This window comes from Rahnella sp. WP5 (assembly GCF_000745615.1).
GTDB classification, from domain to species: domain Bacteria; phylum Pseudomonadota; class Gammaproteobacteria; order Enterobacterales; family Enterobacteriaceae; genus Rahnella; species Rahnella aceris.
Window position 1 is genome coordinate 288358 of the sequence record NZ_JQJR01000005.1, and the last position, 230686, is coordinate 519043.

The 230686-nt window shown below is 51.3% G+C and carries 233 protein-coding genes and 5 pseudogenes (2 of these 238 running past the window's edge); 132 read left to right on the plus strand and 106 right to left on the minus strand.

Going from position 1 to position 230686, the window contains the following annotated elements; all coding sequences use genetic code 11:
- The 10 genes from otsA to EX31_RS01345 all read right to left on the minus strand — a co-directional run.
- Positions 1–1359: the 5' portion of an alpha,alpha-trehalose-phosphate synthase gene (otsA, locus tag EX31_RS01300; protein ID WP_037032955.1), read on the minus strand. The gene continues 48 nt to the left of window position 1, outside the view; only the first 1359 of its 1407 coding nucleotides appear in the window; the start codon lies at positions 1357–1359; its stop codon lies beyond the left edge, outside the window.
- Positions 1356–2150: a trehalose-phosphatase gene (gene otsB / locus EX31_RS01305; protein ID WP_013577720.1), complete on the minus strand. Its 795-nt coding sequence runs from the start codon at positions 2148–2150 to the stop codon at positions 1356–1358. Before otsB ends, otsA begins: the two co-directional genes overlap by 4 nt.
- A 181-nt stretch (positions 2151–2331) precedes the next feature.
- A complete protein-coding gene (locus EX31_RS01310; RefSeq protein ID WP_037032956.1) occupies positions 2332–2697 on the minus strand; it encodes a DUF2493 domain-containing protein in 366 nt (121 codons plus the stop codon).
- A gap of 31 nt (positions 2698–2728) precedes the next feature.
- Positions 2729–4402: a Na/Pi cotransporter family protein gene (locus EX31_RS01315; protein WP_051930973.1), complete on the minus strand. Its 1674-nt coding sequence runs from the start codon at positions 4400–4402 to the stop codon at positions 2729–2731.
- Between the two features lie 121 nt (positions 4403–4523).
- Positions 4524–7238: a magnesium-translocating P-type ATPase gene (gene mgtA / locus EX31_RS01320; RefSeq protein ID WP_037032958.1), complete on the minus strand. Its 2715-nt coding sequence runs from the start codon at positions 7236–7238 to the stop codon at positions 4524–4526.
- Between the two features lie 308 nt (positions 7239–7546).
- Positions 7547–7792 carry a hypothetical protein gene (locus EX31_RS01325; RefSeq protein WP_013577724.1) on the minus strand — a complete coding sequence of 82 codons (246 nt, stop codon included), beginning with the start codon at positions 7790–7792 and terminating at the stop codon, positions 7547–7549.
- 345 nt (positions 7793–8137) lie between these two features.
- A complete protein-coding gene (locus tag EX31_RS01330; protein ID WP_037032959.1) occupies positions 8138–8818 on the minus strand; it encodes an oligogalacturonate-specific porin KdgM family protein in 681 nt (226 codons plus the stop codon).
- Between the two features lie 68 nt (positions 8819–8886).
- On the minus strand, positions 8887–11055 hold the full coding sequence (locus EX31_RS01335; RefSeq protein ID WP_037032960.1) for a right-handed parallel beta-helix repeat-containing protein: 2169 nt from the start codon (positions 11053–11055) through the stop codon (positions 8887–8889).
- A gap of 86 nt (positions 11056–11141) precedes the next feature.
- Entirely contained in the window at positions 11142–12707 is a 1566-nt protein-coding gene (locus EX31_RS01340) for an MFS transporter (RefSeq protein ID WP_014416485.1), read from the minus strand.
- Between the two features lie 385 nt (positions 12708–13092).
- Positions 13093–14073, minus strand: coding sequence for a VirK/YbjX family protein (locus EX31_RS01345; RefSeq protein ID WP_051930974.1), 981 nt, complete (start codon positions 14071–14073; stop codon positions 13093–13095).
- A 296-nt stretch (positions 14074–14369) separates the two neighbouring features.
- Between EX31_RS01345 and phoC the strand changes: the two genes are divergently transcribed.
- From phoC to EX31_RS01365, 4 genes are all read left to right on the plus strand, one after another.
- Entirely contained in the window at positions 14370–15107 is a 738-nt protein-coding gene (gene phoC / locus EX31_RS01350) for an acid phosphatase PhoC (protein WP_013577729.1), read from the plus strand.
- Between the two features lie 168 nt (positions 15108–15275).
- Entirely contained in the window at positions 15276–15767 is a 492-nt protein-coding gene (locus tag EX31_RS01355) for an Hcp family type VI secretion system effector (protein WP_013577730.1), read from the plus strand.
- A 12-nt stretch (positions 15768–15779) separates the two neighbouring features.
- The gene (locus EX31_RS01360; RefSeq protein ID WP_013577731.1) at positions 15780–16304 is read left to right on the plus strand and encodes a DUF2778 domain-containing protein; all 525 of its coding nucleotides are present in this window, start codon (positions 15780–15782) and stop codon (positions 16302–16304) included.
- Positions 16282–16593 (plus strand): hypothetical protein, encoded by a 312-nt coding sequence (locus tag EX31_RS01365; RefSeq protein ID WP_013577732.1) that lies wholly within the window; start codon positions 16282–16284, stop codon positions 16591–16593. Before EX31_RS01360 ends, EX31_RS01365 begins: the two co-directional genes overlap by 23 nt.
- A gap of 51 nt (positions 16594–16644) precedes the next feature.
- Here the strand turns inward: EX31_RS01365 and EX31_RS01370 are convergent, their stop codons facing one another.
- The gene (locus EX31_RS01370; protein WP_037032961.1) at positions 16645–17727 is read right to left on the minus strand and encodes an oxidoreductase; all 1083 of its coding nucleotides are present in this window, start codon (positions 17725–17727) and stop codon (positions 16645–16647) included.
- A gap of 221 nt (positions 17728–17948) precedes the next feature.
- Between EX31_RS01370 and EX31_RS01375 the strand changes: the two genes are divergently transcribed.
- Together EX31_RS01375 and EX31_RS01380 are read left to right on the plus strand one after the other, a co-directional pair.
- Entirely contained in the window at positions 17949–19016 is a 1068-nt protein-coding gene (locus EX31_RS01375) for a sugar ABC transporter substrate-binding protein (protein ID WP_037032962.1), read from the plus strand.
- A 9-nt stretch (positions 19017–19025) separates the two neighbouring features.
- Complete coding sequence (locus tag EX31_RS01380; protein ID WP_037032963.1) at positions 19026–20273, plus strand: LVIVD repeat-containing protein; 1248 nt, start codon at positions 19026–19028, stop codon at positions 20271–20273.
- A gap of 20 nt (positions 20274–20293) precedes the next feature.
- Here the strand turns inward: EX31_RS01380 and EX31_RS01385 are convergent, their stop codons facing one another.
- On the minus strand, positions 20294–21217 hold the full coding sequence (locus EX31_RS01385; protein ID WP_037032964.1) for a DMT family transporter: 924 nt from the start codon (positions 21215–21217) through the stop codon (positions 20294–20296).
- A 140-nt stretch (positions 21218–21357) separates the two neighbouring features.
- On the opposite strand from EX31_RS01385, the gene EX31_RS01390 reads away from it, so the two are divergent.
- The 8 genes from EX31_RS01390 (at position 21358) to fbaB (ending at position 33397) form a co-directional block, all read left to right on the plus strand.
- Complete coding sequence (locus tag EX31_RS01390) at positions 21358–22080, plus strand: 2-phosphosulfolactate phosphatase (protein WP_037032965.1); 723 nt, start codon at positions 21358–21360, stop codon at positions 22078–22080.
- Positions 22081–22209: 129 nt separating this feature from the next.
- Positions 22210–23655 (plus strand): DHA2 family efflux MFS transporter permease subunit, encoded by a 1446-nt coding sequence (locus EX31_RS01395; RefSeq protein WP_013577738.1) that lies wholly within the window; start codon positions 22210–22212, stop codon positions 23653–23655.
- 50 nt (positions 23656–23705) lie between these two features.
- A complete protein-coding gene (locus EX31_RS01400) occupies positions 23706–24596 on the plus strand; it encodes a dihydrodipicolinate synthase family protein (RefSeq protein ID WP_037032966.1) in 891 nt (296 codons plus the stop codon).
- A gap of 243 nt (positions 24597–24839) precedes the next feature.
- Positions 24840–25247: a hypothetical protein gene (locus tag EX31_RS01405; protein ID WP_037032967.1), complete on the plus strand. Its 408-nt coding sequence runs from the start codon at positions 24840–24842 to the stop codon at positions 25245–25247.
- 209 nt (positions 25248–25456) lie between these two features.
- Positions 25457–26806, plus strand: coding sequence for an SrfA family protein (locus EX31_RS01410; protein WP_037032968.1), 1350 nt, complete (start codon positions 25457–25459; stop codon positions 26804–26806).
- A 4-nt stretch (positions 26807–26810) separates the two neighbouring features.
- On the plus strand, positions 26811–29783 hold the full coding sequence (locus EX31_RS01415; RefSeq protein ID WP_037032969.1) for a virulence factor SrfB: 2973 nt from the start codon (positions 26811–26813) through the stop codon (positions 29781–29783).
- The gene (locus tag EX31_RS01420; RefSeq protein ID WP_037032970.1) at positions 29780–32155 is read left to right on the plus strand and encodes a virulence factor SrfC family protein; all 2376 of its coding nucleotides are present in this window, start codon (positions 29780–29782) and stop codon (positions 32153–32155) included. The genes EX31_RS01415 and EX31_RS01420 overlap by 4 nt, the downstream gene beginning before the upstream one ends.
- Before the next feature lie 192 nt (positions 32156–32347).
- On the plus strand, positions 32348–33397 hold the full coding sequence (gene fbaB / locus EX31_RS01425) for a class I fructose-bisphosphate aldolase (RefSeq protein WP_013577744.1): 1050 nt from the start codon (positions 32348–32350) through the stop codon (positions 33395–33397).
- Between the two features lie 64 nt (positions 33398–33461).
- On the opposite strand, the gene EX31_RS01430 is transcribed toward fbaB, so the two are convergent.
- On the minus strand, positions 33462–34142 hold the full coding sequence (locus EX31_RS01430; protein ID WP_037032971.1) for a type 1 glutamine amidotransferase domain-containing protein: 681 nt from the start codon (positions 34140–34142) through the stop codon (positions 33462–33464).
- 113 nt (positions 34143–34255) lie between these two features.
- Positions 34256–34867 (minus strand): TetR/AcrR family transcriptional regulator, encoded by a 612-nt coding sequence (locus tag EX31_RS01435; RefSeq protein ID WP_037032972.1) that lies wholly within the window; start codon positions 34865–34867, stop codon positions 34256–34258.
- 201 nt (positions 34868–35068) lie between these two features.
- Between EX31_RS01435 and EX31_RS01440 the strand changes: the two genes are divergently transcribed.
- The 3 genes from EX31_RS01440 to EX31_RS01450 all read left to right on the plus strand — a co-directional run bounded on the left by EX31_RS01440 (position 35069) and on the right by EX31_RS01450 (position 38703).
- Positions 35069–36754 (plus strand): Hsp70 family protein, encoded by a 1686-nt coding sequence (locus tag EX31_RS01440; RefSeq protein WP_037032973.1) that lies wholly within the window; start codon positions 35069–35071, stop codon positions 36752–36754.
- A gap of 4 nt (positions 36755–36758) precedes the next feature.
- On the plus strand, positions 36759–37331 hold the full coding sequence (locus EX31_RS01445; protein ID WP_037032974.1) for a J domain-containing protein: 573 nt from the start codon (positions 36759–36761) through the stop codon (positions 37329–37331).
- A 97-nt stretch (positions 37332–37428) separates the two neighbouring features.
- Entirely contained in the window at positions 37429–38703 is a 1275-nt protein-coding gene (locus EX31_RS01450; RefSeq protein ID WP_231576011.1) for a hypothetical protein, read from the plus strand.
- Between the two features lie 32 nt (positions 38704–38735).
- On the opposite strand, the gene amyA is transcribed toward EX31_RS01450, so the two are convergent.
- Together amyA and proP are read right to left on the minus strand one after the other, a co-directional pair.
- A complete protein-coding gene (gene amyA / locus EX31_RS01455) occupies positions 38736–40217 on the minus strand; it encodes an alpha-amylase (RefSeq protein WP_037032975.1) in 1482 nt (493 codons plus the stop codon).
- Positions 40218–40339: 122 nt separating this feature from the next.
- Complete coding sequence (proP, locus tag EX31_RS01460) at positions 40340–41842, minus strand: glycine betaine/L-proline transporter ProP (RefSeq protein WP_013577751.1); 1503 nt, start codon at positions 41840–41842, stop codon at positions 40340–40342.
- A gap of 292 nt (positions 41843–42134) precedes the next feature.
- Here proP and EX31_RS01465 point away from each other — a divergent pair, with 292 nt between their 5' ends.
- A complete protein-coding gene (locus tag EX31_RS01465) occupies positions 42135–43316 on the plus strand; it encodes an oligogalacturonate lyase family protein (RefSeq protein ID WP_037032976.1) in 1182 nt (393 codons plus the stop codon).
- A gap of 3 nt (positions 43317–43319) precedes the next feature.
- A complete protein-coding gene (locus EX31_RS01470) occupies positions 43320–43640 on the plus strand; it encodes a cupin domain-containing protein (RefSeq protein WP_013577753.1) in 321 nt (106 codons plus the stop codon).
- Positions 43641–43707: 67 nt separating this feature from the next.
- On the opposite strand, the gene EX31_RS01475 is transcribed toward EX31_RS01470, so the two are convergent.
- From EX31_RS01475 to EX31_RS01485, 3 genes are all read right to left on the minus strand, one after another.
- The gene (locus EX31_RS01475; protein WP_013577754.1) at positions 43708–44346 is read right to left on the minus strand and encodes an RpiB/LacA/LacB family sugar-phosphate isomerase; all 639 of its coding nucleotides are present in this window, start codon (positions 44344–44346) and stop codon (positions 43708–43710) included.
- A 68-nt stretch (positions 44347–44414) separates the two neighbouring features.
- Positions 44415–45176 (minus strand): 2-dehydro-3-deoxy-D-gluconate 5-dehydrogenase KduD, encoded by a 762-nt coding sequence (gene kduD, locus EX31_RS01480; protein ID WP_013577755.1) that lies wholly within the window; start codon positions 45174–45176, stop codon positions 44415–44417.
- Between the two features lie 396 nt (positions 45177–45572).
- Entirely contained in the window at positions 45573–45929 is a 357-nt protein-coding gene (locus EX31_RS01485; protein WP_013577757.1) for a helix-turn-helix domain-containing protein, read from the minus strand.
- A gap of 443 nt (positions 45930–46372) precedes the next feature.
- Between EX31_RS01485 and EX31_RS01490 the strand changes: the two genes are divergently transcribed.
- Complete coding sequence (locus tag EX31_RS01490; RefSeq protein ID WP_223509661.1) at positions 46373–47509, plus strand: efflux RND transporter periplasmic adaptor subunit; 1137 nt, start codon at positions 46373–46375, stop codon at positions 47507–47509.
- Between the two features lie 16 nt (positions 47510–47525).
- Entirely contained in the window at positions 47526–50678 is a 3153-nt protein-coding gene (locus EX31_RS01495) for an efflux RND transporter permease subunit (protein WP_037032977.1), read from the plus strand.
- Between the two features lie 103 nt (positions 50679–50781).
- On the opposite strand, the gene EX31_RS01500 is transcribed toward EX31_RS01495, so the two are convergent.
- Entirely contained in the window at positions 50782–51267 is a 486-nt protein-coding gene (locus tag EX31_RS01500) for an RrF2 family transcriptional regulator (protein ID WP_013577760.1), read from the minus strand.
- Positions 51268–51478: 211 nt separating this feature from the next.
- Positions 51479–52084, minus strand: a pseudogene (locus EX31_RS01505) (porin); the annotation flags it as partial.
- A 105-nt stretch (positions 52085–52189) separates the two neighbouring features.
- Between EX31_RS01505 and EX31_RS01510 the strand changes: the two are divergent.
- Together EX31_RS01510 and EX31_RS01515 are read left to right on the plus strand one after the other, a co-directional pair.
- A complete protein-coding gene (locus EX31_RS01510; RefSeq protein WP_037032978.1) occupies positions 52190–52393 on the plus strand; it encodes a DinI-like family protein in 204 nt (67 codons plus the stop codon).
- 49 nt (positions 52394–52442) lie between these two features.
- On the plus strand, positions 52443–52682 hold the full coding sequence (locus EX31_RS01515) for a DinI-like family protein (RefSeq protein ID WP_037033230.1): 240 nt from the start codon (positions 52443–52445) through the stop codon (positions 52680–52682).
- A gap of 488 nt (positions 52683–53170) precedes the next feature.
- Here the strand turns inward: EX31_RS01515 and EX31_RS01520 are convergent.
- Positions 53171–54319, minus strand: a pseudogene (locus tag EX31_RS01520) (IS3 family transposase).
- 339 nt (positions 54320–54658) lie between these two features.
- Between EX31_RS01520 and EX31_RS01530 the strand changes: the two are divergent.
- The gene (locus EX31_RS01530) at positions 54659–54907 is read left to right on the plus strand and encodes a biofilm development regulator YmgB/AriR family protein (RefSeq protein WP_037032980.1); all 249 of its coding nucleotides are present in this window, start codon (positions 54659–54661) and stop codon (positions 54905–54907) included.
- 1142 nt (positions 54908–56049) lie between these two features.
- Here the strand turns inward: EX31_RS01530 and EX31_RS01535 are convergent.
- Positions 56050–56241, minus strand: a complete 192-nt coding sequence (locus tag EX31_RS01535; protein ID WP_037032982.1) for a hypothetical protein — start codon at positions 56239–56241, stop codon at positions 56050–56052.
- 90 nt (positions 56242–56331) lie between these two features.
- Positions 56332–57828, minus strand: coding sequence for a pyocin knob domain-containing S74 family peptidase (locus tag EX31_RS26240; RefSeq protein ID WP_051930977.1), 1497 nt, complete (start codon positions 57826–57828; stop codon positions 56332–56334).
- Positions 57829–57982: 154 nt separating this feature from the next.
- Here EX31_RS26240 and EX31_RS01545 point away from each other — a divergent pair, with 154 nt between their 5' ends.
- Positions 57983–58228, plus strand: coding sequence for a phage exclusion lipoprotein Cor (locus tag EX31_RS01545; RefSeq protein WP_037032984.1), 246 nt, complete (start codon positions 57983–57985; stop codon positions 58226–58228).
- Here EX31_RS01545 and EX31_RS01550 read toward each other — a convergent pair.
- Complete coding sequence (locus tag EX31_RS01550; protein WP_037032986.1) at positions 58222–59193, minus strand: hypothetical protein; 972 nt, start codon at positions 59191–59193, stop codon at positions 58222–58224. The genes EX31_RS01545 and EX31_RS01550 overlap by 7 nt on opposite strands.
- Positions 59190–62396 (minus strand): TipJ family phage tail tip protein, encoded by a 3207-nt coding sequence (locus EX31_RS01555; RefSeq protein WP_037032987.1) that lies wholly within the window; start codon positions 62394–62396, stop codon positions 59190–59192. The genes EX31_RS01550 and EX31_RS01555 overlap by 4 nt, the downstream gene beginning before the upstream one ends.
- A gap of 172 nt (positions 62397–62568) precedes the next feature.
- Here EX31_RS01555 and EX31_RS01560 point away from each other — a divergent pair, with 172 nt between their 5' ends.
- Positions 62569–63201: a hypothetical protein gene (locus EX31_RS01560; RefSeq protein WP_037032988.1), complete on the plus strand. Its 633-nt coding sequence runs from the start codon at positions 62569–62571 to the stop codon at positions 63199–63201.
- 83 nt (positions 63202–63284) lie between these two features.
- Here EX31_RS01560 and EX31_RS01565 read toward each other — a convergent pair whose 3' ends face one another.
- From EX31_RS01565 to EX31_RS01645, 17 genes are all read right to left on the minus strand, one after another.
- The gene (locus EX31_RS01565) at positions 63285–63902 is read right to left on the minus strand and encodes a tail assembly protein (RefSeq protein WP_037032989.1); all 618 of its coding nucleotides are present in this window, start codon (positions 63900–63902) and stop codon (positions 63285–63287) included.
- Positions 63895–64617 carry a C40 family peptidase gene (locus EX31_RS01570; protein WP_037032990.1) on the minus strand — a complete coding sequence of 241 codons (723 nt, stop codon included), beginning with the start codon at positions 64615–64617 and terminating at the stop codon, positions 63895–63897. The genes EX31_RS01565 and EX31_RS01570 overlap by 8 nt, the downstream gene beginning before the upstream one ends.
- Positions 64618–64619: 2 nt before the next feature.
- Positions 64620–65357 carry a phage minor tail protein L gene (locus tag EX31_RS01575; protein ID WP_037032991.1) on the minus strand — a complete coding sequence of 246 codons (738 nt, stop codon included), beginning with the start codon at positions 65355–65357 and terminating at the stop codon, positions 64620–64622.
- Positions 65358–65646: 289 nt separating this feature from the next.
- On the minus strand, positions 65647–65985 hold the full coding sequence (locus EX31_RS01580) for a phage tail protein (RefSeq protein WP_081925110.1): 339 nt from the start codon (positions 65983–65985) through the stop codon (positions 65647–65649).
- Positions 65985–68315 (minus strand): phage tail tape measure protein, encoded by a 2331-nt coding sequence (locus tag EX31_RS01585; protein WP_037032993.1) that lies wholly within the window; start codon positions 68313–68315, stop codon positions 65985–65987. The genes EX31_RS01580 and EX31_RS01585 overlap by 1 nt, the downstream gene beginning before the upstream one ends.
- Entirely contained in the window at positions 68296–68610 is a 315-nt protein-coding gene (locus tag EX31_RS01590) for a phage tail assembly protein T (protein WP_037033232.1), read from the minus strand. Before EX31_RS01590 ends, EX31_RS01585 begins: the two co-directional genes overlap by 20 nt.
- 20 nt (positions 68611–68630) lie before the next feature.
- Positions 68631–69038: a phage tail assembly chaperone G gene (gene gpG, locus EX31_RS01595; protein ID WP_037032994.1), complete on the minus strand. Its 408-nt coding sequence runs from the start codon at positions 69036–69038 to the stop codon at positions 68631–68633.
- A 10-nt stretch (positions 69039–69048) separates the two neighbouring features.
- On the minus strand, positions 69049–69786 hold the full coding sequence (locus tag EX31_RS01600; RefSeq protein WP_037032995.1) for a phage tail protein: 738 nt from the start codon (positions 69784–69786) through the stop codon (positions 69049–69051).
- 7 nt (positions 69787–69793) lie between these two features.
- On the minus strand, positions 69794–70198 hold the full coding sequence (locus EX31_RS01605) for a phage minor tail U family protein (protein ID WP_015689736.1): 405 nt from the start codon (positions 70196–70198) through the stop codon (positions 69794–69796).
- Positions 70195–70746, minus strand: a complete 552-nt coding sequence (locus tag EX31_RS01610; RefSeq protein ID WP_037032997.1) for a phage tail protein — start codon at positions 70744–70746, stop codon at positions 70195–70197. The genes EX31_RS01605 and EX31_RS01610 overlap by 4 nt, the downstream gene beginning before the upstream one ends.
- Positions 70747–70754: 8 nt before the next feature.
- Entirely contained in the window at positions 70755–71030 is a 276-nt protein-coding gene (locus EX31_RS01615; RefSeq protein ID WP_037032998.1) for a DNA breaking-rejoining protein, read from the minus strand.
- The gene (locus EX31_RS01620; protein ID WP_037033000.1) at positions 71023–71349 is read right to left on the minus strand and encodes a DUF2190 family protein; all 327 of its coding nucleotides are present in this window, start codon (positions 71347–71349) and stop codon (positions 71023–71025) included. Before EX31_RS01620 ends, EX31_RS01615 begins: the two co-directional genes overlap by 8 nt.
- A gap of 85 nt (positions 71350–71434) precedes the next feature.
- A complete protein-coding gene (locus tag EX31_RS01625; RefSeq protein ID WP_037033233.1) occupies positions 71435–73393 on the minus strand; it encodes a ClpP-like prohead protease/major capsid protein fusion protein in 1959 nt (652 codons plus the stop codon).
- 49 nt (positions 73394–73442) lie between these two features.
- Positions 73443–74921 (minus strand): phage portal protein, encoded by a 1479-nt coding sequence (locus EX31_RS01630; protein ID WP_037033002.1) that lies wholly within the window; start codon positions 74919–74921, stop codon positions 73443–73445.
- Positions 74918–75136 carry a hypothetical protein gene (locus EX31_RS01635; RefSeq protein WP_037033004.1) on the minus strand — a complete coding sequence of 73 codons (219 nt, stop codon included), beginning with the start codon at positions 75134–75136 and terminating at the stop codon, positions 74918–74920. The genes EX31_RS01630 and EX31_RS01635 overlap by 4 nt, the downstream gene beginning before the upstream one ends.
- Positions 75133–77235 (minus strand): phage terminase large subunit family protein, encoded by a 2103-nt coding sequence (locus EX31_RS01640; protein ID WP_037033006.1) that lies wholly within the window; start codon positions 77233–77235, stop codon positions 75133–75135. The genes EX31_RS01635 and EX31_RS01640 overlap by 4 nt, the downstream gene beginning before the upstream one ends.
- Complete coding sequence (locus EX31_RS01645) at positions 77235–77723, minus strand: DUF1441 family protein (protein WP_037033009.1); 489 nt, start codon at positions 77721–77723, stop codon at positions 77235–77237. Before EX31_RS01645 ends, EX31_RS01640 begins: the two co-directional genes overlap by 1 nt.
- Positions 77724–78116: 393 nt before the next feature.
- On the opposite strand from EX31_RS01645, the gene EX31_RS01650 reads away from it, so the two are divergent.
- Entirely contained in the window at positions 78117–78494 is a 378-nt protein-coding gene (locus tag EX31_RS01650; protein WP_156106951.1) for a hypothetical protein, read from the plus strand.
- Between the two features lie 408 nt (positions 78495–78902).
- Here the strand turns inward: EX31_RS01650 and EX31_RS26535 are convergent, their stop codons facing one another.
- The 6 genes from EX31_RS26535 to EX31_RS01675 form a co-directional block, all read right to left on the minus strand.
- Complete coding sequence (locus EX31_RS26535) at positions 78903–79106, minus strand: DUF551 domain-containing protein (RefSeq protein WP_072012248.1); 204 nt, start codon at positions 79104–79106, stop codon at positions 78903–78905.
- Between the two features lie 90 nt (positions 79107–79196).
- A complete protein-coding gene (locus EX31_RS01655) occupies positions 79197–79400 on the minus strand; it encodes a hypothetical protein (RefSeq protein WP_037033013.1) in 204 nt (67 codons plus the stop codon).
- A gap of 62 nt (positions 79401–79462) precedes the next feature.
- A complete protein-coding gene (locus EX31_RS01660) occupies positions 79463–79720 on the minus strand; it encodes a hypothetical protein (RefSeq protein WP_037033015.1) in 258 nt (85 codons plus the stop codon).
- A gap of 10 nt (positions 79721–79730) precedes the next feature.
- Entirely contained in the window at positions 79731–80237 is a 507-nt protein-coding gene (locus EX31_RS01665) for a lysis protein (protein WP_037033016.1), read from the minus strand.
- The gene (locus tag EX31_RS01670) at positions 80230–80793 is read right to left on the minus strand and encodes a lysozyme (protein WP_081925112.1); all 564 of its coding nucleotides are present in this window, start codon (positions 80791–80793) and stop codon (positions 80230–80232) included. Before EX31_RS01670 ends, EX31_RS01665 begins: the two co-directional genes overlap by 8 nt.
- Positions 80762–81031, minus strand: coding sequence for a phage holin family protein (locus EX31_RS01675; protein WP_013575116.1), 270 nt, complete (start codon positions 81029–81031; stop codon positions 80762–80764). Before EX31_RS01675 ends, EX31_RS01670 begins: the two co-directional genes overlap by 32 nt.
- 905 nt (positions 81032–81936) lie before the next feature.
- Between EX31_RS01675 and EX31_RS25075 the strand changes: the two genes are divergently transcribed.
- Complete coding sequence (locus EX31_RS25075; RefSeq protein WP_072012249.1) at positions 81937–82152, plus strand: KTSC domain-containing protein; 216 nt, start codon at positions 81937–81939, stop codon at positions 82150–82152.
- A gap of 209 nt (positions 82153–82361) precedes the next feature.
- On the opposite strand, the gene EX31_RS01680 is transcribed toward EX31_RS25075, so the two are convergent.
- From EX31_RS01680 to EX31_RS01740, 13 genes are all read right to left on the minus strand, one after another.
- Complete coding sequence (locus EX31_RS01680; RefSeq protein WP_037033021.1) at positions 82362–82760, minus strand: antiterminator Q family protein; 399 nt, start codon at positions 82758–82760, stop codon at positions 82362–82364.
- 14 nt (positions 82761–82774) lie between these two features.
- Positions 82775–83788 (minus strand): DUF968 domain-containing protein, encoded by a 1014-nt coding sequence (locus EX31_RS01685; protein ID WP_037033023.1) that lies wholly within the window; start codon positions 83786–83788, stop codon positions 82775–82777.
- Between the two features lie 10 nt (positions 83789–83798).
- A complete protein-coding gene (locus EX31_RS01690) occupies positions 83799–84611 on the minus strand; it encodes a KilA-N domain-containing protein (protein WP_037033025.1) in 813 nt (270 codons plus the stop codon).
- A 117-nt stretch (positions 84612–84728) separates the two neighbouring features.
- Positions 84729–85094 (minus strand): RusA family crossover junction endodeoxyribonuclease, encoded by a 366-nt coding sequence (locus EX31_RS01695; RefSeq protein ID WP_037033027.1) that lies wholly within the window; start codon positions 85092–85094, stop codon positions 84729–84731.
- A complete protein-coding gene (locus EX31_RS01700; RefSeq protein WP_037033029.1) occupies positions 85085–85438 on the minus strand; it encodes a chromosome partitioning protein ParB in 354 nt (117 codons plus the stop codon). The genes EX31_RS01695 and EX31_RS01700 overlap by 10 nt, the downstream gene beginning before the upstream one ends.
- On the minus strand, positions 85435–85593 hold the full coding sequence (locus tag EX31_RS26130) for a hypothetical protein (protein WP_197060705.1): 159 nt from the start codon (positions 85591–85593) through the stop codon (positions 85435–85437). Before EX31_RS26130 ends, EX31_RS01700 begins: the two co-directional genes overlap by 4 nt.
- Complete coding sequence (locus EX31_RS01705) at positions 85586–86710, minus strand: DNA-methyltransferase (RefSeq protein WP_037033030.1); 1125 nt, start codon at positions 86708–86710, stop codon at positions 85586–85588. Before EX31_RS01705 ends, EX31_RS26130 begins: the two co-directional genes overlap by 8 nt.
- The gene (locus tag EX31_RS01710; protein ID WP_037033032.1) at positions 86707–87048 is read right to left on the minus strand and encodes a hypothetical protein; all 342 of its coding nucleotides are present in this window, start codon (positions 87046–87048) and stop codon (positions 86707–86709) included. The genes EX31_RS01705 and EX31_RS01710 overlap by 4 nt, the downstream gene beginning before the upstream one ends.
- A complete protein-coding gene (locus tag EX31_RS01715; protein ID WP_037033034.1) occupies positions 87045–87749 on the minus strand; it encodes a replication protein P in 705 nt (234 codons plus the stop codon). Before EX31_RS01715 ends, EX31_RS01710 begins: the two co-directional genes overlap by 4 nt.
- Positions 87731–88705 (minus strand): hypothetical protein, encoded by a 975-nt coding sequence (locus EX31_RS26245; protein WP_231576012.1) that lies wholly within the window; start codon positions 88703–88705, stop codon positions 87731–87733. The genes EX31_RS01715 and EX31_RS26245 overlap by 19 nt, the downstream gene beginning before the upstream one ends.
- Positions 88702–88887, minus strand: a complete 186-nt coding sequence (locus EX31_RS01730; protein ID WP_037033036.1) for a DUF4222 domain-containing protein — start codon at positions 88885–88887, stop codon at positions 88702–88704. Before EX31_RS01730 ends, EX31_RS26245 begins: the two co-directional genes overlap by 4 nt.
- Before the next feature lie 224 nt (positions 88888–89111).
- The gene (locus tag EX31_RS01735; RefSeq protein ID WP_037033038.1) at positions 89112–89618 is read right to left on the minus strand and encodes a YmfL family putative regulatory protein; all 507 of its coding nucleotides are present in this window, start codon (positions 89616–89618) and stop codon (positions 89112–89114) included.
- A gap of 41 nt (positions 89619–89659) precedes the next feature.
- On the minus strand, positions 89660–89899 hold the full coding sequence (locus EX31_RS01740; RefSeq protein ID WP_013577804.1) for a transcriptional regulator: 240 nt from the start codon (positions 89897–89899) through the stop codon (positions 89660–89662).
- A 108-nt stretch (positions 89900–90007) separates the two neighbouring features.
- On the opposite strand from EX31_RS01740, the gene EX31_RS01745 reads away from it, so the two are divergent.
- The 4 genes from EX31_RS01745 (at position 90008) to EX31_RS01760 (ending at position 91930) form a co-directional block, all read left to right on the plus strand.
- Entirely contained in the window at positions 90008–90727 is a 720-nt protein-coding gene (locus EX31_RS01745; protein WP_037033040.1) for an XRE family transcriptional regulator, read from the plus strand.
- Between the two features lie 103 nt (positions 90728–90830).
- Positions 90831–91073: a hexulose-6-phosphate synthase gene (locus tag EX31_RS01750; RefSeq protein ID WP_013577806.1), complete on the plus strand. Its 243-nt coding sequence runs from the start codon at positions 90831–90833 to the stop codon at positions 91071–91073.
- Positions 91074–91076: 3 nt separating this feature from the next.
- Positions 91077–91535, plus strand: a complete 459-nt coding sequence (locus EX31_RS01755; protein WP_013577807.1) for a type II toxin-antitoxin system HicB family antitoxin — start codon at positions 91077–91079, stop codon at positions 91533–91535.
- Positions 91535–91930: a hypothetical protein gene (locus EX31_RS01760; RefSeq protein WP_013577808.1), complete on the plus strand. Its 396-nt coding sequence runs from the start codon at positions 91535–91537 to the stop codon at positions 91928–91930. The genes EX31_RS01755 and EX31_RS01760 overlap by 1 nt, the downstream gene beginning before the upstream one ends.
- Before the next feature lie 58 nt (positions 91931–91988).
- Here the strand turns inward: EX31_RS01760 and EX31_RS26250 are convergent, their stop codons facing one another.
- Positions 91989–92096: a DUF2767 family protein gene (locus EX31_RS26250; protein WP_231576022.1), complete on the minus strand. Its 108-nt coding sequence runs from the start codon at positions 92094–92096 to the stop codon at positions 91989–91991.
- A 345-nt stretch (positions 92097–92441) separates the two neighbouring features.
- Between EX31_RS26250 and EX31_RS01765 the strand changes: the two genes are divergently transcribed.
- Both EX31_RS01765 and EX31_RS26135 read left to right on the plus strand, forming a co-directional pair.
- Positions 92442–92651 carry a hypothetical protein gene (locus tag EX31_RS01765; RefSeq protein WP_013577809.1) on the plus strand — a complete coding sequence of 70 codons (210 nt, stop codon included), beginning with the start codon at positions 92442–92444 and terminating at the stop codon, positions 92649–92651.
- Positions 92652–92681: 30 nt separating this feature from the next.
- The gene (locus EX31_RS26135) at positions 92682–92840 is read left to right on the plus strand and encodes a hypothetical protein (RefSeq protein ID WP_197060706.1); all 159 of its coding nucleotides are present in this window, start codon (positions 92682–92684) and stop codon (positions 92838–92840) included.
- Here the strand turns inward: EX31_RS26135 and EX31_RS01770 are convergent.
- A complete protein-coding gene (locus EX31_RS01770; protein WP_132964301.1) occupies positions 92818–93054 on the minus strand; it encodes a hypothetical protein in 237 nt (78 codons plus the stop codon). The genes EX31_RS26135 and EX31_RS01770 overlap by 23 nt on opposite strands.
- 112 nt (positions 93055–93166) lie before the next feature.
- Between EX31_RS01770 and EX31_RS25900 the strand changes: the two genes are divergently transcribed.
- The 6 genes and pseudogenes from EX31_RS25900 to EX31_RS01795 all read left to right on the plus strand — a co-directional run bounded on the left by EX31_RS25900 (position 93167) and on the right by EX31_RS01795 (position 97049).
- A complete protein-coding gene (locus EX31_RS25900) occupies positions 93167–93415 on the plus strand; it encodes a hypothetical protein (RefSeq protein ID WP_037033044.1) in 249 nt (82 codons plus the stop codon).
- A gap of 660 nt (positions 93416–94075) precedes the next feature.
- Positions 94076–94447: a hypothetical protein gene (locus EX31_RS01780; protein ID WP_037033046.1), complete on the plus strand. Its 372-nt coding sequence runs from the start codon at positions 94076–94078 to the stop codon at positions 94445–94447.
- 34 nt (positions 94448–94481) lie between these two features.
- Positions 94482–95309 carry a YfdQ family protein gene (locus EX31_RS01785; protein ID WP_037033047.1) on the plus strand — a complete coding sequence of 276 codons (828 nt, stop codon included), beginning with the start codon at positions 94482–94484 and terminating at the stop codon, positions 95307–95309.
- Positions 95310–95491: 182 nt separating this feature from the next.
- Positions 95492–95656 carry a hypothetical protein gene (locus EX31_RS25905; RefSeq protein WP_156106952.1) on the plus strand — a complete coding sequence of 55 codons (165 nt, stop codon included), beginning with the start codon at positions 95492–95494 and terminating at the stop codon, positions 95654–95656.
- A gap of 42 nt (positions 95657–95698) precedes the next feature.
- On the plus strand, positions 95699–95941 hold the full coding sequence (locus tag EX31_RS01790; RefSeq protein WP_013577813.1) for an excisionase: 243 nt from the start codon (positions 95699–95701) through the stop codon (positions 95939–95941).
- A pseudogene (locus tag EX31_RS01795) lies at positions 95925–97049 on the plus strand (phage integrase Arm DNA-binding domain-containing protein). Before EX31_RS01790 ends, EX31_RS01795 begins: the two are co-directional and overlap by 17 nt.
- Positions 97050–97129: 80 nt before the next feature.
- Here the strand turns inward: EX31_RS01795 and EX31_RS01800 are convergent.
- The 3 genes and pseudogenes from EX31_RS01800 to EX31_RS01810 form a co-directional block, all read right to left on the minus strand.
- Positions 97130–97795 (minus strand): annotated as a pseudogene (locus EX31_RS01800) (porin); the annotation flags it as partial.
- Between the two features lie 610 nt (positions 97796–98405).
- A complete protein-coding gene (locus EX31_RS01805; protein ID WP_037033048.1) occupies positions 98406–98594 on the minus strand; it encodes a hypothetical protein in 189 nt (62 codons plus the stop codon).
- 158 nt (positions 98595–98752) lie between these two features.
- Positions 98753–99166, minus strand: a complete 414-nt coding sequence (locus EX31_RS01810) for a hypothetical protein (RefSeq protein WP_037033049.1) — start codon at positions 99164–99166, stop codon at positions 98753–98755.
- 229 nt (positions 99167–99395) lie between these two features.
- On the opposite strand from EX31_RS01810, the gene EX31_RS01815 reads away from it, so the two are divergent.
- Complete coding sequence (locus tag EX31_RS01815; protein WP_013577817.1) at positions 99396–100175, plus strand: (S)-acetoin forming diacetyl reductase; 780 nt, start codon at positions 99396–99398, stop codon at positions 100173–100175.
- Between the two features lie 53 nt (positions 100176–100228).
- Here EX31_RS01815 and EX31_RS01820 read toward each other — a convergent pair whose 3' ends face one another.
- Both EX31_RS01820 and EX31_RS01825 read right to left on the minus strand, forming a co-directional pair.
- Positions 100229–101095, minus strand: a complete 867-nt coding sequence (locus EX31_RS01820; protein WP_037033050.1) for a helix-turn-helix domain-containing protein — start codon at positions 101093–101095, stop codon at positions 100229–100231.
- A 420-nt stretch (positions 101096–101515) separates the two neighbouring features.
- Complete coding sequence (locus tag EX31_RS01825; protein WP_037033051.1) at positions 101516–103114, minus strand: tannase/feruloyl esterase family alpha/beta hydrolase; 1599 nt, start codon at positions 103112–103114, stop codon at positions 101516–101518.
- 337 nt (positions 103115–103451) lie between these two features.
- On the opposite strand from EX31_RS01825, the gene EX31_RS25090 reads away from it, so the two are divergent.
- Positions 103452–103619 carry a YhfL family protein gene (locus EX31_RS25090; RefSeq protein WP_072012252.1) on the plus strand — a complete coding sequence of 56 codons (168 nt, stop codon included), beginning with the start codon at positions 103452–103454 and terminating at the stop codon, positions 103617–103619.
- 299 nt (positions 103620–103918) lie between these two features.
- Here the strand turns inward: EX31_RS25090 and ovoA are convergent, their stop codons facing one another.
- Entirely contained in the window at positions 103919–106060 is a 2142-nt protein-coding gene (gene ovoA / locus EX31_RS01830; protein WP_037033052.1) for a 5-histidylcysteine sulfoxide synthase, read from the minus strand.
- 146 nt (positions 106061–106206) lie between these two features.
- Positions 106207–107331 (minus strand): tyrosine-type recombinase/integrase, encoded by a 1125-nt coding sequence (locus tag EX31_RS01835; RefSeq protein WP_051930978.1) that lies wholly within the window; start codon positions 107329–107331, stop codon positions 106207–106209.
- Positions 107332–107736: 405 nt separating this feature from the next.
- Between EX31_RS01835 and EX31_RS01840 the strand changes: the two genes are divergently transcribed.
- The gene (locus EX31_RS01840) at positions 107737–109284 is read left to right on the plus strand and encodes a methyl-accepting chemotaxis protein (RefSeq protein WP_037033053.1); all 1548 of its coding nucleotides are present in this window, start codon (positions 107737–107739) and stop codon (positions 109282–109284) included.
- 72 nt (positions 109285–109356) lie between these two features.
- Here EX31_RS01840 and EX31_RS01845 read toward each other — a convergent pair whose 3' ends face one another.
- Positions 109357–110904: a methyl-accepting chemotaxis protein gene (locus EX31_RS01845; protein WP_037033054.1), complete on the minus strand. Its 1548-nt coding sequence runs from the start codon at positions 110902–110904 to the stop codon at positions 109357–109359.
- A gap of 845 nt (positions 110905–111749) precedes the next feature.
- On the opposite strand from EX31_RS01845, the gene tssB reads away from it, so the two are divergent.
- From tssB to EX31_RS25105, 36 genes and pseudogenes are all read left to right on the plus strand, one after another.
- Positions 111750–112244, plus strand: a complete 495-nt coding sequence (tssB, locus tag EX31_RS01850; protein WP_037033055.1) for a type VI secretion system contractile sheath small subunit — start codon at positions 111750–111752, stop codon at positions 112242–112244.
- 31 nt (positions 112245–112275) lie between these two features.
- Positions 112276–113823 carry a type VI secretion system contractile sheath large subunit gene (tssC, locus tag EX31_RS01855; RefSeq protein ID WP_037033056.1) on the plus strand — a complete coding sequence of 516 codons (1548 nt, stop codon included), beginning with the start codon at positions 112276–112278 and terminating at the stop codon, positions 113821–113823.
- Positions 113824–113834: 11 nt separating this feature from the next.
- Positions 113835–115172, plus strand: a complete 1338-nt coding sequence (tssK, locus tag EX31_RS01860; protein ID WP_037033058.1) for a type VI secretion system baseplate subunit TssK — start codon at positions 113835–113837, stop codon at positions 115170–115172.
- Complete coding sequence (gene tssL, locus EX31_RS01865; RefSeq protein ID WP_072012253.1) at positions 115169–115822, plus strand: type VI secretion system protein TssL, short form; 654 nt, start codon at positions 115169–115171, stop codon at positions 115820–115822. The genes tssK and tssL overlap by 4 nt, the downstream gene beginning before the upstream one ends.
- A 3-nt stretch (positions 115823–115825) precedes the next feature.
- Positions 115826–117520, plus strand: coding sequence for an OmpA family protein (locus EX31_RS01870; RefSeq protein ID WP_037033059.1), 1695 nt, complete (start codon positions 115826–115828; stop codon positions 117518–117520).
- A 32-nt stretch (positions 117521–117552) separates the two neighbouring features.
- On the plus strand, positions 117553–118044 hold the full coding sequence (gene hcp / locus EX31_RS01875) for a type VI secretion system effector Hcp (RefSeq protein ID WP_013577830.1): 492 nt from the start codon (positions 117553–117555) through the stop codon (positions 118042–118044).
- Positions 118045–118206: 162 nt separating this feature from the next.
- Entirely contained in the window at positions 118207–120864 is a 2658-nt protein-coding gene (gene tssH, locus EX31_RS01880) for a type VI secretion system ATPase TssH (RefSeq protein ID WP_037033060.1), read from the plus strand.
- Between the two features lie 639 nt (positions 120865–121503).
- On the plus strand, positions 121504–122049 hold the full coding sequence (locus EX31_RS01885; protein ID WP_037033061.1) for a hypothetical protein: 546 nt from the start codon (positions 121504–121506) through the stop codon (positions 122047–122049).
- Entirely contained in the window at positions 122046–122390 is a 345-nt protein-coding gene (locus tag EX31_RS01890; RefSeq protein WP_037033062.1) for a putative T6SS immunity periplasmic lipoprotein, read from the plus strand. Before EX31_RS01885 ends, EX31_RS01890 begins: the two co-directional genes overlap by 4 nt.
- A 73-nt stretch (positions 122391–122463) precedes the next feature.
- Positions 122464–125010 (plus strand): annotated as a pseudogene (locus EX31_RS01895) (DUF2345 domain-containing protein).
- Positions 125011–125061: 51 nt separating this feature from the next.
- Complete coding sequence (locus EX31_RS01900) at positions 125062–125346, plus strand: hypothetical protein (RefSeq protein WP_037033064.1); 285 nt, start codon at positions 125062–125064, stop codon at positions 125344–125346.
- Between the two features lie 2 nt (positions 125347–125348).
- Entirely contained in the window at positions 125349–125771 is a 423-nt protein-coding gene (locus EX31_RS01905) for a hypothetical protein (protein WP_191996266.1), read from the plus strand.
- A 46-nt stretch (positions 125772–125817) separates the two neighbouring features.
- Complete coding sequence (locus EX31_RS01910) at positions 125818–127767, plus strand: lipase family protein (protein ID WP_037033068.1); 1950 nt, start codon at positions 125818–125820, stop codon at positions 127765–127767.
- Positions 127764–128435 (plus strand): hypothetical protein, encoded by a 672-nt coding sequence (locus tag EX31_RS01915; protein ID WP_231576013.1) that lies wholly within the window; start codon positions 127764–127766, stop codon positions 128433–128435. The genes EX31_RS01910 and EX31_RS01915 overlap by 4 nt, the downstream gene beginning before the upstream one ends.
- Positions 128436–128569: 134 nt before the next feature.
- Positions 128570–129328 (plus strand): hypothetical protein, encoded by a 759-nt coding sequence (locus EX31_RS01920; RefSeq protein WP_037033070.1) that lies wholly within the window; start codon positions 128570–128572, stop codon positions 129326–129328.
- A gap of 127 nt (positions 129329–129455) precedes the next feature.
- Positions 129456–129848 (plus strand): hypothetical protein, encoded by a 393-nt coding sequence (locus EX31_RS26260; protein ID WP_231576014.1) that lies wholly within the window; start codon positions 129456–129458, stop codon positions 129846–129848.
- Between the two features lie 296 nt (positions 129849–130144).
- Positions 130145–130390 (plus strand): hypothetical protein, encoded by a 246-nt coding sequence (locus EX31_RS25910; protein WP_156106953.1) that lies wholly within the window; start codon positions 130145–130147, stop codon positions 130388–130390.
- A gap of 204 nt (positions 130391–130594) precedes the next feature.
- Positions 130595–130861, plus strand: coding sequence for a PAAR domain-containing protein (locus EX31_RS25100; protein WP_072012254.1), 267 nt, complete (start codon positions 130595–130597; stop codon positions 130859–130861).
- Positions 130862–130864: 3 nt separating this feature from the next.
- On the plus strand, positions 130865–132028 hold the full coding sequence (locus tag EX31_RS01930; protein ID WP_037033072.1) for a hypothetical protein: 1164 nt from the start codon (positions 130865–130867) through the stop codon (positions 132026–132028).
- Complete coding sequence (locus tag EX31_RS01935) at positions 132012–135419, plus strand: ImcF-related family protein (protein ID WP_037033074.1); 3408 nt, start codon at positions 132012–132014, stop codon at positions 135417–135419. Before EX31_RS01930 ends, EX31_RS01935 begins: the two co-directional genes overlap by 17 nt.
- Positions 135419–137023, plus strand: coding sequence for a type VI secretion system protein TssA (gene tssA / locus EX31_RS01940; protein ID WP_037033075.1), 1605 nt, complete (start codon positions 135419–135421; stop codon positions 137021–137023). The genes EX31_RS01935 and tssA overlap by 1 nt, the downstream gene beginning before the upstream one ends.
- 25 nt (positions 137024–137048) lie before the next feature.
- Positions 137049–139553, plus strand: coding sequence for a type VI secretion system Vgr family protein (locus EX31_RS01945; protein ID WP_037033242.1), 2505 nt, complete (start codon positions 137049–137051; stop codon positions 139551–139553).
- A gap of 29 nt (positions 139554–139582) precedes the next feature.
- The gene (locus tag EX31_RS01950) at positions 139583–141166 is read left to right on the plus strand and encodes a T6SS phospholipase effector Tle1-like catalytic domain-containing protein (RefSeq protein ID WP_037033076.1); all 1584 of its coding nucleotides are present in this window, start codon (positions 139583–139585) and stop codon (positions 141164–141166) included.
- Positions 141163–141810, plus strand: a complete 648-nt coding sequence (locus EX31_RS01955) for a DUF2931 family protein (protein WP_037033077.1) — start codon at positions 141163–141165, stop codon at positions 141808–141810. Before EX31_RS01950 ends, EX31_RS01955 begins: the two co-directional genes overlap by 4 nt.
- Before the next feature lie 39 nt (positions 141811–141849).
- Complete coding sequence (locus tag EX31_RS01960) at positions 141850–142497, plus strand: DUF2931 family protein (RefSeq protein WP_037033078.1); 648 nt, start codon at positions 141850–141852, stop codon at positions 142495–142497.
- Between the two features lie 39 nt (positions 142498–142536).
- The gene (locus EX31_RS01965) at positions 142537–143187 is read left to right on the plus strand and encodes a DUF2931 family protein (protein WP_037033079.1); all 651 of its coding nucleotides are present in this window, start codon (positions 142537–142539) and stop codon (positions 143185–143187) included.
- A gap of 195 nt (positions 143188–143382) precedes the next feature.
- Complete coding sequence (locus EX31_RS01970; RefSeq protein WP_037033080.1) at positions 143383–143868, plus strand: hypothetical protein; 486 nt, start codon at positions 143383–143385, stop codon at positions 143866–143868.
- Between the two features lie 310 nt (positions 143869–144178).
- On the plus strand, positions 144179–145942 hold the full coding sequence (gene tssF, locus EX31_RS01975) for a type VI secretion system baseplate subunit TssF (RefSeq protein WP_037033081.1): 1764 nt from the start codon (positions 144179–144181) through the stop codon (positions 145940–145942).
- Positions 145906–147003 (plus strand): type VI secretion system baseplate subunit TssG, encoded by a 1098-nt coding sequence (gene tssG, locus EX31_RS01980; RefSeq protein WP_081925114.1) that lies wholly within the window; start codon positions 145906–145908, stop codon positions 147001–147003. Before tssF ends, tssG begins: the two co-directional genes overlap by 37 nt.
- Entirely contained in the window at positions 146984–147520 is a 537-nt protein-coding gene (gene tssJ, locus EX31_RS01985) for a type VI secretion system lipoprotein TssJ (protein ID WP_276145821.1), read from the plus strand. Before tssG ends, tssJ begins: the two co-directional genes overlap by 20 nt.
- Positions 147513–147950: a type VI secretion system baseplate subunit TssE gene (gene tssE / locus EX31_RS01990; RefSeq protein WP_037033085.1), complete on the plus strand. Its 438-nt coding sequence runs from the start codon at positions 147513–147515 to the stop codon at positions 147948–147950. The genes tssJ and tssE overlap by 8 nt, the downstream gene beginning before the upstream one ends.
- An 11-nt stretch (positions 147951–147961) precedes the next feature.
- Positions 147962–149347 carry a VasL domain-containing protein gene (locus tag EX31_RS01995; protein WP_037033086.1) on the plus strand — a complete coding sequence of 462 codons (1386 nt, stop codon included), beginning with the start codon at positions 147962–147964 and terminating at the stop codon, positions 149345–149347.
- A 49-nt stretch (positions 149348–149396) separates the two neighbouring features.
- The gene (locus tag EX31_RS02000) at positions 149397–149867 is read left to right on the plus strand and encodes a hypothetical protein (RefSeq protein ID WP_037033088.1); all 471 of its coding nucleotides are present in this window, start codon (positions 149397–149399) and stop codon (positions 149865–149867) included.
- A 547-nt stretch (positions 149868–150414) separates the two neighbouring features.
- On the plus strand, positions 150415–151839 hold the full coding sequence (locus tag EX31_RS02005; protein ID WP_037033089.1) for a cytochrome ubiquinol oxidase subunit I: 1425 nt from the start codon (positions 150415–150417) through the stop codon (positions 151837–151839).
- 2 nt (positions 151840–151841) lie between these two features.
- Complete coding sequence (cydB, locus tag EX31_RS02010) at positions 151842–152849, plus strand: cytochrome d ubiquinol oxidase subunit II (protein ID WP_013577856.1); 1008 nt, start codon at positions 151842–151844, stop codon at positions 152847–152849.
- Positions 152850–152860: 11 nt separating this feature from the next.
- Entirely contained in the window at positions 152861–153025 is a 165-nt protein-coding gene (locus tag EX31_RS25105) for a DUF2474 domain-containing protein (RefSeq protein WP_013577857.1), read from the plus strand.
- Positions 153026–153061: 36 nt separating this feature from the next.
- Here EX31_RS25105 and EX31_RS02015 read toward each other — a convergent pair whose 3' ends face one another.
- From EX31_RS02015 to EX31_RS02045, 7 genes are all read right to left on the minus strand, one after another.
- Positions 153062–153640: a TetR/AcrR family transcriptional regulator gene (locus EX31_RS02015; protein ID WP_037033091.1), complete on the minus strand. Its 579-nt coding sequence runs from the start codon at positions 153638–153640 to the stop codon at positions 153062–153064.
- Between the two features lie 47 nt (positions 153641–153687).
- Positions 153688–155184, minus strand: a complete 1497-nt coding sequence (locus EX31_RS02020) for an MFS transporter (RefSeq protein WP_037033092.1) — start codon at positions 155182–155184, stop codon at positions 153688–153690.
- Positions 155185–155412: 228 nt separating this feature from the next.
- On the minus strand, positions 155413–156927 hold the full coding sequence (locus tag EX31_RS02025) for an ABC transporter substrate-binding protein (protein WP_013577860.1): 1515 nt from the start codon (positions 156925–156927) through the stop codon (positions 155413–155415).
- Positions 156908–157957: an ABC transporter ATP-binding protein gene (locus EX31_RS02030; RefSeq protein ID WP_037033094.1), complete on the minus strand. Its 1050-nt coding sequence runs from the start codon at positions 157955–157957 to the stop codon at positions 156908–156910. The genes EX31_RS02025 and EX31_RS02030 overlap by 20 nt, the downstream gene beginning before the upstream one ends.
- Positions 157941–158918 carry an ABC transporter ATP-binding protein gene (locus EX31_RS02035; RefSeq protein WP_013577862.1) on the minus strand — a complete coding sequence of 326 codons (978 nt, stop codon included), beginning with the start codon at positions 158916–158918 and terminating at the stop codon, positions 157941–157943. Before EX31_RS02035 ends, EX31_RS02030 begins: the two co-directional genes overlap by 17 nt.
- Positions 158915–159775, minus strand: a complete 861-nt coding sequence (locus tag EX31_RS02040) for an ABC transporter permease (RefSeq protein ID WP_156106956.1) — start codon at positions 159773–159775, stop codon at positions 158915–158917. The genes EX31_RS02035 and EX31_RS02040 overlap by 4 nt, the downstream gene beginning before the upstream one ends.
- Positions 159772–160710 carry an ABC transporter permease gene (locus tag EX31_RS02045; protein WP_037033096.1) on the minus strand — a complete coding sequence of 313 codons (939 nt, stop codon included), beginning with the start codon at positions 160708–160710 and terminating at the stop codon, positions 159772–159774. The genes EX31_RS02040 and EX31_RS02045 overlap by 4 nt, the downstream gene beginning before the upstream one ends.
- 227 nt (positions 160711–160937) lie before the next feature.
- Here EX31_RS02045 and EX31_RS02050 point away from each other — a divergent pair, with 227 nt between their 5' ends.
- Both EX31_RS02050 and EX31_RS02055 read left to right on the plus strand, forming a co-directional pair.
- Positions 160938–161693, plus strand: a complete 756-nt coding sequence (locus EX31_RS02050; RefSeq protein WP_037033099.1) for a LuxR family transcriptional regulator — start codon at positions 160938–160940, stop codon at positions 161691–161693.
- A gap of 89 nt (positions 161694–161782) precedes the next feature.
- Positions 161783–162682 carry a proline iminopeptidase-family hydrolase gene (locus EX31_RS02055; RefSeq protein WP_037033101.1) on the plus strand — a complete coding sequence of 300 codons (900 nt, stop codon included), beginning with the start codon at positions 161783–161785 and terminating at the stop codon, positions 162680–162682.
- Positions 162683–162759: 77 nt separating this feature from the next.
- Here the strand turns inward: EX31_RS02055 and EX31_RS02060 are convergent, their stop codons facing one another.
- Complete coding sequence (locus EX31_RS02060) at positions 162760–163746, minus strand: AraC family transcriptional regulator (protein WP_037033102.1); 987 nt, start codon at positions 163744–163746, stop codon at positions 162760–162762.
- A 60-nt stretch (positions 163747–163806) separates the two neighbouring features.
- Between EX31_RS02060 and EX31_RS02065 the strand changes: the two genes are divergently transcribed.
- The 4 genes from EX31_RS02065 (at position 163807) to EX31_RS25110 (ending at position 168217) form a co-directional block, all read left to right on the plus strand.
- Complete coding sequence (locus EX31_RS02065) at positions 163807–165045, plus strand: MFS transporter (protein WP_037033104.1); 1239 nt, start codon at positions 163807–163809, stop codon at positions 165043–165045.
- A 533-nt stretch (positions 165046–165578) separates the two neighbouring features.
- Positions 165579–167012 carry a cytochrome ubiquinol oxidase subunit I gene (locus EX31_RS02070; protein WP_037033106.1) on the plus strand — a complete coding sequence of 478 codons (1434 nt, stop codon included), beginning with the start codon at positions 165579–165581 and terminating at the stop codon, positions 167010–167012.
- Positions 167005–168009, plus strand: coding sequence for a cytochrome d ubiquinol oxidase subunit II (gene cydB / locus EX31_RS02075; RefSeq protein WP_037033108.1), 1005 nt, complete (start codon positions 167005–167007; stop codon positions 168007–168009). The genes EX31_RS02070 and cydB (EX31_RS02075) overlap by 8 nt, the downstream gene beginning before the upstream one ends.
- A 58-nt stretch (positions 168010–168067) precedes the next feature.
- Complete coding sequence (locus EX31_RS25110; protein WP_072012255.1) at positions 168068–168217, plus strand: DUF2474 domain-containing protein; 150 nt, start codon at positions 168068–168070, stop codon at positions 168215–168217.
- Positions 168218–168246: 29 nt separating this feature from the next.
- Here the strand turns inward: EX31_RS25110 and EX31_RS02080 are convergent, their stop codons facing one another.
- Complete coding sequence (locus tag EX31_RS02080) at positions 168247–169008, minus strand: FadR/GntR family transcriptional regulator (protein WP_037033110.1); 762 nt, start codon at positions 169006–169008, stop codon at positions 168247–168249.
- A 222-nt stretch (positions 169009–169230) separates the two neighbouring features.
- Here EX31_RS02080 and EX31_RS02085 point away from each other — a divergent pair, with 222 nt between their 5' ends.
- The 8 genes from EX31_RS02085 to EX31_RS02120 all read left to right on the plus strand — a co-directional run bounded on the left by EX31_RS02085 (position 169231) and on the right by EX31_RS02120 (position 176939).
- The gene (locus tag EX31_RS02085; RefSeq protein WP_037033112.1) at positions 169231–169971 is read left to right on the plus strand and encodes an SDR family oxidoreductase; all 741 of its coding nucleotides are present in this window, start codon (positions 169231–169233) and stop codon (positions 169969–169971) included.
- Between the two features lie 63 nt (positions 169972–170034).
- On the plus strand, positions 170035–170877 hold the full coding sequence (locus EX31_RS02090; RefSeq protein WP_013577874.1) for a fumarylacetoacetate hydrolase family protein: 843 nt from the start codon (positions 170035–170037) through the stop codon (positions 170875–170877).
- A 26-nt stretch (positions 170878–170903) separates the two neighbouring features.
- Positions 170904–172181, plus strand: coding sequence for an L-fuconate dehydratase (locus tag EX31_RS02095; RefSeq protein ID WP_037033113.1), 1278 nt, complete (start codon positions 170904–170906; stop codon positions 172179–172181).
- Between the two features lie 34 nt (positions 172182–172215).
- Complete coding sequence (locus EX31_RS02100) at positions 172216–173070, plus strand: amidohydrolase family protein (protein WP_037033114.1); 855 nt, start codon at positions 172216–172218, stop codon at positions 173068–173070.
- Complete coding sequence (locus EX31_RS02105) at positions 173070–173846, plus strand: L-fucose dehydrogenase (RefSeq protein ID WP_037033115.1); 777 nt, start codon at positions 173070–173072, stop codon at positions 173844–173846. The genes EX31_RS02100 and EX31_RS02105 overlap by 1 nt, the downstream gene beginning before the upstream one ends.
- Positions 173843–174187 carry an L-rhamnose mutarotase gene (locus EX31_RS02110; protein WP_037033116.1) on the plus strand — a complete coding sequence of 115 codons (345 nt, stop codon included), beginning with the start codon at positions 173843–173845 and terminating at the stop codon, positions 174185–174187. The genes EX31_RS02105 and EX31_RS02110 overlap by 4 nt, the downstream gene beginning before the upstream one ends.
- Positions 174188–174299: 112 nt before the next feature.
- Positions 174300–175538, plus strand: a complete 1239-nt coding sequence (gene fucP, locus EX31_RS02115; RefSeq protein ID WP_013577879.1) for an L-fucose:H+ symporter permease — start codon at positions 174300–174302, stop codon at positions 175536–175538.
- A 195-nt stretch (positions 175539–175733) separates the two neighbouring features.
- On the plus strand, positions 175734–176939 hold the full coding sequence (locus EX31_RS02120) for an MFS transporter (protein WP_013577880.1): 1206 nt from the start codon (positions 175734–175736) through the stop codon (positions 176937–176939).
- 47 nt (positions 176940–176986) lie between these two features.
- On the opposite strand, the gene EX31_RS02125 is transcribed toward EX31_RS02120, so the two are convergent.
- From EX31_RS02125 to EX31_RS02135, 3 genes are read right to left on the minus strand one after another with little or no spacing between them, the layout of a single operon-like run.
- Positions 176987–177697 (minus strand): ArsR/SmtB family transcription factor, encoded by a 711-nt coding sequence (locus tag EX31_RS02125; RefSeq protein WP_037033244.1) that lies wholly within the window; start codon positions 177695–177697, stop codon positions 176987–176989.
- Positions 177694–178086, minus strand: coding sequence for an amino acid-binding protein (locus tag EX31_RS02130; RefSeq protein ID WP_013577882.1), 393 nt, complete (start codon positions 178084–178086; stop codon positions 177694–177696). Before EX31_RS02130 ends, EX31_RS02125 begins: the two co-directional genes overlap by 4 nt.
- Positions 178079–178414, minus strand: a complete 336-nt coding sequence (locus tag EX31_RS02135; RefSeq protein ID WP_013577883.1) for an antibiotic biosynthesis monooxygenase family protein — start codon at positions 178412–178414, stop codon at positions 178079–178081. The genes EX31_RS02130 and EX31_RS02135 overlap by 8 nt, the downstream gene beginning before the upstream one ends.
- Positions 178415–178678: 264 nt before the next feature.
- Between EX31_RS02135 and EX31_RS02140 the strand changes: the two genes are divergently transcribed.
- Together EX31_RS02140 and EX31_RS02145 are read left to right on the plus strand one after the other, a co-directional pair.
- Positions 178679–179662, plus strand: a complete 984-nt coding sequence (locus EX31_RS02140; protein ID WP_037033117.1) for a DUF1852 domain-containing protein — start codon at positions 178679–178681, stop codon at positions 179660–179662.
- Positions 179663–179693: 31 nt separating this feature from the next.
- Positions 179694–180725, plus strand: a complete 1032-nt coding sequence (locus EX31_RS02145) for a methionine synthase (protein ID WP_037033118.1) — start codon at positions 179694–179696, stop codon at positions 180723–180725.
- Positions 180726–180922: 197 nt separating this feature from the next.
- Here EX31_RS02145 and EX31_RS02150 read toward each other — a convergent pair whose 3' ends face one another.
- Together EX31_RS02150 and EX31_RS02155 are read right to left on the minus strand one after the other, a co-directional pair.
- Positions 180923–181483: a YceI family protein gene (locus EX31_RS02150; protein WP_037033119.1), complete on the minus strand. Its 561-nt coding sequence runs from the start codon at positions 181481–181483 to the stop codon at positions 180923–180925.
- A 69-nt stretch (positions 181484–181552) separates the two neighbouring features.
- A complete protein-coding gene (locus EX31_RS02155) occupies positions 181553–182683 on the minus strand; it encodes an HD-GYP domain-containing protein (protein WP_037033120.1) in 1131 nt (376 codons plus the stop codon).
- A 275-nt stretch (positions 182684–182958) separates the two neighbouring features.
- Here EX31_RS02155 and EX31_RS02160 point away from each other — a divergent pair, with 275 nt between their 5' ends.
- The 3 genes from EX31_RS02160 (at position 182959) to EX31_RS02170 (ending at position 184996) form a co-directional block, all read left to right on the plus strand.
- Entirely contained in the window at positions 182959–183741 is a 783-nt protein-coding gene (locus tag EX31_RS02160; RefSeq protein WP_037033121.1) for a winged helix-turn-helix domain-containing protein, read from the plus strand.
- Entirely contained in the window at positions 183738–184229 is a 492-nt protein-coding gene (locus EX31_RS02165) for a FidL-like protein (RefSeq protein ID WP_014416560.1), read from the plus strand. The genes EX31_RS02160 and EX31_RS02165 overlap by 4 nt, the downstream gene beginning before the upstream one ends.
- A 200-nt stretch (positions 184230–184429) precedes the next feature.
- Positions 184430–184996 carry a YfaZ family outer membrane protein gene (locus EX31_RS02170; protein WP_013577890.1) on the plus strand — a complete coding sequence of 189 codons (567 nt, stop codon included), beginning with the start codon at positions 184430–184432 and terminating at the stop codon, positions 184994–184996.
- A gap of 93 nt (positions 184997–185089) precedes the next feature.
- Here EX31_RS02170 and msrA read toward each other — a convergent pair whose 3' ends face one another.
- From msrA to EX31_RS02190, 4 genes are all read right to left on the minus strand, one after another.
- Complete coding sequence (msrA, locus tag EX31_RS02175; protein ID WP_037033123.1) at positions 185090–185818, minus strand: peptide-methionine (S)-S-oxide reductase MsrA; 729 nt, start codon at positions 185816–185818, stop codon at positions 185090–185092.
- 18 nt (positions 185819–185836) lie between these two features.
- A complete protein-coding gene (msrB, locus tag EX31_RS02180; protein WP_037033124.1) occupies positions 185837–186343 on the minus strand; it encodes a peptide-methionine (R)-S-oxide reductase MsrB in 507 nt (168 codons plus the stop codon).
- A gap of 278 nt (positions 186344–186621) precedes the next feature.
- A complete protein-coding gene (locus EX31_RS02185; protein ID WP_037033125.1) occupies positions 186622–188661 on the minus strand; it encodes a glycoside hydrolase family 31 protein in 2040 nt (679 codons plus the stop codon).
- Positions 188658–190037, minus strand: coding sequence for a glycoside-pentoside-hexuronide (GPH):cation symporter (locus EX31_RS02190; protein ID WP_014416564.1), 1380 nt, complete (start codon positions 190035–190037; stop codon positions 188658–188660). Before EX31_RS02190 ends, EX31_RS02185 begins: the two co-directional genes overlap by 4 nt.
- A 244-nt stretch (positions 190038–190281) precedes the next feature.
- Here EX31_RS02190 and EX31_RS02195 point away from each other — a divergent pair, with 244 nt between their 5' ends.
- The 4 genes from EX31_RS02195 to idi all read left to right on the plus strand — a co-directional run bounded on the left by EX31_RS02195 (position 190282) and on the right by idi (position 192977).
- Positions 190282–190701, plus strand: a complete 420-nt coding sequence (locus tag EX31_RS02195; RefSeq protein ID WP_037033126.1) for a MarR family winged helix-turn-helix transcriptional regulator — start codon at positions 190282–190284, stop codon at positions 190699–190701.
- Between the two features lie 207 nt (positions 190702–190908).
- Positions 190909–191391: an Hcp family type VI secretion system effector gene (locus EX31_RS02200; RefSeq protein WP_013577896.1), complete on the plus strand. Its 483-nt coding sequence runs from the start codon at positions 190909–190911 to the stop codon at positions 191389–191391.
- Entirely contained in the window at positions 191388–191864 is a 477-nt protein-coding gene (locus EX31_RS02205; RefSeq protein ID WP_013577897.1) for a DUF2778 domain-containing protein, read from the plus strand. Before EX31_RS02200 ends, EX31_RS02205 begins: the two co-directional genes overlap by 4 nt.
- Positions 191865–192443: 579 nt before the next feature.
- A complete protein-coding gene (idi, locus tag EX31_RS02215) occupies positions 192444–192977 on the plus strand; it encodes an isopentenyl-diphosphate Delta-isomerase (RefSeq protein ID WP_037033128.1) in 534 nt (177 codons plus the stop codon).
- On the opposite strand, the gene EX31_RS02220 is transcribed toward idi, so the two are convergent.
- A complete protein-coding gene (locus tag EX31_RS02220; RefSeq protein ID WP_037033247.1) occupies positions 192930–193466 on the minus strand; it encodes a P-loop NTPase family protein in 537 nt (178 codons plus the stop codon). The two genes, idi and EX31_RS02220, sit on opposite strands and share 48 nt — an antisense overlap.
- A 504-nt stretch (positions 193467–193970) precedes the next feature.
- On the opposite strand from EX31_RS02220, the gene EX31_RS02225 reads away from it, so the two are divergent.
- Entirely contained in the window at positions 193971–194228 is a 258-nt protein-coding gene (locus tag EX31_RS02225) for a biofilm/acid-resistance regulator YmgB/AriR (protein WP_013577901.1), read from the plus strand.
- A 59-nt stretch (positions 194229–194287) separates the two neighbouring features.
- Here the strand turns inward: EX31_RS02225 and EX31_RS02230 are convergent, their stop codons facing one another.
- Complete coding sequence (locus tag EX31_RS02230; protein WP_013577902.1) at positions 194288–195145, minus strand: SDR family oxidoreductase; 858 nt, start codon at positions 195143–195145, stop codon at positions 194288–194290.
- A 120-nt stretch (positions 195146–195265) separates the two neighbouring features.
- Between EX31_RS02230 and EX31_RS02235 the strand changes: the two genes are divergently transcribed.
- From EX31_RS02235 to EX31_RS02255, 5 genes are all read left to right on the plus strand, one after another.
- On the plus strand, positions 195266–195682 hold the full coding sequence (locus tag EX31_RS02235) for a winged helix-turn-helix transcriptional regulator (protein WP_037033129.1): 417 nt from the start codon (positions 195266–195268) through the stop codon (positions 195680–195682).
- Between the two features lie 118 nt (positions 195683–195800).
- Positions 195801–196367: an antibiotic biosynthesis monooxygenase gene (locus EX31_RS02240; protein ID WP_037033130.1), complete on the plus strand. Its 567-nt coding sequence runs from the start codon at positions 195801–195803 to the stop codon at positions 196365–196367.
- Positions 196368–196381: 14 nt separating this feature from the next.
- Positions 196382–198262, plus strand: a complete 1881-nt coding sequence (locus EX31_RS02245; RefSeq protein WP_013577905.1) for an amidohydrolase — start codon at positions 196382–196384, stop codon at positions 198260–198262.
- A gap of 121 nt (positions 198263–198383) precedes the next feature.
- Positions 198384–199289 carry a transcriptional regulator GcvA gene (gcvA, locus tag EX31_RS02250; RefSeq protein WP_037033131.1) on the plus strand — a complete coding sequence of 302 codons (906 nt, stop codon included), beginning with the start codon at positions 198384–198386 and terminating at the stop codon, positions 199287–199289.
- Between the two features lie 155 nt (positions 199290–199444).
- Positions 199445–200335: an oxidoreductase gene (locus tag EX31_RS02255; protein WP_037033132.1), complete on the plus strand. Its 891-nt coding sequence runs from the start codon at positions 199445–199447 to the stop codon at positions 200333–200335.
- Between the two features lie 58 nt (positions 200336–200393).
- Here the strand turns inward: EX31_RS02255 and chbG are convergent, their stop codons facing one another.
- The 6 genes from chbG to EX31_RS02285 all read right to left on the minus strand — a co-directional run bounded on the left by chbG (position 200394) and on the right by EX31_RS02285 (position 205673).
- Positions 200394–201152, minus strand: a complete 759-nt coding sequence (gene chbG, locus EX31_RS02260) for a chitin disaccharide deacetylase (protein WP_037033133.1) — start codon at positions 201150–201152, stop codon at positions 200394–200396.
- Between the two features lie 46 nt (positions 201153–201198).
- A complete protein-coding gene (locus tag EX31_RS02265; RefSeq protein WP_037033134.1) occupies positions 201199–202542 on the minus strand; it encodes a 6-phospho-beta-glucosidase in 1344 nt (447 codons plus the stop codon).
- A 60-nt stretch (positions 202543–202602) separates the two neighbouring features.
- On the minus strand, positions 202603–203439 hold the full coding sequence (chbR, locus tag EX31_RS02270) for a transcriptional regulator ChbR (protein ID WP_014416576.1): 837 nt from the start codon (positions 203437–203439) through the stop codon (positions 202603–202605).
- A 14-nt stretch (positions 203440–203453) separates the two neighbouring features.
- On the minus strand, positions 203454–203801 hold the full coding sequence (chbA, locus tag EX31_RS02275) for a PTS N,N'-diacetylchitobiose transporter subunit IIA (protein ID WP_037033137.1): 348 nt from the start codon (positions 203799–203801) through the stop codon (positions 203454–203456).
- A gap of 65 nt (positions 203802–203866) precedes the next feature.
- Positions 203867–205225, minus strand: a complete 1359-nt coding sequence (gene chbC / locus EX31_RS02280) for a PTS N,N'-diacetylchitobiose transporter subunit IIC (RefSeq protein WP_013577913.1) — start codon at positions 205223–205225, stop codon at positions 203867–203869.
- Positions 205226–205352: 127 nt separating this feature from the next.
- Positions 205353–205673, minus strand: a complete 321-nt coding sequence (locus EX31_RS02285; RefSeq protein WP_013577914.1) for a PTS sugar transporter subunit IIB — start codon at positions 205671–205673, stop codon at positions 205353–205355.
- Between the two features lie 359 nt (positions 205674–206032).
- On the opposite strand from EX31_RS02285, the gene EX31_RS02290 reads away from it, so the two are divergent.
- The 4 genes from EX31_RS02290 (at position 206033) to EX31_RS02305 (ending at position 211371) form a co-directional block, all read left to right on the plus strand.
- The gene (locus EX31_RS02290; protein ID WP_051930987.1) at positions 206033–207055 is read left to right on the plus strand and encodes a LacI family DNA-binding transcriptional regulator; all 1023 of its coding nucleotides are present in this window, start codon (positions 206033–206035) and stop codon (positions 207053–207055) included.
- A 488-nt stretch (positions 207056–207543) separates the two neighbouring features.
- Positions 207544–208269 (plus strand): gluconate 2-dehydrogenase subunit 3 family protein, encoded by a 726-nt coding sequence (locus EX31_RS02295; RefSeq protein ID WP_013577916.1) that lies wholly within the window; start codon positions 207544–207546, stop codon positions 208267–208269.
- 45 nt (positions 208270–208314) lie between these two features.
- Positions 208315–210084 carry a GMC family oxidoreductase gene (locus EX31_RS02300; protein ID WP_037033138.1) on the plus strand — a complete coding sequence of 590 codons (1770 nt, stop codon included), beginning with the start codon at positions 208315–208317 and terminating at the stop codon, positions 210082–210084.
- A 15-nt stretch (positions 210085–210099) separates the two neighbouring features.
- Positions 210100–211371 carry a c-type cytochrome gene (locus tag EX31_RS02305; RefSeq protein ID WP_369794752.1) on the plus strand — a complete coding sequence of 424 codons (1272 nt, stop codon included), beginning with the start codon at positions 210100–210102 and terminating at the stop codon, positions 211369–211371.
- 56 nt (positions 211372–211427) lie between these two features.
- On the opposite strand, the gene EX31_RS02310 is transcribed toward EX31_RS02305, so the two are convergent.
- The gene (locus EX31_RS02310) at positions 211428–211817 is read right to left on the minus strand and encodes a hypothetical protein (RefSeq protein ID WP_037033140.1); all 390 of its coding nucleotides are present in this window, start codon (positions 211815–211817) and stop codon (positions 211428–211430) included.
- The gene (locus EX31_RS02315; RefSeq protein ID WP_037033141.1) at positions 211814–213202 is read right to left on the minus strand and encodes an MFS transporter; all 1389 of its coding nucleotides are present in this window, start codon (positions 213200–213202) and stop codon (positions 211814–211816) included. Before EX31_RS02315 ends, EX31_RS02310 begins: the two co-directional genes overlap by 4 nt.
- Positions 213203–213316: 114 nt before the next feature.
- Here EX31_RS02315 and EX31_RS02320 point away from each other — a divergent pair, with 114 nt between their 5' ends.
- From EX31_RS02320 to EX31_RS02345, 6 genes are all read left to right on the plus strand, one after another.
- The gene (locus EX31_RS02320; RefSeq protein ID WP_037033142.1) at positions 213317–214231 is read left to right on the plus strand and encodes a LysR family transcriptional regulator; all 915 of its coding nucleotides are present in this window, start codon (positions 213317–213319) and stop codon (positions 214229–214231) included.
- A gap of 27 nt (positions 214232–214258) precedes the next feature.
- Positions 214259–214801, plus strand: coding sequence for a GNAT family N-acetyltransferase (locus EX31_RS02325; protein WP_037033143.1), 543 nt, complete (start codon positions 214259–214261; stop codon positions 214799–214801).
- Between the two features lie 171 nt (positions 214802–214972).
- Complete coding sequence (ycgZ, locus tag EX31_RS02330) at positions 214973–215212, plus strand: regulatory protein YcgZ (protein WP_013577923.1); 240 nt, start codon at positions 214973–214975, stop codon at positions 215210–215212.
- Between the two features lie 183 nt (positions 215213–215395).
- Positions 215396–215689, plus strand: coding sequence for a hypothetical protein (locus EX31_RS02335; RefSeq protein ID WP_013577924.1), 294 nt, complete (start codon positions 215396–215398; stop codon positions 215687–215689).
- Complete coding sequence (locus EX31_RS02340; RefSeq protein WP_223510022.1) at positions 215670–216005, plus strand: biofilm/acid-resistance regulator YmgB/AriR; 336 nt, start codon at positions 215670–215672, stop codon at positions 216003–216005. Before EX31_RS02335 ends, EX31_RS02340 begins: the two co-directional genes overlap by 20 nt.
- Positions 216006–216104: 99 nt before the next feature.
- Positions 216105–216362 carry a biofilm development regulator YmgB/AriR family protein gene (locus tag EX31_RS02345; protein ID WP_014416580.1) on the plus strand — a complete coding sequence of 86 codons (258 nt, stop codon included), beginning with the start codon at positions 216105–216107 and terminating at the stop codon, positions 216360–216362.
- 110 nt (positions 216363–216472) lie between these two features.
- Here the strand turns inward: EX31_RS02345 and EX31_RS02350 are convergent, their stop codons facing one another.
- Positions 216473–217714 carry a diguanylate phosphodiesterase gene (locus tag EX31_RS02350; protein ID WP_037033144.1) on the minus strand — a complete coding sequence of 414 codons (1242 nt, stop codon included), beginning with the start codon at positions 217712–217714 and terminating at the stop codon, positions 216473–216475.
- 205 nt (positions 217715–217919) lie between these two features.
- Here EX31_RS02350 and tehB point away from each other — a divergent pair, with 205 nt between their 5' ends.
- A complete protein-coding gene (gene tehB / locus EX31_RS02355; protein WP_037033145.1) occupies positions 217920–218519 on the plus strand; it encodes a tellurite resistance methyltransferase TehB in 600 nt (199 codons plus the stop codon).
- Between the two features lie 82 nt (positions 218520–218601).
- Complete coding sequence (locus tag EX31_RS02360) at positions 218602–218874, plus strand: ElaB/YgaM/YqjD family protein (RefSeq protein WP_051930980.1); 273 nt, start codon at positions 218602–218604, stop codon at positions 218872–218874.
- Positions 218875–219032: 158 nt separating this feature from the next.
- On the opposite strand, the gene EX31_RS02365 is transcribed toward EX31_RS02360, so the two are convergent.
- Positions 219033–219230, minus strand: coding sequence for a hypothetical protein (locus EX31_RS02365; protein ID WP_013577930.1), 198 nt, complete (start codon positions 219228–219230; stop codon positions 219033–219035).
- A gap of 224 nt (positions 219231–219454) precedes the next feature.
- Between EX31_RS02365 and EX31_RS02370 the strand changes: the two genes are divergently transcribed.
- Positions 219455–219685 carry a type II toxin-antitoxin system prevent-host-death family antitoxin gene (locus EX31_RS02370; RefSeq protein ID WP_013577931.1) on the plus strand — a complete coding sequence of 77 codons (231 nt, stop codon included), beginning with the start codon at positions 219455–219457 and terminating at the stop codon, positions 219683–219685.
- A gap of 40 nt (positions 219686–219725) precedes the next feature.
- A complete protein-coding gene (locus EX31_RS02375) occupies positions 219726–220073 on the plus strand; it encodes a type II toxin-antitoxin system RelE/ParE family toxin (protein WP_037033146.1) in 348 nt (115 codons plus the stop codon).
- Positions 220074–220135: 62 nt separating this feature from the next.
- Here the strand turns inward: EX31_RS02375 and EX31_RS02380 are convergent, their stop codons facing one another.
- A complete protein-coding gene (locus EX31_RS02380; protein WP_014341684.1) occupies positions 220136–220567 on the minus strand; it encodes an OsmC family protein in 432 nt (143 codons plus the stop codon).
- A 134-nt stretch (positions 220568–220701) separates the two neighbouring features.
- On the opposite strand from EX31_RS02380, the gene EX31_RS02385 reads away from it, so the two are divergent.
- From EX31_RS02385 to EX31_RS02395, 3 genes are all read left to right on the plus strand, one after another.
- Positions 220702–220881 (plus strand): YodC family protein, encoded by a 180-nt coding sequence (locus EX31_RS02385; protein ID WP_013577934.1) that lies wholly within the window; start codon positions 220702–220704, stop codon positions 220879–220881.
- Between the two features lie 125 nt (positions 220882–221006).
- Positions 221007–221342, plus strand: a complete 336-nt coding sequence (locus tag EX31_RS02390; RefSeq protein ID WP_014416585.1) for a nuclear transport factor 2 family protein — start codon at positions 221007–221009, stop codon at positions 221340–221342.
- Positions 221343–221497: 155 nt separating this feature from the next.
- Complete coding sequence (locus tag EX31_RS02395; protein WP_225444951.1) at positions 221498–221836, plus strand: hypothetical protein; 339 nt, start codon at positions 221498–221500, stop codon at positions 221834–221836.
- Positions 221837–221907: 71 nt separating this feature from the next.
- On the opposite strand, the gene metQ is transcribed toward EX31_RS02395, so the two are convergent.
- From metQ to EX31_RS02410, 3 genes are all read right to left on the minus strand, one after another.
- Positions 221908–222720, minus strand: coding sequence for a methionine ABC transporter substrate-binding lipoprotein MetQ (gene metQ / locus EX31_RS02400; protein ID WP_037033147.1), 813 nt, complete (start codon positions 222718–222720; stop codon positions 221908–221910).
- Positions 222721–222915: 195 nt separating this feature from the next.
- Positions 222916–224127 (minus strand): MFS transporter, encoded by a 1212-nt coding sequence (locus EX31_RS02405; RefSeq protein ID WP_037033148.1) that lies wholly within the window; start codon positions 224125–224127, stop codon positions 222916–222918.
- A 319-nt stretch (positions 224128–224446) separates the two neighbouring features.
- Complete coding sequence (locus tag EX31_RS02410) at positions 224447–224782, minus strand: DMT family transporter (RefSeq protein WP_013577939.1); 336 nt, start codon at positions 224780–224782, stop codon at positions 224447–224449.
- Between the two features lie 285 nt (positions 224783–225067).
- Between EX31_RS02410 and EX31_RS02415 the strand changes: the two genes are divergently transcribed.
- The 7 genes from EX31_RS02415 to EX31_RS02445 form a co-directional block, all read left to right on the plus strand.
- A complete protein-coding gene (locus EX31_RS02415) occupies positions 225068–225370 on the plus strand; it encodes a hypothetical protein (protein WP_013577940.1) in 303 nt (100 codons plus the stop codon).
- Positions 225351–226658 carry a type III PLP-dependent enzyme gene (locus EX31_RS02420; protein WP_037033149.1) on the plus strand — a complete coding sequence of 436 codons (1308 nt, stop codon included), beginning with the start codon at positions 225351–225353 and terminating at the stop codon, positions 226656–226658. Before EX31_RS02415 ends, EX31_RS02420 begins: the two co-directional genes overlap by 20 nt.
- Positions 226659–226667: 9 nt before the next feature.
- Complete coding sequence (locus EX31_RS02425) at positions 226668–227579, plus strand: hypothetical protein (RefSeq protein ID WP_037033150.1); 912 nt, start codon at positions 226668–226670, stop codon at positions 227577–227579.
- 119 nt (positions 227580–227698) lie between these two features.
- The gene (locus tag EX31_RS02430) at positions 227699–228604 is read left to right on the plus strand and encodes a beta-ketoacyl-[acyl-carrier-protein] synthase family protein (RefSeq protein WP_231576015.1); all 906 of its coding nucleotides are present in this window, start codon (positions 227699–227701) and stop codon (positions 228602–228604) included.
- A complete protein-coding gene (locus EX31_RS02435; RefSeq protein WP_037033153.1) occupies positions 228601–230181 on the plus strand; it encodes a class I adenylate-forming enzyme family protein in 1581 nt (526 codons plus the stop codon). The genes EX31_RS02430 and EX31_RS02435 overlap by 4 nt, the downstream gene beginning before the upstream one ends.
- 10 nt (positions 230182–230191) lie before the next feature.
- The gene (locus tag EX31_RS02440) at positions 230192–230446 is read left to right on the plus strand and encodes a phosphopantetheine-binding protein (protein ID WP_013577945.1); all 255 of its coding nucleotides are present in this window, start codon (positions 230192–230194) and stop codon (positions 230444–230446) included.
- Positions 230447–230686, plus strand: the 5' portion of a protein-coding gene (locus EX31_RS02445) for an AMP-binding protein (protein WP_037033154.1). It continues 1314 nt past the right edge of the window; 240 of the gene's 1554 nt are visible here — the first part of the coding sequence; it begins with the start codon at positions 230447–230449; the stop codon falls past the right edge of the window.

The window sequence follows — 230686 nt, forward strand, 5'->3', positions numbered from 1 at the left end:
ATCGCGCAAATAGGTTTCGCCCCAGTTCGCAATATCATTTTTACGCAGCACCGCCATCATGTCGTTATAACGCTCAAGCCGTTCTTCCAGCGGCATGGTCAGCGCTTTATCCAGCGCCGCCGCCACGTCATCACGGTCATAAGGGTTGACGATCAGCGCCGACGTTAGTTCATTCGCCGCACCGGCAAATTGTGACAAAACAAGAACGCCGGGATCTGTCGGATCCTGCGCGGCGACATATTCTTTCGCCACCAGATTCATGCCATCACGCAGCGGCGTTACCAGCCCGACATCCGTCAGACGGAATAATTTCATCAGCAGGCTGCGCTGGAAATGCTGGTTGAGGTAAAACAGCGGCGTCTGGTTGATGCCACCGTATTTACCGTTGATGCGCCCCACTTCGGTTTCCAGCTGATGACGAAGTTCCTGATAAGCCTGCACGTCGCCGCGTGAGGTCGGAGCGATTTGCGAATAGCGCACTTTACCGCGATGCTGCGGGAATTTTTCCAGCAATGCCTCAAAGGCCAGAAAACGTTCCGGCAGCCCTTTGGTGTAATCGAGACGCTCGCAGGAAATGATGTTTTTCGCTTCGCGAAGTTCGCGTTCCATCGCCGCCATTTTCGGTGGCAGCGGGCCTTCGGCCATTTCCTTAATACTTTCCGGCGCAATGCTGATCGGGTATACGCCAGTGGCAAAGGTTTTGCCAAATGCCTGATGCTGATGCGCGTCGCAATCTTCAATATCGGTCAGTGCCTTGAGATTATCCAGAAACGCCAGGCGGTCACCTTCGGTCTGGAAGCCCAGTAAATCATACTCACACATCATCTTGAGCAATTCATCGTGCGTCGGCACCGCATTAAAAATTTCCGGGGTCGGGAACGGAATATGCAGGAAGAAACCTATGCGGTTTTTTACGCCGAGTTTGCGCAGCGCAGCGGCGAACGGCAGTAAATGATAATCGTGGATCCACAAGATATCGTCTGCTTTGATCAGCGGCTGCAATCTTTTCGCCAGCATGTCATTGACCCGGCAGTAACCGTCCCAGGCTTCACGCTGGAAATCCACCAGATCAATACGATAATGAAGTGCTGGCCAAAGTACGGCATTGGAAAACTGGCAGTAATACAGATCGTAATCGTTTTGATTAAGCGGAACCGAAGCGTAAGTAATGCCGTCATCTTCCATCAGATTCAGGTCATCCTCTTCTTCGCCCGATATTTCACTTATCTCACCATTCCAGCCAAACCAGAGGCCTGATGTATTTTTCAGCGCATCCAGAATGCCCACGGCCAGTCCACCGGCGGATTTGGAACCGTCAGGAATGGCAATTCGGTTAGAGACAACCACCAGGCGACTCATAATTCAGACTCCTTGTTAAATGTTAATGTATGACGTTGTAACGCCTCGATCCAACGGTAAACATCGCGAACGGTTTTGACGCGATAATGCGCCAGACTTGAACCTTCGCCGACTTTCACCGTGATCCCCTGCATGGCGTTAACCACTTCGAACCCTTTTTCATCGGTCAGGTCATCGCCGACGAATACCGGAATACGCCCGGAAAATGGCGTCTGTTGCATGAACGTGTAAATCGCTGCGCCTTTATCTTTTCCGCGGGGTTTAATCTCGAGAACGCATTTACCCGGCTGAAGAACAAGCTCAGGGAATTTTGCCACCACGGATTCAGCCAGTGCTAATACCTGCTGCTGATGCAGCATCGCCTGACGATAATGCAAAGCAAAAGCCATGCCTTTGGTTTCGAGCAAGGTACCCGGCAGTGCGGCCATGCCCGCTTCGAGGGTCTGTTGCACCTCCTGCGCCACATCATCGGGTAAGGTGACACGGTGCAGAGTGCCGTTGCCGTCGCGCATTTCAGCCCCATGAACGCCCGCAGCAGGGAGAACCAGCGGGCTGACCAACTGATCAAGCTGTTCCACCGGACGCCCCGACACCAGCGCCAGCGCGCCGGAAGAGGCCGCAAACAGCGTTTGCAGATGATCACGAACTTCAGCGGGGATGGTGACGGCATCCGGTTCAGCGCGGATTTCAGCCAGTGTGCCATCGACATCGAAAAAGAAGGCGTATTGGCGACTGTCCAATACAGGGAGAAGCGGTGTTTCGGTCGTATTTTCCTGAATTTCTGCAGTCAAAGTGACTCTCCTTTTAATGAGTTACAGCTCAACGCGTCATTGCGTTGAAAACCTCTGAAATGAATTATCAATAGGTAAATATAGCTCTGAACAGGAGAGTTGCAGCGATTATCAGATTAATCCAGACCGCGTCAGACGGGCATTCCCGGCAAAAAATCCCTGCCGGATGCCCGTCCGGGGGTTAAGAACCGGGGCCGGTTTCTGCCGCATTGACTATCACACTGATGCCGGAATGCTGCGCCAGTTTTATGCAATCCTGCGTGTCCTCTCCGCCGGAAAAAGCCAGCACCACATCCGGCTGGCTGTCTTTCATCATAAAGAGATTGCGGCGTATTTCGGCGTATTTACCGTGCAGTGACCAGTTAGCGGGATAACGGACAATGTGCACATCGGCGGTGCGTGCCCAGCGTTCGATCATCGCGCCCAGCGACTGATGTCCGCCGTGGATCAGCACGCTTATCGGGTGTGATTGCGAAAACGCATCCAGTGCCTGTTGTACCCTGTTGATATCTGCATAAAAGCGCCCCGCGCAAATCAGTACCCTCATGTTCTATCCTTCTGTTTTTATCATTTTGTTTTTATTTCCGGGTGTCTGTGGCGTCATCGCTCAGGCGATCAATCACCGGATACGCCACCGCAGCAATGTGATGATGAACGCGCCGGTAATCACGCAGCACACGCTGGAAAATATCGCCGGATTCAGCCCAGGCATTTTTATCATCACGCAGATTTTTGAAATGCTCGCGGCTTGCCCTGGCTTCAATCTGGCGGATCACCTCTTTGCGCGAAACCAGCTGATGCGCGGCTGAGAGATCTTCACCCAGGAATGCGGTGACCGCCAGGCGCTGGCTGTTCAGGATCTCTGTGTGCAGCAAGCCAATGTTGTGCAGTTCAACGTCGCTGAAAGGTGCATTGCGGCGGGCACGGCGTGTCGCCAGCTCGGTGAGGCTGGTGGAAAGAATGTCTCCGGCGTGCTCAATGTTAATCACAAACATCAGGATTTCCTGCGCGCGGTCGGCATCGCTGTCACTCAGCCCTTCCTGTCCTAAATCCGCCAGATAGGCGCGGATTGCCGCACTCAGACCGTCAAGCGAATGATCTAACCGGCGGATTTCAGCCGCAGACTGATTATCAGCAGTCTTGAATAACGTCCGCAGCCGTTCGAGCATCAGGTTAAGCATGTCGGCCAGCCGCAGGGATTCACGCACTGAATTGGAAAGCCCGATATAAGCCACATCAAGCCCGGTTTCGTCGAGATACACCGGCATTTCTGCATCAGCGGCAGGTTGTTCCTCCGGGAAAATCCTTTCCAGCACACGGGCCAGCGGGCCGGTCAGCCCGATAAATACCCCGGCCAGCACGGCGCTGAACGCGGTGTGAAACCACACAACAAGTTGCGGCGTGGTCAGCGCAAGACCTGCGGCAACATGGCTGAGCAGCGGCATCAGGGCCAGCGCGAAAACACAGCCCGCGCCGCGCACCAGCAGATTGCCCAGCGGCAGACGGCGCGCCACCGCCGAACCCGCGTTTAGCACCGGCGGCAGTGCGCCACCGATATTGGCACCCAGCACCAGCACCATGGCGGTCACCGGCGTCATCACGCCCGTGGCGGCGAGTGAGGCAATCAGCAAAATCACTGCCACGCTGGAATGGCACACCAGCGTGAGAATGATGGCCACCATCAGGGCAATCAGCGTATCGCCTTCTAATCCCTGCATCACGGCGCTGAATACTTCCGTGTTTTCGATGTGTCCGAGTGTGGCACTCAGCAGGCTGAGTGCCAGCAACATCAGCCCGAGGCCGATCAGCGCGCAGCCTGCACTTTCAAACCCGGAATGGTCGCGCATTTTGAACACGACAAAACCGCTCAGTATCAGCAACGGTATGGCGATCGCGGTGTTGAAACTCATCAGTTGCACCACCAGGGTGGAACCGACATTTGCGCCGAGCATGACCGCCAGCGCGGGCGCCAGACTTAGCGTGCCCGCGGCGGTAAAAGAGGTGGCCATCAGGCTGACTGCGGTGCTGCTTTGCAGCAAACCGGTAATACCGATCCCGGCGAGCAACGCCATCCAGCGGCTGGACAGATGATGGCCCATCCAGTGGCGTAACGGTGTGCCGAAGCCACGTTGCAGCGCGGTCGAAATCATGTGAGATCCCCACAGCAGCAGCGCAATAGCGCCTGCCAGATTGACCAGCAGCGTAGTGCCGGATTGGGGTGTCATGGTTGTTACAGTGTGGGTCATAGACATAGCGGCTCCCCTTTTTCAGGGTTGTCATTGTTATTCGTTACAGCGGTTAACGCGCATCACAGCGGGTGCAGGTGCCGTCATCGTGACGGCACCCGGTTTCTGCGGATAACAGTTCAGCAGATCAGAACCACTGTTTGAAACGGCGGATATACATTGTTTTCATACCTTGTGCCACGCAGCAGTAAGCCAGCAGCGTACCGGCCAGCCACGGGAAGTATTCCCACGGCAGCGCCTGCAATCCGACAATCGGTCCGAGCGGAGAGAACGGCACGTAGATACCGACCGCCATGACCAGACCGGTCATCAGCATCACCGGCCAGGCGGCAGTGCTCTGAATGAACGGGATCTTCCGGGTGCGCAACATATGCACCACCAGTGTTTGTGACAGCAGCCCTTCCACAAACCAGCCAGACTGGAACAGCGTCTGCATCGATTCACTGTTGGCGCTGAACACAAACCACATCAGCGCAAAGGTGGTCATATCGAAAATCGATGAGGTCGGGCCAATCCATACCATAAAGCGGCCGATGTTTTTTGCGTCCCACTTACGCGGTTTTTTCAGGAACTCCTTGTCGATTTTGTCCCACGGCAGAGCCAGCTGGGAGATGTCATACATCAGGTTTTGCAGCAGCAAATGAATCGCCAGCATCGGCAGGAACGGAATAAACGCACTGGCGACCAGCACAGAGAACACGTTGCCGAAGTTAGAACTGGCCGTCATATTGAGGTATTTCATGATATTGCCGAAAGTCTCGCGCCCTTTCAGCACGCCCTCTTCCAGCACCATCAGGCTTTTTTCCAGCAGGATAATATCGGCTGACTCTTTGGCGATATCGGTGCCGCTGTCGACGGAAATGCCGACATCAGCATCCCGCAGCGCAGGCGCGTCGTTGATCCCGTCGCCCAAAAACCCGACAGTGTGGCCGTTGGCCTGCAACGCTTTCAGCACGCGGGATTTTTGCAGCGGCGTCAGCTTGGCAAACACCGTGCGTTCTTCCACCAGCTGGCGCAGTGAGGCGTCATCGAGGCGTTCAACCTGCGAGCCGGGTAACGGTTCACCCGGCTCCAGACCGACCTGACGGCAGATACGGCTGGTCACGATGGCGTTATCGCCGGTCAGCACTTTCACCGTCACACCGATATCACGCAGTGCGGCAATCGCCGGACCCGCAGATTCTTTCGGCGGATCAAGGAAGGTCAGGAATCCGCTGATGATCAGATCATGCTCATCGTCAGTGCCATACTGTTTTTTGACGTCGGCTTTCGGGATAGCCCGGGTCGCCACCACCAGCACGCGGAAGCCATCCTGGTTGTAGTCGTTGGCCATCGCCAGTAACGCGTCACGACGTGAAGGATTCAGTGCTACCACTTTGCCGTTTTCATGCATATGGGTGGAAATACTGAGCATTTCTTCCACCGCGCCTTTGCACACCAGCAGGTGATTCTCCAGCGGATCCTTCACCACGACCGACAGGCGACGACGGATAAAATCGAACGGCATTTCATCGACCTTGCGGTAGCCCTGCGGCCTGACGAAGCCCGGTGTGTTTTCGGAGAAGTAAATCACTGCCTGATCCATCAGGTTTTTGATGCCGCTCTGATGAAAACTGTTCAGCCACGCCAGTTGCAGCACGGAATCATTGTTCTGACCGTGCGTATCGATGTGGTGCTCAAGAATGATTTTATCTTGCGTCAGCGTGCCGGTTTTGTCCGTACACAGCACGTCCATGGCGCCAAGGTTCTGGATAGCGTTCAGGCGTTTTACGACCACTTTACGCTTCGCCATTGCCACTGCGCCTTTCGCCAGATTGGCGCTGACGATCATTGGCAGCATTTCCGGCGTCAGACCCACGGCTACCGCCACCGCGAACAGCAGCGCGTCCCACCATTCACCTTTAGTAATGCCGTTGAGCAGGAACACCACCGGCACCATTACCAGCATGAAACGGATCAGCAACCAGCTGACGCTGTTCACGCCGCGATCAAAGGCCGTTTGAGCGCGGGTACCGACAATGGCTTTGGCAAGCGATCCGAAATACGTTCGTGCGCCGGTCGCCACGACCACCGCCTGCGCGGTGCCACTGACCACGTTGGTGCCCATGAAACAGATGTTGGGAATATCCAGCAGGTTTTCGTTTTCCTCATTGAGGGCGCTGGCCGATTTAGGGGCTACATCGCCCATCGTGTCGTATTTTTCGACCGGCAACGCTTCGCCGGTCAGCACCGCCTGACTGATAAATAAGTCACGGGATTCGATCAGCCGTACATCGGCCGGGATCATATCCCCGGCGTAAAGCTGCACGATGTCACCGACCACCAACTGACGCATCGGGATTTCACACAGTTTGCCCTGCCTGCCCGGCATGTCGCGGCGCAATACGGTGGCAGTGGTGCGAACCATGGCTTTCAGCGCTTCGGCGGATTTTGCCGAACGGTATTCCTGCCAGAAACGCACCAGCCCGCTGAGGCCGACCATCGCGCAAATGATGTAAACCGACACCAGATCCGTTTCTTCTCCGGCGCGCAGCGGCAGCCAGTAATCGGTAAAGAAGCTGATTATCGCCAGCACGGCGAGCACATAAATAAACGGGTTGTTGAATGCTTTGATTAACTGAACCAGCGCGTGAGGTGGCCTGTCGTGTGCCACTTCGTTGTAGCCTTCTTTCTCCAGCCTTTTCGCCGCTTCACCATGCGTGAGGCCCGCACGGCTGGCATTAACATTAATCAGCGTCACGTCAATGCCGTTTTTGGCTTCCTGAGCGGCGCGCATGGAGAGCGCCTGTTTCTTTCTTTCTGCCGTTTTTCTTTCGAGTGTATTGTTGTTTTGTACAGTCATGGTGGTACTCCTGTCACCGGATAACGTGCAGGGGAATAATGTCGCCTGTTATTTCAGGCAATAAAAACCCTTCACGTTATTTCAGTGATCGGTATTAAATTCATATCGCGCAGAATTCCCCGCCGTTTATTATCCTTTAATTAAAAAGGGCATAAACAGAGTGAAATCGATAGTGTGTCTTTTATTGACGCGTAACTTTTCTGTATTTTTTATTACGCGAAGAATTTCTATTTCGCGGATAATAAAAAGACAGAGCCGTCAGGCATCAGTCAGGACGATGTTCAGCGCAGCGTAATGCCGGGACTGAATCAGATGAGGGATAACCGACTTTGGGGTTCTTCGCTGTCAGAAACGATGCAACGTTGCTCCAGTTGACCGGTGACAGGGCTGACACGCCATGTGGTGATGCGTGCGTTCACCCTGCTGATTTTAGAAGAAAAAATGGATGGAGAGTCTTTCTTATGCGCAGCCAGCGTCCGGTCGCGGGACGGGCGTACACGCAAAGTGGATGTCAGGGTTTTGACATCAGAAAAAAGGGTAGATTTGAACTTCATAACACACCTCGGGACCGTGACATTCAGGTTGAGGTGAGATTACACCAGAGCATCAGGCTCTGGTGAGGCACACCCAAACGGTGAAATGATCACAATCGATTTTATGTTTACTGTTCCGGTGCGCTATTTCAGCGTCATCCGGCAAGTTACTGGTTACAGTGTCCATTAGTCTCTTATGTAAAGTTAATAAAGGCCGCTACTTCCGGCTCGTGCAATTTACCCATGCGCCTTATTATTGTCAACCCGCAAAAACTGCTTAATATGTTTCGTTTATATTTCAGTGAGGAAATAGCCGGACAGCATGCGCTGACCGGCTGACAGACGTCACACCGTAATGTGATAACGTCAGAAATTATATTGGATCCCCAGGCGTAAACGGGTTTGCCTTTCGTCGGTGGTTTTCCTGACCGAAACATCACCGATCTCGGCGTAAGGCGTCCATTGCTTGTTAATATTATATGCGACCTTTAAATCCTGCTCATAATCCCATTTGTCGTTGTCATACAGGATCTGATCGCTGTGTTTATAAATATAGTTATATTCAAATCGCCAGTCTGCCAGACGGTAACCCAGCCATATTTCGCCGCGATTTGTTTTACGGTCTTCGGTATTTTCTTTGGTATAACGGGTATATTCATAACGATAACGGGCATTGAAATAAATGCCGCTGTCAAAGGTATATCCCGCAGTTAAAAAGGGTTTGTAGATACTGCTGTCAGAGCTGGACTCCAGCGTGAATCCCGGCTGGATGAACACTTCTGGCGTCACTTTAACCTGATAGCTGATGGTGCTTTCTGTACCATTATCTACCAGATTATTAAAGGGTTTGTTCTCATTGTCGCCGCCGGATTTCCATTTGGCCTCCAGCGAGAAACCGAACCCGTTGGCGAAGCGGTGGGAGACCAGCGCCCTGTCTTTATGTTGTTTACTGTCATCGAGCCATTCGTGGCGAAGGTCAATTGTGACGGCCTGACTGCTGGCGCTGGCCAGCAGTAAACCGCAGATCATCAGTCTGCTATTTTTCATTTTTATAAGTCCCAGAGATATTGAGTAGTATTGTTTTATATAAAGTATTGACTATTAATAACGCCGCTTTATTTGTTTTTCAAAAAGTCAGCATAATTAAATCCGCCGTCTGAAAGACGGGTAATCGGATCCGGCAACCGCAGAGAAATATAATCTCCCGGTTTAATTTCCTGATGCTTTGTATTCACCGTTTTGTGGTCAGCGTAAAAATAATTGCTGTTATCCACATTACCGGTCACGGCATCGTCATACTTTCCTGCGGTGGTGCGCAGCGAAATGTTGTCCTTAAAAGTGCCCTGCTTGTCAGCCGTGGTGTATGGCGAAGGCCGGAACAGGAAGTTGAAGCGTTTGTTATCGACTGCGCGGTTGTCTTCGATAACCAGCGCGCCCGGATTGAAGTTGTCGGTAAAGCCGTCCATGCCGTTGCCTACCGCGACGTTGTGACGCACCACATGGCTGACCGGTAATCCTTCGCCACCCAGTTTGAAACCATTGCTGCCGTTGTTCACTGACAGGCTGTGCTCAATGGTCACACTGCCGTTCGGGCCGTCTTCGATTTTGTTGAACAGGTCGAAACCATCGTCAATATTGTCGTGGGAATAACAGTTCACCAGCCGGTTACCCTCGCCCACGCGCATTTTGACGGCAAATCCGTCGGCGTTCTTGCGCCCCGGATCCTGATTTCCCCAGGACTCAGCATTGCTGATGAGATTATGGCTGGCCCATAATGCCCGCCCGATGCCGTCCGGCGATGCCACCCAGATGCCGGTATCGTCGGCGTGATGCGCCTTCACGCGGTCGATATGGTTATAGCTTCCGGCAATATGAAAGCTTTTTTGCGTAATGGTAATGCCCTGAATATTCCAGTAGCTGGCATTGAGTGTCAGGCCGTTAAACACTACGTTGTCGCCCTGTGCACGCAGGGTTTTCCGGTTTTTGTCGGTGCCGCTGGCGGTTGCCGGGATCACGCTTTCCGGATAATCACCCTCTTTCAGCCACAGCGTGCCGCCCGGTGCTAAAAGATTAACGGCACTGTTAAAATCCAGCGGATGTTCAGCCGAGCCGTCATTACCTGCCGCGCCAGCCGGTGAAACATACAACTGGTCAGGATTGCTGACCAGCGCCATACTCACCGCAAATTCCTGCGTCACCGGTTTGCCGTCTGCCGGTGTGTAGGTTATTTTCAGCGCTGTCACCGGTTGTTCAGCATGAAACGCAACCGCGACCACTTCACCACCGCGTACCGCTTTTTGCGGCAACAGCGGTTTGCCATTCTGAGCAACCTGCACCTGTCCGTCACCGTTAGTACGTAACTGGAACACGCTGTCGCGGCGGGTAATGACCGGCGATGACATCACCTCAATACGCGCATTAAGTGACGGTGTCACATACGGCGCAGAGGGCTGAGTATGCGCTTCGCTGAGTGTCAGCTTTGCGTGATCTACCGTCATTTTGGCATTGCGTGAGGCGAAGAAACCGACGTAATAACCGGTTTTATCCAGTTGTGTCACGCTGTCCGCGCGCTGCACGGATTTGCTTACCCACTGATCGCTGCCTTGTGGCGCATAGGCGACGGTAAAACCGTTGTCAGTGCGGGTCAGTCGCAGCGAAAAACGGGCTGGCGTACTCAGCGGATGATAGCTTTCACGTACCATGCTGATGCCGGTATTTCCCCAGGGTTGCTGTACGCCCTGACGGGCAATCATCGCCAGCACCGGCGGTTTATCGCCGATGGCCATGACACTGTTCATCACCATATTTGATGCTGCCGGTAACTCCTCAATCCCCGGTTTGGTCACCGGCTCACGCGGATTGCCCAGAATATCGCGTACCAGTAATCCGGCCCCTTCCTGCCCGGCGGGTTTCGCACCATTTTCCGGCCCGAACTGGTTGAGTGTGATCTCCGCTTCAAGCTGGAAATTCACCTGCGCCGGTAAGCGTGTATAGAAATAAGTTAAGCCGTCGTGACTGTTACCGACTTTGCCGCCACGGCTTTCGAGTGTGAACGGCGTGCTGAGCACGGTGCCCGCCGCCGGAACTGCTTTGCCATCTGCCAGTAAGGTTTCGTTCATGCCGATTTTCTCCGGCAGAACGTTGGTGGCGAAATTGACGTCGGTTGACTGACCAAATGTGATGCTGTGCCAGACCAGTTTGCCGGTATCCGGCAATGCAGCGGCCAGGCTTTGTGCGCTCATTCCGAGGGACAGCGCGACAATGACAAATTTTGATGCCCACATAATCGTTCTTATCCTAAAAACGTGAGGGGTCACTGGCCGGTTACCCGGCCAGTCGGAAAAGTGGTAAAACAGAGTTAAATCAGGTGTTAAGGTTGTTGTGTGGTGCTCACCATCGGTTTGGGTTCGGTGACCTCAACGGCAGGCGTATCGAAAATTTTGCGGCAGACGACGCTGTTACCCCAGCACTGTTCATACGGATAACCAATCAGTTCTTCCATCACCGCCCGTACTTCCGGCTGAACCTGGCTAATCTGCCCGCCCGCTTTGATACGTGCTACTTCGCCCAGCACCACAAGGTGAGTTTTGCGGTTCAGTTTCATCTGATTGCTGAACACGATAGCCATCAGCGCCAGCGCAATAACACCGATACAGAACACCAGCGCAATCGCCATCACCGCACTTTCAGGCTGGGTATGAGATTTGGACTGGAAGCCGTAGAAGCTCAAAATGGCACCCATCACGAAAACAATCACCGAGCGCATCAGTTTGCCGGAGAAGGTCATCGCACCGGCGTAAATCCCCTCGCGGCGACGGCCGGTGAAGGCTTCATCAATGTCAGCCAGGAAGGTATAAACCGTCCACGGAATGTAATACACGCCGCCGGTACCGATACCGAAGATGACCGTGATAGTCAGCATGGCCGCTGTGGCATATTGCTGCGGCAGATGCAGGACGTGCAGCAGGCTGTAGCAAATGACCGAGAAAATCACGATGCCCAGCGCCAGAATGTAAGGCTTGCTGAATCCGTGCCTGACGCAGATGCCGATAAATATCGCGGTAGAGAACAGTTGCAGCATCGAGTTCAGGCTGCTCAGGCCGGCAACCATCGTCGGATCATATTGCAGCACGAAAATGATGAAGTAGGTGAAAACGGAAGCAAACAGCCATTCTGCCCCGAAGCCACACAGATACATGCCCAGATGCTTACGGAACACACGCAGGTGGAATGTCGATTTCATGTCGCGAACCAGCGTCAGCATGGTTTTGCCGAGGGTCATTTTCTTCTCATCGACCGGCGTGGTTTCTTCTACCGGGCGTTCCCAGGAAGAGAGATACAACATGCCCAGGGCGATAAACAAGATCACGCCATACGTCAGTGCGGTGTAGAAAAACGGCTGCGCGGAGTCTTTGCCGTAGATCAGAATGAACTGGCCCGGAATGAACGCGGCGAGGAAGTTCGCTACTTTGCCGAAAATCGCTTTATAGCCGGTCAGTTTTGAACGGGCGGAGAAATCGGTAGTCATTTCGGTCGCGAGCGTTTCATACGGCACCATCACCGAGGTGTAAATCAGCTCGAACATCACGTAAGTCGAGAGGTAATACCAGAATCCGAAGCCTTCAACCCACAGCAACGGATAGAACATCATCAGTGGCACGCCCAGTAAAATGAAGAAACGGCGGCGGCCAAAACGTTTGCCGAGGCGTGTTTTACCAAAGTTATCCGAGAGATAACCCATCAGCGGGTTACTGATGGCATCGATGATGCTGGCGACGGAGAAGATCGCCGATGCCTGTAGCAGCGTCAGGCCACAAAATGTGGTGTAGAAGTACAGCAGCCAGATCCCGGCGATCGCCAGTGCACCGCTGCCCAACAGATTTCCGCCGCCATACGCCAGCTGATGTTTAAATAAAATAGGTTTTTCTGCGTTCATAGGTTATCCGCCCAGAGAGATATTTATAAAATGAACCGGTGTTTTGTTTTTATAGAGATGACGTTTTATATAGGCGAGATGAATGAATAGATGTGAATAACATCACATTTAAAACAGCAGGGGGCGGCTGGCGATAAGATTTTGCGATACGTGTAACATTCCTCACCATCAAAAATACACAATTCACGAGATGGTTCAGATCGTATTAGTTTTAAATCGAATGATTAACTGACTATTGCTCTACAAAACCGCCACTTAACCCATGCGGAAATTTTACATCCGCATCAGAATTTTCGTTGAAGGTCAGGCATAAGCGTTGGGGGACTGAACAAAAGGCCGTTCCCTGGCCCCTGATACAGCGGGTGATTTACGGGTAAATCTGAGGTCAGGCGTTCAGTAAAGACGCTGTGCTCTCATGCAATTCATCAAGCAAGGTATAACGCTTGCGGTATTCGGAACGTTTCTTGCTGGCAATCTCTTCCATCGGTTTGCGCGGCAGTTCCAGTGGTACGTGATATAAGGCTGAAGACGCGGGCGTGGCGCTGATGGAATCCCAGAATTCGTTATAACTGGCGACAAACACGTTTTTCTTGCGGTGACGGTAGCGCAGGCTGCGGAACACATGGCCGGTATCGCTGACCGCAAGAATGCGCTGCACGCCGGTTTCGGCCGCGACACGTTGCAGGCTTTCCAGCAGCAGGCGTTTCGGGAACAATCCGTAACAGGATTTGGTCGCCTGCTTAATCACTTCATGTGGCGTTGAGCGGTGTGCCCCCTGGAAACCGCCGATAATCAGTGTCCTCCCTTGCGGACGTTTCACAATGCTAAACGTCAGCGCCGCAAGCAACGTGTCCTCCATATAAAGGAACATGTTGGCCTCGCCTTCGCGCTCGGATTTGCCGATGGAACCCAGCACCACCTGGAAAGCTTCACCGTCTTTGCCGGTGAACCGGGTGATGGTGTTGCCGGTTGCGCTCAGAAAGGTATTGCGCAGGCGGACGTTTTCCAGGTTTTTGACGAATGCGTAGTGATCAACCAGTGCATCAGCACGTCCGGCAGAATGTAAACCGAGGTGCAGATACGGCTTATGAATTTTACTCGGCAATTTGGTCTGTACGGTGAAAGCTTCCTGCCAGACCGGCTCAGCAGCCATCTTATTCAACACCTTCAGGGTATCGAGCGGATGCAGTAAGGTGCGCACGGCGTATTTGACCCGGAACATCCGGTCGCGCCACAGGTTGTCCGGCACGCACGTTCCGCTCAGAAGATCGACAAACAGGCTGAATCCGCTGGTTTTTTTTATGGTGTGTTCAACGGGATACGCTTCGCTGAGTGATTCGGTTTCATTGAGAGGGATGTGTTCCATGATCTATTTCCGCTGCCTGAAATAATCACGGTATCACCCAATTTTTAAACCTCTTTACAACGTGGTTTTAAAGATAAGCGAGGTTGTCGGAATAAGTGCAGGCCGTTTAACTGCCGTTTATCCGGGGTGACTGAAAGCAGTCTCACTGCCTGATATCTATTGATATGCGTGATGAGTTTCTCGTTTTCGGACATCATACAAACGCTATTGCACAGAATTTGGTTAACTTAGAAATGTTGGGAAATGTTACGAAAATGAATTCGTGATGATCATTCAGCAGTTGTAAGGAAACTTTGATGAAAATTATTACTACTTTTTGCCTCGCCAGTCTTTTCACTGTCAATGCGTTTGCCCTGACCGGCAACGATGCGACCACCAAACCAGACCTCTACTACTTAAAAAACGATCAGGCGATTAACAGTCTGGCGCTGCTTCCGCCACCACCCGCAGTGGGCAGTATTGCTTTTTTGAACGATCAGGCCATGTATGAACAGGGTCGTCTGCTGCGCTCAACTGAACGTGGCAAACTGGCGGCAGAAGATGCCAACCTGAGTGCGGGTGGTGTCGCGAACGCCTTCTCCGGTGCCTTTGGTTCGCCAATCACCGCCAAAGACACCCCGGAACTGCACAAACTGCTGACCAATATGATTGAAGATGCAGGTGATCTGGCGACGCGTTCCGCCAAAGAAAAGTACATGCGCATTCGTCCGTTTGCCTTCTACGGCGTGCCGACCTGTAACACCACCGAGCAGGATAAACTGTCGAAAAACGGTTCGTATCCTTCCGGCCACACCTCAATTGGCTGGGCCACCGCGCTGGTGCTGACCGAAATTAACCCGCAGCGCCAGGACCAAATCCTGCAACGCGGTTTCGATTTAGGTCAGAGCCGGGTAATTTGCGGCTACCACTGGCAAAGCGATGTCGATGCCGCGCGCATCGTCGGTTCCGCAGTAGTGGCAACCCTGCATACCAACTCTGCTTTCCAGCAACAGTTGCAAAAAGCCAAAGAAGAGTTTGCGAAGCAGCATCCGTAAATATTGCTGGCCTCCCCGGCCTGATCTTCGTAAAAGCTGGGGAGTCTGTAATGCCACATTTCTCATTGATACTAAATTTCTGAAAATTGCTTTTTTGCAACGGTCACTAATTGTTAACTCCCCTTCGCAGGCATAACGTCATTCCTCATTTTAAAAAGGAGTTTCATTATGGCTAGCCCCGCATATCTCTGGCTATACGATGCAAATGGCGCACTACTTTATGGCGGTTCTGAGGTTTTAAGCCGTGAAGGCGCGATCGAGATTCAAAGCTTCACGCATGGTCTTTCCGTACCCTTCGATGGCAATACCGGTCGGCTGACATCTACCCGTGTTCATCAAACCATGGGACTTGTAAAAGAGTTCGATAAATCTACTCCCTACCTCTACCGTGCCGTCGCCACCAGCGAAAAGCTGCAAAAGGCGGTGATTAAATGGTACCGCATTAATGCGGCTGGTATGGAGGAAGAGTTTTTGAATATGACAATGGAAGGCGTGCGTATACTTAACATCAATCCACATATGCACAATTTCAAACAAGCTGACGGACAGGCCAGTATGCCCACGGAGTCCATTGGCCTTGGGTATCAGAAAATTACATGGTTGTACCTCGACGGACATATCAGTTTTACCGATCAGTGGAACTCCAGCATTTACGCATAAACGGAGACAGGGATGATTTCATGCAGAGTGGATTTTAATCGCCTTTATGAGAGTGGAAAAATTGCAAAACTTTATTGTGCTGGGGTTGGGATCTTTCCTGTATTTTCAGGCTTATTCCCGCACACAAACAGAATAGGTTGTGGAGGTAATGAGAATGGGCCAATTCCGACGGGTAAATACTGGATTGTTGACCGCCCCAGAGGGGGAGTGAGGTCGAGATTAAAGGAGTACGAAAAGCATATTCGCACGGGTAATGATTACTCATCTTGGTTTGCCCTGTATCGACAAGATGGCTTGATCGATGATTCAACTTATATCGGTGAGACCTTGCGCAGAAGTTTCCGTTTGCATCCATTGCGACCGGATGGTACCGGCGTATCAGATGGGTGTTTAACATTCATGTATCATGCCGATTTTGACAAGCTCAGAAGCGCGTTGTTGAATTCGCACACTAGAGACATCCCAATCATACATCTGAAGGCATATGGAGAAATCGAAGTTACGGGGGATATGAATGCGCCATGCCTTATTCTGTAAGATAGCGGTGCGGCTGGCGCTTTTTATTTTTATAGATTACTACCTGCTGTCGCCCTTCCCCGGCTGGCTGATTGATTATGAATACATCAAATCGATAGCCATCGCGGATTATTTTGATCAACTGATGAAACCAGATTACGGAGCCCCCCCATGGCCTGGATTGCAGGATGATATTTTTGTCGTGTTGCTCTCCGTCACAGGATTAATTCCAACCTTGTTGATAATGGTTATGATTGAGGCAATTGTGAAGGCAGGCATTAAGGTCGTTAAACGTAAAAATATAAAGTAAACCCGGCTGATGCCGGGTTTTTCTGTTCAGGGAATTAAAGACCCCGATGCCTTATTTATTCTCAACAAACTCAAACGCCAGACGCAGTTGTTCGGCGTTGGGGTTTCCCGGCAACAGATGAATGGATTCTCCGGGTTGGAGCGTGCGCTCAATCAGGCGGGAAAACTGTTTCTCATCATGAATATCCACCTGCAACTGCGCCAGACTGACCGGCAGATTCAGCACTTTGTACAGCGCGGTTAACTGCTGCACCACTTCCGGTTGATTGAGCAGCGCGCTTTGCACCAGAATGCCGTAAGCGACTTTGGTGCCGTGCAGGAAGGCGTCAGTTTGGGGCAGCGCGGTCAGGCCGTTATGCACCGAATGCGCGGCTGCAATGCGCGTATAGCGGTCGCCCAGCCCGCCCACTAATCCGCCGCCCGCAATAATGGCGTCGAGCACATTGAGGAATGGCTGCGTCAGCTGGTTATCGTCCTGCGCCTGCAACGCGGCTTCGCTTTCATTGAGCAACACATCCCGAATGGTCAGCGCGGTATTCAGGCCGAGCTGCACGGTGAATGGCAGTTTTTCCGGCTGCGGGCTGAGTACCACCGCTTCGTACCATTTCGCCAGCGTATCGCCGATCCCGGCCAGCAGATATTCCTTCGGTGCGCGCAGAATAATGCGCGGTTCGACCAGCACCAGATGGTTGGCGTCGTTGAATATTTCGTAACGCAGCGCCTGCCCTTCGTCGTTATACCACACAGACAATGGCGTCCAGGCCGCACAGGTCGCGGCAATGGTCGGAATGGCCACTACCGGCAAACCGAGACGACGCGCCACCACTTTGGCGGTATCCAGCACCGCACCGCCGCCGATGCCGATCACCACCTGCCGGTCATTGCCGCCGATATGCGCAATGCGCTGTACTTCAGTTTCGCTGCAATGTGCCGCGAACAACACACGCTTCGCCTGCGGGGCAGTAAACGCTTGCGGCAGGAAATCTTGCGCAGCCACTAGTGCACGCTCGCCGTAAATCCACAGCGCGTTATCCAGTTGTTGCGGCGTATAAAACTGCGCCAGCCGGTCGATGGCACCGGGGGAAGAAAAGTAGTTGGCAGGGCCGGTAACCACACGGATATCTGTATCACTCATGGGGAAATCCTTAATTTAGAAGCTGTTAACATCCTACGCCCGGACATCCGGATGGCTAATAATCTTTGGCATTAACTTATGCCTTTTCGGTCGTTGCCAAGTGTTACCTCGTCATGAAAACTCGGACAATCAATTCATTAACCCACTATAAAAGCCTGCACAAAGGGCTCGCGTGAATTGTCCTCCCGTTAAATGATGATTAACCACACAGGGTAATAAACATGAAACTGTTCTCCGCGTCGTTACTGGCGTTAAGTTTGCTCTCCGTTTTTCCATCTTTCGCCGCAGATACTGCACCGGTGCCGAAAGCCATTGCCGATCATAAAGGGCCGGTGCGTATTGCGGTAATCCGCAATCTGGGCTCTGACGATAACACCACGCAGTTTGTGTCCGGCGCTATTCAGGAAGGCCGCAAACTGGGCTTTCAGGTGAATACATTCCTCAGTAACGGTGATGACGCGAAATTCCAGGATTTCGTCAATCAGGCCATCAGCCAGAAATACGACGGTATTATTTTGTCGCAGGGGCGTGACCCGTATTCCACCGATTTGCTGAAACGTATTACCGCCAGCGGCATTGCGGTCTCCGTGTTTGATACCGCCGTGAACGGCGATATTCCCGGCGTGACGGTCACGCAACAGGATGACGCCTCGCTCACCGATCTTTCCGTCGGGCAACTGGTGAAAGATTTCAACGGTAAAGCCAATATCGTCAAACTGTGGGTGGCCGGTTTCCCGCCGATGGAACGTCGTCAGGATGCCTATAAAAAAGTATTAGCCGACAATCCGGGTATTCATGAGCTGGAATCGGTCGGCGCGGTGTCGTCGGATGTTCAGGGCGATACCGCCAATAAAATCGGCGCGCTGCTGGCGAAATACCCGAAAGGAAAAATCGACGCGATCTGGGGCACCTGGGATGCCTTCAGTCAGGGGGCGTATAAAGCCTTGCAGGAGAATGGTCGCACTGAAATCAAACTCTACAGCATCGATATTTCCAATCAGGATATCGGTCTGATGCGTGCGGCCAACAGCCCGTGGAAACTCAGCGTGGCGGTGGATCCGAAACTGATCGGCGCGATCAACCTGCGTCTGGTCGCTAACAAAATTGCCGGTGAAAAAACGCCAGAGACTTATGAATTCAAAGCCTCGGCTATCCCGCAGGCGTTGCTGACAAGCAACCCTGATGCCGTGAACGTCGCGTCACTGGCGAAAGTGATCCCGGGCTGGGGTAAATCTGATGATTTCATCGCGCCGTGGTTCGCCACCCTTGAAGCGCAGCACAAAAAATAAGGCCGGACTATGACAACGCAATCTCTCCCTACGCCGGAATACAGTCGTAATATGCGACTGATCGGCCACAGCGATCAGGGCGGAAAACCTGACGGCGTACAGGTAATGGTCCATCGTGGCTACGCGTATATCGGCCACATGGTGTCGCAGGGTTTCTCCATTGTGGATGTGCGTGATGCCAAAAATCCGCGCCCTGCCGGTTTTATCCCCGCACCTCCGGGCACCTGGAATGTGCATTTGCAGGCGCATGACGATTTACTGCTGGTGATCAACGCCCGCGATTTGTTCGCGGATGTCCGCTTCGCCGATGAAAAAGTCTATTACACCCGCTCCGTCAGCGAGACGGTTCAGGGTACGCAGCAGCGTGGCTGGAGCGCGGGTGTGCGTATCTTTGATATTTCGGTGCCCGATCAACCAAAAGAAATCAGCTTTCTCGCGCTGGAAGGTATCGGCGTACATCGCATCTGGTATGTCGGCGGGCGCTGGGCGTACGTTTCAGCCCTGATTGATGGCTACAGCGATTATATTTTCCTGACGATTGATCTGGCCGACCCGCGCAATCCGCAGGTCGCCGGACGCTGGTGGCTGCCGGGGATGCATACCGCAGGCGGTGAAACGCCGGACTGGCCGGAAGGTAAACGTTATGCGCTGCACCATGCCATTATCACCGGGGATACGGCATATGCCAGCTGGCGTGACGGCGGCCTGACGTTGCTGGATATCAAAGACCGCAGCGCGCCACAACTGATTTCTCACCGCAACTGGAGTCCGCCATTTGGCGGCGGCACGCATACCGCGCTGCCGTTGCCGGACCGGGATTTGCTGGTCGTGCTCGACGAGGCAGTGCTGGATAATCAGGAAGATGGCGAGAAGCTGATCTGGCTGTTTGACGTGCGCGAGCCGTCGAATCCGGTGAGTATTTCGACCTTTCCGCAGCCGGAGGAACGGGATTACGTCAGCAAAGGGGCGCATTTCGGGCCGCACAATTTGCATGAAAACCGGCCGGGCAGCTTTATCAGTTCAACGCTGATTTTCGCCACCTACCAGAATGCGGGTGTGCGTGCGTACGACATCAGCAATCCGTACCAGCCGAAAGAAACCGGTGCGCTGGTGCCCGCTGCGCCCGTTACCATGATGGATAAACGTCCCGGCAGGCCGCAGGTGATCCAGTCCTGCGACGTGTTTGTCGATGCGCAGGGAATTATCTACAGCACCGACTATAACGGCGGATTATCCATTATCGAATACCTCGGCTAATCCCCTGCCCGCGCCTGAGATTATTTGGTTTCAGGTGCGGGTGTTTTCGGTTTTCCGGCCAGCGATTTTCCGGGACTGAGTACCAGCCAAACCGCCAGACAGATCAGAATGCCTCCGGCAAAGAACCCTTCTGACAGCTTTTCATTAAGCAGCAGATAACCCCACAGAATACCGAACGGCGGGATCAGAAACGTCACGGTCATGCTGCGCAGCGGGCCGATATCGGCTATCAGGCGGAAATACAAAATGTACGCCCATGCCGTACAGATAAACCCGACGGCCAGCACACAGAGCCAGACCAGCGGTTGCGCCCAGGTCACCGGCGCTTCGGTAGCCGAGGTATAAAGGAAAAAGGGCAACAGGAACAGTGTCGCGCCGAGCTGGCTACCGGTCGCCACCAGTTTGGGATCCAACCCGCCGCGTTCGCTGATCCAGCGACGGGTGAGGAAACCGGCCACTGCATAACAGCCGGTCGCCACCAGGCAGGCGATGACGCCCGCCAGTAATTGCGGCACCGATTCCGCGCTGCCGGTGGTGGTGAGCAAGGTAATGCCGAACAGGCCGGTGAGTACACCGAGCGCTTTTTTCAGCGTCACGGTTTCATGAAAGAATAAACCGCCGAGCACGACACCCATCAGCGGCGTGGTGGCGTTGAGAATGGCGGAATAACCGGCGGGTAACCAGCGTGCTGCCAGACAATACATCAGAAAAGGCAAACCGGAGTTGATCACCCCGAGCAGCAGCGAGCGGCCAAATTTATGCTGATAATCACGCGGCGTTCTCAGTACCGCAAGGATCACGACCAGTCCGACAAATCCGAACAGTACGCGAAGAAACGCCGTATTGATGGCACCGAACGCCGGAGCCGCCACGCGCATAAACAGAAAACTGCCACCCCAGATCGCCGCCAGCAGTAGCAATCGGCAATAATCCCCACTTTTCATTCACATCCCCTATTGAACATTGTCTGATGTCTTGTTTTATTGATGCAGGCGAATAACTAAAACGTGTTAATCAGTGTAGTGAATGTTCCGCCCGAAAAACCCTCTTTTTCTTGCTTTGTAATTCTGATGAAGGCGCTGTAATGACTGATTTCTCACAAGCTGATTTTGACGTGCGTCTGGAATGGGGCGCGCAGGCGGTGGAGCATCTGGCGGCAGATGCCGATTGCATCGTGATTATTGATGTCATGTCGTTTTCTACCTGCGTGAGTATCGCCACCGCGCGCGGGGCAACGGTGTTTCCGTATCCGTGGAAGGATGCCAGCGCGCAGCAATATGCCGCTGAGCGGAATGCGCAGTGCGCGCAATTTGACCGGCGTTTTCAGGGGCCGGGGTTCACCCTTTCGCCCTGCTCTCTGCAGGAAATGGTTAGCGGAACGCGGCTGGTATTGCCTTCGCCGAACGGATCGGCGCTGACCTTTCAAGCCAAAACACACAATGCGGCGATTTTCACCGCCTGCTTGCGCAATCTCACTGCCACGGCGCGTGCCTGTGAAAAGTATCCGCGCATTCTGGTGATCCCCGCCGGTGAAAAATGGCCGGACAATAGTCTTCGCCCGGCGCTTGAAGATCTGGTCGCTGCGGGGGGATTGATTTCGCGGCTGCGCAATCGTCAGTTGTCAGCAGAAGCCCGCGCGGCGCAGACGGTTTATCAAAACCTGACGCTTGCAGAACTTGCAGATTGCGGCTCAGCACGCGAACTCATCCGACGCGGTTTTGCTGAGGATGTTGCGCTGTGTCTGCAGGAAGATGTCAGTGATTTCGCTTGTCAGTTGCAGGATGATTTTTTCACGTCGGCCGACTAAGCGTAAAAATCGCTCTTTTTGATCTTCATTTGATCTATAACCCGTATAAAGGTGTGTGATAGGTTTAATACTTATCATCTATCTTTTGCTGCAGCGTGTAGCGAGTGGGTTTTTCCGGGACAGAACACAATGAGCCACAGTAAACCGGATGCGTCAGAACATCCGCAGGGAGACTCCGCAGTTAATACCGGGATCTCCGTTATTGCTTTATTGGTTGCCGCTGCTTTCTTCATGGAGTTTATCGACGGTACGGTGATAGCCACCGCACTGCCGCAAATGGCGATTTCTTTCGGGGTATCTGCTGTTGATCTGAATGCCGGGATGAGCGCCTATATGCTCACGCTGGCGGTATTGATCCCCGCCAGCGGCTGGGCGGCGGAGCGTTTTGGTGCCCGCAACGTGTTCACGTTTGCGCTCGGCGTTTTCACGCTGGCCTCACTGTTTTGTGCAATGGCCTCCAGCGTCAGTGAATTTATCATTCTGCGTATTATTCAGGGGATCGGCGGCGCGTTGATGGTGCCGGTCGGGCGTCTGACGGTGTTGAAAACGACGCCGAAGCCGCAGCTGATTAAAGCTATTGCCACCCTGACCTGGCCTGCGCTGGTCGCGCCGATCCTCGGGCCACCCCTCGGCGGGTTTATCACCCATTACGCCTCGTGGCACTGGATTTTCTATATCAATGTGCCGCTCGGGATTATCGCGATGATGCTGGCGTGGCGTCTGTTTCCGCAGGAACCTTCCGCGGAGCCGAAGCATTTCGACAAACCGGGGTTTGTACTGACCGGTCTGGCGATGCTTTCGCTGGTGACCGGTCTGGAGCTGATCAGTCAGGACCACATTTTATGGACCGCCGCCATACTGTTGCTGGTGACGGGAGTGGTGCTTTCGGTGCTGGCTATCCGGCATCTTTACCGCGACCCCGAACCGATGGTTCATCTCGGGGCGATAGTCATTCCGACGTTTCGTATCAGTATGGGAGGCGGTTCTCTGTTTCGCGTGACTATCAGCGCCGTGCCGTTCCTGCTGCCGCTGATGTTGCAGGTCGGATTTGGCATGGATCCCTTCCATGCCGGCTTGCTGGTGCTGGCGGTATTTGCCGGTAATCTGGCGATGAAACCGGCCACTACGCCGCTGATCCGTCGTTTCGGTTTTCGCCCGGTGCTGGTGGTTAACGGTCTGCTGAGCGTTTTCTCGCTGTTGTTCTGCGCGTTCCTGACGCCGGACACGCCTGACTGGCTGGTGATGGTATTGCTGTTTCTCGGCGGCCTGAGCCGTTCGATGCAGTTCACCGGCATCAGCACGCTGGCGTTTTCCGACGTGCCTGCGAAACAAATGGCCGATGCCAATACCCTGTTCAGCACGGTGTTGCAACTGTCTGTCGGGCTTGGGATTACCGTCGGCGCGCTCGGTACCCGTCTTGGTGAGCAACTGGTTGATGCGCTGGACTGGGCGTCTGTGCCCGGCATGAGTTTCAAAATCTCCTTCGTGGTTATTGCTGTGCTGACGCTGATCGGCTGGCTGGATATGTTGCGCCTGAAACCGGATGCCGGTTCCTCCGTTTCGGGCAAAAAGTGAATCGCTGCTCTATGATGAGTCGTGTTAATTAACCCTTACGGGAGAACCCGATGTTCACAGGATTAAGTGCTTTTCCTCTTACGCCGCTGACTGAAAAAGGCATTGATGAGAAATCTTTTGTCAGGCTGATGGAACGGCTGGTCAGTGCGGGTGTGGACTCCATTGGCGCGCTCGGCTCGACGGGCAGTTATGCCTATCTGAAGCACAGTGAACGCGACCGCGTTGCGCGGCTGGCCGTAGAACACGCCAACGGCATTCCGGTGATGGTCAGTATCGGCTCGGTGCGGACTTCCGATGTATTGCATCTGGCAGAAGATGCCCAGCGGGCAGGCGTCAGCGCCGTGTTGCTGGCACCGGTGTCGTATCAGAAACTGACGCAAGATGAAGTGTTTACGCTGTATGAAACCGTCAGCCGACATCTTTCCGTGCCGTTGTGTGTTTACGACAATCCGGCCACCACGCATTTCGATTTCACCGATGAGCTTTACGGACGTATCGCGCAATTGCCGCATGTTGCCAGTATCAAAATTCCCGGACTTTCAGCGGATCCGCTCGTCACGCGTAAACGGCTTGACCAACTCCGTCGACTTGTCCCTTCTCATGTGACACTTGGCGCGGCGGGCGATCTGGCGGCGGCGACCGTGCTCACCGAAGGCGGCGATGTGTGGTATTCGGTGATTGCCGGATTGTTCCCGGAAATTCCGCTGGCGATCACCCGTGCGGCGCAAAAAGGCGATGCGCAGACTGCGCAGGCGCTGTCTGCTCAGCTGGAGCCGCTCTGGGCGCTGTTCCGCCAGCACGGCAGCCTGCGCGTTGTGGCCGCCGCAGCGGAAATTCTTGGCCTGGTATCGGCCCCTTGTCTGCCGTTACCGCTTCAGTCGTTGTCGGCCGATGCCCGTCAGCATCTTACTTCCGTGCTTGATACCTTATTTCAGCACTGAAAAACTGCCTGAAACAGGGTGGATTATTAATTAAGTTCCTTTCTAAATCTAATGACATTCACAGCGTGAATGTCATTATCTTACAGCGTGTTACCCTGCCGTTTTATCCTTGCGTCATATCACTTTTTTCTGATTTTAAGGGGTCGGAATAAATCGCTTTCTATTATTATGCGTCGCGGCTGAAAGGCTATTTTCCGCCGCGCGGAGAGGTTTGTTTTTAACTGAAAGTCAAAAGGAATGATAATGCCATACGGTGATAATGGTCAGGGACTCTTTCGCAGAGGGCAGCTTGAGCAACAAATAATCAGAACCACCAAGTTCTCGATTTACGCGCAGGCGGTGTATTGCGTTAACAGAATGCTGCGCGAGGCCAATGTCGGTATTTCGGAGCAGGCGTACCAAAGCATCTCACGCAATATTACTGCGGTGACAAACGGACGCCTTTACGAAACATCGGCTTCACTTTCAGAAGCGCGGGTATTTGCACGTGATACTGCGGGGGCGATAAAAGCCGGTGATTTTAAATCGGCGGCGATCACAGCCAGTGGCGCTGCGATCAACGCCATTGGCGGGCCGCTGTTTTTTGGTCATTATGACCGTAACAAACTGATGGCGATAGAACGCCATCTGTACGAAAACTTCCACCTGTAATTTTCTGACGACCACATGGGGGCTGACAGTGCGTTTTGCCCCCGCACGGGTTTCCCCTCTTTTGCCTCGCGCTCCACGCCACAAACAGCCACCCTTTTTATCGCTTATTCACCCGTTTGATTTCGCTTAAATCGCCTAAAGTGGCAGCATCATGAACCTTTTCTGCCTGCGCGCTGGCGCGGAGCAAAACACATAAAGGCTATTCAGGCGTGGCAAAATCATTTTTACGCAGTGGCAGTCTCAATGACATCCTTGCGCTGGGCGAAAACGGGCTACCGGTTTACGCATCAGCCCTGCAATTACGCGAAACCTTACGTCTGCGTAAACAACCGGTGATTGCCGACTGTCTGGCGATCCCGCAGCTTAATGAGGCCGGTGACCGCCTCGACTGGTATTCCCCCCGAGAAGGCAAAGTCGTTTCCTGGGCCGCTGCCACAGATGCCGCGCGCGCATCGGCGTTGCGCCAGCTCGAGAACTGTCTCGACACCGTGTCGCAAATCAGCAAAGCGGCAAAATCTTCTGAGAAACCCGCCACTCAGTTTTTTGGCTCGTTACTGGAAAAAGCCTTCCGTTTTCCGGATCAAAACCATGTGTATCTGGTCGGAGGGCAGCCTGTACTGACCTTCTGGGGCTTCCTGAGCCTCGACAGCGTCAGTAATCCTGATCCTTTCGCAGCGCTGCGCAATACGCTGACCGCCGATGAACCCCTGCCAGCGTTGTCGCTGGTAGCAGAAAAAATCAAAGCGCCGGAGCCGGTCATTGAAAAGCCGGAACCTGTGCGGGTAATTAAAACCATTGAAGCCCGCGCGGCTGAACAGGAAGTTACGGCTCCGGAACCGGTTGCGACCCCGCGCCGTAAAAAATCTCCGCTGATCTGGGCACTGCCGGTCGCGGCGCTGGTCGTCGCCGGTTCTGCCGCAGGCTGGTTATATTCCCGTACGCCTGCGCCAAAAGTTGAAACCGCGAAGACCGAAGCGCCGAAACCTGCTGCGACAACGGAACCGGCGGTGATTGCCCCGCCACTGGTGGCTGAAGAAGTGAAATCCCCCGAAGTGAAAACGCCGGAACCGACACCGTTACCGGTCGCACCGGCCGCTGTGGTGGTGCCTTCTCCGGAGCCCGTCGCGGAAGTGGAAAAAACACCGGTCGCTGCTGTACCGGCTGTGCCTGTCAGCAAAAATGCCTTAGTGATGCCACCTGATGCGGTAAAAATCGGCTCGACCAAATTTCTCAACGGTAACTGGAATGTGGTGGTGGATATCAAAGATCCGGTTACCGGTAAACCGCCGGTGCTGCGTTATCAGTTTAAACAGGGTCAGGGTACGGTAAAAATTACCTACGGCGCGGGCGTGACCTGTCGCACGGTGGCAAATGCCGGTCTGATGCAATCAGGAAATCTGGTGATTAACAGCCGTTACCGGGCGAAATGCAGCGACGGCTCCCGTTATCAGATGCCGGAAATCAGTTGTACTCAGGGCGCGACTGGCGCTGCCGTGTGTCAGGGTCGTTATACCGGCGACACGGTTTACCCAATGACCATTAAGCGTGAAGGTAAATAACAGCATGCTGGCAACCCTTACAGATTTTAAACAAAAGATTACCCTGATCCGCGACAGCGGCATCCAGTTCCTCGACTTCGCGCTGAAGCCGGTGTGGGATGACGGACTGCCTGCCAAATTTGTGCGCAAGAGCGCCAACGGCCCGTTATTGCGCCTCGACTATAACCCGCAAAATGGTCGTCACTTTTTACCGGGAGTGGATGGCGGTGCGCCTGAAGTGGTGCGTCCTGAATTCAGTTTCCCGCTGGAACAGTCGCTGAAACTGCTCGATCAGATCTGGCTGCCGTTGCCGTTCCTGCGCTTTAATCCGCCGCGCACCTTTATGGCCGGTCCCGACAACTGGGCGCGGGTGCAAATCCGTGAACTGGATACCCCGGAAGCGGATGGCAGCACGCACCGCGTCGTGATTGCCTTTGATACCCGCGTAGTGGAAGGCGATGACGAACAAACCCAGCTCGCACCGACACCGGATGACGTCAAAAACGGCATCAGCTTTGCGCTGGCATGGCATAACGAAGAACTGCCCGATTTCCTCGATCAGACCTGGGTGGACGGCTGGTTACGTGAAGTATTCACCGAGCAGTCCGCTATCCGCGAGGAACGTGAAGCGCGCAATATTAAAGTCGCCCTGCGTGAATTCGAATATCAGGCACATTATCTGAATCTGCTGGAAATGCTCGGCAGCCAGCTCGGTATCCCTGAACTGAAAATTAATGGCGCGACGTTGCAGGAACCGGCGATTAACGTCGATCTGATTCTGGATGTGGGTAACTCGCACACCTGCGGCATTCTGGTGGAAGACCATGCAGGCGAAACCGATGGCCTGAAGCAAACCTGCGAACTGCAACTGCGCGACCTCTCTCAGCCGCATTTTCTCTATAACGAACTGTTCGAGAGCCGGGTGGAGTTCGCCCTGGCTCGCTTTGGTAAACCGAATTTCTCTGTCGAAAGCGGCCGTGATGACGCCTTTATCTGGCCGTCAATTTTACGCGCCGGTCGGGAAGCCAGTCGTCTGGCTCTGTTGCGCGAAGGAACGGAAGGATCGACCGGGATTTCCAGCCCGCGCCGTTATTTGTGGGATGAAGACAGTTATACGCCGGGCTGGCGTTTCAGCCAGGGCGGTCACGGTGCCATTACCGAACCGGTCGCTGCAGCCATGCCGCTGACGTTTCTGATCAATGATGACGGTCAGCCGCTGTCTGATCTGCCTGCGGAAGATCGCCTGCCGGTGTTCTCCGCCCATTACAGCCGCAGCTCGGTGATGACGCTGATGCTGTCGGAATTGCTGGCGCAGGCGCTGATGCAAATCAACAGCCCGGCGCAGCGCACCCGTATGCTGCGATCTTCCGCACCGCGCCAGTTACGCAATATTATTCTGACCCTGCCCTCGGCGATGCCGAAACCGGAGCGTGAAATTTTCCGCCGCCGTATGCAGGAAGCCATCGGGCTGGTGTGGAAATCCATGGGCTGGCATCCCTCTGACGACGCGTTTAAAAACCAGAACGACAAAGCCAAAAGCAGCGTGCCGGTGCCGGATGTGCAGATGGAATGGGACGAAGCAACCTGCGGCCAAATGGTGTATCTCTACAACGAAACGCAGGTGAATTTTGGCGGTCATACCGGCGAGTTTTTTGCCAGCATGGCGCGTCCTGATCGCGAACTGGCCGACGATGAACCGGTGGGCAAAACCCTCCGTATCGCCTCGATTGACATCGGCGGCGGGACGACCGATCTGGCCATCACGCAATACTGGCTCGATGACGGAATGGGGAATAATGTCAAAATCACCCCGCGTTTGCTGTTCCGCGAAGGCTTTAAAGTGGCGGGCGACGATATTCTGCTGGATGTCATTCAGCTCTATATTTTACCTGCGTTACATGCGGCGCTGAAGAAAGCCGGACTGGCTAACCCGGACAGCCTGATGACGCGCCTGTTTGGTAGCGAGGGTCGCATGGACGGGCATGCCACCTTGCGTCAGCAAAGTACGCTGCAAATTTTTATCCCGCTGGCGCGGTCAGTGCTGGAAGTTTACGAACGCTTTGATCCGCTGGATACCCACGCAGAAATCGATGCGCCATTCGGTGAATTGCTGGAACAGACACCGACGCTGAAAGTGCTGGATTATCTGCATACCGAAATCCAGCGCGTTCTGCCTGCCGGTTCGGCGGTATTTGATCTTCTTCAGGTACCGCTGGTACTGAAACTCAGCAAGCTGCACAGTGAGTTTTTATCCAACCGCATGAGCATTACGCAGAACCTGCGTTCGCTGTGTGAAGTGGTGTCGTTGCATGACTGCGATGTGTTGCTGCTGACCGGTCGCCCTTCGCGTTTCCCCGGCATTCAGGCGTTGTTCCGCCATCTGCAACCGCTGCCGATCAACCGTATGCTGTCACTCGATGGTTATCACACCAGCGGCTGGTATCCGTTTAACAAACTCGGGCGCATCGACAACCCGAAATCCACAGCAGCCGTCGGCGCAATGCTGTGTCTGCTGGCGCTGGATTTACGTCTGCCGGGCTTCTATTTCAAAGCCGGTGATTTCCAGCCGTATTCGACCGTGCGCTATCTCGGTATGCTCGACGGCAATCAGGTGCTGACTGAAGATAACGTTTGTTACGGTGATATCGATCTTGATGCCCATGATTACAAACTCGATAGTGCGGCCAGTTTCCGCATTCGCGGTGCCATTTGTCTGGGTTTCCGCCAGCTGGAAAATGACCGCTGGCCAGCCTCGCCGCTGTATACCCTGTCCATCGCGGAACCTGAACTGGCGCGTAAAGTGGCGGGTGACAGCGTGCTGCGGGTGAAGCTGGCGGTGAAAAAAGGGGAAGATCATCCGACGCCGGAATTTTTTGATATTGCCAGCGCGGTGCTGGATAACGGCACCAAAGTGCCTCCTCATCACCTGCGCCTGCGGCTAAATACACTGGGTGAGAGCCATTACTGGATCGACAGTGGGAGCGTATTCGTCTCATGACAACAAGCACGACAGAAACAAATGCCGGTCTGACCACCAATGTTTTGCAGCGTCAGTTTGCGGCGGTATCTGACACCATCGGCGAGGCGCTGGGCTGGGTCGACGCCACACGCGCTGAAGCTCCGCGTCTTGATCTGGAAGCCGACCGGCTGAATTTGCAGTTAACACGCTGTCGCGAGAAAGCACAGCGCCTGGCACAGGCCTGTGAACTGCCGCCAGCACTGGGTTTTTACGGGCATTCTCAGGCCGGGAAATCGTACCTGATTTGTTCGCTGGCGGCCGGTAATTACGGGCGGCTGGAGACTCGCCTCGGGGGTGTCACGCTCGATTATCTGACCCAGATTAACCCCGGTAATCGTGTGGCGCGTTTTGCCACCCGTTTTACCCGTCAGGCAGACGTCAGGGATCGCGCATTTCCGGTTCGTGTGCTGCTGCTCAATGAAGCCGATCTTGCCCGCATCGTTATCCGCGCTTTCCAGCCGGACAGTCATTACCCCGTGGCGGACACACAGCAAATCACCGAGCACCTCAGTAAACTGATGATGCACCGTCAGCCGGAGCCGGTAGACGGCTTTACCAGTGAACAGATTATGGGATTATGGGATTCCATGATTCGCCTCGATCCCCGCCGTTTCCGCCATCTGAATGCACATTACTGGCCAGTGGCGGTGAAGCTCGCGCCTTATCTGAACATCGACGATCGCGCACGTCTGTTCTCTCTGTTATGGGGCAACGACCCTGCGCTGACTGCGGCGTATCGCCACTATGCCCACACGCTGCAACACCTCAGCGGTGCAGAAAGCCTGCTGGCACCGTTGAGCATTCTGGTTGATGACGCCATGCAACCGGCAGACGGTATTTTCAGTCAGTCGCCCGGCTGGGATATTCAGATCCCGGTTTGCCCGCAATGGGGAGATGAAAGCGGGCCATCTGTGACGTTGTCACTGGCTGAGCTGACCATGCTTGCCTCTGAAGTGCAAATACCCCTGCTTTCCCCACCACGCGAAGTCCTGTTCGAACAGATCGATTTACTGGATCTGCCGGGTTATGGCGCGCTGACTGATGAAAGCGGTGAGGATGAACATTCCGATCTGTTCCGCGCAAAAATTTCTTATCTGCCGGAGCGTTATACCGACCGGCATGAAATGAACATGCTGATGGTTTGCACGGCGGCTGACGTGCGTGATGACGTGGTTGCCGTGGGCCGCACGCTGGAATACTGGGTCAAAGAAATGCACGGCGAAAACACGCAGGTGCGTGACCGCCGCAAACCGGGACTGGTGTGGGTATTCACGCCGTTCGATCGCCGCGTGAGCGGATCGGCACATTTCGACGAGGCCGTTCAGCGTCATGTGGGCAATCCGGGTGATGCCTGGGGCGCGCTGCTGGCGATGGATGATCGCGGTCTGCAACGTATGGCAGATTATCTGGCGGCTGAAATTCGTCCGGAAATCAGGCTGAACCGTCTGAGCGAAATACGTGACGAGCTGCGCCGTGAACTGGCGGATAACCTGCTCGGACGCTGGTATCAGGCGGGCGACAAAGCCGATCCGGCACAAAAACAACGCACAGTTCAGACCGTCATTAAAGCGCTGCAAACCCGCACGGGTGTTCATGGCGAGCTGCTGGAAAAACTGCTGCCCGGCCGCGACGAACTGCACCGTATTTATCACGAACATGCCGGTAAGCAGGCCGAAACGGGCGAGCAGGATGAATCTGGCGTGGAAAGTTTTGGTATTGGTATTGATATCGATTTATTCGCTGAACAGCAGGACGTGCAGGTCTGGCAGGAAAAACCGGACGACGGCACGGCGTTTGCGCGCCAGGTACAGCGTTACTGGATTAACCATCTGCGCAGCCTGCCGGAAAACGAACCGCTGATCGCCCTGCTTGGCGTGGCTAAGCCAACAGTCGAGTTGCTGATGGAAGAGTTGATCACCGCCAGTTTCCGTCTGAACATGGGCGATGCGCTGGTACGTTCACTCAGTGGTACGTTATCTGCGGGGACGCGTGAACATGAGCATCATGCGGATCGTCAGGTTTCACGTGCCCTGACGGTGCTCGGTGATTTTGTTGCCTGGCTGGGCTTTGAGAAGCAAGCGGAAGCCGGACGCCCGGAAAGCCGTATCAATAAGGGCAATAAGATTTTCGCCAAGCCGAAGAAAAGCGTTGCAAGCTGGAAGTCATCCCGCCGCCTGACAAAACTTTCGGCCACGCCGACCAATTCCACGGCGTTTTACATTTACGACTGGCTGGTCGGTTTGCAGGAAAGCATCATGCGCAACGCCGGTTACGCGGCGGGCGGGGAAATCCCTGCGCAGCGGCGGGAAAGTCTGGAGCGATTGCTCAGTACACTGAAAGCCAACAACTAATATCAAAAACCGGAACCGCACAATGCCGTTCCGTTTTTTTTTACAGTGAGTGTCTGCGCGTTGCTGACGTCAAACAGAGACATAACCGCAGCATGAGTCACACAAACCCGGCGTAATCCGTCTATACCTAGTGGGGTAAGAAAATATCATTCACCGCTTTGTACCCCGCACAGAGCAGAAACGGAGTCCATTATGACTGATATCACTAAGTTGTTAGGCAAAGAAGCCGATTCACTTCTTCAGCATCAATGTTCCACCATCACCTCAGACCAGCTATACCTGCCGGGCGCCGATTTTGTTGACCGTGTGATGATCGACAATAACCGTTCGCCGCGCGTACTGGCTGCGATGCAAAACTTGTATAACACCGGACGGTTAGCCGGTACCGGTTATCTGTCGATTCTGCCGGTCGATCAGGGTGTTGAACACTCTGCGGGTGCCTCGTTTGCCGCGAACCCGTTGTATTTCGATCCTAAAAATATTGTTGAACTGGCGATCGAGGCCGGCTGTAACTGCGTAGCGTCAACTTACGGCGTGCTGGCTTCCGTTTCACGCCGCTACGCCCATAAAATTCCGTTCCTGGTCAAACTCAATCACAACGAAACCCTGAGTTATCCGACACAATATGACCAGACGCTGTATGCCAGTGTGGAACAGGCGTTTAATCTCGGTGCGCAGGCTGTGGGCGCGACCATTTATTTTGGCTCAGAAGAGTCACGTCGCCAGATAGAAGAAATTTCAGCCGCTTTCGAGCGGGCGCATGAACTGGGCATGGTGACCGTGTTGTGGGCATATTTGCGTAATCCGGCGTTTGTGAAAGACGGCAAAGATTACCATTCCAGCGCCGACTTAACCGGCCAGGCAAACCATCTTGCAGCGACCATCGGCGCAGACATTGTGAAACAGAAAATGGCAGAAAATAATGGTGGCTACAAAGCGGTTAAATTCGGTTATACCGATGAACGCGTCTATTCCAAACTGACGACCGATCACCCGATTGATCTGGTGCGTTATCAGCTGGCGAACTGTTACATGGGGCGGGCCGGATTGATTAATTCCGGCGGTGCCGCAGGTGAAAATGATATTCAGGAATCCGTGCGTACAGCGGTCATCAATAAACGCGCTGGCGGGATGGGACTGATTCTGGGGCGTAAAGCCTTCAAGAAATCAATGAAAGAAGGCGTGGGCTTGATTAATGCCGTTCAGGATGTGTATCTGGATACGAAAGTGACGATTGCCTGATCCTGATTTTGCACAATAAAAATGGCCGGAAGATTGCCCTTCCGGCCATTTTTACTTGTTTCGATTATTTGCTCAGTTGCTGAACTAACAATTCTGCCGCTTCTGCGGAAGAACCCGGATTCTGCCCGGTGATCAGCAGACCATCCTGCACTACGTAAGAACCCCAGTCAGCGCCTTTCGAATACACACCACCCAGTGCTTTCAGTTCATCTTCCACCAGGAAAGGCACTACGTCGGTCAGCTCAACCGCCGCTTCTTCGCTGTTGGTGAAACCGGTGACTTTTTTGCCCTGTACCAGCGGATTGCCCTGTGCATCTTTCACATGACGCAGCACGCCAGGCGCATGACACACCAGCGCAACGTGTTTACCCGCTGCATGGAATGACTGGATCAGCTCAATGGAGGTTGTATCTTCCGCCAGATCCCACAACGGGCCATGACCGCCCGGATAAAAGACTGCATCAAAATCAGCCTGAGAAATGCTGTCCAGACGCACGGTGGAGGCCAGTTGTGCCCTCGCCTGTTCATCGGCTTCAAAGCGGTGGGTTTGCTGCGTCTGGAAATCCGGTTCGTTACTTTTCGGATCCAGCGGTGGCTGGCCGCCAGCCGGAGATGCCAGCACAATTTCTGCGCCTGCATCTTTAAAAGCGTAATACGGTGCTGCCAGCTCTTCCAGCCAGAAACCCGTTTTACGGCCCGTGTTGCCCAGTTTGTCGTGCGAAGTCAGAACCATCAGAATTTTCATGTTGTTTATCCAGGTTGTTGATGCTGTTGAAATGTTTGTATAGTAGACCAGTCGTCTTGTAATCACTTTCAAAAAAACACCTCAACGTGAGGTGTCATTTGTTACGCATCAGCTTACTGCGGCTGATGGATAATCTGTTGTGTCATCGTCATGGCGGCGTCAAAAGGTTGCGTATTACGCAAAATTTTCACCATCACACTTGACCCGAGCCACAACTGATACAGCCCTTGTGCGACAATCAGAGGCGCATCATTGACGGCCATCGATCCTTCTTTAATTCCCGTTTCAATCGCCCGGGCAATGCGGCTGATAATGCCGGAAGTGCCATCATTCAGCGCCTGACGCATCGGTTCAGAAAGATCGGCTACTTCGGCGCCCAGTTTCACGGCGAGGCATTTACCCTGACAGTCGTAAAATGACTGACTCTCCTGCCATTGCTGCCAGTAATTCATCAGACGCTGCGCCATCGTCAGCCCCGGCTGGGCCAGGGTAACATCCATCGCAGACAGGTAATCCTGAAAATAGCTTTTCAGCAGTTCCTCACCAAATGCATCTTTCGACGTGAAGTAGTAATAAAACGACCCCTTCGGTACGGACGCGGTGGTCAGAATTTCATTCAGGCCCACTGCCGAGAAACCTTTCTTCGCCATGAGGGACTGCCCCACAGCAAGAATGTGTTTACGGTGGTCAGTTTTGCCTGTGTCAGATGCTTTTGTCGTGTTCATGGGCTGACAATACATTGAATTAGACCAGTCGTCTAGTGGTTAAGAAAAAAATTGATGTCCACTGTTCCTCAGTGCCGGTAAATGTCGGTTTTTCGTCAGGAATTAAATCCGGCAATCTACAAAATCTCCTCAACTTTCTGTAAATTTGGCCGATGAAAGTTCTTTCGGTTATATACAGTTTACGCTTCTGGGGTGATACGGATGTTGATAGGAATAGATTTAGGCACTTCAAACTGCGCAGTTGCCATCTGGCAAGACGGTCAGTCCGTTCTGGTTCCTAACGTCTATGGAAAAAATCTGACACCCTCAGTGATCGGTCTCGATGATAACGGTCATGTCCTGGTCGGCGCGCCTGCACAGGCGCGGTTATTTACCCACCCTGATCTCACCCTTTCCAGTTTTAAACGTTTCATGGGCACGGAACATCAGTTCCGGCTTGGACATCAAAACTTTCGTGCGGAAGAGCTCTCCGCCCTTCTGCTGCGCAGCCTGAAAGCGGATGTTGAGCAACATTGTGGCGGTGAGGTGAAGCGCGCCATTATCACCGTTCCTGCTTATTTTAATGATATTCAGCGCAAGGCCGTGAAGGCTGCCGGTGAACTGGCGGGACTGCATGTTGAACGTCTGCTCAATGAACCGACGGCGGCGTCACTGGCCTACGGGCTGGTGAATCAGCAGGAGCAGAAATTCCTGGTGTTCGATCTGGGGGGCGGCACGTTTGACGTTTCAATCATCGATATGTTCGAAGGCGTGATTGAAGTGCGGGCCAGCAGCGGCGACGTGTTCCTCGGTGGTGATGATTTTACCCGCAGCCTTGCCGGCTGGATGCTGGCGCAGTATCCGGAGCTGGATAAAGACGATAACGCCCTTTTCGGTCAGTTGATTACGCTGGCGGAAAAAGCGAAATGCCAGCTGACCACGCAAGACAGCACGCCACTCAGATACCAGTGGAATGACAGGTCGCTGAACTGGACGCTGACCACTGAAATTCTGGCGCAATGCTGTGAAAGTACGCTGGAGCGGATGAAAAAACCGGTGATTCAGGCGCTGCGCGATGCCAGGTTCTCCGCCGATGAAGTGGATCATGTGGTGCTGGTGGGCGGTGCAACGCGAATGCCACTGGTGCGTCAGGCGGTAGCCCGTCTGTTCGGGCGCTTCCCACGCAGTGAGTTACAACCGGACGAAGCCGTGGCGCTCGGTGCCGGTATTCAGGCCGGACTGGTCTTGCAGGATCAGGCGCTCGATGACATCGTGCTGACCGATGTGATGCCGTTTACGCTCGGCATCGGAATTTCCCGCCCTAAAGGCGACGGCTACGAAGACGGTCATTTTCTGCCGCTGATTGAGCGAAACAGCTTTGTACCGGTGAGTCGCGTGGAAACGATTGTCACGATCTCCGATCAGCAAAAGTACCTGAATCTGTCCATTTATCAGGGCGAAGCACGGCGGGTCGCCGACAACATTCTGCTCGGATCGCTGGCTGTTGATGTGCCTCCCCGCCCGGCAGGTGAAATGAGCGCCGAGGTGCGTTTCACTTACACCCTCGACGGCATTCTGGAAGTGGAATGTAAAATCACCAGCACCGGACAGGTGGAAAAACTGGTGATTGAGAAAGCGCCGGGCAACCTGACACCTGCGCAAATTACCGCAAGTCTGCTGAAACTGGAAAACATCAAACAGCATCCCCGTGAGCAACTGGTAAACCGCCAGCTGGTGGCAGAAGCCAATGCGTATTATGAACAAAGCCTTGGCGACCAGCGGCAGTTTATCGCCGATCAGCTGTATCGCTTTGAACATGTGCTCGACACGCAGGATGCCCGGCAGATTGCGGCAGCGCGTAAGGAATTTGAGGCGCTGCTGGTGCATCTGCGCAGTGAGTGGGAATAGCCCGATGGCGATCTGGTCAGTTTTGGGGATAGAAGCCACGCAGGACATCAGCGCGATCAAGCGGGCCTATGCACGGCAGCTCAAAAACACGCGGCCCGATCAGGATCCCGAAGCGTATCAGCGCCTGCGGGAAGCGTTTGAATCAGCCCGGCGCGGCGATTATGTGTGGAATACCAGTGACGCTGTCACTTATTCATCTCCCCTTGTGCCGATGACTGATGACGCATTAATCCGCCGGACGCAGGTCCACCATCTGGTATCCGATACCGTCAGCCTGCTGCTGGAAAATGAACAGGCTGGCGTGGCGTTGCTGAAAGTTTGTCTGTCAGAAGAATTGCTGCAAAATCTTCAGTTGCGCGAAATGTTTAGTCAGCAGCTGGCGTGGGATCTGGCGGAGCGTGAAGGACTGACCCGTCCGGTGCTGGTGAACGTTGCCGCGCTGATGGGATGGGAAATTGACCATTATCAGCCTGTCGGGATTTCGCTTTGTCAGCTTGATGCGTTGCATCAGCAAATTGAAAATACTGCCGGAAGTCGTTGCCGGGATGATTCCGGTACACGCTGGGGTGAAGACTGATGTTTCTTTTGAATTCAGGATTAATGACGTGGGCGATGGAATGAGCAGCCAGGGAATTTGGTCAGTTTTAGGCATTGAGCCCACTCAGGACCTCAGCGTGATTAAACGGGCTTATGCCCGACAACTGAAAAATACCCGTCCGGACCAGGACCCTGAAGGGTATCAACGTCTGCGTGAAGCCTTTGATGCGGCGAAAAATCAGGGGAATGACGCGACAATCAGTGACGTTGTCACAATACATGAGCCATCTGCTGAGGTTGTCCCACAGACCTTTTTGCAAAAACCTGCTCCGTTTAACCCCGTCAATGAGATCAGGCAGGAAACCTATCGTGATACTGCGCTACGGCGAAAAATCATTTCACAGGCAACTGAAATTACTGATGAAATGATGGACGATGAAACTGCCGGCCTTAAGCGTCTGGATGTTTTTCTCAAGAGCAATGTGCTGCCAAACCTTGAACTGCATGAATTGTTCAGTCAGGAACTGGCAGCGCAATTAAGTGATCGTGAAGGGTTATATTCCGCACTTCTGATCAAGGTCTCCGACATTATGGGCTGGGATGTCGACCATTATCAGCCCGGTGGCATCTCACCTTACAGGCTGGCGGCCCTGCAACGTCAGGTTGAGATGACTGGTGCGAAACGTTACTGGTCGGTGATGGTACGTGCATATCAGGATTCAACACTGAATCGGTTGCGCTTGCGGTTACTCACGGTTGAAGGTGCAACTGTGCCCTGGTGGGCAAAGCTGGTGCCCGATTTTATGACATCACTGAGCAATAAACTCAGAGAGATCAGAATGTATCATCCTGCGTTATTACCCTATTTAAATTCTGTGCTGCTGAAAACCCTGTCTGAAACCCGGGTAGCGCTAAGTTGGGGAACTGTTTTCCTGAACGGCTTCTGGCTTTTGCTGATCATGCTGGCGACGCGTGAACATCCAGAGCCGTGGCGCTCGCGTATCTTCCTCATCGCGATTATCGGGTTGTATATTCACGGTTACCGTTACCTGGAGCGAAAGTTGCGTTATCGCCCGCGTATGTTGTGCGCGACAGAATGTGTGTTGTCGGTGCTCTCGACCGCGATTATGGTGAAAATAATGCTGGGCTTCTTCACGATGTTTAAGCCTGACGCAGGAAATATGGTTATGGCATTCACCAATTATGGTGTACTCAGTGCCAGCAGTTTTTGCGTGCTCTGGATGATGGCACCAAAACACTGGAAATGGTACGGCGTGCCGTTAAACGCGATTATCATACTGGCGATGCTGCCGTGGCAGTTGATGAGAAAAAGTGCCGGAATCGTCAGAGCTGTAGCGTTTATCGCATTACTGGGGGGGTATTCCCTGCTGATTGCTTTCGGCTTCCGTTAAGGTTGCGGGTGGTTAATCCACCCGCTGTTGTTTTACTCTGCCAGAGTCCAGACACTGACGCTTCCGGCAGCGCAGTAAAATTGCGCGCTGCCTTGCTCGTCGGTTGTAATGATATCCTCGCGGTTTTCCAGCACGTCACGCCATTTTTTACCGGCGAAATTGTCGCCCAGATCAATCGTTTTCTCACCTGCTTCGCCGTTGGACATCACCACCACGCAGCCCGGGTGTTCCGCGGTGCCGCTGCGTGAAAACGCAATGCAGTTCGGGTGATCGAAATAATCGGTTTGTGCCCCCCATGCGTAGCGCTGACGGGCTCTGATCAGCGCTTCCAGTGGCACAATCGCAGGCAGTTCAATCGTGTAATTGTTACCGTCGTCCCCTTCATCCTCGTAACTTGCGCCGAACAAATCCGGATAAAATACGATCGGCACGCCCTGTTCCCGCAACAGGATTAACGCGTAGGCCAGCGGTTTGAACCACGGCTCAACCGGGGCTTCAAGAGACTGTAACGGCTGCGTGTCGTGATTGGCCACCAGGGTCACGGCATGCTCCGCATCGGCGGCAACCAGGGTGTTATCAAAAATGGTGGTCAGGTCAAAATCAGCTCCCTGCTTCGAGGCATGGTGGAAATTCAGCTGCAACGGCGCATCGAACAGCATGGTTTTGCCTTCCACCTGATGGATGTAATTTTGCAGCGTCTGGACATCGAATGACCAGTATTCCGCGACCAGATACATCGGCTGTTCGGCTTCCGCCTGAATATGGTCAATCCATTCTTTATAGAACCAGGCCGGAATATGTTTCACCGCATCAAGACGGAAACCGGTACAGTTCGTTTGTTCCATGATCCAGCGGCCCCAGTATTTGAGTTCCTCGCTGACCGCGTTATTGCGAAAATCGACGTTGGCTCCCATCAGATAATCGTAATTGCCAAACTCATCGTCGACCTGATCGTTCCAGCCGCCGCCGGTGTAGTCGTTAACGATTTTGAAAATACCCTGTTCATCCGGGTTTTCAATATGGTCGACACCGCTGAAGCAGTGAAAATCCCAGATGAATTTCGAATACCGGCCCTCACGGGCGGTAAAAATGAAACGTGTCCACGCTTCCGCTTCAATGATGTCATCACTGATTTCTTCACGGTTATCAATGTTAACGCGGTTAACCTGCACGCGTTCTTTCTCATCCGCCCCCATTTTATGATTGAGCACCACGTCAAGAATGACGCCCAGCTTATGCTGTTTCAGCGCGCCGATGGCCGCAAGTAATCCCTCTTTGTCGCCATATTTGGTGGCACGGGAGCCTTTCTGTTCAAATTCGCCCAGATCAAACAAATCATAAGTGTCATAGCCAACCGAATATCCCCCTGATTCGCCTTTATAGGCGGGCGGGAGCCAGGCGGCGGTAATGCCAATCTCAGCCAGCCAGGCCGCTTTTTCGGCCACCTCCGGCCAGAGCTTTCCCCCATCCGGGTAATACCAGTGAAAGAACTGAAACAACGTAGGATTCTGCATACAGACTTTCCATTCAGATGACCAGGAAATGAAGTATGGAGCAGGAACGAAAAAAATGCGGTAAAAGGCAAAAAAAAGCCGGTCAGCAAAGTGACCGGCTATGGGCATGTTGGAAAACGGAATCAGTTGATATCAGGATGCTGAGCAATCAGATTTTTTCTTTTTGCTTCAAGTTCAACAATCTGCGCATCAATATCTTCAATTTTCTGTTCGATGTTATCGTGATGTTCCTGGAGGATTTCACGCGCTTCCGCACGGTCTGAGGCCGCCGGTGTGGCGCCTTTCAGCGGACGGTTGGCGGTTTCTTTCATAAAGATACCGGTCACCAGACCAATCATCGCCACCACCATCAGGTAATACGCGGGCATGTACAGGTTATTGGTTGTTTCTACCAGCCACGCCGCGATCGTGGGCGTCAGACCCGCAATCAGTACTGAAATGTTGAAAGCAATCGCCAGCGCGCTGTAACGGATATGTGTCGGGAACATTGCCGGTAACGTTGACGCCATCACACCGATGAAGCAGTTCAGCAGCACCGCGAGGATCAGCAGACCTAAGAAAATCAGGCCTATCACATCACTGTTAATCAGAATGAAGCACGGGATAGCCAGAATGAACAGGCCGATGCTGCCGATGATCACGAAAGGCTTACGGCCAAAGCGGTCGCTCAGCATCCCCATGAATGGCTGTACAAACAGCATACCGACCATGATGGCGATGATGATCAGCACACCGTGATCTTCAGAGTAATGCAGGCTGTGGGACAGATAGCTCGGCATGTAGGTCAGCAGCATGTAGTAGGTGACGTTCGTGGCAATCACCATGCCGACACAGATAATCAGAGGCCGCCATTGCTTGGTCAGGATTTCACGGAACGAGACTCTTGGCGGTTCAGCGATGTCTTTGCGTGCATCGCTGTCGATTTTATCCACGTGCTGCTGGAATGTCGGGGTTTCTTCCAGCGCATGACGCAGATAAATACCGATCAGGCCCAGCGGCGCAGCGATGAAGAACGGAATACGCCAGCCCCATTCGAGGAAGTTCGCCTCACCCACAATGCTGGAAATCAATACCACGACGCCTGCACCGAGAATAAAACCGGCAATAGAACCGAAATCCAGCCAGCTACCGAGGAAGCCGCGTTTCCTGTCAGGAGAATATTCCGCAACGAAAATCGCTGCACCGGTATATTCGCCACCCACCGAGAAACCCTGCGCTAATTTTGCCAGTAACAGCAAAATGGGCGCCCAGATACCGATGGAGTTATAACCGGGTATCAGCCCGATACAGAAGGTGCTGACGGACATGATGATGATGGTGACGGAAAGGACTTTCTGGCGGCCAAATTTGTCGCCAAGCGCGCCGAAGAACAGGCCGCCCAGAGGCCTGACAAGGAACGGTACGGAAAAGGTTGCCAGGGCGGCAATCATTTGAATACCCGGGTCTGCACCCGGGAAAAACACCTGCCCTAAAGCAAAGGCCACAAATCCATACACACCGAAATCAAACCACTCCATCGCATTGCCCAGTGCTGCAGCGGTAATGGCTTTTTTCAGTTTGGTGTCGTCAATGATAGTAATGTCATTGATTTGCATAGGTTTCACACGTTTTTTTCTTAATCTCATCTTTTACATCCCTTTTCTAAAATACTCCACCGTGTAAGCGTGAGATATTTTGTTCGTACTCTTTAATCATCCAGAGTATCAATAGCATTTGAGTAAGCTATATCATTATAGGATGGTTTTACGCTGTGGCAAAAGCCAACCGTTTTGTGATCAGCTTTGCACTTTTGTTTTCACCCGACGCCGTTTTATCTCACTAAGTGGTAATGTGTTTTCAAATTAATGAAACTGCATTTTAATTAATGAAAGGGAAGCCAGAACACCGGCTGATTTCAAACTACTTGTGGGGTGAATCATGGCAAAAGGTTCTCAGATTCAATTTAATTTCCATACCGTTCAGGACCCTCAGACCGGTGCGCGGGTAACCCGTTTAACGCCGCCCGATGTGTTGTGTCATCGCAATTATTTCTATCAAAAATGCTTTACCCGTGATGGCAATAAACTGTTGTTTGCCGGTGAGTTTGACGGCAACCGCAACTATTACCTGCTGGATCTGGAAACGCAGAAAGCGGTGCAACTGACGGAAGGCAAAGGCGATAATACTTTTGGCGGTTTCCTCTCTCCGGATGATCAGTATCTTTACTACGTCAAAAATGAACGTAGCCTGCAGTGCGTAAAACTGGCTGATTTTAGTGAGCACACCGTGTATCAGGTGCCGGAAGAATGGGTTGGCTACGGCACCTGGGTGGCCAACAGCGAATGCACCCGTCTGGTGGGTATCGAGATCAGTCGTGAGGACTGGACGCCCCTGTCAGACTGGAAAATCTTCCAGGCGTTTTATCACAGCAATCCGCACTGCCGTCTGTTGCGCGTCGATTTACTCAGCGGGAAATCCCGTGTGATCCACGAGAAAAACGAATGGCTCGGACACCCGATTTATCGCCCGTTTGATGACAACACCGTCGCTTTCTGCCACGAAGGCCCTCACGATCTGGTTGATGCACGCATGTGGCTGGTGAATGAAGACGGCAGCAATGTGCGTAAAGTGAAAGAGCATGCGCCAGGCGAAAGCTGCACACATGAATTCTGGGTACCGGACGGTTCTGCGCTGATGTATGTGTCTTATCTGAAAGGCCAGCATGACCGCCACATCCGCCGTTTCGATCCGCAAACTGGTGAAGATGTCTGTCTGATGACTATGCCGGCCTGTTCGCATCTGATGAGCAACGAGAATGGCACGCTGCTGGTCGGTGACGGTTCCGGTACGCCGGTAGATGTGAAAGACACTGCCAGCCATACGATTGAAAACGATCCGTGGTTGTATATTTTCGATGCCAAAACCCGTCAGCATGCTCCTCTGGCCGCGCATAACAGTTCATGGCAAGTGCTTGATGGCGACCGGCAGGTGACGCATCCGCACCCATCTTTCTCGCCCGACGACCGTCACGTGCTTTTCACCACCGATTACGAAGGCTTACCGGCGCTGTATCTGGCGGAAATCCCGGATGCCCTCCTCAGTTCATTACGCAAGGACTAACCGATGTTTACGTTTAAAAAAGATATTCCCTTACAGGATCTGGGTGACGGTGTGAGCCGTCGCGTTCTGGCGCATGACGGCACCATGATGGCCGTTGAAGTGTATTTTGAAGAAGGCGCCATTGGACCGATGCATAACCACGTGCACGAACAGCTGACATATGTGTTGTCCGGTCGCTTTAAATTCACGATCGGTGAAGAAACCCGTGAAGTAAGCGCAGGCGATACGCTGTATAAAAAACCGTACATCATGCACGGCTGCGTCTGTCTGGAAAAAGGTGTGTTGCTCGACACGTTCACGCCGCAACGACAAGATTTTTTATAATTCTTTCTGATCATAAAAAAACCGGTGCCATGAGCACCGGTTTTTTGACCCCACAGAAAACAAAATCTTATGCGAGGATTTCACGCACAAAGGTTTCGATCTCTTTGTTCTGGCAGTTTTCAAAGAAACATTTCTGGAAACGTTCGCCGGTGACAGCGGTTTTTACCAGTTCAGGATCGATAGCACGCAGCGTATCCAGATAGTTTTCTTTTACCACTGCGGCTTTCACCTGATTCAGAATACCGGCGTTGCGCACCTGAGGTTCTTTGCGGTCAGCCGGATAGCCTTCTCCTTTCACACCGGTAAAGGCCTTTTCAAAGATGAAACGAACGTTCAGCTCAGCGCCCCAGCCGAAGCCTTTAGCGAATGGCAGTGATAAGGCGTTGCCGTTGTTGATTTGCGCGAACAGGAAGGCATCCGCCGGATCAATACAATAACCGCAGTTAACGCCCGGGTGAATATTCAGAGACATCAGTGCGCCCTGACCGGTGCCGCAGCCTGCAACGACAAAATCCACAGCTTTAGAATTGAGCAGAATACTGGCCATGATGCCCAGATGGATGTATGTCAGGTGGTGATCCTGTTCGTCAGACATGCCCACGTTGTAGACCGGATACTCTTTTTCCGATGCCACGGCGTTGAGTTCTTTCAGGATGATCGCGTTTTTAGCGGCCTGACTGTTTTCCATCATCAATGCAATTTTCATGAGATTTCCTCTTTGGGCAGCGGTGTGACCCGCTGCTGTCGGTGAATATTTGTCAATAATTAGCGTGATTAACGCGCCAGCCAGCCGCCGTCAACGGCAATCGTGTAGCCATTGATATAGTCGGAAGCCGGTGAAGACAGGAACACAACCGGCCCCATCAGATCAGATGGCAAGCCCCAGCGGCCAGCAGGAATACGCCCCAGAATCTCTTCGCTGCGTGCTTCATCGGCACGAAGTTGCTGGGTGTTGTTGGTCGCCATATAACCCGGTGCAATCGCGTTCACGTTGATGTTGTGTTTCGCCCATTCATTGGCCAGCAGACGAGTCACACCCATGACGGCGCTTTTCGATGCGGTATAAGAAGGCACGCGGATACCGCCCTGATAAGAAAGCATCGACGCGATATTAATGATTTTGCCGCCGGTGCCCTGAGCAATGAATTGCTTCGCGACAGCCTGTGACATGAAGAACACGGATTTGATGTTCAGGTTCATCACATCATCCCAGTTCTTTTCGCTGAACTCGATGGCATCTTCACGGCGGATGATCCCGGCGTTATTGACCAGAATATCCAGATGTCCCATTTCTGCGACAGCGCGTTCGAGCAGCGCCGGAATGACTTTCGTGTCGCTCAGATCAGCCGTCAGGCTCAGGAAACGGCGGCCTGTTGCGCCAACGCGTTCGATAGTTTCTGTGGGCTCGACAATGTTGATCCCAACAATGTCACAACCGGCTTCGGCGAGGCCGATTGCCATACCCTGACCTAAGCCGGTATCGCAACCGGTCACTACCGCGACTTTTCCCTGAAGCGAGAAATTATCCAGAATCATGATGGTTCCTTTATGCATAAAACGGAGGCGAATACGCTTTTCCGCAGGACTATTGGTTGTCGGGCTGTGCCCGGCGCCGAAATGATAAAAGGAGTTTAGCGATAAAACTCCCGCAACTCAAGAAATTGAAACGTCATTTCAATTTATGTGAACTTTGATGTCGTTTTTTGTTGGGTTGATCACGTCCTGACGCAGGGGGTCGGGCAAATGCCAGAAACAGAACGCTGTAAACAGGAAAAATGCGCAGCAAAGCGCCTGATGAAATTAATCATCCGGAGGAATTCTGGAGAGGAAAGGGAAGTTTATGAGGGAGAGAAAAACTCACTGCCCGGCAGGGAAGCCGGGCCAGCGGTACACGCTCACCAGGTAAGCGAAGAGCTTAAGCAGAGGCAACCGTTAGTGCAGGCAGCCCTGACATTCCGTTGCCAGATTCAGACCACGACGCCAGTCGCCCGGAGTCTGACCAAACTGGCGTTTGAAACTGCGGGTGAAAGATTGCTGTGAGTCGAAGCCCAGAGAAATCGCAACGCTGACAATAGGTTCGCCACTACTGGCCAGCATATCGGCAGATTTCTTCAGTTTTTTCTCACGAATGTATTCACCCATCGGCAAGCCGGTGTGCTCTTTAAACATACGCTGCAGATACCAGCGGGAATACCCTGCCCGTTTGGCAACAGTTTTAATATCCAGACGTTCTTCCAGATTGTGATCGATCCACTCGATCAGGTCGTGAATGAAATCCTCGGTTCTCATGGCAAGTCTCCTGCTTCTTTTTTGTTTGCGCCCCCCGAGGGCGACTCGTCTTTTAATACGTTGACCCAGTTTTCGATTAAATGCAAGTTTTACTATTGCATTTAATTGGCCGTTACCGGATAGTCTCTTTCCCGAAGTAAACGTTCTGTAAAATAGCACAGAAAGTGTAACAGTAATTCTTGCACTTTAGTAAGCGCATCCCTACAATCCCCTCGAATCAATTGTATCAGTATTTGATACATTATTGTGCTGATGAACGGCGCAAGTCCCAAAAAAGTCAGATCAGGCAAAGGACGTTACCCGGCGGACAGGCCGGTGTATTGCCTGGCAGTACTTACTCACTGGAAATAAAAATAATGATGAACCTGCAAAAATCACAGGTTGTTGTACGCGGCCGCTCCGGCGGTACGCCTTTGACGTTGCGCCTTTCAGGGGTCGCGCTGATGGTTGCCCTGCTCGCCGGGTGTGACAACAGCGTGGCGCAAAATGCTGCACCACCTGCTCCGCAAGTCAGCGCGGCAGATGTGTTAATCAAACCAATCAGCCAGTGGGATGCGTTTAACGGACGTGTGGAAGCGGTACAAAGTGTTCAGTTGCGCCCCCGCGTGTCCGGCTATATCGATAAAGTGAATTATCAGGAAGGTCAGGAAGTGAAAAAGGGTCAGGTGCTGTTCACCATTGACGACCGCACTTACCGCGCTGCGCAGGAACAGGCGCAGGCTGAACTGGTGCGTGCGCGCAATCAGGCCAGTCTGGCCAGAAGTGAATCCGCCCGTACGGAAGCGCTGATCGGTTCGCTGGCTGTGTCGAAAGAAGCTGCGGAGCAACGTCGTTCGGCCGCTTCGCAGGCACAGTCAGATGTGCTGGCAGCTCAGGCACAGCTGGACATGGCACAGTTGAATCTTGATTTCACCCGTGTCATCTCCCCGATTGATGGTCGCGCCAGCCGTGCGATGATCACGACCGGCAATCTGGTAACAGCGGGCGACAGTGCCAGTGTACTGACCACGGTGGTATCACTCGACACGGTCTACGTGTATTTCGATGTCGATGAAGGGACGTTCCTGCGCTATCAGGCGCAGGCCCGCGAAGGGAAATTCAATGACAGCCCGCAAAGTCGCTTACCGGTTCATGTCGGGCTGGTGGGTGAAAACGGCTACCCGCATCAGGGCGTCGTCGATTTTACTGACAATCAGCTGAACTCCGGCACAGGCACGATCCGCATGCGTGCTCTGCTGGATAACCGCGACCGCACATTTACGCCGGGATTGTTTGCCCGCGTTCAAATGCCAGGCAGCGCACAGTTCAACGCCCTGCTGGTGGACGATAAAGCCATCCTTACCGATCAGGATCGTAAATTCGTTTATGTGGTGGATAAAGACGGCAAGGCGCAGCGACGTGATGTTGAAATTGGCCGCATATACGGCGGCTTACGCATCGTGCAGAAAGGCCTTGAAGCAGGCGATCGCGTCATCATCGATGGTGTACAGAAAGTGTTTATGCCGGGCATGCCGGTCAATGCCAAAACCGTCAGCATGGCGGCTAATACTGTCACGCCAGCCGCTCCTGCCGTTCAATAAAAGAGAATCCTGACTCATGGACTTTTCCCGCTTTTTCATCGACAGGCCGATTTTTGCGGCCGTCTTGTCGATTCTGATTTTAGTCACCGGGGCGATTGCCATTCCCCTGCTGCCGGTCAGCGAATACCCGAACGTGGTACCGCCAAGCGTGCAGGTTCGCGCTGAATATCCGGGTGCTAACCCGAAAGTGATTGCTGAAACCGTGGCGACGCCGCTGGAAGAAGCGATCAACGGTGTTGAAAACATGGTGTACATGAAATCCGTGGCCGGTTCTGACGGCGTGCTGGTGACGACAGTCACTTTCCGTCCGGGGACCGATCCGGATCAGGCACAGGTTCAGGTGCAAAACCGTGTGGCCCAGGCCGAAGCGCGTCTGCCGGAAGATGTCCGCCGTCAGGGCGTGACCACGCAGAAACAATCGCCAACGTTGACGCTGGTGGTGCATCTGGTGTCACCTTCGGGTAAGTATGATTCGCTGTATCTGAGCAACTACGCCACGCTGAAGGTGAAAGACGAGCTGGCACGTTTGCCGGGTGTCGGGCAGATCCAGATTTTCGGTGCAGGCGAATATGCCATGCGCGTGTGGCTGGATCCGAACAAAGTCGCGGCGCGGGGTCTGACGGCTTCTGACATTGTGAAGGCAATGCAGGAACAGAACGTACAGGTGTCTGCCGGTCAGCTGGGCGCAGAACCGATGCCGAAAGACAGTGATTATCTGCTTTCCATCAATGCGCAGGGTCGTCTGAAAGATGAAGATGAGTTCGGCAAAATCATCCTGAAAAGCGGTGATAATGGCGAAATTGTCCGTCTTCGTGATGTGGCGCGTATCGAAATGGGGTCCGGCAGTTATGCCCTGCGCGCGCAACTTAATAATAAAGATGCAGTCGGGATCGGTATCTTCCAGTCGCCTGGCGCGAATGCGATCGATTTGTCAGACGCGGTGCGAGCCAAAATGGATGAACTGGCAACCCGGTTCCCGGAAGGCATGACCTGGCGTGCGCCGTACGACCCGACGGTGTTTGTCCGTGATTCCATCAGTGCGGTAGTTCACACATTGCTGGAAGCCGTCGTGCTGGTCGTGCTGGTGGTTATTCTGTTCCTGCAAACCTGGCGCGCATCAATCATTCCTTTGCTGGCGGTACCGATATCTGTGATCGGGACATTCAGCATTCTGTATTTGCTCGGATTTTCGCTTAATACACTCAGTCTGTTCGGGCTGGTGCTGGCGATAGGGATAGTGGTCGATGATGCCATTGTGGTGGTGGAAAACGTCGAGCGAAACATCGAGGAGGGACTCGCGCCAAGGGACGCTGCGCACCAGGCGATGCGGGAAGTTTCAGGGCCGATAGTGGCTATCGCCCTGGTGCTGTGTGCGGTGTTCGTGCCGATGGCGTTTTTGTCGGGCGTGACGGGTCAGTTCTATAAGCAGTTTGCGGTGACCATCGCCATTTCAACCGTGATCTCGGCCATCAACTCACTGACGTTGTCCCCTGCTCTTGCGGCATTGCTGCTGAAATCGCACGGTGCACCGAAAGACATGCCGTCGCGGCTTATCGACCGCCTGTTCGGCTGGATTTTCCGACCGTTCAACCGGTTCTTTAATGCCAGTTCACATCGTTATCAGAATGCAGTGTCTAAAACACTTGGGCGTCGTGGCGCGGTATTTGTGGTTTACATTCTGCTGTTGTGTGCGGCGGCCTTTATGTTCAAAGCCGTGCCGGGGGGCTTTATCCCGACGCAGGATAAACTGTATCTGATCGCGGGCGTGAAAATGCCGGAAGGCGCGTCCTTATCCCGCACTGATGCGGTGATCCGCAAAATTAGCGCAATGGGGTTAAGTACTGATGGCGTAATTGATGCGGTGGCGTTCCCCGGGTTGAACGCATTGCAGTTCACCAATACGCCGAATACCGGTACGGTGTTCTTCGCATTGAAACCACTGAGCGAACGTACCCGTACAGCGGCGGAGATTAATGCGGAAATCAACGCCAAGATTTCGCAGATCCAGGAAGGGTTCGCCTTCTCCATTATGCCGCCGCCGATCCTCGGATTGGGTCAGGGATCAGGTTATTCTCTGTATATACAGGATCGTGCAGGGCTGGGTTACGGTGCATTGCAAACCGCAATTAACACCATGTCCGGCGCTATCATGCAGACGCCGGGAATGGGGTATCCGATTTCCTCATATCAGGCTAACGTGCCGCAGTTGGACGCGCATATTGACCGTGATAAAGCCAAGGCGCAGGGCGTATCGCTGGACGAACTGTTCAGTACGCTGCAGGTGTATCTCGGCTCGTCCTATATCAATGATTTCAACCGGTTCGGACGTACCTGGAAAGTAATGGCACAGGCCGATGGCCAGTTCCGTGACACCGTGGAAGACATAGCCAATCTGCGTACCCGTAACGATAAAGGTGAAATGGTGCCAATCGGCAGTATGCTGAATATCACCACCACTTACGGGCCAGATCCGGTGATCCGCTATAACGGCTATCCGGCAGCAGATTTAATCGGTGACGCTGATCCCCGCGTGCTTTCTTCGACGCAGGCAATGACCGAGCTGACTGCAATGTCGAAAAACCTGTTACCGAACGGCATGAATATCGAATGGACCGACCTGAGCTATCAACAGTCAACACAAGGCAATGCTGCACTGATTGTATTCCCGATGTCCGTGTTACTGGCGTTTCTGGTGCTGGCCGCCCTGTATGAGAGCTGGACGCTGCCGCTGGCGGTAATCCTGATTGTGCCAATGACCATGCTATCGGCCCTGTTTGGCGTGTGGCTGACCGGTGGCGACAACAACGTGTTTGTACAGGTCGGACTGGTGGTGCTGATGGGACTGGCATGTAAGAACGCGATTCTGATTGTTGAGTTCGCCCGCGAGCTTGAACTGCAAGGTAAAGGGATTATCGAATCTGCGCTTGAGGCATGCCGTCTGCGTCTGCGCCCTATCGTCATGACCTCGATTGCGTTTATCGCCGGGACTATCCCGCTGATTCTGGGGCACGGCGCGGGTGCGGAAGTGCGCGGTGTCACTGGTATTACCGTATTCTCCGGTATGCTGGGTGTGACGTTGTTCGGGTTGTTCCTGACGCCTGTTTTCTACGTCGCACTGCGCAAGCTGGTGACGCGTAAGAAAGTCATTTTAGAAACGCAAACGGTGTAAACCGTTAAGATCAACAGAATGCAAAAAGCCGGGAGAATGATCTCCCGGCTTTTTTTTATATGCTTTATTAAGAGCGGTGCGCAGCGTCTTGCGTATCAGCGCTCTATTTCAAACAGAGCGAATCTTCTGGGTTTTGCGCCGCTAAATCTTTGGTACATTTGTATTTGCCACCGCGTTCAAACTCAGCCAGGGCATCCGCAACGGTATGACGGGCTAACACCTGAAACGACGCTTCTTCAGCTTCGCTGACAATGTTTTTGAAATAGGTGCAGGCATTGGCGCTGACCACACAGCGGGCGGGCACGTCCGGGCGAGCTGCCCACAGACGTTTATCTTCAATCACCGCGCAATAAATATCACGAAGTGTGATTTCTTCCGCCGGACGGCCAAGTGTAATTGAGCCGGTGCGACCAAGTGTGGAGACGATAATGCCATGCTGAGTCAGTGGCACCATCAGTTTGCGGATAAAACTGGAGTTGGCTTCCAGACCCGTTGCTAAAATCGCACTGGTGCAGCGCTGGCCAGCCTTTTGGGACTGAGCGATACAAAACACCATCTGCATAGCTGTCGGAAAGCGATAATCTAACATGTCATTGTCCTGAGAAACCAAGTCTTAGGTGAAGCACCGTATCACAGAGGAAATCCCCTATACGTGATCTGGTCAATAATATAACAAACACTGTTGCATTATTGAAGGCAGACACCTCTTAAACGCACAGAAAGCCACGATTTAGGGCACAAAAAAACCCATCCGGAGATGGGTTTTGGTACTCAGATTCTTTTATGAGAAGTTTCGGAGATTAGAACTGATATTGTAAGCCTACGCCCACGATATCATCGGTAGAGATTTTGTTGGTTTCGTAGAAATTATCATCGTTGTCCAGCAGGTTAATTTTGTAATCAACGTAGGTGGACATATTTTTGTTGAAGTAATAACTCGCACCAACAGAAACATATTTAACCAGATCTTTATCGTTGTTATCAGAAGTATTACTGCCGTCTGCAGTCAAATCCTTACCTTTAGATTGCAGGTAAGACACTTCAGGACGTAATCCAAAATCAAACTGATATTGTGCGGTTACTTCGAAGTTCTGCGTTTTGTTTGCAACACCACTCTCACCAAACATTGTCATATTACGCGTTTCGGAATACATCGTAGCGAGATAGACATTGTTTGCGTCATATTTTGTACCCACAGTCCAGACATCAGCTTTATCCCCTCCTGCAAAATTCTCGCCTGCAGAAGTCGTCTGATCGTTTGTACGGTCAGATGAGGCATACGCGGCACCCGCAGTGATACCCATACCAAAGTCGTAGGAAGTGAAATGTCCATTAACTATATGTTTAATATGATTATTAACTTGATTTTCAGTTTGATTACGTAAATAAACCCCACCACGCATCCCCATGAATTCATGAGGAATAAATTTAGTTTTGCAGAAAAGGTTTTATTTTACTAAAACAAATATTGCTGTATGTATATCCAGGCTTTTTTTTGTGCAAGGTAGTTTATGCTTGTTAAGCTGATGTACAACAAAAGAAATATGGCCGGTGTGCCGAATGCCAATGCGCTGATCCTGACTGAACTGACCAAGCGTGTACATAACACCTTCCCTGATGCTGACGTGAAGGTAAAGCCAATGGTGACGCTCAGCAGCATCAACACTGATGCCAGCAAAGCACAAAAAGCTATTCTGGCCGGAATAGTGGAATAGATGTTTGATGATGCAGGTAACTGGCTGGCGGTTGACTAAGGAGCTGATTATGCGTGTTGAAATTACTGTAGATAAAACAAAAAAATTACCTGCTGGCGCTCTATCTGCTTTAGCCATTGAGTTCAACAAACGGCTACAGCGTGTTTATCCCGGCGCTGAGGCAACTGTCAGACTGGCTGGCATGGATGGACTGTCCGTTATCGGCGGGAGCACTGTCGATAAAGAAGCCATCGAAGTAATACTTCAGGAAACGTGGGAAAGTACAGATGACTGGTTTCAGCCTGATTAATGATGATGTCGGCGCATCTTGACACCCAAAACACACAAAATTATACTTTCACTGTCATGACAGCAACCGATCAGAGGCCTCGTGGTTGAATGCACTGACCGGTTTGCTACATCCCTCCCCCTGATATTCCCCCAGTATTTATGGTAACTCCGATTAGGTCTAAGATGTTATTATGAGCCTTTTACTAACATCATGAAAAGTCTTTTGATTGATTCATTACATGGAGTTTCGATGAAATATTTACTGGTGCCAGCACTAATGATAGTTCTCGTATTACTTGTAATGTTCTCATCGATGATAGACGGAAATATCCCATGGTAAGAGGCTAAAGCTTCAGTAAAAAACAGCATCTGTCAGTTCATGGGTGTCTGGCAGATAGTGGAGCTGTGTCACAGGGATGTGGACTCTTTATTTTCACAAGTCAGAGTATCAACAAAAATGAAAATGAAATTTATACCGCCAGTGATCGTTGAATCGCCACGGATAATCTAGACACCTCCGAGCCGTTGATAATACTGGTTTTCATATTCTGTCGGTGACATCTGATCGCTAGAACCATGCCGACGCTTACTGTTATAAAACATTTCGATGTAATCAAAAATATCGCTGCGGGCTTCTTCCCGCGTTCCGTAGATCTTTTTCTTTATCCGTTCGCGTTTCAACAACTGGAAAAAAGCTTTCTGCAACCGCATTATCGTGGCAGTTACCGCGACGACTCATGCTGCCCTCAAGGCCGTGTGATTTCAGGAACGACTGCCACTCATGGCTTGTGTACTGACTACCCTGATCCGAATGAACCAGCACCTGTTTTTGGGGATTACGCCGCCATACAGCCATCAGCAGTGCGTTCAGGACAATGTCCTTTGTCATCCGGGATTGCATGGACCAGCCGATAATTTTGCGTGAGAACAGATCAACAACCACGGCCAGATACAGCCAGCCTTCGTGGGTCCTGATATAGGTTATGTCCGTTACCCAACGCTCATCCGGAGCATCCGGATTGAACTATCGCTGGAGCCTGTTGGGCGACACGATACTTGCCTCGCCTTTACGTGCCCGCGGGCTCCGGTATCCGACCTGAGCCTTTATCCCGACACGTTTCATCAGTCGCCAGACTCTGTTGACTCCGCACTGTTGCCCGCTGTCCCGCAGATCCAGATGGATCTTGCGATAACCATAGACGCATCCCGATTCTAGCCAGAACTGTTTAATCTGTCCTGTCAGTCTCAGGTCTGCCTGATGGCGTTGTGAATGCGGCTGCTGAAGCCAGGCGTAAAAGCCACTGGGATGAACATTCAGCACCCGACAGAGCAGGCGAACAGGCCAGCAACGGGTGTTGTCACGGATAAAGGCGTACCTCAGTCGGACAGCTTTGCGAAGTACGCCGCGGCTTTTTTTAATATGTCCCGTTCGTCGGTAACCCGCTTCAGCTCTTTCTGGAGACGGCGGATCTCGGCCTGAGCATCTGACTGTTCTTTATGAGTGGAAGAATCCGGACCGTACTTCTTTATCCAGGCGTAAAGACTGTGGGTGGTGATATCGAGACGTGTTGCAACGCTGGAAACAGAATAACCACGATCAACAACCTGTTTGACTGCTTCAATTTTAAACTCTTCGGGATAACGCTTACCGCTCATGGGCACCTCTCTTTAAGCCATATTAAATGACTCTGAGGTGTCTGTTAAACCCGTGGCGATTCAGGTTTTTTTGTGTCAGTAATCCTATCTATGCTAAAAACCCCATCAAATACCGCTGAATCTACCTGACATTAGTGATCTTATACGTTGAACTCACTGATTCAGGGATTCTGAAAACCATCCATAATCTTAATGTGGTAAAGAGTACAATGGTTTGTCAGTTTAATTACTGATACGGATGAATTTCCTTGAAGAACATGTAGTTTGTTTGCCCGCTCCCCTGCGGGCTTTTTTTTAGGGAGAATTCTTAAAACTTAACAAACTGATCGAGACAACAACATGGAACAAAAAAACAATACTGTCGTTCAGATCGATGACTACTTCCGAGCCATGAATGAAGGAGTGCCGAGTGAAAAAGAAACATTCACTCAGCTCTTTGCCGAACTCGCTTCAATGCATAAAAGGGTTAGTAATAAAGAAATCATTGCTGGTTTGATTCAAAAACTGGAAATAGAGAAGGATGTTGTAAAAGCAGATATTTATCGCAATATGCTGGAAATTATGCTTCGGTCAACCAATAACTCCTGATGTCTGCCTATCACCAAAGCAACATTTTTACACATGGAATCTAACCCGACCACTGATCAGGATTTTTGTGCTTGTAATCTGTTATCACGCGCTAACTAAGCATGGTTATTTTACTTAAATAACTAATATTACGTTACCGTTATAATCAGTTTCCTATATCGTAAAAATGTAAGTATCGTTCCATAGCTAAATTATTTGATGACCCACTTAGCCCGATTTCGGGCTTTTTTTGTTGATTCAACCGCCTAAAACCGAAATACAGCCCAATATATGTAACTAACTACCTGATTGAAGTCTCGTTCCCCACGTTAAGATTGTGATGTGTTGTCCATTACCGGACACTTCTGATGTAATTCGCCCGCCTGGAGCGGGCTTTTTTCTCAAGAACTATGACCCTGTCAGGTATTCTATAGCCTTGCATAATGCATCATCTGGCTTACCAGTTATCGTTATAGCCGATTCTTGAACACGTTCGAGCCTCAATGCGACTCGCCTTCGGCTGATTTCTTCCCCACTCTGCGCAAGCATTACACAGCACTCCCCAATCAACCTGCACGCTTCCCCATATACTGTAATGGAATTATCCATGAGAGCCTCTCAGTGATCTGCAAAAAATATTATCTTCAGGTTTATTGAATCTTGTTAAAAGTGGTTTTAATTTAAAAATATTAACAATTTGTGCCAAATTATGCCTGAGAAATGATCCTCCGAAAAAAGAGCAATATGCTCACCAAGGGTTTGGATACCTATCTTCTGATAGCCAGTAGTTAACGTAGGCTTTTTTGTTCTTCGGCGTCATGAATAGATATATAAATCTGAGATATTACTCAGGCTGTATTTGTCATAGCCGTTCCACACTGTTTAATCCTGAATAATTGCATTTGCAGCACACTGGGGTGGGATTTTTTGGGTCTGTAAACTGGTAATTTTCTGCACTAAGACTACTCTTGGTTTAGCTGACATAAGATCAGCAAGCCTGCCAAGGCCATGACATTACCTACTGATGGCCCGCTACTAACGCGGGCTTTTTTTGTCACTTTACGTTACTATATATTTGGCATGTTAAACTTTCTTGGGGGATAAACCTCCCCCATGTAACTAAATTTAGTGATGATTCACTTGCCCTCTTCTTGAGGGCTTTTTTATGATTTACCTATCAGCAGGTCGATAGCTTTCAAAAACCTATCCTTGTGATGCAGATGAACCACCTTTTGCTGCTTCTGCTCCAGCTGAGTAATGATTGTTTCCACGCTTACTACCTTGCCTTCCTCAAGTACGGTAATAACTGCCTCACCAATTTCCTGCCGTATTAGCGAATCTTCTTCATCTGTCATCATATGCACCTCGAAGTAGTTTTCGTGAGCCTAGCATAGGATGACTTGAAATAGGGCAATTTGGTGCCACTGTTCGGCAAGGAAAAAAAGTTACGAACTTGACTCGCTCTTGATCCCGAGCTTTGTTTCGACCGCTTCCAAACGCTTCAACAAAGCTGAGATAAGTTCTGCCTGGTCTTCATTGCGTTTCTTTAATGCTTTAATAGCGGCACCAGAATATGCGGCTGATACCCCTAGTGTGTTGAGCGATAGCGTGTCCTCTTTCGCGAAGAGCTCACCTTCCTCGTCGATATAAAGCTGCGGGTTTTTAGTCAATGTGACTGCATCAGGACAATCTTTCTGGACATCCTGCGCAATGAAACCAAAACCTTTAGCGCCCTTTGTTACCGAAATTACTTTTCCGGCTTCGTCATATTCACTCGGCACTGAGCAATAATCCCATGAACAAGTTCTCCATGAGGTCAACGCGGTTAAAGCTTCCTCGGGGTCTATCTCCTCGACATGCATTTTTACATCAATATCAGACACTGCGGTCCATCCTGCGGACGAAGTGCCTTGCCCATTGTCTAACATTGTGAAGTCAGTGATTACGGCGGTGTTGTTACTATTTACGACACGGAAGCGGAAACCACCACTCCCCTGACCACGGTTACATACAAAGTCAGCTCCACCAACAATGCCCGTACCGTTCCACCCCATATATGCCCCCTGTATAGCGGGGTTGTTTAATCCTTGAGTATAAAACCCCGCAGGACCTGCTGAAACCTGTGCTCCGACTGTGAAATTTCCTGATATGGACCCATTCCCGGAAAATGCTGGTGATACTTTGGGCGCGAAGGGAGCTGCTGCGACAGTGATTGCGCCTGTACCGCCATTTGCCACAGGAATGGTGCTCTTGCCTGTGAAAATGGGCCACCAGTCGGACCAATTCGGGGCTGTTGGATTGAAGGTGCCTGTAAGTCCACGAACAAAAGCCTCACCCTGAAAAGTGATATACATCTGCTGGCAGCCATACGCAGATTTGGTCACAAACAATGTCCCGGCTTTTCCAATTGGATAGCCGTTCGCGATTATCGCGTTAGCATTGGCCGTCTGATAATAAATATTGAAGTCGGCAGTGTTTCCAAGAGAGTTCGGCGTGACGGTTGCATTGAGAATTCCGCCGTCATTGTAGGCTTTTGCCAAAGTTGCAGAAATACCATTCCAGGCTGGCCCCGTATAAGTGGAGCCATCCGGCAACGTAACAGTTATGGTCCCCGTCCCGTTGAAAACTTGCTGCCAGTTGGCCTTGTCCAGATTCAAACCGCGAATGGCTTTTGCCACATCTGCTGCCACTTGAGCAGTAATGCCGACTAATGTCGCATTCGGTACCGCTGTCCATGCGTTACCGGTAGCCGTCGGGCCACCATAGGCAGTTATCAGAGTTAATGCTGTTGCCGAGGTTATCGTTTTAACGCCAAGCGTGTAGGTCACACCACCGACAATAACGACAATGAAGTCCCCCGCTTTTAAATCGGTTGTGAAGGCCGTTCCGGTACCTGTCACATTTGCTGAATTGTTAGTTAATGCGATTGTGCCTGCTGACATGATATCTCCGGATTTATAAAAATGCATATCTTAAGTACCAACCAAGTAGGTAAGCACAATTATTTGTTAAATTGATCATAATGATCGAATTATTTCATTTAAATAAAAATTGAATCAGTGCTCTTATAATTAAATACCCAAAAGGAAAATGATAATGAAAAAAATAATTGCCATATCGCTAATTTTTGCCGTCATAATCTTGAGTGCTTGCGTCTCTAACACTCCACCAATATGTTTTAATCAGGCCCGTGTTGGAGGAATGATTGTCGATATTCCAATATTCGAAATACACAATGCAAAATCTAACCCTGCTTACTTGTCAGGCGGTTCATTTGGTTATCAGTGGGACAACAAAGGCTCTTTTATGGATACACGACAATGTGATGCTCTGGCTCAATAACCCAAAGACTGGATGTAATACTGGTCATAATAAGTTGTGTCAATGTAACCTATCGTCCCCGCCACCCATGTTGGGGGGCGGACACTCCCAGATACCTGATTTTGTGCATACCTATCATTTGATGTTGCAGAATAAATTCCGTTCGAATCTCTCCCAGCACTCGCACACTCAAACCACTGAGTACCTATACCAGGAAATGCGGGATCAGATTGCTGGAATAAGCATCCAGTAACAGAATTTGTTACAGCAAGAGGCCCCCCCCCTGTGATAGTTCCCCCGTTAAGTATGTTCATTTTCAAAGGCAAGCAGTTATTATGCCAAACTATGCTCCCATTTCTATATAGGAAGAACCCCCAGTTAGGAGCATTAACTAATATCTTTGCAAAGAGATAAATGCGGCAAGGCTGCATAGCATTCAAGCCTGTATTGCCACGAAATGTGAATGCCCAATAGCCGTTTTGAGTTCCTTCAGTCCACCAAACATGGTCAAAGCTATTATTGGTCGCGCGATGAAAAGCTACCATTGGCACCGATGCTGGGATATTAGTTTGTAATACTTGATTATATGCTGGGGTAAGATCAATAACCTGAACAAGGTTATAAGGGGTAAAGTCAGGTGCTATCTTGAAGGTTGGCGGATTCGTTAAGTAATCATAAAGTGTAAATCCAAAATATAGACTACTACCCGCGCCAGCTGATGGAGTCGCAGTTACCATCATTTTACAGGCGTTCGATACATTCCATGAGACAGTCTGTCCACTTACTGAGATGTTGTAGCTCCTTGCATCAACACCAACAGATGAAAAAGTATTCATTAATGCTGCTGAAAGATTAAATCCGGGAAGGGAGTATGTTTTACTCCCTGACCCGGATATGTTTCCTATATCTGCGATGAAGTTATATGACATTGCGTTTAGCACATCGAAAGATGTGCCTTTTATGAAAGCCTGAAATCCCATACTCATAGTTTTTGCCCCATAACGGCTGCAGGATTTCCATTTTCATCGTAAGAAACTATCCGATTATTTGAAATTAGCATTCTTCCCTGACCCGAGACAGTGCCATTAACTTCAAATGTTCCTGATTTATTGATCATCCAACCAACACTACCTGCCACATAGTTATTCGACTGAATGTAATCCCCTATCATCGCGTTGTTGATCCAGCCATTTCCGATAAACCCTTGAGAGATAAATACCTGGCCGTTTTGCACCGTGAAAGGAGAATAAATGTTATTGCCACTGCCGCTGGCAATCACAAATTTATCTGCGTTGATAGCGACACGGGTATCAACCGTTGAGCCACTGATAGTGACCGCCACAGACAGGCCAGCGTCATAATTTACGCCACCATATTTAAGACCTGTTTTCAGAGTGTAAATAGCTGAGCCGCCTGAGGCATCCGCGTATGCGGTAAACTTCTCCTGAAGCGCAGCTTCTGTTTCGGCAAACTGAGCCACCAAATCCGTCTCAAGCTGAGCCACAGAACTTTCGGCATCGGCGGCCACTTTTTGCGCCTGGATGACCCCCGCCTTATTGCCTCCGTACTGAGCCCATTGCTGATTCACCGTATCGTAAGTTGCCAGCACATTTTGCAAAACGGCTTCCGGGTTGGTTTGCAAGGGCGCTAAAAGCACCTTTCCATCTTCCGAATTCATGAAGTCTTCAATGACAGTCCCGAGAATATCATCGGCGTCCACATTACTCGCCCCGCCGACAAGATCAGTCCAGTCACCGGTATTTCCGATACGGTCGACAAGGCGCGCCCGGTACCAGCGACGCACGCCCGCAGGCATCGGCCCGTGCTGATAGCTCACTCCCGGATAAGGAACGTTTGCAAGAAACTGCGGGTTAATGCCGTCAGCGGTCGTGGCCACCTGAATTTCAGTGTAAGCCGTGTCTCCTGCGCCAGCCGGGAAAGCCCACTGAACGTTGATATTCCAGACCACATTTTCTGAAGCAATCAGATTCACCGGCGTGCCGGGTTTACCGACCTTACCCGTCAGGTTTGTAGATTCAGCATAACCCCACGGTGATGAAACCTCACCGGCGTTAACAGCCTGCACACGCACGTCATACAGGCCGGAGTAAATTCCCTGCACGCTAAAACCTTGCGCACTGGTCTGGCTGACGTTTATCCAGTCGCCGTTGTCCTTGCGCCACTGCGCCTGATAGCGGATAGCACCGTCAACCTTATCCCATGCCGCATTCAGGCTCGCTACCGTCAGCCCCTGAAACACATAGCTGCTTTCGCTGATTACCACGTTTTGCGGCGCATTCATTACATTCACCGGCGTCACGGTGACCGGTGGCGAGTCAATGCGCACACCATCATCGATATAGCGGTACTTTGTCGGATCGTGCTCAATGCCTGACACCGTAAAGGTGCCGTCATCATTGGCCAGCACCGACGTGACGCGGTAGTACTGAATCGCCAGGCTGTCACTGTCGATGGCCCATACGCCGCCGGCGACCGGATTAATCGTCCAGTTTGTGTTAACGGTGACGGTGCGTTTATCTGCGCTGATGCTGCCAATGGTCCGCACCTGACCGGTACCGTCTGGGAGGTTTATGACCAGGCGATCACCGGCTTTATAATCTATAGCCCGGTCAAGTTTGACGTTTCGGCCATCTATGGCACTGATACGGCCGCCGTTTTCTTTTCCGGCAAAGAACGGATCCGCCACACCGATGATGGAGGCAGGAAGCGGGATATGACCGTCTAGTCCCACCCCGAACGAAATTGAGCCATCTTTCGCATTGGACAACAGCGCCCAGCGCCCGCGGCGGTGTGCCTCGCTCTGCGAGGTGCAACCAATTGCCGTGAGCTGCATTTCCTGTACGTCATAGCGCGCCACCAGATCAGAGTCATACACTGTTTCAACGGTGTCACTGTAATGGTTTTGCTGGTCTGAATAGCTGACCTGACAGGACGAATAGCGGTTTTTGTAGGATCCGCCAGCGCGGGTAAACAGGCCGCTAATCACGTTAGAAGCATGATAAACGTAATCCGGGTCAACATTGCCGTCTGCGTCCACCTGCGGCACGTCGGCATTGACGAAGATTTCGTTATTACCCCAGAAGGTGATCCCCCGGAAAATGGCCGCAATATCCTTGAGCACGGTATAGGCGTCCTGCTGACTCTGAATATAAACGTCGCAGGTAAAGCGGGGTTCGGTACCGCCTGCGCCGTTGGACACTTTTTCGTCGCAGTATTGCGCGATGGCGTATAACTCCCACCGGTCGATCATTGTGGCATCGACACGGTTGCCCATACCAAAAATCTTATTCAGCACCAGATCATAAAATATCCATGCCGGGTTGTTCGTCCATGCCCAGACAAACTCACCGTTCCACGAACCGCTATATTCACGGGTCGCCGGGTTGTAATTCGACGGCACACGAATTTTTCGGCCTTTTGGCTTACAAGTGACTTTGGGAGCGGCACCATTAAACTGTTGTGCATCCACCTCAACAAAGAGAAGTGCTGTATTCGGATAGCGCAACTTACTGTCAATGACCTCGGCGTAAGAAAACACCTTGAAGGCGTTAATCAGGTTCTGCGAAGTTGAATCCGGTGTGATGCGCCGCACGCGCACTGCCCAGCCGGTGTTTGCTCGGGGTAGGTTAATACGGTGATCGCGCTGATATTCGGATGTTGTCTTACCGGTGAAGGAGGTGTTTACCACCGTCTGCCACGCGGCGCCGTCCGTGGACAGGTCGATAGCATACTCAGTGGAGGTCCCCACTCGATCACCATTATCTTTATAAAGCACCTGAACAGGCAGGCTCAGTTTAATTCGCACGGCATCAAGCTGAAGGTTGCTGAGTTGCCGCGTCCAAGGCGTGTTTTGCTTTACCTCAATACCCACCGCGAGCTCATTATCGATTTCCGGCATGCCCTGAATGTACGTCTGATCCTGTGAGCCAGGGCGAAAATCCCATACTACGCCGGTAAAGTTATAGCTGCCGTCCTGGTTCGCCAGTGGCGTGTCATTCAGAAAAATCTGCTGAGCGGTCAGGTCTCCCTGGATCTCCCCTTCGGCAATGGCCAGCAGCATTTTCAGCTTCGCCGTGGACAGCAGGTCATCTGGCTGTTCTACAGGCGTGTGCGCTTTTGCTGAGCCGCCCTTACTACCCTGTATTGCTTCACCTTGGAGAAGTCGCATATTTCACCTGTAAAAAAGACCGCACAGGGCGGCCATAAGTTGATGACTGATCGAATATCAGGATGTTGCTGAATTACTGATAGAGATATGGTGAGTATTCAGCCCGGTCATGTTTGGAGCATGGCCGTCATTCACTGGAGGGACGGCTGATTAACTCTGGGCAAGGAAATGTATGCTGATCAATTTTGACCCTCTGAGGGATCTGGAAAAAGACAGGCGATCTCATCCGTGGGAAAAAACTTCTTATGAGGAAAGGGCTGGATTCTACTCAGACTTCATTAATCATCCGGAACTGATAACTGAAGTTCTTGAAGATTTTAAACCTCATGAAGATAAAGAAGCTGTTTTAACCTTCTATGCGTTCCTCAAATGGATAAATGGTTCAGATTCAGCTCTTGAAACCAATGATTGCGCGTTGAGAGAGAGCGTCATAGCGAATACTGATTCGTTATTTAAGTTCACCCACAAAATTGATGGTCGAATAGAATTTTTTCTAAGAGAATATCAATATAACTGCAACAAAAAAATTACTACCTGGCTGATGAGAATGTCATCGCTGTATTTGCAGGTAGAAGGGCCCGATTTCTTCAATGCCCTTATCGATATCCAACTCGCTCCGACAGACTTCATCACATTGCCGGCTGAGCAGGGTAATGGTCATAGAATCCGGTTGACCTTCAATGCGTATGGGAACGGTGAGGACGAAGTTTGGTCGACGCTCAACACTACTTTCAACAACATCTTTGAATCCACCAAAAGGCTGAATAGGGCTATCTCTGAAGGAGACAGTCCTACGTTTCCTTAAAGGAAAATTTTCTAATGATGTTAAAAAATTCATAAATACCTCGCTTAAGGCTGACTTTCAGCCTTTTTATAATGCCTTCCGGCTTATTGCTGATCGCTGGTAAAACTACCCGCGCTGATAATGGCACCGCCGATTTCACGCTGACCATAAAACACGGCGACCGGATAACCCATTGCCACCGTGTTCACCGGGGATCCAAAGGCGTAGTTGGGTTTGTTATCTGTGCTCGAGGAGGACCCGACGTTAAATTTTGGCTGTGGAGTCAACATACTCACTACGCCACCTAACGTCATGGACAGCCCGATCCCGGTCAGTACTGTCGTAGCGGACATAGCGCCAGCACTCATGGCTGCACCCCATGCCGCCATTGACGCACCCGCGGTAAAGAATGCCGCAACCAGAGCAACAGCCCCGATAACGATCTGGAGCGTGCCAGCGCGTTTGGAACCTTTGGGGATTGATTGCATGGTGAACTCGTCAGCCGTGGAAGACATATCGAATTCCTGAATACCGATATTGTTGTCTTCGCGGTAAAAAGCAAAGGTTACGCCGTCGTGATGCGCGGTGGCCATGTACTTGCGAAAGCCCGGCACCTGCGAGCACATGGCACGCAACATTTCACGCAGGTCTTCCACATGAAAACGGTGAATTCGGCCAAACTTCCTCGCCGCTGCACCCTTCAGAATCATCGTTTTAAGCATGTTGCATTCGCTCCCTGTGCCGCACCACCCGCACCAGACGTTCACGCCAGTAGTTCCCGAGAGGAACGCGCGTGGATAGGTTGCCGAAGTTGTGATGCAGCATCTGATTATCGCCGAGATAAATTCCGGCGTGGTTGGTCACGGGCGCGCCAGCCTGAAACATCAGCATGTCGCCCTCTTGCATTTCGCTAACCGGTACTTCGACAAATCCCTCACTCTGCCAGTTGTCGTCATAGCGTTTTTCCCTGCCGCCTTCCCACCATTCGTACGGCACTGACCAGTTGCGAAGCACGATGCCGTATTCCCGCTGGTACCAGTCCATGACGAGTGACCAGCAGTCGGCGTGCCCCAGCACCCAGACGCGCCCGGTATAATCACGTTCACCGCGCGGGCAAAGTGTGCACCAGTCACCGTCCGGCCAGGATATAATCCCCCACTCAAGCCCAGAGTGATCGCACTGAATACGGTCAGTTTCAGACGGGACAAGGTAAGCCACATCAGGATGTGAATGCACTATCATCAGCACCTCGCCTCGCTGCTGTGCAGTGAGATAATCAGCGGCGTGCATCACAAAATCTTCCTGCGGTTTTTCTGCAACATTCCGGCACGGGACGTATATTTGACTATTTCCCTCCTGAATAATGACGCCGCATGCTTCATTCGGATACTCTGCCGCCACGTGTTCCCTGATGGCGTTAAGCAGTTTTTCGCGCATTGTTATTTCCCCTGAAGGTTCGCACCCGGAAATCCCCCGAAAGAAAGAGGATTGCCTTTACCAAAACGGTCTTCACAGTCGCGCCTCCTGCCGCCGCACTGGTCTTTTGAGGGGTCGTTTGTCGGCGTGCCGTCCTTGGTGAAGTAATTTGTGCCGTTGTAGTCACAGCCGGTTCCCGACCTGTAGAGCCCACGCATACACCAGGTACACAGAGGGGTGATTTGCCTCGAAGGCAGTTGCAGGCTCTGCACGTCAAACGGTGAGCACAGTTCAAAATCAACCTGAATGCGCGTCTCCGCCGTTTTGGCATTCACATAGAAAAGCTGCACGCGCTCTTCACGCGGGTTGGCATCCGGGTTGCCCTGTTGCCAGTTTTCGGCATCAAGGTACTTCAGCAGCGTGGTATGAATTCTTACCTTCGCTTTCACCATATCCTGATACTGGAGACAGAGGGCGGTGACGTAGTTACCCACATTACCGACTGACATTGATGGTGTGGGCTGCGACCCTGCACTGGATAATTCGAGACCCTTAATTTCATAAGGGTGCGGATCGTACTCATTGCCTTGCCAGATAATGGAAGGCAGATTTTCAGCCGCAAAACTCTTCCAGCCCGGCGAGCTGATGTTATAGGCATGGAAGCGCAAAATTTTATCCAGACCGAATCCTGTACCGTCAATCTCCACCAACTGAATCAGACTGCCCGGCTCGAGTTGCTGAATGTCCTGTGTAAAACTCATGATTTCTCCAGATAGGAATCACTGCGCTTTGATATAGTCATAGCGCGCTTTGACTGGGTCAAAACGCGCTATGAACCAGTGTCAAATACAACAAAAAGGCCGCCCGAAGGCTAATGCCGGTCACTTAAGGAAATGAGGCCCGTGAATTTGGGCCTTCGATGAAGAAAAATAGCGCTATAAGCCTGATTCCTTCATTATCCTTTGAAGCACAAAAATGAATTTGTATTCATAAAAATGCTTAAGTGACCGGCATTAGCCCGAAGGCAGCCTTATCAGTCAGTCAGAATATTTAGGGCGCAAAAGCTTGCTCAAAGGTAAACGACAGGGTCGCCTTATCGCCTGAGGGGAATGACACTGCAACAGAATCGTTTTTTACACGATAGAGCCTCCTTTCGCCCCAGGGATTAATCCACCAGAAAGAAGAAACGACGTGACTGAGTAAAAACGCCCGAAGCGTCGCAGCCTCAGTGCGCTTCCCGGTCCAGTCGAGATCCCATGTTTCAGCGGTGTTATTGATGCCAATCCCAGACACCTGCTTATAGCCATCTCCGAACTGTGCCTGTAACGTACTGACGTTCTGCGATCCCTGTACCGTTTTACGGGTTCTCCAGTTGAAAGTGTCCGTCATCATCGCCCTCCTTTATAGAGCACGCCACCCGGCGCCATCTCTTTTTTAATCCGATCCGTCAGCAGCGTCTGAACAATACCCTCCAACTGTTTTGCCGTGCCAGTGGCGTTGGCAGTGTTTACGCCGCCATCATCGCCTTGCTGAGTGATGGTGACCGGCGCATAAACGCTGACGCCTCCGGACAATGTAGCGGCCATACCGCCCCCATCAACCAGGCCTCCGCCCGCATAGCCACGCATCAAACGATAGAGATTTCCGACCCCCAGACGGCTGGTCGCTTCCTTGGTGAATACAAACTCCCCGCCGTGAACAATGCCTTTGGGTTCATACTTTCCGCCGTGCCCGGTGTAGCCCCCCGCGTCATATTCGCGGATGTAACCCCCGTTATAAGCAAGCGGCAGGTTACTATAGCTGCCGCCGGTGATTGCCGTCCCTGCATTACCGCCACCCGAAACGCTTCCCGTTACCCATCCCATGGCTGACTGAATCGCGTAGGCCACCAGCAGACGGTCGATCACGTTAACAATCATTTTAAGAATGGATGAGGTGAAGTCTTTGAAACTGGCCTTGCCGGTAGTGACCAGACTGTTCAACTGGTCTGTAAGCCCGTTAAATCCGGACTGAGCCACCTGCTGCACGGACGTGAAAACATCCGTTGCAGATTCAGCGTATTCCGCCCAGCCCTGTTTCGCACCCGCGACCCAGTTTGACCGCAGGGCGTCTTCTGCATCATATGTTTTCTGTTGTTCCTGCAGGACGCGCTGCTGGGCAGAGGGGTTAAACGCATAGGCTTCCTGCAGACGCTGCAGGGTGGCAGCCCGATCTGCCTGACGCGAGGAGACGCCCTCTGCCTGGGCATCCAGAGCCGCGCGTTTTGCCGACTGCTGCTGGGCAAATTTGTCCGCCTGGTCGGAAAGTGTATTTAGCCTTTGCTGGGCAACGACCTTATCGCCCAGCACAGCCAGTTGCCGTTTGTACTCCAGCGTTTCATCCTTATGCGCCAGCAGGGATTTTTCCTGTGCAGATAACTGCCGGCTGCTGGCTGCCTGCTCAAGGACGGCGTACTGATTTTCGGTTTGCCACAAATCTTTGCGCTGCTGGCTGATAACATCGTTAACGCTGGTATGCTGCTGCAGCACCTTAAGCTGTGCCTGCAGACTCAGTAAGTCCCCCTGCGCGCTGTCTTCTGCCCGGTCTCCCGCAGACGTGGTGACCCGCTGTTTTTTAGGTTCCTGCCGTTTCTTTGCCTGCTCGACTTCTTTCTCACGCAGGGCAATGAGCTTTTGCGCATTCGCGATAGCGGTCGCATCACCCGAAAAGGCAATTTTCCGTGACTGTTCCCGCGCCTCTTTAAGTTTAGCTTCAGCACCTGCAACAGCATCCGTGGCCAGATATTCCTTATTTATCCACTCCACGGATTTCTGTGTTGCCAGGTTCCCGTCTGTCGTGGCTTTTGTGAGGTCCCCCCTTAACTGCTTCGCCTGCTCAAGAACGCCAACGATGGGATCAATGGCACCCCCCAATGCCACGCTTTGCTTGCCTAAATTCACCCCGGAATAATAATTTCTGACCGCCTCTTCCGCATCCGTCCACGCATCAGGAATACCGAGAACCTTAAGCCGGTGCGCTTCGATCTGGGTGTTGAGGTTGGTAAAATCAGATGAGCCTTTGTATTCACTGACCTTGGCTTTGGCATCCAGATAGCTGAAGCCGACGGCAATCATTTTCTGCGTGGCTTCGTCAGCACCATCTTTTGTGGTGATGAAGAGATCGGCAACGCTTTTAATCGACGCGCCAGAAGAATCGGCAATAGCCCGGATATTTTGCGCCAGCTTTTCCGCTGCACTACCACTTAAACCCAAGGACTCCTGAATAATCTTGCTGGCTTCGGCAATCTCCTGACGGCTTTTATAAACCGCCAGACCCAGGCTGCCAAAAACGACAGCAGCGACGCCGATAGCCGCATTGAGCGGCGTAATGTATGTCAGCAGTATTTTGGCAACGTTCCCGACCCCGCCAAACGAATCTTTAATCTGGCCGCCCTGCTGAAGGAGGATCAGCCAGGGGCTTTTCCCGCCGGCCAGCTGGGTGGCAATATCGGTGAACTGAGCAGGCAACATCCGCATTGCCGCTTTATATTGCCCGATGGAAATACCCGCACGCTGTGCAGCAAGCTCCTGTTTAGAGAATGCCTGCTGAACCTGCGTCCCGGCTTTCGTCGAGTCCGCCCCTAAGCCGGTAAATTGCTTGCGGACATAACTGACCTGTTCATTAAATTTTGCGGCATCAACATCGAGGCTGACGACCAAATCACCCACTGGCTGGGCCATAGCGGACTCCTCCTGACAGACCTTCTGCGATAGCCATTAACTGTTCATCATCGGGATCCGGCTGCTCTTCCACGACGTGAGGTTTTAGCAGACTGAAATGACCCACGTTAAGATCGGTTTCCCCGCATACCAGCGACAAAATATTGAGGTTCAGCGCGGCGAAATGTGCATCAAGCAGCGCATCTTCGAAGTAATGGGACTCGTAAAATCGGTGCCATTCCTCCAGATCGCTGGAGGACATATCAGCAAGCATGGCGCGCCAGTCAGGCCGTCTGAACTCACGCGCCAGCTTCATGACAAAGTCCATTTCACGGGTTAGCGCTTTTCCGCTGTTTCCCCTGCGCTGTCGGTGTCTTCAGACTCAGGAACTTCCTGTTCGGTTGTCTGCAAATTTGCCATCATGCCTGACAGCACTTTGACCTGGGTATCCGCTTTCCCGATGGCCTCGACCGGCCATGTGCTCATCACTTGTTGCTGAAGTTCGCGGATATCCGGCTTCGGCGACTCGCTGTGCCACAGGGACATGGCGACTACCATCGCACCCGCCCGGATATTCAGTTCAACCAGTGCGGCTGACAGGATTTGTTCGTCGGGCTCATCGTTGGGCAACGCTTTTTCCTGCGCGGCCAGATAATGCAACAGCTCGACGCGCTGCAGCGCCGACAGCTCGTACAGCGTGGCGTTTGCCCCGTTGAACTCAAACAGTTCTGATTTTAAAAACATGCTCGCTCCGTTATGCCGCCGTGACGGTCAGTGTGCAGATAGCCACTTTCTGGCCGTCATTGGTCATCACGATGATCTGTGTCGTGCCCGCTTTAAGGCCCTTCGCCGTGACGGTATTACCCGATACCGTCAGCGTAGCGACGGTCAGATCGGCAGCCGCAACATTGAACGAACTGTTTGTCGCGCCGTCCGGAAGCACCGCCACGGTGATCACCGCATTTTGTCCGACCACCACGCTGGTGGTTGACGGCGTGACGGTCACGCCGGTCACGGGTACCGCGGCGGCCTGATTGCTCTCGGCCAGCGCCGGTTTGCCCGTATTGGTGATTTTCACCGTCCGGGTGATCACCTCTTTTACCGGCACCGCTTTGCCCAGGCTGCTGATCCATCCACGGAAGACATCAACAGCGGTGTTGGGATAACGAATTTTGTACCCGCGCACCGCGCCATCGTAAAACCAGTTAACCAGATCCTGCTGCCCGCTCTCGCCGGGCTTCCAGGCCAGTGTAAACGACGTGTCCCCGGAAGATTTGGCCCCCTGCGCCGTGCCGTTCCAGTCGGCGTCGGCATCATCGAGGTACGTGTCGTCGTAAGATTCCGCCGTCATTTCTCCCGGCGTCAGCTCCTTGATTTTCGCCAGCCGGGTCCAGTCCTGATCCGATAGCGGATTGGCGTAGGGATCGCCGCTGCCGGTGTAAATCCAGAGTGTGGTGCCCGCGCCTTTGGTCGGTTCGAGTTGTGTGGTCATAAATTCCTCACATTAAGTAAGTCAGGGTGTAACGCAGGTCAGCGGAGCCCCACGTCGACATTTCATCATCGCGCTGATAGTCATAGCCTTCGGGCGTGATGTTTTCGATAAGGTCTGAAAGCGCCGGAATGTCACCCACAACGGGGTAAATGTTTTGTTCCATCCACAGGTCGAGATCGGTGTCAGGACTCACCGCCTTCAGAAATACCTCCACGTGAAGCGTCGCCCGCCACTCATCTTCATCAAGGGTTTCCCCCGTGGGTTCAGCACCGGACAGGTAGACGGCAACGGCGGGCAGGTCTTCAGCGGTCAGAAAACTCGGGCGGCCGTCATACCAGGTGACGGAAGGATCGGTCACCGAAAGTTTCAGCGCATCCAGCACGGCTTTGCGTATTTTGGGGTGCTTTATCATCGTTTAATGATCAGCCTCAGTTGATTTTTCAGGGCGGAAGCCATTTCCTTCGGCATATCGCTTTGCATCAGACGGTGGGTTTCTGCGGTATACGCTTCCGTAAGTGGGGTGGTTAACGGTATCTTCACGACCTCAATCGGGTACCGGCTTTTCCCGGAACGCTGGAGCACATGCCACCGGCCGTTAGCCAGTTGCTGAATAAACGCATTCCGAAAGGTAAAGCGGCCTATTTTGAGTACGCTGCCCTGCCCGCGCAGGTTGCCCTGACGGCGTGAAACACGCATTTGCGCCGCGCCCAGCTTGATGGCCGGTAAATTACCCCGGTTGATTTTTAACGTGGCAACCGGCCGGTTTATCGTGGCCTTTTTCAGTTTTGCACGCTGCATGACCAGCGTTCTCGGCACCTTGGTTTCCTTCGACACCGTGCTGCTGCGACTGATGGCCCGCCCTGCCACCCGGTTAACCGCCTGCGCCGAGGCGCGCGGAACGGCCGTCGAACTGATACTGTTCATGTTGGCAATGGCCTGCTCCAGCCCTTTGATGGTCATATTCCCCCTTACTCCAGCCAGATTTGTGGCTTCCCGTTAAACATCTGATGACGGGTGACGATGTAACTTTCTCCCTGATAAAACACCTGATCGTTACGGTGCGGCCGGTAACCGGGAGAAAAAACCACAACAGACAGGCCATCGCCGCTCACCGGCCCCATCTCGGGCAGAAAATGGCTTTCAACACCGGTGAACACGGTGCCATTAATCACCACCTCCCGCCCAAACCGCGCGGTCGTGACCGCATCCATCCGCGCGGCCAACGCATCAAAGGCGTTAGCCATTGATTTTCACTTCAACGACGGTGCTGCCCGCGGCGGCAGCGTCCCAGGCAATGCCAGCGGCCACGGCATCCGCAGACGCCAGCTGGATTTCGCCGTCCGCGATATACACTTTTGTGCCAGCGGGGATCGCATCGGCGGAGACTTTCGGCAGCAGGAATACCCCTTCGGCCATCCCCGTGCCGGTTTCATTCGGGGCAATATCCACCAGAGAGACAACCAGCAGGGAACCCAGTACCACGGGGTCGCCGCTCTCGATCGTGGCAGCGCCGATGTTGGTAATGGAAATCGTCTGACCTTCCTGAACAAAATTCTTAGCCATTGAAAAACTCCAGACGCCCCGGAAGGGGGCGAATTTTAGGTATAAAAAAAGCCCTTACGGGCAATCGGGTAACGCGGGAGGAGGATTACTGGCCGGAGGATTTCACCAGACCGCGGTAATCGAGCGGCGCAACACCGGCATCAATGCGCACTTTCGTCGCAATACCGTCAGAACTGAACCCCTCCTGCTGATCGATGTAAGGCAGCTCGACACCGTTGAGATAAGCCACCTCGATGGTGTCCATACCCTGAGCAGCGGCCAGGTACCAGGACTTGGCACTGTTATCGTCCAGACGCGGTTCGCCGATCACCGTCGCAAAGTTCTGGATCGGGTTGATGATACCGGCGTTAACGTCGGCGCCTTTCACGCTGGCAGATTTGATGGTCTGGTTTGCCACGGTTTCGAGGGCGGTTGGCACCAGCAGGAACGCCGGGCGGATATTCAGGGTACGGCCGGTGGTTGGCTCTTTCTGAACGCGCATCAGCTGGCGGCCCGCATCCAGATTCGTGACGTCAATGGCACCGGTTGCCAGGTTTTTATGATCGCTGCTGAACAACGCCTTACCGTCTGACAATTTCGGGTTACCGGTCAGCACGGCATACACCAGATCGCCGATGGTGGCCTTCGCGGCGCGGCCCATTTTCATCGGCACGTCGGTCAGCTGGTTCAGATCGTCGTTGATGATGGCCTGACGGGTAATGGAGAAAATTTCACCGTAGGTGGCCAGCGCAATGGTCTCGCTGTTATCGGTGGTCGTGACGTATTTGTATTCCGCCCCTTCGCGTACCTTACGCAGCGACGGGAAGCCGCCCAGCCCGACGCGGTGCGCCGTTTTAAAGTCAGAGAGCTGCCCTTTCTTCGTCCAGGCTTCAAAGGTCTCCTGTGACTCTTCCCAGCCTTGCAGCAGAGATTTGTTCGCCACATCCAGCAGAATATTGCCAAAATCCGAGGTGGTGTGCGTCATCGCCAGCCCCACCATCTGCATCGGGTTATAAGCCGCAACGCCGACGCCGCGCTCGGTCAGCGACATGCGCGCATATTCGCGCAGGGTCATGCCGTTATACACGTTGTCATTCTGCCGGTCTTCGTAGCCCGCGCGCGCCATCAGCGCCTGACGGATACCGTCGCCGGTGAAATTCCCGTTGCCGGCGTGAATGTGTGCATTGTTGCCGTTTTTATTGGACGGGCTGGCATTTTTCCCCAGCATCACCAGCAGCTTGTCCTTGGCCTGATCGACCGTGCAGTCGATATCTTCAATGCATGACGCCTGTAATTCCTGATGGCGGCCGCCAAACATCGCGAACAGGTCTTTGATCCCCGTGACGCGCTGTTTCTGGGCGGCAATGACCTGATTGCGGATGGCGTTTTCATCCAGCGCTGCGGGGCCAGGAACAACAGGCGCAACAGGTGGATTCTGCGGTTCCGGCTGATTCTGAGTCGTCGCTTTCGGCTTGGTGATCATGTTTTTCAGTGCGTTTGGCATAGCGTCGAATTCCTCGATACGTTTTGAATTAATGCGGGCCATTGCCTGCACCGCGGTAGAAATCTGGTCAGCAAAACCGTGCTCAAGGCACTCCTGCGCGGTCATCCACGTTTCCTCACCCAGCATCAGGGCAAGTTCGTCAGGGGTTTTGCCGGTTTTTTTGGCATAGGACGGGATCAGCACGGCCTCGACCTTGTCCAACAGGTCAGCATAGTCGCGCATGTCGTTGGCATCGCCGCCGGTGATCCCCCAGGGCTTGTGTACCATCATCATGGCATTTTCAGGCATGATGATGGGATTGCCCACCATGGCAATCACCGAGGCCATTGAGGCGGCAAGACCGTCGATATACACGGTTTTGCTCGCCGTATGGCTGTTAAGCAGGTTGTAAATGGCAATGCCGTCAAAGACATCGCCGCCCGGCGAGTGGATATGCAGATTGATATGGTCCAGATCGCCCAGCGCTTTCATGCTGCTGGCGAACTGACGGGCGGTCACGCCCCAGTAACCAATCTCGTCATAAATATAAATATCAGCAGTCTTGTCGCCACTGGCCTTCATGCGGAACCAGCTTTTGTCCCCCGCGGAGGCCTTAGGTGACACACCCAGTTTATTTCTTCGATTCTTTCGCACTGGCTTCCCCTTTATCGTTTGCCGGGTCCGTGTCGAAGACCAGACCTAACGTTTTGTTTTCGTCGACTTCCGCCTTGCGGCGGCGTTTTACATCGCCCGGATTCGCGCCGCGCGCCCTGACCCAGTCCCCTTCCGTTGCCGCACCGCCGCGTAACAGCACGCGCCAGGAGTTGGCCTCTTTCATCGGGTCAATCCACGGCATCACCGGCCCGCTGTAGACCGCATTAAACAACGTCGACATGTCCACATCGGGCGGTACGTCGATCACGCCCGCGGTGATCGCCATCTGCAACCAGCTGCGGTACATCGGTCGGGTCACGGCCGCAATAAATGCATCCTGAAGAATGCCGTAGCCTTCAAAGGACTCCACCAGCTCCTGACGCTGAGAACTGTAAGTGCCGTTGTAGTTCCGGGAGATGCTGGAAAAGCTGCTGCGGCTGCCGGCGGCCACCGCCCTGAGCTGCCCGTTGCGGAACGTCTCAAGGTTAGGATTCGGCCGGTCCGATTTAATCATTCCGATTTCTTCGCCGGGCTCCAGTTCATCAAAGAGCATCCCGGGCTCGATGTTGAGCTCGCGGGAGTCTTTGTCATTACCACCGGCATCGCCGTAGGATTGCCCGTCGCCTTTTTTCACGTACATGCCCAGCGCAGCGGCAATCCGGGCGGCCGTCAGTTCAGAATCTTCATACTCTTTCAGCGCACTCAGGCGGATCAGGATGCCGGACAGCAGGCTGTTTCCCCGGACCTGATGAAGACGGCGCATGAATTTGAGGTGCATCATGCCGTCTGCAGCGATTTCCTTGGTATTGCCCAGCGCAACGCCTGATGTCACCAGATTTTTGTAGACGACATACTTTGTCGGGCATCCCCAGTTGTTGAGATAGATCCCCTGACAAATCCCCTTCCCGGTATCGTTCATCTCCAGCGGTATGTAGTCCGGCTCCAGCGCCTCAACCCAGAAAGGGATGTTCGCCGTCGGGGTGAGTCCGGGCGCGGAACCCCGTACCATCTGGCCGAAAACCTCACCGTCGCGCAGCCAGGTTCTTGCCATCAGCCGCTCAAGAACGGGGCGGGTAAACTGCCCTGTCACATCGGGGGAAACAGACCACTCCGCCCAGGCTGACCGGATCTGTTTAGAGAGCTCATCGGCCACCAGCCCCGTTTTCAGGATGGGCTGGGGGTCAACCACAATTCCGCGCGCGCCGACGATGCGCTCTTCGAGCTTGTCCAGCAGGCCAATCACCAGATCGTGATTATTGTCCAGCCAGCGCGCCTGCTCCCTGATCGACCGGCCAGCAAACTGCGTGAGCTGGTTTGCGTTGCGGTTTTCCCGCTTCGCCCGGTGCGTGCGCGTCGGCAATGCCGCCTCGTAGGCATTGATTGCCACACGGGACCGCAACCGTGAGGCTTTCCAGCCCGGTGAAATCAGACCAATGGCATCATCAATCAGGCTCATCGCACGAACCTCGCCAGCCGGTACTGCGGTCGCCCGCGCTGCGCCGCCAGCAATGTGCTTAACCGGCGCTCCCAGGCTTTCCGCCCTTTCTGGATTTCACTGAGGTTCTCCATCGTCATGGACTGCCCGTTAAAGGTAATGGATTTCCCCTGCAGAACGGCGCGTTCAGCGGTCATATACTGCTGGATCATGTCTTCAATATCGGCCTGATTCATACCCAGCCTCCTGATGTCGATGGCGCCCAGGCAGAGGGTTTCTCCTCTTTCTTAGCGCGGGTTGTTTTCGGTTTTAGATGATTACTGCGGGGTTTCGGTACGGGTGAATCAGAAGGTGCTGGCGGATCGGACTGTTCAACGGGGAGCGCCCAACCAGGCGGTTTTTCCCAGTTTATCCGCTCGTACCCGCGCAAAATCACCAGCGCATGGGCGTATACCATCAGGTCAAAGGCTTCGTTCGCCCCCTTCCCTGGCTTCGTCCATTTGCCGTCAGTGCCCCTTTCTTCATAGGTCAGTTCGTCATAGAACCACTCCCCCAGCCAGTCAGGAAAGTGAACGTAGTTAGCCCCCGGCGTATCGCGCTGAAGCGCGTTACTGATCCGGTCTTTGAGCATATTGGTCTGTAGCAGGTAGAGCGGGACGTCGCCGCGGGCTTCCGCCCGGCGGTTAGGACGGTCGGTATTGTCCGGCAGTGACTTGGTGATCAGCTTGCTGCGCGTGGTGCTGTCTCCTTTGAAGAGATAAACACGTTTGTGTACGCCATCGCGGCGGCATTGGCGCCAGAACTCATAGGCATTACCGGTCACGCCGTCTTCACCGCCGGAGTCCACGGCCATCGCCAGCACGGGCAGGGAAACACCCGGATTGCTGTTGAGTGGCCACTCTTTATCCAGCACGTCGGTGCGCAGCAGGTTCCAGTCTTCCAGATAGCCTGCGGGGTCAACTGGCAGACTTTCGCCGTTCGGCCCGGTGCGCATCGACTGTTTGATGTTGTACCGGTCGACAATCCACCGCTCACCATGCGCCCCATAACCGATCACCTGCACCACAAAGCGCCGGTTGCGGCCGCCCTGCACGTCAACGGTCGCCACCAGAAAACGCACACCGTCGGGCACCGTACGCTTGGTTACCACGGTGGCGCGCGCCATAAGCGTTTCGGATTTCCGCTGCTCGACGCTGGACTGTGGAATATAAGGCAGGCCCCAGTCAGTGTTGATCACCGCTTTCAGGGTTTCTTCACTGCCGTTGGCCTCATAATCCTGCTGGGCAGAAAGCAGCTTATAGACCAGTTGGGACAGGGTCTGATATGCCGCCGCTGGGCCTTCCATCCAGAAAGAAGCAATGCGGGAACGTCTCGCGGTACCCGTAATGACACCATGACGGTCAATCTGCTCACCGTCGCGCAGCCAGACGCCTTTCTGATTGAGATCGCGCTTCTGGTCTGCCGTGATTTCTCCCCGGCAATGTGGACATTCAATGAATGCCGCCTCGCTGGCAACCACCGGATCGACAATATTCTGATAGCCCTGCACCACATCTTTCGCCGGTTGGAAGTGTTCGCCGCAGTGCGGACAAGGCCAGTACCAGCGTCGGCGATCGCCGCGGTTATATAATGAAAGAATGCCGGTGGTCGGCGGGGCTTCATGAAGTGAACTGCGCCGCCACTTGGTATCTCGGATATCACGGCCCGGTGAACTCTCCACCAACGTCATACCGGATGACATAAATGTCGTGGTACGTTTTGAGGCCAGTGTGAAGCCGTCCCCTTCTCCGTCGATGTCCTCGGGAAAGCGGTCATAGTCCGTCAGCGCCACGCACTTATAATCGGACGACGACATGATGTTAATAGAGGGCCAACCGATTTTAAGGTAGTTACCGGCGCGAAACGTTCGGTCGTAGACGTTGTTGTCATTACGCCGGGGGCTCAGGCGCTTGGCGACTTCCGGGCTGCTGCGGAAAGTACGGTCGAGACGCTTTTTGCTGTGTTCGCGCGCTTTCTCTTCAGTCATCTGAATAAGCAGCATATCGGAGGGATCGCAGACAACGTTGTAGACTATCCAGCCATCAATCAGGCCGATGGTTTTACCCGTCCGGGACGGTCCGACGAAAATCACGGCATCGTATTCACGCGATGCCAGACAATTCATAGGTTCAATGACATACGGAGCCAGATTCGGATCCCAGGGAACGGAGTTGCCGGCCCCCATCGGTACACGCATATATTGGCTGACCGCATCGGCAACCAGCATACGCCGCGGGGCGCGAAGTATTCCTGGTACATCTCTCCGGATGCCACGCGCTGAAGCCCGCTTTGCCATCAGTCCTCCTCAGACGTCTCCTCCTCCGGTTCTGCGTCAATGACCTTCTGCGCAATCTGGTCACGCAGATCATCAATAATATTTTGTACCCGCATCACGGCAGACGGCGGCAGAGCACAATCTCGCTCGAGCACGTCCGGCAACGTTTCCAGCACCTGAACGACGGCTTTCGCCATAACCGAAAATTCTCTTGCCACATCTTCCGCGGGGATTAGCTGCCCCATGCTCTGCTCAAAACTCAGCCGCTCATTCTCGGCCTTCCAGTGCGCCAGCCGGTCGGATGGCGTCATTTCAGCGACGTCACCTGACACCGTGGGGATCATCAATTCAGTCAACACATCAGTCACGGAAAATAATTTAAGTTTCGCGTTACTGCCCGGCGCGGGATCGACATTCTTCAGGCGCGCCGCGACGGTCTGCCGGTGCACGCCGGTGATCCCTGCAAGTTGATTGATGTTGAGTTTGAGTGAGGCGATTTCATGGTCCATGATGGTGAACACTTTTTAGACGATTCGACATCTTTGCAATTTGGGTATTAATAAAATCAATAACCTGCACAGATGATGATGATGACCCTAGATCGCGAAAACTAGCCGTTTTCCGCGAGTCCGCCGCCCCGTGGCAAGGCCCCCTGCCGGGAGTACCTTTCTTTGCTAATCATTTCATTTGCAATCATTTGGAGTTGGCCTCCAGTCAAACCTTTTTTCTAAAGAAATTTAAATCCATGCCGATTGTATTTCTTTCAAAGGGGAGAAATTATGTTTTGTTTTTTTGGTGTAGATCTCGACTTTCCGGTCTTAGCTATAATCATTTTGATACCCTTGTACTTGTGGAGTTATCGAATCAGTCACAAATATGGGATGTTTACATATGTGAACAAAATGAAGAAGGATGTTTCACTACACTTAAGGCCCTGTAAAACGCCAAGAAATCCCTCTGGCTCTCCGCGCATCATGTCTTCTTTGAGGGATGTGATCCGTGAGCTCAAACGCAAGGGTTATGAAAGCGTCACGTTTGAATCTCATCTTATTGATGAGCGAGCAATGCTGATGCTTGAGAAACTCTCAATCAAAGAAAAAATTGTCCTTTTACCTGCTTTATACAAACGGACACCGCTGATTTTTAGGATCATGATCCCTTTAATTACTCTGATATGTAAAAGAAAGATTATGTCTACGAATAAGATGTCAGCGGTTGTTAGAATTCAGCTCCAACCAGAAAGAGATATGGAAATATTCCTAAGCAGAAAAAGTAAATAAACTTCAAATTATCCATAATTGTAGGCCTGTTGGGCGTAGTGTTGGCAATGCTAATTCGCGCCCCCGAATTACACACAGGCACATACGGGACACCATCAATAGTGACCTGCATAAATGCTCCTGATTAATTACTGTTTCTCGATGCGAACGTTACCGTGATGGGTTTGCCGCTTAACTTCGCTGTTCTCTGCAATCATGCGGTCTTGTTCATTCAAAACAGCGGCGATTACTACACCCTTTTCATCATCAGCTGTGAAACAACGCTTGATCTCTTCGCCGTCGAGATAAACTTTGATGCGTGTACAAGGATGAATTCTTATCTATGGATCATCGTCCAGAACTGTTAATCGCATATCGTTCACCTTTTGGCAGACATAAAAAACCGCTCGGAGGCGGCTTGTAATCAAACTATTCTGCGGGGGGCGCAGGTAGAGGAATCCAATGTGTCACTTCAATACCGTGGTACTCAGAATTATCAATGAACACTGTTGTTGAGAAACCATCTAAGGGTGAGTAAGTTGTCACGCCAACGCCCTTTGCTGTATTGACGATAAACCATGAGATCATTTTAGTGGTCTCCGGCTTTTTAAATTTCACTGAAGTCCAATGCATTTAAAAATCTCCACCTTTTAAAAGTTACGAAAACATTATAACAGGCACTCAGTGAATGCCTGTGCGGTAATCACACTTATTTAATCCAGATTAGTAAATGAAGTCGTCGGTTCCCAGGTGGTGTGAGCCATAATGAGCGCGATAATCCTCACCTAATAATTCGGCTTTTGTCTCTGCAACATCTTTAGTCGCATACACGCCAGCAAGATGCCAAGGCGCATTCCTAACAACGCCCCACCCCATTACCCAACCGTCATTATCTAAGTCTGGTTTTAATCCATCTGCTACAAACATGTGTATCTCCTTTAGGTATTCAGAGAGCATGTTATGAAACAAGAAGTAGTAAATAAACAGACTTATTCAAAGTTTGCAAAGATGCTCATCCACACAAGGTCGCTTCGGTTGTGCTCAATAAGCAGGTCGCCCTCTTCTGTAACAACTTCGTATGCCTTGTGATAAGGGGCAGAGCACCTGCCGTTGATCGTATCTTCCAATAGAACTTTACCTGATTGGATTACCTTAAATGAAACGGAGGACCCAGATTCGATACCGTCCTTATGAGTTTCAAAACCGATTAAAGTAACCACTATTTTTTTTGGTTTTTTACTCGCCATTATTTTGCACCTATTTTATTTCACATTGCTTAGCCACTTTGGTGATGTAACCCTGCAAATACTGGATCACTTGGTCGTCTTTGATGGCGCTGGCTCGGAGATCGAGAACAGCCCGTCCACCAGCGCCAGAGAGTTCGACTTGTGCTGCATCGCCCAAGCTGCCGGTGCCGGAAGTGCTGTTCCCGCCAATCTGGCACGTGGCAAGGTTTGCCGCGGCGATTCGCACCCGGCGAGTACCAGCAACAACATCAGCGCGCAACTTCTCATTCTTGGCCTGTTCATCTGCCATTTCCTTCGTGTGTTTGGCATCCAACGCAGCCAGTGCGGTTTGTGCCGCTTCGGTGCGCTTCTTCTGGTTGGTCAGGTCAATCACGGCCTGATCGCTTTGTTTCTTCAGCTCTGCGGTGTGGGCTTCGTTCAGTCTGGAAACATCAGCATCCCAGCGTAGCCCTTCAGCCCACCACGTGAGAGCAATTCCAGCCACGAAGGCCAGTGCAATCGGCAAACTGTTATTCATCCAGCCCCCAGCAAGTCAGCTCGCTTTCCTGATCACGCCTGATGACCTGGCCAGCGCAGTTGTTCGCCCGAATTCGGCAATCTTTCCCGCCATCCCATATCCAGCGCTTAATTTCGGCGCATGCACCAAGTCGGTCGCCAGCATTAATTTTGCGATAGAAGGTCGACGAGAAGCATTTACCGGGACCGATATTCCACGGGCAGAACGAGGCGATCCCGACCTTCTGCGGCGGCGTCAGTGGTACATGAATATTTTTATCAACCCAGGCCAGCGCTTTGGCCTGCTCTGCTCTATCGATGGCATCACACTGCGTACGCGTCAATTTCATATCTTTAAATACAGGCTTCCCGTTCACATAAGCCACGCCGCCGCAGATAGTCCAGACGCCGCCCTGATCCTGATAAGCAATCAGGCTGGTGCCTTCTTTCTCTTTTTGGAACTGTTCCATCAGCACTGGTGCGCTTGCTCCAGCAGCAATCAGCGTCAGCATGGCGGCACTGAGTTTCGTTTTAAGGTTTGCCACTTCAGACCTCGCTGGTTTTCTGCGCGAGCTCATTAACAACCTGGGCGGTTGCAGATGGATTTTTTGCATCCACCTTGTCGGCGATTTCTTGAAGAATCCGGGTGCGCTTCATCTGTTCGCGACGATTCAGGAAGTACGTCAAAGCAGTAAAGAGCGCCCCGATCAGCACGCCAGCGATAAAGCCCCAATCCTGAAGGGATAAGCTTGCAAAGAAGGCCGTAATTCCAGCACCACCATATGTAGCGTTACTGTATTTTTCGTCCATTTTCATAGTCTCCCCCTCCGGTCAGCCGGTTGGGTGCGTAGTCGTGAGGAATTTAGCGGCTCAGTCCGTTTGCGAAAGGATGAATGGGTAGCTGATTGACTGGCCGCCAAAACAAGAAAAGGCCGCCGAATTGGCAGCCTCAGAAACGCAAAAACCCGCACATCAGCAGGTTTCGTAAGTAAGTTGTTGCAGTGGGCTCTACCGGTTACGCTCCGGCGTCGTTTAAGGATTTATCCGGTACGACCGTTCTTTTTGACATAAGTGATGAATTTGCATTCATGTTGCCCCACTGCAACGGCGCAGAAAATAGCACAGAGACCGAAAAACTAAAAAGCCTTGAGGACGGATTCGATTAACATTCGACTGAGCGCTGAAAAGTTGCGGTCACAACGTGATATCAGTGAGATTTCCAGCACTCATGCGAATGTGCTTTCCAGCCACTCCGGGTTATCCCATCTTCGTAGACTGAAAAGCAGTGCTATTAGGTGCTGCGGTGCCGGGTGCCTCCCGGTGAACCGCTGGTCAGCTAACCATGGTTCGCATTCCGCACAACGTGAGGCTGATAGCTGATATGCCCTACCGCATAGGTAGGATTCACCGCAACAATCAGAAAATATCACACCAGAGCAATAAAACACGCACTTTGTGTCTTTAGTTGGGACACAACTGAGCGCAGAAAGTTTGGGGATCGATAGTGCGTATCAATTAGTTTCCAAACGCTCATGCAAATGCGCTTTCTGAACGCTCCATGTATCCCATAATCACTGGTCAAAAACACTAATTTGCAGCGGTTCAGCGGCCAATCGAAGTGCTTCTGGGAGGGATTATGGGACTTGGGTTTTGTGCTCATTGCCTTATTCATCTCCTTTCGCATACGATAACAAAAAGCTATCCATTGTTAGGAAAAACAAGTGAATCGCCAATCCGTTAACTCATCAAGAGTCAAATCCATAGGTTACGATAAACAAAGCAAAGTTCTAGAAATAGAGTTTTTCGAGCTTGGTATTTACCAGTATATTGACGTCCCTTTAAGGATTTACGAAACTTTTTTAACCGTAAAATCCAAAGGTCGCTTTTTTGATGGAGTAATCAAGGATAAATACCTTTGTAAAAAAATTAATCATTAAAACACCATGCAAATAATCGAACGGAGGTGTGGCGGCCAGTAATTCACTGATAGGTCGTAAAACCAGAGTCTCGGTAATGTGCTTTGCCATTCCCCGGCTCATAACGATAAACCCCGCGTTAGCGAGGTTCGAATATTGTCTAAGTTTTGTGACTACGTGACCGACCTTATCAGACTACAAGAGTTTTTGCGTAGCGCACTAGAATTATTTTAAGCGACTTTCGCCACTCGGATTTTTTGGGTATAGGCGTCCATTTCCAACACGGCGCCGGTCATTGCCAGGCAACCATCAACGAATCCTTCCGCTACCTGCAACTGCTGGCGGATCAGGCCTTCACTCACCTTATACATTTTAGCTATTTTCCGTTTCGACAGACCAAAGCGATAATGCAGCATGATGAGTGTTACCTCTTCCGGTTTACGGACGGCAGCCAGACGACCTACTGCAGCATCTACAATCATGCCATCATCATCACAGCAGGATTCGACCTTGTTGGATTCAGTCGGCAACAGGCCTTTAAAGCCCGCCGCAATCGGTGACCAGTCCACGCCTGAATTATCTTTCGCCCACACGCCGTAACGAGCCAGCACCAGTTGAATATCACGCATTATTCTCTCCACACTTATTTTGCTTTGCCGGTTGCGATAACACCCATCGCCAGCGCGCGGTCTAATGTCTTCAGCACCAGAAATTCCTGTGCACCGTGCTCCTCTTCCCAAGCCGGGGTATTCGCATGAAGTGAGTCGTGACACCGTCTGCACAGCGGGATCACGAACAGGTCATGCGCTTTTGTTGCCATTCCACCAAATCCATTACCGGTAATGTGGTGCGGATCATCGGATCCGTTACCACAACCGCAGCATGGCTGGCGCTTTACCCATTGGGTGTATTTCGTGTTTTCGTACCGACGGGGCTTCGGAATACGGAAGTAGGATTCCGGTGTCTCCGGATCGATTGCCAGCGCCAGCACCGGTTTTATGTTGTTCGCCAGTTCTTCACGGGGTTGCTTCTCCCACGGGTTGACATCAGCCTCTTTACGCTGGCCACCGGGCGGGTTGTATTTCATTCCCAGCGCCGCGCAGACCACTTCTTCCGGCAGCAGGTTAACCACCCCTTTCGAAACCGCCCACCAGCACAATTCTGGCAAGGTCAGGTGACGGCCGTCAGGCAGGCCATACCGGTACCGGATTGCCTCAGTCACAAATTCGGCGGCGTTCGCCAGCGCGGTCGCATCCAGTTTTGGAGATTCTTTTTCCCGAAACTCATTGTCATGCGCCCAGCACAGACAGACCACGCCACGGCCGCGCGGAACCTGCACCAGCTCATGGTGATGGTATTCTCCGTTGTAATCCGGGCACTCGCAGGCGCGGTGGCGTTTAACCCACAGTGTCAGCGCCGCCATGCCGCCGACTTTGGCAATTACCGCCGGAGACGACAGAAAACCAGACAGGCGCGGATCACGCGAAAGTGACTGGGCCTCAACCGGTACCAGACCGTCAGGCATGGTATACAGGTCAGCGGGTTCGTTAGTGATCAGCAGGCGTTTACTGCTGAAGAACTTCACCATGTCCGCTGGCAGCGCGAACTGTACGATCCCCAGCTCCCTCTGAGGATACGGTTTTAACAATGCTCTCATTCAATCCCCGTTAGGCCGCTGTGGCCGTTACCATCAGCCTGATCAGTTCCTGAACCTTCGATTCATAGAAATGAGGCTGTGTTTCTCTTGGGTTGTTCGGGCTGGTTATGTTCTTCCCGTACTGCAAACCCTTCGATGTCACTGACCAAAACTGTTTCTCGCCGTTTTTGGCTTTAGCTGAATTGCTTGGTCGGGTGCGGCGTTCGACAATGCCCAGGCGCGCGAGGCGTTCATAGGCTTTAACGGGGGTGACAGGGATTAAATATTTTTTCAGGATTGAACTCAGGGACATTGTCGGGCGGCTGGATCCGTCAACGGCGTCGCTTGGGGCATCGATGGCGTAATCAGGCGTCAGGTTTGGAAGACCGGCGGCGGCCTGCAACTTCTGGCACGCGCCGAGAACTGAAGAGTTGGAGAGGTTAAGCTCTTTACGCATGAAGCCAAGCAGCGTAACACCGGCCAGCATCATGTCGTTGGCGCTGGAACCGCGGGCACTTGATGCAACGGCGTCAAAGGTACGGATAACTTTCAGGTTAAATGCAGCGCTAATCCACATGGCGTAAGCGTAAACAAGTTCTTTGCAAACGTATACGCCCTGGTTGTTGCCGCCATTTATTACTCTAAGTGGTTGATTTTCTTCCAGAGAGGAAATTCCCTCTCTGCTTAATTCTTGAACAAGCTCTTGAGTTTGCTTGTTCTTCATCCAGTCACTTGGGCGGTGCTGGACTTTGTACCCTGCGGCACGGTGTAAATCATTGAGGCAGTAGCGGCCATCTTTATCCAGACGAACAGAAACACCCTCAATTACGAGTAACTGATTCATAGATCACTCCACACTTTAAGTTTTAATGACTCCCTTTCGGCTGCACACCGACTGCACAGAGAGCGTTCTTTGCACCAAATAAACCTACTTTGATTTGAATTAAATTGAAAATGCAAATTACACCTCCGCCGCTGAAAACGTGGAAATATTGATCTCCGCCTTGCCGCCTTTAGTCACCGGCCCCCACCTCAGCTCAATGTGTTTTATCTGGCTGTCATCTACCCAGACGCCCGCGTGTGTCAGGCTGTCAAACATCGCTTTTAGAAAGTTATCCAGATCGCGCTTTGCCTTGTTCGGCGGGTACAGGATGACCCTGACCTGCACATCCTGGTGTAATGGTTGAGGGCGGCGGCGCAATTGTTCGTACACCGCGCCGATGGCGTTTGACCGGTAGATTCTCCCGCGTTCGCTGATCTTTGCGCCCTTGCCGGGTGAGCGCCAATAACCGTTCATGCTTGGCGGGAATGGCAGGGTCAGTTGCATGGCTGGTACTCCGGCATTCTAAGGTGTTCAACCACTTCGCCTGTGTCGACAAAGTAATAATCACAATCGGTTACGTTGTTGATCAGCAGCACCTCGATTTCCCGCTGGGTCATTTTGCTGAATATCTTCACTATCTTTTTCGGCGGCCCGATGTAAACCGGTTCAACTCCAGCTAATTTAGCTGCGGCTAAGTTATGGTGCCCGTCCATCAGGACCGTGTACTGAACACCACGAAGCACGACGGGATACACTGAAACGCGAAAAAGTTTGAAGCGAAGCGCTTTATCAACGACTTTTTTCCGATCAAGGTAACGCTGTGAACTGATTAATTTGCCCAGGATCATTCAGTCACCTCTCCAGCCCTGATCAGGCTGTTCAGCACAGCGTCAGCATGTTCCCGCGCAGCGGTGTAATCAGTGGGATGCAGCTCCCCCTCCGAGGAGACTGCTTTTAACCAACCGCGATAGGCATCAAGCCAGATTCTCTGAAGTTCATTCATCAGCAATCACCTTCACTGAGTGAGCAATACGCGCGGCGGCGGTGGTCAGGTGGTCGGGGTCGAGTTCAATGCCGATAAAGCTGAAACCGTCGAGAATGGCGGCTTTCCCGGTAGAACCAGAACCCATAAACGGATCCAGTACCGTGCCGCCCGCAGGTGTTATTAGGCGGCAGAGATAGCGCATCAGATCGCAGGGTTTAACGGTTGGGTGAGCATTACGTGCGCCAGATGTTCGCCCAGCGCCAGCACGCGGATCATTGAGACCAGCGCTTCCCTCTACGCGGCCGCCGGTCATTTCAGATGCTGTGACTGGCACAAACCTTTCCATTCCTTCATCGCGTTCTGTCTTCGTGACCTTCGCGCAGTAGAAGAATCGTGCGGCTGATCTGCTGATTTCCACTCGAGCGGCATGTTCGCGTGGCGCGTTCATATCGCCATAACAAACGCGTGCAGGCCGTGATTTTCCCGTAGTTTTCAGGTCGCCTTGTTGACCTTTTGCGTCAGGGAATGCAGCTATCACCTCTTCACTACCGTCATGAATGACGTTTGCAGGCCAGCGGCCAAGCTGCCCTGGTTGCCATTCGGCGCAGTCTGGCGCTTTATCATCTCGAACATGCGACAGAAGTGCGCCAGCGCCACCAGTTAGGGCCTCTTCCGTCGGAACGCGGGAGATATCGATGTGCAGCGCGCCGGTACCGAACTGTTCGACATTCGTCTCTACATTCCCGATCAGCGGTTTGCGAGCCATGGCGATCGGTTCATGCGCGGGCTTAAGTGCGGTACCCATCCCGGCGTTTTCACCCTGCAGATTTTTTGACTTAGGAAATCCGCTGCCGTAAATCCACATCAACTGATCGCGGATCTCAAACCCAGCATCTTCTATATTCACAACTAGGCGGTGATAGGTACGTGAGCCACCGAACGCCAGAAGGTGGCCACCGGGCTTAAGCACGCGCAGACACTCGGCCCACTGCTCAACCGTCGGAACCTGATAATCCCACTTGTGACCCATGAAGTTCAGCCCGTACGGGGGATCGGTGACTATCGAATCGACGCTGTTATCTGCCACGCCACGCAGGACATCCTCGCAACGACCAACATTCAGCTGATAGCTCATGCCTGTCCCCTTCCCTGACGTACTGCCCAAAGCAACCGATCGAACATCTGACTGATCTCTGCCAGAGTCATACGCGTCGGTTTTGCTGGTTTAGCCGGTTTTATCGGAACGCCGCCTTCAGGCCAACTGATTAACGAGTAAGTGAATTTATGGCCAGCACGGTTCACCCTGATTTCAAATCCAGATTTTTTGCCGATCGCATTGATTGCCGTTGAGGCGGCATGACGCGGAGGAACAACGCCGCTTCTCTCGATAACTTCCGCTTCAATCTCGCTGCAGGTGCGCGGGGTCCGATCACGCATAAGCTCTGCAATAACTAACTGCTGAAATGTGCTCATAGCCAGCCCTCCCGTTTTTTCCGGAGATACTCGTCATACATGATCTGCGCGGGTGTCGGGCCTGCTGGCGCTTTTGGCGCGGTCAGCATCACAACCGGTGCCGGAATCTGTTCTCCCTTTGCCAAACGTTTTGACCAGATAGTCAGCTGGTGCTGTACGGACTTGCGGACTTCGCCTTCGGTGTAGTTGTTCTGCAGCATAAGGCGGCGGACGTCGGTCACAATCCAGTACATGATCGGAGCTGACCACGGGTAAGCCGCTGGGGTGCTGTAGTCGCCGCGGCGGGCGCAATACTGGTTGAACTCTGCCATGACCTCATCGACCGACGGCAGGCCAGCAGCCTGAGCAGCGCCAGACTTACACCAACCAATGAACTTACCGCAGCTCGGCCAGAAGTCTGTTTCTTGCTGGCGGGCAACGCGCATGCCAGCCTGAACCTGTTCCAGTGTGGTCACGCCGCTTTCAACAAATGCCATGATCCACTGACGCTTTGCCGCCGCCACATCAGCCGGGGTGCTCAGTGCAGTCTGCCTGGCAGCGGGAAAAATCTGCATCAGGTTGGTGAACAGCACATCGACCAACTTCTCAGCGTCAGCGTTCACGACGCGTTGCGGTTGATCTTCTGGCATCATTTTGGCCAGCGCGGCGCCATCGCGGTTTTTAACTGCCATCATCATTTTGTTCACAGGGTGTTCTCCCATGCTTCAGGGCTGTTCCAGTGCGGTTCTGATGCCGCGCCTGCTATGACATTGCCGCTCAATTTGATTGTCAGATCGTCCCATTTCTCGCGGAGTTTCGACGGGCTAAGGATGTTCTTGCACCAGAATGGGTCTCGGTTAGCGCGGACAAACAGCTCACAGATTTGCTTGTGTGTGCGGCCATCGGCTGTACACATCAGGCGGACTTCGTTAGCCCACAGCGTCATGTCCGGTTCTTTCGGTCGGGCAATCTCGCCGTCACATTCAGCAGCCCGTTCGTACATCTGGATTATTTTTCGCCAGATGTATTCGGCAGCCTTTAAGTCGTCGGCGTCGCCCCACTTGCGTTTTTTAGCGCTGAACACCACGGCTTCTGGATGCGCAGCTAAGAAACTCTCATCAGAGCTTTCGTCGGGCTGCGTAGCAGGCGGACAAGAAGGTTTACTGATCTGTTTGTTATGATCTGTATAAAGAAAAGATTCCGCAGCTTCGCGGTTTCCAATCTTCACATCTGCGGAATGAATTTCGCGATTCTGCGGAATGGATTCCGTGACTTCGCGATTCCCATTCCGTGACTTCGCGGAATCAGAAATCTCAGGGAAAATGCGCTTAATCAGAAGTTCTTCACTGATACGGTAATGTTTTTGGGGTGTGCCGTTTACCTTACGCAAGGTTGTTTCAATGACATCAGAAAGGTGTTTTTTAATCAGCTTATCGACCAGTCGCGCGGTCTGGTCTTCGCTCAATTCGCCAATTTCTTCGCCCAGTTCCTTATGGCTTTTGTAAAACCAGCCATCTTCAAGTGTTGAGCATCCAGACCAGAAAACTAGCTGATTTAAAACGGCCGCGAGCGCGTGGCATTGCTGCTCACCCTTGAAAAACCGCAAGTACGGACGGGGTATGACAACCACATTTTTTTGACCAGATAGAGACTGGACTACATCAAAGATCCGGCTCATTCCGACACCTTCTTAAATTTTATTCCGAAGTCACGACGCGGACAGAAGCACAGGCCCAGCGGATAATCTGGCCGACGGAAAAGCACACGATGATTTGCCTGATCAACACCGACGACATGAACCAGGCGTCCACGCGAGTCGCGGCAATCCATTTCAAACGGCACTATCTGTTCGTTTTCCACCGGAACCTCCTGCAATGACTTGGGTTTCAGCGTCTGCCAAACGAGCAGCAATACCGGCCCGGCGGCACATGTTCCAATAACGCTCAACCACAGCCTTAGGCTTTGTGATGTGGTTGATGGCTTTGCCCTGCTCCCTTACTATCTGCACATACACGAACGGGCACAGTGAGACACATTGGAATTGCACTGCTGGTCGAACGCGGTTTAAACTGTTCATGCGTTAATTACTCCACACACGTTTTTAATGCGCCGACGCCTCGGGACTGCACTCCTGAGGCGTCAACCCTTTCATGCAAAGCCACCACTGACTTCACATACTCATCGCGCGCAGATAAGTGCTTGAAATGCAGCGCCATAATCTCGGCCTTCTCGTTCTGATCAATCACGCCGTCATCTGCAATAGACGTGTTGATTTGCTGATCCACCTTCCCGCTCTTTGCAGCCACCTTTACGCCCTTAATAAACAGATCAACGTGGTCCAGCTCATCGCGATTTGGGATTTCAACGAAAAAGCCACCGCGCCGCTGGGAGAAGTAATCCGCCAGGTGATTGGTGCTGCTGATGTCTTCCATCGCTTCCAGCTCGGCAATTTCGAAGAACCGGCAGCCGTTCTTTTCGTACAAATTGTTGTTGAACTGCGTTTCAGTCATGCCCAGAGCGCCAGCCATTGCTGATCGCCCGCCGGGATAGGCTTTGCACATCGCTTTAACTACTGATTTCAGGTCTACCATGATGTTTTTCCTTTGGTAGTTATGTTGCTAAGTGCTTTTGGTTAAGCTTCGATCGTCTTTTCTGCACGTTGAGGGAAAAGGATGGAGAGGTCTGGGCGAATTTCAGAAGCAGAAATTCGGCCATTTGTTGCCCTTTCTATGCGGATGGCATTTTCAGCGGATACTTTCTTTTTCCCGTGAAGCCATGCCCAGACAGATGGCTGTTTGACTTTGCAGGCCTCAGCTAATTTTTGCTGACTACCAACGATATCAATGGCGGCTTTAATAGCTTCGTTGACCATAAATTACTCCAGCTTTTATTAAACAACCTGAATAATAGCCAAAACTATGAGGCAAGTAAATAGCCCTGTCTATTTGATGAAATATAGTCTCAGCTATATGATTGAAGGATGGGAAAAATGACTTTTTCAGAAAGACTAAAACTAGCCATGGACGAAGGTGGCTTTACTCAGGGTTCGCTTGCTGAGGCTGTTGGCATGGCTCAACCTAGCATTTGGAAGTTGGTCTCAGGTGGTGCAAAGGCTTCGAAGAAAACTATTCAGATCGCAAATGTCCTTGGCGTAAGGCCAGAATGGCTATCCGATGGAGATGGCCCGATGCGTATTGGTGACGCGCCTCACAGTGCCCCCCTATTGGTTAGGGAGAAATCCGAACAGTACAGAATTGAAGACGGTTTCCGCATTGAGTTGTTGGATGTAGCGGTGAGTGCCGGGCCTGGGACGGTCAACACCAACGAATTCATAGAAGTAGTTCGTACGATCACCTATACCCCTGAAGAAGCCCGGATGATGTTCGGTAATCGTTCGGAAGAGCAGATCCGGATGATTAACGTTAAAGGTGACAGCATGTCTGGCACCATTGAACCTGGCGATCTGATCTTCGTGGATATAAGTATCCAGTCTTTTGATGGGGATGGGATTTATGCGTTTCTCTATGACGACACTGCCCACGTTAAACGCCTGCAGAAGATGAAAGATTACCTGTTGGTTCTATCAGATAACACCCGGTACCAGACGTGGGATCCGATAACTCGTGATGAAATGAACCGGGTCTTTATTTACGGTAAAGTGATAGGCAGCGTTCCTCAGACTTATCGCAGGCATGGATGATAATGCCGCGTACTTTCTTGACATGCTTACATTTGAGACTAAAACATACATAATCTGCAACTATCTTTCAGTTGCACTATGATTACCTAAGGATGTACTCTGCGTGTCCAGAAAGGAAAAACTAAAAGCAAAACTTGATTCCCTACCTAAAAACTTTACGTGGGATGAGTTGGTATCTCTGATGGGGCTTTATGAGTTTCAACTACTTAAAGCTAAGCGCGGATCTGGCAGAAAATTTTATAACAAAACGCTTGATAGGCTTGTTGCTTTCCATGAGCCACATCCTGAGAACACAATGAAGAGGTATGTTTTAGTTGAAGTTAAACTTTTGTTGGATGGGATTTAAGAAATGAACAACCTCCTTAAACATAAAGGTTACTGTGGTAGCGTCGAAGTATCCTTAGAGGATGGAACTCTCCATGGGAAACTTGAGTGCATAAATGACCTTGTCACTTATGAAGCGCAAACTGTTTCTGAACTGCAGAGTGCATTTGAAGTAGCTGTTGATGATTATTTGGAAACCTGTCAGGAAATTGGCAAGGAACCTGACCGCCCTATGAGTGGTACATTTAACATTCGCATCGGCCAAGAATTGCACAAAAAAGCATATCTTGCTGCAAGGAATGCTGGTATTTCTCTAAACGATTACGTAAAAAAAGCGATAGAAGATACTTTAGTCGATAGGAAAGAGTATCACTTTCATATAGATAGACGTTCTGAAATTACCGAATCATCCTTTGGGTTTATGAGAAAACGTGACGAAAAGTCAATTTGGAAGGGTACGTTTGAGAAAGGAAGGTCTCATTGATGCTTGACAAAATTCGATTTCGTGGATTTGATATAAAAAGCTCCTCTTTCGAAATCCAAGATCAGGAGTCCGAAGGAGGTAAGTTTAATGTCAGATTTAACGAGCACAAAGTCACTCCACAAAAAGACGAAGATGGTTATTGGCTTTTTCTCGATGTAAATCCTGTTATCACCGGACTTTCTAACGTTGGTGATGAGGTTTTATTCGAAGCTACAGTGGCTTTAACCCTTTCTTTTGAATGCGATCTTAAGGACGAGATTGACGAAAAGTTCTATGATGAAAATTCATGGTTTTTCGAGAACTTTGTTTACATAGTAACAAAAATTGCATTTGAAAACCTTCTCAAAGGTTCTATTATCGAAACCATTGTTTTACCTTGGTCACCGAAATTTTAAAAAATTAAAACCCGGCAATTGAGTCGGGTTTTCCTACCTACCCTCCAATGTTTTACCGCTATTTCCATAACCTGAAGCTGGTCGATATTCTACTATTTCCTTTCGCTATCTCCGAGTGCAACACTTCAGAAGTGGCAACTCGCTTTGTCTCCTGGCCTTCTGCCACTGAAGTGGTCAACAAAAACTACATCCCCGACTAAACGACACATCTCTTAGTACCGGCGTTCAGCCTCAGCCCCGTAATCCATAAACGTTCCCATGATTTTATCTTAAATTAGCATATCTAATGCTCAAACCAGATAGCAGAAAAATCACTCCTTAAATAAATCACCATATAAATCAATCGCGAATAACTATATCTATATTTATATATCTTAAGCTATTTACACGGAAAATACCTTGAGCTATTATCATCCCATCAACAGCGAACAGACAGGAAACCCACGCAGTAGCTGCCGATGGCGCATGAAGTATCGGATGATTCGCTGAAATGTGATTTGGAGATAGCAGCATGGATAAGGTGGATTTCGGATTAAAGCTGTACGGACTTTCCTTTGTAACCTTCTTCCTTATTGGTGTAGCGCTGAATATGTCCACCAAAAAAGAGTACCGCAAAACACTGCGGGAAGTGTGGAAGGAAGGGGCCCAGATTTGGCTTTCAATGACAGCTATTTTCCTGGTTGTCTTGGGGTTGGGTTGGTTTCTTTTCGAAGTGATTTAAGTCGGTACAGCAGCTTAATGAGGTATCAGGATGGATAAGCAAGAACCGAAAATTATTGGTTTGGGATCTTCGAATGAAGAGTTAATTGAAGAAACTGTTTCTGAAATCTTGCAAAAGCATGGACACCAAGTAGCCGCCTTTTTGGAAGGCGGCGAGATTACCAAAATTAATCTCTTATCTTCGGATTGAAAGCTTCAATTCGGTTAATAAGCAACTTGGTTGCCGAGGCAACGGCAGGATCCTTACCTTTATAAGCTTGAGCATGACGATTTAGATTTTCAATGACGTCGCTCTTTACTGTGGGTAAGGCGGTTGAAACGGAATGAAGCGCTACCGTGAATGCGTTCTCAAGAGCTTCAATCCTACGGGCTAAAGTGACTAAATTAGTCGAAGCGTTTTCCACCTTCATTTCCTTCTTGGCTGTGTGAGAACTACCAAGATAACACCGCCGCCTGAGGTGGAGAAGTGACCAGGCAGACAACGGCAAGAACGCAGCAGCTTAATGAGGTATCAGGATGGATAAGCAAAAAGTGAAAGTCATTGCTGATCAGTTACTGGAAAAGATCGAACGCTTAGAAATTGCGGCAAACAGAGGCATTAAAATTTCAGAGGATCCGAATTTTCAACATTGCCCCGGAAAATTAATTTCCCCGGAACAATGCCATTGGACGCTCAAAGATTGTGCCCTGTTTAAAAAATGGATTACCGAGTGTTTTGAATCATTCGAATTGACTGCCGTTCAGTCATGCCATAAGCCTGAATAAAAACACTTAATTCCTCCCCTTCGGTTTCATTTATGAAGGTTTCACTGCCGAGTACATGTAGAGCACCCGATATGATTTGGCCTTTCTCGACATCGTATTCACCTAACAGCTCAGCCACCGTGAATTCTCCGATTGAATCACGGATGACAATAAAACCTATTCGGTGCTCGTGATGTACAACGACTCCGCGCATAAAAGTCAGTCCTTCTTGGTTGTGTGAGAACTCCCAAGATACCACCGCCGCCTGAGGCGGAGAAGTGACCAGGCACACAACGGCAAGAACACTGGGGGTTGATGAACTCACTTACCACCAACCCAGTATGACCACAGTCCCAGTGCTCTTTCCGTTGTGGCAAGCATCAGGTGATGGTCGGGTTCCCTACCCGATTGCGGGTTCAACTCCCGCCGCCCAATCAGATCGACGTGGAACCTCGATAATTGCTGTGTGTAGTTGTCTTTCGGCGGTGGCATGACTCTTCAACCATCCAACATCAGGGGGAGCGAAGATAATGTTCTGATCATGACCACCGCCAATTTTTTCGCAGGCATAGACAAGGGCCGCTGGCACCCACCCAGCACGCCCTGTGCATTACCGGCCGCCCTTGTCTATGTGTGTGAGTAATTTCCCGCGGTGTGCGCCGCGATAATGAGGGCATGAAAATGGCTGAAAGTCGTATGACCAACGTCCCGGAGTTTCTCTCCGAACTGGACGCCGGTATTTTCGAAAACAAAATCGCCGCCGCGCTGAATACCGCCGCTCTGGGTGTTCTGAATAACGGTGGTAAAGGCAAAGTGACCATCGAGATTGATGTTTCCCGGATCAGTAATTCGATGGAAGAAAAACGCGTGATGCTGGCTCACAAATTGAAGTTCTCAGCACCTACGCCTCGCGGGAAAACCTCCGAGGAAGACACCACCGAAACCCCAATGTACGTGGGCAAAGGCGGCAAGCTGACCATCATGCAGGAAGATCAGGGCCAATTGTTCACCATCGCCGGAGATCCTGACGGCAAACTCCGTGACGCGCGATAAGCATCGTTTAACCATCCGATAAAAGGAAATTATTATGTCTCAAGTTTTAGACGCATCAGCAATCAAAGAAGTCCGGGATATGTCCCTCTCCGCCTTACTGGAAGAACGCCTGTCATCAGCTGACTGCCCTGCTGTTGCCTTGCCAGAATCAGTCCGCATTCATTCGCTGGAAAACCTGCAAGATGGCCGGTTCCGGTTCCGCGGGAAGATGGAAACCGCCAGCATTCAGGATTTCTCCCGCTACTGCAAAGATTACGCAGGCGAAGGCGTCCGCAGTTTCATCAATGCTGACAACATGGCGGCGGTGACCGTGTTTAATCTCGGCACACTGGCCGAGCCAGGCCACGCTGATAACATCGCGGTTCTTAAGCTGAAACGCACTGCGCCATTTCAGGCTTTGCTGAACATCAACGGCGATAAAAACTCACAGAAAGATCTGGCCGAGTGGTTGGAAGACTGGTCTGAATTCCTGATGGCGTTTACCGCTGACGGCGAAGTGCTGGACATCAAGAAAGCAATTGGCGGCGTACGAAAAATCACCATCGAAGCATCCAGTTCTGCGGATCATGAAGACAGTGATTTCGGCGCCAAGCGCTCAGTGATGGAAAGTGTAGAGGCAAAAAGCAAAGAAGCTATGCCTGCGGCTTTCGAATTTAAGTGCGTGCCATATGAAGGCCTTGGCGAACGCCGATTCCGTCTGCGCTACAGCGTGCTGACCGGCGGCAATGCTCCGGTGCTGGTTCTGCGGATCGTGCAGTTGGAAACAGCTGAAGAACTGATGGCCACCGAGTTCCGCGAACTACTGGAAGCCAACTTCACCGACGTTGAGGTCGAAACATTCATCGGTGAGTTCAAAGCCTGATAGCGCGGCCTTAAATGCCCTGACCCACTGGGGCATTTAGTGAATCGTTATTACTGAAATTTGATTGCCAATTCTGGCAAGGGATGCACACACGCTGAAATCTGGGAAAAGTTATTTCATGAAACTGGATATCGCATTTTTCCCAGAGTGGTAATGGGAATTACTTATTTAGGAATGCAGCCATGATTGAAACAACCCGTTCGCATTTCGTCCGGCGTGTTTTTGTGAAAAGAATGCTGAATCTGTGGTTTATCCCAGTTGAGTTTTCGCCAGCAATGCCACCAGGCGAGAAAATGCTGTGGTGGCGAGCTGGAAAATATTACGGCCGATTTCGGGTCAGTCAGTAAACCGGTGTGCAGCTGGCTATAATTAAACGTGTGGAGTGATATATGACGAGAACATTAACGCTTGATGAATGGGCTCTCGAAGAGTTTTCCGCGCCAATACCTAGCAGACCAACGCTGATGAGGTATGCGAAAAATGGAATGATATACCCCCTGCCCTTTAAAGCTGGGCGGTGCTGGCGTGTTGAAGCATCAGCGCGTTTCATTGGGATAGCTGAGAAGCCTGTGATCAACAAGGATATAGATCCACGTTTAATGAGGATTCTCGAAGATGGCACGTCCACGTAAATATAACGTGAATATTCCCGGGCTGTCGTGCTACTTGGACGCCAGAACCAATAAGGTTTACTGGCGTTACAAGCATCCAGCCACAGGTAAGTTCCACGGTTTGGGGGACAACGAAGAGGAGGCAAAAGCAATCGCAATAGATGCGAATATGCAACTCAATCAGAGGAAAATGGCAAATCTCCTGAGAGTAAGAAATGAAATTAGCCGTGAAGTGAATAAAGGTATCACTACCAATGCATGGGTTGATAAATATAGAGCGATTCAGCTAGAAAGGGTTAAGGCTGGCGAAATAAAGCCCGATACAGCGAAACTACGGGAACCTTCTTTACGAGCATTAATTTCTCATTGCGGGATAAAACCATTGTCGGAAGTAGGTGCCAGAGATATTGCTGGGATTCTCGATGTTTACATTGAAAAAGGTCAGGGAAGGATGGCGCAGATGGTGCGTTCGAATCTAAGTGATGTATTCAAAGAAGCTCAGCATGCAGGTGAAGTTCCGGCTGGTTATAACCCTGCGAAGGCAACAAAACAACCTCGGGCAAAAGTTTCACGACAGAGACTTTCATTTGATGAATGGAAAGCCATTTATTCGGCTGCATTAACGTTACCGGTGCATATTCCCAGGGCAATGCTATTGGCCTTAATTACAGGCCAACGGATAGGAGATATATCAAAGTTGAAATTTACTGATATCTGGGATGACAAACTTCATATAGTTCAGCAAAAAACCGGGGCTAAAGTAGCTATACCCCTTTCTTTGAAATGTGAGGCGTTGGGGCTGTCTCTTCAGGATGTGATAGCTGAATGCCGAGATTCTGTTTTGAGTCAGTGGATCTTGCATCATCACCGTTCACGAAGAAACTGCACCCGTGGTGGGTAGATAACTAAAAGCACACTCTCAAAAGGATTTGCAGAAGCCCGAGATAAAAGTGGTCTGCTGTGGAAGGGAGAGAATCCTCCAACATTCCATGAACAGAGATCATTGTCGGAACGCTTGTTCAGAGAGCAAGGCATAAACACGCAAGTCTTACTTGGACATAAAAATAGTCAAATGACGGAGAAGTATAACGACGACCGGGGGAAAGACTGGAAGGAAGTTGTTGTTTAATTAAGATGCCGTTTTGCAGAAGAATTTTGCAGGAGTTTTGCAGGGATGAACATTTACTCTTAAATAATAGTCAGTTAGCAGTTGATACCCATACCGAAGTCATAAGTGGTAGAAAGAGCATAGCCATCACCATTCTGATGACGAACGTCGCGGCCATTATTCGTGCCTTCACCTGCTGGTGTATAGTTAATGTCTTCGCTGTTGTTATCGCCATCATTCGCACCCTGATATTGCAGCGCAAAGTTCCAGCCTTTTACTTCACCAAAGAAGTCTGTATTACGGTAAGTCGCAACGCCATTAGTACGACCAACCATAAAGTTATCAGAGGAGGTGTAGGTATCGCCGCCGAACACTGGCAGCATATCGGTCCAGGCTTCAATGTCATACACAACGCCGTAGTTACGGCCGTAATCGAATGAACCGAAGTCAGCGAATTTCAGACCCGCAAAGCCCAGACGGGTGGCGTTGCCTGATGTACCTGTACTTTCAGAATTATTAGCCTGGACGTTGTATTCCCACTGGCCGTAACCGGTGAGTTGATCGGTAATTTGGGTTTCACCTTTAAAGCCTACACGAACATACGTTACGTCGCCGTCCTGACCTGCATCATCTGAAAATTGGTGACGTGCATCAACTTTGCCATACAGGTCCAGTTTATTGCCGTCTTTATTATATATTTCTGCGGAATGAGCTGCGCCTGCAACCAGTAATGCCGGGATAATAAGTGCCAATGCTTTTAATTTCATGATGTATTCCTTTATCATTTAATTGGATATTTGAATTTATTATATATGTATTTTCAATGAGTCAGACTCGTATTAATATTACCTACAGAGTTCCGTGGTTCTGTAGATAAATTATCGGTTTTAATTTTATTATTTATTACTAATTATTTCTGTCGGTATTATCAATATTTCGAATGAATGTTATAGTTAATTTCATATAAAATATGTATTTATAATTATGTATTTTTCTGTGGTACTTTATTTCTGGGTTGTGGAATCATCACTGCAATCCTATTTACCCTTCCTTGGTTTTACTTATATTCTTTTTTAGTCGCCGTTTTACCCCTGTTAACGGCGTTAGTATGTCGCCCCGCCTGACTGCGGGGCTTTTTTTTGCATAAAAAAACCCATAACCGGCGAAAGTTATGGGCTCAACAAATGAGAGAGAACTAAAATTTCTACGACGAGGTCAGAGAGACTTTCCACAACAACCTGCATAACAGATATCACGGTTGCGTTATCCGCAGCGGAAACACCGGCTATTCAGGGTACAGCACATAATTTCAGGAGAAGGCTTCTCTCATGGCACAGCTCGTTCCAGTAACTGAACCGCAATAAACGGATATAACGATCAGGAGCGGCGAAACCAGGCCGGATCACTGTTCCCCACATCAATACCGTAAAGACAGCCTGTGGCGAGAAAGCTTTCCAGCAGACGGGATGTATCCTGCGCCCTCTCCGCTGGTGGATGACTGACCTTGCGGTGCGTGATACGTTGCCATAGCGAACGGCGTTCAGCAGTGTGTACAGTGATTGACATACAGGCCTCCGGTTAATCGCAGCTTCAAAATCAAAGCTTTCTTTAACGCTGGTTTCAAAATCGTGGCAAACGATGCCTGCCGCGGGAATGAACGTAGTAAACCTTTTATGAACGACAAACTGAACCAACCATTTTTGCTTTCTTTATGAAGTTTTGAACTATAACTCCCGCAGCCAAACGCCTTCGCAGAACAGTTTTGCACAGGCCAGACTTTGCTGATGACGTAATGCCGGATCTGCGGGATCTTGCGCGAATTGTACCAGCATGCCGGTAAAACATTGCGCGAGCATGACGGCAGAAATTTCTTTGCGGAAAAGTTTGCTTTGCTGATTTTGCACGAGGTTTTCTGCCATCAGGTTGATCAGCAAACGCTGTGTCTCTTGCGCCAGAGGTGGCAGCAAAAACACCTGCTGCGTCAGTTCATTGTTTTCAGCGAAAAAATTCAGCAACTTGCGAAAGCAGAGCGCCATCCGGTCCAGTACCTGATTTTCGGCAACGTCAGGCGCAATCTGTAATGAACGCACCAGTGCAGTCAGGCGTTCACGGAAAAGAACAATATTATTGCTGGTCATTTCTGCATCCTTACTCTCTTACACGTATGCCATTCTAAACGACTTGCTGGCAGGAACAGCCATTTGCGTTTGACCAAATCAGAAAAAGTTAATGACCGTGCTTAACAATTGCACATTGGGAGCGGCAGGCGTAAACCAGTGGATAGCTCACGCAACGGCACCGGGTCGGGTAGACCGTGTCTTGCGCGCAGCACCTGAAGAAGATACCGAATACATAGAGGATAGTCGTATGTCTAAAAATGGAAAAGTGGCTTTAGTGACAGGTGGTGGTCAGGGGATCGGCCGCGCGATTGCACTGCGTCTGGCGAAGGATGGTTTTGCTGTGGCCGTGGTGGATTTTAATGGGGAAACAGCGAAAAAAGTTGCCGAAGAAATTAATCATGCCGGTGGTAAAGCCATTGCTCAGTTGGCGGACGTTTCAGACCGGGAGCAAGTTTTTGCTGCCGTAGAAGCGGCCACCAGGCAACTCGGTGGTTTTGACGTCATCGTTAATAATGCCGGGATTGCGCCGACGACACTGATTGAAGACATCACCCCGGAAATCGTCGATAAAGTTTATAATATCAACGTGAAAGGTGTCATTTGGGGCATTCAGGCGGCGGTCAAAGCGTTCAAGTCACAAGGGCATGGCGGCAAAATTATTAATGCGTCATCACAGGCCGGGCATGTGGGTAACCCTGAACTGGCGATCTACAGTTCGAGTAAATTTGCGGTGCGCGGGCTGACACAAACTGCAGCGCGTGACCTGGCCTCGCTGGGTATTACTGTCAATGCCTACTGTCCTGGGATTGTGAAAACGCCGATGTGGGAAGAAATAGACCGTCAGGTGTCAGCGGCAGCCGGAAAACCGGCGGGCTATGGTACACAAGAATTCGCCAAGAATATTACGCTGAAACGCCTTTCTGAGCCGGAAGATGTCGCGGCTTGCGTTTCTTATCTGGCCGGGCCGGATTCTGATTACATGACGGGTCAGGCTTTGCTGATCGACGGCGGTATGGTGTTCAACTGATCCCCTTTCCCGCCCGTCAGGCCTCTCATAATGAGGGGCTTTTTTCTACCTGATCACTGTGTGGCCAGCGGAATATAGTATTCGCAGGTCACGCCTTTGAGCGCAGATTCACGCGAGTACTTCTCAAGGTCCGGTTGCATAATAAATTCAAGACCCAGCGTAGGCAAAAACACAGAATACAGATAAAGAATAAAATCGTTCAACCGGCTAAGATCGTACGGATAGTTGATCTTCAGATAACGGCTGGCCGGAACCAGGATGTTGTGGCTATCGCTGGTGTGTACCTGATGCGCCACGGTGTAATCCATCTGCAACGCATTCGCCACTTCATCATTCGTATCAGGCCGGCAGTCCGACAATCCCCAGACCGGTGCCCGCAGAGATTCCGGTGTTTCCAGATAACGCAGCAACTCCGCGCGGTGAACGTGATTCTTACTGTTGAATAAGGCTTCAATGGGGTAAGAATGCGAGATCGTCTCCCCTTCAAACGCCATCACCGGTAACTCGACGATTTCATATTCCGGCTGCGGAAACTCATCGACGGTAAGCGGCGCGGTGATCCCGTTCATGGTCCATGATGCATTGCGTCGATACGTACCGGGAGTTTCGGCGAAATTCTTCTTGAACGATCGGGTGAACGTTTGCTGCGAATCGTAGGAATAGTACAACGAAATATCGAGTATGGGCATATTGGTCAGACGCAACGCGATAGCGGCCATCGTGAGACGGCGGTCACGAATGTATTTACCTAGTGCGTAACCCGTTTTACTTTTAAACAAACGCTGAAGATACCATGGTGAATAGCCGGTTTTTTTTGAGGCTTTTTCCATGGTCAGACGATCACTTAAGTTGACTTCGATCCAGTAGAGTAACTCTTTGATCAAATCATCATGAAAATCAGGTTTTTGTTCGCTTTGCAAAATGAACTCCCTGTGCTGCAATAAAGTCGCGTGATTAGAACGCGACAGATTTTGAAATCATATGCACTACAATGGCATCCGCGCTCTGGCTAACGTTTTTTAGACATCAGAGGTTTCCTCACATACCGTTCGGCAGGCGTAAAGCTCATTTTCGATGGCGCGGTTAAGATTGTATTCTGCACAGTCTGCGCTCAGCCCGAGCGTTTCCAGGCGTGACATGGCATCCATGCTGCTTTACACAGATAAGCCACAGGAGTAACCGAAGAAAAGTAGATAGCTGAGGATAATGCCAAGACTTGAACGGATGTTCAAGTTATTTGAGAACGCTCATTCACCTGTGAATTTATATAGGTAAATGACTTGCAATCTCCTGTAAAAGCATACCCGCCGAGGCAGGCAGAAAAGTGAATATGAGAAATATTATCTGGCGGAACAGGTAAAACTGGAGGCCATTTTTGTGTCACCCTGTCCGTTGTATCGTGGGAATAACGGATAATCACACAACGGCATTTCGCGCCCGGCAGTTGCTTTGTTTGTATCAATCATCACTTGCTGACCCGGATCTATCCCATGAACAACCCATTTATCCAGGACTCCTAATGAATCCCAACTCACCCGATATGTCCCGCTGCTGTGCGTGAAACCCGGTGCCAGGTAGAAACGGGCAAACTGATGAAGTTCTTGCTCACCAAATTCAGCTTTCAGCTTCTCGTAATACGCTACGGTGTTTCCTGGCGGAACAGCCATATCCGCCGTGCCATGCATCAGTAAAAGTTTGCCTCCATGCTGCACAAAAGTGTGAATATCAGCACTATCATTATCGATTTGTGCCGCCAGTTCTTTCAGCCTCGTCTCATGGGCTGCGGGATTAAACTGAAGAGAGTCGTAATTTGCATCTCGCATCACTTCGTAGCGGACAGCTTGATCGCCCATCATGTAAGGGAATGAAATAATGATATTACTGGCTTCTGGTTTTGGCTTGTTTGCACCTGAACCAAAAACACTGACCAACGCAGAAGCGTCTGCACCACGTAAAATTGGCCATGGGGCAAAGTGATCGCCAGTTAGCAGGTTGACACCCAGAGGCACTGGTTTATTAAGCATCTGGACCAGCGCGATTTGCGTATCTGAAAGGCAGTTGGCGCCCATATCTTTCCCATCCGGGCAGCGCAGATGAGCCAGTTTAAATGTCGAACTGCAGGCATCCGGATTGGCGACTACACCATCAGCCAGACCATCCAGTTTGTCACAGGCACCAGTAACGGCATTGGCAATCAGTGCGGCTTTGGCCGGCGAAATCCACGCGCCCGGCGTGTTGTAGATTGCCTTCCCGATGCTGATCCCGGCCATGTGCAGTTCAACGACGTTATACACCGGATGAATGGCAATCGCGCCGTCATAGTCAAGCGGGAAGCGCTGGATCGCCGCAAGCGCTTCGTGGCCACCTTGCGAATTACCCTGAAAATACATGTGAGCAGGTTTTCGACCATAAGCCTGTTGGATCAAGGCAACGGCCACATCGTGTGTTTTCTTGATTTGCGCACCGGCAAAGTTATCCCAGGCTTCCCCGTTAAGGGTAAAGGAAGCATCGGATACTCCGCCCTGATGGCCTGAATCACTGCCAAACGTGGCATAACCTTGCTTTATTGCGCCAGGTGTTGCTGCCGGCGCCAGACGTGCTGTATCAGCGTCTTTAATCGCGCCGTCAAAACCACTGCCACCCAGTTGCAGGGCTTTACCATTCCACTCAAGCGGCAGGTAAAGCTGAAAATTAATATCGGGCGCATTGAGATCGACCGGCCTGATCTGCCCTTCAATCTTGCAATGTTGATTACCCGGATGGCCCGCCATTGCCACTGTGGTGACCCGCGCCCCCCTTGTCGGAAGCCCGATTGCGTCTGCATTGATATGCACATTTTTTAAGGCGACGCACTGTGCTTCGGTGAGGCCTTTTTCAGGGGCAGCTAAAACAGTAGCGGTGAACAGCACAAGCGAGCAGAGGCAGAAGGGAGCTTTCATCAGACAACGTTCATTCCGGCGGCTAAGTAGCGGCAGTTTGTCATTAAATGACCTGTGAAAGAAGCCTTTTGACTATTGAGTGTTTAAAAAAATGGTCACATTATGCATTAATTATATATCTGATGAATATTAATCTCTCGGAAAATTACCGACATCATTAAGTTTATAAACATATTAATAATGAATATCTTAAAATAAAGCAAGGCAGGCCAATATTAAAAATGCGCAGTGATGGGTATTTATTTGCCTGTTATTGATGTTAAGCGTATATTCGCGTTTGCCTGAATTTAAAATGACGGCCTATATACATAATCATCTATTTTAAAAAGGAATTTATATGAAAAACTTATTTAAGTTAGCTCTCCTCGCTTCGGTAGTTACGACACTTTCAGGCTGTACCGGTAGCGTTTTTAATAAAGAGAAAAATTGTGACTATACTTATTTGCTGCACCCTGCGATTTCAATTTCTAAAATGATCGGGGGTTGTGGTCCGGCAGAGAAATAAGTAGCGGGTTTTGTCATGCCGGACCTTTGTGTCCGGCATTTGCTATTCTGCAACGCCTGAATTCATAATTTTTACCGTTCCCCCCCTTTTTTCATTACCAAGCCATAAGATCATACGAGCCCAACTTTAGTTACAACATACATATGCCAGATAAATCAAAAACACCAAAAACTTAACCAAAAGTGTCTTCTGTATTTCTTCAGGACGAACGTGTCTTAGATTTATTGACCAGCCTCCATCCGCACGGATAAAAAAATGGCCGCATAAGCGACCATTAGCCTCTTTCAGAAATAGAGAATTTACCGCTTACGCCACAGTGTAACTTCCGCTACGGTATGCTGGAATTTCCTCGCCGTTTCACGGATCACAAACGGAACATCTGTCGGTTTCCTAACCTCTTCAAATTCATTCGCCAGCAAACGTTTCAACGCCTGATGCGTCGTAACAGCTTCACCATTTTCCCGGAACCCGCCCAGCCAGTGCTCTTTCGGTGTAAACTCTTCGAGCCAGGTGTAAGGTGAAGAAAGCATGAGTAAGCCGCCAGAACGAATCATTGGCGTAATATCTGTCAGAAAACGTGCAGGTTCACGCAGTCGATCCAGCAAATTAGCAGCCAGGACCAGATCATATAATTCCGCCTGCGGCTTCAGGTTACAGGCATCACCCTGCACAAAATTCACCCGCACTGTCTGCTCTGCTGAGATATTGACATCAGCGAGCGAAGCCTGGCAATAATCCACCAGTTCGCCCTCCTCCGGGATTACATACCGACAGGCTTCACCGCGTGCCAGAGCCAGAGCGACATCAATAAATCGCGCGGAATAATCCATTCCAACCACAGAGTCGAAATGACGCGCAAGTTCAAAACTGGCACGCCCCGTAGCACACCCGATATCCAGCGCCCTGCCACGATTAACTGTATTTTCAACTGCAATATCAACCAGTTGAACCGCATAATTCGTTACGTCGAAATGACGCGGACCGTACTGGAAATCAAGATACTGCGCCACCAGCCCGTCAGTTTCATAAGGATTCACTTTCACCACTTCCTGATGGCTGGAAATCACATAGCGGAAACCGGCATGCTGGAAAAAGTGGCGACGGAAAGCATAACGCGAAGATTTTAGCGCTTCATTGCCCGTTGAAATCCAGCTTCCGCCTTTGATCATGGAATGTTTACCATCGAATGTTGGCGTCGAAAAATCATCATATAAAGGATGAACACGAAAACCGTCAAATCCACTGATCGGCGTAGACGCCCATTGCCAGACATTCCCCACAACATCAGAAAAATCACCTTGTTCGAAATGATCAACCGGACAGGATGATGCCCACCATGCGAGGTTGATATTTCCCGGTGCTGTTTCCCAGTCTGGCTGATCACCCTGCACCTGATTACGCAGAATCATCCATTCAGCTTCGGTCGGCAACTGTACTGATTCACCGGTCTGCGCCGCTTTCCAGCGACAGAATGCTGCCGCTTCCAGTTGATTAACTTCAGCAGGCCAGTCCCATGGCATCGGTACTTCTTCAGTCATCAGGCGAAGTTTCAGCCGTTCAGGTTCGCGGGGCGAACCCACCCAGAAAGTGGGCATTTCAGCCCGCGCAAAATCCCGCCAGCCAAGCCCTTCCTCATCCCACCACTGGGCATCGTGATAGCCGTCCGCCTGTATAAAAGTATAAAATTCAGCGTTACTGACCAGCATCTTACTGGCACTAAATGCCTGAATTTTCTGTTGAGATGTGCCGTATTCGTTATCCCAGCCGTAGGTATCATCCTGCTTACCCAACGTGACAATGTCACCTTTCACCGCCAGCATAGTGTTATCAGGTACGCTGTTGCGGTCATGACGGGCGATTCCACACACCGGCCAGTGAGATTGTGGCTTAACCCATTCCACCGGCAACTGACGGATCAATACACTGGATGTTTCCAGATGAATGCGCTCATGTTCAATGCCCATCAGAATCACCCAGGCAGGGCTGTCCCATCCGATGGGTAAACTCAGCGCCATGGTGTCAATAATACCGAGCACTTCTTCACGTACTTTGTCGCGGTATTGACGCAAGTTAACAACAGATGGCCAGTTATAGTTCTGATCGTCGAGATCATCCCAGCTCATTTCATCCACACCGATCGCCAGCATCGCTTCGATGTGTGAATCAACACGTTGAGGAATCAGCCCCGCAGCCATCAGCTTATTAATATAAAAAGTGGCGGTATGACCGAAATAAAAAATCAGCGGGTGGCGAAGCGAAATTGCCTTATTGAAATAGGCTCTTTCATCAGCGAGACAATCAAACAGGCTCTCGTACAGCTCCCAGGTTTGAATGAAATAATCGCGAATTTCCTGACGTTTTTCTTCCGCTGTTCCGGTGCTTAGCAAAATGGTCTGCGTCGGTTCTGGCAACCCGATAGCCTTGTTTTGTGTTGAAAGCATTATTAGTCCTCTGTCTTCTTGCGTTGCCAAATCAATACACAATTGTAGCAGGTCACATCTTTGGCTTATTCCCGGTCTGGTTTTTACCGGCTTTATATTCTCAATCGTCAGACATTAACATAACCTTAAAATCGGGCCTATGCTCGCTATCTCTCCATAAACAACAGCGAACTTTCACGAACATGCAGAGATTCGCCCTCAAAATGATGACGTAAATCGTAGTAATCTGGTGCATCAATGATGCCCTGAATATTGTCAGAAAATGCTTCCAGCGCCTGTTTCATCTGCGGCAGATAATCGTGAGTGTCATAAACACGGTCGATCCCCTCAAGCGAATGATTCATAATTTTACGCGCAACATCGTTCGGCACATTCAGGGAGGATAACTTGGAACGCGCCGTACGGCGTAAATCGCGGGTGGTAAAAGCATCAATCCCCGGCCCCCGTTCCGCACGTAGCAGGCGCCGTATAACCTGTGTCACCGCACCGCGTGATAACGGTCTTTGTGCATCGAGCGGTGAAGGCACCAGCCAGGGACTGTGTTTCGGACTGGCTGATAGAAGAGCATTGATGCAGGTGATCATTAATGGCGTCAGCGGCAGGCTGTGATCACGGGCCGATTTATTTCGCGTACCCTGTCGCCAGATGCCGATCTGCAAATGGAACTCATCTTTTCTGGCGCGCACCACTTCATCTGGTCGTCGTGCAGTCAGCAGGCACAACCGCAATGCCCAGCGACATTGTTCAGAAATATCCCATAAATCAAGGCTATGCCAGAAAACCCAGATTTCAGCATCGGTTAACGTTCGTTCGCGTGGCGGGGTATTCCGACCGCCGACGTCGCGGCGCTTCATGGTACTTAGTGGCGAATGTGCCAGATATCCCTGGGTTTCTGCCCAGCCAAAAAATTGCTTACAAAGCGCGAATACCCGTTTTGCTTCTGAAACTTTCCCGTCCGCCAGCAGTACATTAAACAAACGGTTCAGTCGTAAACGGGTGATTTTATTCAGAGGCACTTCGCCGATCACTGGCAACACATGTTTCATCAGGGATGAAACAGCAATTTCTGGCCGACGTCGTGTCAGGATCAGTGAAAGCCGGATCCAGATATTGATCACCTGCCCGACCGTCGCATTGCCCTCCTCATCAAAATCATCCAGTTTGGCAAGCGGTGTCATTTTCACATTCTGCAGATAAGCCAAAACATGCTGACCAACATTTCCGGCAGCAAAATCTCCTTCGACTATTGTTACGGATCCGATCTTACTCATCTGCCCAATTCACCTCAAAAATCACAGGCCGGAGTTATAACAAGCCTGAGGATCTTAGGCAAAAGGTTTATGACTCCAGACCTATTAAGTCTGGAGTCACACAGATCACTAATAACGAAAAATAGAGCGATTATGAAGGGGAATTATGGTGAGCCAGCCGTTGTATGTTGTTCATAAAATCAACAGACATAATGATATAACGCATATTTTTTACTCATATCTTCGTTATACGTTATGGATTGGCGAAAAAACCGACGTTTTCACCCGTATGCATTCGCCCTAATAACGATTGTCGTCATAAATAACGTCATGTTTCCCTAAAGAAAATTTTGCTTATGCCGAAATGTTAATAGTTAAGGATCCTTAATCTCACTTAAACCGCAGTCTGGCCATGGAAATGTCACTATGCGCAATAATCAGCCAATATCACAACGGGAATATCAATACCCTGACGACGCAACATTGATGTCAACGACAGATGCCGAAAGCCGTATTACCTACGCAAACGATGCATTTATAGAAGTTAGCGGTTTTGCCAGTGAAGATATTATCGGGCAGCCTCACAATGTTGTGCGCCATCCCGATATGCCTCCTTCGGCATTCAAAGATATGTGGGCTACATTACAACAGGGTTTCCCCTGGACAGCACTGGTGAAAAATCGCCGCAGCAATGGCGATCATTATTGGGTTCGTGCCAACGTCGTACCGATCATTCGTGGTGGTAAAACCAAAGGTTACCTTTCTGTCCGCACCAAACCGACTACTGCAGAGATTAATGCGACCCAGGCGCTTTATGACAAAATGAATCGCGGCGAACTGAACAACCGCCGCTTGCATCGGGGGTTGTTGATCCGTACCGGCATTACCCGCAGTTTTTCTATTTTAAAAACGCTTTCTGTGCGCTGGCGGATCCGCAACGGTTTGCTGGTTTTACTCGTCCTTAACTCACTCGTCATTTCTGCGCTGACTGCCCTGCCCGTGATACAGATGAATACCGCATTGGCACTCAATGCATTTTTCATTCTGTTGCTGAATTTCTGGATGGAATGGCAGATTACCCGCCCGGTCGAACAGCTTTGCAGTCAGACCTTGCGCGTTGCCAGCGGCGCGAGTCATACGATCACGCCAATGGAGCGGGTCGATGAAATTGGTATGACGTTACGATCTGTTGGCCAGCTCGGATTGATTTGCCGTTGGATGGTGGATGATGTCAACGATCAGGCGCACAAAGTCCGCACGGCCAGTGAGTCACTGGCGAATGGTAATGAAGCCCTGAGTCAACGTACTGAACAAACTGCCGCTAACGTTGGACAAACTGCTGCAGCAATGAATGAGATGAGCACGACAGTTGAAAGCAACACACAGACGGCAGCCGAAGCCGACAAACTTTCACTGATAGCAAGTGCGGCGGCAGAAAAAGGCAGCAATGCTATGCAGGAAGTTGTCGGCACTATGCAGGAAATCACCGGCAGTTCGCGACAAATTGCCACCATCACCAATGTTATTGATGGCATCGCTTTCCAGACGAACATTCTGGCGCTCAATGCCGCTGTTGAAGCGGCACGCGCGGGTGAACAAGGCAAAGGCTTCGCCGTGGTTGCCGGAGAAGTGCGCAGCCTGGCGCAACGAAGTGCCAGCGCAGCCAGCGAAATCAAACGCCTGATCGACAGCAGTGTGGAAACGGTAGTGTCGGGATCGAAGCAAGTTGATCAGGCAGGGAAAACGATGGCCGACATCGTCTCTCAGGTGCGAAATGTGACGTCACTCATCGGGCAAATCCGAAGCGCCACTGGCGAACAAAATCAGGGATTACTGGATATTGCCAAAGCCATTGAAGAACTGGACCGCATCACACATCAAAATTCAATTCAGGTTCAGGAAGGTGCCAATGCTTCTTCAGGTCTGAAGCAACAGGCCGACCGTCTGGTTGAAGCCGTGGGGGTGTTCCGGTAACGTTATTCAGTAAAATAGAGGCGGCTAATCACCGCATCTATTTCAATAAGTTATGTCGTTACAACGAGCAGATTACACTGTTGCCAATCTGAACGCTGATACTGAGCGGGTCAGATGAAGAACCTGTTCTTCCAGCGAGGCCGCTGCGGCAGCCGATTCCTGAACCAGCGCTGCGTTTTGTTGCGTCACGCCATCAATTTCTGTCACCGCCTGTTCAATCTGGCTAATCCCGCGGCTTTGTTCATCAGAGGCTATCGAGATATGTTCCATTAATATATTAATCTGAGTGACAGAGGAAATGATCGCTGAAATGGAATCGCCGGTGCGCGAGACCTCATCCGACCCTTCGCGAATATTCGCCACCGATTCAGAAATCAGACTTTCGATTTCTTTTGCTGCCATGGCGCTGCGCTGCGCCAGACTGCGCACTTCACTGGCCACCACTGCAAATCCACGGCCCTGCTCACCCGCGCGTGCCGCTTCAACCGCGGCATTGAGCGCCAGAATGTTTGTCTGGAAAGCGATACTATTGATCACACCTGTAATATCTTCGATTTTTTTCGAACTGCTGTTAATACGCCCCATCGTACCAATCACGTCCTGAGCGACTTTCTCGCCTGCGCGCGCGTTTTGGACAGCTTCACGTGTCAGACTGCTTGCCCGGGAGACATTTTCGGTATTTTGTTTTACCGTCGCACCAAGTTCTTCCATGCTGGCGGCGGTTTGTGTCAGCGCTGCGGCCTGTTGTTCAGTGCGGGAAGCCAGATCAATATTACCTGCGGAGATTTCCTGCGATGCATGCGCCACTGTATGGCTGGTGTCGCGTACCTGCCTTATAATTCTGGTCAGCGACTGGCGCATATGTTCTATCGACTGCATCAACTCTTCAATCTCACTGCGGGATTTGGCTTTCACCGGTACTGGCGTATCGAGATAACCTTCAGCAATCTGACGGCAGTGATCGCGAGAACTCAGCAGCGGCATCAGAACAAAGCGCTTCATTAACACCAGAACACTGATAATGATGATCAGAAATAACAAACCAAAACCGACCGTCAACCCGATACCAAATTTGAAATGACTTTGTGCAACATTATTAAGATTTTTTGCGTACTGTTCATGGAGGGCCAACACTTTATCCAACACGATTTCATACTGACGATCGAGTTTCACCACCGCAGGGATCCGGGCTTTGAACGCTGCCTGATCACCGGACTTTGCAGCGTCAATCAAGGGCTGGATACCGTTCTGGCGATAGTCCTGGTATGTATTGCGGTATTCATCGGCCAGTTCACTTTCACCAGGCAATTTCGGCACATCAAGATACGTCTGAAACGCCGCATCGGCTTTACCGATGACCTCAGTGACTCCGTCCAGAGCAGATTTTGACTGCTGACCGTCGCCATTTTCAATTTCTTTCATATATTCCATCACGCGAACACGCGAGGTTCGGCTGTGGTTAATGGGGTCGATAATAGAAAGCACCACGCGGATTTCCTTGTTCACATCATCCAGTGAATGATTACTCCGGGTGAGCAGCCAAACATTCGAAAGCATACTGGTGAAAAAGAGTGCGAAAAGAATAACAAGAACAAGCAAAGACGACTTTTTAAGCGACATCGGGAGATTCTCAAAATAAAGCGGGAATCTGTTTATCGGCATTCCTGTTCAAATGTTTAATATTTCCAGCGCACTATCTGCAATTTGTGGCACGATGATCGATCGTAGGAGAAATTTCCGAACATGTTTTAAAGACGTTTACTGCAGTCAAAACACCTGTGAGTAATCTGAGTGTTTTCCAAAAAATGTTGTTAACACTTATATTAAAGATATAAATATGACCTCATGCAGGATACTTACCCCCCTGCTTATCGTTATTAATACAACTAACCCCCACTAAAAATGAAAAATTTTCATGAAGCTATTTTTAAAAATTCATTGTAAACATTACTATCGTGAATACTATTATTGTTTTTATAGAGAAATGATTATGAATTAAATACGATTCTGAGTTAAGTTGAATGGTTTTAATGAAGCGGTTTAAAAGAATAGTTAATTTATTTTTTGTCACTTTTTACTTGAAACTGCAGACCCTCATAAGATTTAACTTAAGTCACACCCGCATTCTATAAGGCCTGCTGCAAGTTTGGATAAAACTCATATATATCAATGAACATAAGCGAGTGTGTCACGCCGCATCAATAGAAATGTTTTGTTACACCATTTAAATGTCAATGCTGCGTAATATTTACCTAAAATGTCGCCGCAGGTATTTACCTGCAATATTATTTTCAGAAAAATTCAAAACACACTGCGAAATGTTTCTCATAAATATTTTGAATCGCTTGTGACCCTGAATTATTCCGACGTTTTCCTCGGAAAAGGATGTAGTTTTGGCAGGGTTGCCAATATCATATTTTAAGAATCATTGGCAGCGTTTATCACTCTATAAGTAAGGGATAAGCATGTCTAATAGCTTCCAGAATGAAATTCCGAAAGCGCGCGTTAACATAAAACTTGATCTACACACTGGCGGCGCACAGAAGAAAGTCGAATTATCGTTAAAATTGATGGTAATGGGTGATTACAGTAATGGAAAAGAGAACCGTCCGTTATCTGAACGCGAAAAAGTTAACATTAATAAGAATAACTTTAACAGCGTACTGGCTGAATTCAGCCCTTCACTGAACCTGACTGTGGAAAATACGCTAACAGGTGATCGCAGCGAAGAAAATATCTCTCTCAATTTCAATGAAATGAAAGATTTTGAGCCAGAACAGGTTGCCCGTCAGATCCCCCAACTGCGCGCGATGCTGGCAATGCGTAACTTATTACGTGACCTCAAATCCAATCTGCTCGACAACGTCACCTTCCGTAAAGAGCTCGAAGCCATTCTAAAAGATCCTGCGCTGAGCAATGAACTGCGCACTGAACTTAATGCCCTGGCGCCAAAGGCGTAATTGCCTCCACTTAATGGATTAATGCGAGATAATGCTCATGTCAGTCAACACTGAAAACTCTTCTTCCAGCCAGACAACGGTTCTGGAGCGCCCTGAAGCCGGTACGGTATACGCTTCCCTGTTTGATAAAATCAACCTGACGCCTGTGTCCTCACTGGGTGACCTGAACGATTTTCAGGATACGTCTGCGCTGGCCGATGTCACCGCCGATCAGCGTGTTACCGCGGCTGTTCAGGTCTTCCTTGAGCGCCTTAAGTTGTCAGGCCAAACCGTTGAACGGCTGGACAAAACCCTGCTCGATCATCATATCGCCGAACTCGACAGCCAGATCAGCCGTCAGTTAGATGTGGTCATGCATCACCCGGAATTTCAGCGTATTGAATCCGGCTGGCGTGGCCTGAAGTTCCTGGTTGATCGTACTGATTTCCGCCAGAACGTAAAAATCGAAGTGCTGGATGTATCTAAAGACGACCTGCGTCAGGACTTCGAAGATTGTCCTGAGATCATCCAGAGCGGCCTGTACCGTCATACCTACATTCAGGAATATGACACACCGGGCGGCGAGCCAATCGGTTCTGTGATTTCCAACTACGAGTTTGACGCGTCGGCGCAAGATGTCGCCCTGCTGCGTAACATTTCTAAAGTATCTGCCGCTGCGCATATGCCATTCGTCGGTGCGGTCGGCCCTAAATTCTTCCTGAAAGATTCCATGGAAGAAGTGGCGGCGATTAAAGATATCGGCAACTACTTTGACCGTGCGGAATACATCAAGTGGAAATCCTTCCGCGATTCTGACGATTCCCGCTATATCGGTCTGACCATGCCGCGCGTACTCGGTCGCCTGCCGTATGGTCCGGATACCGTTCCTGTTCGCAGCTTCAACTACGTTGAAGAAGTGAAAGGTCCGGATCACGAGAAATATCTTTGGACAAACGCGGCGTTCGCCTTTGCGGCCAACATGGTGAAAAGCTTCATCAAAAATGGCTGGTGTGTGCAAATCCGCGGCCCGCAGGCGGGCGGTGCAGTGACTGATCTGCCGATCCATCTGTACGATCTCGGCACCGGCAATCAGGTGAAAATCCCGTCAGAAGTGATGATCCCTGAAACCCGCGAATTTGAATTTGCCAATCTGGGCTTTATCCCGCTGTCTTACTACAAAAACCGCGATTATTCCTGCTTCTTCTCCGCGAACTCTGCGCAGAAACCGGCGCTGTACGATACTGCCAATGCCACCGCAAACAGCCGCATCAATGCGCGCCTGCCTTACATCTTCCTGCTTTCACGCATCGCACACTACCTGAAGCTGATTCAGCGGGAAAATATCGGCACCACCAAAGACCGTCGTCTGCTGGAACTGGAGCTGAACACCTGGATCCGCACGCTGGTGACTGAAATGACCGATCCGGGCGATGACCTGCAAGCCTCTCACCCGCTGCGTGACGCCAAAGTGACCGTTGAAGACATCGAAGACAACCCTGGCTTCTTCCGTGTGAAACTCTACGCCGTGCCGCACTTCCAGGTGGAAGGTATGGACGTGAATCTTTCACTGGTTTCTCAGATGCCTAAAGCTAAGGCATAAGCGGAGAAACGATGAAAATTTATCGCCCATTATGGAGCGACGGGGCCTTTTTGGCCCCGCAACAGTTCCAGCAACAAGCCCGTTGGGATGCTTTTGTGTCTGACAGGGTTGCTCATATGGCTCTGGCAAATCCCTGGGGAGTGATTGATGCAACATTCGACATCGGCTCATTAGCCCTTTCCAGGTTGAATGCTTTACGCCTGAAGGTTCGTTTTCCTGATGGGACGCTGATTGATACCGAGCTGGCGGATAATTTGCCTCCAGCTTGCGATTTATCTGCAATTTCTGACCGGGACAGCGTTGATGTCGTGCTGGCATTACCTCTGCTTTCAGCCAATGGCGGCAATCTGGATGACGGTCAGGACAGTGAACGTCCACGTCGTTGGCAGCAGGAATGGGTCACCGTGCAGGAGTTATCAGGGCATGAACGGACAGAACTGGCTATTCAGCGTTATGCGATAACGCTCCGTTTTGCCCATCAGGAAAACAGCGCGTATCTGACCTGCCCTGTTGTACGTCTTGTGCGTAATGCACAAGGCCAATGGACACCGGATGCAGAGTTCATTCCGCCAATGCTCTCGTTGTCGTCCTCTCCGGCAGTCCTGACGGAACTCGGTGATTTAATTCACCGCCTTCAGGCCCGCCGTCGACGCCTGATGGCGATGCGCCGCGAAAGCAATGAGCGAATGGCCGACTTTGCAGTAGCCGACGTATCGTTGTTCTGGTTACTGAACGCACTGAACAGTGCCGAACCTGTGCTGATGGAGCTTTATCAGTCCCCTGCCCGCCATCCTGAACTGTTCTATCGTGAACTGGTGCGTCTGGCGGGCAGTCTGCTGACGTTTTCCCTCGAGCATAAGGCAGAAGATATTCCTCTGTATCAGCATAATGCGCCGGAAAACGTTTTCCCTCCGCTGTTTACCCTGCTGGATGCCCTGCTCGAAGCCAGTCTGCCATCACGTATGGTCGCGATTGAACTGACGCATGAAGGCCAGTTCTGGACCGGATCGCTGCATGATTCCCGTCTGCGCGACGGCGCTGATTTCTATCTTTCCGTGCGCTCATCCATTCCAAACCACCTGCTGCAAACTCAGTTCCCGCTGCTCTGCAAAGCAGGGAGTTTTGAGGATGTTTCTGACGTGGTCAACGTGGCATTGAATGGTGTCGTAATGAAGGCGCTGTCTCATGTACCGGCCGCTATCCCGTTGCGCCTTGAAAACCAATATTTTGCATTGGACCTGAACAGTGCTGCCGCCCAGGCAATGCTGGATGCTGGAAACTGCGCTTTCTATACCCCAGGTTCACTGGGTGAAATCAAACTTGAACTATTTGCGGTGTTGCGCTCATGAGCAAGATAAATGGATCAATTGTTGATGAAGTTTTTTATCCCTGCTGGTTGATGGTCAGCCAGTTGCGTAACGGCCAGAAAATCGAAGATGGTGAGGCTCTTTACCGCCGCGCCTGCGACTGGATTGATGGCGCGAGAGAATCCTTATCACGCGCAGGATTCAGCGAATCTAGTTGCGACCACATGCTTTATACGCAATGTGCCTTATTAGATGAAAGTGTACTTAACCGCCAGGAACCAGATAGCGGAAACACCAAATGGCTTAAAGACCCACTTCAGGCACGCTACTTCAATACTCTGAATGCCGGGGAAGAGTTATGGGAACGTATTCGCAAGGTGCTCCATGAACCTGCTCCTGATATTGCGGTGCTCACCTGCTTTTACCGTGCGCTGACGTTGGGTTTCTCTGGCCGTTATCGCGAACAAGGGGATGAGCGCAGAGAAGATGTGGTTCGCAAGCTAAATCAGTTAGTTCCGCCTTTCGCCTCGGCTCAGGAAATGCCCATTGTTTCACGTTCGCTGCGATTGCGCTCCGGACGCAGAACCTACTGGTTTTCATGGGTTGCAGGCATCGTGATTCTGATTGCGCTCTGGTTCGTCCTAAATACGCAATTGACACGTATGGTCTCTCAGTTGACAGGGAACCACTGACGGATGCGCGGATTAACACAGCTAATACTGCTGCTTCTGGCGACCTGTTTGTCCTTATGGCTGATTCTCGGCTTCTGGCCGCTCGGCACAGGAAGCCGTATGGCACTGAGCATGCTGGTGGTCATCATTAGTGGTGCTACGGGCTATATTCAGTGGCGTAAAAATCACCGTAATGAAATTGCATATGCACATATTTCGGACGCTGTTCTTCCGCCTGAGGATTTTCAGGGCGCTGTTGTGCTGGTTTGTGGCGACAGTGCTCCGCTGTTCTCCGACTCGGTCCCTTTCCGTGAAACAGGTCAGGGCTGGTATCTGCCGGTCACTTTTCCAGAGCACTTGCCTTTGTTGGCACAGCATCTCGCGGCAGAACGCCCGGCGCTAATCGCCCAGATCTCCATTCTTCTGGCCATAGTCCCCGAGCAACATCAGGATAAGGACGACTTCGCACAAAAACTCCATGTCTGGCACCGTGCCATTGTGCAATGCAAAAACTGGCTGGCTGGAATTCCCCCCGTCTGGGTCAGCACCTGGCTATCTCCGCCTGTGGTAACAGACACCCTGGCTGAGCGGTGGTTTACCATCATTCCGGGAAATAAAAACGTTCAGGTTCATGAAGCAGGGGCAGGCGTCATACCGCTGATGGATTGGAGCCAGCAACTGGATATCAGAAACACTCAGGAAAGGTTGAGCACGGTCTTCTGGATAGAAAGCCTGCTGCCCTGGCTTGAAACTCACGTCTGCAGCATTCTGACGCGTCAGCAAAGCGATGTCCCCTCGCTGACCCCTTGCGCATGGGGTGCTTGTTTTACGCCCGTCGCCGGGAGTCTGGACAATCTGTGGCAAGCGCACATAGGTGACGTGACTACGCTAACCCCCGGCGTTGTCCATTCACAAGAATGCCTGCCATTGCCGGAGGTGTTGCTGCCCTATCTGCCGCAACGTCATGGCGTTTCCCGGCTGATGCAAGCCTGTCAGTTGGCAGGGCTGCTATGTGGTGTTTTCCTGCTCTTCGCCCTGCTGGCGTCTTTTGTAAATAACCAGCGTCTGGTACAGAGCGTGGATGACCACCTCGCTTTATATAACCGTCTTTCCGGCACGCCATCCTCGCCAAAGATGATTGCTCAGCAACAATTACGCACCGACGCCGGTTTACTGGATGGTTGGCTGCGCAGCGGAGCACCAATGCGTATGTCATTGGGCTTATATCAGGGGATGCGGTTGATCGCACCACTGGAGACCGCCATCAATAGCTGGACTCCCCCCCCTCCGCCTCCGCCGGTGATCAATCAAATTGTTCAGGGGCCGAAAACGATCCGGCTAGATTCCCTGTCACTTTTTGACGTGGGTAAATCCGAACTTAAAACAAGCTCCACCAAAGTGCTGATCAACGCGCTGGTTGGGATCAAAGCCAAACCGGGCTGGCTGATAGTGGTAGCGGGTCACACTGATGACACAGGTGATGATAAATCCAATCAAATGTTATCACTCAGACGTGCAGAGTCAGTACGCAACTGGATGCGTGATACCGGCGACGTGTCCGAAAGCTGCTTTGCCGTACAGGGTTACGGTGAGAGCCGCCCTGTTGCAACAAACGATACCCCGGAAGGCCGTGCGGCTAACCGTCGTGTCGAAATCAGTCTGGTGCCACAGGCAGATGCCTGCAAAGCATCAGCAACCCCAAGTTCATCAAATGATTGATGAATGTTTACCTTAGAAATGGAGAACTACCCATGGCAATTCCTGTTTATCTGTGGCTGAAAGACGACGGCGGTGCGGACATTAAAGGCTCCGTAGACGTTAAAGATCGCGAAGGCAGCATCGAAGTGGTTGCACAGGATCACAACCTGTATATCCCGACCGATAACAACACCGGCAAACTGACGGGTACGCGTATTCACACCCCGTTCCTGTTTACCAAAGAAATCGATTCCTCCAGCCCGTACCTGTACAAAGCGGTGACCACTGGCCAGACCCTGAAATCCGCTGAGTTCAAATGGTATCGCATCAATGACGCAGGCCAGGAAGTGGAGTATTTCAACACCAAACTGGAAAACGTCAAGCTGGTGAAAGTCGCGCCAAAAATGCACGACATCAAAGATCCGGCTAAAGAGAAACACAACCACCTCGAAGCTATCGAGTTGCGTTACGAAAAAATCACCTGGACCTACAAAGACGGCAACATCATTCATTCCGATTCCTGGAACGAACGTACTACCGCGTAAGACCTTATCAGCAGACGGTTCGCCGTCTGCTGTTTTTGTTTCCTGAGCCGCTGCCTGGCGGTTGAGCAAACAAAAACACAACCGGACATCGACCTTATGGGCCTGGGTTTCCTGCAACGGAAAAGGCTAAGGGCGGTAGCGTACCTAAAAAAGGAATTTAGCATGGAACATCAGTCAGCTGTCTTACTTCGCCGCTTAAATCCGTACTGCGCGAAAGCGCTGGAAGCCGCCGCGACGCTCTGCCAGACCCGCGCCCACAATGAAATTACCGTTGAGCACTGGCTGCTCAAACTGCTGGAACTGGGCGAAGGCGACATCACCGTGCTGGCCCGCCGCTACGAATGGGATATGGATGCGCTGTGGCAAAGCCTGCTGGCACATCTGGATGCCCTGCCGCGTTCAGTACATTCGCGTCCTCAACTTTCTCAGGATTTACAATCGCTGATGAAAGCGGGCTGGCTGGCGGCATCACTGCAGGATGACAACCAGAGCATCCGCAGTGTCAATTTGCTCGAAGCGCTGATGGCGCAACCGCGTCTGCTGCGCTGCGAAGGGTTATGGCCGCTGTTCAGCCTGAGCGAAGAACATATCCGTCGCCTCAAGCCAGTGCTGGATGCCTTGTCCGAAGAGCGCCCGGAGTTGCAACAACAGGAAAGCCTTAGCCGCACGCCTTCCGCGCTTTCTGAAAGCTCAGCGACACAAAAAGCAGAGTCTGGTGTTACCGGCCAGTCGTTAAGCGAAGCGTTGCAGGCCGCGCTCGATAAATTCACACTGGACGTCACCGCCAAAGCTAAAGCCGGGCAGATTGATCCGGTGTTTGGCCGCGATAACGAGATCCGTCAGATGGTGGATATTCTCTCCCGTCGTCGTAAAAACAACCCGATTCTGGTCGGTGAACCGGGCGTCGGTAAAACCGCGCTGGTGGAAGGTCTTGCACTGCGCATCAGTGAAGGCAACGTGCCGGACAGCCTGAAAACTGTCAGCCTGCGCACCTTAGACCTCGGTCTGTTGCAGGCCGGTGCCGGTGTGAAAGGTGAGTTTGAGCAGCGTCTGAAAAATGTTATCGATGCCGTACAGCAATCGCCGACGCCGGTGCTGCTGTTCATCGACGAGGCGCACACTATTATTGGCGCGGGCAATCAGGCCGGTGGCGCGGACGCCGCTAACCTGCTGAAACCGGCCCTGGCCCGTGGCGAACTGCGCACCATTGCTGCGACAACATGGAGCGAGTACAAACAATATTTTGAGCGCGATGCCGCCCTTGAACGCCGCTTCCAGATCGTTAAGGTCGATGAGCCGGACGACGAGATGGCGTGCCTGATGTTACGCGGTCTGAAATCCCGTTACGCACAACACCACGGCGTACACATCACCGACGAAGCGGTAAAAGCCGCCGTCAGCCTTTCGCGCCGTTATATCACCGGTCGTCAGTTGCCGGACAAAGCCGTCGACCTGTTAGATACCGCTTCTGCCCGTGTACGCATGAGTCTGGATACGCTGCCGGAAGATCTGACCCGTCTGAAGGCGCAAATCACCGCGCTGGAAATGGAAGAGCAGGCACTGCTGGAAGACATCGCGCTGGGCAACAAAACTCATGGCGACCGGCTGGAACAGATTGAACGTCAGACCGACAGCTTAGGCGAGCAACTCACCACGCTGGATACACAGTACCATGCAGAGAAAGCCCTGACGCATAAGCTGCTGGAAATCCGTCAGGACATCAGCCGTCAGGAAGATATTCACGCGCTGCAGCAAGAACTGGCCCAGTTGCAGGGCAGCGCCCCGCTGCTGTCTCTTGACGTGGATGTCCGTACCGTCGCCACGGTGATTGCTGACTGGACCGGCGTGCCGCTCACCAGCCTGCTGAAAGATGAGCAGACCGATTTACTGCAACTGGAAAACCACCTGAACAAACGGGTCGTCGGACAGGATCATGCCCTGACCGACATGGCACAACGTCTGCGCGCTGCCAAAACCGGCCTGACGTCTGAGAATGGCCCGCTGGGCGTCTTCCTGCTGGTCGGCCCGAGCGGCGTTGGTAAAACGGAGACTGCACTTTCCCTCGCGGACTGCCTGTTCGGCGGTGAGAAATCCCTCATTACCATCAACCTCAGCGAGTATCAGGAAGCGCATACCGTATCCCAACTGAAAGGTTCACCTCCGGGTTATGTCGGTTACGGTCAGGGCGGTATTCTCACCGAAGCCGTGCGTAAACGTCCGTACAGCGTCGTCCTGCTCGATGAAGTGGAAAAAGCCCACCGTGATGTCATCAACCTGTTCTATCAGGTTTTCGACCGCGGCTTTATGCGCGACGGTGAAGGACGTGAAATCGACTTCCGCAATACCGTGATCCTGATGACCGCCAATCTCGGCAGCGACCACCTGATGCAACTGCTGGATGAACAGCCGGAAACCACTGACAGCGATTTACAGGAACTGCTGCGCCCGATCCTGCGCGATCATTTCCAGCCCGCCCTGCTCGCCCGCTTCCAGACACTGATTTATCGTCCGCTGAACGTCGTCGCACTGCGCACTATCGTTGAGATGAAACTGGCACAAGTCGCCAAACGTCTGAACAAGCACTATGGCCTGACCTGCTCCATCGAAGAAAGTCTGTACGACACGCTGGTCGCTGCCTGCCTGCTGCCGGATACCGGTGCGCGCAACATCGACAGCCTGCTCAATCAGCAAATCCTGCCGGTACTGAGCCAGCAACTGTTGCAACGCATGGCAGCGCAACAACGCACCACGGCGCTGGCACTGGGCTGGGATGAGGACGAAGGGATCACGCTGGAATTTGACGATGCTGCCGCAGAATAAAGATCGGTAATGGAGCGCCGGGTAATCCGGCGTAAAATAGTTTCCAGATCTCAATGGGGAAAATCATTATGGAAGGTGCAAAAGAGATTGCACGCGACATGCTTGATGCTATCAATGTAGATAGCGATGGATTTTGGGGTGCTGTTGGAAAAGATTTTACTTCGCTGCCCGTAACTTTTGTTATTTAGGCATTATGAACATAATAAGAATTGTAGTCACTTTTATTTATAAAATTGCCGGCGCGATAGGTTCAACAATGGTTATTGCCGGCGCGATTCTTTGTGCATGATTTTCTTTATTTCCGATGGCGAATATAGTTTTTCTGGGGTGAATGTTCTATTTTATTAATTACCATTGGATATTTAATCTACTGATATGCATTCCCCAACCTTCACCAAAGGTGGGATAATTACTACTAACCACACATGAAAAACTCATGTTTTATTGAATCCCAAGACAATCATAAAAATAGTCATTAAATTAGATTACCGTTAATACATGAGTAACACTTTTGAATCGAGTGAAAGTGAATATAAAAAACTTCTTCCTCATAATTATTCCCCGACTCGTTACGGGAATTGGCATGACGCTAGGTTTAGATAAGTACATACGATTTTAATTTCTATTAAGGAGATACCTATGTCGGAAGGAGAGGGAAAGCTTAGGATAATGACACCAGGAGAAATCGCATTAGCTCAGAGCTTATACAGCAACCAAATAAATTACTCAAGCGTTTGGATCCATTGTGACAGCTATCTTCCTTTCGGTTTACAGTCAAAAAACGTGGCGATGACACCAAATGGTGAAATCTATTTTCGCGAAGGTTATTACTTACCTGATTTTTCAGCCAAAAATGTAAGTATAGACAGCAAACATGTTTATCTTCATGAATTATGTCATGTCTGGCAGTACCAACATGGCATGATGGTTAAGATATGTGGATTATTCAGTTGGGCTGCCGATTATCATTATAATTTGGTTAAACACCGGCTTTCAGACTACTCAATGGAGCAACAAGCATCCATCGTATCAGACTACTTTATACTTCGGGAATTCGGATACAGCGTCTGGCAAGATCTCTGGGGAAACAATTTCATAAATAAAGATAGTTATTATGCAGAAGGTGACCTTTTACGTATGTATGAAAATATATTAGGTTCTTTCCCCTCCCCGGAGGCTTTATGAAAAAAATAATTATCATCTGTGTTTTTTTACTAACTGGGTGTTTGGGTGACAAAATCCCCTGGGATCCTGCTGAGGTTAGACAATCCGGGCAAGAAGTCTGCTTGCTTGCCCCTGGAATAAACAGTGATTTTATTTACGAGAAGATGAAAATACAAAAATCAGGCGAGAAAGTAGAATTCAAGGCCAACATTCCTGGTCAACAACATGCAAAAAATAGATGCCTGCCTTTGATGGGGTATAAATTCATTAGTGGCATTGAATATAATGTCAGTTTCTCCGTTGTGAAAATTAACGCTGGGGAAAGAAAAGTATACGCAGCCAGATTAATTTATAAATATTAACTATTTAAAGGAATGCATATTACCGGAGCTCATCTTTCTGCTTCCGGATAAATACAGTGCAGGAGGAAGCACAATGAATATTACCGACACATTATCCGATGCAAAAAAAACCGTTTCCATAAGTCTCAATCGTTACCATCTTGATGTTCAGGGTTGCGAAGCATGCCTGGATGTTGAGTCTTTTTCTGGTCAAGAATTCGTAAGCTCAGGATATCGCTATAAAATAGACTTTACTAGTACCAACCAGGACATTAGCCAGCAAGCAATGCTTAACCGCAGCACTACATTGATAATGCAAACAGCGGGTGCACTGATGCCAGGTCTGTCGGCAGCCCAAGTTCAAAAAGTAGTCCACGGGGTAGTAACAAATTTCACTCGAGTGTCAGGTTCCGCTGATGAAGCACATTATCAAATAACTGTTGAACCTTTTTTTGCATTATTAGATAAGCAAAAACGCACTCATCGCTTTTTTCTCAATAAATCAATTCCAGAAGTCATAGAGCAAATATTATGTGAGCACAATTTTAAAGGCTGGGAATTTGAGTTCAAGCTAAAGCAGAGTTATCCGATACGTGAACAAATCAACCAAATCGGAGAAAGCGACAGAGATTTTATCGAGCGCCTGATGTCTGAAGTAGGAATTTTCTATACTTTTGCATTACAGCAAGACACACAGACCGAAGTACTTATTCTGGGAGATAAGCAAAGCTGTTATGTGTTTGGTAAAACACTTCCGCTGGGTAATCCGGCAGGAATGAACGATAACGGCGTCGAGTCTGTTTGGGGGCTGTCCCAGCGACATCAAGTAGTTGAATCCTCAGTGCAAGCTAAAGATTACAACCACCGTGAGGCTCAACTTTCTCTGCTTTCTTCTCGAGCGGATATGACCAGAGGAGATGGGGATGGAATAACGTATGGCGACGTGTACCAGTACCAGCCCCGTCACTTAACACGTGGAGATGCAACGACGCCAGCACCAGAAAGTGGTAATTTCTGGGCACGCCTTGAACATGAAAGATTTTTGGCTGCACAAACTCAATTACAGGGGAGCAGTACAGATGCTTCACTGCGTTTGTTAGAGGTTCTGACTGTGATGGATAGCGATATTCCATCTTCACTTCCTTCTGTATGGCAAACACCGGTCGTCATCACTGGATTACGGTTTTCGGCCAGTCGCTCTACGCCACTGCATGTAGGGTTTAGCGCAGTCCCTTACAGCGAAACCCTGTGCTGACGCCCTGCTCTTAAGCCGCGCCCAAAAGTCAGCGGCACGATGATGGCACGCGTCACCAGCGCGAAAACCAACGATATCTACGCCTGGCAGGATGCGTCCGGTTTATACCGTGTTAAATTCGATGCCGATCAGGATGATAAAGCACAGGGCCAGGAAAGCATGCCTGTCCGCCTCGCCAAACCTTACGGTGGCGATGTGTATGGTATTCACTTCCCGCTGATCCAGGGCACCGAAGTGGCGATCGCGTTTCATGACGGTGACCCCGACCGCCCTTATATCGCCCATGCCCTGCACGATTCGCGCCACACCGACCATGTGACAGAAGCCAATAATACCCGCAACGTTATCCGCACCCCGGCGAACAACAAGCTGCGTATGGAAGATAAACGTGGCGAAGAGCATATTAAACTCAGCACCGAATACGGCGGTAAAACCCAGCTGAACCTTGGGCATAACGTCGATGCTAACAAAGCACAGCGCGGTGAAGGGTTTGAGCTGAGAACCGATAAATGGGGGGCGATACGCGGCGGGAAGGGTTTATTTATCACTGCTGATACCCAGCCTGGAGCCAGCGGCCAAATGCTGGAAATGGACGATGCAATAGCCCAGCTTGTACAGGCCCTCACACTGGCCCGGAGCATGTCGAAGGCGGCACAAACCGCAAAGGCAACACCTGGTGATACAGATAGCCAGCAGGCACTAAATAAGTCGCTCAGCAAGATGAAAGCTCCGGGTATTGTCGTATCAGCGCCGGACGGTATTGGCCTGGTGAGTCCAAAAGCCATAGGTGTGGCATCAGGGAATGAAAGCGTTGCCGTGATGTCGGGCGGAAACACGGATATAAGCAGCGGTAAGTCCTTCACAGTTTCAGCCCGGGATTCCGTAAGCCTATTTGCGCAGAGTGCAGGAATGCAGCTTTTTGCTGGAAATGGCAAAGTCGATATTCAGGCACAGGCGGATGCACTCGCTGCCTCAGCTCAAAAAGATGTGACTATCACCAGCACAGAAGGCAAAGTGACGGTGAATGCCAGCCAGGAATTGATACTTAACTGCGCGGGTGCCTACATCAAGATCAGCGGGGGCAATATCGAGCTGGGTGCGCCGGGTAATATTCTTTTGAAAGCCGCTAATGTACAGAAAATGGGCGCTGCCAGCCTCGACTCTCCTAAGCTTGTATTTCCAAAGGGTTATAGTGGAGGATTTACTCTAAAGGACCCTGAATCAGGCGAAATAAAGCCTTTCACAAAGTATAAAATTACAACAGGTGAAGGTGAAATATTTGAAGGATTTTCAGACGCAGCAGGAAAGACGGCTGATATAAATTCAGTTGCCCCTACAAGTATCCAGGTAAGTTTTCCTGATGAAATCCCCACAGAAGGTCCCTGACATTGGGTTAAAGTAAGCTATGACTACCACGCCTTAAAAAATGCAGGTCTTATGCTTGGTAATCGCCTGACGTCTATGGGAGATGAAGGAAGAGTGTTTGGTTCTGATGGGAAGGACTATATGAATACTAAAAGGGACATGGTCCTGGAATGGAAACCTATGCCCACAGATGCTGCAGAAGAGTTAATCGAAAAATCGGCTGTTTACAAATACGGTAAACAAAAGATCGTCACTCAGACCTTCCTTGGGGGTGATGATAACTGGGCACCTGAAGGGAAATCCTGGCACTGGCAGCCGATAATGGCTAATGATATCTATGAAAGCAAGGGCAAATAAAAATGAAAAATAAATTTAACAACATCTACTTGTTCTGGGCAGCAATGGATTTTTTATACATCGTGAGATTTGTCTGGCTGAATATACTACAAGGAAGAATTCCACTTATAGATGACATCCTTTCCTTTAGTAAAATTTATCCTGAGCATGGCGTTTCATCGGTTATCATATTTTCCACATCCCTTCTTCTTAACATTTCTATTATATTCTCCTTTATTCTTCTAGTTAAGAAATGGAAAAGGGTTAATTTTTTTATTTATCTGCAAACCCCTTTCCGCCTGTTATTGCTCACGCCATCGTTGTCTTTTCTTCCCTGGCTATTCAAAAGCCTCAGCATTAGTAGTGCGCTAGTTTTGATTTTAGCAGTCATTGTTTCAGAAATAATAAAGGTGTATTCATTAAAAATTGCACAAAAAAGCGTTTAAGAATTAAACGGAAATAACGATAACAAAACAGGGAGTGAAAAAATCTATGGCAACGCAACAAGCATACACTTCAGCGTCTCCTCAAAACCAGGATGCATACACTGGTAAGCAGAAACCCTATTGGGTTGAAATACAATTGGTCGATGAAGAAGGGAAGGCCGTCGCCAATATGCCATGGCAGGCAGAAAACAGCGCAACGCCAGGAGGTTATGAGAAAGAACTCAAAGGGACCAGCGATGCAACTGGCCTGATAAGAATAGAGCCTCGCTATGGCAGCGAACTACGATTATTTATCGATGCCCAACCGCTGGCTAAAGAAATGGAACAACGCTCACTGCGGGTTAGTCGCGAACTCAATGATTCTACCGTGCGCAATGATGCTGAAGAAAACGGGCATATCTGGCATTATGCGGTTATTGGTGAATTATGCCGGACGGTTCCGGATATTGAACAGCGAGAAGGTGAGCCTTTTCCACCTCCATTCCATTTCCCTGCAGATAAATCATTTAAAGGTTTTAAAATAAGAACCAATGAGCTTGAACAACGGCATGTCATTGAGATTTGTCCCTTCAGAGCCTGGGAACTGGTTTTGCATCATCAGAAAGACTATTCGATGGCGAATGCCATTAATTTAGGGGTCGCAGCGTCACTGGCCTATGCGGATGATAGTAGTATTGACGAAGCCTCTATTAGCCATTTTTTTATTAATCAGTGTCAAAAATTATCCAGATTACCACAATTACATAAGGGCGATTATTCAACTAACGCCTTAGTCAAAGATGTTTCATTTAGCAAAAGGTATTTTCCACCTGTCTATATGGATTCTACAAAAGCAGCAGAACCCGATGGAGATACTCAGCTTTTTTATGTATACAATGATGACAATGTCATTGTGGCGTGGCGTGGTACAGCCAGTTTCTGGGACGGGGTTGCTGATGGTTCTTTCCGCCCAGTAGAATCTGAGTCGTGTGATATCAAATTGCAGTGCACAGAGCTGGTGTCGAAAGGCAAGGTGCACTATGGTTTTTGGGATGGATATAGCGTAGTTGAACGTAAGTTTCAAAATGAAATTAAAAAATTGCAGACAGTTATAAAAGGTAGATACTTATATATTTGTGGTCATAGTCTCGGAGGCGCACTAGCCCTGATACATGCGGCAAGTTTAAAATCGCAAATGCCTATTTTATACACCTACGGAATGCCAAGGACTTTTACTCGCGATGCTGTGAGTCAATTATCTGATATCACACATTACCGACACGTTAACGAAACTGATCCTGTCCCAGCGTTGCCACCAGAAGCTAATCTGGACAACTGGTTTTATAATTTATGGGGACCATTGGGAGTAGTATTAGGAGGGGTATGGTCCACTCTTGAATTAGGTGCATATCAGCTTAAAGAGTGGGGAGACTGCTTCTGGCATCATGGAAATACAGTTGCCTTTCTGGATACAACACAGAGTAGGGTATGGAAAGAGTGTAAAGTAACATTACCCTATCCTCGTAATTGTATGACCATTCGTAAGCGATTGCCTCTCAGCGTAACCTTATACCTGGCACCCTGTCTTGCGGAGGGCTCTGCGCTAGCTGCGGGTGAACAACAAAAAGAGTTTAAGAATAAATTGACAAGAGAAGACTTGCTGGAGTTTTTCCCTAAAGGTACAAATCCTGCGAGGGGAACAGCTCTTAATATATTTAAACATTTCATGACTTCTTACATGCCATATATTAACAATAAATTGCTTGAATTAATTTATCAGGAAGAATTAAGTCTAGGGGATTCATTTAGCGAGCATCAAGATAGAATCGAAGCCTTTAAAAATCAAATAAATGAGAACCTCACTGAAATACCTGAAAATGAGTTAAAAAGAAATAGATTATTTTTGGAACTTGAAGAATTACTAAAAGTGTCAATTACTCCAACTCTAAGTTCTGAAAAAGGTAATATTATCATGCAAAGATTTTCCCTTTACGGAGAAGAGGAGATTGAACAATGATTGACCGATTAAAGATTTTAATAATCCTTCTGCCAATGCTATTCAGCAGCGGTTGCGCCAGCAAAGCTGACCGTACATTATCACCACCGACTGATACACAATGGGTTAATGTGGAAATCAAAAATCCTTCACCCTATACAAAACCGTTTCCACTTGAGGTCGTTTACATTTCTCATAAGTGCATGAAAATTAGCATAAACGGAGTTGATGGTTCCCGAGAAGAAAAGCCAAGTTACAATGGTGTTAAAGTCCCTATCTTGCAACAGGGGAACAGTAATGACTGGCATGCAAAAGTAGCAATGAAGGGTGGAGGGTCATGTGAATGGACATTGAGTGAGTTTAATCTCGGAATTGAATATACTGATGCCACACATCTCGGTAAAGATTTGGTACCAGGTACAGCGGTTGGAGCAACGTTCGCTTTTGATGATATTGCTGCTCGCAATGGGAAATTTGATAATTTTTCAGGGAACATTAGTATTTCACCCTTATACTTCCCCGTAATACAGGAAGAAATCAACCCAAATAAAAAAACATTAAATCTCTTCGGGAAGAAAGATTTTTTATCTCTGAAAAGCTTAAAAAGCCCTGAGAATGTAAACATTCAATATAAACCGCTTTTAAACGAAAAAAAAAATAACAAGAATGGTTGCGCCAAAAGAAAATAAACATGGTGTTTTTTACAGTTTTGTATACCCGGACGGTTCAGTAATCTCCGATGGTAGTATTAATCCGAGCTTTGATAAAATTAATAATTCCGAAATCAAATAATTAACACATCCTGTTTTACAAGGATTACAAAATGAATAACAAATCAATAATTCTCATGACTTTTGTTTTATCAAACTGCGGCTGTGTTAGCAACACCGACCATACATTATCACCACCCTCTGATACTCAATGGGTTAATGTGGAAGTTCAAAATCCGTCACCTTATACAAAACCGTTTCCACTTGAGGTCAGATATATTTCTCATAAATGTTTGAAAAAAAGAGTAAGCGGTGTTGATGGTTCTGTCATTACCGAACCAAGCTATAACGTCATTAAAATCCCGCTGCAGCAAAGAGATAATGATCTCTGGAAGGCAAAGGTTGCGATGACCGGCGGTGGATCCTGCAACTGGACGTTGAGTGCCCTAAATCTGGGGATAGAATATATTGATGCGACTCATCTGGGAAAGGATCTGGTACCTGGCACAGCCGTGGGTGCTAGCATTGCTTTTGATGATGATGCTTCTCGCAATGGGAAGTTTACCGCTGTACAGGGAGATATATGGATTTCAGAGAAATATTACCCATACATAAGAGAAAGAAATATTTCTGAAAAAATAAAAACCCTTTCACTCTTAGGTAAAAAAAGTTTTGTTTCTTATCGTGAAATCAATGCTAATAATATTTTATTTAACCCCAAGGTAGATGAAAGTAAAATTGTTAAATTTATCGAGCCTGAAAAAAAAATTGATGGCGCCCATGCAAAAATAGTTTATCCCGATGGAAGCATTGCTCCTGAAAGAACGCTTTTTCCTGATTTTAACTTGGTTGATAAAATGAAGGTTGAATAATTGATAACTTAAGTGACTCCAGAATGAACAATAAAACATTAGTCCTTCTGACTTTTTACCAAAAAGTGGCTGTGCAGTTACAGCAGACCGTACCTTATTACCCCACTCTGACACTCAATGGGTTAATGTGGAAGTTCAAAACCCGTCACCTTATACAAAACCGTTTCCACTTGAAGTAGTTTATAGTTCTCATAAATGCATGAAAATTAGCATAAACAGAGTTGATGGCTCCCGTGAAGCAAAGCCAAGTTATAATGGTATTAAAGTCCCTCTCCTGCAACAGGGGAACACTAATGACTGGCATGCAAAAGTGGCAGTGAAGGGTGGAGGATCATGCGAATGGACACTGAGTGAGTTTAATCTCGGCATTGAATATATCGATGCCACACATCTCGGTAAGATTTGGTACCGGGTACAGCGGTTGGAGCAACGATCGCTTTTGATGATATTGCTGCTCGCAATGGGAAATTTGATGATTTTTCAGGGAACATTAGTTTTTCACCCTTATAATTCCCCGTAATACAGGAAGAAATCAACCCAAAGAAAAGAACATTAAATCTTTTCGGAAAGAAAGATTTTTTATCTCTGAAGAACTTAAAAATCCTTGAAAATATAATTGTTCACTATGAACCGATTTTAAAAGAAAAAAAATAACAAGAATGGTTGCACCAAAAGAAAATAAACATGGTGTTTTTTATAGTTTTGTTTACCCGGACGGTTCAGTAATCTCCGATGGAAGTATTAACCCTAACTTTGAAAAAATTAATGATTTTGAAATTAAATAATTGATACATCCTGTTCTACAAGGATTACATAGTGGATAAAAAATCAATAACTCTCATGTTTTTCGTGTTAGTTTTATCAAACTCTGTCTGTGCTAGCGAAATCGACCGTACATTATCAACACCCTCTGACACCCAATGGGTTAATGTGGAAGTTCAAAACCCATCACCTTTTACAAAACCGTTTCCACTTGAAGTAGTTTATATTTCTCATAAATTCATGAAAATTAGCATAAACAGAGTTGATGGCTCCCGTGAAGCAAAGCCAAATGAGAAGTAGAATCCATGGGTATTCTATTTATTAACTCCGGCGTGGACACTTTACGTAAAAACAGACCTCAAGAATATTAATGAAATTACGTAACTTCTCCCGGCAACAAAAAAATCTAAACCAAATTTAAGATTCGTACATTTAAAGGTACTTTAAAGTACCTTTAACGTTGTTTCATCAATGTTATTTGAACATTAAATAAAAGGAATTCTCATGCCAAAAGGCTTCGTATTACTCGGCGATAAAACCACACACGGTGGCTCTGTTATTTCAGCCTCTTCAACCATGATTGTAAACGGAAAACCTGTCGCGTTAATCGGTGACAAAGTCAGTTGCCCTGTCCCCTTCCACGGTGTTAACCCCATTGTCGAAGGTTCACCCGAATGGACGTCAGACGGTAAAGCCATTGTAGTGGATGGCTGCAAATGCCTTTGCGGTTGTCAGGTCATCTCCGGTGCACCGGATTGCGCAATAGGATAAGTCATGGGCTGGGAACGTCAAAAACCCTTTACGACTGAACAACCCTCACCTCCCTCTTCCGGTGGCTGGTTAATCAGTGGTGTGCTGGCGGTGATTGCCGGTGTGTTGTTATTTGTTTTACATGCATCAGGAACATTCAGTGCACTGAAAGCCATAAATATCTGGTTATTCGCGCTGATACCCATAGTGCTCTGGATACTGACTTTCAGTACCTGTGGTTATCTTTATGGCCGCGAAATGGAGCGTTTCCAGTTCTTCCAGCGTGAGGCTGAACACGCTCAGCAACAATGGACCGCATGGGCCGAACGTTATATCGCGCTCTCAGCAAGTTGCGTCATGCTGCCGGACAGTATTTCAGCGGCCTTATTAAAGCAAAACCTCAGAGGGTTACCACAGCAGCAAGGGCTGGTTCGCCACATTGATTATTTGAAAGATAACAAGTCGGTCATTAATACGTTGCTGGAAGGTATTCAGAGTGCCCTGCGGATACTCCCCCCTGAGTTAGCACTTCAGGTCACGGTATTAACCGATGAACCTGAATCAGGCAGGCAGAAGTTATTCGCACTGTTTGATGAGTGCTGGCAGACCCGTGCGCCTGAAAACCTTCGTCCTGCATCGCTGAATATCATCGATCAGCTTTCATTCCGTTCACTTGATGAAAGGCTCGGACAACCGGAATCTACAGTCCAGTTGATTTTGGTGATACAGATGAACGGGAATACTCATTATTCCGACGGTCTGGCCGCATTGTTGTTCACTAGTGATGATGTCGCGCAAGAACATGCTTTACCTCACATCGTCCGCGTACTGCGGCCTATGCCACTGGATGTGGGTAATCTCAACGAAGAGCTGACTTTACTTCTTACGACACAAACGCAGGCCTGCCGGACTGCCCGCGTCCTGGGTGATCACCAGAAATGGACCGGGTCCTCCGCCGCACTTATCACCATTGGAAATGCGCTGGGTACTCAATGGGAGGCCGAAAATATTCTGACTATCGAAACATATTGCGGCATTCAGGGGCCATTCTCCCCATGGTTAACCCTCGCGCTGGGGGCTGATTTTGTTCATATCGGACAACAATCTTGGTTAGCGTTATCCACAACAGGAGCAGAAAATTTTGTTTACACCATCGCATCAGGGAGTGGGGATGAGCGTATTAAGTAGGCTCTGGCGTTTTGGGGGCCTGACGGTTCTGCTATTGGCTTTGCTTAGCCTCATTGGATGGGCTATATGGCATCACGGTGATTTCTTCGGCCTCGATACCTCGGGCAAAAAAGCCGGAGCCTTCCTTATGATCTGCGTACTCGGTGCAGCGCTGCGTTTTGGCCCTGCACTGCTGCGACTGGTGCGACAACTCATGCATCGCGAAGAAGAAAAGCAGCAGAACATACTGCCGGGAAGCGAAGAGCGCCTGGTACAAACTGCGCCACGCCACGTCACGGTAACTGAACTGCGCGAAGCCCTGCGCCAGACCTACGGCCGTTTCTGGCCCCGCAAAGTCCGCATTCTGCTGCTCACCGGCAGCGCTGCTGACGTTGAGCGTCTGACGCCAGGCCTGACATCGCAATACTGGCAGGAAGACAGTGGCACAGTATTATTATGGGGTGGCGATCTGGCCGCCCAGCCAGACAGCGCGTGGCTGAATGCACTGCGAAATCTTCGCCGCCGCTCGCTGGATGGTGTGATTTGGGTGACATCTGCGCTGGCTCAGCGCACCGCGGAGAGTACTCAAACGTCTCTCTCTGCCGATATGATGGACAGCGCCGCGAAAGCCTTTGCCGTTCGTTTTGACTTGCTGGGATGGCGGTTGCCGCTGTATGTATGGTCGCTGCATCCGGCCGAGGGGGATAATAAAGATCGCATTACGCAACCCGTCGGCTGCCTGCTGCCTGCTGCATGTAAACCTGATGAACTCTATACCCAGCTCACCGCGCTGGTACCGACGCTGATCGCGCAAGGCACACAGCAAATCAGCGCCAGCACACGCAATCAGTTCCTGTTGCAACTTGCTGAGCAGCTGGCACAGGCGCCGGCCGTTATTACTGAACCCGTTGCGGCATTACTCAACCCGTACCGCCCTGCTCCTCTTGCGGGCATCATGTTCAGCCCGACATCAGTTAATGCTCAGCGCACGGTGAAACATCACTGGGCTAAAGATAACCGCTGGGACATTTTACTCGGCTCACTGCCCGCATTACCGGCGGGACTGAAGGCTAAAAAGCTAGGGTTCGCGTGGGGTAAGACATTCAGCACAATTGCCGCTGGCATTATGGTGTTATGGGGCGCAGGAATGATCATGTCCTTCCTGGTTAACCGCCAGACGATTAATACCAGCGAAGCACAGGTGAAACAGGCGGCGGACGTGCAGCAGACTCTTCCTCTGCGGCTCAAAGCTCAGCACGAACTGCAAAACACGCTCGACCAGCTTGAGTATCGCCAGCAGCATACGCCCTGGTATAGCCGATTTGGACTGAATCAGAATAGCCCTCTGCTTGCTGCACTTTGGCCACATTATGCCGCCAGCGCGGTTCCCATGCTGCGCGATGCCGCCGCCAGGCACCTTGAGGATAGACTCAATTCATTTGCCGGGCTTCCTCCGGCAGATCCGCGTCGTGACGCGCTGGTAAAGTCTGCTTATGACCAGTTAAAACTTTATCTTATGCTGTCGCGTCCTGAGAAAATGGACGCTAAATGGTTTAGCAAAACGTTGCTGAGCGACTGGCCGCAGCGTAAAAATGTGCCGGATGGTATCTGGCAGGGAGAAGGTCCCGCCTTGCTGGATTTCTATGCACGCAGTCTTTCCCGTCATTCCGACTGGCAACTCACTCCTGATGAAAATCTGGTCGGTCAAACCCGGACTTTGCTGGTTCGCCTGATGGGCGCACGCAACAGCGAATCGACGCTTTATCAGAAAATGCTTCGACAGGTCGCCCACCAGTATGCGGATATGACTCTGACTGATATGGCGGGTGATACCGATGCAGAAAGAATATTTACCACGGATGCCGTAGTGCCGGGCATGTTTACCCGCAAGGCCTGGGAGGAATCTGTCAAACCGGCGATAGAGAAAGTGGTCAATGGCCGACGTGAAGAAATGGACTGGGTACTCAGTGATAGCAAAACCGCTGTGTTAGAGCAGGGCTCACCTGAAGCATTGCAGGCGCGTCTCAAAGAACGTTACTTCGCGGACTTCTCCTCCAGCTGGCTTGAGTTTCTGAACAGTCTGCACTGGCAGCAGGCTCAAACGTTGTCAGATGCTATCGATCAACTGACCCTGATGGCAGACGTACGTCAGTCGCCGCTGGTGGCGCTGATGAACACCCTGAGCATACAAGGCAAAACCGGTCAGAGCGGAGAAGCGCTCTCTGACTCGCTGGTAAAATCAGCAAAAAATCTCTTAAACCGTGATGAACAACCCGCTATTGATCAGCAGGCCGGAGCACGGGGCCCGCTGGATGCCACTTTCAGCCCGATACTCGCGTTAATGGACAATAAAGCAGGTGGTCAAAGTAACACCAGTCTCAGTTTGCAAACCTTCCTCACCCGCGTCACACAAGTTCGCCTGAAACTTCAGCAGGTCGTCAATGCCGCCGATCCGCAGGCAATGACGCAGACGCTGGCGCAAACGGTATTCCAGGGCAAAGCAGTTGATCTAACCGAAACCCGCGATTACGGCAGTCTGGTGGCGGCAAGTCTGGGTCAGGAATGGAGCGGCTTCGGGCAGACAATTTTTGTTCAGCCGATGGAGCAGGCATGGCAGCAGGTGCTGACCCCCGCTGCTGAGAGCCTGAACGCACAATGGCAGACAGCGATTGTCGATGACTGGAACAGCACATTTGGTGGTCGTTATCCGTTAAAAAATACCAGCAGTGAAGTATCACTTCCGCTGATGGCCCGCTACCTCAACAGTGACAGCGGTCGCATCGCACGCTTCCTGCAAACCCGTCTGAACGGTGTATTGCATAAAGAAGGCAGCCACTGGGTGCCGGACAGTATTAATGCACAGGGTCTGACCTTCAGCCCTGCATTCCTCAAAGCGATGGATACCCTGAGTTACCTTTCCGATGTGGTATTCACCAATGGCGAAGCGGGGATGCATTTTGAGCTGCGTCCGGGCACGGCTAAAGATGTGATGCAAACAGACCTGGTGATCGACAGCCAGAAACTCAGCTATTACAACCAGCTTCCTGCCTGGAAACGTTTCACCTGGCCGAATGATATCGAAGCGCCGGGCGCCAGCCTGAGCTGGATCAGCACGCAAGCAGGTACACGACAGTTTGCCGATCTGCCGGGCGCATGGGGGCTGATCCGCCTGCTCGATAAAGCCTCGGTTACGCCGTATCAGGGTGTGAGCAGCAGCTTTAATATCACCTGGAAAGCTCCGGACAACCGGTTGTTGAATTACACGCTGCGCACCGAAGCCGGTGAAGGACCGCTGGCTTTATTGAGATTGCGTGATTTCACCCTCCCCGTGCAGATTTTCCAGGTTCAGGCTGCATCGCTTGCGCCTGCAGAAAAACCTTTTGATCCCGACGCTATCGCTGAGGAGCCGTAATGGCCACATTAATCACACTGCAGAACGCGTGTTCTGCTGAACCTGCGTCTCTGCTGGAACAGGCACAACAGCAAGCCTCGCTTTGGGATAACTGGCTTCAGCCTGTGACGGCGGACATGCCTGCCGGAGAAGATCCGGGCTATGACGATAACTTCCAGCAAATGCGTGAAGAGGTTAACAAACTGTCCGGCGCGGATACGTCCCTGACCTGCGAGCTGGCTGAAAATCTGCTTGTCTCACACTGCAAAGATGTCCGCGTTGCGACCTATTACATCTGGGCACGTTTGCATCGTGACGGAGAAACCGGTCTGGCAGACGGCCTTTCTTTGCTGGCCGGGCTAATTACACGCTTTGGTGAAACCCTGCATCCGTTGCGGTCCACCAGCAGGAAAGCCGCGCTGGAGTGGCTGGCAGCCTCACGTGTCCTGGACAGCCTGTCGCTGTTCCCGGAAGTGGACAAGAATGATTTTTCACGCATCGTCGGTGCACTGTCGCTCATCGAACAGGGATTAAATTCCTGGGAACCCGCCACTCGTCCGCAGTTTGGGGTGCTTTATGGTGCGCTGGAAAACCGGCTTGCGCAGTCCGGTGGTTTTGATGCGGTAATCCCGCAGAACAGCAGCGCAACATCAACCGGGCACACGTCAAACACGTCTGCTGAGTCCCCGACACTTAAACCGGTGACTTCAGGACGCGACCTGCTCGACCAGGCAAAACTGCTGGCGAAATACCTGCGTGATCAGCCATCCGGCTGGCTCTCAGGTCATCATCTGATTAAAAGCATCCGGCTTGATACTCTGCATGAATTGCCTCCGCTGGCTGCCGACGGACGTACCCGTTTGTCGCCGCCGAAACCCGAACACCGCGCCCTGCTCAAGCGACTTTATCTGCAGCAAAGCTGGCTGGAGCTGCTGGAGCAAACCGACAGTCTGTTTGCTCTGGGGGTGAATCATCTCTGGCTGGATCTGCAATGGTACATCCATCAGGCGCTTGTCAAAGCAGGCGCCCCCAATGAAACCTGGGCTGACATCATTAAGCAGGATCTGAACGGATTACTCACTCGTTTACCCGGTCTTGAAGGGCTGGCATTTGATGATGGCACACCATTCGCCGATGAGGTCACGCTCAACTGGATTAACCAGCAGGTGATGACGTCCTCCGGCAATTGGGGCAATGAACCTTACGCATCAGCAACAACGGCGGGTGATGACGATATCCTGCAGCTGGAACCGGAAGCGCTGGCTCAGGCTGACAGTGGCGGCGTGGAAGCCGCGCTGAACTGGCTTCAGAACCGTCCCGGCACCCGCACACCGCGCCATCTATGGCTTTTACGCCTGCTAATGGCGCGCGTTGCCGAACAATATGGCAAAAATGACATGGCGCTGCATCTGCTGGGAGAACTGGACAACAATGGTTCGACGCTCACTCTCACACAGTGGGAACCAGAATTGTTGTTTGAAGTGAAAGCCAGACGCCTGAAACTGCTGCGCATGAAAGCCAGCCGCGCAGACACCGATAAATCCCGCCTGCACGGTGACATGGAATATCTGCTGGCCGGACTCATCGCCCTTGACCCTGCACGCGCTGCGGTGCTGTGTGGCTAACGGAATATAAGGAAATACCCGCATGATGGATATTGCACAAGACTTGCTGTCGCTGTCGAAAACGACCCTGAACCGCTACCGCCTGAGCGTGCCGTCCTGCCAGGCAGAACTGGATGTGGAAAGCTTCACCGGCAGCGAGGCCATGAGCCAGCTTTACCGCTACACCGTGACGTTTACCAGCACGGCCAAAGATATCGATTCCGGCGAGCTTCTCCGCCAGCCAGCGACGTTCACCATGAGCTCCGGCCCGCTGGCAACTCTGTCAGAACAAAAAGTCGTTCACGGCGTGATCACGGATTTCCGCCGCATCTCCGGCTCCGCTGACCAGGTGCAATATCAGATTACGCTCGAGCCCTTTCTGGCACTGCTCGCAAAGCAGTTTCGTACCCACCGATTCTTTGTGAACAAATCTGTCCCTGACGTGATTGAACAGGTGCTGACCGAACATGGCCTGAAGGGATGGGAGTTTGAGTTTTCGCTGAAACAGACCTACCCCAAACGCGAGCAGATCAACCAGTATCAGGAAAGCGATCTGGCTTTTATTGAACGTCTGCTTTCAGAACTGGGGATCTTTTATTTTTTCTCCCTGCAACCCGATGCACAGACCGAAGTCATCCATTTTGCCGACAAGCAAAGCGCTTATCAGTTCGGTAAAACCCTGCCGCTGAACAGCCCGTCCGGGATGAGCGACAGCGGTGCGGATTCTGTCTGGGGAGTGAACATTCAGCACAGCGTGGTGCAAGCAGGCGTCTCCAGCAAAGATTATAACCATCGGCAAGCGCAGCAGGTTTTACAGTCTGCCAGAGCAGACATGACGTGCGGAGCAGGCGAAGGCATCACTTACGGCGAGGTGTATCACTATAAACCGCGCCATCCGGAAACCGGCGGCAAAACCGATCCGGCGGCTGAAACCGCCAACTTTATGGCGCGCCTCGACCACGAAAGCTTTTTGTCACAACAAACGACCCTTTCCTTTTTCAGTAACGATGCCACGCTGCAACCCGCGCAGGTGCTGACGATTACCGACAGTGCGATCCCCTCAACGCTGCCGGAATTGCTGACATCTCCTGTCGTATTGATCCACGCCCACTTCAGCGGCAGCCGCAAAGATGCCCTGAAAGTCCGGCTGATGGCAGCACCTTACAGTGAAACTTTGTGCTGGCGCCCTGCTCTGCTGCCGCGTCCCGTGGTCAGCGGCACCCTGATGGCGCGCGTCACCAGCGCAAAAACCAATGATATTTACGCCTGGCAGGATGTGTCGGGGCTGTACCGGGTCAGATTTGACGCCGATCAGGATGATAAAGCGCAGGGTCAGGAAAGCATGCCGGTCCGCTTCGCCAAACCTTACGGAGGCGATGAGTACGGCATCCACTTCCCGCTGATACAGGGCACGGAAGTCGCGATTGCCTTCCACGACGGTGACCCGGACAGGCCGTATATCGCACACGCGCTGCATGATTCGCGCCACACGGACCACGTCACGGAGCAAAACAACACCCGTAACGTCATCCGCACGCCGGCCAACAATAAGCTGCGGATGGAAGACAAACGCGGCGAAGAACATATCAAGCTCAGCACGGAATACGGCAGCAAGACGCAGCTCAACCTCGGGCATAACGTGGATGCCAGCCGTGCGTTACGCGGTGAAGGTTTTGAACTGCGCACCGATGAATGGGGCGCCATTCGGGCCGGAAAAGGCATATTCATCAGCGCCGACGAGCAACCGGCAGCCAGTGGTAAGCAGCTGGAGATGGACGATGCCATTGCGCAGCTTGAACAGGCGCTGACGCTGGCACGCAGTCTGGCGAAGGTGGCGGAAATTGCCAAAGCCACGCCGGGCGATACCGACAGCCAGGAAGCGCTCAATACGTCACTGAAAAAACTGAAAGCCGCGGGCATTCTGATGTCCGCGCCGCAGGGCATTGGTATCGTCAGCCCGTCTGCGGTACGCGTTGCCTCCGGCAGTCAGAGCGTCGGCGTAATGTCCGGCAGCAATACCGACATCAGCAGCGGCAAGTCCTTTACTGCCGCAGCGGGTGAAAGCGTCAGCCTGTTTGCCCAAAAATCCGGGATGAAACTCTTCGCCGGGAAAGGGAAAGTAGACATTCAGGCGCAGGGTGACGAATTATCGGCGCTGGCCAAAAACGACATCACCGTGACCAGCACGGAAAGCACCGTCACGATCACCGCCGCCAAAGAGCTGATCCTGACCTGCGGTGGCGGTTACATCAAACTCAGTGACGGCAATATCGAAATCGCCGATCCGCAAAACATCCTGTTTAAGTCAGCCAACTGGCAAAAGATGGAACCGGCGAACCTAAATACCCCGCCAGTGGTGTTCCCTAAAGGCTACGGTGCGGTTTACGCCTTACAGGATGAAGAAGGAAACACCATTCCTTCAACGGAATACCGCATCACCACCGCTGAAGGCACAATTTATACAGGGATTTCTGATGAAAACGGCAAGACCATGAAGGTTTACACCAATGCGCCCGAAAAAATGAATATAGAAATTCTGGGCACCAGGTAGAACGATTGTTAATTCAAGGAATATACAGAATGGCGCAACGCAATACATGGGAAGTCAGTGATGGGCAACATACAACTGACGTAAACGTTTCAGAAAAAATCGTGATTTGTAAGCGTAAAGAAGTCCCCGGCATCACAATCACTATTGGCATGTTTTTTGATGGCACCGGTAATAATGTTTTTAATACTGATAAACGTCTTCTGGAAACCTGCACCAGTCTGGATGTGGGAATGAAAACCGAAGATGCAGTGTCCTGTGTCGAAAAATTAGGTAAAAGCGGCAACGGTGCGGGGAGCTATCTTGGGTATTATTCGAATGTGCATTGGTTGAATACGCTTTATACGACGAATGACAAAATAAATGAATGTCAGGATAATTATCAAAGAGCAATATATATTCAAGGAATTGGCACGCAAAAGGATCGTGAAGACAGTCTAATTGGTATGGGATTAGGGGCTTTATTTGAAGGCGTGATTGATAAAACAGACGAAGGAATTGCATTAATATCAAAACAAATTTCCGACTTTATAGCATTAAACCCAGATACATCATTCGCCATTGAGAATATCCAGTTTGATATCTTCGGCTTCAGTCGTGGTGCCGCTGCTGCCCGTCACTTTGCGAACCGTGTCAGAAACAACGATCCGGCGATACAGGAAGCGATCACGAAAGGGCTGGATGGCCGGAATCAACATGGCAAACCTGCAGGGGAAGTTCGCTTTCTGGGGCTGTTTGATACTGTCTGCGCGGTCGGTGCGGTAACAAATTTGTTTGACGTCCACGGCGGTGTAAACCCCGGCATTGAGCTGGCGCTTCCAAAAGATATTGCACAAAAAGTCTTTCAGATTACCGCAATGCATGAATGCCGCTATAACTTCAGCCTGAACAGCATTAAAGAGTCGTGGCCAGAACTGGCCTTGCCCGGTGTACATTCGGATATTGGCGGTGGCTATAATCCGCAGGAAAAAGAATACCTGTTCCTCTCTGAACCTGGATTTGAGACCGTCAGGGATAGCATTCCCGTCGAGATGACGAATATTTATCGCAGTTCAGCGGCGGAAATACCTGACCTGCGGGTATTGCCAAATCTGGGCCCCCTCATGCTTTCCGGGGAGATTACACTGGGAACATGGTATGACTATTTGGTCAATCCGAATAAAAATCGTATGGGTGTGACGGAAAAGCGTGTTGGCGCGGCGGTGACAATGGAACGTACTGTCACTAACGACTGGTCAAAGGTAAGTTTACGCGTGATGCTAGCCGCCGCTCAAAGCGCTGGATGTATATTTGATCCAATTCGCGATACGAATATCGCATTAAGATTGCCACAAGAATTAGAACCGTTGAGTCAAAAAGCCATTAACCAGGGAAAAGCAGTTATAACTGGAGGTAACTCAGCTCCCTTCACTTATGAAGAAATACAATTGATTGGGAAATACATCCACTGTTCTGCAAACTGGAACGCAGTGGTATTTAAACACGTCTGGCTCGATGGCAATAAGGTCAAGGCAATTTACGGCGCGGTAAAACCGGCAGAACTTGTCGGTTTTGTTAACCGTCCTAATCCCGGCTGGGTGCGCGCCGTATGGAATATGCAAGGAGCAAAGGCATGAAAACAATAACTGGTCTGCTATCCCTGCTTCTGTTAGCGGGGTGCACCGGCAATAAAGCGCACGAACAACAAAGAAACATTAAAGCCCCCTGGGATGAATGGTACTTTGCATTTACTACCCCTAAGGCCCTGCCTGCTCAGGTTACTCTGGTAAAATTACTCGACACCGAAGGCTATGGTTATGTGTTCGAAACAATAAACCAACCACAGGGCATCAGTGTGGGAAAATGGGATGACCAAAACTCAGCTGGCGGAACCCAGTTCAATAAAGCAAAGTCCCCACCTCAAATGATTGTTTTTTGTTGGGACTCTATTATTGACAAGAAAACTTATGAAACCACTTTATTCTTTTATTCTGATACCTGGGAGAAAATGATTACCCCTTATCCAACCCCCCTCACTCCTTCAAAAAGTGCCTACCGGCAAACGATGTTAATAGGCCTGGCTCCGGAAGGTATCGTGCATACCTGGTTAAGACAGTATGGCCATCCTGATATTTTATTAACTAGCACAAAAATAACCACTGTTTCAGGCAAGGATTTGGATATGTGCGCTGGGGTAACTAACAGTGACTTTAGCTATGGGTACGATGACGACATTAAAGAATTCATAAAAGATAAGAAATATCCCTACGGCAGTTGGTGATGAGTTTCAAGGACATAAATATATGCAAGGAACTAAGGCATGAAAACAATAACAAGTCTCCTATCCCTTCTTCTGTTAACAGGTTGCACCAGTGGCAATGCGCAAGAACAACACGGAACTATTAAAGCGCCCTGGGATGAATGGTATTTCACGTTCTCAACCCCTAAGGCTCTGCCTGCTCAGGTCACCCTGGTGAAGTTACTGGATACCGACGGTTACGGTTACGTTTTCCGGACTATCGATCAGCCACAAGGGAAAAGTGTCGGCACATGGAGTCAATATATTGGAAAAGGATACTCTCCTTTTAATAAGGCAAAATCCCCGCCCCAAATGATTAAGTTTTGCTGGGACTCTATTATTGACAAAAAAGTGTACGAAACCACTTTATTTTTCTCTCGGGATACACAACATAAAATGATGAGTTCAGAGCCTGACTGGGCAAACCCGAAGGAAACTTATTACTTCCGATATATGGTGATTGGTCTCGCACCAAAAGGAAAGGTCAGAGTTTGGCTACAAAATAATGGCAATCCTAATTTATTACTGACCAGCACCCAAATAACCACTGTTTCAGGGAAGGATTTAGATATGTGCGCAGGGGTAACTAACAGTGATTTTAACTATGGGTACGATGACGATATTAAAGAATTCATTAAAGATAAAAAATACCCCTACGGCAGTTGGTGATGAATTTCAAGGAGATAAATATATGCAAGGAACAAAGGCATGAAAACAATAACAGGTCTGCTATCCCTTCTTCTGTTAACAGGTTGCACCAGTGGAAATGCACAAGAACAACTTGTGGGTAATCAAGCACCACCCTGGGATGAATGGTATTTCGCATTTACAACACCTAAAGCTCTGCCCGCTCAGGTCACCCTGGTGAAGCTGCTGGATACTAAGGGTTATGGTTATGTTTTTGAAACAATTGATCAGCCACAAGGTATCAGCGTTGGAAAATGGGATGAGCAAAATTCCGCTGGTGGAACACAGTTTAACAAAGCAAAAACGCCGCCTCAGTTGATGACATTTTGTTGGGATTCGGTTATCGATAAAAAAACCTACGAAACCACCTTATTTTTTTATCCTGATACGTGGGAAAAAATGATTACTTCTTACCCTAACCCACTTGCTCCCTCAAAAAAACTTTACCGGCAAACAATGCTAATAGGTTTGGCTCCAAAAGGTATTGTGCACGCCTGGCTAAGACAATATGGCCATTCAGATATCTTATTGACCAGCACAAAAATAACCACTGTTTCAGGTAAAGAGTTAGCAATGTGCAAAAACGAAACGAACTTCCCGGATGGTTACGAATACAGCGAAGGTATGAAAACCTTCATTAAAGATAAAAAATACCCCTATGGCAGTTGGTGATGAGTTTAAATAAAATAAATATGGCATTAATAAATGTCTGACATCCACTTCCCGCCGGCGCATTGCACCAAAATAATCACACTTTACCCATCCTTATGTCAGTCAGAGATTTTATATGTCATAATCCCTCACCCCAAAGAATATTATTAGAGGTGGGTAGGGTTAATGCGAAGTTTTTTAAAATAAGGAAATCACGTGCTGAAAAAAATCATTTTTCTACTGAGTTCAATTTCATTTTTTGCCTTAGCAAATGAACCCACTCCATGCAGTAAAATGCAAGGGGAATATCAACGTGTAAAATCCAGTCACGGCATTCAAGATGATAGCGCCATCACGTTATATCTTAATAAAATCAGCAATACGAATAATGGATACTATGGACTACTCTATTCTGCATCTTTCCAGCAATTATTGCAGCCGCTGGTGAGAGAAAACCCTCAGTGCAGCATAATTTTTGAGAATGTCACCCTGCGCTTCACTACAGACACCAAAAAATACAACTGCCATTACATTTTAAGCGGCAATACTGACAATTCTAAATTCTACTGCATGAAGAAAACCTCTGACACTCTCACTAATGACATTATTCAAATTTTTAAAAGTAATAAAAATGAACCTTTCTATAATGACATGTCAGACATAGAGGGTGTTATTAAATGGAGTAATGAATCTGACAATTAAAGGCCCTGAATGCCGTTTGAATTGTCTTAAGCAACACATGTTTTATGTGTGATTACGAAATAAACCCTCGCAAGCCCTGTGCATTAGGGAGTAAGTATTTACCCTCAATATCTTGTTGATTAGCATGAAGTAAACCTCAGAGTTACTAATTCAGCGGTTGACACATCATATAATTACACAGCCTGAGTTTTAACAGTGCATTTAAAAATCTAATTTAATGACATTGGTTAATTAAAAACCTGATGGGCATGAGTAAAAATAAAACAACCTTCTGATGTGAAAAATAAATTACTCAAGGATTTTTATTTAAATGAAAGACCAAACCCTGCGTTATTACGATGCCGAGCTGCGCTATCTGCGTGATGCGGCGAAAGAGTTTGCACAAACTCATCCCGATCGCGCCGCGATGCTCGATCTCGATAAACCCGGCACACCTGATCCTTACGTTGAACGTCTGTTTGAGGGCTTTGCCTTCTCAATGGGAAGACTGCGCGAGAAAATTGACGACGACCTGCCGGAATTCACCGAAGGGCTGGTGAGCATGTTATGGCCACACTATCTGCGCACCATTCCTTCACTTTCCATTGTGTCGCTGAGCCCCGACGTGCCGTCGATGAAAATGGCAGAAACTGTGCCCGCGGGAATGGAAATCTATTCCCGCCCTGTCGGCCCTAAAAATACTGTCTGCCAGTACCGTACCACGCGTGATATGACGCTTAATCCGCTGGCCGTTTCGAAAGTGGTAATGGCCACTGAGCCGGACGGACGTTCAGTATTGCGCCTGCGTCTCTCATGCAGCACGCAGACTGACTGGTCACAGGTTGATCTACGCCGTCTGTGTTTTTATCTGGCAGGTGAGGCACCGGTTAGCAGTGCGCTGCATCTGGCCCTTACCCGCCGTCAGGCGGCGCTGTATATCCGCCTTCCCAATCAGGCTGACCGCATCAAACTGGATGGCTGGTTCTCGCCGGGCGGATTCGCGGATGAAGATCTGCTGTGGCCAAAAGGCGAAAGTGCGTTCAGTGGCTATCAGTTGCTGCTGGAGTATTTCACTTTCCGCGAAAAATTCATGTTCGTGCATCTTAACGGGCTGGAATCAGTGACCTTGCCCGCAGGCATCGCATTCTTTGACCTGGAAGTCGTATTCAACAGCCAGTGGCAAAGTGATCTGCCTGTTACCGATGAAGCCATGGCGCTGCATTGTGTGCCGGTGATCAACCTTTTCACGCTGGAAGCAGATCCGCTGCTTATTAACGGACTGGAGAATGAGTACCTGCTGCGTCCGCGCCGTTTACAGGACGGTCATACCGAAATTTATTCGGTCGATTCTGTTACAGGCTCACAACGCACGTCGGATGCGACTTACGTGCCCTTCACCAGCTTCCGTCACCGCGGCGGGATGCAGAGACGCCATGCGCCGGAGCGTTATTTTCACACCCGTGTTAAACGCGGTGTGACCGGGCTGCATGATACGTGGTTGATTCTCGGCGGTCAGCAATGGGAAGTGGATCGCGAATTCACCCGCGAGCCCGTCTCCCTGAAAATTACCGGCACCAACGGTCAGTTACCACGCAAAGCGTTACAAAGCACCTTACTTGATCGCTGTGAGGCCGTATTACAGACGTCGCTGAAAGTCCGAAATCTCAGCAAGCCGACGCTGCCTTCTTATCCTCCGGCAGAAGATCACTTCCAGTGGCGCGTGCTCAGTCATCTTGGCTCCAGTTATCTTAATCTGATGAGCAATGCAGACGTGTTACGCGGGACGCTTGAGCTCTATAACTGGCAGAGCGATGAACTGAACAACCGACGCCTGGATGCCATTCAGCAGGTGCAACATCATCAAATCCAACGTTTTGAGAAAGGTTTTTTGCTGCGCGGAATTGATATTGAAGTGACGCTCGATGGCAATGGTTTTACCGGTGAAGGTGATATTCACCTGTTCGGGGAAATGCTCAACCGCTTCTTTGCGCTTTACGCTGATATCCATTTATTCAATCAGTTAACTCTTATCGTTCAGCCTGCCGGGAAATGCATCCGATGGAAAGAGAATCACAATCAGCGTCTGCCCGGCTGATCGAGCAACTACACGATAAACTGCCCTATACACAGTTTTATCGTCTTTGTCAGTTGCTGGAGCAAAGCCAGCCAGAGGCTCCTGCGCTCGGCAGTCACTGGCAGGTCAGACACGATCCCGTACGTTTTCGTCCACATCCGGGGATGGGATTTCCCGCCAGCGAGTTTAAACGGGTGGAAATGCCGGAGCATCCGCATCTTCCACCGACCATCCGCACGACGTTTATGGGGCTGTACGGTGTCGAATCGCCGCTTCCTACATCCTATATCGATGACATTACCCAGCGTCGCGATGGTTACGAGGCTGTCGCCGATTTTCTGGATATCTTTAACCACCGGCTGACCACGCAGTATTACCGGATCTGGCGTAAATACTCATATCCCGCCACGTTTGCCCCCGGCGGGACGGATAAAACCTCGAAATATCTGCTGAGCCTGTGCGGGCTGGGCATAGAGGGATGTACGCAAGATATTGCCACGCCGGTTTCCCGTTTTCTGGCACTCACCAGCATGATGCGGCTACCGACACGCACCAGCGAAGGCATTATCGCACTGGTTCAGTTGCTGGCACCGGATACACAGGCGCAGGTACTGGCGCATGACCGCTGCAATATTCCCCTGCGCAAGCAATTGACCATGAGCGCCAGCGCGCCGGTCAGTATGAGCAGCAGCCCGGTGATGGGGCGCCAGACCGTCGATGTGAACTGTCAGGTTTTGCTGAAACTGAAAACTGAAAATCCGGATGAAGCCCGTGAATGGCTTCCGGGTGGCCAGCTTTACACCGATTTGCTGGCGTTGTTGCAGGTGTATCTCGGCTCCCGGTTGCACGTCCGTTTACAACTGTCGGTGTCACGCGCGCTGCTGCCCGATGCAAAGCTTTCCTGCCGCCCGGAAAAATCCGGTGTGCTGCTGGGAAGAACCGCAGTGATGCGCAGGTTAAGGATTACGTCTGCACCCCAAAATAAAACTGAAATGATCACTATTAATCTGGGCCGCTATCAGCGCGTTCAGGAAAATCTTCACAGAAGGGAAACTGATGAATATGGCGACTACCGCTGGTAAAACCCGTTTTACATTACTGATGCTGGCAATGGTAACGACCCTGAGCGGATGCGGGCTGACCCAGAAAGTCAGCGACGGTACGGTTGCTGTGACCAAATCCATTTTTTACAAGCAGGTGAAAACGCTGCATCTGGATATCACAGCACGCGACGCTATCAACAACAATGCCAGCGGCGCTCCGCTTTCAACGGTGGTGCGTATCTATCAGCTGAAAGACAGAAAAGTCTTTGACGATACCGATTATCCGTCGCTGTTTACTGAAGACAGTCAGGCGATAAAAGCCGATCTGCTGGAGCAAAAAGATATCCGGGTTCTTCCGGGGGCAGCAGTGACTATCGACGTGCCGATGAATGAAAAAGCACAGTTTGTGGCGGTCGCGGGTATGTTCCTTTCACCGGATATTACCAACAATACCTGGCGTATCGTGCTAAGCCGTAACGATCTGGATCCGGAAAAGGCGCGCCAGATCGAACTGAATAATCAGGGAATGAAACTGCTGCCACTGAAGGATAAGTGATATGTCGCAACCCTCACTTTACGAAATGCTGCTCGGCAACTTTGCTGGCGGCCTCGATCTGCACAACGTCAGCGAAGAAAATCAGGTGATCCTCTCCGTACTCGACAACATGCAGCGCATCCTCAATTGCCGAGCCGGAACGCTTACCCATCTGCCGGATTACGGTCTGCCGGACATGAGCAAAATCCTGCAAGGAATGCCCGGTACGGCGCATTCACTCCTGGATGTCTTGTCAGAGACCTTGCTGAAATACGAGCCACGCATCAAAAAACTGCACGTTATTTTATTGCCCCAGTCCAGCCCCGGACATCTCGAATACGCCATTGACGCCGAACTGAAAGAGCTTGGCTTAGTGCGATTCGGTACCGAGTTTATGCCGGAAGGCCGCGTACTGATGCGCCATATGAAACAGCAGAATTACGTCAGTTAAGGAAAACAACCATGTCTATTGAACGCCAGTTGCGCACCGGGGATGACCCGCGTGCGCTGGCTGATTACGCGGTTTTACGCGAAGAACTGAGCAAATTAACCCATCCGGCGCGTCCGGATGTGGACTGGAAAAAGGTGGAACACCTGTGTCTGAACCTGTTCCAGCAAAACGGTATCGAGCTGCAAACGGCCTCCTGGTACACACAGGCCAGAGCGCGGCTAGCGGGCATGCCGGGATTAAATGAAGGGCTGGCGATCCTCGAGGCATTAATTTCACGTCAGTGGCCGGGACTGTGGCCGCAGCCGGTGCACGCGCGGATGGAAATTCTTTCGGGTCTGAGTCAGCGTCTTCAGCAAATATTGCGCGGTATGTCACTGGAATATCATGATTTATCGCAGATTTATCAGGCAGAAAAACTGATCGCTTCGCTTTGCAATGTGTTGCAACGCCTTGAACTGAAACACGTCAGCCAGCTGGAAGCACTGACTAGTTTCATGCATGGTACTGCCGTCAGGCTGGAGAATATGCACGCGACCAGCGATGCAGCAATCGTTTTACCGGCGGCAGCGGCAGAAAAAGCGGAAAAAGAGTGGACCGCGCAACCCGGTGAACAATGGGTGTATGTTGCGCAGAGCGGACCTGCCGAACCGCACGTGATTGCACCGCCTTCGCCAGTGAAACGTCCGGTGCAGTGGAAAGGGTTTATCGCAGGTATCGTGGTGACGGCATTGGCCAGTACCGGTTTTAAAGCCGGGATAGATGCTTTTTATCATCCGCAAACGGCAGAGCAACTGATGGCGACGCTGCCGGTATTACCAAAATCGCTGAACGCACAGGCGCTGGAAACACTTAAGAACCAGCAGGCTGAGATGCTCCACCGCGAGGCACCGGCATTTCTGGCCGCCACCCAACAGCAAACACGCCAGCTGGCAGCATTGTCACCGCGCTGGGCACAGGACACCGGAGCACAACTGGTAAAACAGGCGCAAATCCTCTGGCCGGATAACCCCGCATCTCAACAACTGGCAAAAAACTGGACACAGCAGCTTAACGCCAGTGCGATACCGCAGGAAAACCTCGATGGCTGGCAACAGGCGAATACGCAGTTACAGCAACTGGCGGACAAACTCAACGGGCTGGATGAACAACGCGGTAAATACATGACCGTGTCGCAGCTAAAATCCTCGGTGTTTGCCATCCAGCAGGCGCTGAACAGTTCGCCGCCAGTCGAAGAATCGCTGCGCAAACTGGCGCAGGATAAACAACAGCAAAAAGGCATATCCCCGCAGCGGATTATGCAACTGGATAACCAGTTCACGCAGTTGCTGAACAGGTATGTGTTGCTCCTCCAGAACTTACCGGCGACAACCGAAAAAAATGGTCAGGCAGATCACTGACTGATGTTTGTGGCGGCGGACGTCAGCCATCTTAAATTACAGAGGAAGTATGTCAGCAAAAGAACGGTTTCTAAAAAAATTACAAGACAGCCAGCCTCGCACTGGCTCTTTTGAAAATAAAGGTCAGGCGGATATCGCCGAGTTCCGGCAGCGGATCAGCCTGCTGCAGGAAAACATGGAAGAATGGCTGGAAGGCACCGGTATACGGATCGAAGGCACCCCTATCTCACTGGTTGAATGTCTGATGGGCGGGAAATCATTCAGCGTTCCGGGTATACGGCTGTTTTATGAAGACAGGCAGGTGAAATTCACGCCGGTCTATTTATATGGCCAGGGCGTCACAGGCTGTGTGGAAGCCAGTCTTTGCATTCAGGATCGCGTCACTGTCCTGTGCCGGTTGTTTATGCGTGCTGGCGAAAACAGGGACTGGACATGGCGCCCTGCAAATCCCTTCACCGGGCCAGAGCGGGCGTTTAGTGAAGATGCCTTTTTTGCGCTGATAGAAGGCTTATTACCCTGACGCCTTCGGGCGTCTTTTTTCCTCTGTCACCCGGGCAGACCTCCGTTAAAATGTAAAAAAATGCTACAAAAATTACCTTCCGGCTGCATTTTTCACCAAAACCGATGACATAAATTTACATTGCATTAAAAATAAGAATGCGCTGCCGCTCCTGCAAATTTAACTTTCTTGTTACCAATTTTGCACACAACAAGCCATTACCGAATGCAGGGAAATTACATTTGAAAAACATCACAACTTTTTGATCCAGATCAATGCAACAACATGACCTCTCACTTTTTGTGGTTAATTCCCTTCCCCCGCTTTTCTCCGAATTTAGTTTTCCCGCCCCTGCTTTTTACCCGTACTGAAAGTATTTCAGCGACTAATTTCCCCACGGAACGGTCCCTGTTAATCCCTTCGCGCGATGTGCTTAAATCGGCTTCTCGCAAAACCCCGGCAGTCCCACCCTTTCATTCATGACTTCACCTGCGAATGTCATACATCGCCGGTTCCCGTACCGGTATTGCTGTTTGGAAGGGTAACCTGACACACAAAAGAGGTTGTTATGTTTGGTCTTGATGCGCTAGAACTGGCCCGGATCCAGTTTGCCTTCACCGTCTCTTTTCACATCATTTTTCCCGCTATTACTATCGGGCTTGCCAGTTTTCTGGCTGTTCTGGAAGGCATGTGGCTGAAAACAAAGAAAGAGGCATATCGCGACCTGTATCATTTCTGGTCGAAAATCTTTGCCGTTAACTTCGGTATGGGCGTGGTCTCCGGTCTGGTGATGGCTTACCAGTTCGGCACCAACTGGAGTATGTTCTCGTCATTCGCGGGCAGCATTACCGGTCCGCTGCTGACGTACGAAGTGTTAACTGCATTTTTCCTTGAAGCTGGCTTCCTCGGCGTGATGCTGTTCGGCTGGAACCGCGTCGGACCGGGCCTGCACTTCTTCTCTACCTGCATGGTGGCGCTCGGCACACTGATGTCGACGTTCTGGATCCTCGCTTCCAACAGCTGGATGCAAACCCCGCAGGGCTACGAGATTGTTAACAACCTGGTGGTGCCGGTCAGCTGGATGAAGGTTATCTTCAACCCGTCCTTCCCGTTCCGCTTAATGCACATGACCACCGCCGCGTTCCTGGCTTCTGCCTTCTTCGTTGGCTCTGCTGCGGCATGGCATTTGCTGCGCGGTCGCGATACGCCAGCCATCCGTACCATGTTGTCGATGGCCATGTGGATGGCGCTGATCGTCTCGCCAATTCAGGCATTCCTGGGCGATGCGCACGGCCTGAACACCCTGAAATATCAGCCCGCTAAAATCGCGGCCATCGAAGGCCACTGGGAAAATAAAGACAACAAACCCTCCCCGCTGGTGCTGATTGGCTATCCCGATATGAACCGTGAAGAAACCCGTTACGCGATTGAAATCCCGTATCTGGGCAGCCTGATCCTGACGCACAGCCTGACGCATCAGATCCCGGCACTGAAATCCTTCCCGAAAGAAGACCGCCCGAACTCTTCCGTCATCTTCTATACCTTCCGCATCATGGCCGGTCTGGGCATGCTGATGATTTTGCTGGGGGTACTGAGCCTTATCCTGCGCCGTGGCGGCAAAATGTATACCTCTAAAGCGTTCCTGCGCTTTGCTTTCCTGATGGGGCCTTCCGGTCTGCTGGCATTGCTGGCGGGTTGGATCACCACGGAAATGGGGCGTCAGCCGTGGGTAGTTCATGGCCTGCTGCGTACCAAAGATGCGGTATCTAACCATAACGTCATCCAGATGAGCGTCAGCCTGATCCTGTTCATCGTCATTTACTGTTCGGTGTTTGGTGTCGGTTACGGCTACATGATGCGTCTGATCCGCAAGGGTCCGCAGGCGCACGAAGGTGAAAGTGTTGATCACGGTGGTCCGGGCCAGCACCGCACGCCAGCGCGTCCGCTGTCTGCGATTTCAGAATCACTGACTGACGAAAATAAGGGAGCTTGATAATGGGTATCGACTTACCGCTGATCTGGTTTTTGATCATCATCTTCGGCGTGATGATGTATGTGGTGATGGACGGATTCGACCTGGGTATCGGCCTGCTATTCCCGCTGGTGAAAAAAGAACACGACCGTGATGTGATGATGAACACCGTTGCGCCGGTCTGGGACGGCAACGAAACCTGGCTGGTGCTCGGCGGCGCGGCATTGTATGGCGCATTCCCGCTGGCGTACTCGGTGATTCTGGATGCACTGACTATCCCGCTGACCCTGATGCTGTTCGGTCTGATTTTCCGTGGCGTAGCCTTTGAATTTCGTTTCAAAGCCAGTCCGGCCAAACGTCACGTGTGGGACAAATCTTTCATCTGGGGTTCGGTGATCGCCACCTTCTGTCAGGGCGTGGTGCTGGGCGCGGTGATCAACGGAATTCCGGTGGTGAACCGGACTTATGCCGGTGGCGCACTGGACTGGCTGACGCCGTTCACGCTGTTCTGTGGTTTTGCGCTGGTGGTGGCTTATGCCCTGCTCGGCTGCACCTGGCTGATTATGAAAACCGAAGGCGAATTGCAGGAAGCGATGCACAAAATCGCTAAACCCCTGTTGCTGGTATTCCTGCTGGTGACGCTTGCAGTCAGCCTGTGGACGCCACTGACCCACAGCGATATCGCCACCCGCTGGTTCTCGCGCCCTAATCTTTACTGGTTCCTGCCGGTACCGGTGCTGGTGGTGCTGGTCTCCGCGTGGATGTATCGCGCCATCAGCAAAAATGCGCATCACGCGCCGTTCCTGCTGACGCTGGCGCTGGTGTTCCTCGGCTATACCGGTCTGGGGATCAGCATCTGGCCGAACATCATTCCGCCGTCCATTTCTATCTGGGAAGCGGCTTCACCGCCGCAAAGTCAGGGCTTTATTCTGGTCGGCGCCCTGTTCATCATCCCGATCATTCTGGTGTACACCTTCTGGAGCTACTACGTGTTCCGTGGGAAAGTCACACCGGATCAGGGTTATCACTGAGGAATCGCGTTATGAATCTCATCAGAAAAATGGATGACAGCAACATCACTAAAGCCCCGTTCTTAAAACGTGTCGGCTGGATGGCCGTCATCTGGGGCGGCAGCGTGCTGGCGTTATTTGTTGTGGCATCGGTGTTTCATCTGCTGATGTTTGCGGCGGGAATGAGAAGTCATTAAGTGAAAAAGGCCGCCGTCATGGCGGCCGTCTGTTTTTTATTTCTCCAGCACCCGCCCGATAAAATCGAGAATATCGTCCATCGCTTCCTGACGTGCGGCGGCGGAAGGCATGACGATCAGCTGATCGGAATAGCCATTCATGATGGCGGACAACTGACGGGTAACGCGTCCGGCATCGGTCGGGCGGAATACGCCGCTGTCGATCCCCGCACGGATAATGTCGGCCAGCAGCGCCAGCCACTTATGCACCATCAGCCGCGCCAGTTCGGCGTAAGCCTCATTATGCGCCGCCAGTTGCCACAGCGAACCATACAACTGCCAGATATCGCCCTGCGTATCGGGCAGATAATTGCACACCAGCGTGTGCAATTTTGCTTTGGGTTCCAGCGGAGCGATTTCAGCGGCAAACTCTTTCAGCTCCGCCATCATCACTACCGACAGCGCCTCGATGCACAGCGTTTGCCAGTCAGGAAAATAATGATAAATGTGGCTGCGGGAAATCCCGACGTACTCCGTCAGTTCGCGCGTCGTGACTTTTTCAATCCCCTTTTCGATAAAGAGACTGATGGCTCCGTCAAGAATTTTAGCCCTTAACGCTTCCCGGTTTTCTTTCATAATTTATCCTGTACTGGCATTGAGCAGTTGCTCAGAACGGCATTTTATCAGGAAGCCTGGCGTGTGCCCACGGACTTACGCAGCACGATTTTCAGCACCACGACGCTGGTAATCACCAGCACAGCCGCAGAAATCAACACCGCCAGAAACGCCTGATCAAACGCTGTTCGCGCCAGACTGGTCAGTAACGAAGCATGCTCAGGACTGAGATGCCCGGCGAGCGTCAAGGCTTCATCAAGACTGTCATACGCCGTTTCACCACTGACCAGTCCTTGCGGAAGTGTCAGGCTGCGGCTGTAAACCGCCGTCATCAGGCCGCCAAGCAAGGTCACGCCGAGTACGCCGCCCATTTCCCACGACACATCCTCTATCGCGGCCACCATTCCGGCCTTGTCTTCCGGGGCGTTGAGCATGATCGACGTCGAGGCTGCGGTCACTGCGCCACCAAGGCCAAAACCTAAAATAAACAGACTGATCAGCTGTATCACCGCGCTGCCATCGTAGACCAGGGCGTGAGTGACGATGCCGAGTGCAGATATCGCGAAGCCGCCGAGCATCATTTTGCGCACACCGACACGCGGGATCAGCATACCCGCCAGCGGCGAGGCCAGCGCAGACGCCACCGGGATCGGCAGGATAAACATCGCTGCCATAAACGGCGTCAGTCCGAGCACCAGTTGCAACCGCTGACTCAGTACCAGTTCGATGCCGATCAGTGCAATCATTGAGGTGATCGCCACGCCCACGCCACAGGCAAACGCACGGTTGCGGAACAGTGAAAAGTCGATCATCGGCTGTACCGCGCGTTTTTGTCTTCTGACGAATAAACCGAGGAACAGGACGCCTGCGGCCGCAGAACCCATGATCACCAGCCACGACGAATTAATCTGGCTCAGCTCTTTCAGCGCGTAAATCACGCCCACCAGCCCCGCCATCACCAGCGCAGAACCGGCAAAATCACACGGACGTTGTTTATTACCTTCACCGCGCGGGATCAGTGCCTGTGCAAACGGGAAAACGGCCAGCACAATCGGCACGTTGATCAGGAACACCGAGCCCCACCAGAAATATTCCAGCAGCACGCCGCCAATGACCGGCCCGAGCGCCGCCGCACCTGACGCTACCGCCGACCAGATACCGATCGCCAGCGCACGTTCACGTTCGTTGGTGAAGACATGACGCACAATCGCCAAGGTCGCAGGCATCATCATGGCCGCGCCAATCGCCAGGAAAACACGAGAAGCGATCAGCATTTCAGCGCTGGCAGAAAACGCCGCGCACAGGGAGGCGAGCGCAAATACCGGCAGCCCGCTCATAAAAAGATTTTTGTGTCCGATGCGGTCACTGAGCATTCCCGCGCCCGGTAACAGACCGGCGACCACCAGCGGATAGGCATTCACTATCCATAATTTTTCCGATGCCGTAGCGCCCAGCGCCTGCGTCAGACGCGGTAACGCGGTGTACAACACGGTCATATCAATGATGATCAAAAAGAGTGTACTGGTGACAATCGCAAGTATCAGCCAGCGGTTATTGACGAACATAAAAAGTGCCTCAGATAGATTTTGAGCAAACGCTCAAGGCCAGCAAGGTACTTGAGCAACCGCTCAAAATCAAGCAGCATCTGCCTGGCAGTTGATGAAGCGTTGAAGATGTAACGGGGGAAAACGTCAGATTTACAGGCAATAAAAAAGCCCGCTCGGAAGCGGGCTAAAAAGGGCAAAACAGACTTTTGTCTCAACTTTCTTATTATCTCCCTGGTGCAGGATTTCTTATTCTTTCACCGTCTCCTCGAGTGTGAAGCGCCCTAACGGGTTCTGGTGGAAATCTTTGATATTTTTTCGGGTCACGTTGCGGTACGGGCTGTAATACAGATCAATCCAGTTCACATCGGCTTTCGCCATTTTCTGCAAATCGATGTACATCTGTTCACGCTTCTTCGGATCCATCTCCACCCGTGCGGCGGCCACCAGCGCTTTCACTTTGTCATTGTGATAACGCGTCATGTAATTCATGTTCGAGTCATGGCCCAGCGTAAAGGTGGTTTTCTGATCAGGGTCGAGAATGTCGTTCGTCCAATACATCACCGAAATGTCATAGTCCCCCGCCACTAACATGTCCCAGCTCTGGCTCGGATCCACTTTCTGCAAGTTGGCAGTGATCCCGGCTTTTGCCAGTTGCTGTTGCAGCAATACCGCAATCTGTTCATCCACTTCATCACCGGCATTCACCAGATATTTCAGGGTCAGATTTTTCACTCCGGCGGCGGCCAGCAGTTGTTTGGCTTTTTCCGGGTCGTACGGGCGTTGCAGGTTGTCAGCGTAATGATACAGCGCGCCATCAGGGATGTAGGAGTTGGCGATTTTGCCATAACCAAACGTCACGGTATCAATAATGGCTTTTTTATCGATGGCGAAGTCCAGTGCCTGACGCACTTCCACTTTGCCCAGGTCACCGTGAGAATGGTTGATCAGCAGGTGATCTTCACGGGTTGACGTATCCAGTTCGACGGCGAGTTTCGGGTCTTTTTGCAGCGATGAAATGCGCGAGAACGGGATCGACAGTGCCGCGTCAATTTCTCCGGCCTGCACTTTCAGCATGCGGGTATTGTCGTCCGGCAGCGTCAGCCACTCGACGCCATCGAGTTTCACTTTTGCGGCGTCCCAGTAGTACGGGTTTTTCACCAGTTCGACTTTCTCACCGCGCGTCCACTCTTTCACGCTGAACGCGCCGGAACCCACCGGGTGTTCGGCAAAATCATCCGCGCCCTGTTTGGTCAGCGCCTGTTGCGAAATCACCGAGGCATTCGGCAGCGCCAGTTGAGAAAGGAATGCTGCCGACGGCGTTTTCAGGGTGATCACCAGCGTATGGGCATCGGGGGCTTTCAGCGTATCGATAATGCTGTATGAATCCTTCCACAGCGATCCGGCGTCATCACGGATACGCGTCAGGCTGAACACGGCATCAGAGGCGGTCACCGGTGTGCCATCAGAGAATTTCGCGTCGCGCATTTTCAGCGTATAAGTTTTACCGTCCGGCGAAATCGTCCAGCTTTCAGCCAGGCCCGGCAGCAGTTTGGTGCCGGTGTTGTCAACGCGCACCAGCGGATCGAACACGTTGGAGAACACCCAGTTATCGGCGTTTTGCGCCGACTTGATCGGGTCAAATGTGGTGCTGTCTTCACGACGGCCGATGGTCAGTACCCCCGCAGCCTGCGCCATTTCGCTGACCAGACTCAACGCCAGCAGCACCCCGGCGGCCACAACGTTAAAATGCTTTTGCTTCATGTAACATTCCTTCAGTCATCGGATTGATCCCGTCGCTTTTGTGGTTATCAAGAACACAGGCGAAGGCATGGTCGGCAATATGCCGGGTTTCAGGTGCCGCACCCTGCCTGCACTCAGGCAGCGCAAAGGCACAGCGTGGATGGAAAGCGCAGCCCGCAGGCAACGAAACCGGGCTGGGTGGTTCTCCCTGTAACGGATGCTCCGGCAGCGGCCGGTCGGGGTCGATTTCAGGGATTGCCGCCACCAGCGCGGCGGTATACGGATGGCGCGGCGCGTTAAACACCGTTTGCGTCGGCCCGCTTTCGACAATACGTCCGAGATACATCACCGCCACGCGGTCACACAGGCGGCGCACAATCGCCAGATCATGGGCAATAAATAAGATCGCCAGCCCCATGCTTTCGCGCAGATCCATCAGCAGATTGATTATCTGCGCCTGAATCGACACATCCAGCGCCGCAACACATTCATCAGCGACAATCAGGCGTGGCTCGATAGCCAGCGCCCGGGCAATGCCGGCGCGCTGACATTGTCCACCGCTCAGCGCCTGCGGACGGCGCGTGGCATGTTCCGGGCTGAGGCCGACCAGCGTCAGCAGCGTGCTGACCCGCGCCGGGATCTCCGCTTTCGCCACTTTGTTGTGTACCCGCAACACCTCGCCGATACTTTCGCCAATCGTCTGGCGCGGGTTGAGTGAGGAAAACGGATCCTGAAAAATCATCGCGGTTTGCTGTCGCAGACGGGCAATGTCAGGTTTCATGCCGTCGGTAATCAGTTGCCCGTTAAAACGAACCCGTCCGGCGCTGGCATTTTCCAGCTGCAACATCGCCCGCCCGAGGGTACTTTTTCCGCTGCCCGATTCACCGACCAGCCCCAGCGTTTCGCCTGCGTGAATATGCAGGGACACACCGTTTACCGCCTGAACGTGACGCTTTTTGAGGCCAAAGCCGGAGACCGGAAATGTCACGGAGAGTGCTTCCACTTCCAGCAGCGGGTACGGCTGCGGCGTGAGATCAGACGAATGACTCATTGTGCCTCCCGTGGTTCAGCGGATGATGACAGGCCGTTGCGTGGCCGCCCGCTGACATCGCGGGTTGATTTTCACGGCAGAGCGCGGACGCCTGCGCACAGCGCGGATGAAAACGGCAACCACTGGGAAAATGTGCTGCGACCGGTGGCTGACCGGGCAGCGTGATCAGCCGTCCGCTGCCGCCTTCACTGACCGGCTGACAGTCAATCAGGCCGCGCGTATAAGGATGCTGCGCCTGGGCCAGAACCGGCCGTTTTTCACCGGTTTCACATAAACGCCCGCCGTACATCACCGCAATGCGGTCACAGGTTTGCGCCACCACGCCAAGGTCGTGAGTAATGAGAATAATGGCGATACCCAGCCGGTCGCGCAGATCGCGGAGCAGACGCAAAATCTGCATCTGCACGGTGACATCCAGCGCCGTGGTCGGTTCATCAGCAATCAGCATTTTGGGTTCGCAGGCCAGCGCCACGGCGATCATTGCCCGCTGACGCATGCCGCCGGAAAACTCGTGCGGATAGTTATCTGCCCGTCGCTGCGGATCCGGAATACCGACCTGACGCAGCAGTTCCACCGCCTGACTTTGCGCTTCACGGCGGCTGGCCCCAAAATGCAGACGGCGGCTTTCAGCAATCTGCTGACCGATGGTCATCACCGGATTCAGATGGCTGGCCGGATTCTGGAAAATCATGCCGATCTCCCGCCCGCGAATGGCCGTCATGCGTTTATCGTTCAGCGTCAGTAAATCGGTGCCATTGAGGCGGATTTCCCCGGCGCGAATATGCAGCCCTTCACCGGGCAGCAGGCGCATCATGGCGCGACAGCTCAGGGTTTTGCCGGAGCCACTTTCGCCGACCAGCCCGAGAATATCGCCCGCATTCAATGTCAGCGAGAGTCTGTCCACCAGCGCCACGCCTTGCCGGTCTTCAATGGTTAAGCCGGAAACCTGCATTAACGTCATGGCCGTTCCCCCAATTTGTCACCCAGTCCGTCCGCCAGCAGGCTGAAACTCATCGCCAGCACCACAATCGCCAAACCGGGGAAGGTGGTTATCCACCACGCCGTAGTAATAAAACTCTGGCCTTCGGCGACCATCACGCCCCATTCCGCTACCGGCGGCTGGACGCCCAGGCCGAGATAACTCACCGACGCGCCACTGAGTAACACCAGCACGCAGTCGGACATCGAGAACACCAGCGAACTGGTCAGCGCGTTGGGCAGAAGATGCAAAAGTAAGATACGCGGATGGCTATAGCCCAGGCTGCGCGCGGCCAGAATGAAATCGCGGTGTTTAAGCGTCAGCACCTGCGAGCGCACCAGACGGGCATACGACACCCAGCCCACCACCGCCATCGCGATATAAAAACTGCCCAGTCCCGGTCCGAGAATGGCGATGATCGACAGCATCAGCACCAGAAAAGGAAACGCCAGCACCACGTCTATCACCCGCATGAAAAAGGTATCGACTGCGCCGCCGAGATATCCGGCAAACGCGCCGATCAGCGTGCCGAAGGTAAACGGAAAAATCACACCAATCAGACAGATTTGCAGATCAATCCGTGCCCCCCACATCACGCGGGAAAGAATGTCGCGGCCAAAGTTATCGGTGCCAAACGGATGGGCGAACGTTGGCGGTGACAGTGTCACAGATGCATCCTGCGCAATCGGATCGAACGGCGCGATCCACGGACTGAGCAGCGCAATCAGAACCCAGACACTCAGCATCAGCATGCCGAGCCGTAACGCCTGCTGGCGTGGCAACCCGCGCAGGTGAAAATGCCCCATGCGTTGTGTCGCTATCTTTTCGGTCATGCTCATAGCTTCACCCTCGGATCCAGCGCCACAGTCAGTAAGTCTGCAATCAGGTTCACGATGACTGTCGCCAGGGCGAACACCAGCACCACACCCTGCACCACCATGTAATCGCGGCTGATAATGGCTTTCACCAGCAACTGCCCCATACCGGGAATGGCAAATACGCTCTCAATTACCACCGTGCTGCCAATCAACCAGCCGATATTTACTGCCAGCAGATTGACTGTCGGCACCAGTGAATTGGGCATCACATGTCGCCAGAAAATACGGTTTTCGTTTTGCCCCCGCGCACGGGCGGCGGTGACGTAATCATTCTGTAATTCCATCAGCAGACTGGCGCGCAGGTTACGGGTCAGAACCGCTGACAGCGCCAGCGCAACGGTCAGGCACGGCAGAAACAGGTGATGAATCCGCTCGCCGACATCGCTGCCATAGCCCGACACCGGGAACCAGCCGAGGGACAGGCTGAACAGTAAAATCATCATGATCGCCAGCCAGAACGCCGGTAATCCGAGGCCGATAGTAGAAAGTAAACGGATCACCTGATCCGCCAGTTGCCCGCGATGTCGTGCCGCGCCGGCCGCCAGCGGCACCGTAAACAGCATCGCCAGCAGCACGCTGCCGAGCACCAGATACAGGGTTGGCTCAATACGCGACATGATCAGCGTTAACGTATCCACACGGTAAATCAGTGACTTGCCCATCTCGCCATGAAACAGGTTGCGCAGAAAATAGAGATATTGCTGCCAGACCGGCAGATCCAGTCCGTACTGCACCCGGATTCGGGCGATGGCTTCCGGTGTGCTGCGTACCCCAAGCAGGATCCGCGCCGGATCGCCGGGTATGGCGCGCACCATCACGAAAGTCAGAATACTTATCCCCAGCAACACCGGCAGCAATTGCAGCGGTCGCCAGAGCAAAAATCGGTAACGGTGCATGACAATCCTCTTAATGACAGTTTCTGGTGCAGAGCGAGAGTCTTTTCCCCTGTGGCTTTACGTTATCCGCAGTCAGGCCCCGCCGGTAGTTAGCAAAAATACTAGGTTTGCACCGCCAGCGATGTGGCACCGCGATTGCATAAATTTTCTTTACCAGGTGAGATTGAGCAAAACCGGTGCCCGATCAGCCCATTCAGACTGGCAAACAGTGATGCGGAGATAAATTCATGAAGCTCGCGGTGCAAGAGAGTGCAGTGTCTTTGCGGGAAACGACCGTTGATGGTGCGTTTGATCAGCTTTTCGCTCAGACCTCGCGCCTGGGGTTTGACGCCCTGATTTACGATTACACGCCGGTACCGCGTTCGCTTGAGGGCGAGCTGATCACACCGTCGCTGTTGCGGATGGGTAATGTGCCCGGCGACATGCAGCGGTTATGGCTGGAGAACGGGTATTATCAGGTCGATCCGGTGCAGCATTACGCTCTCGAAAGCTGCGCACCGTTTGTCTGGTCTTATCAGCGCCCGGACAATACCTCGCTGCAAAACCGCCTCAGTGACCTCAACAAACCGGTCACCCATTACATGTGCGATAACAACATGCCGAGCGGCGCGACGGTGCCGTTGCATTTGCCGAATGGTGGATTTGTGACGGTCACCGGCATTCACACCGGTGCGGGACATGAGCTGGATATTCATGATGTATTGGCCGAACTGAGCCTGCTGGCGCTGACCTTTCAGGAGTGCGTGTTTCCGCTGTTCGACAGCAGCATTCTCACCTGTCGCCACGTGCGCTTAAGCAAACGCGAACGCGAATGTCTGACGTGGGCGGCAGAAGGCTTAACCGCCAAAGAAATCGCCCGCAAACTCAACCGGTCGATTGCCACCGTCACGCTCCATCTCAATACCGCCGCCCGCAAGCTGGGGGCCAGTAACCGTGTGCAGGCCGTGGTTCGCGCGATGCATTACCGTTTACTCGACAGTTAATCTGCCCTGTTTTCTATCTTTTTTACTAGCTGTTCAACGCCGCCCCGATGTTTACCCTGTGGTTATTATTCACCGACAGGGGAAACAAAATGTACAACATCACTGAAGGCTATGCGCCGTTTCAGGAATACCAGACCTGGTACCGCATCTGTGGCGATTTACACAACGGCAAAACACCGCTGGTTATTGCTCACGGCGGCCCCGGCTGCACCCATGATTACGTTGATGCCTTCCGCGATATCGCCGGAACCGGCCGCGCGGTGATCCACTACGATCAGATTGGTAATGGCCGCTCGACCCACCTTCCCGACAAACCCGCTGGCTTCTGGCAGCCCTCGTTCTTTCTGGCGGAACTGGATAATTTGCTGCGCCATCTGGGCATTGAAAAAGATTACGCGCTGCTCGGCCAGTCCTGGGGCGGCATGCTCGGTGCCGAGCACGCCGTCATGCAACCGCCTGGCCTGAAAGCGCTGGTCATCGCCAACTCACCGGCCTCGATGGAACTCTGGTTGCAGGCCGCCGCCCGCCTGCGCAGCGAACTGCCGCCGGAGGTTCAGGAAACCTTACTGGCACATGAAGCCGCCGGAACCCTTAACAGCGCAGAATACAAAGCGGCGTCGCAGGTATTCTATGCCCGCCATGTCTGCCGTCTCGATCCGTGGCCGGAGGAGGTAAAACGTACCTTTGCGGCGATGGACGAGGATCCGACGGTGTACCTCGCCATGAACGGCCCGACTGAATTCCATGTCATTGGCAGCATGAAAGACTGGACGGTGATCGACCGCCTGCCCGCCATTAACGTGCCGGTATTGCTGATTTCCGGCCGCTACGATGAAGCCGCTCCCGACGTGGTGCAGCCGTTCGCGGATTTAATCAAAGGCGCTGAATGGGTGATTTTCGAGAATTCGAGCCACATGCCACACGTCGAGGAACGGGAAGCCTGTATGAAATGCGTCGTGGAGTTTCTGGAGAGCAACAGCTCCCGCTGATGACGTATACAGGCTGCTTCTGGCTTATCCCGAAGCAGCCTGAGGGAATATTCTTTATGCCCCGATGACTCACAGCATTAACGGCTGACACCGGGCGATTGCCCGGTAATGCGCTTATAAGCCCGGCTAAACGCGGCCTGTGAGGTATAACCCAGACGAAATGCCACGTTCTCGATAGAAATCTTGCTGTCTGAGAGCCACTGCGTGGCGAGTTGCATGCGCAGTTCCGTCACGTAACGCAACGGCGATACACCAATCATCGATTGAAAACGCGCGGCGAAAACCGAGCGCGAGATGTGCGACTCTGCCGCCAGCTCCGCGACGGTCCAGTTCCTGCCCGGATGCCGGTGCAGCGCCAGAATTGCCCTAGCCAGCCGGGGTTCCCGCAATGCAGCGGCAATGCCTGAGGCATTTTCACATCCACATTCCACCCACCCGCGAACAATCATTGCCGCGGCAACTTCCGCAAGCCGGGCCAGAATGCCTGCAAAGCCGATGCGGCCGGAGCATATTTCACGTTTCATCGAATCCATCACCGGCAACAGTCCGGGATAGCGTTCGCCTTTGGCATCCGCCACCATGGTTTCCGGCATCAGTTTACCCAGACTTTGCATTCCGCCCAGATCAAACGCCATGCAGCCATAAAAAAGAATCGCGCCCGGTATCGTATCCCTGCTCGGGCAGGTATCCACACCACTCACGGCTTCCCCTAATGGCGCGACATCGAAGTCGTCAATGTCCTGAGCGGTATGGCCGGGTTCAGAAAGAAGCTGATGTGCCATTCCATGCGGCATAAAAACGACATCACCGGCAGACAATGGATGGAGCGCGCCATCCCCGGTTTTAAGAACAGCGGAACCGACGGCAAGATAGTGAAAATACGCATGTCCGGGCCTCGGTTTGAACGCCATGCCAAATTCAGAGCCGGTCTGGATGCGGCGATATTGCACACCACGCAGACGCATTCCTGTCAGGAGTTCACTGATCAGGTCAGAAGAAAGGGCAAAGGGATCGTGCTGGGTCATTTCAGGAGTAATAGTCAAAAAACAAGGATTTCGAATCATAGATCATCTCAACCATCCTGCCTAGACTCTGCGCTACGTTAATCTTCAGGAACATTTGAAATGAATCATAAAACAGAGGGCTCAGCGCCCGCGACCCAACAAGATGTGCAACAGGCTCCGCCAGCATGGATGGCAGTCTTCTCCCTCACCATGGGCGTGTTCGGTTTGTTAACAGCAGAATACCTGCCAGCCAGCCTGTTAACGCCCATGGCCTCAGACCTGCAGGTGACAGAAGCATTAGCCGGTCAGGCGGTGACGGTCACCGCGGTGATCGCGCTGTTCGCCGGACTGCTGGTACCGGGCCTGACCCGTAAGCTTGACCGCAGAACCGTTCTGTTAAGTTTTACTGTGCTGATGATCGCCTCAAACCTGCTGGTCGCCCTTTCCTCCAGCCTTGCCGTGTTGCTGGTGATGCGGATCCTGCTTGGCGTCGCGCTGGGCGGATTCTGGAGTATGGCCGCAGCGGTTGCGATGCGGCTGGTTCCGGAGAAACTCGTGCCGCGGGCACTGTCGGTTATCTTCAGTGGTATTGCGGTGGGAACCGTCGTTTCCGTGCCGCTGGGAAGCTTTCTCGGTGAACTCTATGGCTGGCGCAGCGCGTTCATTGCCGCGGCTCTGGTGGGAGGAGTCACTCTTGCTTTTCAGTGGTTCACATTACCGCGCATGGCGCCCCGTCAGGTTACACATATAGCATCAGTCTTAACATTGCTGCGCCGTCCCGGCATTGCCACGGGGATGTCCGGCTGCGTGCTGGCACATACGGGTCAGTATGCCCTGTTTACGTATATTCGCCCTTCTCTGGAAAGCGTGAGTCATGTAGATGTGGGCGGACTGGCCCTGCTATTGCTCGGATTCGGTGTGGCAAATTTTGCGGGCACATTGCTGGCCGGATGGATAATGACCTACAGCCTTCGCCTGACGCTGATTGTAATGCCTTGTTTAGTCGGTATCGCGGCGCTGGGGATGATATTACTGCCCGTTCAGATCACCGGACTCACGCTGCTGGTTTTGCTGTGGGGGCTGGCATTCGGCGGTGTACCTGTCGCCTGGTCAAACTGGGTAACCCGCTCGGTGCCCGATCAGGCTGAGAGCGCAGGAGGCATGGTGGTGGCTGCCGTGCAATCTTCTATCGCGGCCGGTGCGGCACTGGGAGGCGTCATGTTCGGACTGGGGGGGATCTCCGGGGTATTTATCACGGCAGGTATTGTGATGTTAAGTGCTGCGCTGATCATTGCCTTGTGCGTCAGGGTTGGCCTGTCCGGTGACGGCGCAGAAACCCCGTCCCTCCAGCACGAATAGCGTCAGGGAAACAGGCTGATGATCATTCAGTAAATTCCTAAAAACAGCAAAAATTAATTCCACACAAACATTGTTACCATCATATCCGAATACTCAATTTATCATCATGTTAAAACTATTTCCGGTTCATTTCCCTGAACCGGATTGAGCTATAACAGTTTTATTAAAATTGAATATACGTTTTAGGGATAAAATTTACTCCCGGCAGAGTAAAAAATACAAACGAAATATAAAACCTTAAAAATCAATAAATTACACCATGCTAGTGACAATGTTTTTAATTTTTATCATGCGCAGGCGGGAAATAACATAAATTCCGCTGGACGAAAAAAACAACAAATAAGCCATTGAATTTTAATGATAAAAATTAAAACAACCTGAACTGTTATAGTGTATTTTCACCAAACTGTATCTACCCCGCAAAATAATATCAGTGCACAATCCTTTCATCTTAATCACGTATAAATCACAAGTGTACTATGTATGTTAATTTTAATTAACGTGTCCCACTTTCTCCATAGGGGATGTCAGCAATGTTTGGATTAGATGCTTTTCACCTGGCAAGAATACAATTCGCATTCACCGTGTCTTTTCACATCATATTTCCTGCCATTACGATCGGGCTGGCCAGTTTTCTTGCGGTGCTTGAAGGGATGTGGCTGAAAACCGGCAACCGCAGTTACCGGGATCTGTATCATTTCTGGTCCAAAATTTTTGCTGTTAACTTTGGCATGGGGGTCGTGTCAGGTCTGGTGATGGCCTATCAGTTCGGCACCAACTGGAGCGGATTCTCGCAATTTGCCGGTAGCATTACCGGCCCTTTACTGACCTATGAAGTGCTGACCGCATTTTTCCTCGAAGCCGGTTTTCTGGGCGTGATGTTGTTTGGCTGGAACCGGGTGGGGCCTGGCCTGCATTTCTTTGCGACCTGTATGGTGGCGCTGGGCACGCTTATCTCCACCTTTTGGATCCTGGCATCGAACAGCTGGATGCATACTCCGCAGGGCTATGAAATTGTCAATGGCGTCGTGGTGCCGACGGACTGGTTTAAAGTCATTTTTAACCCGTCATTTCCTTATCGTCTGTTACATATGTCCATCGCGGCTTTCCTCGCCAGTGCGTTCTTTGTGGGGGCTTCCGGTGCCTGGCACCTGCTTCGCGGCAACGATACGCCAGCGGTTCGGAAAATGTTTTCCATGGCATTGTGGATGGCGCTGATCGTCGCCCCCATTCAGGCAATGGTCGGTGACGCCCACGGCCTGAATACGCTGGAATATCAGCCCGCCAAAATTGCGGCCATTGAAGGGCACTGGGAAAATCCGCCCGGAGAAGCCACACCGTTAATTCTTTTTGGCATCCCGGATATGGAGCAGGAACGCACGAAATATGCGCTGGAGATCCCTTATCTGGGCAGTCTGATCCTGACACATAGCCTGCAAAAACAGGTGCCCGCGCTGAAGAGTTTCCCGAAAGAAGATCGTCCCTATTCGCCGGTAGTTTTCTGGTCTTTCCGCATCATGGTCGCGCTCGGTCTGCTGATGATCACGGCAGGCGTGCTGGGTGTGTGGCTGCGTTATAAAAAACGGCTTTATCAGTCCCGCCCGTTCCTTTGGTTCACGCTGCTGATGGGACCTTCCGGTCTGATTGCCCTGCTTGCGGGCTGGTTTACCACTGAAATTGGCCGTCAGCCGTGGGTGGTTTATGGCGTTCAGCGCACCCGCGATGCCGTCTCCGCGCACGGTGAAATGCACATGAGCCTCAGCCTGTTAGCCTTCCTGCTGGTGTACTCATCCGTTTTTGGTATTGGCTACGTTTACATGATGCGTCTTATCAAAAAAGGGCCGGTGACCGGTGAAGGTGATGAGGTTTCTCACGGCGGGCCAGGTAAGCCAAACACACCGGCGCGTCCGCTGTCTGCGGCGCAGGAAGGGCTGAGCAATCCTGAGGGAAGTAAAAAATATGATTGATTACACTATTATATGGTTTGGAATTATCGTATTTGCGAACCTGATGTACATCGTAATGGATGGCTTTGATCTGGGTATCGGTATTTTATTCCCGTTCAATAAAGACAAAACCGAACGCGACATGATGGTCAACACCGTTGCACCGGTGTGGGACGGTAATGAAACCTGGCTGGTACTGGGCGGCGCGGCCTTATACGGCGCTTTCCCGCTGGCTTATTCGGTGATCACCGATGCACTCACCATTCCGTTAACCCTGATGCTTTTCGGTCTGATTTTTCGCGGCGTGGCGTTTGAATTTCGCTTCAAGGCGACCGAAAAGCACCGTCCGTTTTGGGACAAATCGTTCATTACCGGTTCCATCGTGGCCACCTTCAGTCAGGGCGTTGCGGTCGGCGCAGTGCTTAATGGCTTTGAGGTGACAGGCAGAACGTTTACCGGCTCCGCACTAAGCTGGCTGGCCCCCTTCCCTATTTTTTGTGGTATCGGGCTGGTGGTCGCCTACGCGCTGCTGGGCTGTACATGGTTAATCATGAAAACGGAAAATGCCCTGCATCAGAAGATGTGCCGTCTGGCTAAACCCCTGGTGATAACGCTGCTGGCGATCACCGGTGTGATCAGCATCTGGACGCCGCTGACCCATGCCGATATTGCGCATCGCTGGTTCAGCATGCCAAATCTGATCGCCTTTCTGCCGGTGCCGGTACTGGTCTTAGCCTGTACCTGGGGAATTTTGCGGGCGATAAAAAATCACGCGCACTATATGCCGTTTCTGCTGACTCTCGCGCTGATTTTCCTTGGATTTTCGGGGCTTGGGATCAGCATCTGGCCGAATATTATTCCGCCGGCCATCTCGATTTGGGATGCGGCATCGTCAGAGGAAAGCCTGGCATTTATGCTGGTTGGCGCGGTGTTCATCATCCCCGTGATCCTGATTTATACCTTCTGGAGCTATTACGTCTTCCGGGGGAAAATCAGGGAAAACGAAGGCTACCATTGATCGCAACAGTATCGGGCGAAATGACCGCATTTCGCCCGGTTATCACCGGAGGTTCCTGATGCAGGATATGACCGTTAATCGTAAGAAGCCCTTCTGGAAACGCGTCGTCTGGCTGATCGTCATTTATTCATTGAGTGTTTTATCACTGGCCGTGGTGGCATTCTTATTCAGAATGATGATGACGGCAGCCGGAATGAAGTCGCATTAAAAATGCGATGTCAGATGCAGCGAACGTTGTCACCCTTGCCCGAAAATCTTAATCACCGCATCCAGATGTTCCTTCATTGCCTTCTTCGCTGCACGACTGTCACGGGCCTCCAGCGCTGTGAGGATCTCGAGGTGCTCAATCTCAGAACGGTGCGGCATGTCCTGCGGCGTGTAGTGTAATTGCAGGCTGCGGAACATGGTGCCATAACGGTGGCCGAGCAGATGGGCGATGATGAAGGCATAAGCCGGATTTCCGCTGGCCTGCGCAATACGGATATGGAACAACCGGTCGCCGGGATGCGTTGCCGAGCCATTGCGGTTATCGCGACAGTTTTGTTCATATGCCTGCCTGATCGCCGCAAGTTCGGCGTCAGTGGCATTTCTTGCCGCCAGTGCGGCGGTTTCCGGCTCTATCAGACGACGGGTTTGCAACAGCGAAAACGGCGGCAGTTCAGCCGTAAAATCCAGCGCAATATTCAGCTCATCATCCACATCCGCCCACTGATTACGCCCTGCCTGCGACATCACCGGCTCCTGCGAAGGCGTGGCCGGAACGGCAGGTTGCTGACGGACAATCACGCCGTTTCCCACCCGCACATCCACCAGCCCGATCACTTCCAGCGCAATCAGCGCCTCACGCACCGACGCGCGGCTGACCTGTAGCTGACTCGCCAGTTCACGCTCGGCCGGAAGACGGCTGCCGGGCGGAAATTCTTTGTTATCAATTAACGTTTTAAGCTGGTCAGCTATCTGCCTGTATATTCTGGGATTTTCTAATTTTTTTATCGGCATCGGACACCTGAGGTCAATTCTCATTAAGTGATTCAGCTAGCATTTTCCGGACAAAAATCTTGCTGATTTGTTTTATGCATGTAAAAAATTGGTTAACCGAAATGGCGTTTTAAGCAGAAGCTTGCCGAACATCTTAACAAAAAGCACTGCGTTTAACGCGTTTTTTTCACCTCCAATGGCCTGACCATTAGGCCTTTAAAGCACCTTTTAGGGAGAATAGTTATGAACCTGGCCGGGAAAAAAGTTCTGATCACCGCCGCCGGACAAGGCATCGGTTTCAACACCGCCACGCTGTTTGCCCGTGAAGGCGCAGAGGTGATTGCCACCGACATCAACATCGACGCATTACACAATATTCCCGGCATCACCCCGCGCCTGCTTGATGTGACCGACCCGCAGGCGATTGTTGCGCTGGCAGAAGAAACCGGCGCGCTCGATGTGCTGTTCAACTGCGCTGGCGTGGTGCACAGCGGCGATATCCTGACCTGCACCGAACGCGAATGGCAGTTTGCGCTCGATCTTAACGTCACCGCGATGTTCCGCATGATCCGCGCTTTTCTGCCCGCCATGCTTGAGCGCAACCACGGTTCAGTGATCAACATGTCTTCCGTCGCCTCCAGCATCAAAGGTGTGCCGAACCGCTTTGCTTACAGCGCTTCAAAAGCGGCCGTGATTGGCCTGACCCGTTCTGTTGCCGCGGATTACGTCACCCGCGGCATTCGCTGTAACGCGATTTGTCCGGGCACGGTGGAATCGCCGTCCCTGCGCCAGCGCATCGCGGCACAGGCAAAGGCCGAAGGCCGCAGCGAAGCCGAGGTGTACGCGGCGTTTGTTTCCCGCCAGCCGATCGGGCGCATCGGTAAAACCGAAGAAATCGCCCAGCTTGCGCTGTATCTGGCTTCCGACGCCAGTTCATACACCACCGGCACGGTTCAAATTATTGACGGCGGCTGGAGCAACTGACACGCCAGCGGCTTTAAACATTTGATTTTCACCGATCTGACTTTCACAGAAGGACACTGACCCATGAAATTATTACGTTACGGCAACGCAGGTTCTGAGCGCCCCGGCCTGCTGGATGACAACGGCACGTTGCGGGATCTCAGCGCACATATTGCCGACATCAGCGGCGAATTTCTGCAACCTGAAACGCTGGATAAACTGCGCCAGCTCGATCCGCACACGCTGCCACTGGTCGGCGGTGAACCACGTCTGGGTGCCTGTGTCGGCAAAGTGGGGAAATTTATCTGTATCGGCCTCAATTACGCCGACCACGCCGCCGAAACTGGCGCGGAGATCCCGAAAGAACCGGTGGTTTTCAGCAAATGGACCAGCGCGATGGTCGGGCCAAATGACGACGTGGAGATCCCGCGTGATTCTGTCAAAACCGACTGGGAAGTGGAACTCGGTGTGGTGATCGGCACTGGCGGGCGCTATATCAGCGAAGCCGATGCGATGTCGCACGTCGCCGGTTACTGCGTGATCAACGATGTCTCTGAGCGCGAATTCCAGATTGAACGCGGCGGCACCTGGGACAAAGGTAAAGGCTGCGACACATTCGGCCCGACCGGTCCGTGGCTGGTGACAGCGGATGAAATCCCTGACCCGCACCAGTTGAATCTGTGGCTGGAAGTTGACGGCAAGCGCTGGCAGAACGGCAATACGCGCACCATGATTTTCCAGATCCCAGAAATCATCAGTTATCTCAGCCGCTTCATGAGCCTGCAACCCGGTGACATCATTTCTACCGGCACACCGCCGGGCGTCGGACTGGGGCAAAAACCGCCGGTGTACCTGAAAGCCGGTCAGGTGATGCGGCTTGGGATTGAAGGTTTGGGTGAGCAGCGCCAGAAGACAGTGCAGGCATAACCCTTTACAGCTAAAGGAATTTTGCGATGACAACGATTACCGCTTTACGTGTTGAAGATGTGCGTTTCCCGACCTCGCTGGCGCTGGACGGTTCGGATGCCATGAACCCGGATCCGGATTATTCCGCTGCGTATGTGATTTTAGACACTGACACTCCGGCGCTGAAAGGCCACGGCCTGACCTTCACCATCGGGCGCGGCAATGAAATCTGCTGTGCGGCGATTAAAGCGCTGGAACATCTGATCGTGGGCCGCGAACTGGCGGGCATTACCGCCGATATGGGCCAGTTCTGGCGCGATTTCACCAGCGACAGCCAGTTGCGCTGGATTGGTCCTGACAAAGGCGCAATCCACCTGGCGACCGGCGCGGTGGTTAACGCGGTGTGGGATTTATGGAGCAAAGCCGCCGGTAAACCGCTGTGGAAACTGGTCGCCGATATGTCGCCGGAAGAGCTGGTGCGCTGCATCGATTTTCGTTACATCACGGACTGCATCACGCCGCAGGAAGCGCTGGCCTTATTGCAGCAACGTGCCGACAACAAACCCCGGCGCACGGAGAAACTGCTGGCGGAAGGCTACCCGTGCTACACCACGTCAGCGGGCTGGCTCGGCTATCCCGACGATAAACTTCGCCGTTTATGTCAGGAAGCGGTCGACGCCGGTTTCGATTATCTGAAACTAAAAGTCGGGCGCGACCTGGAAGACGACATCCGCCGTGTGCGCATCGCCCGCGAAGTGATCGGCCCGGACCGCAAACTGATGATCGACGCCAATCAGGTATGGGAAACCAACGACGCCATCCCCTGGGTGAACGCCCTCGCCTTTGCCAACCCCTGGTTTATCGAAGAACCGACCAGCCCGGACGACATCGAAGGCCACCGCAAAATCCGTCAGGGCGTTGCACCGGTTAAAGTCGCCACCGGCGAAATGTGCCAGAACCGCATCATGTTCAAGCAGTTCATTATGCGCGAAGCCATCGACGTGGTGCAGATTGATGCCTGCCGCATGGGCGGCGTCAACGAAGTGCTGGCGGTGATGCTGATGGCGGCCAAATACAATCTGCCGGTGTGTCCGCACGCGGGCGGCGTCGGCCTGTGCGAATACGTGCAGCATCTGTCGATGATTGATTATCTGTGCATCGCAGGTACGCACGAAGGTCGCGTCATCGAATACGTTGACCATCTTCACGAGCATTTTGTGCATCCGTGCGACGTCCGGGGCGCGGCCTATATGCCGCCGCAGGCACCGGGATTCTCCATTGAGATGCATCAGGCGTCGATCGAAAGATACCGCCATCACGCCTGACCTTAATGATCGAAAAGCAGCAAGGAGAACGCCGATGATGCGAATCGACAGCCACCAGCATTTCTGGCGCTACATCCCGCAGGATTACCGCTGGATAGGCGATGACATGGCGGTGCTGAAACAGGATTTATTGCCGGAGATATTGCGGCCTGCGTTACAACGTCACGATATTCAGGGCACGGTTCTGGTTCAGGCCTGTTCCTCTGTGCAGGAAACCCGCTGGCTGCTGGAGATCGCAGAGCACACCGACTTTGTGCATGCCGTGACCGGCTGGGTGGATCTGTCGTCACCCGCGCTGCAACGGGATCTGGAGGCTATTTCGCACCCGCTGCTGCGCGGCTTTCGTCATCAGGTTCAGGACGAGTCTTCACCTGCGCAGTGGCTGGAAGATCCGGCGATCAATGCCGGTATTCGCCAGATTCAGCGGCAGGACTATGTCTATGAAATTCTGGTGACGCATCGCCATCTGACTGACGCCATAAAATTTGCCGAACGTCATGATGACTATTTTCTGGTGCTCGATCACTTCGGCAAGCCGGATCTCAGCCGGGGTGCAGCGTACTGGAAGCAGCAGATTGCACCGCTGGCGGCGCTAAAACACGTCAGTTGCAAGCTCTCCGGGTTGCTGACCGAGCCGCGTCCGGCAGGCATGTCAGCCCGCGATCTGTTGCCGTATTTTGAGGCCGCACTGGACGTTTTCGGTGCCGGACGCCTGATGTTTGGTTCCGACTGGCCGGTATGTTTACTGGCAGACGGGGATGAAAATCCGTGGGATTTATGTGAACAGGCCACGGCCGCACTCAGTTCTGACGAGCAGGCAGCCATTTATGGCGGCAATGCCTGCACGATTTACCGATTACAGCCTTTACCGATTACAGGAAATGACTGATGAATCTGCATCTGCAAAATAAAGTGGTGATGGTCACCGGCGGCGGTTCCGGTATCGGCGCGGCGATTTCGCTGACGCTGGCGGAAGAAGGCGCGGTTCCGGTGATCATCAGCAATACCGAACCGGCCAATGAACTGATGCATAAACTGCAACAGCTTTCGCCACAGGCCAGTTTTGTACTGACTGAACTGCGCGACGAAGCCAGTTGCAAGGCGGCGGTGAATGAGGTGCATACCCGCTACGGCAGTATCGACGGGCTGGTGAATAACGCCGGTGCCAACGACAGCGTCGGGCTGGATGCCGGTCGCGAAGCCTTTGTGCAGTCGCTCGAGCAGAATCTGATCCACTATTACCTGATGGCGCACCTGAGCCTGAACGCCCTGCGCGCCAGCCGGGGAGCTATCGTCAATATCAGCTCGAAAACCGCACTCACCGGACAAGGCAACACCAGCGGTTACGCTTCGGCCAAAGGCGGCATTCTGGCGCTGACCCGCGAATGGGCAGCGGCGCTGCTCGGCGACGGTATCCGCGTGAACGCGGTGATCCCGGCGGAAGTCATGACGCCGCTGTACGAACGCTGGATCAAAAGCTTCGACCATCCCGAAGAAAAGCTGCAACAAATCACTTCGCATATTCCGCTGGGACAGCGTATGACCACGCCGCAGGAAATCGCCAACACCGTGGTGTTCCTGCTGTCTTCCCGCGCCTCGCACACCACCGGCCAGTGGCTGACCGTGGACGGCGGTTATATGCATCTCGACCGGGCCTTAACATGAAACGCCGCTATTGTCAGGCGCTGGATCTGGCGGACGATCCGGTGCTTATCGAAGAATATCAGCGTTATCACCGCGAAATCTGGCCGGAAATTACCGCGCACCTGCGCCGCTATGGCATCGCAGACATGGAAATTTACCGGCTGGGCAACCGCCTGATGATGGTGATGGAAACCACGGAAGATTTTGACAGCGGACTGTTCGAACGCCGCAGTCTGGAGGATCCGAAAGTCTGCGAATGGGAAGCCCTGATGTGGAAGTATCAGCGCCCAACGCCGTGGACGCCCGCCGGTGAAAAGTGGGTGGAAATGGAGAGGATTTTTTCGCTGGCTGATCAGAAATAGCTATACATCTCCCTGCTATGAGGGAGAAACCGTTTTTCACGTTATCTGACATAAAAAATCAGCCACCTGAGCTGAACCCCTACATGCGTCACCAGATACTGAGGAATACAACATGCTCGCCGATAAAACTGCCGCGCCCGCTTATGCGCAGCGCAAAACGACGTCCGGTTTCCGACTGGCGTTCATACTGGTCACCACGCTGTTTTTCCTGTGGGGTTTATCCTACGGGCTGCTGGATGTCCTGAATAAGCATTTCCAGGACGTGTTGCACGTCAATAAAGCCCAGTCCGGTCTGCTACAGGCCGCCTATTTCGGGGCGTATTTTATCATCGCCCTGCCCGCCGGTTTCTTCATGGACAGGTTCGGTTATAAAGCCGGGATCCTGGTGGGTCTGTGTCTGTATGCCCTGGGCGCACTGTTGTTCGTGCCCGCTGCCTCCGCAGGCAGCTTCGGCATGTTCCTGTTCGCATTGTTCGTGATTGCCCTCGGTCTGGGCTGTCTCGAAACCGCCGCTAACCCGTTCGCTACCGTTCTCGGCGATCCGGCCGGAGCCGAACGCCGCCTGAACCTTTCTCAGTCCTTCAACGGTTTAGGTCAGTTCATCGGCCCGATTATCGGTGGTTCACTGTTCTTCTCCGCCACACAAGGCACCACGACGGACGGATTGTCCTCGGTGAAAACCACTTACGTCGCCATCGCCGTGTTAGTGCTGCTGATTGCCTTCCTGTTCGGACGCACAAAATTGCCGGACATCCGCGAGCAAAGCGCTCCGGAAGATCACGGTATCGAGAAAGGATTGTGGCAGCACGGCCATTTCACCGGCGGCGTCATCGCACAATTCTTCTACGTCGCGGCACAGGTTGGCGTCGGTGCCTTCTTCATTAACTACACCACCGAACACTGGCACACGCTGTCGAACCAGAACGCGTCGTATCTGCTGTCTGTCGGCATGATCAGCTTTATGGTCGGGCGTTTCTTCAGCACCTGGCTGATGGGCTTTGTCCGCCCGGCCACGCTGCTGGTGGTCTACGCCATCATCAATATTGTGCTGTGCGGCGTGGTGGTGGCCGGTATTGATAACGTCTCGGTGATTGCACTGGTGGCGATTTTCTTCTTTATGTCGATCATGTTCCCGACCATTTTCGCGATGGGCGTCAAGAACATGGGCAAACAAACCAAACGCGCCAGCTCGGTGATGATCATGGCGATTGTCGGTGGCGCGGTGATGCCGTATCTGATGGGCGCGATTGCCGACCACTACAACACCGCCGTTTCTTACGCCCTGCCGATGGTATGTTTCGCCGTGGTGCTGATTTATGCCGTGAAACAGCGGGCGAAAGCGGCGATCTGAGCACGTTGTCATACAAAACAATCTGACTGCTCCCCCTCATCACAGCCCCTCCTTAATACCCTTCAGGTGTCGGGGAGGGGTTGCAACCCTGCAAACCGCGTCATGAGTTTTAACATTCCTGTCATCCCTGATAGAAAAATCCTGTTTATACTTCATCGCGTATAAAGCTGGTTAATAACGCTGAAGGGTAAAAAAATGTCGATTCGTTCATTGCAGGCACTGTGTTTAACCAGTTTTTTTATTGCGGATGTTCGTGACGGGCTTGGGCCCTTTCTGGGGATCTTTCTGACACAACGCCACTGGCAGCCCGATGATATCGGCTTGCTGATGACCGCTGGCGGCGTGGCAGGGTTGCTGGCAACGCTCCCTGCGGGCTTCATGACTGATGCATCGAAAAACAAGCGGCTGATTCTGGCGCTGCTGTGCGTGCTGATCACCGGCACGACGCTGCTGCTCTGGCTCAGTCAGGCAAATGCCGTGGTGGCGTTTTCGCAGATCGTGAGCGGAATATGTGCTGCTTTTGTCGGTCCGCTGATCACCGGGATCACGCTGGGTCTGACCGGGCAAAAAGGCTTTAGCGCGCAGATGGGTAAAAATGAGGCGTTTAACCATGCCGGGAATTTTATCACCGCGCTGATTGCCGGAGGGATCGCCTGGTACTGGGGCATCGGCGGTATTTTCATTCTCATGACCTGCACGATGTTATTAACGCTCATCGCACTGACGGGCATCCGCCGCAGCGATATAGACGATGATGCCGCGCGTGGGCTGGAGTCCGGCGCATCCGCTCAGGTCCCCGATTTCTCGGTGCTGGCCCAAAATAAACCGCTGCTGATCACCGGTCTGACACTGTTGCTGTTTCATCTGGCCAATGCGGCGCTGTTGCCGATGCTCAGCATGAGAATCGCGGCAGCGCCCGGCTCCGTCAATCCCGGACTGTACGCTGCCGCAACCGTGATTATTTCTCAGATGGTGATGATCCCGGTAGCAATCTGGACCGCCGCGCGCATCGACAGAGTCGGCTACTGGCGGCTGATTATGCTGGCGCTGCTGATCATGCCCGTCCGGGCAGCGCTGGCGGCGAGTTCTGCCGCCCCTTTAATGATGGTGCCGGTGCAAATACTTGATGGTTTCGCGGCTGGCGTACTGGGCGTGGTAGTGCCGAGCTTTATTGTGGTGCTGCTGCGCGGAAACGGTCATGTCAACGCGGGCCAAAGCGTGGTGATGCTGATGCAGGGCGTCGGCGCGGCCATGAGCCCGGCCCTGACGGGTATGATTGCAGGTCATTACTCGTTCGCTACGGCGTTCAGTGTTCTGAGCGTTATCGCCCTGACGGGGCTGCTGATCTGGTGGCGTTATGCCCCGTTACTTTCAACACAGTCTTGTATGGAGACAAGCTAAGTCGTCGGTCACGCGGGGCGAAGCAAGCGTAAACATAGCCTGCGGGATCAGGCCAGACTCAAACCGAACAGGCGGCTCAGGGCAATTCTGCCGCTGTCGGTGACGCTCACTTCACGATAACCCTGCGTGCGGGATATCCACGCTTTTTGCAGAAAAAGCGTCATTAATGCCTGCCCTGCATCGCCTCCCAGATGGAAGCGTCTTTCGCTCCAGTCAAGGCAAGGGCAGCAAGCCTTGCGGCGCGGGCGCGGATTGAGCACCGCGCCCAGTCGTTGAAAATGGGCTTTCCCGGCCGGAGTCAGCGCGTTACCGTCCGCTTCAAGCCAGTTTTCCTGCAGCAGAAAATCGTAGATTTTTACCGCCAGCTCTCCGGCCAGATGGTCATAACAAGTTCGTGCATAACGCAGAACGACCGGCGTCCGCGACGCAAAAGTTTTGTGGTTATGCATGGAAACCCCCATCAGGTTTTCCAGCAATCCGGCGATATGGTGGCCCGCCAGGCTGTAATACCGGTGGCGCCCCTGCGTCAGGCAAATCACCAGCCCGTTGCTGAGCAGCCGGGTAAGATGACCGCTGGTTGTGGAGGCGGCGATGCCCGCCACCGCACTGAGTTCAGTCGCGGTCCACGCGCGTCCGTCCATCAGGGCACACAAAATACTGACCCTTGATGGGTCAGATATTGCTGAAGCCACCAGTGACATGGATTTTTCAAGAGACTCATCCGGCTCACTGTCGTATTCGGTTTGAAGAAAATTCATGCAGAAGGTATCGCCCATTGTTGAGTGACTTCAGCCGCGCGGATATCGTCATCCGTCAGCAGAATAAGCCGGTTATCGTGGTCGCTGTACTGTACCAGAATGTTAATGCCATTCCGGGCGAGCGTCTGGGCGATTTCGCCCAGCTCGCCCGGCTGTTTCTGAGGTAGTTTTCTTATCAGCGGGCGTGACAGCTTTCTCACGTCAAAGCCAGCATCAGTCAGAACCTGACGGGCTTTTTCACCGTCTTCTATCAGGAAATGCGCATGCCCCGCTTCTGCCGTGGAAAATACGCCGCCGCCCTCCAGCCCCACACCGTTCATGCCCAGAATACGGCCAAGGGAGGCCAGCGAACCGGGTGAATGGTCGAGGATCACGTGAATGTCATACATGCTGATGCGCTCCTTTACCGGAAGACTTGTCGGAAGAATAGTCACGAAATACACGGGCAACGCGTATTCTGTAGAATGAAAAAATCGACTGTTTACCCTCTTTCTGCGCGGCCAGATGCATCAGATTCTGTTTCCACCCTGCCACCGACTCTTCGTCTTCCCACCATGATAATGAAAGGATTTTTCCGGGCGTGGTCAGGCTCTGGAATCTCTCAATGGAAATAAATCCCGGCGTGTCCGATAACAATGGTTTCAGTTCTGCCGCCAGTTCAAGGTACCGCTCACGCGCTTCGGGTACTGCATCTGCCTCAAAAAGTACTGCGATCATCGTTCTGCTCCCTCATGAATTTCGTTCAGCTTATTACCGGCAAAAATCAGATGCTTCGGTCAACACCGAAGTGTGTCTGTTACCTGCGGGCAGGAACGGCATCCGGGGAGGCATGATCATGAATTTGTCTCATGTTCAGTGAATTTAAATCACTTTTTTTCACTCAATGACTCAGGCATAAAAGAGTCATCGCGATTCACTCTTAAAAATATGAAAACGACTGAAATAACGTAGATTTTTCAGCAGCCGGGACACCTGATTATAATGAATAAAAAACTGACATTTACCCTTAAAAGCATCCGTTTCGACGAGAATTATAACCCCTCGGAAAATACGCGTATTACCACCAATTTTGCCAATCTGGCAAGGGGTGAAAAACGCCAGGAAAACCTGCGCAACACCTTAGTGATGATCGATAATCGCTTCAATTCTCTGGCGAACTGGGATAATCCTAATAAAGACCGGTATTCTGTCGAACTCGATATTATTACTGCTCAGTTGAATATTGATGCTGAAGGCAAGGCCGACAGCTTCCCGGTGATTGAAATACTGAAAACAACTATCGTTGATAAAAAAACCCACCAACGCATTGCAGGCATTTTAGGAAATAACTTTTCCTCCTATGTGCGTGATTATGACTTTAGCGTTTTACTGCCAGAGCATAATAAGGATCAACCTGAATTTAGCCTGCCGGATAATTTTGGCGAATTACATGGGAATATATTCAAACAATTTTTAAAATCAGAGACTTACAAAGATAACTTTACTAAAACACCGGTTATCTGCCTGAGTGTTTCAAGTAAAAACACTTACTATCGCACGGGAAATAAACACCCTGTATTAGGCGTTGAATATCAGCAGGATGAACTCTCCCTGACTGATGAATATTTCGCAAAAATGGGATTACGGGCGCGGTATTTTATGCCTGAAAACAGCGTTGCGCCTCTGGCATTTTATTTTTCTGGCGATTTGCTCAGTGATTACACTAATCTTGAGCTTATCAGCACCATCAGCACGATGGAGACTTTTCAGAAGATTTATCGCCCTGAGATTTACAATGCTAATTCTGCGGCAGGATTACAGTATCAACCCAGCCTGAATTACCAGGATTATTCTTTAACCCGTATTGTTTATGACCGGGAAGAACGTAGCCATCTGGCTATTGAGCAGGGGAAGTTTACTGAAGAATGCTTCATCAAACCTTACCAAACTGTTCTTGAACAATGGTCTGCCCATTCCGCTCTCTGATTAACCATAAAAAATATAAGGTCACCTGTGTATGAAAAAATTATTACCGACATCGACTGCGGGCAGTTTGCCTAAACCTTCGTGGCTGGCACAACCTGAGGTGCTCTGGTCCCCGTGGAAATTGCAAGATCAGGAATTAATTGACGGCAAAAAAGATGCCCTGCGTTTGTGTCTGGAAGATCAACAGCAGGCAGGTATCGATATTGTCAGTGACGGCGAGCAAACGCGTCAGCATTTTGTCACAACCTTTATTGAGCATCTCGAGGGCGTTGATTTCGAGAAACGTGAGACGGTTAAGATCCGTAATCGCTATGAAGCGAGTGTGCCGACAGTTGTTGGCCCGGTGAGTCGCAAAAAGGCCGTTTTTGTTGAAGATGCGAAGTTTTTGCGCCAGCAAACTACACAACCGATCAAATGGGCTCTTCCGGGGCCGATGACGATGATCGATACGCTTTATGACAACCACTATAAAAGTCGCGAGAAACTCGCCTGGGAATTTGCCAAAATTCTCAATGAAGAAGCCAAAGAATTAGAGGCTGCTGGCGTCGATATCATCCAGTTTGACGAACCGGCCTTTAACGTGTTCTTTGATGAAGTGAATGACTGGGGCATTGCCACGTTAGAAAGAGCCATCGAAGGGCTGAAATGTGAAACGGCTGTGCACATTTGCTACGGCTATGGCATCAAAGCCAATACCGACTGGAAAAAAACGCTGGGCACAGAGTGGAGACAATACGAAGAGATTTTCCCCAAACTGCAAAAATCTAATATCGATATCATTTCACTGGAATGTCATCACTCGCATGTTCCGATGGAACTGATGGAGCTTATCCGCGGTAAAAAGGTGATGGTGGGTGCCATAGACGTGGCGACCAATACCATTGAAACCCCGGAAGAAGTCGCCGCGACGCTGCGTAAAGCGCTGCAGTTTGTAGACGCCGATAAACTCTATCCTTGCACCAACTGCGGCATGATTCCTTTACCTCGTAGCGTCGCCAGAGGCAAGCTGGATGCATTAAGTGCAGGCGCAGAAATTGTCCGCAAAGAACTGCTGGCTAAATAACGTCGCCAAATAGCCGATCACTTAAAAAGAATTTTGTCTGGGTTGCGCGATCATTTCGATCGCCAACTATCCGGAAACCCGCCTGAGGTGTAAGCAGCCCCGTTTTACGCCTGTTTGTTGTTTTGCCCGTGCGCTTTTTTACCCCTGTCACGGACGAAACTGTTGCGATAAAGCGCGTAAATTCCCCTTTCGCCGCGTTATGCCTTATAAGGCTGCGCGGCAATATCAATATCGATGTTAATCGTGTCACCGACCAACGACAGCAGACTGTCCATCGCGAAAGCAGAGCGGGAAATCGCCGTGTGTGCGTGCAGAATCAGGGACTTCGCGCTGGCGTCATTCATAACAGCATCCAGCACAACCGGTCTTTGGATATTTTTGATAGTCAGCATGCCAAAAATCTTAAATTGCCCATTTCCCGACTGCGTGACTTTTTGACTGGTGAACTTAACCCAGGGATAACGGCTTTCATCAAAGAACATACTGCTCTTTAACTGATGCGTCAGCAGCAGATTCGAAGCCTCCAGCGAGGAAACCGGAATTCTGACATCTATATGATTCTGCATGTTTTGCTGATGATCTAAAAAAGCATCGCCGGATACCTGCGATAAATTCGCCTGCGAGGGATGTGTGCTGAGCATGACCCACGACAACGTAATGGTTGTGCGATCTGCGTTGATAACATAATGCTCCGGGATGCCGGAGAAAGACAAAGATGCATAACTCATTGATAAAATAAATAAAAATGCTCGCAGCATGAGGGGTTCTCCAGAGGTTGACTCTGAGTAAACGTTTCAGCTGTTGTTTCTATTCGGTTGAAATCAGTATTAAGGCAAAAGCAGTGATGCACTGAGCATATCCTGCCCCGCCCCCATCAAATCCGAACGGAGCGCTTCCACCACTTCAGGGTCGAGCCCGCCGCGCGCTGCGGTCTCCTGCATTATGATGAGGCTTTTTTCCGGCGAATATGCCGGTTTGTAACAACGGGTTTCACGCAGCGCGGCATAGCAGTCGGCGACCGAAATAATGCGTGGCCCGAGATCGAGCTGTGCACCGCGCAGATGGAAGGGATATCCCTTGCCGTCCGGCCGTTCATGATGAAAGCTGGCCATCCGGGCGATGTCCTGCATGCCGGCAATCCGCGAAAGAATTTTCCAGGTGAACTGCGGGTGTATATGGATCTGGCGGCGTTCGAAATCCGTCAGAGGTTGCGCTTTGGTGAGCAAGGCGGCGGGGACAACCAGTTTACCTAAATCATGCAGCAAACCGGCGACGCGGATCCGCGCGACACCTTTTTTAGAGAACCCGTACATTTGCGCAAGCCTGGCGGCGATACCTGCCACCACAACAGAATGTTGTGCGGCTGAACGGCAATGCAGGTCAATGACGACAGCCAGCAGGGCAGACAGTTGCGTCATTTCCTTGTCACTTAACACACGGTCAGCAAAGGGTGAAAAGGACGCGGCTGTACTGATAAGCGTGGCGGAGGCGAATTCCGCCCAGAATTCCTTTTCCAGTCCAAGCTCGCGTAACGCCAGCATGTCGTCGAGCAGATAACGGGATCCGATGGAATCACACAGGGTTTCGACCGCGCGCACCGGATAATGACCGCGTGGAAATTCATGCAATGCCAGTAAATCCAGATTATCGGCCAGATCCAGCAGGCGGTTTTCTGAATGCTGCCGGCCTCTTGCGACGATCAGACCCGCGCTGTCGGCCAGTAACGGGATATCCGCAAGTTGGCTGGCGCAATCGTGCGGAGCATGTGCCCCCCTGCTGATATCACGTAAAAGTGCAGCAATGAACAACCGCTGTTGTGCCAACAGACTGAACTGGCGCTGACGGGCAATATTCATCACGATATAAGCACGCCGCACACCACGATGTCCGTTTTCAGGGCTTAACAAGTCCAGCGCAGAAGAAAATCCGATAAGAAAATCCGTAAAGGTAACGTCCACGTAACCACTCCCACTCATTCAACAATGCGAGCAGGAAACCGGATTTCAGGATGACAGACAATTTAATTGCCCAAAGTGTGTATATATAGGTTTTTATTCCTTAATGGTATCTTTAACAGATATAATAATTGGCTTTTTTCCCTATGCTGGCTGAAGTTTTTACCTATACCTTTCACAGATTCTGATCGCGGAATGTAGACTGTATAATATTAATCTTAGCGGTGTGTAAATCCGAACGGGTTTGATGTGGCTTTACTTATTACTGTCAGGATCAGATGAAGTATCTCATTGATAAAGAAATAGAATTCAACTCAGACGATGGTACATTGCACTATCCTGCCAGCCAGGACGTGATCAAACTGACACTCCCGGCCGCACGGTTGCTGGAAGAATTTCTTTCATCTGAAGGGCGTGATCTGACGCGGGAATATCTGCTGGAAACAGTCTGGGACAAGCACGGTCTGCATGCATCCGGCAATAATCTTAACCAGTACGTCAGTATTGTCCGCCGCAATCTGGCGCTGTTTGAATGCCACGAACTCATTATTACCCTCCCCAAAGTCGGTTTTAAACTGAATCCGGCGGTCAGTGTGCAACGCCTTGACGCGCCACCGCCTGCCGGGCAGGCACCGGCTTCCCCGCCTCCGCTCAGAATGCAAACACCCGATTCAGTTTCTGCTCCGGTTAAACCTGCACGGCGTGCTCTTTTTATTCTGCTCTGCCTGCTGGTTCTGGTTAGCCTGTCTTTCGGAGCGTGGAAATACGACGACGCCACCAACGGAATGACCGAAATAAAACAGCCCGACACCGGCTGCGATATTATTTTCCTTAAAGATATTTCGGACGATGCCAAAACTGCGGTACTGGAACGGGTCAGTCACACACTAAAAACCAATAATCTGACGTGCAATAAAACCAACGTGCTCATTTATAACAGTGAATTATCCTATTCATCTCAAAACAACGCCCGAACACTGCTGTCCTTATGCACTCTTGGTAATAATAATGAGATTATTTCGTGTGATAACTTCTATCACTATAAGTGGATCAAACCATGATCATGATTAAAAAGAAGTGGTTCTATGCCACCGTCGCAACTGTTTGCGTCATCGCAGCAACCGTTCTTTATTTATGGCCATCCAAAGATATTCCTACCTTAAAATGTAAAGCCTTCGGCAAAGTGAATATGGATATTGAGCAGGGGCAACTGGTTTTTTCTATTGTTGAAAGCCTGCAATTTTACGATAAAGACAAAGGTATTATTCAGTACGAAGGCTATGTAAAGTCGGCCAAAGCCAGTACCTATCTTGAGCGTACCGTCTATCTCAGTCATGGTGTCAAAGTGGATAATAAAACCTATCATTTCACCATTGACAAAGTGACGCCGTCACCTTTGGATAACACGCCAGATACTGATTTCGACCAGATGTGGCTGGAAAACACGGGCGATAATGCCTCACTCAACATTGGTGTTAAGAAGATACGGGACCAGGCGTATGTGGTAAGCAGTACCTATTCCCCGCAATTTGTTTGTGTCGCGTACTGAACACACCCGTATTTTTCAGGTTACTTGTCTTCAATAAAAGTAAAATGAAGAATAAAAACCTATTTATGTTGCAATCTGACATATAAATTGATGGCAATGGCCGGAAGGGTGTTTTATAGCCACTCACTGACGGGGTATCCGTCTGGCGGCAGAGTGGCAAAGACCGCTCAGAGCCGATCACTTAAAAAATAGGTAAACAAATGCGTACTAACACAATCAAACTGACTGTCGCTGGCAGTGCAATTGCGGTATTTATGGCTTTCTCTGGCCAGACTCAGGCTGTTGAACTGGGTGCAAAAGCGGGCACAAATTTCACTGAACTGAACGCCGGTATGGGCCGTCAGACATCCGGTCTTTATGTCGAGGGTAACTGGGCGAAGAATACTCAAAATGGCCGCCAGATTGGTGGCGTGAGCACCGGTTTTAATATTCCGGCGGGCCCGGCAATGATTAATCTGGGCGCGAAAGCGCTTTATATGCAGGGTTCTACTTCTGATAATGAAGGCGTGGCATTTCCCGTCGGCGGCGGTATTACCGTCCCCTTCACCGACAGTCTGGCATTTTATGCAGAGGGTTATGCAGCACCTGATGCATTAAGCAATCGTGTAAAATCTTATTCCGAAGCCGATGCCGGATTTAGCTGGATCCCGGTCGCGCCATTAAAAGTGAAAGCCGGTTACCGCTATGTTGGCCTTGACGGCACTGCGGGAAATCCTAATGAACGCATTATTGATGGTGCGTATTTAGGCGCAGAGATGGATTTCTGATTTAACGTTTAATGTGCTGCAAAGAGTGCACATTGCATTGACCCGGCATGTGCACTCTCCTGTTATTTTTTCAGGGCTGAAAAAATAAATCCGTTATTGTTTCACCAGTACCGGCTGTTCACGATACTCCGCCGGGAAATACTGCTTCAAATCTTTAATCTTCGGCAGATCGTTCACCACAATATACGGATAGTCCGGGTTATCGTTTAAAAAGTTTTGGTGATAAACCTCAGCCGGATAAAAGTGCGCATTGCTTTCAACTTTGGTGACCAGCGGTTCGCTGTAACTGTGGCTGGCATTAAGCTGGGCGATGTACGCGTTCGCCACTTCCGCCTGCGCAGCGTTCAGAGGAAAGACCGCCGACCGGTACTGACTGCCGGTATCCGGCCCCTGACGGTTTAACTCGGTCGGGTTATGCCCCACCGAGAAGAAGATGTGCAACAGTTCGCCATACGTTACTTGTGTCGGGTCGAAGGTCACTTTCACCGATTCCGCATGACCGGTCTCGCCGGTACTGACCTGCTCGTAACTGGCCGTTTGCGCCACACCGCCAGCATAACCGGACACCGCGCTGGTCACGCCTTTTACATGCTGAAACACCCCCTGAATCCCCCAGAAACAACCACCGGCAAACAGCGCGGTTTCGCTGTGTGCAGTGCCTGCTGGCTCATCTTTTGCCGGTGCCGGGATCACGACCGCCGGTTCAGCGCCCCCGCCCCATGACCAGGCATTATTTTCGAACACGAACGCAGACGCCAGCATCAGCCCGGCGATCAGGCTGTAGTGGCGAAAGTTACGCCGGTTTTTCGATGCAATTTTCATAGTCAATTTCCTGCCAGATTAAGCTTTAGGGGTGAACGTCATCGCCAGCCCGTTCATGCAATAACGCAGACCGGTCGGCTGCGGACCGTCATCAAACACATGTCCCAGATGGCCGCCACACCGGCGGCAATGCACTTCATCGCGCACCATACCCAGCGAGGTGTCCCGGCTGGTTTGCGCCGCATCGGCAAGAGGTTGCCAGAAACTCGGCCAGCCGGTATGGCTGTCGAATTTGGTCGCTGAGGAGAAAAGAGCAAGGTTGCAGCCTGCGCAGGCAAATTCGCCTGCACGATGTTCGTTGTTTAACGGACTGGAATAAGGACGTTCGGTGCCTGCCTCGCGCAAAATACGGTACTGGTCATCGCTGAGGCGCTGATGCCACTGAGCATCCGTCAGCATGATTTCGAATTTCGCAGGTTTTACCTGCGCGCCGGCATTGCGGGAAAACAGTGACGGGACCAGCCCCATCATGGCCGCGGCAGATACCGCGCCACTGCCCAGCAGGAAATTACGTCTGTTAATCATTTTTGCCACCGATCCGGTTGCTGTCGATAGCATCAGATTACAAGGGGAGGGATTACGGAATCCTCGCGGAGAGTTAACGGTTTTGTGATAACTGGATTTGCGGTTGCACTGAGGAGCTGGAGTAAAGGCTGGAATGAGGAAGTTTCGGTTTCTCACGTGCGGTGATCGCTTAACGCGCTGCGCCGAAACCGCTGAGCGATCACAGCTATTGAGAAACCGAAACTGCCACCCTTCTGTTCTAAGCAGCCGCCATGTTGCAGCGGCCATCTGCAACCCGATTACAAAATCGCCCGTGCAGCCGGGTCTGCCCCTTCCCGCACAAACACAGGAATTTCACTCATTGGTGCAGCAACCGTGATCGCCCTCCCCCCTTCATAGCGTTCGCCATTCAATGCCACCCACGTTTCTCCCGCCGGTAACCACACTTCCCGCTCTCGCTGACCGGCATACAACACCGGCGCGACCAGAATATCTGCGCCAAGCATGTACTGATCTTCCACCTGCCAGCTTTCAGCCTGACCCGGATACTGATAGAACAGGGTGCGCATCGCCGGATCGCCATTTTCATGCGCTTCCTGCATCACGCGGCTGATGTAAGGGCGCAGTTTTTCGCGCAGGAATAACCCGCTTTTCATCAGCGGGTAATTCTCTTCGCCGTAACTCCAGACTTCATTGGGTGCGCCGCTGTTGCATTGCGCAATGCCGTCACGCCACGGTTCTGACGGCTGGATTTGCGGTTCGCGGTAGCCATGTAAACGCATCACCGGACAGAATACGCCCCACTGGAACCAGCGGATCAGCAACTCCTGAAACGCCGGATCATTCACATTCCCCCCCTGGAAACCGCCGATATCCGTCGTCCACCAGGGAATGCCCGCCAGCCCCATATTCAGACCGGCGGCAATCTGATTACGCAGTGCGTGGAAGGAAGAATGGATGTCGCCCGACCACGCCAGCACGCCGTAACGCTGGCTGCCTGCCCAGGCGCAACGCACCAGATTCACGATCTCGTGCTCACCTTCCTGCTGTAAACCGTCGTAAAAACCTTGCGCGAATTTTTGCGGATAGATGTTGCCCACTTCCAGCACCGGCCCGAGGTGATAACGATAGTTATCAAAATCATAAGCGCGGTATTCCGGCTCGGCTTCGTCCAGCCAGAAGGTGCGGATGCCCAGATCGTAATAGTTCTGCTTCACCTTATCCCAGACAAACTGACGCGCGCCGGGATGTGTGGCATCAAAGAAGGTACAGTTGCCGAGAAAATCCAGATTCACCGACACACCGCGATCGGTATTGACCAGATAACCTTTGGATTTCATTTCCTTATAATTGTCGGTGCGGCTGTCTACCGTCGGCCAGACCGACACCATAGTTTCGATGCCCAGCGATTTAAGCTCCGCGACCATGGCTTTCGGATCCGGCCAGTCCACGGGGTCAAAACACCAGGTGCCCTGATTCGGCCAGTGGAAGAAGTCGATGACAATCACCGAAACCGGCAAATTGCGCCGCTTGTATTCACGCGCCACCTCCAGCACTTCCTGCTGCGTACGGTAGCGCAGTTTGCACTGCCAGAAACCGGTCGCGTATTCCGGCATTTGCGGCGCAGTGCCGGTCGCGCGGCCATACTGATGCAGGATGTCAGCGGGCGTGTCTCCGGCGGTGATCCAGTAATCCATCTGCTCCGTGACCTGCGCTTCCCAGCGGGTAATGTTTTTGCCGAATGTCGCTTCGCCAATCGCCGGATTGTTCCACAACATGCCGTAACCCAGGCTTGAAAGCATAAACGGCACGCTGGCCTGCGAGTTACGCTGCGCCAGTTCCAGCGTGCAGCCTTTCAGGTCCAGACAGCTCTGCTGGTACTGCCCCATACCATAAATTTTCTCGTCCGGACGCGATTCAAAACGCACGGTTAATTGATGCTTGCCACCGGGAATGGCTTTAAATTCGCGGGCATCCATCTTCAGTGCACTGATGTATTTATCCTGACTCTTTTCCGTTGCGCCAATGCCCACAGTCGAACGCTGACGCCAGTACTCTTCGAGGATCAGTTCACCACGCAGGTTATAAAACGCCAGTTGCCCTTTGATATTCACCGTCGCGGTGATGTTGCCGTTGCGCAGCGTCAGGGTTTCTGTGCTGTGACTGATGTCTGCTTGTGGCTGAGTGTCCGCGGGCAGCAGCGCCCACAACGAATCATTGAGTTCAGGACGGCAGGTAGCGCGCACGCGCAGGCTGTTCTCGCCCCAGGGTTCAATCACCAGCGTTTGCTGATCAAAATGCCAGAGGATACGGTTCTTTTCGGCGATTAATTCGCTCATGCGGACTCCTGTGTATGCAAGGTGGCCTGAGGTTCAGGCTCATGTTCCCGGGAAATTTTTGACTGATTGATCTGTTTCATGGTGGCGTCATTAAGCTTGTACCAGCGCATCGACAGCGCGCTGAACATTGACAGCACGCCCGGCACCAGCGAGAACAGCGCGATAATCGACAGCATCGCGACAGTATTCTGCTGTGCGGCATGCGGCACGTAACCGCTCATGCCCAGTGTCCAGCCGACCACCGCCCCGCTCACCGCCATCCCCATTTTGAGGATCGCCAGCAAGGTGGAAAACACGGTGCCATCCATGCGTTTGCCCTGTTTGTATTCGCCGTAATCCACCACATCAGACATCATCACCCACATCAGCGTGGTGGTGACCTGATAGAAGGTGGAGACCAGCAAGGTCATGCCCACCAGCAGGGAAATCCACGCCGGAACGAAGAAAATCGCCGCGCTCAGCGCACCGGTCAGAATGGCGCACAGTGTGAAGGCCGCGAGTTTGCTGCGGTTGCGGGTCAGCGGTTTAACCAGCAGACTGCCGAGACTTTTGCCGACAATGTGTGCCGCCAGCAGCCACATAAAGTAGCTGGCATTGCCGAGATAATAAGTGACGTAATACATCATTGCGCCGAGACGCACCACGCCGAAGGAGATGTTGAAGAAGATCAGCGCCGCCACCACGCGCCACTGATCGTTACGCACTAAGTCACGTAAATCGGAGAGAAAATTCTCATGTGTCGGCGGCGCGCTGATACGTTCTTTCGTATTGAGAAAACACAGCAGGAACATCACCACGGCAATCGACGCCATGATCGCCATCGCGCCAAAATAGCCGTCGAGTTTATTGCCACCGCCCATCATTTCCGCCAGCGGCATCATCAGGAATGTGGACATCGCGCCGCCCAGCGTAGCGAGGAAGAACCGATAGGATTGCAGGGAAATACGCTGGGTATTATCCGGCGTAATGATCGCGCCCATCGAGCAATAGGGAATGTTAATGGCGGTGTACATCAGCATCATCACGCAATAGGTGACGCTGGCGTACACCATTTTACCGCCCAGCGTCAGAGATTCCGGCACCGCATACACCAGTAAACAGCTTGCCCCGAAAGGTAACGCCAGCCAGAGAATATAAGGCCGGAATTTACCAAACCGGGTTTGTGTCCGGTCAGCGATCAGCCCCATCGCCGGATCCACAATCGCATCAGCGACGCGTGCAACAAGAAACATTGTCCCGACAAAGACTGCCGGTAATCCCACAACATCGGTGTAATAAAACGTCAAAAATATAATCACATTATCCAGACCAATATGGCTCGCCATATCCCCCAGACCGTAACTCACTTTTTCTTTTACGGATAACTTCGCAGTCATTTTTCGTCCTGCCTTTTGTAGGTTAAACACAAAAAAGTCAGTCCGTCCGTGGCCCGAGGACTTGTTATAGAATGGTTAAAAGCGAGTCACAATTACGAGATGTTATAAATTTCTTATGATTTTTGATTTGTGTGATACCGGTAACATGAGGGAGGAAAGGGGGAGCCCCGCAATGGTCAGTCGCATTTGATATTCAGAGATTGCTAAGATAGAGGCAGACCAATAAGAAATTTGGGATCGGACGATGAGCACAGAACTGAGACAGGAAGCCTTTCACTTAATGCGCAAGGTGTTCCAGCAACACACCGCGAGATGGCAGCAGTGCATCCCGGAACTGACCAAACCGCAATATGCGGTGTTGCGCTCTGTCGCTGAAAATCCCGGCATTGAGCAGGTGCAGCTCACGGATGTCGCCGTCAGCAGCAAAGCGACACTGGCGGAAATGCTGGCGCGCCTTGAAACGCGCGGGTTGCTGGTCCGTGAAGCCGATCCGGCAGATAAACGCCGGCGTTTTATTACGCTGACGGCGGAGGGGAAAACGGTTCTCGCGAAAACCCAGCCCGTCGGTCAGGAGGTAGATACTGAATTTCTGGCAAGACTTTCTCCAGACGATCAACAGCATTTAGTCCGCCTGCTGAAGTCTATGACGGAGGATTCAGTATAACTTTGCCGTAAAGCCTTGCGGCTTGATGAGGTGAAGGCCCACTTCGGTCCATAATTCCATTCATTAATCGGTATTCAGCGCCTTGCCCCAGGTGAACGCTCACTGATAATAAACCTCTGAAAATCAACTTATTACGATATTCGCTAATTGTTTTCGGCGATTGATGGGCATAACTTATACCTTCAATTTCAAAAGGGAATTATCAAAATGGCAATACCCGCTTACCTATGGCTTAAAGATGACGGCGGCGCTGACATCAAAGGATCTGTCGATGTGAATGGGCGTGAGGGGAGTATCGAGGTTCAAGGATTTGGGCACGGCTTGTTTTTACCTACTGACAACAACACAGGCAAGATCACCGGTACTCGTGTACATTCCGCGCTGACTTTTGAAAAAGAATTCGACAGCTCATCGCCCTACCTTTACAAGGCCGTCGCAAAAGGCCAAACCTTAAAATCTGCGGAGATAAGGTGGTACAGGATCAACGATGCTGGTCAGGAAGCTGAATATTTCAATATGCTGATGGAAAATGTAAAGGTCGTTTCTGTTTGCCCGCTAATGCATGATTGCAAAAACCCTGCCACTGATAAACATAACCATCTTGAGTCAATTTCACTGCGTTACGAGCGGATCACGTGGAAACATTGCGATGGGAATATCATTTTTTCAGATGCGTGGAATGACAGATGATCAAATGCACGTTTCGGTTAAACGGAGCGGGTATATCAACGCTAAGTTGCCCGGGAATTGGTTTTTTCCCTGCATACTCAGGCAATCCCGCACAGCGCAACGATCCTGAACAGACAGCGGTCAAAAACATAGGACCACTACCACCAGGCAGGTACTACATCGTATCCCGCCCTGTGGGGGGGTTAATGTACAAGCAGCGTGATTGGCTTAAGTCAATTGTCAGCGGTTCAGATCATGCAGCGTGGTTTGCATTATTTCGCGATGATAGCTTGATTGATGACACGACTTTCATTGAGGATGTCGAACGTGGAAATTTCAGATTACATCCGGCTGGATATCAGGGGACAAGTAACGGCTGCATAACATTTACCAGTAAGTCACACTTCGATATCCTTCGAGAAGCATTACTCAAGACACCAACCACGATGGTTAGCCCAACAATGAAAGCGTTTGGCACAGTGCAGGTGTACTAATGAAACCATACCAATATATTCTGATCTGGATGGCTGGCTCGGCGTCTTTTGTCGTAATACTCGTCACCATTTTCGCCTTAATACCCGAAAATATCGCGTACTCACTTTTGACAGAAAAAACAGGTTTTATAACAGAAGAATCATGGGCAAATATCTTTATGACCTTTATCCATCTGACTTCATTCCTGTTGAACATTTCACTGATCTGGCTTGTCGCCTTTTTACTGAGAAAGAAAGAGTAATCAAAGCCCGGCGGCAAGCCGGGCTGGTATTCAATACAGTGATGCATGGAAGGACCGCTTATGGTGAATAACCAGGATGTATAGATTGGTATAACTCAGGATGGAATAAGACGGGTAAATGCCGGGTTTTTTACATGCACGGAAGATCATCAAACTCATCCGTAGTGGCCGTTGAAGCTATGCGTAACAACACCGAAAATTATTGTCGTCCCTCGAAACCACCGCCATCGATCAGGATGTCTGACTCAGGCCGCATCAGGGGATGGATGTCAACGGAGAGTGAACGGTTGGAAGGAGGTTATACAGGGTCTATGATGGAGGACTAACGGGAGTTTTTATGATTGAAGAAGTCGTATTACTTGATGGTAAAAATCAACCGGCGGGCACCATGGACAAAGCGCTGGTGCATACCGGCCAGACACCCTTACATCTTGCTTTTTCCTGCTATATTCACAACGATCGCGGCGAAATCCTGCTGACACGACGTGCCCTGAGCAAAGTGGCCTGGCCCGGCGTCTGGACCAATTCTGTCTGCGGACACCCGCTGCCGGGCGAATCCCTGCGGGCGGCAGTTTGCCGTCGCTGTCAGTACGAACTGGGTTTATCCGTGGAGCAAATCACGTCGCTGGTTGACGAATTTCAGTATCGTGCCACCGATGCATCCGGGATTGTCGAAAACGAGTTTTGCCCGATATTTGCCGCTTTCACCTGCCAGCCCCCAGTGCCGCGTGCTTCTGAAGTCATGGATTATCAGTGGGTTAAGCCGGAAGATTTGCTGAACAGCGTTCGGGCAACACCCTGGGCATTCAGCCCGTGGATGGTGTTACAACTGGGTCAGATCACGCAGGAAAACCTCAGTCTGCTGGGGTGATGTGAGGCGCACAAAGCGGACATGCTGCCAGTCAGGATCGTTAAACAAAGCCTGATACTGGCGACGATTTTTCGCGTAAGTTTTCAGCGTCCACAGAATAATTGAATCCCGGCTGAAGAAGCTTTTACGAAACGATTCGCGATTCCCCGTTCCCGCCCAGATTTCCTTTTGTGCCCATGCCCGCGTGGCGGCGCGTTTCACCGCCTGATATAACGTACGCCCGAACGAATAATCCACCCACACGATCATATCGATTTCGCGCCATTTTACGGCCTGAGTACGTTTGTAATTTCCGTCAATCACCCAGCCGTCACTGGCCGCCAGTTTTTCTGTCAGACGGGCAAAAAATTCTTCATCCGGTGTGCCCTGCCAGTCCGGCTTCCAGAACAGCGCATCCAGTTCAATATAAGGAATATTCAGTTTCTGAGAAATGTTGCGGGCAAGCGTTGATTTCCCGCTTCCGCTGGTACCAATAACATTGATTTTCACCACATGATCCTTATCCGCTGCCGGATGTTGCATCTGGCCTGAAAAAAAAGGGCGCATATTATGCCGCAACATATTTCACTTGTACAAGCACATGAATTAACGCCCGCAACCATTACGCACAGAACTAAGTTGTCGTGTGAATGTATTACCGCTGCGAATGGATGAACTATTTGTGCTTTTTTTCGATTGCTAGCAACAAAATCTAAAATATCTTGCAGCCATACCTGTACAGACTGGCAATCTTTGTATAACTTTCTGTTACCCCTGCTTCATCATTAGTCCGTCTTTTACGGGCGTATTCAGCCTGACCTTTGGAAGAAAAATTGGATTTCCCTTCTTCCAAAGGTTTTTTTCATGGCTGGGGTTTTCGTGATGCATAACACAACGATCAGATGAGTCAGGGCCGGAAATTGTGAAGAAAAACTTCACAATACTCTCTTTTCTGACTGGCAATAGGCACTTTTCACGTGAGACGAATCCGCTGAAAAGTTTAAGGAGGTCTACATGCAAATCGAAGCAGAACAAACAGTTACAGAAATCAGTGATTATTTAAATGTGCGGGAAACGCCGACATTAAGCGAAGTTGAGATCCTCGGGACTGTTGTTTCAGGACTTCTCTCCAGCCACTATCCGGTGAGTAATAAGGCCATAATTGAAGGTCTGGTGCGCCATCTGGAACAGGAGACCAACATCAGTAATCAGCAAGGTTGCCGTAACTTACTGGAACTGGTGTTACTTTCCACGCAGGACGATGTGATTTAAAAAATATTACCGGCCTGTTAAAGATGATGTTAACAGGCCGGAGCGCAATAACTGTTTTGTTAAAGCGATTTCAGTGTCGCGGCGATCACATCTTTAGCCGGCGTGGTCGGACGACCAATCAGTTTGCTCAATGTATGAGAATCATCAAACAAGCCCCCTTTCTCTGCACCTGCATCAGAATCTGCCAGCATATTCGCCAGACCTTCCGGTAAACCGGCACCAAGCAGCGCTTTGGCAAATTCCGCCTCCGGCAGGTTGATATAATCAACTTTTTTACCGGACTGACGGGCAATTTCGGCAGTGAATTCCGCCAGCGTGTAGGCTTCATCCCCGGCCAGTTCGTAGATTTTACCGGCCTGATTTTCCTGCGTCAGTACTGCCGCCGCGGCCTCAGCATAATCCTGGCGCGCAGCGGAAGAGATTTTTCCTTCACCGACTGAACCAATAAACGCGTTATGCGCCAGCGCCGGGGCGATACTCGCCGCATAGTTTTCGGTGTACCAGCCGTTACGCAACAGCACGAATGGAATGGCGGATTCGCTTAATGCTTTTTCGGTCGCACGGTGTTCAACACCCAGTCCCAGCGGACTTTTATCTGCATGAAGCAGACTGGTGTAGGCCAGCAGTTTCACGCCTGCACGTTTTGCTGCGTCGATGACCGCGTTATGTTGTGCTTCGCGCTGACCGACTTCACTGGAAGAAATCAGCAGCAGTTTTTCGACGCCTTTAAACGCAGAATCCAGTGTGGCGGGCTGGCTGTAATCGGCCTGACGCACGTCAATACCCAGATCTGCCAGATCCTGAGCTTTTTGCGGATTACGCACCGCGGCAATAATCTGATCAGCAGGCACTTTTTTCAGAAGTGCAGCAATAACAAGGCGGCCTAACTGGCCGGTAGCACCGGTAATTGCGATCATAATGGTTTCTCCAAAAAGTATTCGACAGATGATTTATGCTTTCAAGGCGCTAAAAATGTCGCCGTCAACACATCCTATGCGATACACTAACTTTTCGTAAGTACGCACCCTAAGGTTAGTATGAAAATAATTTCCTCTGAGCAACCCGCTGAACGTTTGCCACTGTCAGAACAAATCCGCCGGGGCGAAGTCCTGAATCCTAACTGCCCGTCGCGCGAAATCCTGCGTCACATCACCAGCCGCTGGGGATTACTGATCCTGATCGCGCTCAGCGATAACACATTGCGCTTTAGCGAACTGCGCCGCAAAGTCGGCGGTGTCAGCGAAAAAATGCTGGCGCAGACTTTACAGTCCCTCGAAGAAGACGGTTTCATCGACCGCCGTTCTTATCCGGTGGTGCCGCCGCATGTGGAATATTCTCTGACCCCCCTCGGCATCGAAGTAAAAGATCAGGTTGCCGGGCTCGCAGACTGGCTGGAGTCGAATCTGCATCGCGTTATGAAACAGCGTAGCCTGCGTCTCGTAGGTGCAGAGTAATTAACAAAAAAACTTAACAAGTCCCCAAAAATTCTCACCTATCATTGACTCTATCCACCGACTAACATCATTTCATTGATTCGATAAAACCTTTTATTTTAATCAGCTGAGGTGATGTATGTCCCCGTCCCAGACCCACAAGCAACATGTCACGCTCGTCATTACCCATAAGATTGCGCCAGCCAGCGAAGCGCAATATGAAGCCTGGCTGAATAAAATTATGCCACAGGCCAGTACCTTCCCGGGGCATCTTGGCGTCAACGTCATCCGCCCGAGCCGCAGCGGCGATGCTTATACCATTCTGGTGCGTTTCGACACGCTGGAAAATCTTAATGCATGGCACAACTCGGATCTGCGTAAACAACTGGTGGCGGAAGTCAGCCCGCTGTTGTTGCAAAACGACAGCACCGAGGTGCGTCCCGGTGCCGAATTCTGGTTCACCCCGCCAAGTGCGAATGTCCGCCCGCCCGCCCGCTGGAAACAGTATCTGCTGACATTGGGGGTAATTTATCCATCGACCCATATTGTGCCCTGGTTTTGGGGGCAGTTTTTGCCACAGCTTAAAGGCACCGAAGGCGGTCATTTACTCAATGACGCCACGGTCGTAGGGCTGGTGGTTTTCCTCTGGATGCCAATCGTTACACGAGTGTTCCATTCATGGCTGACGCGCGCTTCCGCGCAATAACAGGAGATTTTCCAATGAATTCAATAAATAATGTTGCTTCACTGATCCTGCTTAACGGCAAATTCCACACCGTTGACAGAGAAAAACCGCTGGCAAATGCTGTCGCAATCAAAGACGGTAAATTCCTGGCTGTCGGTACCGAAAATGAAGTGATGCAGTTTGCTGATGCGCAGACGCAGGTGGTGGATTTGCACGGACACACCGCCATTCCGGGCCTGAACGACTCGCACCTGCATCTGATCCGTGGCGGTCTGAATTACAATCTGGAATTGCGCTGGGAAGGCGTGCCTTCGCTGGCCGATGCCCTGCGTATGCTGAAAGAACAGGCGCTGCGGACACCAAGCCCGCAGTGGGTGCGCGTGGTAGGAGGCTGGACTGAATTTCAGTTTGCTGAACGCCGCATGCCGACGCTGGATGAAATTAATCAGGCCGCACCCGATACGCCGGTGTTTATCCTGCATTTATATGACCGCGCCCTGCTCAACCGCGCCGCGCTCAAAGTGGTCGGCTACACCAAAGACACCCCCAATCCGCCAGGCGGTGAAATTCAGCGTGACAGCAATGGTAATCCGACCGGTATGCTGATCGCCAAGCCAAACGCCATGATCTTATATTCTACGCTGGCGAAAGGACCGAAACTGCCGCTGGAACAGCAGGTGAACTCCACCCGCCAGTTTATGCGTGAACTGAACCGTCTCGGCCTCACCAGCGCGATTGATGCAGGCGGCGGCTTCCAGAATTACCCTGAGGATTATCAGATCATCGATGAGCTTCATCAGAAAAATCAACTGACGGTACGTATTGCTTACAACCTGTTTACCCAGCGTCCGCAACATGAACTGGAAGATTTCGAGCTGTGGACCGACATGCTCAAACCCGGCCAGGGCACTGATTTCTACCGTCATAACGGCGCAGGCGAAATGCTGGTATTTTCAGCCGCAGACTTTGAAGATTTCCTGCAACCGCGTCCGGATTTACCGCCGGGAACGGAGGTCGAACTTGAACGCGTGGTGCGTCATCTGGTGGAGCACCGCTGGCCGTTCCGCCTGCATGCCACGTATGACGAGTCGATCAGCCGGATGCTGGATGTCTTTGAGAAAGTGAACAGCGATATCCCGTTCAACGGGCTGCACTGGTTCTTTGACCATGCGGAAACCATCACCGAACGCAACATTGAGCGCGTCAAAGCGCTGGGCGGCGGCATTGCGGTACAGCACCGTATGGCATTCCAGGGAGAATACTTCGCTGAACGCTACGGTATCGAGGCCACTAAACATACGCCGCCGGTGGCGAAAATGTTGTCCGCAGGCGTGCCGGTCGGGTTGGGCACCGACGCGACCCGTGTTGCCAGCTATAACCCATGGACGGCACTGTACTGGCTGGTTTCCGGTCGCACCGTCGGCGGCATGGCGATGTATGACGACGCCGCCCGTATTGACCGCGAAACCGCGCTGATGCTGTGGACGCAGGGCAGTTCCTGGTTCTCCAGCGAACAGGGCAAGAAAGGTCAGATCAAAGTCGGGCAACTGGCCGATCTGGCCGTTCTTTCCGAAGATTTCTTCAGCGTGCAGGAAGAACGTATCAAGGGCATCGAATCGGTGATGACCGTGGTCGATGGCAAAGTGGTTTACGCCGCAGGCAGTTTCTCGCCGCTCGCGCCGCCAGCCATCCCGGTGCTGCCGGACTGGTCGCCGGTCACCACAGTGCCTGGGCATTACCGCTCTGCGCCGCCACAAGGTGCAGCGCGCGTCGGGCTGGTTCGTCAGGGGCATCAGTGCGTCGGCCCGTGTGGCGTGCATAAACACAGCCATGATATTGCCCGTGGTTCTGATGTCCCGGTGTCCGATGACAACGCTTTCTGGGGTGCGTTAGGATGTTCGTGCTTCTCGTTCTGACCCGTTGAGAACGACATGAAAATGGCCTGCATTGCAGGCCATTTTTTTCTGCCACCGTATCTTTTGCACACGCCCCGGCATACCCTGTTATGAGCATTAGCTCATTAACAGGAACTGAATGATGCGTGACCTTCCCCCTACAGCCACACTTCGCGCCTTTGAAGTCGCCACCCGCCACACGACGTTTACCTCAGCCGCAGAGGAGCTGTTTATTACACAAAGTGCCGTCAGCCATCAGTTGAAAAAACTGGAAGATAGCTGGGGCCTGCAGCTTTTTCAGCGTGGTAAAACCCTGAGCCTGACGCCTGCCGGTGCAGCGCTTGCCCCTCTGGTACGGGAATTCTTTAGTAAGCTTGAAACGACACTTGCCGATCTGCGTGAACAAAAAGGACGGGTGCGGCTGCGTGTCAGCACCACCTATTCTTTCGCGTTAAAGTGGCTGTTACCGCGCCTGCCGGAATTAGCACGTTTGCATCCGGAAATTCTGGTCTCGCTGGAAAGTACGGATAAAGCCATTAACTTCGCCAGCGCAGATTCCGATGTAGCGATCCGTTTCGGACACGGTAATTATGCGGCGCTGCATACAGAGTTTATGTTTCGCGAACAATTATTTCCCGTTGCCAGCCCCGCATTCTTAGCCGGTTTTGGTATACCCGCTGAACCTGCGGAGCTGCTGCGTTTTCCGCTGCTGACACGTGACGGGGCTGATCTGGTACCGAAATGGGATGCCTGGTTTAAGCAGGTCGGCGTGAATACTGATGTACTGCACGAAAGCGTGCGCTTCGCCGACACAAATATGACGATCGAAGCCGCGTTACTGGGTCAGGGCATTGCGTTAGCGCGCAGCGGCCACGTTGAAAAAGAAATCCATGATGGCAGTCTGGTCAGGCTCTTTGACGTCGTTTTCCCCTCTCCGTCCGCCTATTACTTTGTCTGTCCGGAAGGCATCGAGACACAGCCGCACATCCTGAAATTCCGTAACTGGCTGCTGGCCGAATCACAGCAAGCGCAGCGCAGTTATCGTTGAAGTATGAGTTATTGCTCATACCACGATGACAACACTTCACTGTTAATCCGGGCACAGGCTGTTTAGCATCAGTACATGCCCGCTCATATTATTTTTCTGGCGGTATTCTGATGCTTGCGATTGTTGATAGGTTAATCAAATCAGGAGAACTCGAGATGTCTGACCGCCCTGCTATTGCTCTGATAGGTCCCGGTGCGATTGGTACGACCATCGCTGCGGTACTGCATGAAGTTAACCGCACGCCGCTGCTTTGCGGGCGCACTGCGCATCCGCAATTAATTCTGCGTCATGATGACGGCGAGGTGGTGGTGCCAGGCCCGGTATTAATCAATCCGTCGAAGGTCCACTCTCCGTGTGATCTGGTTTTTGTTGCGGTGAAAACCACACAGGTGGCTGACAGCGCCGGCTGGCTTACCGCATTGTGCGATAAAAATACCGTTGTCTGTGCACTGCAAAACGGCGTCGAACAGAAAACCTCGCTGGAACCCTACGTCAACGGAGCAACAGTGCTGCCTTCCGTTGTTTGGTTTCCAGCACAACGTGAGCCGGATGCCTCCGTCCGGCTGCGCGCAAAACCGCGTCTGACGTTGCCGGATGTGCCGCAGGCAAAACGGATCGCTGATGCGCTCAGCGGCACACGCTGTACGGTTGAATTGTCATCCGACTTTCTCACGATCGCATGGCGCAAATTGCTGCAAAATGCGGTCGCGGGTCTGATGGTTCTCTCGAACCGCCGTGCCGGGATGTTCTCACGCGGGGATATCACGCAACTGGCACTGGCTTATCTGCGTGAGTGTCTGACTGTCGCGCGTGCGGAAGGTGCGGTACTCAGCGATAACGTTCCGCAAGAGATCGTTGACGGTTTTCATCGTGCACCTGCGGACCTGGGCACTTCTATTCTCGCCGACCGCCAGGCTAACCGCCCGCTGGAATGGGATATACGCAACGGTGTCATACAGCGTTACGGTCTCGCGCGGGGTATTCCTACGCCCGTTAGCGACATTCTGGTACCGCTGCTGGCGGCAGGAAGTGAGGGGCCGGGCTGACGCCAATAAAAAGCCCGCCGCGGGCGTCATGCCAGCGGCGGGCTTTACGTATTACAGCTTATAAATCCTTAAACGATCCCAGCCGGAATCCGCGTTCAGTTATCGCAGTTTTGAGCGAGGCCGACGTCAGTACATCCAGCTCCGCCAGGCGCGGATAGCAATATTTGCTCGCCAGAAGGGTGTTATCGATAAACGCCGGATGGGTCATGATTTCCACCGAGCGGTCACCGCGCTGCGTGGCGTTGTCCAGCGTTTGCACAAACAGGGCTTCTGAAACCGTCTCTCCGTAGAAACTGCTGTCGAAACCGTCGGTACTCTTCGCGCCACACAGCGCAATGTCGCCCCGGCGGATCTCGTCACGATCGATGCGTACAGGAATGCCCTGATCTTTCGCGAACGCTTCCACGATCGGGAAAATCTGCGGGAACATATGCACATGATGATGACTGTCGAGATGTGTCGGCAAACGGCCAAACAGAGACACAAAACGCCCGAACTGGCATTGCAGTTCCTGCGCGATTTCATCAAGCGGTAACGTGCCCTGCTCTGCCATTTCCCAAATCCATTTTCCCAGTTCACCGTCGCGGGCCAGCCCCGGCATGGATGACAAGGGACGTCCGAGCGTCAGCACGAAATGCATGCCAACGGCAAGATCAGGATTTTCTTTGCTGAGCACCGCGGCATGTTCTGCACCGGCCATATTCACCATCGCCGTCGTCGACCGCACCACACCGTTGTTGAATGCGTCGATGATCCCGTAGTTTTGCGCTTTACAAAGCCCGAAATCATCGGCGTTCACTATCAGTAATTTATCCATAAATGTCCCGGTTGAACGCCTCCCCTTTTCAGGGAAGGCCGTGGGTTTATTTCAGCGCAGCAATGGTGTTAGCAAAATTTGGCAGTAGTTTTTCATGTGCCAGCAACATTTCGCGCGCCAGTATCTCAGCATCTTTATCGGAATGGATCAGCGGGCTGAGGTTCATCGCCAGCAGAACATCATTGAATTCACCGCTCAGTGCGGCATTGCTGGCGGCAATCTCAAAGCCTTTGATGGTGTATATCAGGCCAAGCACTTTTTCGTCGAAATGCGTGATACGCGGGTGTGGTTTTGCGCCGTCACGCCCGATGGTGCACGTCATTTCCACCGCCCAGTCAGACGGGATGTTATCAATATGGCCGTTATGCGGGAAATTGACGTACTGCTCGGTTTGTTTGTCGTTGTAAATTGCGCTGATCACTTCGCAGGCGGCATCGGAATAATAGGCCCCGCCGCGCAATTCCAGTTCTTTCGGTTTGACGTTCAGATCAGGGTTTTTGTACAGATCGAACAGCTGTTTTTCAACCTTCTGTACCACCGTGGCGCGTGCACCGCCTTTGTAGAATTCCCCCATCTCAATCGCCAGCATCTCTTTCTGCTTAAAGTAATACAGCAGATAAGAACACGGCAGCAAATTCAGGGAGCGGATCAGGCCTTCGCTGAACGGTAAATCAAAGATGTTTTTCACCGAACCGGCGGTCAGCGTGCCGGATGCGACGCCGTCGAGCAGTTCGGCGAAACGTGATTCGCCGTTGACCAGAACATCTTTAATGAACACCATGTGGTTCAGGCCAAACAGGTCGATGGACAAATCGTCCATCGGGGTCAGTTGCAGCACATCCTGAATGAACATTTTCATGCCAACCGGGATGTTACACACGCCGATGAATTTCTTGAATCTGGTGTGCCGGAATACCGCTTCCGTTACCATTCCGGCCGGGTTGGTGAAGTTAATCACCCAGGCGTCCGGGCAGATTTCTTCGACATCTTTAATGATGTCAAAAATCACCGGAATGGTACGCAAGCCTTTGAACAGGCCACCAGCGCCGTTGGTTTCCTGCCCGAGATAACCGTGGCTGAGTGGAATACGTTCGTCCAGTTCGCGTGCTTTGAGCTGGCCAACACGCAGTTGCGTGGTGACAAAATCGGCATCCACCAAGGCTTCGCGGCGGTCCAGCGTTTTATGCATTACAATCGGCACACCTGCACGTTCCACCATACGCTGGCAAAGATTGAAAATAATATCCTGTTTCTCTTTTCCGGCTTCCACATCGACCAGCCATAACTCGGTAATAGGCAATTCATCGTAGCGTTTAATAAAGCCTTCCAGTAATTCCGGGGTATAACTACTTCCGCCACCAATTGTGACGACTTTCAGTTTTTTACGCATAGGAACTCCCGTGCAATAATAATGCACTGCAAATTTAAACAGAGAAATAAATGATTCGGTTTAATTAATACTGCATAACTTCTTTCGGTAATGATTGGGGGTAAAAGAAGTTAGCTTTTTAAAGTTTTTAATAAACATACTCGGGCTGCTGTAACCGGATTCAAACGCGATATCCGTGACCGAATAATTGGTGATCTCCAGCTGTTTCTTGGCAAAATCAATACGAATTTCATTAATAATCTGCATCGGTGTTTTGCCATAATGTCGCTGCGTGGCACGGCTGAGATATTCCTGTGATTTGCCGGAAAGGGCCACCATATTCGTTAATGCTTTGTCACTAAACTGTGTTTTGTCGTGCATCTTTTCGATGGTATTTTTAAGCCAGCCTGGCGCATCTGTCGTGATTTCTGATTCTCTGTGATGGCGTAAACGGTTCACAATATAAAACGTCACCATTTCCAGAAACTCATTAAATTCCCCGTTCCTGAAATTAAGAGAAGCGATCACAGATTCTATATAAGCCAGAAATTCAGTCTTGATCTGATAAACCTGTGACGCCACAAAACGGGATGGCAGTAAAGATAAATAGTGTTGCTCGAAGAACGCTTTGCTGATCCCGACATTTAATATCCGCGTCGCACCGAATTCATAGAAACTTTGGTGATGGGATCCCAGAGGGATAAAGACAAAATCGCCGCGTTCTAACAATACCCGTTTACCATTGACGTTCTGGTAATACCGGCCGGTCAGCACCACTGTAAATTCGTAGTAATCATGTTCATGCAGCCCGGAAATGCTTTCTACTTTGTTGTAGATGAACATGTGGAAATTCTGACCGTCGAAGAGTTGATTTTCGCGCGCTGTCTTGATTTCCATGCTCAGTACCGGTGGCTGCATTATGGCTCCCTACGTTATTTTATTTTTTCATGAAGCTCAATGAGTTCCGCAATCAGTTCGCGGGCCAGCATTGATGTCATCAGGTGATCTTGTGCATGCACCAGCACCAGGCTAACTTTGGTTTTTCCTTCGCCCTGATCGCCTTCAATCAGTTTAGTCTGCACCAGATGCGCTTCATTCAGCGCCATTTTTGACTGCGCCATCACCGAACGCGCCTGCTCAAAATCACCTTCTTTGGCTTTTTTGAGCGCCGCGTAAGCCAGGCTGCGTGCTTGTCCGGAGTTGATGATCAACCCCATCACCACTTCTTCGAGATCCTGCATTTCGCTTTCAGTTTCAACAATGCTGTCTAAATCCATCATCTCTGTCTCTCCATGATTGCCCGGATAACGGCGGGAAGATGGCCTCTGCCCGCCCTCCGTTCAGATTAAAATTTCAGTGAAGCTGCAATGTCTTCTTCGCTTTCTTCTTCTTCAATAATCGCCTGCGCCTTGTTAGACAAGATCACGAATGGCATGTACACCAGCGTGGCAATACCGAGATTGAACAACGCGACGAGCAGTGCCGCGATGCTGCCGTTACTGTTAAAGAAAGCGCCAAGCCCGGTCGGCATGGTCCACGGCGCCAGGTTAGTGACCGGAGGAATGATACCCATGCTGTACGCGGCGATCGTGATGGCGGCCAGAATCGGCTGAACCAGCACGAAGGGGATAAACATCACTGGGTTCATGATAATCGGCAGACCAAACAGGATAGGCTCGTTAATCTGGAAGATACCTGACGGCAGTGCCAGCTTTGCCACCTGACGATGATCGGCACGGCGTGAGGCGATAAAGATGGCGATGATAAGCCCGAGGGTTGCACCGGAACCGCCCAGCATGATGTAGGAATCCAGCATCGGTTTAGCCCAGAAGTGGAAGGTTTTCCCTGCATCAATCGCGGCACTCACGGAACCGTATTCGGTGTACAGCGCGATATTTTCAAGCGCCCACGGGGTCATGATGCCGTTGTCGAGCGCGGTCAGCGCCAGAGATCCGTGCACACCAAAGAACCACAGCAGTGAGTTGAAAATCACGTACGCCCAGCCAACCACGCTGCCCATTGCCGCCAGAGGTTTGGAAATTGAATCCATAATAATCTGGTGGAAGTTGTGGCCATATAATCCGAGTAACCAGGAAATAACCCCGAAGATAAACAGAATAATAAAGCCCGGAATTAACGCGGAGAAGGATCGGGAAACCGAAGACGGCACACTCGCCGGCAAGGTAATGACCCAGTTGCGGCGAATCACAAAGGTGAACATTTCTGCGACAACCAGACCTATTACCATACCGGAAATAATATTCGCGCCACCTAACCAGTTTGCGCCCACCGCATAAGCTTCACCGACGCTGTATGGCGTCACGGTCATAAAGGCTGCAACGGCTAATAAACCGGCGGAGAGGGAATCAACTTTACGTTCTTCCGCTAATGCCATGCCAATAAAGAACGGCGCCATCAGCGACATAATACCGAGCGTACCGTTATAAACATTAATACCGATGGTTTTCAGACCGGCCAGCGTATCGATAGTTGACGGGTCTAAGCGCACGCCTAAAGAATAAAAGAAAGAACCGGCACCGAAGTTCAGGAATACGTTATTAATTAAAACGAACATGGCACCCGCGAGGGTCAGCGGCATGAGTTTTATGAAGCCATTTTTAATGGCATTAATATGCGGTTGTTTACCTATTTTAACGGCAAAAGGAAGAAGTATCTTTTCAAGTGAATCAATGGCTTTGCTCATTGGTATTTTCCTTTAATGCCGCCATCTGGCGGCCAGGGGAAGAAATTCGCTCTTTGACTGGAGTTCTCTTTGACTTAAAAATTTCAATATAAAGACGTTCAATTTTAAAATAAGGAAAAACGTAAGATCACTGCGCTGCTGCTTTTTTGATCGCAGCAACGGCTGCTTTCAGAACACCTAACCCGTCAATTTTGCCGTACAGGCCAGAATCGATCACTTCAACCGGTTTACCCGGCAAGACTTTTTTAATTTCATCCAGCATATAGGCAATTTGCGGCCCAAGCAGAACGACATCGGCTGCCGCACCTTTCTCTGCAGCCAGTGTTTCAGGAAATGCTTCGATAATGACCGGGACCTCATACTTCTCAGCCTGAACCTTCATTTTAGAAACCAGTAACGAGGTTGACATTCCGGCGGAGCAAAACAAATAAATGACTTTCTTTTCCATGATAAAACCCTCATATCCCGATAAATTGCAGCTCAGGCAACGGTTTTTCCTTCACCTGCGAGAATGTATTCAGAGCAAATAAATTGAAGATAACGAATCGTCTCTGCCTGAAAGCAGTATACGGCATCACTTCAGGGCGCGATAATTCGGAACTTATAGAAATTGTCTCTCCTTGACCATCCCTTATGACTCCCTTCACGTTTTGGGTAAATAACTCGCGAGGATAAATAAGATAAAGACGCACGGTCACGCAACAAGAAGTTAACATTTACACTTACCCAAGCAGGGGACAATATGAGAAACTGGCAATGATTGCGCAAACATTACTATTTTGACGCCATAATTCAGTGGTCAACGCTTTGAATAATAAAATAAATGCTCAGAAAGGCCGTTCCCGCACGGCTACGCTCGAAGATGTTGCTCAGGCCGCCAGTCTTTCACCCATGACGGTCAGCCGCGCCTTAAACAATCCCAAAGTCGTGCGCCCGGCGACCATTGCCCGCGTGATGGAAGCCGTGAGAAGTACCGGTTACATCCCCAATATGCTGGCCGGTGGTCTGGCGACCAGCCGCACGAAACTCATTGCCGTCGTCGTGCCGCAGATTAACAACAATATGTTTGTTGATACCGTGCAGGCCATCAGCGACCAACTGGCGGCACGGGGTTATCACATGCTGTTGTGTATTGTCGGCTATGAGCCGGAAGATGAAACCGATATTATCGCCACCCTGCTTTCGCGCCGACCGGACGGGATTGTGCTGACCGGCATTCATCACACGTCGGAACTGAAAAGAATCATTCTTAACGCCAATATTCCGGTAGTAGAAATCTGGGATTTAACGCCCACGCCGATTGATATGCTGATTGGCTTCTCGCACGAAAAAGTCGGCAATGCCATCGGTGACTATTTCCTCGGCAAAGGCTTCAGGCGTTTTGGCTTTATCTGTGCTTCTGATCGCCGCGCAATGGTGCGTAAAAACGGGGCAATCAGCGTGTTGCGGGCCATTCCTGCGCACGACATTAAAGAAGTGATTGTTTCCCGTCCGGCGAATATGGAAGTCGGACGCCAGGCACTGCGCCAACTGCTCGCCAGCGATCACCGCTTTGACGCCATCATTTGCAGCTCCGACACCCTGGCGCAGGGCGCAATCATGGAAGCCGAATCGCAGGGTTTACGCGTGCCGGATGATTTCTCGGTGATCGGTTTCGCGGACCTGAATTTTGCCGCCCATAACCGCCCGGCGATAACCACCGTCAGCGTCGAAAAATGGGATTTAGGCATCCGCGCGGCAGATATGCTGGCGGATAAAATTGAAGGCATCGCGGTTGAGGAACCTATTGTTGATATGGGTTACAAACTGGTTATTCGGGAATCAGCTTAGCGCCTTGCACACTTCAGCTTTTGTTTTAACCATAATACTCCACCCCAACCCTCCCCTTCGCAGGGGAGTGAGTTGTCCGCGTAATTAATTCAACTTTATATTTTTCCCGGTTATAAATAACCCCGGCAATTGAAACTCATTCTTATTTGTTAAAAATGTTAGCTAACATTCATAACAACAAATAACAGAAACTTTCCGTGCGAAATTATATTGATCTAAATTCAACCCACAAAATCATGAAGAATACTTTGATAAACAATGCTATTTCCCCCTTATCCATTCACAATAAAAAAACCAATATCTCATTGATTTAATGAGGCTTTAAATCAAATTAAACCTGTGAAATTCCTTAATGCATTTCCCGCCTTATAGTTCATGGGGAATTTATTCATTTATTTTAGATGTAGCGGTGATATTATCGATTTGTACCCAAAAAATAATAATAATTAACCCAAACTTAACATCAGGCATGTGAGAGTCGTAATTCTATGCTCCTTCAAAAAAAAACAACCCGTCGCAAGTTTTTACTTGGGTCGCTGATGGCTTTGCCTGTCGGGACCATCATGATGAAAGGGCTGTCAGCGGCACAAGCTGCAGAAATGGCTGCCCCGGATTTACTCGAATATAAACCGATATTTTTCAGCGCCGATGAGTGGCAGTTTATTATGGCCGCCGCTGACCGTCTGATCCCTGCGGGTGGCAAAGGCAAAGCACCGGGCGCACTCGAAACCAATGTGCCGATTTTTATCGATCAGCAAATGCACGGCGATTTCGGCGAAGAAATCTATATGCAGGGCCCGTTCAACGTGCATGCTCCGGCGACGATGGGGTATCAGATCCCGTTCCGTCCGCAGCAAATCTACAAAACCGGCATTCGTATTGCGAACGCCTGGTGTCAGCAAAATCATCAGAAAGCCTTCCATGAACTGGCCGATCAGGACAAAGACAATGTGCTGACGCAGTTGCAGAAAAACGGCATCAAATTTGCCGATGCGGGCGAAGAAAATCTTGTCGCCTCGCAATTCTTCAGCGAACTGCTTTCAGACACCAAACACGGCTATCTGGCAGACCCGATCTACGGCGGGAACAAAGGGATGAAGGCGTGGATTGCCATCGGCTTCCCCGGCGCTCGCGCCAGTTTCACCGAGTGGGTTAAGCAGCACAATGTCCCGTATCCGCTGGGGCCTGTGAGCCTGCAGGGCGCGCGTGCCTGAGTGCCTCGCCCTATTACCGTTTTCTGATGACTGACAGGATTAAAGATGGCAAAAGTAACTAAACCAGAAGTCGACGTCGTTGTTGTCGGCCTCGGCTGGGCTGGCTCGCTGATGAGTATCGAGCTGGCGATGGCGGGCCTGACCGTTCGTGCGCTCGAACGTGGCGGCGATCGCGGCTACGAAGAATTTGCTTACCCGAAACCGGCGGACGAATATGCCTACGCGGTACGCAATAAAGTCATGGCGACGCCGGCTGAAGCCGCTGTCACCGTGCGTTACAACATGAGCGAAACCGCCCTGCCAACCCGTAAATGGGGTGCATTCGCGCCGGGTACCGGCGTGGGGGGTTCCGGTCTGCACTGGACGGCGGTATTGATTCGCCCGACGCCGACCGATTTAAAACTCAAAACTTACGCTGACGAAGCCTACAAACCAGGCATCTTGCAGGAAGACATGCGGATCATGGATTTCCCTTTCTCCTGGGATGAAATTGAGCCGTATTACACTAAGTTTGAGCATATCTGCGGTCAGTCCGGCAAAACCGGCAACCTGCGCGGTCAGATTATGGAAGGCGGGGATCCGTTCGAAGGGCCACGTTCCGAGCCGTATCCGCTGCCTGCGCTGGAAGACACGCTCAACAGCAGCATGTTTGCTGAAGTCACCAAAAAAATGGGCTACCACCCGTTCCCGAACCCGTCAGCCTGCGTGTCCCGCGCCTGGACTAACCCGTACGGCAACCAGATCGCGCCGTGTAACTACTGCGGTTATTGCAGTAAATACCCGTGCCTGAACTACTCGAAAGCGTCGCCGCAAACGGCGGTGATGGACGCGCTGAAACGCATGGATAACTTCTCTTATGAAGTGCATGCCAATGTGCTGAAAGTCGAACTGCATGATGATAAGAAAACCGCCAAAGGCGTGATCTACATGGATGCAGACGGCAACGAGTGCTTCCAGCCAGCGAAAATCGTGGTACTGAGCAGCTTCCAGTTCTGCAACGTGCGGCTGATGCTGCTGTCCGGGATCGGCAAGCCTTACAATCCGATCACCGAAGAAGGCGTGATTGGCCGCAACTATGCGTTCCTGAGTAACGGCGGTTCGACGCTGTTCTTCAAAGACAAAAACTTCAACCCGTTCGCCACCGCAGGCGCCACCGGCCAGATGTTCAACGATATCTCTCCGGGCAACTTCGACGGCCCTTCCCTTGGCTTTATCGGCGGCGCGAAAATTCACAGTTCGCAGGCCACCGGTACGCCAATCAGCACCTCGCTGCCAAAAGGCACGCCTGCGTGGGGCACCGGCTGGAAAGAAGGCATGGAAGAATGGTACGGCCACTCGATGAAAATCAGTATCACCACCACCTGCCAGTCTTATCGCGACATTTATCTGGATCTGGATCCGAATTACAAAGATGAATATGGCTATCCGCTGCTGCGCATGACTTTCGACTGGAAACAGAACGAACTCAAATTGCAGCAATACCTGAAAGGCATCGTGGGCAATATCACCAAAGAGCTGAACCCGGACAGTTACAGCGAAAGCTTCCTGCCGATGGACGCGCATTTTGACCTGACCAAATACGTCTCTACCCACAACGTGGGCGGCGCGGTGATGGGCGATAACCCGCAAACCTCGGCGCTGAACAAGTTCCTGCAAAGCTGGGATGTGCATAACGTGTTTGTGCCGGGCGGTAACGCTTTCCCGCAAAACTTCCAGGCTAACCCGACGGATACCATTGGTGCGATCACCCTGATGGCGGCGCAGGCGATTAAAGATCAGTACCTGAAAAACCCTGGTCCACTGGTTCAGGCATAAGCGGAGATGAACAGGATGAAACTCAAAAGTTTATTTATCGCTAACGCCTTGCTGCTGGGTGCGGGTTTTATGGCGAATGCGCAGGCGGATACCAATACACAACCCGACAACGCAGCGCTGATCAAACAGGGCGAATATGTGGCGCGTCTGGGCGACTGCGGTGCCTGTCATACGGTGGCGGGCAAACCGGCGTTTTCCGGCGGGCTGGCGATCAACTCCAATCTGGGCACCATTTATTCCACCAACATTACACCGGATAGAGACCACGGTATTGGCGGTTATAGCGAAGCACAATTCTCGGATGCCGTGCGCAAAGGCGTTCTGCCGGACGGCACCCGTTTGTATCCGGCAATGCCTTACCCTGATTACGCTAAAATCAACGATCAGGATATGCACGCGCTCTACGTTTACTTTATGCAGGGCGTAAAACCGAGCGCAGAACAACCGCCTGAAACCGATCTGAGTTTCCCGTTCAGCCAGCGCTGGGGCATGCGTTTCTGGAACTGGGCGTTCGCGTCTGACAAACCTTTCCAGCCCATCGGCGGCGCTTCCGCGCAGGTGAACCGTGGCGCGTATCTGGTGGAAAGTCTCGGGCACTGTGGCAGTTGCCATACCCCACGCGGTTTCGGCATGAATGAAAAGGCACTGGACAGCAGCGACTCTGATTTCCTGGCAGGCGGCAGTCTGAATAACTGGGATGTGCCTTCCCTGCGCGGCGTCGCGCACTGGAACGAGCAGGAAATTGTCGACTATCTGGGCAAAGGGCGTAATGACAAAGCAGCAGTTGGCGGCGAAATGACGTCTGTGGTGGAAAACAGTACCGCACACATGACCGATGACGACCTCAAAGCCATCGCGGCCTACATCAAGTTCCTGGGCGGTAACCCGCCGGTTCCGGCAGAGAACACGCAAAAAGCCAGCGCGACCGAAGCCAGACTGACGGCGGCGAAAAACCTCAGCGAAGGCGAGCGTTTGTATCTGGATAACTGCGGCGCCTGTCACTTTGTCACCGGCAAAGGCGCACCGGGCGTTTTCCCGCAACTGGATCAGGCAACGATTGTGAACGCGAAAGATCCGACCGGGCTGATCCACACCATTCTGGCGGGCGCGCAGCAACCGTCAACGGCACGTGCACCGTCCACGCTGGTGATGCCGGGCTTTGCCAGCCGTCTGACGGACGAAGAAGCGGCGCAATTGTCGACCTTTATCCGTCAGGGTTGGGGCAACAACGCACCGGCAGTGACGGCGAAAGACGTCAGCGAAGTCAGAAAAACCCTGACGAAGTAATCACTTTTGCAGGCTCAAACGGCTTTCCTCACGGAAGGCCGTTTTTTTACAGGCGATCAGGCAGCGGGCGTTTCATGCAAATGACGCCACAGAATTTTCCCTTCTGCATCCACCACAAATAACACCGTCGAATAACGCAGTGTTTCCGGCTGGCCGGGCAACTGCTGGCGTTCCTGATACGCGACTACCGCGCCTTTTTCACTTTCAGCAATCACCACCGGCTTTTCAACCTCAATCTTCAGCCCGCTTTTCGTGCCCCGCTGCGCCCCGAAAAAAGCACACAATGCCGGATGATCCAGCCGGTGGCCGGTGATCGTTACCATCGAATAGGCCGGACTAAACCGCGCCAGCAGTTCATCACAAACCTGCCCAGGTGCAGCGGAGTCTGAAAACCAGCGCTGAATTAACCCATGCGCATCAAACACTTCTTTCACAAAACGATTCATAACTTTTCCTGTTGGTGTTCCTGTAGAAGCCGTTCCTGAATAATGGCGTGCCCCGGTAACCGCAGACACAACATGATGGGAATAATGACGCTGGACGCCGCAACGGTGAAACTCAGCGGATAGGCGAATGCCGGAACAGAAAGCTGCCAGGCACTCAGCATCACGCTGACCAGCGTCACGCCAAGACAAAAACTCAGCTGGCGGTTGATGTTCCACAGGGCGCTGGCGTCAGCCAGTTGTTCAGTACGGATATGTAAAAACGCAGCGCTTTGCGCCGTGCTGCTGCACAGACTGCTGCCCGCCCCCATTAACGTAAACGCCGCGATTGCCAGCCACGGCGCTGCAGGAAACACACTGAGCAGCGCCAGCAAACCAATACCCGCGCCCTGAATCAGACAGCCCGGAATAAATAACGCCCGCGGCCCGAGCCGGTTAAACATTTTGCCGGTAAAACTGATGGCAGCAAATGACGCCAGCGACCACGGCAACATCAGCCCGCCCGACTGCGCCGCCGAGAAGTGGTGTTCATTCTGCAGATACAGCATGGCAATCAGGCTGACGCCGGTAAACACGCCGGGAATACACTGATAAATCAGCATGCCGGTGCGCAATAACGGATCTTTTATCAGCGTCAGATCCAGCAGCGGCTCAGGGTGTTTTCGCGATGCCCGTACAAACATCGTCATCAGCCCTGCACCGGCCACGAATAATGCACTGCCGCTCAGCCATTCACTGTTTTCGCCCAGAGACGTCAACCCCCATAGCACCAGCGCCAGCCCGCCATTCAGCAGCGCAAATCCTTTCAGATCGAACCTCCCTGCCGGTTCACGTGGCGTTTGCGGCAGCCAGCACAGTGCCAGAACCCAGGCCAGCGACGACAGCGGCAGGCTGGCAATAAACACCCAGCGCCAGCTAAAACTGTCCACGATAATGCCGCCGAGAGCCGGAGACAGCGCCGGTGCCAGCAGCCCGACCAGCATGATCACCGCAGACAGCCGGGCGCGTTCATGGCTGCGGTACAGTGCATAAGTCAGCGTCTGCCCGAGCGGGATCAGCAATCCGCCGCCAAGCCCCTGCAAAACCCGCCAGCCAATCAGCGTGGTCAGGCTTGCGGCGGCCGCTGCAGCGAGTGAGGCAAGCATAAAAATCGTCAGCGAGAGGATAAACACCCGCCGCGCACCGAAACGCCCCGCCAGCCAGCGGCTGAGCGGAATAACCAGTGTCAGCCCCAGAATATATCCGGTACTGACCCACGCCAGCGCGCTGACCGGTGCCTGAAATTCCCGTGCGATGCCGGGATACGCCACATTGGCGATAAACATGTTGATCAGATCAACGAAAAAACCGAGCAAATACACTGCGGCAACCCGCGCCCTGTGACTCATTCTTACGTATCCACAATGGGTAAAGGCGGGCAATGTAACGGAGAAGTTCTTACGGATAAACGGACGCGGTGCAGTTACACTGTCAAAATTATTTTGACAGTAAGGACGCACAGGATGCTGAATTTACAGCGGCTGGAGATTTTCGTCGCGGTGGTTAACGCAGGCAGTTTCACCGGCGGAGCAGTCTCCCTCGGGCTCACCAAAGCGGTAGTGAGTTTTAATGTGAAGCAACTGGAAAGTGAAACTGGCGTCGCACTGCTGACCCGAAGTACCCGGCGGCTGGCACTGACGGAATCAGGCGAACGCTTTTATCAACGCTGTCAGGATTTATTGCAGGAAGCCGAAGCGGTGCTCGACGACGTGCGTCGTGATCATGCTGGCCTGAGCGGTCAGTTGCGGATCACCAGTACCCCGGAATACGGCGCGCGCGTGGTGGTTCCGGCGCTGGCGGCGTTTTCTGCACTGCATCCGCAACTGCGCATTCAGCACGTCGCCTCTTCACATCACGACGACCTGATCGCCGGACGTTTTGATCTGGCGATCCGTCTCGGCCAGTTGACTGATTCTAGTCATCACGCCGCCGCACTCGGGCGTTTCGGTATACTGCCGGTGGCATCTCCGGCCTTTTTGCGCGAACACGGAAACATCAGTACGCCGGACCAGTTGGCCGCAAGCCGGTGGATCGCTCACAGCCGTCTGCCGTTACCTATGAGCTGGCCGGTCACTGATGCTCAGGGAAAGCAAAACCCGTTTCGCGTGACGACGCCGCCCGCCATTGTGGCCGACAGCGCCTCGGCGTTGTTAGCCTTTGCGCTGGCAGGCGCAGGCGTCGTCCTGTTGCCGGACTGGCTGGTGCAGCCGGAAATCGACGCACAGCGTTTATGCCATGTGCTGCCCGGTCACCGTTTTCCGCCACAGGGCATTTTCGCGCTGTATCCTAACACCCGTCACGTACCTGAAAAGGTGCGAAGCTTTATTGATTTTCTGCAAAGCCGGCTGGCGGAGTTCCCCGCCCAAGCTAAGATTTAACTCAGCTCACGGGAGGAAACATTCATTATGATCATAGAGACATCACGGTTGCTGCTCCGGCCTGTTACGGCTGAGGATATTCACACGTTATTTGCTATTTACGGCGATCCGCAAACCAATCTTTTTAACCCGCGCGGGCCATTGCCGGACATCGCGGCAGCACAGGAAAAACTGAACGGCTGGCTGAGGGAATGGCCGGATAATGGTTACGGGCACTGGGCCATTGCGCACAATCATCAACCGGATCAGATTATCGGTTTCGGCGGGCTGGGTATCCGTGAAGGCTACGAAAATCACCGTGTGTTTATTGGCTATCGCTTTGCGACAACAGCGTGGGGAAAAGGACTGGCAACGGAGTTTGCCAGCACAGCGCTCAGCACCGGTTTTGAGAAACTGGGCATACCGCGAATTTCGGCTACCGTACGTGAAAATCATCTGGCTTCACAGCGCGTTCTGGAAAAAATCGGCATGCAGAAAGTGGGTTTTGAGGGCGATCCGCTCCATGGCACGGGCAGTTACCTTTACCGGCAGACCAACCCGCGCACGGTCAGCGGCCCATCGTTCAGCTGACATAAAACCACCTTGGGCGATCGTCCCCGGCCTGAGATCGGAAAATTCTGAGTCTCAGGTATTGCTGGCTTCTTTTTTCTAAAAATACCTGTACAACTTCCCATATCTTGTATAACTTTATAGTCACACAGGCAATCATTACTCACACATCTATTAACATAAGGGTTAATTATGCGTCAGAACAGGCACAACGGAATGGCCCCGGACACGTCTCATTCCTTATACAGTCAGGTCTTTTCTGAAGAGGAAACAATGGGGCGCGTTGTTGTTGAAATTCTTGAGGCAGGAAAGAACCTCAATCGCAAAGCTTTATGTTCAAAACTTTTAAATCGTGTTGAAGCGGCTGGAAGTGAAGAAGAGGAAAAGCATTATATGAAGCTTATCCGTCTGGTACTTGAACGAGATTCATGATCCACCCTGATTAAGATCATAGTGCAAAGATTGGCTTCATAGCATTTCAGTTCGACATATTATGCGGGCTTGATTAATTCACAGCCTACCAAATTTTATGCCCTCAGGCGTAAAGTACTAACTCTGAACCTGAAGCTAATCTGCCCAAGAACTTTGGCCGGCATATATTCAGAGGCTGCTAATATGTACAGAAGTAATGAAGAAAGACTGACTGATAAGCTGATAGGTGAGGCCGTAATTTCCTTGCTTAAATCGAAGAACCCGATATCAACTGACAGACTCATTGCACAATTACAGTTTATGGCTGCAAGTGCTGACAACATAAATCGAAAAAGTGCCTGCGAGCGGATTATTAATGAGATCCGCCATGATCTGGCTGATAAACGTGCGCGAATTACCTATGAAGTGCGGGATGTCGATAATGTACGACACTTTTTCAATGCTGAAGGGCCGTCCGATGACAAGAAAAGACATTGATTCATCAAAGAATCATTCGCTAAATCAGGGCGATGCGATGAATTCAAACCCATCCCAGACGATGACAGATTCTGTTTATCACTCAGATGTTTATAACTATTTCAACAATGCGGGCGAACTGTTTTTGAGTGAAACCGAAGTGTTGGGTGCCGCTATTCGCGTCATTCTGGCCGAACAAGGCAAAGTGACAAATAAAGCCATTATATTGCACCTGATTACACAGCTTGAATGCACATCCGATGTGGTGCAGTTGGATATTCTGCGTAGTGCACTGGAAATGGTTGTGGGTATGACACCCGAAAATTCCGGCGTCTGATCCCGGCTGATTAGATTTATTATATTTAATAATTTCACGTTCATTTTTGAAAAGTGAACGTGCCTTCACTCATAAACAGCAAGTGCGGAGGGTATCAAAATGCAAGATGTGTCTTATACTCATGTCAAATTAGCTGATTATATTCTGACAGAAGACCCGGAACTTCTGGTCGGAAATGAAACTGTCATCCGTATTTATAATAATTTAAAAAATCGGAAAGAACGGGTAACCCACAAAGATATTATTCTTTACCTGATTCAAAAAATTGAGCAGGAAAGTGATTCGGGTAAACAGGATGTATACTTAGAGGCACTTGAATACGTCGTATACCGCACTCCTGATGATGATGTCGTATAATATATCACCTGCGTAGCGTTAAGACTTTGCGAATCCGCCGGACAAATATTTTATATTTTTCCGGCGGATTCATTTAATCTTACTGAAATCTTTTATCGGCCTTTTGATATTTAAAGATTTCGGTTTGTTAACAGATATTCCTGCTTAACTTCCGGCCACGCGACAACCGGTGCTCCATTTAGCCTTGGTGAAGCAAACAGTGAGCCCTGGAAATTACACACCCCTGCCGCATCGAGCCACATCCATTCTTCTGCTTTTTCAACACCCGTCGCGATAACCGATATTTCCAAAGAAGAGCAAAACCTGATAATGGCCTGAACAATGGCCTGCTTGGGTCCGCTGGTATGAATGTCACAAATCATATTGCGGTCAATCATAATCTTTTCCGGCTGGCATTGAGTCAGCAACAACAATCCCGCTGATCCTGCGCCGAAATCATCAATCGCCAGTCGCATTCCTGAGGCTTTAAGCTGTTGCAGCGCTGTAACGAAATCATCTTCGCGTGTCACGACGCCGTTCTCGGTAATTGCCACGACAATCTGCTCCGGAACCAGACCATGAGCAGTAATCTCATGAACTAAAAATCCGATAGCATCAGGTACCCGGACTAACGTCATAGGCAAAAGTTTGATTGTCAGCGTTTTGTCGCTGATCCCCATCTTCTGTGCCAGTGCAAAAGCCAGCTTTTTGGTTTTCAGGTCAGCTTCATAAATGGTTGTTCTGGAAAGCGCAGAAAAGTACTCCATCGGAGAACCGCCACCTGGACCGCACAGACGGGCTTCGTAAGAGGTAATCTCGCGACTCAGTGGATCAACAATGGGCTGATACGTAAAGCTGTAATCCTTCATCTCGGGAAAGATAAATCCTGCTTCAGGTTTCAGTGACTCATCGGCGATAAAAGACCAGGAATCCGCCGGAAGAATTTCGAGATAATTTTCCTTTTCACGAGCCTGTACAAAGGTGCACAAAAATTGAAGCGCGCGGTCTTCATAGGTCAGCCGGTATTTGGACGTCCCCTTATCCAGCACGGCCTGAAGGACAACATCTTCGTGATGGTGCCTGAGGTCAAAAAGTTCCATCCCCACATTACCGAAGCGGCGCGACGGCGCGTAATCACGCATGAGAACAACGACATTATTATGCCGCTGATCGCTGCAAATCGTATTATAAACAGCATCGACGGCCTCTTCCGGCCCTTCCAGCAACTGGAAAAAGTGCATTCCGTCAAAAAGCAGAATACCGGTAATACTGTTGCGTTCATTCCCGATGTTGGCTCGCGACACCATCTCTTCCAGAGAAGCAGGCAGGACAGAGTCACTGATGTGGCTGCGGTAGACGAGGGTTAAAAGCATTAAGAAATTCCAGGGCAGGCTTCAGTTATGAACCCCACGATAACAGAAATTTTATTTACGGAAAAATCTCAATTGATTATCTTCGCTAACATATTGTGGTGAAAAAATGCCGTGATGCTCAGGCCTGTGACCATTAAGAGTAATGGCGCGGTTGCCATTTTGGAGGATAATCGCTGACATTCTCTTCATTTACAGGAAACAGGGCATGACTCAACAACCCGCAGCAGAAGATTTTTACAGCGAAAAATACGGCCTGACCCGTACCCACTCAGAAATCATCAACGCCGCACAGCATGTCCGGCCGGGTAAAGCACTGGATTTAGGCTGTGGCAGCGGGCGTAACTCGCTGTATCTTAACCTGAAAGGGTTTGAGGTGACGGGCTGGGATAACAACGCCATAAGCGTCGCAAAAGTGAATGATATTATCGCGGCGGAATCACTGAATAACATCAATATCAGCGAAGCTGATCTGAACACGCACCGTTTCAGCGGTGAATATGATTTTATCTTTTCCACCGTGGTCATGATGTTTCTGCAACGCGACAGCATCCCGCACATTATTGAAGACATGCATGCGGCCACCAACACGGGCGGTTATAACCTGATTGTTGCCGCCATGGACAGCCCGGATTATCCGTGCCCGCTGCCCTTCCCGTTCACCTTCAAGCCGTCAGAACTGCGTGATTATTATCGCGGCTGGGAAATCGTGAAATACAACGAAGATGTCGGCGAACTGCATAAACGCGACGAAAACGGAGACCGTTACAAGTTGCGGTTTGCGACGCTGCTGGCAAGAAAAATCTGATATCCATCAGTCCTTCGCAGGCAAACCCTGCATACCCTGGCTTTTCGACTAAACTTAAATTCCACCCAAAAAGGAGCACGATATGTCATCACAAGACTTTGATAAAGATCCTAACCGTGTGGAAGATAAAGTAGAAAACACGGTTAACCAGTTTGCCGGTGAAGCGCAAAAGCAATTTGGAGATTTTGTTGACTCTCCGAAACATCAGCTTAAAGGTGCTGCACGCAAATACTCCGCGCAGGCGAGTGAAGCAGTTTCTGACGTGGCGGATAAAATCAAAGAAAATCCGCTGTCGGGATTGATTGCTGCCGGTGCGATTGGCGTGGTTCTGGGGCTACTTTTAGGCCGCAAATAACCGTCCGGGAGAAACAGATTTCTCCTACACAAATTATTCACAAAAAGAGGGTATGATCTTGTCTTCTGTAGCAATCTACAGATTATTCAGACATTCCCCTTGTAGCAAATCCAATACCCGTCTCCCCTGACGGGTATTTTTTCGCCAGCTTGCGTGAATCATTGCCCTTTACCGACCAGCTGAGCGGCTTTCACGAAAATTTCATCTTCCACACCGTCCCCTTTTTTACGCCCGAGCCGCCGCAGTTCATCAATGATGCTCTCCCGGTTAATAATCGTTCCGCTGGAAATTAACCCCATAACAGCCGCACCAATGGCCAGCCCGATCAGGCCTGTCTTTTCGCTTTCGTCCTTCATGATGACCCCGGTAAATTATTCGAATTTTTCAGATAACGCTCAGTATCTATAGCTGATGTAATGCCATTTGTCAGAATTCGGGCACAGCCGGGATCGCATTTTTCTATCAGGGTTAAGGGTATCCAGCATCCGGCTGGCATAGCCTGAGGCGGAGAAATTCCGCCTTGTCAGCAGTCTGTAAAAGACCTATATTTAGACCGAAGCCTCGACAGGAGCAGTAAAACATGCAAATACAGACCATCAGCTTCGTGAAGAAGCATGCCGCTGCGCTTGATTTATCACAACCTATACTGGTCACTCAGAATGGTGAACCGGCTTATGTGATTGAATCCTATGAAGACAGGCAAAAAAGGGATGAAACCATCGCTTTACTCAAGCTGCTGACACTGGCAGAAAATGATAAAGCTGAAGGCCGGACATTGACGAGGGAACAGTTGTTAGCAGATCTCTACTGATGAGTCACTCATCTCATCGGCTCATTATTGGGATCAATTTATGTCTGCCACGAAAAGTAAAATTACGATTGAGTACCTGCAAACTGTAAAGCTATCCATTGATGAAATCGCTTCGTTCCAGACCTCACAGGGAAACGACCCTTTAAAGATCATCAACGCTGTATTAGATGAGTTTGAAACAAAAGTGAAAGTATTTCCTTTGTCCTGCCCGGTTTCACCTGATCTTGCAGCGCTGGGGATTATCAAGTATCGAGAATGCAATACGTTGAGCGGTTATCGCATCATATATACCTATGATGAACCGGCAAATTTGATCTCTGTTTATGTGCTGCTTTCGCAGCGACAAAATGTTCAGGCGCTGCTGTTTAAAAAGCTGATCATGGGCTAACAACGCAAAAGCCACGCAAACATCGCGTGGCTTTTTTCAGCGCGTCATCCTCTGTTAAATCATCAGTTTTCCAGCTGGTACGTCAGCGTAATCTCGGCTTTCAGAACCTGAGAAACCGGGCAGCCAGCTTTTGCTTTTTGGATGATTTCATCGAATTTATCTTTATCAATGCCTGGCAACTTCACTTTGCTGTCGAGCGCGATTTTGGTGATCGCAAAGCCGCCATCCACTTTATCGAGTGAAACATCTGCGACAGTATCGATGCTTTCCGGCGTGTGCCCCGCTTCGCCGAGCATCAGCGAGAGCGCCATGGAGAAGCAGGCTGAGTGCGCCGCGCCAATCAGTTCTTCCGGGTTAGTGCCTGGCTTACCTTCAAAGCGGGTGTTGAATCCATAGGGTTGTTCCTTCAGGGCACCGCTTTCAGAAGAGATGTAACCTTTACCGTGTTTAATATCGCCTTCCCAGTGTGCCTGTCCTTTCTTATGAATGGTCATATTTTCCTCCGGTTTGCATTACATTAACGTTAAGTATAGCTTCTGATCGGTGATCCGCGAGGATGGCCGGGCTATGCGGTCTGCGGGTAACTTTTCCATAAATCACAACAAAATAGATAACCGAGGAATAAAGCATGTTTAAACCGCAAGATGTTGTTCAGTCCAAAACCGGCGGCCCGAAAATGATCGTCCGTCGTGTTGAAGGCGACACGCTGTGGTGCTCGCGTACGGACGACTTTTCTGCCACTGAAATTGAAGTAAAAGCGGACACCGTGGATCTGTATCACGAAGACGGCGATTTTGGCGTGTGCTGATCACTCCATCAATTTATCCCTCAAGGCTGCCACGGCGGCCTTTTTGTTTTCGCCAGATTGCCAAAAAGCAAAACATGAATTAATATTCGATATTATTAAATAATAATTCACGAGAACAATGATACATGGACGCCAGCATTCCGGTAGAGAAACAGTTTCAGGCCTATAACCACCACGATCTCGATGCCTTTTCCGCCTGCTACAGCGAAGACTTTACCGCCTATCGCATGCCCAATATGCTGCCTTCCTTAGAGGGGAAAGACGCACTCAGAACGTTCTATAAAAACCACCGGTTCAACAACAGCGCATTACGTGCTGAGCTGATCTCACGAACCGTGCTGGGCAATAAAGTATTTGACCATGAAATGATCTACGGAATTTATGAGACCCCCGTCAACAGCATTGCCGTGTTTGAAGTCGAAAACGGGCTGATTAAGACAGCCTGGTTCTATTTTGAATAATCATGCATTTTTTGTGACTGGAAGTATTCATTGGTTGCGGATGGATATCCTCAATCATAATTTCCAATTATGTAAAATTCTGAATATAGTGGTCGGAAATTACTGAGAATAATCTGATCAAGGGACCGGCCATAATGAATAAGCCTTTTGCGTGGATGTCTGTGTTTGTTGCCGCCGCATTTTTAAGCGGATGCGCGCAGCCAACAGTTAAAAACACTGAGCAGGATCAGTCAGCACTGAATACCCGTTGCTACAGTGAGTTCAGGGCACTTCAGACGCTGGATAAACAAGCTTTCAATGTTTATAAGCAACAATTTAGTCAGCTCAACGACGCATATGCAGTTTATAAAACCAATGCTTCGCTGATTAACAAAGACTCCAAAGAAATGTTTGCGCTTGAATTAAAAGATAAGCAGACACTTATCTGTGCCCGAGTTAAAAGCGCCGTGTTCAATAACATGAATCAGCGTTCTCAGATGCTCAACGATATCTAACAGAATCAGACATTGAATCCTGGGATTTTATAATCTCAGGATTCAATGATTACTCTACCATCCTGCCCGCATTACCAGCCTTTCACCGCATCCCCGTGATAGATAGCGTCCGCCGCTTTCACTGTGGCATCCGTCTGATAAGCCTCAACCAGTTCCTTTACGGCCTGGCTGTCTTTGTTATCTTCACGTGCCACGATGATATTCACGTAAGGTGAATCTTTATCTTCGACAAACAGGCCATTTTTGCCCGGCGTCAGCCCGACCTGTCCTGAATAAGTGGTATTGATGATCGCCAGTTCAATTTTGTCGTCATCAATGGCGCGTGTCAGTTGCGGCGCTTCGATCTCAACAATTTTGAGATGCTTTGGATTTTCAATGATATCCAGAGACGTCGGCAGCAAACCTACGCCCTCTTTCAGTTTGATCAACCCTTCTTTTTGCAGCAATAACAGCGAACGGCCAAGGTTAGTCGGGTCATTAGGCACCGCAACCTGCGCGTTATCACTGAGCTGATCAATGGATTTTATCTTGCGGGAGTATCCTGCAATCGGATAGACGAAGGTTTTCCCCACTTCCACCAGCTTGTAGCCGCGCTCTTTGATCTGCTTATCCAGATAGGGACGGTGCTGGAACGAGTTTACATCAATGTCGCCGCTGCTCAGCGCCGAGTTTGGCAACACGAAATCGTTGAAGGTCACGACTTCCACATCAAGGTTATATTTGTCTTTAGCAGTCTTTTTGATGGTTTCCCACATCTGCTGATCGATACCCGCGCTGATACCCACTTTAATGTGGTTTTCCTGCGATTTTTGATCACAGGCACTCAGCGCCAGTGCGCCCACCAGAGATAATGCCAGAACTGAAAATTTTAGTGTTATGCGCATAACGGTTTTACTCTTTCCGTGAATAATTAAAAGGTTGAAACAGCATCGCTGAAGATCTCAGTGTTTCAAAGCCTGTCGGGATGCGCAAATACGAAAAAGAAATAACCTAGAGCGGGAATGCTGCCGGAACCCGCTGTACGCAGGTTTCGGCAGGAGGATTTTCTTATGTGGAAAGATTTCCTGATCGTAAACCGATCATTTGCCCGCTGCGTGTAATACCGCAGGTTGCGGGCGGGACAGGAAAATGGTGATGCCCGCCAGCAATGTCAGCACACCGCCGAGCAGGAAGGCACTGCTGACGCCCGCGCTGTCAGCGAGGATCCCGCCAAACAATGCGCCCAGCGCCAGCGACGTCTGGAAGACACACACCAGCAACGCCGAGCCGGTTTCAAACAACGCAGGCGACGCCTGATACGTCCAGATATTCAGACACACCGGCAACGCACCAAACGCCAGTCCCCAGAGGATCACCAGTGCACAGGCCAGCGCCAGCGGCACCGGGAACAGCGACAACACCAGCACCGAGGCGCTGAGCAGCAGCATATTGAGCATAAACGCTTTCTTTACACCGAGCTCACGGACAGTAATTTCCGTGGTAAGCGTGCCTAATAACCCCGCTACACCGTAGCCCATCAGTAACAAAGAAATATTGCTGGCTGAAAGATGCAGGCTAAACCGCAGCCACGGCTCGAGGTAGGTATATGCCGCGAAATGACCGCCTGCCATAAATACGCCGATGATCAGCGCGTAGCGGATCCCCGCGACTTTCGTGACGCTGAGCATCGCACGCAGGCCGATAGAGTGTTGTGCCGGCAGCGAAGGCAGCGCCAGCCATTGCAGCACGAAAAACGCCAGCGCCAGCACGGCGTTAAGCATAAATGCCATGCGCCAGCCGAACAGATCCCCGATAAAGGCGCCCGCCGGGACACCTGCGACCGTGCCGACCGCCACGCCCGCAGTGATCAGCGAAATGGCCCGGGCGCCCTGCTCCTCTGACACCAGCCGCCGCCCGGAAGGAACAGCAAATGACCAGAAACCACCGACACCGATGCCCAGAATTATGCGTCCGATCAGCAGAATGTTGAATGACTGCGCCATCACGGCGATACCGTTGGCCACGATCACCGTCGCGGAGAGCAATAATAATAAGGTGCGGCGATCCATTTTTCGGGCAAACAGCATGATCAGTGGCGCAGAAATCGCGGCAACTAAACCGGGCAACATCACCGCCAGACCGGCATGCCCTTCAGTGACACCCAGAGATTGCGCGATGGGCGACAGTAAACCGATCGGCAGAAATTCGGTATTAACCAGCGCGAAGGTGCCGCAGGCCAGTGAGAAAACCGCCAGCCAGCGGCGGAATGCAGAAGTTTCTGGCCGGGTGTCCAGCGATGAGCACTCAGTCATTTTATGATCCTTAGCAAGGTGAATTATTTCGGAGGTGTTGTTTTAGTATTTGAACGTAATAAACGTGATCACCATCACAGGGTCAAGCCCTTTTCATAATGACTGCCGGGGTATTTCTTATGCACCTGCCAGATAAGCCAGTCTCCGCCTGCGATGCAGGCTGCAGAGGCGCGCGGAGGTTCAAACGGAAAAGGCACATACAGATAACGCGGACAGGAAATGACTCCACATATAAGTATGTTGTAACTAAATTGCACAAAAAGAGATCGACCGCCGGATGCGGCGGCGAATAACGTGACGGGGAAAGGGCGTTTCAGGGTTAATGCGACACAGATTTAGAATAAAGCTGGATGATCATAATGCCAACAGCGATGCAGCCCATGCCAATCAGCGCCGGAGTATCAAGCCGCTGTTTGTAGATGAAGAATGACATGGCCGAAACAAGGAAAATCCCCATGCCTGCCCAGATAGCGTAGGCGATACCGATATTCATCACTTTAACGACCTGAGAAAGTCCATAAAAGGATATGGCATAACCGACGACCACAATGACGCTCGGCACTAACCGGGTGAATCCATCAGACGCCTTCATCATGGTCGTCGCCAGTGTTTCAGCGCAGATAGAAACAGCAAGGATGAGATATATTTTGAACATAAGACCTTCTCAATATGAGATTTATAAAAATAAAACATTACCCCACAGAGTCTTACATTAAACCGTCTTAACGGCAATCATGCCGGGTTTTACTGTTGTCATAAAAATAACCGGGTACGAATACTCCGAATGGCCGGAAATTATTATGTCAGTGCCCTGTCACAACGCCGGTGTGCTTCTCCCGCTTTATGATTTTCTTCTTTTATTGCAGGCGCAATTTCAAGCAAATCTTTCCTGATACGGCGGATATCATGTCAGTTCGAAGTTTTTAAAGTGGCGAAACCAATGACTATTTCATCGACAACGAAAGAATTTATACTCTCATGCTTAGAGAAAGTGGGTGTTGACAATAGAAAGTTGGCGGCTATTGCACAGGGAGCTGATATCTACGGGCCTGAAGGGTTACTGGACTCAATCCATTTAGTGGGCTTTATCGCAGAGATGGGCGAATGGATGGAAGCCAGAACCGAGGTTTCCGGGAGTTTTTTTGATATCCTCGATGGCGATCTTTTCGAAAACTTCAAAAATATCAATCAGATTGAATCACTGTTATCCCGGAGGTTTAGCGATGTCAGCTTTTCCTCCTGATAGCCAGTTTATCAGTACAGAAAAAATCGATGACATTCCTTATCAGCGTCTGGCTGACAGGGTGCCGACGCCGTTTTATGCCTACAGCGCCTCGCAAATAAAGGCCGACTTTTCAGCATTAAAAAAATCACTTCCGGATGAGATTCATTATTTTTATTCGCTCAAAGCTAATCCCAATAAAACATTGGTTCAGTTGTTAAACCGGGAAGGAACAGGCTGTGAAGTGTGTTCTCTGGCAGAACTGGAAACAGTGATAAGTCAGGGTGTGCCCCCGGAGGATATTATTTTTGTGGGTCCCGGAAAATACATTGCTGAATTAACCCAATGTTGTCGCATCGGTATTAAAGCTGTCGTCATCGAATCCATTGAAGAAATAAAACTTCTGAATGATATTGCTGCCAGCATGGGCGTTATACAAACCATCGCCTTGCGCATCAACCCTGAGTTTACGGGCGAAAAAGCCAAACTGGTGATGAGCGGCAAACCACGGCAATTTGGCATCGACGAACAACTTTTACCGCAGGCATTTGCCTGCGTCGCGCAGCAGGAAAATTTACGACTGGCGGGGATCCATATTTATCTCGGTACACGGATCCTCGACTGGCAAGCGCTGGCTAAAAATACCCTGAATATTCTGTCACTGGCGGGATCTTTGCAGGAGATCTACAAGGTCGATTTTGATTTTGTCGATGTCGGCGGGGGTTTTGGCGTCAGGTATTTTGATAAAGAAAAGCCACTGGATATTGTTGCGCTCGGTGGCGCGTTAGCGCCCGTTATCCGCAATTATCATGACAAATTTCCGCGCTGTAAGATCATCGTCGAACTGGGCAGATATCTGATTGCCCGCGCAGGCATTTTCGTCACCCGCGTTAATTATCTTAAACCCTCCCGGGACGAATGGTTCGCGGTGTGTGATGGCGGAGCCAACTGTCACGGCAGCGCCGCTGGCATCAACTCGCTGATCCGGCGTAATTTTCCGATGGCCCGTCTGGGTGAAACCCGTGCCGGGACACAACATCGTTATCAGGTCACCGGCCCGCTTTGTACCCCCACCGATATATTAGGTGAAAACATTATGCTGGCGGAACTGCATCCGGGTGACCTGATCGGCATCGGACATTCAGGCGCATACGGGGCCAGTGCTTCACCCGTCAACTTTTTAAGTTTTGGTCATCCCGCCGAAATTCTGGTGGAGAAAGGTCAGGCTTTCCTTATCCGAACCGCAGATAGCATTGAGACATTATTGGCACCTCAGATATATCAGCCTTTATCTGTCGAAAATGCCTGAGGAATCTGTATGTCTCTGGAATTTTCAGCATCCAATATTCTTTGGCATGAGTTTGAAAAAAATAACAATCCTTCTGCTACGGTGGAGAGTGAACAACTGGATAAAGTTAAAAGTTTTGTTAACGCTTTTTTTCAGTCACATTCCCGCACCAGCGAAGCCCAGCTTCAGCCCGTCTCCCGTTGGGTTAACTCTCAAAACCTGACATTCACGACGATGCTCAAAAAACTGGTGACCCAGTTGGAAGAGCAGGCGCTGGTCAATGACCTGGATTTGGTGGTGCTGACCCACTGGACGCCCGATGCTGAAATTGGCGCTTCAGTGACCAATGCCATTATTTATGAAACCGGTTCTCATAACGCTTTTGGTATTGCCATCAGCGATCATGGCTTAAGCAGTGGATTTGTCGCGTTGCAAATCATTGAAGATTACCTGGAAGATATCGGCGGGGACAAACGTCCGCGTAAAGCCCTGCTGATGATGGCAGATCAGGATGCGATTCTGTATGACAGCCCTTATCTCGCCAATTTCCACCCCGCGGCCAGTTGCTGTTTGCTCCTTTTACAAAGCAACGCGACCCACGAACCCCATAAGGTCGCCGGTAATATTACCTTTAAAAATTATCAGAAAACCTCGCTGCCGGTTTCAACGGCGGACATTTATCCCCTGCTTTCCACGCTGAAGATGTTCAGTGCCGCTGAAAACGCATTGCCGCTGATTATTCTGACCAGCAAATCGTTTTCACAGGTTCTGCATCGGGATGCCAACTTCTCGGGTGTCAGGATAGAAACCTGGGACGATGCTTTATTGTCTTCAGCACCCTGGGTGTTATTAAAAAAGCTGGCACAGGAAAATACGCGGTTCTTATTAATGATGCCGGAAGGGAAGAATATGATCTTCGCCAGTTTTGTGATGGAGAACTGAAGGTGTATATCCATGCCATCACAAGCCTGATAGCTCCGGTTCTTACCCCGCTCTCCCTGCTGGAAAAAAAATACCGCTGGGGAGAACGGAATCATAAAATTTTTAGCCGTTTTCATAAGATGCAATCTGCCAGTCTGTTTGCTGATGAAACATTGCCGGATCTGCTCTCCGACCTTCTGCAAAAATTACGCGCTGAATGCGACCCCGGTTTATTTCGCCAAATCCGCTATGTCGCCTGGGCGCATTCTCTGCACGCCACAAGCCCGTTTGACCGGATGGAAGAACTGTCCACGGTATTTCAGACGTTTTTTGGCGATCAGGAGATCGAATTTTTTTCTGCGACACAGGCTTCCTGCGCTTCGGGTCTGGTGAGTTTGAAATATTTGCAGGCGAAAATGCGCGCCGCACAGCAGAACACTCTCTCTGAGAACTGTGGCTCTGAGAACTGTGGCTCTGAGAACCAGGCCTCTGTCTGCGGGGTGCTGATCACCGGTGAAAAATGTTTTCACCGCACGGTGCAATATGTCGATCAGAATGGTTATTTTGGCGAAGCCTTTTGCGCCACGCTGGTTGGCATGACCCCTTCTCCTCATTCGCTGCATCTGCGCGCACTACATTTACAACAACTCGGGGCTTATGGCACGCGGATGCGGGAAACGGATCGCGAAAGTGAAAATGCCTATGACCACGCATTTTTGCCGGTGATGACCGAAACCATTCAAAAAGCGCTGGCGTGCGCGGGACGTAAACCGGAAGAACTCAGCGCCGTGCTCCCTTACCACATCAGCCCGGTGACCTTTGACCGCCTTGCTGATCACAGCGGATTTAGCCGGGACATCGTATTTCGCCATAACCTCCACACGCTCGGTCACTGCTTTTGCAGCGATGCGTTTCTCAATATCAAAAGCCTGCTTGCCTGTGGGGATAATGCCGTCAGAGCGCAGTGCATTCTGGCTCTGGCCTCAGGCGTGGCGGGCACCTTTGGCGCAATGGTTCTCGAATCAGACAATGAGGATATTCCATGAGCACAACTCATTTAACGCAGTGGCTGGCCCGTGCTGCACAGGCTTTTCCCGAGAAAACCGCCCTGGTTGCCGGTGATGAAGAGATAAGCTGGTCAGCACTGTTCCAGCGGGTCATGAAAACAGCCACCTCTTTGCAACAGCATCACATTAAACGGGGCGATCGGGTGGTGGTCTGGCTGCCGAACAGTATCGACTTTGTGGTGTGCTTCTGGGCGGTTCAGTACCTGCAAGCCATTTTTATCCCTCTTAACCCTGACACGCCCGTCGCGCGCGTGGGCTGGATATGCAACAACGCAGAAGCCAGTTTGCTGATCAGCAGTGCAGATCAGGCGGATGCGCGGGTCACGGCTAGTGCAGATCGCACCCCGTATCCGGTGCTGTTTGACAAGCCGGGCACAGAAAGTCTGATCCGCCCGGCGTTACTTTCATTACAGCAGATCGCGGCGCAGGCAGACGTCACACCGCTTGTGCCGGAAGACGCACTGGATATCGATCTGGCCTGCCTGATTTACACATCCGGTTCCACCGGAGATCCGAAAGGCGTCATGCTGACCCAGCGCAATATGTTAAGCGCGGCGACATCCGTCAGCACCTATCTGGATCTGAGGGCAAGCGATCGGATTTTCTGCACGATCCCGATGAGTTTTGACTACGGGCTTTATCAGGCCATCATGGCCACCAGAGTGGGCGCGACGCTGATTATCGAAAAAGATTTCAGCCGTCCGTTGTTTGCCCTCAAACAACTGGTGAAACAGCGGGCATCGGTTTTGCCGATTGTCCCCACGATGCTGGCCCTCATTGCCCCTCTGGCAAAACGTTATGATTTTTCATCCGTGCGTAAAATCACGAATACGGCTGCCGCGTTGCATTCCAATGATATTGATACGCTGATTGCCCTGTTCCCTCAGGCTGAAATTTTCTCTATGTACGGGCTGACGGAATGCCATCGCTGCACCTGGCTTCCGCCAGCGATGTTGTCGACACATAAAGAGAGCGTCGGTTACGCCATCCCGAATACCGAACTTTGGGTGGTGGATGACAACGGTGTCCCGCATCGCAGCAATGCCACGGGCGAGCTGGTTATTCGTGGCGCGACGGTCATGCGCGGTTACTGGCGCAATGAAGAACAGACGCAAAAGAAATTACGTCCCGGCCCGCTGCCCGGCGAATCCGTGTTGTATACCGGAGATATCTGCCGGCTGGATGAACGTGGCCTGCTTTATTTTGTCGCCCGCAAAGATGACATTCTGAAAACCAATGGCGAAAAAGTGGCGCCGCGGGAAGTCGAAGGCGTGCTCAAACGCATCCCCGGGGTCGGACAGGTGGCGGTGATTGGCGTCCCTCATGCCATTTACGGTGATGAGATCGTCGCCTGTATTGAATGTGTGACGGCGCCCGATATTGCCCTGCTCAAAGCCTTCTGTCAGACCCATCTCGAAAGCTACAAGCGCCCTCACCGCTATTATTTCAGTGAGGCGTTACCCAAAAATAATAACGGAAAGATTGATCGTAACCGGCTGCCTGAACTCCTGTTACAGCGCTCCCATGATGTTCAACGCGAATCCGTAAAATCATAAGGAAATCATTATGTTTACTTCAACAATCATTGAAGCCATCGGCTTAGTGCTGGAAAGTTCTCATCTCTCAGAACTGCATGCAGAAACACATCTGGAACGCGATTTAGGCTTTGAAAGCGGACTGTATATTGAACTGATTATGTATCTGGAAGAGAAAGTCGACGGGCTGATCCTGGATCCGGCCACGCTGGAATTTGAGCATTTTGAAACCGTGGGCAGCTTATCGAGATTCATTCAACTGCAACTCGCGAACCGGGCTGCCTGAATGGAACAATGGGCAGAGGTTATCGCGATTTTTATGCGTTTCCGGCACCGGCCCGAACTTGCCTGGTGCCATGGTACACACCGTCGCGATTATGCCACGCTGAGTCAGCGCGCAATGGATCTCGCCGTGCAGATCCGCCAGCATCAGACAGACACTGACCGCCATGTAAAACCGGTGCTGGTATACGGGCATAAGTCGTTCGATTTTATTGCCGCCTGGTGGGCATGCCTGCTCTGCGGC

Coding starts and splice junctions, on each gene's coding strand:
- EX31_RS01310 (WP_037032956.1), bottom strand. CDS start 2,697: ATGAGGGTACTGATTTGCGCGGGGCGCTTTTATGCAGATATCAACAGG.
- EX31_RS01315 (WP_051930973.1), bottom strand. CDS start 4,402: ATGTCTATGACCCACACTGTAACAACCATGACACCCCAATCCGGCACT.
- mgtA (WP_037032958.1), bottom strand. CDS start 7,238: ATGACTGTACAAAACAACAATACACTCGAAAGAAAAACGGCAGAAAGA.
- EX31_RS01325 (WP_013577724.1), bottom strand. CDS start 7,792: ATGAAGTTCAAATCTACCCTTTTTTCTGATGTCAAAACCCTGACATCC.
- EX31_RS01330 (WP_037032959.1), bottom strand. CDS start 8,818: ATGAAAAATAGCAGACTGATGATCTGCGGTTTACTGCTGGCCAGCGCC.
- EX31_RS01335 (WP_037032960.1), bottom strand. CDS start 11,055: ATGTGGGCATCAAAATTTGTCATTGTCGCGCTGTCCCTCGGAATGAGC.
- EX31_RS01340 (WP_014416485.1), bottom strand. CDS start 12,707: ATGAACGCAGAAAAACCTATTTTATTTAAACATCAGCTGGCGTATGGC.
- EX31_RS01345 (WP_051930974.1), bottom strand. CDS start 14,073: ATGGAACACATCCCTCTCAATGAAACCGAATCACTCAGCGAAGCGTAT.
- phoC (WP_013577729.1), top strand. CDS start 14,370: ATGAAAATTATTACTACTTTTTGCCTCGCCAGTCTTTTCACTGTCAAT.
- EX31_RS01355 (WP_013577730.1), top strand. CDS start 15,276: ATGGCTAGCCCCGCATATCTCTGGCTATACGATGCAAATGGCGCACTA.
- EX31_RS01360 (WP_013577731.1), top strand. CDS start 15,780: ATGATTTCATGCAGAGTGGATTTTAATCGCCTTTATGAGAGTGGAAAA.
- EX31_RS01365 (WP_013577732.1), top strand. CDS start 16,282: ATGCGCCATGCCTTATTCTGTAAGATAGCGGTGCGGCTGGCGCTTTTT.
- EX31_RS01370 (WP_037032961.1), bottom strand. CDS start 17,727: ATGAGTGATACAGATATCCGTGTGGTTACCGGCCCTGCCAACTACTTT.
- EX31_RS01375 (WP_037032962.1), top strand. CDS start 17,949: ATGAAACTGTTCTCCGCGTCGTTACTGGCGTTAAGTTTGCTCTCCGTT.
- EX31_RS01380 (WP_037032963.1), top strand. CDS start 19,026: ATGACAACGCAATCTCTCCCTACGCCGGAATACAGTCGTAATATGCGA.
- EX31_RS01385 (WP_037032964.1), bottom strand. CDS start 21,217: ATGAAAAGTGGGGATTATTGCCGATTGCTACTGCTGGCGGCGATCTGG.
- EX31_RS01390 (WP_037032965.1), top strand. CDS start 21,358: ATGACTGATTTCTCACAAGCTGATTTTGACGTGCGTCTGGAATGGGGC.
- EX31_RS01395 (WP_013577738.1), top strand. CDS start 22,210: ATGAGCCACAGTAAACCGGATGCGTCAGAACATCCGCAGGGAGACTCC.
- EX31_RS01400 (WP_037032966.1), top strand. CDS start 23,706: ATGTTCACAGGATTAAGTGCTTTTCCTCTTACGCCGCTGACTGAAAAA.
- EX31_RS01405 (WP_037032967.1), top strand. CDS start 24,840: ATGCCATACGGTGATAATGGTCAGGGACTCTTTCGCAGAGGGCAGCTT.
- EX31_RS01415 (WP_037032969.1), top strand. CDS start 26,811: ATGCTGGCAACCCTTACAGATTTTAAACAAAAGATTACCCTGATCCGC.
- EX31_RS01420 (WP_037032970.1), top strand. CDS start 29,780: ATGACAACAAGCACGACAGAAACAAATGCCGGTCTGACCACCAATGTT.
- fbaB (WP_013577744.1), top strand. CDS start 32,348: ATGACTGATATCACTAAGTTGTTAGGCAAAGAAGCCGATTCACTTCTT.
- EX31_RS01430 (WP_037032971.1), bottom strand. CDS start 34,142: ATGAAAATTCTGATGGTTCTGACTTCGCACGACAAACTGGGCAACACG.
- EX31_RS01435 (WP_037032972.1), bottom strand. CDS start 34,867: ATGAACACGACAAAAGCATCTGACACAGGCAAAACTGACCACCGTAAA.
- EX31_RS01440 (WP_037032973.1), top strand. CDS start 35,069: ATGTTGATAGGAATAGATTTAGGCACTTCAAACTGCGCAGTTGCCATC.
- EX31_RS01445 (WP_037032974.1), top strand. CDS start 36,759: ATGGCGATCTGGTCAGTTTTGGGGATAGAAGCCACGCAGGACATCAGC.
- amyA (WP_037032975.1), bottom strand. CDS start 40,217: ATGCAGAATCCTACGTTGTTTCAGTTCTTTCACTGGTATTACCCGGAT.
- proP (WP_013577751.1), bottom strand. CDS start 41,842: ATGAGATTAAGAAAAAAACGTGTGAAACCTATGCAAATCAATGACATT.
- EX31_RS01465 (WP_037032976.1), top strand. CDS start 42,135: ATGGCAAAAGGTTCTCAGATTCAATTTAATTTCCATACCGTTCAGGAC.
- EX31_RS01470 (WP_013577753.1), top strand. CDS start 43,320: ATGTTTACGTTTAAAAAAGATATTCCCTTACAGGATCTGGGTGACGGT.
- EX31_RS01475 (WP_013577754.1), bottom strand. CDS start 44,346: ATGAAAATTGCATTGATGATGGAAAACAGTCAGGCCGCTAAAAACGCG.
- kduD (WP_013577755.1), bottom strand. CDS start 45,176: ATGATTCTGGATAATTTCTCGCTTCAGGGAAAAGTCGCGGTAGTGACC.
- EX31_RS01485 (WP_013577757.1), bottom strand. CDS start 45,929: ATGAGAACCGAGGATTTCATTCACGACCTGATCGAGTGGATCGATCAC.
- EX31_RS01490 (WP_223509661.1), top strand. CDS start 46,373: ATGGTTGCCCTGCTCGCCGGGTGTGACAACAGCGTGGCGCAAAATGCT.
- EX31_RS01495 (WP_037032977.1), top strand. CDS start 47,526: ATGGACTTTTCCCGCTTTTTCATCGACAGGCCGATTTTTGCGGCCGTC.
- EX31_RS01500 (WP_013577760.1), bottom strand. CDS start 51,267: ATGTTAGATTATCGCTTTCCGACAGCTATGCAGATGGTGTTTTGTATC.
- EX31_RS01510 (WP_037032978.1), top strand. CDS start 52,190: ATGCTTGTTAAGCTGATGTACAACAAAAGAAATATGGCCGGTGTGCCG.
- EX31_RS01515 (WP_037033230.1), top strand. CDS start 52,443: ATGCGTGTTGAAATTACTGTAGATAAAACAAAAAAATTACCTGCTGGC.
- EX31_RS01530 (WP_037032980.1), top strand. CDS start 54,659: ATGGAACAAAAAAACAATACTGTCGTTCAGATCGATGACTACTTCCGA.
- EX31_RS01535 (WP_037032982.1), bottom strand. CDS start 56,241: ATGACAGATGAAGAAGATTCGCTAATACGGCAGGAAATTGGTGAGGCA.
- EX31_RS26240 (WP_051930977.1), bottom strand. CDS start 57,828: ATGTCAGCAGGCACAATCGCATTAACTAACAATTCAGCAAATGTGACA.
- EX31_RS01545 (WP_037032984.1), top strand. CDS start 57,983: ATGAAAAAAATAATTGCCATATCGCTAATTTTTGCCGTCATAATCTTG.
- EX31_RS01550 (WP_037032986.1), bottom strand. CDS start 59,193: ATGAGTATGGGATTTCAGGCTTTCATAAAAGGCACATCTTTCGATGTG.
- EX31_RS01555 (WP_037032987.1), bottom strand. CDS start 62,396: ATGCGACTTCTCCAAGGTGAAGCAATACAGGGTAGTAAGGGCGGCTCA.
- EX31_RS01560 (WP_037032988.1), top strand. CDS start 62,569: ATGCTGATCAATTTTGACCCTCTGAGGGATCTGGAAAAAGACAGGCGA.
- EX31_RS01565 (WP_037032989.1), bottom strand. CDS start 63,902: ATGCTTAAAACGATGATTCTGAAGGGTGCAGCGGCGAGGAAGTTTGGC.
- EX31_RS01570 (WP_037032990.1), bottom strand. CDS start 64,617: ATGCGCGAAAAACTGCTTAACGCCATCAGGGAACACGTGGCGGCAGAG.
- EX31_RS01575 (WP_037032991.1), bottom strand. CDS start 65,357: ATGAGTTTTACACAGGACATTCAGCAACTCGAGCCGGGCAGTCTGATT.
- EX31_RS01580 (WP_081925110.1), bottom strand. CDS start 65,985: ATGACGGACACTTTCAACTGGAGAACCCGTAAAACGGTACAGGGATCG.
- EX31_RS01585 (WP_037032993.1), bottom strand. CDS start 68,315: ATGGCCCAGCCAGTGGGTGATTTGGTCGTCAGCCTCGATGTTGATGCC.
- EX31_RS01590 (WP_037033232.1), bottom strand. CDS start 68,610: ATGAAGCTGGCGCGTGAGTTCAGACGGCCTGACTGGCGCGCCATGCTT.
- gpG (WP_037032994.1), bottom strand. CDS start 69,038: ATGTTTTTAAAATCAGAACTGTTTGAGTTCAACGGGGCAAACGCCACG.
- EX31_RS01600 (WP_037032995.1), bottom strand. CDS start 69,786: ATGACCACACAACTCGAACCGACCAAAGGCGCGGGCACCACACTCTGG.
- EX31_RS01605 (WP_015689736.1), bottom strand. CDS start 70,198: ATGATAAAGCACCCCAAAATACGCAAAGCCGTGCTGGATGCGCTGAAA.
- EX31_RS01610 (WP_037032997.1), bottom strand. CDS start 70,746: ATGACCATCAAAGGGCTGGAGCAGGCCATTGCCAACATGAACAGTATC.
- EX31_RS01615 (WP_037032998.1), bottom strand. CDS start 71,030: ATGGCTAACGCCTTTGATGCGTTGGCCGCGCGGATGGATGCGGTCACG.
- EX31_RS01620 (WP_037033000.1), bottom strand. CDS start 71,349: ATGGCTAAGAATTTTGTTCAGGAAGGTCAGACGATTTCCATTACCAAC.
- EX31_RS01625 (WP_037033233.1), bottom strand. CDS start 73,393: ATGAAGGCCAGTGGCGACAAGACTGCTGATATTTATATTTATGACGAG.
- EX31_RS01630 (WP_037033002.1), bottom strand. CDS start 74,921: ATGAGCCTGATTGATGATGCCATTGGTCTGATTTCACCGGGCTGGAAA.
- EX31_RS01635 (WP_037033004.1), bottom strand. CDS start 75,136: ATGAATCAGGCCGATATTGAAGACATGATCCAGCAGTATATGACCGCT.
- EX31_RS01640 (WP_037033006.1), bottom strand. CDS start 77,235: ATGGCAAAGCGGGCTTCAGCGCGTGGCATCCGGAGAGATGTACCAGGA.
- EX31_RS01645 (WP_037033009.1), bottom strand. CDS start 77,723: ATGGACCATGAAATCGCCTCACTCAAACTCAACATCAATCAACTTGCA.
- EX31_RS01650 (WP_156106951.1), top strand. CDS start 78,117: ATGAAGAAGGATGTTTCACTACACTTAAGGCCCTGTAAAACGCCAAGA.
- EX31_RS26535 (WP_072012248.1), bottom strand. CDS start 79,106: ATGCATTGGACTTCAGTGAAATTTAAAAAGCCGGAGACCACTAAAATG.
- EX31_RS01655 (WP_037033013.1), bottom strand. CDS start 79,400: ATGTTTGTAGCAGATGGATTAAAACCAGACTTAGATAATGACGGTTGG.
- EX31_RS01660 (WP_037033015.1), bottom strand. CDS start 79,720: ATGGCGAGTAAAAAACCAAAAAAAATAGTGGTTACTTTAATCGGTTTT.
- EX31_RS01665 (WP_037033016.1), bottom strand. CDS start 80,237: ATGAATAACAGTTTGCCGATTGCACTGGCCTTCGTGGCTGGAATTGCT.
- EX31_RS01670 (WP_081925112.1), bottom strand. CDS start 80,793: ATGAGCTCGCGCAGAAAACCAGCGAGGTCTGAAGTGGCAAACCTTAAA.
- EX31_RS01675 (WP_013575116.1), bottom strand. CDS start 81,031: ATGAAAATGGACGAAAAATACAGTAACGCTACATATGGTGGTGCTGGA.
- EX31_RS01680 (WP_037033021.1), bottom strand. CDS start 82,760: ATGCGTGATATTCAACTGGTGCTGGCTCGTTACGGCGTGTGGGCGAAA.
- EX31_RS01685 (WP_037033023.1), bottom strand. CDS start 83,788: ATGAGAGCATTGTTAAAACCGTATCCTCAGAGGGAGCTGGGGATCGTA.
- EX31_RS01690 (WP_037033025.1), bottom strand. CDS start 84,611: ATGAATCAGTTACTCGTAATTGAGGGTGTTTCTGTTCGTCTGGATAAA.
- EX31_RS01695 (WP_037033027.1), bottom strand. CDS start 85,094: ATGCAACTGACCCTGCCATTCCCGCCAAGCATGAACGGTTATTGGCGC.
- EX31_RS01700 (WP_037033029.1), bottom strand. CDS start 85,438: ATGATCCTGGGCAAATTAATCAGTTCACAGCGTTACCTTGATCGGAAA.
- EX31_RS26130 (WP_197060705.1), bottom strand. CDS start 85,593: ATGAATGAACTTCAGAGAATCTGGCTTGATGCCTATCGCGGTTGGTTA.
- EX31_RS01705 (WP_037033030.1), bottom strand. CDS start 86,710: ATGAGCTATCAGCTGAATGTTGGTCGTTGCGAGGATGTCCTGCGTGGC.
- EX31_RS01710 (WP_037033032.1), bottom strand. CDS start 87,048: ATGAGCACATTTCAGCAGTTAGTTATTGCAGAGCTTATGCGTGATCGG.
- EX31_RS01715 (WP_037033034.1), bottom strand. CDS start 87,749: ATGGGAGAACACCCTGTGAACAAAATGATGATGGCAGTTAAAAACCGC.
- EX31_RS26245 (WP_231576012.1), bottom strand. CDS start 88,705: ATGAGCCGGATCTTTGATGTAGTCCAGTCTCTATCTGGTCAAAAAAAT.
- EX31_RS01735 (WP_037033038.1), bottom strand. CDS start 89,618: ATGGTAGACCTGAAATCAGTAGTTAAAGCGATGTGCAAAGCCTATCCC.
- EX31_RS01740 (WP_013577804.1), bottom strand. CDS start 89,899: ATGGTCAACGAAGCTATTAAAGCCGCCATTGATATCGTTGGTAGTCAG.
- EX31_RS01745 (WP_037033040.1), top strand. CDS start 90,008: ATGGGAAAAATGACTTTTTCAGAAAGACTAAAACTAGCCATGGACGAA.
- EX31_RS01755 (WP_013577807.1), top strand. CDS start 91,077: ATGAACAACCTCCTTAAACATAAAGGTTACTGTGGTAGCGTCGAAGTA.
- EX31_RS01760 (WP_013577808.1), top strand. CDS start 91,535: ATGCTTGACAAAATTCGATTTCGTGGATTTGATATAAAAAGCTCCTCT.
- EX31_RS01765 (WP_013577809.1), top strand. CDS start 92,442: ATGGATAAGGTGGATTTCGGATTAAAGCTGTACGGACTTTCCTTTGTA.
- EX31_RS26135 (WP_197060706.1), top strand. CDS start 92,682: ATGGATAAGCAAGAACCGAAAATTATTGGTTTGGGATCTTCGAATGAA.
- EX31_RS25900 (WP_037033044.1), top strand. CDS start 93,167: ATGGATAAGCAAAAAGTGAAAGTCATTGCTGATCAGTTACTGGAAAAG.
- EX31_RS01780 (WP_037033046.1), top strand. CDS start 94,076: ATGGCTGAAAGTCGTATGACCAACGTCCCGGAGTTTCTCTCCGAACTG.
- EX31_RS01785 (WP_037033047.1), top strand. CDS start 94,482: ATGTCTCAAGTTTTAGACGCATCAGCAATCAAAGAAGTCCGGGATATG.
- EX31_RS25905 (WP_156106952.1), top strand. CDS start 95,492: ATGATTGAAACAACCCGTTCGCATTTCGTCCGGCGTGTTTTTGTGAAA.
- EX31_RS01790 (WP_013577813.1), top strand. CDS start 95,699: ATGACGAGAACATTAACGCTTGATGAATGGGCTCTCGAAGAGTTTTCC.
- EX31_RS01805 (WP_037033048.1), bottom strand. CDS start 98,594: ATGTCAATCACTGTACACACTGCTGAACGCCGTTCGCTATGGCAACGT.
- EX31_RS01810 (WP_037033049.1), bottom strand. CDS start 99,166: ATGACCAGCAATAATATTGTTCTTTTCCGTGAACGCCTGACTGCACTG.
- EX31_RS01815 (WP_013577817.1), top strand. CDS start 99,396: ATGTCTAAAAATGGAAAAGTGGCTTTAGTGACAGGTGGTGGTCAGGGG.
- EX31_RS01825 (WP_037033051.1), bottom strand. CDS start 103,114: ATGAAAGCTCCCTTCTGCCTCTGCTCGCTTGTGCTGTTCACCGCTACT.
- EX31_RS25090 (WP_072012252.1), top strand. CDS start 103,452: ATGAAAAACTTATTTAAGTTAGCTCTCCTCGCTTCGGTAGTTACGACA.
- ovoA (WP_037033052.1), bottom strand. CDS start 106,060: ATGCTTTCAACACAAAACAAGGCTATCGGGTTGCCAGAACCGACGCAG.
- EX31_RS01835 (WP_051930978.1), bottom strand. CDS start 107,331: ATGAGTAAGATCGGATCCGTAACAATAGTCGAAGGAGATTTTGCTGCC.
- EX31_RS01840 (WP_037033053.1), top strand. CDS start 107,737: ATGCGCAATAATCAGCCAATATCACAACGGGAATATCAATACCCTGAC.
- EX31_RS01845 (WP_037033054.1), bottom strand. CDS start 110,904: ATGTCGCTTAAAAAGTCGTCTTTGCTTGTTCTTGTTATTCTTTTCGCA.
- tssB (WP_037033055.1), top strand. CDS start 111,750: ATGTCTAATAGCTTCCAGAATGAAATTCCGAAAGCGCGCGTTAACATA.
- tssC (WP_037033056.1), top strand. CDS start 112,276: ATGCTCATGTCAGTCAACACTGAAAACTCTTCTTCCAGCCAGACAACG.
- tssK (WP_037033058.1), top strand. CDS start 113,835: ATGAAAATTTATCGCCCATTATGGAGCGACGGGGCCTTTTTGGCCCCG.
- tssL (WP_072012253.1), top strand. CDS start 115,169: ATGAGCAAGATAAATGGATCAATTGTTGATGAAGTTTTTTATCCCTGC.
- EX31_RS01870 (WP_037033059.1), top strand. CDS start 115,826: ATGCGCGGATTAACACAGCTAATACTGCTGCTTCTGGCGACCTGTTTG.
- hcp (WP_013577830.1), top strand. CDS start 117,553: ATGGCAATTCCTGTTTATCTGTGGCTGAAAGACGACGGCGGTGCGGAC.
- tssH (WP_037033060.1), top strand. CDS start 118,207: ATGGAACATCAGTCAGCTGTCTTACTTCGCCGCTTAAATCCGTACTGC.
- EX31_RS01885 (WP_037033061.1), top strand. CDS start 121,504: ATGTCGGAAGGAGAGGGAAAGCTTAGGATAATGACACCAGGAGAAATC.
- EX31_RS01890 (WP_037033062.1), top strand. CDS start 122,046: ATGAAAAAAATAATTATCATCTGTGTTTTTTTACTAACTGGGTGTTTG.
- EX31_RS01900 (WP_037033064.1), top strand. CDS start 125,062: ATGCTTGGTAATCGCCTGACGTCTATGGGAGATGAAGGAAGAGTGTTT.
- EX31_RS01905 (WP_191996266.1), top strand. CDS start 125,349: ATGAAAAATAAATTTAACAACATCTACTTGTTCTGGGCAGCAATGGAT.
- EX31_RS01910 (WP_037033068.1), top strand. CDS start 125,818: ATGGCAACGCAACAAGCATACACTTCAGCGTCTCCTCAAAACCAGGAT.
- EX31_RS01915 (WP_231576013.1), top strand. CDS start 127,764: ATGATTGACCGATTAAAGATTTTAATAATCCTTCTGCCAATGCTATTC.
- EX31_RS01920 (WP_037033070.1), top strand. CDS start 128,570: ATGAATAACAAATCAATAATTCTCATGACTTTTGTTTTATCAAACTGC.
- EX31_RS25100 (WP_072012254.1), top strand. CDS start 130,595: ATGCCAAAAGGCTTCGTATTACTCGGCGATAAAACCACACACGGTGGC.
- EX31_RS01930 (WP_037033072.1), top strand. CDS start 130,865: ATGGGCTGGGAACGTCAAAAACCCTTTACGACTGAACAACCCTCACCT.
- EX31_RS01935 (WP_037033074.1), top strand. CDS start 132,012: ATGAGCGTATTAAGTAGGCTCTGGCGTTTTGGGGGCCTGACGGTTCTG.
- tssA (WP_037033075.1), top strand. CDS start 135,419: ATGGCCACATTAATCACACTGCAGAACGCGTGTTCTGCTGAACCTGCG.
- EX31_RS01945 (WP_037033242.1), top strand. CDS start 137,049: ATGGATATTGCACAAGACTTGCTGTCGCTGTCGAAAACGACCCTGAAC.
- EX31_RS01950 (WP_037033076.1), top strand. CDS start 139,583: ATGGCGCAACGCAATACATGGGAAGTCAGTGATGGGCAACATACAACT.
- EX31_RS01955 (WP_037033077.1), top strand. CDS start 141,163: ATGAAAACAATAACTGGTCTGCTATCCCTGCTTCTGTTAGCGGGGTGC.
- EX31_RS01960 (WP_037033078.1), top strand. CDS start 141,850: ATGAAAACAATAACAAGTCTCCTATCCCTTCTTCTGTTAACAGGTTGC.
- EX31_RS01965 (WP_037033079.1), top strand. CDS start 142,537: ATGAAAACAATAACAGGTCTGCTATCCCTTCTTCTGTTAACAGGTTGC.
- tssF (WP_037033081.1), top strand. CDS start 144,179: ATGAAAGACCAAACCCTGCGTTATTACGATGCCGAGCTGCGCTATCTG.
- tssG (WP_081925114.1), top strand. CDS start 145,906: ATGGAAAGAGAATCACAATCAGCGTCTGCCCGGCTGATCGAGCAACTA.
- tssJ (WP_276145821.1), top strand. CDS start 146,984: ATGGCGACTACCGCTGGTAAAACCCGTTTTACATTACTGATGCTGGCA.
- EX31_RS01995 (WP_037033086.1), top strand. CDS start 147,962: ATGTCTATTGAACGCCAGTTGCGCACCGGGGATGACCCGCGTGCGCTG.
- EX31_RS02000 (WP_037033088.1), top strand. CDS start 149,397: ATGTCAGCAAAAGAACGGTTTCTAAAAAAATTACAAGACAGCCAGCCT.
- EX31_RS02005 (WP_037033089.1), top strand. CDS start 150,415: ATGTTTGGTCTTGATGCGCTAGAACTGGCCCGGATCCAGTTTGCCTTC.
- cydB (WP_013577856.1), top strand. CDS start 151,842: ATGGGTATCGACTTACCGCTGATCTGGTTTTTGATCATCATCTTCGGC.
- EX31_RS25105 (WP_013577857.1), top strand. CDS start 152,861: ATGAATCTCATCAGAAAAATGGATGACAGCAACATCACTAAAGCCCCG.
- EX31_RS02015 (WP_037033091.1), bottom strand. CDS start 153,640: ATGAAAGAAAACCGGGAAGCGTTAAGGGCTAAAATTCTTGACGGAGCC.
- EX31_RS02020 (WP_037033092.1), bottom strand. CDS start 155,184: ATGTTCGTCAATAACCGCTGGCTGATACTTGCGATTGTCACCAGTACA.
- EX31_RS02025 (WP_013577860.1), bottom strand. CDS start 156,927: ATGAAGCAAAAGCATTTTAACGTTGTGGCCGCCGGGGTGCTGCTGGCG.
- EX31_RS02030 (WP_037033094.1), bottom strand. CDS start 157,957: ATGAGTCATTCGTCTGATCTCACGCCGCAGCCGTACCCGCTGCTGGAA.
- EX31_RS02035 (WP_013577862.1), bottom strand. CDS start 158,918: ATGACGTTAATGCAGGTTTCCGGCTTAACCATTGAAGACCGGCAAGGC.
- EX31_RS02040 (WP_156106956.1), bottom strand. CDS start 159,775: ATGAGCATGACCGAAAAGATAGCGACACAACGCATGGGGCATTTTCAC.
- EX31_RS02045 (WP_037033096.1), bottom strand. CDS start 160,710: ATGCACCGTTACCGATTTTTGCTCTGGCGACCGCTGCAATTGCTGCCG.
- EX31_RS02050 (WP_037033099.1), top strand. CDS start 160,938: ATGAAGCTCGCGGTGCAAGAGAGTGCAGTGTCTTTGCGGGAAACGACC.
- EX31_RS02055 (WP_037033101.1), top strand. CDS start 161,783: ATGTACAACATCACTGAAGGCTATGCGCCGTTTCAGGAATACCAGACC.
- EX31_RS02060 (WP_037033102.1), bottom strand. CDS start 163,746: ATGATTCGAAATCCTTGTTTTTTGACTATTACTCCTGAAATGACCCAG.
- EX31_RS02065 (WP_037033104.1), top strand. CDS start 163,807: ATGAATCATAAAACAGAGGGCTCAGCGCCCGCGACCCAACAAGATGTG.
- EX31_RS02070 (WP_037033106.1), top strand. CDS start 165,579: ATGTTTGGATTAGATGCTTTTCACCTGGCAAGAATACAATTCGCATTC.
- cydB (WP_037033108.1), top strand. CDS start 167,005: ATGATTGATTACACTATTATATGGTTTGGAATTATCGTATTTGCGAAC.
- EX31_RS25110 (WP_072012255.1), top strand. CDS start 168,068: ATGCAGGATATGACCGTTAATCGTAAGAAGCCCTTCTGGAAACGCGTC.
- EX31_RS02080 (WP_037033110.1), bottom strand. CDS start 169,008: ATGCCGATAAAAAAATTAGAAAATCCCAGAATATACAGGCAGATAGCT.
- EX31_RS02085 (WP_037033112.1), top strand. CDS start 169,231: ATGAACCTGGCCGGGAAAAAAGTTCTGATCACCGCCGCCGGACAAGGC.
- EX31_RS02090 (WP_013577874.1), top strand. CDS start 170,035: ATGAAATTATTACGTTACGGCAACGCAGGTTCTGAGCGCCCCGGCCTG.
- EX31_RS02095 (WP_037033113.1), top strand. CDS start 170,904: ATGACAACGATTACCGCTTTACGTGTTGAAGATGTGCGTTTCCCGACC.
- EX31_RS02100 (WP_037033114.1), top strand. CDS start 172,216: ATGATGCGAATCGACAGCCACCAGCATTTCTGGCGCTACATCCCGCAG.
- EX31_RS02105 (WP_037033115.1), top strand. CDS start 173,070: ATGAATCTGCATCTGCAAAATAAAGTGGTGATGGTCACCGGCGGCGGT.
- EX31_RS02110 (WP_037033116.1), top strand. CDS start 173,843: ATGAAACGCCGCTATTGTCAGGCGCTGGATCTGGCGGACGATCCGGTG.
- fucP (WP_013577879.1), top strand. CDS start 174,300: ATGCTCGCCGATAAAACTGCCGCGCCCGCTTATGCGCAGCGCAAAACG.
- EX31_RS02120 (WP_013577880.1), top strand. CDS start 175,734: ATGTCGATTCGTTCATTGCAGGCACTGTGTTTAACCAGTTTTTTTATT.
- EX31_RS02125 (WP_037033244.1), bottom strand. CDS start 177,697: ATGAATTTTCTTCAAACCGAATACGACAGTGAGCCGGATGAGTCTCTT.
- EX31_RS02130 (WP_013577882.1), bottom strand. CDS start 178,086: ATGTATGACATTCACGTGATCCTCGACCATTCACCCGGTTCGCTGGCC.
- EX31_RS02135 (WP_013577883.1), bottom strand. CDS start 178,414: ATGATCGCAGTACTTTTTGAGGCAGATGCAGTACCCGAAGCGCGTGAG.
- EX31_RS02140 (WP_037033117.1), top strand. CDS start 178,679: ATGAATAAAAAACTGACATTTACCCTTAAAAGCATCCGTTTCGACGAG.
- EX31_RS02145 (WP_037033118.1), top strand. CDS start 179,694: ATGAAAAAATTATTACCGACATCGACTGCGGGCAGTTTGCCTAAACCT.
- EX31_RS02150 (WP_037033119.1), bottom strand. CDS start 181,483: ATGCTGCGAGCATTTTTATTTATTTTATCAATGAGTTATGCATCTTTG.
- EX31_RS02160 (WP_037033121.1), top strand. CDS start 182,959: ATGAAGTATCTCATTGATAAAGAAATAGAATTCAACTCAGACGATGGT.
- EX31_RS02165 (WP_014416560.1), top strand. CDS start 183,738: ATGATCATGATTAAAAAGAAGTGGTTCTATGCCACCGTCGCAACTGTT.
- EX31_RS02170 (WP_013577890.1), top strand. CDS start 184,430: ATGCGTACTAACACAATCAAACTGACTGTCGCTGGCAGTGCAATTGCG.
- msrA (WP_037033123.1), bottom strand. CDS start 185,818: ATGAAAATTGCATCGAAAAACCGGCGTAACTTTCGCCACTACAGCCTG.
- msrB (WP_037033124.1), bottom strand. CDS start 186,343: ATGATTAACAGACGTAATTTCCTGCTGGGCAGTGGCGCGGTATCTGCC.
- EX31_RS02185 (WP_037033125.1), bottom strand. CDS start 188,661: ATGAGCGAATTAATCGCCGAAAAGAACCGTATCCTCTGGCATTTTGAT.
- EX31_RS02190 (WP_014416564.1), bottom strand. CDS start 190,037: ATGACTGCGAAGTTATCCGTAAAAGAAAAAGTGAGTTACGGTCTGGGG.
- EX31_RS02195 (WP_037033126.1), top strand. CDS start 190,282: ATGAGCACAGAACTGAGACAGGAAGCCTTTCACTTAATGCGCAAGGTG.
- EX31_RS02200 (WP_013577896.1), top strand. CDS start 190,909: ATGGCAATACCCGCTTACCTATGGCTTAAAGATGACGGCGGCGCTGAC.
- EX31_RS02205 (WP_013577897.1), top strand. CDS start 191,388: ATGATCAAATGCACGTTTCGGTTAAACGGAGCGGGTATATCAACGCTA.
- idi (WP_037033128.1), top strand. CDS start 192,444: ATGATTGAAGAAGTCGTATTACTTGATGGTAAAAATCAACCGGCGGGC.
- EX31_RS02225 (WP_013577901.1), top strand. CDS start 193,971: ATGCAAATCGAAGCAGAACAAACAGTTACAGAAATCAGTGATTATTTA.
- EX31_RS02230 (WP_013577902.1), bottom strand. CDS start 195,145: ATGATCGCAATTACCGGTGCTACCGGCCAGTTAGGCCGCCTTGTTATT.
- EX31_RS02235 (WP_037033129.1), top strand. CDS start 195,266: ATGAAAATAATTTCCTCTGAGCAACCCGCTGAACGTTTGCCACTGTCA.
- EX31_RS02240 (WP_037033130.1), top strand. CDS start 195,801: ATGTCCCCGTCCCAGACCCACAAGCAACATGTCACGCTCGTCATTACC.
- EX31_RS02245 (WP_013577905.1), top strand. CDS start 196,382: ATGAATTCAATAAATAATGTTGCTTCACTGATCCTGCTTAACGGCAAA.
- gcvA (WP_037033131.1), top strand. CDS start 198,384: ATGCGTGACCTTCCCCCTACAGCCACACTTCGCGCCTTTGAAGTCGCC.
- EX31_RS02255 (WP_037033132.1), top strand. CDS start 199,445: ATGTCTGACCGCCCTGCTATTGCTCTGATAGGTCCCGGTGCGATTGGT.
- chbG (WP_037033133.1), bottom strand. CDS start 201,152: ATGGATAAATTACTGATAGTGAACGCCGATGATTTCGGGCTTTGTAAA.
- EX31_RS02265 (WP_037033134.1), bottom strand. CDS start 202,542: ATGCGTAAAAAACTGAAAGTCGTCACAATTGGTGGCGGAAGTAGTTAT.
- chbR (WP_014416576.1), bottom strand. CDS start 203,439: ATGCAGCCACCGGTACTGAGCATGGAAATCAAGACAGCGCGCGAAAAT.
- chbA (WP_037033137.1), bottom strand. CDS start 203,801: ATGATGGATTTAGACAGCATTGTTGAAACTGAAAGCGAAATGCAGGAT.
- chbC (WP_013577913.1), bottom strand. CDS start 205,225: ATGAGCAAAGCCATTGATTCACTTGAAAAGATACTTCTTCCTTTTGCC.
- EX31_RS02285 (WP_013577914.1), bottom strand. CDS start 205,673: ATGGAAAAGAAAGTCATTTATTTGTTTTGCTCCGCCGGAATGTCAACC.
- EX31_RS02295 (WP_013577916.1), top strand. CDS start 207,544: ATGCTCCTTCAAAAAAAAACAACCCGTCGCAAGTTTTTACTTGGGTCG.
- EX31_RS02300 (WP_037033138.1), top strand. CDS start 208,315: ATGGCAAAAGTAACTAAACCAGAAGTCGACGTCGTTGTTGTCGGCCTC.
- EX31_RS02305 (WP_369794752.1), top strand. CDS start 210,100: ATGAAACTCAAAAGTTTATTTATCGCTAACGCCTTGCTGCTGGGTGCG.
- EX31_RS02310 (WP_037033140.1), bottom strand. CDS start 211,817: ATGAATCGTTTTGTGAAAGAAGTGTTTGATGCGCATGGGTTAATTCAG.
- EX31_RS02315 (WP_037033141.1), bottom strand. CDS start 213,202: ATGAGTCACAGGGCGCGGGTTGCCGCAGTGTATTTGCTCGGTTTTTTC.
- EX31_RS02320 (WP_037033142.1), top strand. CDS start 213,317: ATGCTGAATTTACAGCGGCTGGAGATTTTCGTCGCGGTGGTTAACGCA.
- EX31_RS02325 (WP_037033143.1), top strand. CDS start 214,259: ATGATCATAGAGACATCACGGTTGCTGCTCCGGCCTGTTACGGCTGAG.
- ycgZ (WP_013577923.1), top strand. CDS start 214,973: ATGCGTCAGAACAGGCACAACGGAATGGCCCCGGACACGTCTCATTCC.
- EX31_RS02335 (WP_013577924.1), top strand. CDS start 215,396: ATGTACAGAAGTAATGAAGAAAGACTGACTGATAAGCTGATAGGTGAG.
- EX31_RS02340 (WP_223510022.1), top strand. CDS start 215,670: ATGACAAGAAAAGACATTGATTCATCAAAGAATCATTCGCTAAATCAG.
- EX31_RS02345 (WP_014416580.1), top strand. CDS start 216,105: ATGCAAGATGTGTCTTATACTCATGTCAAATTAGCTGATTATATTCTG.
- EX31_RS02350 (WP_037033144.1), bottom strand. CDS start 217,714: ATGCTTTTAACCCTCGTCTACCGCAGCCACATCAGTGACTCTGTCCTG.
- tehB (WP_037033145.1), top strand. CDS start 217,920: ATGACTCAACAACCCGCAGCAGAAGATTTTTACAGCGAAAAATACGGC.
- EX31_RS02360 (WP_051930980.1), top strand. CDS start 218,602: ATGTCATCACAAGACTTTGATAAAGATCCTAACCGTGTGGAAGATAAA.
- EX31_RS02365 (WP_013577930.1), bottom strand. CDS start 219,230: ATGAAGGACGAAAGCGAAAAGACAGGCCTGATCGGGCTGGCCATTGGT.
- EX31_RS02370 (WP_013577931.1), top strand. CDS start 219,455: ATGCAAATACAGACCATCAGCTTCGTGAAGAAGCATGCCGCTGCGCTT.
- EX31_RS02375 (WP_037033146.1), top strand. CDS start 219,726: ATGTCTGCCACGAAAAGTAAAATTACGATTGAGTACCTGCAAACTGTA.
- EX31_RS02380 (WP_014341684.1), bottom strand. CDS start 220,567: ATGACCATTCATAAGAAAGGACAGGCACACTGGGAAGGCGATATTAAA.
- EX31_RS02385 (WP_013577934.1), top strand. CDS start 220,702: ATGTTTAAACCGCAAGATGTTGTTCAGTCCAAAACCGGCGGCCCGAAA.
- EX31_RS02390 (WP_014416585.1), top strand. CDS start 221,007: ATGGACGCCAGCATTCCGGTAGAGAAACAGTTTCAGGCCTATAACCAC.
- EX31_RS02395 (WP_225444951.1), top strand. CDS start 221,498: ATGTCTGTGTTTGTTGCCGCCGCATTTTTAAGCGGATGCGCGCAGCCA.
- metQ (WP_037033147.1), bottom strand. CDS start 222,720: ATGCGCATAACACTAAAATTTTCAGTTCTGGCATTATCTCTGGTGGGC.
- EX31_RS02405 (WP_037033148.1), bottom strand. CDS start 224,127: ATGACTGAGTGCTCATCGCTGGACACCCGGCCAGAAACTTCTGCATTC.
- EX31_RS02410 (WP_013577939.1), bottom strand. CDS start 224,782: ATGTTCAAAATATATCTCATCCTTGCTGTTTCTATCTGCGCTGAAACA.
- EX31_RS02415 (WP_013577940.1), top strand. CDS start 225,068: ATGACTATTTCATCGACAACGAAAGAATTTATACTCTCATGCTTAGAG.
- EX31_RS02420 (WP_037033149.1), top strand. CDS start 225,351: ATGTCAGCTTTTCCTCCTGATAGCCAGTTTATCAGTACAGAAAAAATC.
- EX31_RS02425 (WP_037033150.1), top strand. CDS start 226,668: ATGTCTCTGGAATTTTCAGCATCCAATATTCTTTGGCATGAGTTTGAA.
- EX31_RS02430 (WP_231576015.1), top strand. CDS start 227,699: ATGCAATCTGCCAGTCTGTTTGCTGATGAAACATTGCCGGATCTGCTC.
- EX31_RS02435 (WP_037033153.1), top strand. CDS start 228,601: ATGAGCACAACTCATTTAACGCAGTGGCTGGCCCGTGCTGCACAGGCT.
- EX31_RS02440 (WP_013577945.1), top strand. CDS start 230,192: ATGTTTACTTCAACAATCATTGAAGCCATCGGCTTAGTGCTGGAAAGT.